Origin of the sequence: Slackia sp. CM382 (assembly GCF_000293015.1) — a bacterium.
Lineage (GTDB): Bacteria > Actinomycetota > Coriobacteriia > Coriobacteriales > Eggerthellaceae > Slackia > Slackia exigua.
The window spans coordinates 1-180,691 of sequence record NZ_ALNO01000018.1; the positions used below are offsets into that span (position 1 = coordinate 1).

Annotated in this window: 148 protein-coding genes, 7 tRNA genes, 2 other RNA genes, 2 pseudogenes, 1 CRISPR repeat array, 1 riboswitch and 1 other annotated feature; of the genes and pseudogenes, 46 read left to right on the plus strand and 113 right to left on the minus strand. The window is 59.3% G+C overall.

What is annotated here, in order from left to right:
• From HMPREF1155_RS07060 to HMPREF1155_RS07085, 6 genes and pseudogenes are all read left to right on the plus strand, one after another.
• The coding region (locus HMPREF1155_RS07060) for a tyrosine-type recombinase/integrase (protein ID WP_039993548.1) at positions 1 to 421 on the plus strand (421 nt) is incomplete at its 5' end.
• 575 nt (positions 422 to 996) lie between these two features.
• Positions 997 to 1,509: an abortive infection protein gene (locus HMPREF1155_RS07065; RefSeq protein ID WP_009078865.1), complete on the plus strand. Its 513-nt coding sequence runs from the start codon at positions 997 to 999 to the stop codon at positions 1,507 to 1,509.
• 108 nt (positions 1,510 to 1,617) lie between these two features.
• On the plus strand, positions 1,618 to 2,610 hold the full coding sequence (locus HMPREF1155_RS09065) for a nucleotidyl transferase AbiEii/AbiGii toxin family protein (protein WP_238319155.1): 993 nt from the start codon (positions 1,618 to 1,620) through the stop codon (positions 2,608 to 2,610).
• Positions 2,604 to 3,518: pseudogene (locus tag HMPREF1155_RS07075) on the plus strand (IS3 family transposase); the annotation flags it as partial. The gene HMPREF1155_RS09065 and the pseudogene HMPREF1155_RS07075, both read left to right, overlap by 7 nt.
• 779 nt (positions 3,519 to 4,297) lie before the next feature.
• On the plus strand, positions 4,298 to 5,026 hold the full coding sequence (locus tag HMPREF1155_RS07080; protein WP_009079114.1) for a DUF4230 domain-containing protein: 729 nt from the start codon (positions 4,298 to 4,300) through the stop codon (positions 5,024 to 5,026).
• On the plus strand, positions 5,019 to 5,603 hold the full coding sequence (locus HMPREF1155_RS07085; RefSeq protein ID WP_009078941.1) for a DUF4230 domain-containing protein: 585 nt from the start codon (positions 5,019 to 5,021) through the stop codon (positions 5,601 to 5,603). Before HMPREF1155_RS07080 ends, HMPREF1155_RS07085 begins: the two co-directional genes overlap by 8 nt.
• 1,018 nt (positions 5,604 to 6,621) lie before the next feature.
• Here the strand turns inward: HMPREF1155_RS07085 and HMPREF1155_RS07095 are convergent.
• A complete protein-coding gene (locus HMPREF1155_RS07095) occupies positions 6,622 to 8,004 on the minus strand; it encodes a CpXC domain-containing protein (protein ID WP_009078921.1) in 1,383 nt (460 codons plus the stop codon).
• Between the two features lie 433 nt (positions 8,005 to 8,437).
• Between HMPREF1155_RS07095 and HMPREF1155_RS07100 the strand changes: the two genes are divergently transcribed.
• Complete coding sequence (locus HMPREF1155_RS07100) at positions 8,438 to 8,992, plus strand: DUF3800 domain-containing protein (RefSeq protein WP_009079079.1); 555 nt, start codon at positions 8,438 to 8,440, stop codon at positions 8,990 to 8,992.
• Between the two features lie 523 nt (positions 8,993 to 9,515).
• Here HMPREF1155_RS07100 and HMPREF1155_RS09150 read toward each other — a convergent pair.
• The gene (locus HMPREF1155_RS09150) at positions 9,516 to 9,653 is read right to left on the minus strand and encodes a DUF2992 family protein (protein WP_155999223.1); all 138 of its coding nucleotides are present in this window, start codon (positions 9,651 to 9,653) and stop codon (positions 9,516 to 9,518) included.
• A 190-nt stretch (positions 9,654 to 9,843) separates the two neighbouring features.
• Here HMPREF1155_RS09150 and HMPREF1155_RS07105 point away from each other — a divergent pair, with 190 nt between their 5' ends.
• From HMPREF1155_RS07105 to HMPREF1155_RS07115, 3 genes are read left to right on the plus strand one after another with little or no spacing between them, the layout of a single operon-like run.
• Positions 9,844 to 11,232, plus strand: a complete 1,389-nt coding sequence (locus tag HMPREF1155_RS07105) for a class I SAM-dependent methyltransferase (protein WP_162130810.1) — start codon at positions 9,844 to 9,846, stop codon at positions 11,230 to 11,232.
• 27 nt (positions 11,233 to 11,259) lie between these two features.
• Positions 11,260 to 13,080: a DUF262 domain-containing protein gene (locus HMPREF1155_RS07110; RefSeq protein ID WP_039993556.1), complete on the plus strand. Its 1,821-nt coding sequence runs from the start codon at positions 11,260 to 11,262 to the stop codon at positions 13,078 to 13,080.
• A 41-nt stretch (positions 13,081 to 13,121) separates the two neighbouring features.
• Complete coding sequence (locus HMPREF1155_RS07115; protein WP_009079005.1) at positions 13,122 to 13,883, plus strand: TIR domain-containing protein; 762 nt, start codon at positions 13,122 to 13,124, stop codon at positions 13,881 to 13,883.
• A gap of 436 nt (positions 13,884 to 14,319) precedes the next feature.
• On the opposite strand, the gene HMPREF1155_RS07120 is transcribed toward HMPREF1155_RS07115, so the two are convergent.
• From HMPREF1155_RS07120 to HMPREF1155_RS07145, 6 genes are all read right to left on the minus strand, one after another.
• Positions 14,320 to 14,922, minus strand: a complete 603-nt coding sequence (locus HMPREF1155_RS07120; RefSeq protein ID WP_009078868.1) for an MptD family putative ECF transporter S component — start codon at positions 14,920 to 14,922, stop codon at positions 14,320 to 14,322.
• Positions 14,923 to 14,994: 72 nt separating this feature from the next.
• Complete coding sequence (locus tag HMPREF1155_RS07125; RefSeq protein ID WP_081501537.1) at positions 14,995 to 15,705, minus strand: energy-coupling factor transporter transmembrane component T; 711 nt, start codon at positions 15,703 to 15,705, stop codon at positions 14,995 to 14,997.
• Positions 15,681 to 17,234 (minus strand): ABC transporter ATP-binding protein, encoded by a 1,554-nt coding sequence (locus HMPREF1155_RS07130; RefSeq protein WP_009079071.1) that lies wholly within the window; start codon positions 17,232 to 17,234, stop codon positions 15,681 to 15,683. The genes HMPREF1155_RS07125 and HMPREF1155_RS07130 overlap by 25 nt, the downstream gene beginning before the upstream one ends.
• A complete protein-coding gene (locus tag HMPREF1155_RS07135) occupies positions 17,231 to 18,949 on the minus strand; it encodes an ABC transporter ATP-binding protein (RefSeq protein WP_039993561.1) in 1,719 nt (572 codons plus the stop codon). Before HMPREF1155_RS07135 ends, HMPREF1155_RS07130 begins: the two co-directional genes overlap by 4 nt.
• Positions 18,943 to 20,703, minus strand: coding sequence for an ABC transporter ATP-binding protein (locus tag HMPREF1155_RS07140; protein ID WP_155999226.1), 1,761 nt, complete (start codon positions 20,701 to 20,703; stop codon positions 18,943 to 18,945). The genes HMPREF1155_RS07135 and HMPREF1155_RS07140 overlap by 7 nt, the downstream gene beginning before the upstream one ends.
• Positions 20,704 to 20,853: 150 nt before the next feature.
• Complete coding sequence (locus tag HMPREF1155_RS07145; protein WP_009079049.1) at positions 20,854 to 21,423, minus strand: TetR/AcrR family transcriptional regulator; 570 nt, start codon at positions 21,421 to 21,423, stop codon at positions 20,854 to 20,856.
• Positions 21,424 to 21,611: 188 nt separating this feature from the next.
• On the opposite strand from HMPREF1155_RS07145, the gene HMPREF1155_RS07150 reads away from it, so the two are divergent.
• Positions 21,612 to 22,895, plus strand: a complete 1,284-nt coding sequence (locus HMPREF1155_RS07150; protein WP_009078966.1) for a hypothetical protein — start codon at positions 21,612 to 21,614, stop codon at positions 22,893 to 22,895.
• 422 nt (positions 22,896 to 23,317) lie between these two features.
• Here HMPREF1155_RS07150 and HMPREF1155_RS07155 read toward each other — a convergent pair whose 3' ends face one another.
• Positions 23,318 to 24,604, minus strand: a complete 1,287-nt coding sequence (locus HMPREF1155_RS07155; protein ID WP_009078847.1) for an IS256 family transposase — start codon at positions 24,602 to 24,604, stop codon at positions 23,318 to 23,320.
• 421 nt (positions 24,605 to 25,025) lie between these two features.
• On the opposite strand from HMPREF1155_RS07155, the gene HMPREF1155_RS07160 reads away from it, so the two are divergent.
• Positions 25,026 to 25,802 (plus strand): alpha/beta fold hydrolase, encoded by a 777-nt coding sequence (locus HMPREF1155_RS07160; RefSeq protein ID WP_081501538.1) that lies wholly within the window; start codon positions 25,026 to 25,028, stop codon positions 25,800 to 25,802.
• Positions 25,803 to 26,202: 400 nt separating this feature from the next.
• Here the strand turns inward: HMPREF1155_RS07160 and HMPREF1155_RS07165 are convergent, their stop codons facing one another.
• Together HMPREF1155_RS07165 and HMPREF1155_RS07170 are read right to left on the minus strand one after the other, a co-directional pair.
• Positions 26,203 to 27,273, minus strand: a complete 1,071-nt coding sequence (locus HMPREF1155_RS07165; RefSeq protein ID WP_155999229.1) for a hypothetical protein — start codon at positions 27,271 to 27,273, stop codon at positions 26,203 to 26,205.
• A gap of 77 nt (positions 27,274 to 27,350) precedes the next feature.
• On the minus strand, positions 27,351 to 28,523 hold the full coding sequence (locus tag HMPREF1155_RS07170) for a hypothetical protein (protein WP_009078976.1): 1,173 nt from the start codon (positions 28,521 to 28,523) through the stop codon (positions 27,351 to 27,353).
• 906 nt (positions 28,524 to 29,429) lie between these two features.
• Here HMPREF1155_RS07170 and HMPREF1155_RS09015 point away from each other — a divergent pair.
• The 3 genes from HMPREF1155_RS09015 to HMPREF1155_RS07190 all read left to right on the plus strand — a co-directional run bounded on the left by HMPREF1155_RS09015 (position 29,430) and on the right by HMPREF1155_RS07190 (position 33,341).
• Positions 29,430 to 29,837, plus strand: coding sequence for a hypothetical protein (locus HMPREF1155_RS09015; RefSeq protein ID WP_009079003.1), 408 nt, complete (start codon positions 29,430 to 29,432; stop codon positions 29,835 to 29,837).
• A complete protein-coding gene (locus HMPREF1155_RS08905) occupies positions 29,834 to 30,376 on the plus strand; it encodes a GNAT family N-acetyltransferase (protein WP_081501539.1) in 543 nt (180 codons plus the stop codon). The genes HMPREF1155_RS09015 and HMPREF1155_RS08905 overlap by 4 nt, the downstream gene beginning before the upstream one ends.
• Positions 30,377 to 32,450: 2,074 nt before the next feature.
• A complete protein-coding gene (locus HMPREF1155_RS07190) occupies positions 32,451 to 33,341 on the plus strand; it encodes an acyl-CoA thioester hydrolase/BAAT C-terminal domain-containing protein (protein ID WP_009079109.1) in 891 nt (296 codons plus the stop codon).
• A gap of 808 nt (positions 33,342 to 34,149) precedes the next feature.
• Here the strand turns inward: HMPREF1155_RS07190 and HMPREF1155_RS07200 are convergent.
• Both HMPREF1155_RS07200 and HMPREF1155_RS07205 read right to left on the minus strand, forming a co-directional pair.
• Positions 34,150 to 36,369, minus strand: coding sequence for a S8 family peptidase (locus tag HMPREF1155_RS07200; protein WP_009078898.1), 2,220 nt, complete (start codon positions 36,367 to 36,369; stop codon positions 34,150 to 34,152).
• A complete protein-coding gene (locus tag HMPREF1155_RS07205) occupies positions 36,362 to 37,405 on the minus strand; it encodes an ATP-binding protein (protein WP_009079083.1) in 1,044 nt (347 codons plus the stop codon). Before HMPREF1155_RS07205 ends, HMPREF1155_RS07200 begins: the two co-directional genes overlap by 8 nt.
• A 264-nt stretch (positions 37,406 to 37,669) precedes the next feature.
• Between HMPREF1155_RS07205 and HMPREF1155_RS09165 the strand changes: the two genes are divergently transcribed.
• The 4 genes and pseudogenes from HMPREF1155_RS09165 (at position 37,670) to HMPREF1155_RS07220 (ending at position 40,379) form a co-directional block, all read left to right on the plus strand.
• Positions 37,670 to 37,897: a DUF2188 domain-containing protein gene (locus tag HMPREF1155_RS09165; protein ID WP_081501542.1), complete on the plus strand. Its 228-nt coding sequence runs from the start codon at positions 37,670 to 37,672 to the stop codon at positions 37,895 to 37,897.
• 226 nt (positions 37,898 to 38,123) lie between these two features.
• Positions 38,124 to 38,470 (plus strand): annotated as a pseudogene (tnpA, locus tag HMPREF1155_RS07210) (IS200/IS605 family transposase); the annotation flags it as partial.
• A 107-nt stretch (positions 38,471 to 38,577) separates the two neighbouring features.
• Positions 38,578 to 38,892 (plus strand): TfoX/Sxy family protein, encoded by a 315-nt coding sequence (locus HMPREF1155_RS07215; RefSeq protein WP_009079055.1) that lies wholly within the window; start codon positions 38,578 to 38,580, stop codon positions 38,890 to 38,892.
• Between the two features lie 773 nt (positions 38,893 to 39,665).
• Positions 39,666 to 40,379: a Fic family protein gene (locus tag HMPREF1155_RS07220; protein ID WP_238319145.1), complete on the plus strand. Its 714-nt coding sequence runs from the start codon at positions 39,666 to 39,668 to the stop codon at positions 40,377 to 40,379.
• A gap of 237 nt (positions 40,380 to 40,616) precedes the next feature.
• Here HMPREF1155_RS07220 and HMPREF1155_RS07225 read toward each other — a convergent pair whose 3' ends face one another.
• The 3 genes from HMPREF1155_RS07225 to HMPREF1155_RS07235 all read right to left on the minus strand — a co-directional run bounded on the left by HMPREF1155_RS07225 (position 40,617) and on the right by HMPREF1155_RS07235 (position 44,114).
• Positions 40,617 to 41,513: an alpha/beta fold hydrolase gene (locus HMPREF1155_RS07225; protein WP_009078957.1), complete on the minus strand. Its 897-nt coding sequence runs from the start codon at positions 41,511 to 41,513 to the stop codon at positions 40,617 to 40,619.
• Positions 41,506 to 42,801 carry a DUF1254 domain-containing protein gene (locus HMPREF1155_RS07230; protein WP_009078997.1) on the minus strand — a complete coding sequence of 432 codons (1,296 nt, stop codon included), beginning with the start codon at positions 42,799 to 42,801 and terminating at the stop codon, positions 41,506 to 41,508. Before HMPREF1155_RS07230 ends, HMPREF1155_RS07225 begins: the two co-directional genes overlap by 8 nt.
• Before the next feature lie 146 nt (positions 42,802 to 42,947).
• Entirely contained in the window at positions 42,948 to 44,114 is a 1,167-nt protein-coding gene (locus HMPREF1155_RS07235) for an iron-containing alcohol dehydrogenase (RefSeq protein WP_009078852.1), read from the minus strand.
• 260 nt (positions 44,115 to 44,374) lie between these two features.
• On the opposite strand from HMPREF1155_RS07235, the gene HMPREF1155_RS07240 reads away from it, so the two are divergent.
• Both HMPREF1155_RS07240 and HMPREF1155_RS07245 read left to right on the plus strand, forming a co-directional pair.
• A complete protein-coding gene (locus HMPREF1155_RS07240) occupies positions 44,375 to 44,692 on the plus strand; it encodes a DUF6110 family protein (protein WP_009078862.1) in 318 nt (105 codons plus the stop codon).
• Between the two features lie 8 nt (positions 44,693 to 44,700).
• A complete protein-coding gene (locus tag HMPREF1155_RS07245; protein WP_009078923.1) occupies positions 44,701 to 46,839 on the plus strand; it encodes a heavy metal translocating P-type ATPase in 2,139 nt (712 codons plus the stop codon).
• A 1,339-nt stretch (positions 46,840 to 48,178) separates the two neighbouring features.
• A CRISPR array of direct repeats spans positions 48,179 to 50,220; the repeat unit is 28 nt; unit sequence GGATCATCCCCGCGCATGCGGGGAGCAC.
• Positions 50,221 to 50,263: 43 nt separating this feature from the next.
• Here HMPREF1155_RS07245 and cas2e read toward each other — a convergent pair.
• From cas2e to HMPREF1155_RS07330, 17 genes are all read right to left on the minus strand, one after another.
• Complete coding sequence (gene cas2e / locus HMPREF1155_RS07255) at positions 50,264 to 51,139, minus strand: type I-E CRISPR-associated endoribonuclease Cas2e (RefSeq protein WP_009079101.1); 876 nt, start codon at positions 51,137 to 51,139, stop codon at positions 50,264 to 50,266.
• A 2-nt stretch (positions 51,140 to 51,141) separates the two neighbouring features.
• The gene (cas1e, locus tag HMPREF1155_RS07260; protein WP_039993572.1) at positions 51,142 to 52,143 is read right to left on the minus strand and encodes a type I-E CRISPR-associated endonuclease Cas1e; all 1,002 of its coding nucleotides are present in this window, start codon (positions 52,141 to 52,143) and stop codon (positions 51,142 to 51,144) included.
• 3 nt (positions 52,144 to 52,146) lie between these two features.
• A complete protein-coding gene (cas6e, locus tag HMPREF1155_RS08920; RefSeq protein WP_009079074.1) occupies positions 52,147 to 52,914 on the minus strand; it encodes a type I-E CRISPR-associated protein Cas6/Cse3/CasE in 768 nt (255 codons plus the stop codon).
• Positions 52,911 to 53,705 carry a type I-E CRISPR-associated protein Cas5/CasD gene (cas5e, locus tag HMPREF1155_RS07265; RefSeq protein WP_039993573.1) on the minus strand — a complete coding sequence of 265 codons (795 nt, stop codon included), beginning with the start codon at positions 53,703 to 53,705 and terminating at the stop codon, positions 52,911 to 52,913. The genes cas6e and cas5e overlap by 4 nt, the downstream gene beginning before the upstream one ends.
• Complete coding sequence (cas7e, locus tag HMPREF1155_RS07270) at positions 53,686 to 54,852, minus strand: type I-E CRISPR-associated protein Cas7/Cse4/CasC (RefSeq protein ID WP_009079081.1); 1,167 nt, start codon at positions 54,850 to 54,852, stop codon at positions 53,686 to 53,688. Before cas7e ends, cas5e begins: the two co-directional genes overlap by 20 nt.
• A gap of 30 nt (positions 54,853 to 54,882) precedes the next feature.
• Entirely contained in the window at positions 54,883 to 55,515 is a 633-nt protein-coding gene (gene casB / locus HMPREF1155_RS08925; RefSeq protein ID WP_081501543.1) for a type I-E CRISPR-associated protein Cse2/CasB, read from the minus strand.
• 3 nt (positions 55,516 to 55,518) lie between these two features.
• Positions 55,519 to 57,219: a type I-E CRISPR-associated protein Cse1/CasA gene (gene casA / locus HMPREF1155_RS07280; RefSeq protein WP_009079075.1), complete on the minus strand. Its 1,701-nt coding sequence runs from the start codon at positions 57,217 to 57,219 to the stop codon at positions 55,519 to 55,521.
• On the minus strand, positions 57,219 to 60,209 hold the full coding sequence (locus tag HMPREF1155_RS07285; RefSeq protein ID WP_009078987.1) for a CRISPR-associated helicase/endonuclease Cas3: 2,991 nt from the start codon (positions 60,207 to 60,209) through the stop codon (positions 57,219 to 57,221). The genes casA and HMPREF1155_RS07285 overlap by 1 nt, the downstream gene beginning before the upstream one ends.
• Positions 60,210 to 60,399: 190 nt before the next feature.
• Complete coding sequence (locus tag HMPREF1155_RS07290) at positions 60,400 to 60,726, minus strand: hypothetical protein (protein ID WP_009078883.1); 327 nt, start codon at positions 60,724 to 60,726, stop codon at positions 60,400 to 60,402.
• Positions 60,727 to 61,060: 334 nt separating this feature from the next.
• Complete coding sequence (locus tag HMPREF1155_RS07295) at positions 61,061 to 62,044, minus strand: YafY family protein (RefSeq protein WP_039993576.1); 984 nt, start codon at positions 62,042 to 62,044, stop codon at positions 61,061 to 61,063.
• 74 nt (positions 62,045 to 62,118) lie between these two features.
• The gene (locus HMPREF1155_RS08800; RefSeq protein ID WP_009078951.1) at positions 62,119 to 63,189 is read right to left on the minus strand and encodes a 4Fe-4S binding protein; all 1,071 of its coding nucleotides are present in this window, start codon (positions 63,187 to 63,189) and stop codon (positions 62,119 to 62,121) included.
• 1 nt (position 63,190) lies between these two features.
• Positions 63,191 to 63,943 carry a 4Fe-4S dicluster domain-containing protein gene (locus HMPREF1155_RS07305; protein ID WP_009079077.1) on the minus strand — a complete coding sequence of 251 codons (753 nt, stop codon included), beginning with the start codon at positions 63,941 to 63,943 and terminating at the stop codon, positions 63,191 to 63,193.
• A gap of 175 nt (positions 63,944 to 64,118) precedes the next feature.
• On the minus strand, positions 64,119 to 64,925 hold the full coding sequence (locus tag HMPREF1155_RS07310; RefSeq protein ID WP_009078870.1) for a DmsC/YnfH family molybdoenzyme membrane anchor subunit: 807 nt from the start codon (positions 64,923 to 64,925) through the stop codon (positions 64,119 to 64,121).
• Between the two features lie 3 nt (positions 64,926 to 64,928).
• Positions 64,929 to 65,564 carry a 4Fe-4S dicluster domain-containing protein gene (locus tag HMPREF1155_RS07315; protein WP_009079013.1) on the minus strand — a complete coding sequence of 212 codons (636 nt, stop codon included), beginning with the start codon at positions 65,562 to 65,564 and terminating at the stop codon, positions 64,929 to 64,931.
• The gene (locus HMPREF1155_RS07320; protein ID WP_009079120.1) at positions 65,561 to 68,611 is read right to left on the minus strand and encodes a molybdopterin-dependent oxidoreductase; all 3,051 of its coding nucleotides are present in this window, start codon (positions 68,609 to 68,611) and stop codon (positions 65,561 to 65,563) included. The genes HMPREF1155_RS07315 and HMPREF1155_RS07320 overlap by 4 nt, the downstream gene beginning before the upstream one ends.
• A gap of 104 nt (positions 68,612 to 68,715) precedes the next feature.
• Positions 68,716 to 69,558 carry a hypothetical protein gene (locus HMPREF1155_RS07325; RefSeq protein ID WP_155999235.1) on the minus strand — a complete coding sequence of 281 codons (843 nt, stop codon included), beginning with the start codon at positions 69,556 to 69,558 and terminating at the stop codon, positions 68,716 to 68,718.
• 10 nt (positions 69,559 to 69,568) lie between these two features.
• On the minus strand, positions 69,569 to 70,291 hold the full coding sequence (locus tag HMPREF1155_RS07330) for a molecular chaperone (RefSeq protein WP_009079107.1): 723 nt from the start codon (positions 70,289 to 70,291) through the stop codon (positions 69,569 to 69,571).
• Between the two features lie 433 nt (positions 70,292 to 70,724).
• On the opposite strand from HMPREF1155_RS07330, the gene HMPREF1155_RS07335 reads away from it, so the two are divergent.
• Positions 70,725 to 72,197, plus strand: coding sequence for a helix-turn-helix transcriptional regulator (locus HMPREF1155_RS07335; protein ID WP_009078878.1), 1,473 nt, complete (start codon positions 70,725 to 70,727; stop codon positions 72,195 to 72,197).
• Between the two features lie 455 nt (positions 72,198 to 72,652).
• Here the strand turns inward: HMPREF1155_RS07335 and HMPREF1155_RS07345 are convergent, their stop codons facing one another.
• Complete coding sequence (locus HMPREF1155_RS07345) at positions 72,653 to 73,420, minus strand: MerR family transcriptional regulator (protein WP_009078860.1); 768 nt, start codon at positions 73,418 to 73,420, stop codon at positions 72,653 to 72,655.
• Between the two features lie 333 nt (positions 73,421 to 73,753).
• On the opposite strand from HMPREF1155_RS07345, the gene HMPREF1155_RS07350 reads away from it, so the two are divergent.
• From HMPREF1155_RS07350 to HMPREF1155_RS07360, 3 genes are read left to right on the plus strand one after another with little or no spacing between them, the layout of a single operon-like run.
• Positions 73,754 to 74,197 (plus strand): hypothetical protein, encoded by a 444-nt coding sequence (locus HMPREF1155_RS07350; RefSeq protein ID WP_155999241.1) that lies wholly within the window; start codon positions 73,754 to 73,756, stop codon positions 74,195 to 74,197.
• Positions 74,181 to 74,645 (plus strand): helix-turn-helix domain-containing protein, encoded by a 465-nt coding sequence (locus HMPREF1155_RS07355; RefSeq protein ID WP_039993579.1) that lies wholly within the window; start codon positions 74,181 to 74,183, stop codon positions 74,643 to 74,645. Before HMPREF1155_RS07350 ends, HMPREF1155_RS07355 begins: the two co-directional genes overlap by 17 nt.
• Positions 74,645 to 75,109, plus strand: coding sequence for a hypothetical protein (locus HMPREF1155_RS07360; RefSeq protein ID WP_039993582.1), 465 nt, complete (start codon positions 74,645 to 74,647; stop codon positions 75,107 to 75,109). The genes HMPREF1155_RS07355 and HMPREF1155_RS07360 overlap by 1 nt, the downstream gene beginning before the upstream one ends.
• A 1,001-nt stretch (positions 75,110 to 76,110) precedes the next feature.
• Here the strand turns inward: HMPREF1155_RS07360 and HMPREF1155_RS07365 are convergent.
• The 7 genes from HMPREF1155_RS07365 to HMPREF1155_RS07395 all read right to left on the minus strand — a co-directional run bounded on the left by HMPREF1155_RS07365 (position 76,111) and on the right by HMPREF1155_RS07395 (position 84,132).
• Positions 76,111 to 76,710 (minus strand): TetR/AcrR family transcriptional regulator, encoded by a 600-nt coding sequence (locus HMPREF1155_RS07365; protein WP_039993584.1) that lies wholly within the window; start codon positions 76,708 to 76,710, stop codon positions 76,111 to 76,113.
• Between the two features lie 315 nt (positions 76,711 to 77,025).
• On the minus strand, positions 77,026 to 78,357 hold the full coding sequence (locus HMPREF1155_RS07370; RefSeq protein WP_009079061.1) for an MFS transporter: 1,332 nt from the start codon (positions 78,355 to 78,357) through the stop codon (positions 77,026 to 77,028).
• Positions 78,323 to 79,462: a DMT family transporter gene (locus HMPREF1155_RS07375; protein WP_009078903.1), complete on the minus strand. Its 1,140-nt coding sequence runs from the start codon at positions 79,460 to 79,462 to the stop codon at positions 78,323 to 78,325. Before HMPREF1155_RS07375 ends, HMPREF1155_RS07370 begins: the two co-directional genes overlap by 35 nt.
• A gap of 336 nt (positions 79,463 to 79,798) precedes the next feature.
• The gene (locus HMPREF1155_RS07380) at positions 79,799 to 80,947 is read right to left on the minus strand and encodes a serine/threonine protein kinase (RefSeq protein WP_006361722.1); all 1,149 of its coding nucleotides are present in this window, start codon (positions 80,945 to 80,947) and stop codon (positions 79,799 to 79,801) included.
• A 387-nt stretch (positions 80,948 to 81,334) separates the two neighbouring features.
• Positions 81,335 to 82,789, minus strand: a complete 1,455-nt coding sequence (locus tag HMPREF1155_RS07385; RefSeq protein ID WP_009078915.1) for an ABC transporter ATP-binding protein — start codon at positions 82,787 to 82,789, stop codon at positions 81,335 to 81,337.
• Positions 82,790 to 82,804: 15 nt separating this feature from the next.
• The gene (locus tag HMPREF1155_RS07390) at positions 82,805 to 83,506 is read right to left on the minus strand and encodes an energy-coupling factor transporter transmembrane protein EcfT (protein ID WP_009079019.1); all 702 of its coding nucleotides are present in this window, start codon (positions 83,504 to 83,506) and stop codon (positions 82,805 to 82,807) included.
• Positions 83,503 to 84,132 carry an MptD family putative ECF transporter S component gene (locus HMPREF1155_RS07395; RefSeq protein ID WP_009079052.1) on the minus strand — a complete coding sequence of 210 codons (630 nt, stop codon included), beginning with the start codon at positions 84,130 to 84,132 and terminating at the stop codon, positions 83,503 to 83,505. The genes HMPREF1155_RS07390 and HMPREF1155_RS07395 overlap by 4 nt, the downstream gene beginning before the upstream one ends.
• A 303-nt stretch (positions 84,133 to 84,435) precedes the next feature.
• Here HMPREF1155_RS07395 and HMPREF1155_RS07400 point away from each other — a divergent pair, with 303 nt between their 5' ends.
• On the plus strand, positions 84,436 to 85,410 hold the full coding sequence (locus HMPREF1155_RS07400; RefSeq protein ID WP_009078845.1) for a helix-turn-helix transcriptional regulator: 975 nt from the start codon (positions 84,436 to 84,438) through the stop codon (positions 85,408 to 85,410).
• 63 nt (positions 85,411 to 85,473) lie between these two features.
• On the opposite strand, the gene HMPREF1155_RS07405 is transcribed toward HMPREF1155_RS07400, so the two are convergent.
• On the minus strand, positions 85,474 to 86,145 hold the full coding sequence (locus HMPREF1155_RS07405; RefSeq protein ID WP_009079029.1) for an alpha/beta hydrolase-fold protein: 672 nt from the start codon (positions 86,143 to 86,145) through the stop codon (positions 85,474 to 85,476).
• A gap of 148 nt (positions 86,146 to 86,293) precedes the next feature.
• On the opposite strand from HMPREF1155_RS07405, the gene HMPREF1155_RS07410 reads away from it, so the two are divergent.
• Both HMPREF1155_RS07410 and HMPREF1155_RS07415 read left to right on the plus strand, forming a co-directional pair.
• Positions 86,294 to 87,754: an amino acid adenylation domain-containing protein gene (locus tag HMPREF1155_RS07410; RefSeq protein ID WP_009078910.1), complete on the plus strand. Its 1,461-nt coding sequence runs from the start codon at positions 86,294 to 86,296 to the stop codon at positions 87,752 to 87,754.
• Between the two features lie 104 nt (positions 87,755 to 87,858).
• Complete coding sequence (locus tag HMPREF1155_RS07415; RefSeq protein ID WP_009078929.1) at positions 87,859 to 88,341, plus strand: GNAT family N-acetyltransferase; 483 nt, start codon at positions 87,859 to 87,861, stop codon at positions 88,339 to 88,341.
• A 74-nt stretch (positions 88,342 to 88,415) separates the two neighbouring features.
• On the opposite strand, the gene HMPREF1155_RS07420 is transcribed toward HMPREF1155_RS07415, so the two are convergent.
• The 3 genes from HMPREF1155_RS07420 to HMPREF1155_RS07430 form a co-directional block, all read right to left on the minus strand.
• A complete protein-coding gene (locus tag HMPREF1155_RS07420; RefSeq protein ID WP_202898222.1) occupies positions 88,416 to 89,030 on the minus strand; it encodes a class I SAM-dependent methyltransferase in 615 nt (204 codons plus the stop codon).
• A 230-nt stretch (positions 89,031 to 89,260) separates the two neighbouring features.
• On the minus strand, positions 89,261 to 90,076 hold the full coding sequence (locus HMPREF1155_RS07425) for an N-acetylmuramoyl-L-alanine amidase family protein (RefSeq protein WP_009078943.1): 816 nt from the start codon (positions 90,074 to 90,076) through the stop codon (positions 89,261 to 89,263).
• A gap of 79 nt (positions 90,077 to 90,155) precedes the next feature.
• Complete coding sequence (locus HMPREF1155_RS07430) at positions 90,156 to 91,820, minus strand: FAD-dependent oxidoreductase (RefSeq protein WP_009078890.1); 1,665 nt, start codon at positions 91,818 to 91,820, stop codon at positions 90,156 to 90,158.
• Positions 91,821 to 91,985: 165 nt separating this feature from the next.
• Here HMPREF1155_RS07430 and HMPREF1155_RS07435 point away from each other — a divergent pair, with 165 nt between their 5' ends.
• The 5 genes from HMPREF1155_RS07435 to HMPREF1155_RS07455 all read left to right on the plus strand — a co-directional run bounded on the left by HMPREF1155_RS07435 (position 91,986) and on the right by HMPREF1155_RS07455 (position 95,161).
• On the plus strand, positions 91,986 to 92,942 hold the full coding sequence (locus HMPREF1155_RS07435) for a LysR family transcriptional regulator (RefSeq protein WP_009078979.1): 957 nt from the start codon (positions 91,986 to 91,988) through the stop codon (positions 92,940 to 92,942).
• 263 nt (positions 92,943 to 93,205) lie between these two features.
• Positions 93,206 to 93,664: a LytTR family DNA-binding domain-containing protein gene (locus HMPREF1155_RS07440; RefSeq protein ID WP_238319147.1), complete on the plus strand. Its 459-nt coding sequence runs from the start codon at positions 93,206 to 93,208 to the stop codon at positions 93,662 to 93,664.
• A gap of 13 nt (positions 93,665 to 93,677) precedes the next feature.
• Positions 93,678 to 94,196: a hypothetical protein gene (locus HMPREF1155_RS07445; protein WP_009079045.1), complete on the plus strand. Its 519-nt coding sequence runs from the start codon at positions 93,678 to 93,680 to the stop codon at positions 94,194 to 94,196.
• A gap of 224 nt (positions 94,197 to 94,420) precedes the next feature.
• Entirely contained in the window at positions 94,421 to 94,783 is a 363-nt protein-coding gene (locus HMPREF1155_RS07450) for a NifB/NifX family molybdenum-iron cluster-binding protein (protein WP_009078874.1), read from the plus strand.
• A gap of 24 nt (positions 94,784 to 94,807) precedes the next feature.
• Positions 94,808 to 95,161, plus strand: coding sequence for an MmcQ/YjbR family DNA-binding protein (locus HMPREF1155_RS07455; RefSeq protein WP_009079001.1), 354 nt, complete (start codon positions 94,808 to 94,810; stop codon positions 95,159 to 95,161).
• Between the two features lie 103 nt (positions 95,162 to 95,264).
• Here the strand turns inward: HMPREF1155_RS07455 and HMPREF1155_RS07460 are convergent, their stop codons facing one another.
• Positions 95,265 to 96,611 (minus strand): SPFH domain-containing protein, encoded by a 1,347-nt coding sequence (locus HMPREF1155_RS07460; protein ID WP_009079118.1) that lies wholly within the window; start codon positions 96,609 to 96,611, stop codon positions 95,265 to 95,267.
• Positions 96,612 to 96,672: 61 nt separating this feature from the next.
• Positions 96,673 to 98,106, minus strand: a complete 1,434-nt coding sequence (locus HMPREF1155_RS07465) for a hypothetical protein (RefSeq protein WP_009079021.1) — start codon at positions 98,104 to 98,106, stop codon at positions 96,673 to 96,675.
• Between the two features lie 505 nt (positions 98,107 to 98,611).
• Here HMPREF1155_RS07465 and HMPREF1155_RS07470 point away from each other — a divergent pair.
• Together HMPREF1155_RS07470 and HMPREF1155_RS09130 are read left to right on the plus strand one after the other, a co-directional pair.
• Positions 98,612 to 100,111: an FAD-dependent oxidoreductase gene (locus HMPREF1155_RS07470; protein ID WP_009078932.1), complete on the plus strand. Its 1,500-nt coding sequence runs from the start codon at positions 98,612 to 98,614 to the stop codon at positions 100,109 to 100,111.
• Entirely contained in the window at positions 100,009 to 100,311 is a 303-nt protein-coding gene (locus HMPREF1155_RS09130) for an FAD-binding protein (RefSeq protein ID WP_238319148.1), read from the plus strand. Before HMPREF1155_RS07470 ends, HMPREF1155_RS09130 begins: the two co-directional genes overlap by 103 nt.
• A gap of 231 nt (positions 100,312 to 100,542) precedes the next feature.
• Here the strand turns inward: HMPREF1155_RS09130 and HMPREF1155_RS07475 are convergent, their stop codons facing one another.
• Positions 100,543 to 102,099, minus strand: a complete 1,557-nt coding sequence (locus HMPREF1155_RS07475; protein WP_238319157.1) for a LuxR C-terminal-related transcriptional regulator — start codon at positions 102,097 to 102,099, stop codon at positions 100,543 to 100,545.
• 549 nt (positions 102,100 to 102,648) lie between these two features.
• Between HMPREF1155_RS07475 and HMPREF1155_RS07480 the strand changes: the two genes are divergently transcribed.
• On the plus strand, positions 102,649 to 103,164 hold the full coding sequence (locus HMPREF1155_RS07480) for a nitroreductase family protein (protein WP_009078936.1): 516 nt from the start codon (positions 102,649 to 102,651) through the stop codon (positions 103,162 to 103,164).
• 3 nt (positions 103,165 to 103,167) lie between these two features.
• Here the strand turns inward: HMPREF1155_RS07480 and HMPREF1155_RS07485 are convergent, their stop codons facing one another.
• From HMPREF1155_RS07485 to HMPREF1155_RS07495, 3 genes are all read right to left on the minus strand, one after another.
• Positions 103,168 to 103,860 carry a class I SAM-dependent methyltransferase gene (locus HMPREF1155_RS07485; protein ID WP_238319149.1) on the minus strand — a complete coding sequence of 231 codons (693 nt, stop codon included), beginning with the start codon at positions 103,858 to 103,860 and terminating at the stop codon, positions 103,168 to 103,170.
• 34 nt (positions 103,861 to 103,894) lie between these two features.
• Entirely contained in the window at positions 103,895 to 105,325 is a 1,431-nt protein-coding gene (locus HMPREF1155_RS07490) for a Na+/H+ antiporter NhaC family protein (protein WP_009078850.1), read from the minus strand.
• A gap of 229 nt (positions 105,326 to 105,554) precedes the next feature.
• Positions 105,555 to 105,950 (minus strand): molybdenum cofactor biosynthesis protein MoaE, encoded by a 396-nt coding sequence (locus tag HMPREF1155_RS07495; RefSeq protein ID WP_009078980.1) that lies wholly within the window; start codon positions 105,948 to 105,950, stop codon positions 105,555 to 105,557.
• A 393-nt stretch (positions 105,951 to 106,343) separates the two neighbouring features.
• Here HMPREF1155_RS07495 and HMPREF1155_RS07505 point away from each other — a divergent pair, with 393 nt between their 5' ends.
• The gene (locus HMPREF1155_RS07505; protein ID WP_009078857.1) at positions 106,344 to 106,562 is read left to right on the plus strand and encodes a helix-turn-helix transcriptional regulator; all 219 of its coding nucleotides are present in this window, start codon (positions 106,344 to 106,346) and stop codon (positions 106,560 to 106,562) included.
• Positions 106,555 to 107,121, plus strand: a complete 567-nt coding sequence (locus HMPREF1155_RS07510) for a hypothetical protein (protein ID WP_039993592.1) — start codon at positions 106,555 to 106,557, stop codon at positions 107,119 to 107,121. The genes HMPREF1155_RS07505 and HMPREF1155_RS07510 overlap by 8 nt, the downstream gene beginning before the upstream one ends.
• 138 nt (positions 107,122 to 107,259) lie before the next feature.
• On the opposite strand, the gene HMPREF1155_RS07515 is transcribed toward HMPREF1155_RS07510, so the two are convergent.
• Complete coding sequence (locus HMPREF1155_RS07515) at positions 107,260 to 107,889, minus strand: hypothetical protein (RefSeq protein ID WP_238319150.1); 630 nt, start codon at positions 107,887 to 107,889, stop codon at positions 107,260 to 107,262.
• Positions 107,890 to 108,166: 277 nt separating this feature from the next.
• Here HMPREF1155_RS07515 and HMPREF1155_RS07525 point away from each other — a divergent pair, with 277 nt between their 5' ends.
• Positions 108,167 to 109,774, plus strand: a complete 1,608-nt coding sequence (locus tag HMPREF1155_RS07525) for an aminotransferase class I/II-fold pyridoxal phosphate-dependent enzyme (RefSeq protein WP_009078854.1) — start codon at positions 108,167 to 108,169, stop codon at positions 109,772 to 109,774.
• Between the two features lie 25 nt (positions 109,775 to 109,799).
• On the plus strand, positions 109,800 to 110,120 hold the full coding sequence (locus tag HMPREF1155_RS07530) for a hypothetical protein (protein ID WP_009078999.1): 321 nt from the start codon (positions 109,800 to 109,802) through the stop codon (positions 110,118 to 110,120).
• 99 nt (positions 110,121 to 110,219) lie between these two features.
• Here HMPREF1155_RS07530 and HMPREF1155_RS07535 read toward each other — a convergent pair whose 3' ends face one another.
• The 14 genes from HMPREF1155_RS07535 to HMPREF1155_RS07600 all read right to left on the minus strand — a co-directional run bounded on the left by HMPREF1155_RS07535 (position 110,220) and on the right by HMPREF1155_RS07600 (position 127,127).
• The gene (locus HMPREF1155_RS07535; RefSeq protein WP_050999285.1) at positions 110,220 to 110,693 is read right to left on the minus strand and encodes a Fic family protein; all 474 of its coding nucleotides are present in this window, start codon (positions 110,691 to 110,693) and stop codon (positions 110,220 to 110,222) included.
• Positions 110,693 to 111,220, minus strand: coding sequence for a Panacea domain-containing protein (locus HMPREF1155_RS07540; protein WP_009078953.1), 528 nt, complete (start codon positions 111,218 to 111,220; stop codon positions 110,693 to 110,695). The genes HMPREF1155_RS07535 and HMPREF1155_RS07540 overlap by 1 nt, the downstream gene beginning before the upstream one ends.
• A 388-nt stretch (positions 111,221 to 111,608) precedes the next feature.
• Positions 111,609 to 111,970, minus strand: a transfer-messenger RNA (tmRNA) gene (ssrA, locus tag HMPREF1155_RS08930).
• A 137-nt stretch (positions 111,971 to 112,107) separates the two neighbouring features.
• Entirely contained in the window at positions 112,108 to 112,827 is a 720-nt protein-coding gene (locus tag HMPREF1155_RS07550) for a hypothetical protein (RefSeq protein ID WP_009079090.1), read from the minus strand.
• A gap of 9 nt (positions 112,828 to 112,836) precedes the next feature.
• On the minus strand, positions 112,837 to 113,301 hold the full coding sequence (smpB, locus tag HMPREF1155_RS07555; RefSeq protein WP_009079111.1) for an SsrA-binding protein SmpB: 465 nt from the start codon (positions 113,299 to 113,301) through the stop codon (positions 112,837 to 112,839).
• Between the two features lie 95 nt (positions 113,302 to 113,396).
• Positions 113,397 to 115,544, minus strand: coding sequence for a ribonuclease R family protein (locus tag HMPREF1155_RS07560; protein ID WP_255344607.1), 2,148 nt, complete (start codon positions 115,542 to 115,544; stop codon positions 113,397 to 113,399).
• 6 nt (positions 115,545 to 115,550) lie between these two features.
• Positions 115,551 to 116,813 carry a S41 family peptidase gene (locus HMPREF1155_RS07565; protein WP_006361766.1) on the minus strand — a complete coding sequence of 421 codons (1,263 nt, stop codon included), beginning with the start codon at positions 116,811 to 116,813 and terminating at the stop codon, positions 115,551 to 115,553.
• 21 nt (positions 116,814 to 116,834) lie between these two features.
• On the minus strand, positions 116,835 to 117,752 hold the full coding sequence (gene ftsX, locus HMPREF1155_RS07570) for a permease-like cell division protein FtsX (protein WP_006361767.1): 918 nt from the start codon (positions 117,750 to 117,752) through the stop codon (positions 116,835 to 116,837).
• Entirely contained in the window at positions 117,745 to 118,413 is a 669-nt protein-coding gene (ftsE, locus tag HMPREF1155_RS07575; RefSeq protein ID WP_238319158.1) for a cell division ATP-binding protein FtsE, read from the minus strand. The genes ftsX and ftsE overlap by 8 nt, the downstream gene beginning before the upstream one ends.
• A gap of 406 nt (positions 118,414 to 118,819) precedes the next feature.
• Positions 118,820 to 119,791 carry a transketolase family protein gene (locus tag HMPREF1155_RS07580; protein ID WP_009079038.1) on the minus strand — a complete coding sequence of 324 codons (972 nt, stop codon included), beginning with the start codon at positions 119,789 to 119,791 and terminating at the stop codon, positions 118,820 to 118,822.
• Between the two features lie 2 nt (positions 119,792 to 119,793).
• Positions 119,794 to 120,621, minus strand: a complete 828-nt coding sequence (locus HMPREF1155_RS07585) for a transketolase (RefSeq protein ID WP_009079094.1) — start codon at positions 120,619 to 120,621, stop codon at positions 119,794 to 119,796.
• 36 nt (positions 120,622 to 120,657) lie between these two features.
• The gene (prfB, locus tag HMPREF1155_RS07590) at positions 120,658 to 121,752 is read right to left on the minus strand and encodes a peptide chain release factor 2 (protein WP_009078939.1); all 1,095 of its coding nucleotides are present in this window, start codon (positions 121,750 to 121,752) and stop codon (positions 120,658 to 120,660) included.
• Between the two features lie 8 nt (positions 121,753 to 121,760).
• Positions 121,761 to 124,514, minus strand: coding sequence for a preprotein translocase subunit SecA (secA, locus tag HMPREF1155_RS07595; protein WP_039993596.1), 2,754 nt, complete (start codon positions 124,512 to 124,514; stop codon positions 121,761 to 121,763).
• 93 nt (positions 124,515 to 124,607) lie between these two features.
• Positions 124,608 to 127,127, minus strand: coding sequence for a BTAD domain-containing putative transcriptional regulator (locus HMPREF1155_RS07600; RefSeq protein WP_009078842.1), 2,520 nt, complete (start codon positions 127,125 to 127,127; stop codon positions 124,608 to 124,610).
• Between the two features lie 340 nt (positions 127,128 to 127,467).
• Here HMPREF1155_RS07600 and HMPREF1155_RS07605 point away from each other — a divergent pair, with 340 nt between their 5' ends.
• The 3 genes from HMPREF1155_RS07605 (at position 127,468) to HMPREF1155_RS07615 (ending at position 129,106) form a co-directional block, all read left to right on the plus strand.
• On the plus strand, positions 127,468 to 128,835 hold the full coding sequence (locus HMPREF1155_RS07605) for a CCA tRNA nucleotidyltransferase (protein ID WP_009079091.1): 1,368 nt from the start codon (positions 127,468 to 127,470) through the stop codon (positions 128,833 to 128,835).
• A gap of 96 nt (positions 128,836 to 128,931) precedes the next feature.
• Positions 128,932 to 129,005: transfer RNA gene (locus HMPREF1155_RS07610), tRNA-Gln, on the plus strand.
• A gap of 24 nt (positions 129,006 to 129,029) precedes the next feature.
• Positions 129,030 to 129,106: transfer RNA gene (locus HMPREF1155_RS07615), tRNA-Glu, on the plus strand.
• A gap of 544 nt (positions 129,107 to 129,650) precedes the next feature.
• On the opposite strand, the gene thiD is transcribed toward HMPREF1155_RS07615, so the two are convergent.
• The 4 genes from thiD to HMPREF1155_RS07635 all read right to left on the minus strand — a co-directional run bounded on the left by thiD (position 129,651) and on the right by HMPREF1155_RS07635 (position 132,739).
• A complete protein-coding gene (gene thiD, locus HMPREF1155_RS07620; protein ID WP_009079092.1) occupies positions 129,651 to 130,463 on the minus strand; it encodes a bifunctional hydroxymethylpyrimidine kinase/phosphomethylpyrimidine kinase in 813 nt (270 codons plus the stop codon).
• On the minus strand, positions 130,453 to 131,103 hold the full coding sequence (gene thiE, locus HMPREF1155_RS07625; protein WP_009079034.1) for a thiamine phosphate synthase: 651 nt from the start codon (positions 131,101 to 131,103) through the stop codon (positions 130,453 to 130,455). Before thiE ends, thiD begins: the two co-directional genes overlap by 11 nt.
• Positions 131,096 to 131,941 carry a hydroxyethylthiazole kinase gene (thiM, locus tag HMPREF1155_RS07630; RefSeq protein ID WP_155999250.1) on the minus strand — a complete coding sequence of 282 codons (846 nt, stop codon included), beginning with the start codon at positions 131,939 to 131,941 and terminating at the stop codon, positions 131,096 to 131,098. Before thiM ends, thiE begins: the two co-directional genes overlap by 8 nt.
• Positions 131,930 to 132,038, minus strand: a riboswitch (TPP riboswitch). It overlaps the preceding gene by 12 nt.
• Entirely contained in the window at positions 132,038 to 132,739 is a 702-nt protein-coding gene (locus HMPREF1155_RS07635) for a thiamine diphosphokinase (RefSeq protein WP_050999286.1), read from the minus strand. (Overlaps the previous riboswitch by 1 nt.)
• A gap of 95 nt (positions 132,740 to 132,834) precedes the next feature.
• On the opposite strand from HMPREF1155_RS07635, the gene rnpB reads away from it, so the two are divergent.
• An RNA gene (rnpB, locus tag HMPREF1155_RS08805) (RNase P RNA component class A) lies at positions 132,835 to 133,204 on the plus strand.
• A 74-nt stretch (positions 133,205 to 133,278) separates the two neighbouring features.
• Here the strand turns inward: rnpB and HMPREF1155_RS07640 are convergent.
• From HMPREF1155_RS07640 to HMPREF1155_RS07740, 21 genes are all read right to left on the minus strand, one after another.
• Positions 133,279 to 134,109: a DivIVA domain-containing protein gene (locus tag HMPREF1155_RS07640; RefSeq protein WP_009079043.1), complete on the minus strand. Its 831-nt coding sequence runs from the start codon at positions 134,107 to 134,109 to the stop codon at positions 133,279 to 133,281.
• Between the two features lie 44 nt (positions 134,110 to 134,153).
• Entirely contained in the window at positions 134,154 to 134,411 is a 258-nt protein-coding gene (locus HMPREF1155_RS07645; protein ID WP_009078893.1) for a YggT family protein, read from the minus strand.
• On the minus strand, positions 134,411 to 135,082 hold the full coding sequence (locus tag HMPREF1155_RS07650) for a cell division protein SepF (RefSeq protein WP_006361787.1): 672 nt from the start codon (positions 135,080 to 135,082) through the stop codon (positions 134,411 to 134,413). Before HMPREF1155_RS07650 ends, HMPREF1155_RS07645 begins: the two co-directional genes overlap by 1 nt.
• Positions 135,083 to 135,103: 21 nt before the next feature.
• On the minus strand, positions 135,104 to 135,802 hold the full coding sequence (locus HMPREF1155_RS07655; RefSeq protein WP_039993646.1) for a YggS family pyridoxal phosphate-dependent enzyme: 699 nt from the start codon (positions 135,800 to 135,802) through the stop codon (positions 135,104 to 135,106).
• 5 nt (positions 135,803 to 135,807) lie between these two features.
• Entirely contained in the window at positions 135,808 to 136,575 is a 768-nt protein-coding gene (locus tag HMPREF1155_RS07660; protein ID WP_238319151.1) for a polyphenol oxidase family protein, read from the minus strand.
• An 86-nt stretch (positions 136,576 to 136,661) separates the two neighbouring features.
• On the minus strand, positions 136,662 to 137,822 hold the full coding sequence (ftsZ, locus tag HMPREF1155_RS07665) for a cell division protein FtsZ (RefSeq protein ID WP_009078849.1): 1,161 nt from the start codon (positions 137,820 to 137,822) through the stop codon (positions 136,662 to 136,664).
• Positions 137,823 to 138,006: 184 nt separating this feature from the next.
• Positions 138,007 to 139,026 (minus strand): cell division protein FtsQ/DivIB, encoded by a 1,020-nt coding sequence (locus HMPREF1155_RS07670; protein ID WP_238319152.1) that lies wholly within the window; start codon positions 139,024 to 139,026, stop codon positions 138,007 to 138,009.
• The gene (murB, locus tag HMPREF1155_RS07675) at positions 139,013 to 139,915 is read right to left on the minus strand and encodes a UDP-N-acetylmuramate dehydrogenase (protein ID WP_009078968.1); all 903 of its coding nucleotides are present in this window, start codon (positions 139,913 to 139,915) and stop codon (positions 139,013 to 139,015) included. The genes HMPREF1155_RS07670 and murB overlap by 14 nt, the downstream gene beginning before the upstream one ends.
• Before the next feature lie 9 nt (positions 139,916 to 139,924).
• Positions 139,925 to 141,316 (minus strand): UDP-N-acetylmuramate--L-alanine ligase, encoded by a 1,392-nt coding sequence (gene murC, locus HMPREF1155_RS07680; RefSeq protein WP_009079063.1) that lies wholly within the window; start codon positions 141,314 to 141,316, stop codon positions 139,925 to 139,927.
• A gap of 47 nt (positions 141,317 to 141,363) precedes the next feature.
• Complete coding sequence (gene murG, locus HMPREF1155_RS07685) at positions 141,364 to 142,473, minus strand: undecaprenyldiphospho-muramoylpentapeptide beta-N-acetylglucosaminyltransferase (RefSeq protein WP_009078959.1); 1,110 nt, start codon at positions 142,471 to 142,473, stop codon at positions 141,364 to 141,366.
• The gene (locus HMPREF1155_RS07690; protein WP_238319154.1) at positions 142,470 to 143,921 is read right to left on the minus strand and encodes an FtsW/RodA/SpoVE family cell cycle protein; all 1,452 of its coding nucleotides are present in this window, start codon (positions 143,919 to 143,921) and stop codon (positions 142,470 to 142,472) included. The genes murG and HMPREF1155_RS07690 overlap by 4 nt, the downstream gene beginning before the upstream one ends.
• A 6-nt stretch (positions 143,922 to 143,927) precedes the next feature.
• Positions 143,928 to 145,391, minus strand: coding sequence for a UDP-N-acetylmuramoyl-L-alanine--D-glutamate ligase (murD, locus tag HMPREF1155_RS07695; protein ID WP_155999253.1), 1,464 nt, complete (start codon positions 145,389 to 145,391; stop codon positions 143,928 to 143,930).
• Positions 145,392 to 145,514: 123 nt separating this feature from the next.
• Positions 145,515 to 146,558, minus strand: coding sequence for a phospho-N-acetylmuramoyl-pentapeptide-transferase (mraY, locus tag HMPREF1155_RS07700; RefSeq protein ID WP_009078907.1), 1,044 nt, complete (start codon positions 146,556 to 146,558; stop codon positions 145,515 to 145,517).
• Entirely contained in the window at positions 146,558 to 147,979 is a 1,422-nt protein-coding gene (gene murF / locus HMPREF1155_RS07705) for a UDP-N-acetylmuramoyl-tripeptide--D-alanyl-D-alanine ligase (protein WP_009078972.1), read from the minus strand. The genes mraY and murF overlap by 1 nt, the downstream gene beginning before the upstream one ends.
• Positions 147,980 to 148,022: 43 nt before the next feature.
• On the minus strand, positions 148,023 to 149,702 hold the full coding sequence (locus HMPREF1155_RS07710) for a penicillin-binding protein 2 (protein ID WP_009078914.1): 1,680 nt from the start codon (positions 149,700 to 149,702) through the stop codon (positions 148,023 to 148,025).
• 5 nt (positions 149,703 to 149,707) lie between these two features.
• Positions 149,708 to 150,226: a hypothetical protein gene (locus HMPREF1155_RS07715; protein ID WP_006361800.1), complete on the minus strand. Its 519-nt coding sequence runs from the start codon at positions 150,224 to 150,226 to the stop codon at positions 149,708 to 149,710.
• Positions 150,227 to 150,269: 43 nt separating this feature from the next.
• Positions 150,270 to 151,226 (minus strand): 16S rRNA (cytosine(1402)-N(4))-methyltransferase RsmH, encoded by a 957-nt coding sequence (gene rsmH, locus HMPREF1155_RS07720; protein ID WP_039993602.1) that lies wholly within the window; start codon positions 151,224 to 151,226, stop codon positions 150,270 to 150,272.
• An 18-nt stretch (positions 151,227 to 151,244) separates the two neighbouring features.
• Positions 151,245 to 151,679, minus strand: coding sequence for a division/cell wall cluster transcriptional repressor MraZ (locus HMPREF1155_RS07725; protein WP_009079117.1), 435 nt, complete (start codon positions 151,677 to 151,679; stop codon positions 151,245 to 151,247).
• Between the two features lie 325 nt (positions 151,680 to 152,004).
• Positions 152,005 to 152,952 carry a site-specific tyrosine recombinase gene (locus tag HMPREF1155_RS07730; RefSeq protein ID WP_202898224.1) on the minus strand — a complete coding sequence of 316 codons (948 nt, stop codon included), beginning with the start codon at positions 152,950 to 152,952 and terminating at the stop codon, positions 152,005 to 152,007.
• Positions 152,953 to 152,971: 19 nt separating this feature from the next.
• Positions 152,972 to 154,579, minus strand: coding sequence for a CTP synthase (locus tag HMPREF1155_RS07735; RefSeq protein WP_006361804.1), 1,608 nt, complete (start codon positions 154,577 to 154,579; stop codon positions 152,972 to 152,974).
• 10 nt (positions 154,580 to 154,589) lie between these two features.
• Positions 154,590 to 155,459: an NAD(+)/NADH kinase gene (locus HMPREF1155_RS07740; protein WP_006361805.1), complete on the minus strand. Its 870-nt coding sequence runs from the start codon at positions 155,457 to 155,459 to the stop codon at positions 154,590 to 154,592.
• An 88-nt stretch (positions 155,460 to 155,547) separates the two neighbouring features.
• Between HMPREF1155_RS07740 and murJ the strand changes: the two genes are divergently transcribed.
• A complete protein-coding gene (murJ, locus tag HMPREF1155_RS07745; RefSeq protein ID WP_009078945.1) occupies positions 155,548 to 157,209 on the plus strand; it encodes a murein biosynthesis integral membrane protein MurJ in 1,662 nt (553 codons plus the stop codon).
• Between the two features lie 142 nt (positions 157,210 to 157,351).
• On the opposite strand, the gene map is transcribed toward murJ, so the two are convergent.
• The 12 genes from map to HMPREF1155_RS07805 form a co-directional block, all read right to left on the minus strand.
• Positions 157,352 to 158,131 carry a type I methionyl aminopeptidase gene (gene map / locus HMPREF1155_RS07750; protein WP_009079008.1) on the minus strand — a complete coding sequence of 260 codons (780 nt, stop codon included), beginning with the start codon at positions 158,129 to 158,131 and terminating at the stop codon, positions 157,352 to 157,354.
• A gap of 106 nt (positions 158,132 to 158,237) precedes the next feature.
• Complete coding sequence (gene rplA, locus HMPREF1155_RS07755; RefSeq protein ID WP_006361808.1) at positions 158,238 to 158,948, minus strand: 50S ribosomal protein L1; 711 nt, start codon at positions 158,946 to 158,948, stop codon at positions 158,238 to 158,240.
• A 76-nt stretch (positions 158,949 to 159,024) separates the two neighbouring features.
• Entirely contained in the window at positions 159,025 to 159,510 is a 486-nt protein-coding gene (gene rplK / locus HMPREF1155_RS07760) for a 50S ribosomal protein L11 (RefSeq protein WP_006361809.1), read from the minus strand.
• A 119-nt stretch (positions 159,511 to 159,629) separates the two neighbouring features.
• Positions 159,630 to 160,175: a transcription termination/antitermination protein NusG gene (gene nusG / locus HMPREF1155_RS07765; RefSeq protein WP_006361810.1), complete on the minus strand. Its 546-nt coding sequence runs from the start codon at positions 160,173 to 160,175 to the stop codon at positions 159,630 to 159,632.
• A 5-nt stretch (positions 160,176 to 160,180) separates the two neighbouring features.
• Positions 160,181 to 160,573 carry a preprotein translocase subunit SecE gene (gene secE / locus HMPREF1155_RS07770; protein ID WP_009078876.1) on the minus strand — a complete coding sequence of 131 codons (393 nt, stop codon included), beginning with the start codon at positions 160,571 to 160,573 and terminating at the stop codon, positions 160,181 to 160,183.
• A 98-nt stretch (positions 160,574 to 160,671) separates the two neighbouring features.
• Positions 160,672 to 160,747, minus strand: a tRNA-Trp gene (locus tag HMPREF1155_RS07775).
• A 12-nt stretch (positions 160,748 to 160,759) separates the two neighbouring features.
• Positions 160,760 to 160,909 carry a 50S ribosomal protein L33 gene (gene rpmG / locus HMPREF1155_RS07780; RefSeq protein WP_006361812.1) on the minus strand — a complete coding sequence of 50 codons (150 nt, stop codon included), beginning with the start codon at positions 160,907 to 160,909 and terminating at the stop codon, positions 160,760 to 160,762.
• A gap of 110 nt (positions 160,910 to 161,019) precedes the next feature.
• On the minus strand, positions 161,020 to 162,222 hold the full coding sequence (tuf, locus tag HMPREF1155_RS07785; RefSeq protein ID WP_006361813.1) for an elongation factor Tu: 1,203 nt from the start codon (positions 162,220 to 162,222) through the stop codon (positions 161,020 to 161,022).
• An 84-nt stretch (positions 162,223 to 162,306) separates the two neighbouring features.
• Positions 162,307 to 162,383: transfer RNA gene (locus HMPREF1155_RS07790), tRNA-Met, on the minus strand.
• A 36-nt stretch (positions 162,384 to 162,419) separates the two neighbouring features.
• A tRNA-Thr gene (locus tag HMPREF1155_RS07795) sits at positions 162,420 to 162,495 on the minus strand.
• Positions 162,496 to 162,500: 5 nt separating this feature from the next.
• Positions 162,501 to 162,585 (minus strand) — tRNA-Tyr (locus tag HMPREF1155_RS07800).
• A 268-nt stretch (positions 162,586 to 162,853) separates the two neighbouring features.
• Positions 162,854 to 164,431, minus strand: a complete 1,578-nt coding sequence (locus tag HMPREF1155_RS07805) for a sodium/proline symporter (protein ID WP_006361814.1) — start codon at positions 164,429 to 164,431, stop codon at positions 162,854 to 162,856.
• Positions 164,432 to 164,571: 140 nt separating this feature from the next.
• Here HMPREF1155_RS07805 and HMPREF1155_RS07810 point away from each other — a divergent pair, with 140 nt between their 5' ends.
• Complete coding sequence (locus tag HMPREF1155_RS07810; RefSeq protein ID WP_009079105.1) at positions 164,572 to 165,867, plus strand: aminotransferase class I/II-fold pyridoxal phosphate-dependent enzyme; 1,296 nt, start codon at positions 164,572 to 164,574, stop codon at positions 165,865 to 165,867.
• Positions 165,868 to 165,896: 29 nt separating this feature from the next.
• Here HMPREF1155_RS07810 and HMPREF1155_RS07815 read toward each other — a convergent pair whose 3' ends face one another.
• The 10 genes from HMPREF1155_RS07815 to HMPREF1155_RS07860 form a co-directional block, all read right to left on the minus strand.
• Positions 165,897 to 166,424, minus strand: a complete 528-nt coding sequence (locus HMPREF1155_RS07815) for a very short patch repair endonuclease (protein ID WP_006361816.1) — start codon at positions 166,422 to 166,424, stop codon at positions 165,897 to 165,899.
• On the minus strand, positions 166,421 to 170,140 hold the full coding sequence (locus HMPREF1155_RS07820) for a UvrD-helicase domain-containing protein (RefSeq protein WP_009078948.1): 3,720 nt from the start codon (positions 170,138 to 170,140) through the stop codon (positions 166,421 to 166,423). Before HMPREF1155_RS07820 ends, HMPREF1155_RS07815 begins: the two co-directional genes overlap by 4 nt.
• A 1-nt stretch (position 170,141) precedes the next feature.
• On the minus strand, positions 170,142 to 172,850 hold the full coding sequence (locus HMPREF1155_RS07825) for a PD-(D/E)XK nuclease family protein (protein ID WP_009079047.1): 2,709 nt from the start codon (positions 172,848 to 172,850) through the stop codon (positions 170,142 to 170,144).
• A 134-nt stretch (positions 172,851 to 172,984) separates the two neighbouring features.
• Positions 172,985 to 173,059: transfer RNA gene (locus HMPREF1155_RS07830), tRNA-Glu, on the minus strand.
• Between the two features lie 119 nt (positions 173,060 to 173,178).
• On the minus strand, positions 173,179 to 173,676 hold the full coding sequence (ybaK, locus tag HMPREF1155_RS07835) for a Cys-tRNA(Pro) deacylase (RefSeq protein ID WP_050999296.1): 498 nt from the start codon (positions 173,674 to 173,676) through the stop codon (positions 173,179 to 173,181).
• 109 nt (positions 173,677 to 173,785) lie between these two features.
• Entirely contained in the window at positions 173,786 to 174,163 is a 378-nt protein-coding gene (gene rplL / locus HMPREF1155_RS07840; protein WP_009079096.1) for a 50S ribosomal protein L7/L12, read from the minus strand.
• Positions 174,164 to 174,250: 87 nt separating this feature from the next.
• A complete protein-coding gene (gene rplJ, locus HMPREF1155_RS07845) occupies positions 174,251 to 174,772 on the minus strand; it encodes a 50S ribosomal protein L10 (protein ID WP_006361821.1) in 522 nt (173 codons plus the stop codon).
• Positions 174,773 to 174,840: 68 nt separating this feature from the next.
• Positions 174,841 to 174,979, minus strand: a sequence feature (ribosomal protein L10 leader region).
• A gap of 103 nt (positions 174,980 to 175,082) precedes the next feature.
• Complete coding sequence (locus tag HMPREF1155_RS07850) at positions 175,083 to 177,017, minus strand: hypothetical protein (protein WP_009079057.1); 1,935 nt, start codon at positions 177,015 to 177,017, stop codon at positions 175,083 to 175,085.
• A gap of 11 nt (positions 177,018 to 177,028) precedes the next feature.
• The gene (acnA, locus tag HMPREF1155_RS07855; protein ID WP_009079054.1) at positions 177,029 to 179,680 is read right to left on the minus strand and encodes an aconitate hydratase AcnA; all 2,652 of its coding nucleotides are present in this window, start codon (positions 179,678 to 179,680) and stop codon (positions 177,029 to 177,031) included.
• Positions 179,681 to 179,924: 244 nt separating this feature from the next.
• Positions 179,925 to 180,527, minus strand: a complete 603-nt coding sequence (locus HMPREF1155_RS07860) for a hypothetical protein (protein ID WP_009078844.1) — start codon at positions 180,525 to 180,527, stop codon at positions 179,925 to 179,927.
• Positions 180,528 to 180,691 lie beyond the last annotated feature (164 nt).

The following is a 180,691-nucleotide window of genomic DNA, read 5'->3' on the forward strand; positions in this document are numbered from 1 at the left end:
GACCAAAGCCGGCACGCGCGTGCTGCCGCTCTCCGACAAGACGGTCCAGATCCTCAAGGACCACAAGGAGGCCCAGTTCAAGCGCTACGCCCGCACAAACCAGTGGCGTAAGCCGGAGGAGGGCTACATCGAGCAGACCGACGACAGCCCCGTCATCACGGACAACTGCGGCACCCGCATCCTGCCCACCAGCCTCAGCCGCTGGTGGACCGAGGGCCGCGCCAAGTACGGCCTCGACGGATGGTGCCTGCACGAGTTCAGGCATACGTATCTGACCCTGCTCGCCATCCAGGGCGTGCATCCCAAGGTGATGCAGGAGCTCGCCGGGCACTACAGCTCCCAGATCTCCATGGACATCTACACGCACGTGAACATGGACTCGAAGAGGCAGGCGGTCGATATCGTGTCGGCAGTCTTCTAGCCGGTGCTTGTGGCGGGGTTCGGCGCCCGCTACAAGCGCGGGGACGATTTGTAGCAGTTTTGTAGCAGCCGAGGCACCAACGAGAAAGGAGCCGTTTTCTTACCCCCTCTGACCTGCGGTAATGTGAGTGCGAAAAAATTCCCTATCTAAATGCATCTACTGAGTGGGAATAGTTCATCTCATCTGGTCTCATCTCTCACGTCTAGTCGCGCTGTCTTGCAACCAGTGCCCTCACTTGGGCAAAGCCACCGGGACTTTCGGGGAGTGACAAACGCGCGAGGCCCTGGATTCTTCGGATTTCGGGGCTTGTTTTTATGGGTGCTAATTTGCGGGAATATTCTTCACTCGGCTGCGCGAGGGTGACGCTTTGCGACTCTTTGCAAAGAGAAGCGATTAGATGCCAAAACATGACACGCATATGAGATTATGGTAATATATACAAAATTATATGTGACATTCACGTATATCTTACCATTGGAGGAAGCACGAAGAAGAACGACCTCATCGAGCTCATACGCGGGAACGCCGGCCGAGTCACCACCAAGCAGGCACGAGAGGCTGGCTTCTCGTCGAGCATGCTGCAGCTGCTCGTCTCCCAAGGCTTGGCAGTCAAAGAGAGCCGTGGGGTCTTCGCGCTCGCAGAAACGCCACTGGACGACTTCGCCGTCATCTCGCTGCGATGGCCGAAGGCGGTCTTCCGCTGCAGCAGCTCGCTCTACCTCCATGGTATGACTGAAATCGTGCCAGGGACGTACGAGGTCTCGCTTCCCCGAGGGTACAAGGAGGACGGCCTTGTGGGGGAATTCCCCAACTGCCTTGTATCGCATGAGAACGGGGAGCTCTACGGCCTAGGCGTGGTGCAAGGCACGTCCCCCACGGGCACGCCGCTATCGCTTCATGACCGCGAGCGCAGCATCTACGATCTCGTGCTCGCGCGCAAGCGCGGCGAAGCGGATACTCAGCTCCTTGGGCAGGCCATGAACTCGTACTTTACCTCTTCCGAAAAAGACCTGCCCCAGCTGATGCGCTACGCGAAGGCGATGGGTGTGACTGCAGATCTTCAGACGTATTTGGAGGTGCTGTCATGACAATCAGCAATGATGCAAGCCTGAGAGGCAAGGCGAAGAGCCTGGCAAAGGAGCACGGGCTTTCCGCCCAAAGAGGTCATGCAGCGCTATTTCTTCGAGCGCTTCCTCATGAGGCTGGAGGGGACGCACTACAGAGAGCGGTTCGTGATTAAAGGAGGACTGCTTCTCTCCTCAATGATGGGCGTGGCACAGCGCACCACCATGGATCTGGATGCGACTGTCAGGGCTATGACACTGAACGAGGAGACAGTCTCGGCCGCCATGCAGGAGATCTGCTCGGTCGATTTGCATGATGGGATTGCTTTTGCGTTCGAACGAGTGGAGCCCATCCGCGAGGACGACGACTACGGCGGGCTGCGTGCGCATCTGGTCGCCGAGTTCGGCCGTATGCGGACGCCTTTGAAAGTCGACGTCACCACGGGCGACGTTATAACACCCAGGGAGGTCGCATACGAGTTCCCCACGTTGTTCGGTGAGAAGCCAATCCACCTGCTGTCGTATCCGCTCGAGACGTGTATCGCAGAGAAGTTCGAGGCAGTGGTGAAGCGCGGGACTGCTACCACACGTGCCCGCGACCTGTATGACATTGCTACACTCGTGAGGCTGTACGAGCCGGCAATCGATTGGGGAACCCTGTGTGAGGCCGTTCGGCGGACATCGGAACATCGCGGCTCCTCGGACATGATGAAGCACTATGAGCTCGTAAGCCGGGAGATAGAAGGCTCCAACGAGATTGAATCTACCCCAGATCCGTTGACAAGTCGATTTCCGTTTCGGCATGATGGCCGCAACGGAGGAAAGCGAGGCGGGCCATGGGCAATCCATCTCCCAGGTACACGGCGGAATTCAAGCAGAAGGCCGTTGAGCTGTACAGGAAATCGGGCACGACGTACGCCGAGGTGGCGTGCGGGCTGGGCTTGCGACGCGGGCAGCCTGGCCGACTGGGTCAAGAAGGCCGACGCGGCCGGGCCGGCGTCTGACGCCGACCCGTTCCAGATGGCCGAGGACCTGCGCAGGCTGAAGAGGGAGAACGAGCGGCTCAAGCGCGAGAACGAGATACTTTTAAAAGCGAGCGCCTTCTTCGCCAGCAGGCAGCTGTAGGGGCCTCGGCGAAGAGGGCCAAGTTCGAGTTCATATCCTTCAACGAGGCGTGCTGGCCGGTGTCGGAGATGTGCGCGGCGCTGAGGGTGACGCGCCAGGGCTATTACGCCTGGAAGTCGCGCCCGCCGAGCGCGCACGCCATGCGCGACGAGGAGCTTGCCGTCGCGATATCCCAGGTCAGGGACGAGGTTCGAGGCATCTACGGCGCGCCCAAGACGTTCGAGCGGCTGCGGGCGCTCGGGGTTCGCACGTCGAGGAAGCGCGTGGCGCGCATAATGCGCGAACGGGGCCGGCGCGGCGTCACGCGCGCGTGCGCCAAGCGGCCCTCCGGCGAGAAGCGCGCTTCCAAGCAGGAGTCCCCGGACGACCTGGTCAAGCGCAGGTTCGAGGCCGGCGGCCCCAACATGGCGTGGTTCGCGGACATCACCTACGTCAAGATCCGCCAGGGCTGGCTGTATCTGGCGCTCGTGATGGACATATGGTCGCGGCGCATAGTGGGCTGGTCGATGGGCCCCAACATCACCGCCGAGCTGGCCGACGAGGCGCTGAAGATGGCCTTGGCCAGGCGAAACAACCCGAGGGGTTGCGTGCATCATTCGGATCACGGATCCCAGTACGTGTCGCTGTTGCTGTCCAAGACCATGCGCGAGCATGGCGTGCGCCCGTCAATGGGCTCGATATCCTCGCCGTGGGACAACGCGGCCATGGAGTCGCTCATGGGCATCGTGAAGTCGGAATGCGTGCGCGCGCACCTACCCACGCGCGAGGAGGCCGCGCTGGATCTGTTCGAGTACATCGAGGTCGTCTACAACAGGGCCAGGATCCACTCGGCGCTGGGCTACCTCAGCCCGGCGGAGTTCGAGAAGGCCAATTGGCCTGCGGAAGATAGCCGCTCGAAGGCGGCGTAAAAGGTGACAATGGAATCGGGGTAGATTCAGATTCAGATTATCGGCAAGGATCAGGCGCTTGGAGCTGCGGGTAAAATCCTTCTCGAAGAACGTCATAGGCACCTGGCCGGCGTTGACGACGTGAAAAACGTCGAGAACGTAGCGGAAGCCGCTCTGCACCGTGACCGACGTTAGCTCGTCGAGCGTAACTGTGCCCGCGTTGAAGCCCAGGCACGCGTCGAGGAACTTGTTCGAGCGGTTGGTTGACTGCCGCGGCGCCGTCTTGGCGTGCTCGCAGATGCGCGCAGCGAACGGGACGGCGAGCTCGTCGAACGTGACGGAGTCGCGCCCCTGCTGCGCAAGCTGCATGAGGGACTGCGCGAGGGCAAACTTGTAAGAGGCGGTGTTCTTGCCGAAGAGGACGACGCTGCGCCAGCTGGACTGCTCGAGGGAACCCGTGCGCAGGTACTTGTCTATCGGGCTATCCGCCATGTCGCGATCTCCTTTTGTGCTCGTGCAACTGGATAGATTATCGCGCAGAAAGAGGAGAAACGCAGCATAACGGCGGTATTGCCAAGGAATAGACGCGTTGGATTCGATTACGGGCTAAAGCCTGATATGGATGATGCCGATACTGCTGGCGATCAGAACAAGAGCTATCAAGGCCACAACGGCTGCCAAAGCTACGTGCAACGGCTTCATTTATGTCTCCTGCCGAACATGATAGAAACGATTAAAACAGCTGCTGATAAAATACCATCAGCAGTCAAACTACCCAACAGCATGAACGAGGCTTGTTTTTGGAACAGGACAAACACGAAGAGGGCGTTCGACACAGATTCGCCTCCGAGTACGACGAGCGTCAAGGGAAATCTCTAGAAGAGACGGCCCAGAAGAAAAAAGGGCGAGGCAAGAGCTTCTTCGGCTTTTTCGGAAAGCTCTCGCTCAAAGCCAAGCTCGCCGTGTTTGCCGTAGCCGCAGTGATCACCTTCGGCTTCTTCGGCTTCGCCCTCCCTTGGACGGCAGACAACCACGAGACGCAGTATCTCGCGACATCGGATCTCAAATCGGCTGTCGACATCGACAGCCTTTCCACGATCGACTACACCTACCACGGCATCGCCGAGAAGCACGGTAAGTTTCTCTGGCAGGATTGCGTGGACTATCGCGTTAAATACGAGGCTCACATCCGCGCGTCCTACACGCTGAACGACATTCAGTTTGAGATCGACGAGGAAGATAGAGTCGTCACAGCCTATCTCCCCGAGGCGCAGATTGGTGACCCCCAACTCGACAACAGCAAGTTCGGCTACCTTCCCGAGAGCGTAACAGCGGACATGAAGGACGTCATCGCGCTTTGCCGTGAAGACGCCGCGAACGACGTCGACAAGGAAGAGATAAAGGAGCAGGCGGAAGCGAGCCTGAAGGACACCGTCAAAGCGCTGACTCTGCCGCTTATCGGCGATGAATACCAGCTCGAATTCAAGCCGATCGCCGAGTACAACGAGGAGGCCGATTCCAATGTGTAAACCATGGCTTGCCCGCCTCGCCCTCGCAGCAGCGCTGTCGCTCTCCGTGCTTTCCGGTTGCGCCAAAAGCAGCGAAACGCCCGATTTCTCGGGTTATACCGAGATTGCGGAGCTAGCCACCGTCGAGTGCACGTTCCACAACGTTGCCGAAGTCTATAACGACGGCACGAACATGCTGTTCGGGATAAACGTGGGATACAAGAAGGCTTGGTTCGAGTACGACGGAACGGTCCAGCTGGGCGTCGATGTCTCCAAGGTTAGAATCGATGGGCCGGATGCGAACAACGTCGTCACCATCACGGTTCCCAACGCGCAGGTCATCGGCCAGCCCCAGGCCGACGAGAGCACCTTCTCCGATATCTACAGCGACACCGGGCTGCTGACCCCCATTACGACGGTTGACCAGTCCGTCGCGCTGGAAGAAGCGCAAAAAGAGATGAAGGAAAGCGCCGAGGCGAATTCGACGCTGATGAACGGGGCCCGTGAAAGGGCGAAAACCCTTCTGAGCCAATACGTTACAAAGATCGGCGATTTGCAAGGAGTGAAGTACGAGGTCCAGTTCAGGGATGCCGAATAGATTGGCTTTATAGCTGAGTCGATCTTGAAAGGGGCTGCGAAAGCGGCCCCTCCTTTTTGAGTTGCTAACTGATTTGCGGGCAGCTTGAGATAAAGCGGCGAGCAAGACCTTCTAGCTCGGTTCTTTCGCTCTGTCTCTAAAGCGCTTTGAGGCTGTGCATAAGGTCGAAAACGAAGCCACCCGCGACGATTCTTCCGGTCATCGCTCCCGCGAATCCCTCATGACCTGCGGGAATGCAAGACGTTAAAGCCACTGGCTACGATTTACTGTGCGAAACAGGCGACAAAGAAGACAATCGGGCGTTTGACCATTCGTTTCGAATAGTTTTGAGCCTCAAAACCAGCCCGTTTTTGTCCCCGGGACAAACACGAAACTGCAGGCTCGCGGATTTGTCCCAGGATTTGTCCCAAACACCTACGCGAAGTCACGCGGCGGGATTCGGCGGTATGACGGTCAAAATCGACGAGCCAACTGGATTCAACTGGAATGACACAACAGTAAACGAGCGTGAAAGAGTGGGAGTAGTAAAAATACGTGCAACATACGTGCATGACAACCTAGATAGCACCCATGGCACACTGCATCATGGGTGCTATCTTTGCGCATGGGAGCGGGTCACGGCGCATTCCAGTCGCCACATGACGGATATCCGTCACGCCGTGACGGATTCTCAGGAAACCTCGCCTTCCGCACGTACAATGGCCGCATGGCGCACCCGTAACGCAAGGAGGCCCCGATGGAGACGGTCAACGTCACCGTACGCATGGAAAAGCAGACGAGGGACGACGCGGCGAAACTCTTCTCGAAGCTCGGCATAAGCACCACCCAGGCGATCAATATTTTCCTCAAGTAGGCCGTGAAGGAGCAGAGGATCCCCTTCGAGGTCAGCGCAAGGCCCACAGTCGAGTGCGGCAGCGAGAAGCTTTCGAAAGGAAATCCAGTGCATTTTCTTTCGACTGAGTGAAAATGCCCATTCAAAGATCTCGTCTACTGTCTGCAGTGCCTTTCCGCCCATCGCCTATGACCTGAACGCACCTTCTCCGTCGAGCACATCGATCGCGTGCTCGGCCCATCTCCTGTCGACGAGATAGGGCTGCTCTGCTGATAGGGACGAGCTCTCGAGTGCGTCCCTGTACAGATCGTATCCGCCCCTCGGCATGACTGCGGTGAAGGGAGCTTCGCCATCGTCTATGCTGAACACGAGGCCGTCTCCCTCCAATCCGATCAATTTGACCGAGCAATCAGCATCTGGATCGACATTCCCCTGCATTTTAGCCGACCCGGTTATCGCCATCTTGAGAATCTCGATGACGCGATCGTCGAGTCCAGCCTCCAGCGCTACGACCTTTCCCCTGAGCTCATGGCGGTCGAAGACGATTCTCTTGACGCTTCGGCCTGCGGGCGTGTCATCTGAGCTCAGGTCGTCGAACATGCCCGCGACTCCATTGGCCATCGCTTCGTCGGCGACGAGGTAAATCGAGCTGCGATGGGTCGGATCGAGATAGAGGCATGGGGCGGCAAGGCTCGCCGTGTAGCCGCACTCCGGACAGGTGAACTCGAAGAGCCGGCCGGCGATGAGAAGGTCGCGGAGCTCTGGGTTCTTCCGCGCGTTGACCAGGGTGTGCACGTCATGGAGAAACCTCCTCCCGCAGCCCGGGCAAGGCACCTCCACAGGATCGGTCTCGGATGCACTCCAACCTTCATCCAAGTCGTCCTCGAAAGCTGCCTGTCTGCCGATGCGCTTTGCCGAGGCGCCGACGCCCTTCGCCCAAGCCTCTATGGAGTCGGGATCGCTCTCGAGCTCCAGTTTCCAGGAGCTGACTGTGTCTGCCTCCCCTGCCAACGCGCGCGAGGCCATCCCTGTGGGGTCCGAGACGATCTCCCAGCTGTCAGGATCGCATGGGTACAGGTAAGAGGTGAACTCTTCGTCGTCTACCACGCCTTCGTAGACAGGATGCTCTTTCGAACACGGCCAATAATAGCAGCGGCCTTTGGTCAGCCCACCGCCCTGGGCAGATTCGTCCTCGTCGTACTGGTCCCCGGTATAGCGGACCACCGACCAATCCTCCTTGACGTTCGCCCTCCTCACGGCCGCAGCCAACCATCCGATTAGCTCGGAGAGCTCAGGATCCAGCTTGCGGCATTTCTCGATATAGGAAGATAGCTTTTCGAAGTAACAGGCGTATGATCTCTCCCCATAAGGGATCAGGAGCGAGACGCGCTGCTCGGCATCCTCCCCTTGCTCGTGTTTCGAGAGGAGCTCGTCGATGACGTCGAGCTCGGCAGGATAAGAGAAAACCTCCCCGCCGTCCCTTCGGCAACGAGGAAGCAAATCGTATCCAGCGTGGTCGGCAGGGATGTACGGTCCCACTTCAAGCGAAAACGCATCTGTTGCGGTCATGCGACTACACCTCCGAATATCGATTGCGTAATTTAATTGCCTCACAATGAAACCGAGAGGAGATCCTTCGGCTCGCCAATATGGTTTTCAGACATTGATAAATGCCGAGACGACCCTATGATCCCACATTTTCCTTTTCGCGGAGACGCATTTAAATGCGGTGACAGGTGCCGACAACCGCTTCGGCCGTCTCCCAAACGCCGGGAGAAGCTCCCCGGCGTTAACCGAAACCATGAGTAGTCGCTACCGTTCTGACCATCGGGGATTAGCGCCATGTCGATTCCGCGCCTTAGTGCGAGAACCTTGACGCGGTAACCATCCGCTGATATAAAATAATCAGTCACTTGGAAACGAGGGGCAATCAAGGGCCGGGGGATCCCCCCGGCATTTTCTTTATCTGGGGAGGTTTCGCATGAGGGAGCTCTAGGTTTTCGTGGACGAGTCCGGCAACCTCGGCGACGATGCGAAGTATTACCTCCTGGCGCTCGTCCTGCACGATCAGTCGAAAGACGTCTTCGAGCACATCGGGCGCTACGAGAGAACCCTGGCTCAGCGCGGGCTGCGCGACATCCCCCTGCACATGAACCCGCTTATGCGCGCGAACGAGGACTACAAGGGCATGACGGCGCAGGAGCGCAACAGGCTCTTGACCTGCTTCAGCTCGTTCTCGTGGAAATGCCCGTTCTCTTACGAGGTGCTCTCTTACCGCAAGTCGCACTTCGAGAGCGACGAGGACCTGTTCTCCAAGATGAAGAAGGACCTGATCCTCCTGCTCTTCGACAAGCTGGAGACCTTGCAGGCCTACGACATCGTGAGGATCTACTACGACGACGGGCAGGGCATGGCCACCGACGCGCTCCACGCCGCCTTCGAGTATGCGCTGAACAAGCAGGCGATCACCTACAGGGACTGCAGCCCCGCGGACTTCCGGCTCCAGCAGATAGCGGACTTCATCTGCGAGATAGAGCTAGCCGCGATCAAGTACTAGGCGAACGAGGTCGGCGGAACCGAGAGGATATTCTTCGGCACCAACCGCGACTTCAAGAAGAACTACCTGAAGAAGCTTCGCAAGAAGCGCTTGGGGTAGCGGGCGGGACCGAGCATCGCCCTGCACCAGCCTTAGCATCAGGTCCTCGCACTGGGCGGTATTTCAACTCCTCAAACCACGGACAGCTCATAGGTTTACCAATACCCGAAATCACGCGAGGCGCCTCTCCCGTCCGCCGCGACCCACGATAGCGCCCTGCCCCGCCCCGAAATCTGTGACCCAGATTTGGCCCCATGGATTCGCGGCAATTTTTGAGACTGGGTGTTAATAGGACAAACTGATACAAACTGCGACAAACTGGAACAAACCAGAGAGAGCATTTAACTATCGAGTTGGAGTAACGTACATACGTTCGGTTAATTTTATAGTACCAGGTAGCATGTGCAGTTTCAATTGAAGCTGCACATGCTGCTGTATATGGGTCAATGCCGGCATCAATGCCCGCGATGCTTCTGTTTGCGCCTCAGCGTTCGTTGCCCGAAACGCTCCTCCACCTCTTCCGCGCGGCGCCGTACCTTCCTTCCTCGGCGCGCTCCGCCAACCCAACACAAAATTGGCCATCGTAATATACAGTTAGGGTTGACGACACGCTGATCTGCATGGTTGATTCCCCCCTTTATGTAGACGACCATGCAGACAAGGGGCAACCGAGGAGGCGGGTTGCTGATGCTAACTCCTGCACGCCCGCCACTACCCGACGGAGACCGTGTTTTGTTTCCAGTGGCCGCGCTGAAGGACGCCGAAATCATCCAGAGCATGTCCAAGAAGATCGATACTCTCAGCACCAGAACATGACCGTGTTAAATGAAGATTCTTTCGACTTTTACAGGAAGAATGAGTCTTCGCAGTTTGATCTCATAATTGGCAATCCTCCGTACATTAGGTATCAGTATCTCGAAAGCGCCCCGCGCTCTCTCCTATCCTCGATATTGACCTCGCACAACATGAAAGCAAACAAGCTAGTAAATGCTTGGGTTGGATTTGTAGTCGCTTGTACCGATATGCTTCGTAATGATGGAACTCTGGCTTTTGTTATTCCAGCCGAAGTCATTCAAGTTGTGTACGCGCAAGACCTACGATTGTTTTTATCAACACATTTTTCGAGCATCACTTTGCTCCCATTCGAGGAGCTTGTCTTTCCTGAAATTGAACAAGAAGTGCTCGTGTTTGTCGGAAAAAAGGGAACCGATGACGGCAAAATCCGTGAAATTGAGTCAAAAGACATCGAGACTTTGTCGAAACGTAACATCTCCACTATTCCATTTCAGCCAATAATGCGCGTTCATGAAAAATGGACGAAGTATTTCATTGGCGCCGAAGATGCCAAAGTTCTATCTGAAATTAAGCGAGACTCGAGATTCGTGCATTATTCGGACGTCGCCCTGATCAACGTGGGCATAACGACAGGAAACAACAAGTTTTTCTCTCTCGACGACAACACCTCTGACAAGTATGAACTGGATTGTTACACCATGCCGCCAATTGGCAGAAGTTCGCGTGCATCGGGAATTAGATTCGAGGAGCACGACTGGAAAGAGAACAGGGCTGCAGGAAAGAGGTCTCGACTACTCGTCCTTAAACCCAATCAGTCCGGCATGCTGAACTCCGTTCAGCAGTCGTACCTTGACGAAGGTGAAGAGAATGGCGAGCACGCAGAATATAAATGCCCGATAAGCGGCAGCTGGTATTCCGTCCCATCCGTATGGGTTCCCGACGCTTTTTTCTTAAGGCGTAACAACCTGTATCCGAAGTTTGTTCTCAATGCATGTTCCGCGGTTTCCACCGACACGATGCATAGAATGAAATTCAACGATGGCTTCAATCATGAAATTGCGCTATTGGCGTACTACAACAGCATTGGCTTTGCTTTCACTGAGCTATGCGGACGAAGCTATAGTGGCGGTGCTCTGGAAATCCTCCCGAAGGAAGTTGGAAGCATGATGCTCCCCGATTTGTTTTCCCTGGAATTCGAAGAGGGGGCAATAGAGGAATACTTGCATTTCATCGATGGCGCGATACGCTCCAACTCGAACATAGAGGTTGTTTTGGACCGCATTGATTCCGAGATCCTTGTTAATCGACTTGGACTAGCACCCGAAATGTGCAATCCTGTCGACGAGTTTGGAAAACACCCCAGAAAAGGCGTCTACTCAGAGCAGAATAGTCTCCTTATCCAATAAGTATCGAAAAGACTCACAGAGGCAAAAATGGCAATATCAGCACCAAAATCAAATGACACGAATCTTTCCGATTTGCTGTTCAGCATACATAAGGGAGAGACACAGCTTCCCGACTTCCAACGCAAATGGACCTGGGACGATAATCGAATTAGAAGCTTGCTCGCAAGCCTTTCGCAAGGTTATCCAATGGGCGCATTGATGCAGCTTGAATATGGCAGCTCGGAGGTTAAATTCAAATATCGCACCATCGAAGGAGCTCCTTCCTCAGAAGCAACACCTCGTTATTTAGTTATGGACGGTCAGCAGCGTTTGACTTCGATGTATCGATCCCTGTACGGGAAGGATGCAGTTGCTACAACCAACGACAAACGCGTCGCCATCTCGCGTCTCTATTATCTGGACATGAACACTTGCCTTGATCCGGAAGCTGATAGGTATGACGCCATTGTTTCCGTTCCCGAGGACAGGAGAATTAAGGATAATTTCGATCGAGACGTCAAGCTCGACTTATCTACCCGTGAACTCGAATATGAACATGAGATGTACCCTGCAAACATCCTTTTTGACTCCAGCGCTGCAACGCAATGGCTTCTTGGATACATGGCTTTCCATCAATCATCTCCGGATGCTATGGCCAAGTTCAACAAGTTCCAGCAAGATGTCATCGAGACAATCACCTCATATAGACTTCCTGCAATAACCATGGACAAAAGCACGCCGCGCGAGGCTGTTTGCAAGGTATTCGAGAACGTCAATACCGGAGGCGTATCCCTCACCGTATTCGAGCTCGTTACTGCCACTTTTGCCACATACGAGTTTGACCTCCGGGGCGATTGGGAAGCCAACAAGCGCCGAATCCATGCGCTCGACAAGGACATTCGCACCGACGTTACGGAAAGCGTGGACGAAACCGCGTTCCTGACCACAGTGACACTGTTCACGAACTACAAGCGCAAACGCGATGGTTTGAGTGGAGCCGTCAGCTGCAAAAAGAAAGACGTGCTGGACCTGCGATTCGAGGATTATCAGGCAAACAAGGAAGTCGTCATCGAGGGCTATGAGCTTGCTCGCGAATTTTTGCTATCGCAGTCCGTATTTAGGAAGCGCGATCTTCCATACACAACCCAGATCATTCCATTGGCTGCAATTGCAGGCTACGTGGGCTCCAAGCTGTTCAAAGACCCTAAGAGTCAGAAAATTGTTGCGCACTGGTTCTGGTGCGGAATCTTCGGTGAAATGTATGGCGGCTCGAACGAAACTCGCTACTGCTATGACATCGAGGATGTAGTCGCTGAAATTGAAGGCGCTGAATCCGAGATGCGCACCGTGAACAATGCCCACTTCCAGTCCACCCGACTTTTGGGACTCCAGTCGAGGCAATCGGCGGCATATAAGGGAATCATGGCTCTTCTCTATAAGGGTAAGGGTCTAGATTTCATGCGTGGTATATCCATCGATATCGTGAACAGCATGGAAACGGCCCCTGATATCCATCACATCTTTCCGCAGAGTTACTGCGAAAAGATGGGGTACGACAGGCAGAAATGGAATTCTGTCATTAATAAGACGCCCCTACTTCCTGAATCGAATAGAGAAATCGGAGGTGCGGCTCCTAGCGTCTATTCAGCGAAAATCCTCAAGAAGGCTGATATCGAACAAGATGAGCTTCGTAATCGAATCGAGTCGAACCTCATCGCATGGGACGCCTTTATTGTGGATGATTTCGACGCTTATTTCAAAGCTCGTGCTATTGCCTTGCTTGATGCGATTGAGCTTGCTATGGGCAAATCCATCTCCGACAGAAGCACCGAGGAAACGATAAAGAGATTTGGTTGTTCGCTGGAATAACAAGTTATTAGAGTTTGTATTAATCACGGAAAGAAGGCTTGATGACCGATTTCGAAGCTTTGCAGCAGTTATGCAACACAGCCGATCAGTTGTCCAATAAGTATACCAGCGCCAGCTCGCCTGACTTCAAAGCATGGAAGACGAAAGCCGATAGGCTTTTGATAAGGCGATTCGGCGAAGACAGCTACGAATTCAAGAGCTTCAATAAAATCAGTTATTCTCTGTCTCTCTTCACTACCAGCACACCTGACTCAGCGTTCGTTGAAGCTTGCGCAAGCGGCCTGCGAAAGGCGAAGGCCGTACTTGAAACATACCTCGATGAATTTTCAGACCAGGAGGAGTCTGCATCGATAACAAACATAGGTGACTTTTCGAAAGTATTCATTGTTCATGGTCATGACGGAGAACTTCGAGAGAGAGTTGCAAGAATCATCGAAAGGCAGGGCTTGAAAGCGGTAATTCTAAACGAGCAATCAAACCACGGTCAGACAATCATTGAGAAATTAGAGACAGAAGGAAGCGCCGCTGGTGCCGTATGTCTCTTTACCGCAGACGATGAGGGAAAATCACGTGTTGAACAATCAGCAAAGCCCAGGGCACGACAGAATGTCGTCTTCGAAGCGGGATACTTTATCGGTCGGTTGGGCCGAGAGAACATCACCATCCTCGTAGATAAAGGAATCGAAATCCCCTCCGATCTTCAAGGCGTCGTATATACCGGAACAGATAATTGGGAATTCAGCCTCCTGAAAGAGTTGAGATCGATGGGATACTCCATTGATTTCAACAAGATGGACTTCTAACTGATCCAGTAAGCCATTCTTCGCGCGATAAACTTTCGCTTCATAATGCGTTCGCCGTTTGATCCAGGAGCAAATCGTGACCCACCGTGGCCCACGAAACCGCCCTGCCCCGCCCCGAAATCCGTGACCCAAATTTGACCCCATGGATTCGCGACCATTTTTGAGACTGGATGCAAATGGGACAAACTGAGACAAACTGCAACAAACTGGAACAAACTGGAGGCAGTTTTTAACCATCGAGTGGGAGTAAAAAGGCCTATGAGCTGGGTGTTTATCATCCGTCCCATCTATTGGCAAGTCAAGTACAAGCCGCCCGCGAACGAGGATGAGCAAAAAATTTTGGAAGCCCCTGGAATCGTCGATTTCGGGGGCTTCTTTCATGCTATTTCATCTGCACATATACACCCCGGCATTTTTCGATTGCGAGGGATCCTTGCTAGACGATCCCCGCCTTCCCGAAGTGCTTTTTCATGACCTTCAGGGATATGAGAGCGCCCGCCAGGCTCGTCGCTATTGTAAGAGCGACCATCCCCGCGTACATGGGCCCCGAGAACAATGCGACGAACTGCGCCATCGTCTCGTCGGTGAGCCGCAGGATCTCCTGGCGCTCAGAGAGGTATTGAGTGGCGGAGAGGTATATGGGAAGGGTATAAAGCGCCGATTGCAACGTGCAGCCGGTGACGTAGGCCGCGACGAGCCCTCTCCTGTTCGCGTACCCAACGCGCGTGGCGACCGCCTCCGCAACGGCCCATCCCGCTATGCTGCCTAAGACACCGAGGACGTTCGCCGCCATCAGGCCGGGCAGCACGTTTATGGTTCCCATGATGAGGAAGGTCCCAGGCTTTTTGACCTTTGCGGCGAGGAGCAGGTAGACTATCGATGTGAAGAAGCAGACTATGGGTATGTTAGCGACCGTCCCAACGACGGTAAGTCCGGCGATGCCTCCCACCACGAAGAAGATGAGAAGCGACAACGCGCCGAAAACTCCGATAGACACCAGATCACGAGGTCCTATGGCCGGAGTTTTGTCCTTTTTCATAATAATGCCTTTCTTTTGTCTCGTTTGAGGACAATCGTGCGTTGCCGATCAGGCGATCCCTGCTCGGCTTTGTCATCGCGGTCCGAATTGGAGCCACATAAGCATTCCGGTCGCTAGGAGGGCCAAGACGCCCGCAGCGGCGTCCCTCGCCCCGAAGGACAGGGGGTTGAGCACCGTCGGCCGAGCAGGACCGCCCAGACCGCGGGCGAGCGCGGATGCCGCCAGCTCGTCGGATACCCTCACGCTCCTCATGAGGAGGGGAACCACCAAAAGCTCGCACACGACGGCGGGACGGCCGAGGGCATAACCCCTGCCTGCCAGCACGCGCCGCGTCTTCAGACTCTCCACGAGGTATGAGGCGTCTTTGCGTATGGTGGGGAAGAATCTCAGAATGACCATGCACGGGATGAGAACCGCCTGCGGGGTGCCCATGGCTTGCAGCGCGGCGATAAGGCTCTGCATCGAAGCGAATTTCGACAAGGATATTCCCAGCAGGGCCAGCACCACGAACTTCTGAGCCATGTAGCTCAGCATGACCACGGCGATCACGAGCGTCGTGCCGCCGGTTCCTTCGACGAGGGTCATAGCGATTGCGATGAGGGTGTATGCGGCAGATAAAACGACGCACGAGCGCCATGCTCCGGCTGCAAGCGCGTATAGGGCCCCGATGGCGCATGCCGCATGAGCTGCTTCCGGCCGGCTGGAGAGTATCGCCGCAATGCCAAAAAGGCAGGTTGTAAGCAGAGCTGTCCGCGGATCTAGGCGTCTGCATGGGCGCTCCATTGCGCGCCTCCTTTCCAAAGTGATCTCAAGAGCCTCTCTCGTGTCGAGCCATCGAGTGCGAAGTCGTCGACGATGAGCCCATCTTTCAAATGGAGGATGCGATTGCAGGTGGAGAGCAGGAACTCGAAATCATGCGAGACGGTAAATACGATGCTTTCGGATCGAGCGAGCGATTTGATTGCAGAGGCGACTTTCTCCATGTTCTCCCTGTCCAGGCCGCTCGTCGGCTCATCGAAGAAATAGACGGCGCTCTCGTCGACGAGAGCGCATGCTATCGTGAGGCGTTGCTTCTGCCCCCGTGAGAGCGTTGCGGGGTGCGCCCCCCTCATGTCCCATAGCCCAAGTTCCTTGAGAGCTCGTTCGCAGGCCCCGGTATCCCTCCGCCCGCCCACTGAAAGCTCCCCCAGAACGCTGTCGCTGAAAAGCTGGCAGTTGGGATCCTGCATGATCAGCCGAACCCGCCCCAGCCGCCCCTTGGGCGAAAGGACCTCGCCGGCGACTGACACGGTACCCTGATTCTCTTTCTCAAGCCCGCAGCACAAGCGCGACAGGGTCGTCTTTCCCGCACCGTTTTCCCCTATGATCCCGATTACCTCACCGGGCTGCGCGGAGAAGCTCAGAGGGCCGAGGGTGCAGGAGCCGCGCGGGGCTCCCTCCGAGCTTCCCGCCGTGCGGCGAGAACTGTACGAGAATACGAGATCCTTCACCTCGAAGGTCGTCCCTTCGTGCTTTGGCGGGAGCTGGTTATGGGCAGGTATGGTCTGTAGCGCAGATTCCAGCCGCAAGCTCCTGAGGCCCATGCGGGCAAGCGAGGCGTCGTCGAGGGACAGCAGGCTGGCCGCGTCGTATACGCGGGACACGGCACCGCCCTCGATGACGACCATGCGGTCGATGAGGCTGGACAGGTAGAAGAGGCGGTGCTCCAAAACGATGACGGTCTTCCCCTCGCGCTTCAGCTCGGACATCGCCCTCCTGAGAGTTTCCACGGCCTCCATATCGAGGTTTGCGGACGGCTCGTCGAAGACGTACACGGAAGGCCCCATCGCATAGCAGGAGGCAATGGCCACCATCTGCATTTCTCCGCTCGAGAGGCCGAACACGCTCCTGTCCCGAAGATGCTGGATTCCCATGCGCCGAAACGCGCCCTCGACCCGCTCCAGAACCTCGGCCCGCGGCAGTCCCGCGTTCACGCAGCCGAACGCCACCTCACTTGTCGTGTCGGTCATGAAGAACTGGCTGCGAGGGTCTTGGAAGACCGAGCCGACCAGCTTCCCGATTTCCCCGATGTCGAGATCGCGCGTGTCCGTCTCGCCGATTCTTATCGCTCCCTCCGGGGACCCTTCGTAGAAATGGGGAGCGAGCCCGTTTATGAGGCGGGCGACGGTGGTTTTCCCGCATCCGCTCCTTCCCGTCAGGAGCACGAACTCGCCCTCATGAATATCCAGGTCGACGCCTTGGATTGCGGCGTCGGCTCTTCCCGAGTATTGGAACGTCACCTTGTCGAGAGCGATGGACACGGAGGAGTTCATGCTCGACCCTCCGTTTTGCTCCCTTGCTCCCAGAGGGTACGATAGTAGCCAGCGCCCTCCTCGAGGAGCTGTTCGTGGGTGCCCTTCTGCACGATCTTCCCCTGCTGCATCACGATTATCTGGTCGGCAGAGCGAATGGTGCTCAGATGGTGCGCCACCACGAGCACCGTCCGGTTCTGCGCGAGCGCAGAGACGGCCCTTTGCATGAGCACCTCGTTGACCGGGTCCACGTTGCTCGTCATCTCGTCGAGCACGAGGATGGGGGCGTCCTTCAGGAACGCCCGCGCGACGGACAGCCTCTGCTTCTGGCCGCCCGAGAGGCCCACGCCGTTCTCCCCGATGGGCGTCGCATAGCCCTGCGGGAGCGACATCACGAACTCGTGGATGCACGCCTTCTTGGCCGCCTCCACCACTTCCCCATGCGTCGCATCCGCCCTGCCGATGCGGATGTTCCCCTCGATGGTGTCAGCGAACAGGCGCACGTCCTGCATGACGACGCTGATGGAGGCCAGGAGGTCGTCGTAGGGGATGTCCCTCACGTCCACACCGCCGACGCTCACGCTTCCCTTATCTACGTCCCAGAATCTCAGCAGGAGATTGGTCAGTGTGCTCTTGCCCGATCCGGATTCGCCCACCAGCGCCGTCATGGTACGCTCGGGGACCGCGAACGTCGCCTCGGACAGCTCGAAAGAGTCCCTACCGTAGGAGAAGCGCACCTGGTCGAATTCGATCGAGTGCGACGATGGCACGCACGGCTCATCGGGCTCGGGGACGGAGGACGCGCAGATGATCTTCTCTATCCTGCGAAAGCTATCCCTCACCTTGAGATAGTTCATCCAATGCGACTCCATGGCGAAGAACGGCTTGTAGAACTCCACGCTCGCGACGATGAAGCCGATATAGACGAACAGGGGCAGGGAGCCGCTCTGCACGAGCAGGGCGCCGCCCGTCGCCATGACCACGAAAGCGAGGTCCGCCACGAAGCTGTAGGCGGACAGGACCAGCGCCCTGTTCCGCGATGCCGCCTTGCTGCTCTCGCCGAAGTTCGCCACCGTCGCCTCGAGCCTGTGGTCGAGGGCCTCGCTTTCGGCGAAGGCCTTCAGCAGCGGGACGCCCTTCACGTACTCGACGAGCAGGCTTGTCATGTCTGCTGCGTCGTCCCCGCATCTGCCCTCGAGGTCCTGGGCCTTCCTCAGCCCTGCTGCAAGGAGTGCAAGCGCAGCGGGCAGGGTCGATACCGTGAGCAGCGCCATACGCCAATCGACGAGGATTGCAGTCGTGAGCAGAATCGCCGCGACGATGAAATCGGCTGCCATCCTCGTCCAGAGGTGTCCCACCACCATCTCCATGTTGTCAATGTCCTTGTGGACAATATCGCCGATCTCGCCTAGGCGCTCCCCCGTGTAGAAGCCGAGGGAGAGCGACTTCAGCCGTCTGATGATGGCGATCCTGATCTCCAGCACGAGGTCGAAACCCGCGCAGTGCTTCTGCTTGTCAGCAACGATGCCGCTCGCTCCCTTGACGAGGAGAAGGCAGACAAGCGCCACCCAGTAGGGAGCGAGGTCGACCGGTCCAGCCAGGATCGAATGGATGGATGCGAGGACGACAAAGGCCATCGCCACGCTGGATAGTGCATAGATCGAGAACGCGGCGATGCTTATGGACATCATGCGCCGGCCAGCGGGGGTCATCCGTCCCAGAATCTCCCTCACCATGGCGCGACCTCCCTGATATCCCAGTTGTCCACCTGCTTTTGCTTGGCGACCATCTCCTGATAGAGGGGGCAGGTGCGCATGAGCTCTTCGTGGGTTCCAGACCCGGCGACACGGCCTTCCCTCATCACCACGATCTGCTCCGCTCCTCGAACGGCGTTCAGGTGGTGGGCTATGCTCACGACGGTCTTGTCGCGGGACAGGTCGTCTATCGCCTCCTGTATGAGGGCCTCGTTCTCGGCATCGATTGCGGCCGTCGCCTCGTCGAGGATGACGACGGGGGCGTCTTTCAGCATTACCCGGGCGATCGAGATGCGCTGGCGCTCGCCGCCCGAGAGCTGGACGCCTCCCTCGCCGGCGACCGTCGCGTAGCCTTGCGGGAGCCCGGAGATGAAGTCGTGGATACGCGCCCTTTGGGCCGCCTCTACGACCTCTTCATGCGTTGCTTCCGGCCGGCCGATGAGGATGTTCTCCTCGATGCTCTGATTGAAGAGGAACACGTCCTGCTGGACTATGGAGAAGAGGCCCGACACCTGCCTTTCGGAGAGGCGAGACAGGTTCCGCCCGCCCACCGTGATGTGTCCGCTGTCAGGTTGCCAAAATCCCATGATCAGGCTCGCGAGCGTGCTCTTCCCGCATCCCGAGGAGCCTACGAGCGCGTTGGTGCTTCCCTTGCGGAACACGAGGTCGATCGAGTCGAGGGCCTGCTTCCTCTCGCTGCCGCACCCATCGCTCTTTGGGTAGGAGAACGAGACTCCGTTCAGCTCGATGTCTCCCATGCGAGGCTCCCCGGAGTCCTTGATGGGGTCTGCGGCCTCAACGCCCAGCACTGACTCGATGCCCGTCATCGCCTGGTCGAACATGAAACGATAGTGCTGCAGGGTCGCCGTCTTGGCTACCGAGGAGGTGAAGGCCGCGGAGAGCACCATGGACAAGATGAGGCGTTCGATGGATATGCTGCCTGTGGAGAGGAGCCATGTTCCCGCGATCAGCACGAGCACCGTCCCGGACTCCATGAACAGGGCGATGAGCGCCATGGGGACAGAGACGCCGTTCATCGAGCTCGTCGCCCAGCTCACGTAATCGCGTGCCGCCCCGATCGTCTCGTCCGTCTTGCGCTCCTCCTTTCCGAATGCCTTGACGACCGCTATGTTAGCAACGTATTCCATGAGGCTGTCCTGCATGCGGGATGCGTACTGGGCCACTACTTCGAAGCCCTTAGCCCAAGCGGGGGCCGCCGCCTTCTTCACGAGCCACATGAGAGGCAGGCCCGCCATCATGCACAGGGCAAGCCGCCAGTCCACTGCGAGCATGAGGACGAACGCGGCGGCGGGAAACAGGGTGGCCGAGGCCGATTCGGGCAGCCCGTGGGCAAGGTACACCTCCACCTGCTCCACGTCGTTGCGCATGACGTTCGCGAGGTCTCCCGGCCTCCTGATCTGAAAGAAGCCGAGAGGGAGCTTTTTCAGATGGCGCACGATGCGCAGGCGTATGTCCGTCAGGCACGAGTACGCCACCCGATGCGCCTTCCAAGTTGCGACGTACATGCACACCGCCTTCCCCGCCACGCACACTGTCATCGCTATCGCAGTCCAGGCGATTAGTCGGAGCGAGAGAGCGTTTTCCATAAACAGGTGAACGAGGTAGATCACAAGGACTGTGGGAGCGAGCCCGAGAACCGCTCTAGTCAGGAACATGGCGTTCGAGAGCCTGCTCTTCGCCGTCATCTCTCTGATCAGCTCCTTCTTGTCTTTCAAAAAGGATTCCTCCTTCAATACTAAATAAAAATTCGATATTGAAAGCGAACACAGTCCTAAGGCCTAGTTCGCGTCAGCTAACTATATCATTATCGAATTATAATTCAATATTGGAAATCGGAGAACTCGAGGCGATCCGGAGGGCACCCATCACAGGGAGTTCACCCCTTCGTAATAGCACTGGGCGATGAGCGCAAGCATCTCACGAGCTTCATTCTCGCTGCTGTAGTGGCGGGCTACCTCCATCAGGCTCTCCACGAAATTGCTTGCGAGCACGTGGGCGAGCAAGTTCGGGTAGCGCAGAACTGCACGCTCATTCATCATGTATCGGATATGCCGCTCGATGCTCTCGACGAAATCGTCCTTCGCATGCTCGTAGGCGGTACCCTGGCTCTTGTCAATTAGGATAACCAGCAACTTGTGATGGGCCAGCATGTTGAGCAGGGGTTCCTCGGCGGCAATCTGGTACCTCTCAGAGGGCGTATCCGCAATGATAGATTCTTCCTCGCGCGCGATACGGTCGAAGTCGAAGGGAACGGACGAAACGACGCCCTCGAATAGCTTCTCCTTGTTTTCGAAATATGAGTACAGCAGGCTCGCCGACACGTCGGCGAGCCTCGCGATGTCCTGCATTTTTGCGCTGCGGAAGTCCTTCTCGTAGAACACCTGGACGGCGGCGGCAAGTATGCGCTCGCGCACCTCTTCCTTGAGAACCTGCATGCCCTACCCCTCGATTCCTCTTGCTGTTGAATTATAATTCGGTATTGAATCATTCTAAACGATGCCCAGAGAACGGCGAAGGGCAGAAACCGAGACGTTTCCGCTCGATTATCTGGTTTGGCAAAAAGCATTCGTCATACTTTGACTTGCGCCATGAACCAGCAAAACAGATTCGAGATGAGGCGTTGATGACAAGAGAAAACCACGAAAACTCGGGCAAGCACGAATCAGCCAACGACCTCCCCTCCATCAAGGAACTAAAACGCAGCGCGTCGGGACTCGAATGGCTCGGAAGGCTGCTCAGAAGCGACGAGGCGCAGAAGAGTGCGCGGGAAGTCCGAGAAGAGCTCGACGGCCTCGTCTCGCTCGTCGATGGCTTCTACCGTCTGCTGGGCGATAGGAACTGGGTCTTCTCAGACACGCTGAACCTCGAAAGGATGCGCGCGGTCGTCAGCAAGCCCACGCCCGGGGAAGCCGAGCGAGAGCTCATCGAATACCTCAAGGAGGAAGAGGTTCTGCATCGAATGATCACCAGGCTGAACCGCTTTCCCGACATGCGCCCGCGCATACCGCTCCTGGAGAAGGCCGAACAAGACTACCTCCAGGGGCGTTACTACAGCTCGGTCCTCGTGACGGTCACCGTGATGGACGGATTCGTGAACGACGCCTTCCGGTCCGAAGGGAGGAAGGGCCTCCATGCGAGGGAGTCAGAAGAGCTCCATGCGGGAGACTGCATCGCGACCGTGTGGGATGGGCTCCCGTCCATCCAGAAGGCCTTCACGAAATCAATCCGCGCGAGGATAGATGAACCGGTTTGCGAAGTCTACCGTCACGGAATCATGCACGGGATGGTCACCGACTATGACAACGACGTGGTTGCCTCGAAAGCGTGGTGCATGCTCTTCGCCGTCGGAGACTGGGTCGATGCCGAGGTTAGGAAACGAGAGACTGAAGACGAAGACCCTCGTAATATCGTTCAAGTACTCAAGGGCCTCTCGGATATGCAGAGGCGCAACGCCGAAAATGACAGGAGGCTCGAGAACTGGGAGAAGCACCGTGTGGATCTCGGGCATCCTGCAGGTCCAGACGAAGAGCTCGTCAGAGGCTGCACGGGATTCCTCGAGGCTTGGAAGGCGAAGAACTACGGGATGCTGGGGTCGTTCTTCCCCAATTTCGCGAACAGAACGCCAGGCGCGCAGGCCGGCGAGGCGAGAGAGCTCTATTCTCCCCATCTGATCGAGGGGTACGAGATAGAGGAAATTATCAGGCCCGCCGCCGCGGTCGCCAGCGCAAAGATAAGACTCCGCACTTCGGACGGATCGTGGACCGCGGTGATCCGCCTCTCTCGGCTGGAGGGAACCGCTCCGGCTGCTGATTGGGAACCGGGCGCATGGAAGGTGATAGGATACGGGGTCGACCCCTTCGTTGATGCAGAGAAGAATGGGCTAGCAGGTGATGTTTCTCCGGCTTGATGGAAGACGCTATGCAGCCTACCCGCGCTGATGCCACACAGCTGAAGAGATGCCGAGCAACCTGGCTTGAAACCTCGAATCGCGAAACGAGCGCAAATCATGCCATCAAATTGGACTTTCCAACGTCAGTAGTAAATCGACGCGGAACGCACGGTTTTCGACGATTTGGATGATGAGATTGAGCCAAGCTTGCCGATTTTCACCTTCGCGGACCTGATCGTTTGTTCTCTGGGAAATTATGGAACCCTTGCAGAAGCCAATTCAAAAGAGAGATCGGCCACGTGCAACAAGACCACGCTTTCGCAGTCGGTAGCGTGCCGAATGTTGGTGTAGCCACTCGATTTGCGAGGCGCGGGCTTCAGCCCGCCCGAGCGAATCGAGCTATCACCTAGAACCGAGAGCCCGGTTACTGTCGTGCCATGTTATGCCGCCTTCCCGATAGAGTCAACGTTGCCCGACAGGACCAGCGCGATTATCCTGGCCGCATGCTCGGCCGCCGTGCCCTTGTAGGTGGGCTTGGGCGCCGGTTTCCTGCGTTCCGGTTCCTCGTACGCCTCAGATATGGACGTTGCCGTGAACCGCCTGCGCGTCGACCAGTCCTCGTCCTTCTCGGAGAGCACGGCGCCGAGCATCCTGATGAGCGATTTCCTCGACGGGAAGACCTGGACGATGCGGCTGCGGCGCTTGACCTCGCGGTTCACGCGCTCCTGCACGTTGTTGGCGCGAAGGCGGCGGTGGTGCCCGTGGGGGAAGTCGAGGTACGCGAGCGCGTCGGCCTCCGCCTCTTCCAGGAGCTCGGCGGCCTTCGCGTTGAAACCGGCGATCTTCTCGCAGGCCAGGTGGTACAGCTCGCGCACGAGCGCGGGGTCCTTCTCGGCGAAGACGGCGTGCAGTATGGAGCCTATGGCGGCCTTGTGGCGCTGGCTCTTCGCGCATGGCGTCGCGTTTCTCTCCAAGTGAACGATGCAGCGCAGCCAGGCGGCGCCGAGGAAGACCTCCTCTATCGCCTTCCTGAGCCCTTCGTGGGCGTCGCTCGTGACGCACACGACGCCGTCGACGCCGCGGGAGCGAAGCGATTGCAGGAAGCCCCTCCACCCTAGGTACGACTCGGTGTCGATGGCGTCCAGGCCGACGAGGCGGCGGTAGCCGTCGTCGCCGCAGGCGGTCGCGGTGACGAGCGCGGTCGGGCTCGCATGCCCGGCGTCGCGGCACTTGAGGTAGGTCGCGTCGAGCCATAGGTACGGGAACCGCAGCTCCCCGAAAACGCGGGTCTGCAGGTCCTCCACGACGGCGTCGAGCGACTCGCAGATCCTCGAGACCTGGCTGGCGCTCATGCGGCCGATGCCCATCGCGTGCGCCGCCTTCTCGACCTTGCGCGTGCTCACGCCGTTCGTGACCATCTCGGAGACGGCCGCGATCACGGCCCGGTCGACGCGGGAGTAGCGCACGAGCAGGTCCTCGGGGAAGTAGCTGCCCACGCGGAGCTTCGGTATCCGCAGGGTTATCGGCCCGACGCTCGTCACGAGCGTCCGCTCGCGGTAGCCGTTGCGCTGGTTGCCCTCCGCGCACGCTTCGTCGGCCTGCGCGCCCATGATCTCGTTGACGAGCGCCTCGGCCATCAACCTTATTAGCTCCCGCAGGTTGACCATCCCGTCGTCGAATCTCGGAATCCCGGGCGCGACGGCGCCCATCTGCTCTAAACTTTCCATTGCGGTCATCGCCTTTCTTGTGAATCCATCAATCTCGACAATTGACGATTCTAGGCGATGGCCGTTTCCTTCACGAAATCATCCCGCTAGCGAAACGGCCGTTACACCAACTTTTGGGACGCGATCTCGCAGTCCAGGCCATTTGCCCCTAGCGACCCTGCGTTCATTCTCGCTATCGCGTGCTAAAGTGGAACTCAGTGCTGAGTCCCGGGTGAGTTCCGGTTTTGGGACGGTTTCGCGAACCAAAAAATAAATATAATAGCTGGTCAGACCATCCGTTGAGTTTACGCTCTTGGTTTTTGTGACAATCGAGTGGGAATGAAAAGGCTTCTGAACTAGACATTTACAGAGCGCTCCATCTACCGCTATCTATTACTATTCTGTTTGTCTGACAAATTCAAATTTGTGAGGGTGCTGAAATATGATATTTCATGAATTCGGCGATAAAAATTTCCCACATATACTGTTGATACACGGTGGAGGTAATTCATGGTGGAACTACCTTCGGCAAGCCCGTATGCTATCAGATAAATACCATGTAATCTTGCCAACGCTTGATGGCCATGGAGAAGAATATCAAAAAGATTATATTTCAACTGAGAATTCCGCACAGCAGATTATGGACTATATAAAAAGCAATTGCGATGGGAAATTGTTTGCTGTAGGCGGCGTTTCCCTGGGTGGTCAAATTGCTATCGAATTATTATCGTTGGATAGCGATATAGCGCAGAAAGCAATAATTGATGGAAGTATTTGTATCCCTCAGCCCAAACTGGCACGAATCAGTGCAATCACTGTAACGCTATTTGGGAAGCTTATGTTTAGCAGATCGGCTAGCAGGATTCAATTAAGCCTAATGAAGAAAATGTATCCCAACATGGCTTATCCTGCAGAAATAAAAAACTACTATATGGAAGATATGCCAAAGCTTCCTATCAAAACACTAGTGACGATGTATCGAACATATATGGGAGAGTATAGACTCAAAGACGCTATTGCAGAAAGCAAAGCACAGGCTTTATATATTTATGGTGAAAAAGAAATGAGTTGCGTCAAGGAATCAGCTAGGTTATTTCAAAAAATGCATCCTGATTGCACCCTCTATGAAGCAAAAGGGTACAACCACGGATATCTATCTGCTTATCTGCCTTTAGAGTGGATGGATCTGGTTAATCCGTTTTTGAAGAACTGCGTTTGATTTGACAGTAAGTTGAACTATAGAGTTATCGAACGAATCCAGGTTTATCTGCATAAACGATAGCTCGATAAACGATAGGCGTAATTACTTGCCGGTTTACTCGCATCAAAATCGTAAGCCCCTTCATAGAAGGCTAATTGTGAAACTCAGTCGTGTGTCGCAATCCGGCATATTCACAGGTAAGGTTTACCTTTCATTAGGTTGTGCTTATTTTCCACATCGAGTGCTAGAGTTGAACTCAGTCCTGAGTTCCGGTTGAGTACTAGTTTTGAGATGATTTCGCATACTGGAAAATAAATAAATCCGCTAGTCAAGTTAATCATTGAGTCCAAGTACCTCTGTTTTGCAATCATAGAATGGGAATAAATGGTCGTCTGCGGAGGGATGTTCCCAATGAATTCTATGGTTGGTTTCCCGGGTCAATTGAATCTGATAAAGCATCCTCATTAGAGGTGGTTTCAATATCGACGAGATGCTTCATCATCATATAGGTGCAGATCACAGCAAGCTTGAAACCACTTGCAACTCCGCCCTTATCTTGGTACTGGCGGCCATGAATACAATCGTTTCTGATGTTGAAGCCATTCTCAGAATACATGACGTAGTAGACGAACAGGAACTCGTTGCATCCTTGGATGGTGCCGGTAAGTTCGCGCACTTCTCCTATCAAGTCGGAAAGGATGCTGGGCGCATCCTTCAGCCGAATAAATGATTCTTTTTTCGCCTGAAAGGGAACGATGTCGAAAATCTCACCAAGCTTTCTGATTGTGTTCTCCAGCAATGGGAACAGTTGCGTCAAATCGCCTAGTTTTGGCTGATTTTCAGGAAACGGCATAAGACTGTACTGTCTCGGGGCGTTTTCTAAAATCCACTCATACGCTGGTCTGATGTCTATGAGCGAAGAAGTAAAGATGATTGTCTGACCAATCCATTCGTAGTAACCATCAATCATATTCTGATGGCTCATCGCATTTAGGAATCGATGACCGTTATTGTCGTAAACCCTCTGGATTTCAGAGGTGATCATGGCATCGATAGAACGTCCATCCTGCGGATATGTCACATGAATATGGTCAGGATAGTATTCCGATATTGTGGTCTTATTGAAAACAAGAGTTATGACATGCTCAGACATTGATTCCAGGGTATCTGCGATTGCAGTATCGGAAGGAAGAATCAAGCTGGCAATCGCATTCGGAGTATCGAGAAATACTTTGTTGATAGCGTCGACTTCGCTCTTGCCTACCGTACCCTCATGCGTAAACACCTGCATGTTTGAAACCACCGTGGCATAGTATCTATCCTGCCAAGCGTTCCTAAGGCTGATGAGAACCCGACGCACTAGCTTGTTGTCTATTCGGGGATTGTCCTGCATGTCTATGAAGAACATCATTGCCCAATAAAAGAGTTCGGCGATAGTAACGTCGATATTCTTGGAGTATTCAGAAAAGAGATTAAGAATAGTGTCCACGTCATCTGAATCGCAGTTCCTCGCGCAGGTTGAATTCTTGAAAACGGACACCAAATCAAAAGCTGATTGGACAGATGCTAGGGAATCCTTTGTAAAGCTGGCTGTTTTAGCAGCGAATATTTTCTGTTGCTCCTTCGAGCACAGAAGAGAATGCTCTCTCTCATATAGCAAATCTCTTGATAATCGCTCTTTCCCGATAAAAGCTCGCTAAGGCGTCTGTTGAATCTGCTCTTGATATCCTTGTCGAGCTTCTTCTCAGAAATCAGCCGCTCAAGAATATTGAACGATGTGCATGAGAGACTCCACACTGGCTTGTCTACGCTAGCACAGGACTCTGCGTGCTCAATACTTAGTTCAACGAGAATCTCTTGGCTTTTCTCTGATGGAGCAATGTCGTGCTTGCCGAATTCAAGCGCCTCGATTACGCATACGGCCCTCGCGTCAGAAAACACTTCCCTAGCCAGAGACAGCATCTTTTCTGACCATGCCGTAGTATCGGGAACCTCTACGCCATTGCCGTATCTCACAACAGGCTCGATATTGCCATTGATAAATGAAACCTCAAGAGCATCGCAAAGCAAAGCCTCTTGCCATGTCTGAAAAGACCTCTTTTTCACGTTTTTGAAGGAAAGAAAGTCGGCATCGAAATGTTCGTCCAGCATATTAGAGACATATGTCTTATCAACTGGAATCAAAGCAGAATCGAAATTTGCGCTCGATGTATCAATCACATTTGAGAAACCAGGCACATCTATCCGTTTAGAGAGGGTGACGATCCGACTTCTGTCATCTCCCAGGGGCTCAAAGTCGTGAAGCTGATGCAGATTGGAATAGACGAGCAATTGCGCGTTGTAGAGGTAGCCTGATTCGCTAACGCAGTTTATCAAGTAAGTTCCAAATGATGCTATGCACAGGATATAGAAGAACCCATCCCCTTTAATGCAATCCTCGGGCTTCATCAGGCCAGACCGTACAAGAACACATTCGTAGACACGTTTTAGCCAAGCCGTGTTGAATTCAGGTTTTACGTCCCCGACTTGATCGACCATGCGAGCCAAATGAACATATGCAGACTGAACCGACGAATAACACGCAGGGTAGTCGCTCATGCTCTCAAGGTTTAAAAAGGGCTCGAAAGCCTCTTCAGTATATTCAATGAACCACTGCCAGTCGTTTGACGACGAAAGCAGCCCTTCGGCAAAACGTACTTCTATCTCATGTTTATAGTAAGAAGTTTCTATCTCTATCACCTCTGTTACGAATCATTCGAACCCAGCGCATATGTTTTACTTCCGTAGCAAGCTTCATTGGTTCGTTCCTTTCTTTTCAACAGCCTCATAGAACTGAGCGGGATTCCCGAATCGCTGAGCTCGAAGGCCAAATCACCGAAGCCGCCAAGAGCGCTGAAGCGACAGAAGATCCGAAAGATGCGGCAGCAAGACTCCCGCGTGCATGGCTGCATGTAGTCACTTTGATGACCAAAACACCGTTTTCCCAGTTCAACGCTGCCACTCTTCGCTCGAGAATTGTCACTCTTGTGCCGGGTCGCGCCCTGCCCTGTCAACATCGTTCCCCTCCATATAATCAATTGCGTGCTATTGAACCGCGTTTTCGTGGGCCAAGGATTTACTCCCCAGTAACCTATTACCGTTCCAACACCATCGCGTGCCGAAGTGGAACTCAGTGTTAAGTTTCAGGTGAGTTCCGGTCTTGGGATGGTTTCATGTTGCCGAGAGCAAACCTATGTGCAGGTCAAAGCACGTGCTGAATGCACGGACGCTTAAATATAGACAATCGAATGGGAGTAGCCCAGCTCGTGCATTCTTCTAGCATCTAGCGGTAAGTAGTAGCATCTAGTCTCATCTTTTGGAATCGGCTCCCCGCCTACAAGGCGGGGAGCTTTTCTTTACGCGCTGCGTCCTCTCGGCAGCATCACGTCACCGTGATGCTGCCGCAAATAGGGATAACTTTAAGTTCCAACACTTGCAGAGCGCTAAGAGGGTCTTGCGCGAAGTTTCACAAGGCGAAGGAAGTCTCCACCTTGCCCGATCTGGGTTTGAGCGCACAGCTCGCCAACAACGGCGCCGCGAAGATCTACGGCGCGTCCCAGCTTTCGCAGCGCTGGAGGACGAGGTGCTATTGGGCAACGTGGAGGTGTGAATCAGGGCGGATGCGGCATCGTCTGGAACGACGAGCTGGACCTTGCCTGCGACGAGCTGTGGGGCATCGGAGTGGAGGCGGCAACGCCCTTCGACGGCCTCATGTCGTCCTCGGACGTCAGCGAGCCCTGGGGCCTTAGCGAGTCCATACCGCGCAAGGCCATCACGTACGGTAAGATGGACTCGTGTGCGGGCGCCCGCAAGTACGGAAAACAGCGGGTCGTCAACCTCGACGCCATGTCGCACGAGTACGGCGACCCGGTCGGCGGTGGTCCACGGGCTTTCTTGCTGCCAGGCGTTGGGTTCGATCGGGCAGATAGCCCATTCGACACTTGGCAAGAAACGCCTGCTAAGACGCTGTCAACCAGGTCGTACAAATTCAAATTTTTGCGAGGAATAAGATGATACTTGAAACGAAGAGATTGATTCTCCGACCGTGGGTAGAAAGCGATGCGGAGACCTTATATAAATATGCGAGCCATCCCGATGTGGGACCAATTGCAGGGTGGGCAATTCATACAAGCGTAGAGGATAGCCGTGAAATAATCCGGAGTGTTCTGTCAGCACCGGAAACCTACGCTGTCGTATTAAAAGAGTCCGATCAGCCCATTGGCAGCATCGGGCTTATGATCGGAAAAGCCAGCAGTATTGGCCTTCCTGATTCAGAAGGGGAAATCGGCTACTGGATCGGGGTCCCATATTGGGGGCAAGGGCTGATGCCCGAAGCAGCCAGGGAGTTAATGCGATATGGTTTTGAAAACCTGAGACTTAATAGAATATGGTGTGGGTACTTTGATGGAAATGAAAAGTCAAAGCGCGTTCAGGAAAAGTGTGGTTTTCATTACCATCATACGGCCTATAATGTGCCCTGCGCCATAGAGGGTGTCTTTCGAACAGGTCACATAACATGCCTTTCTATAGAGGAATGGCGATCAGTCAGATGAATTATAAATCTCAGTTTCGTGCTCTCTTCTTTCAGCAATGATCTGAATGTGGAAAAGAAGACGGCGGGTGTTCCATTCTCTCCTGCCCCGCTTCGTTTCGGAACTGCTCAACGTGAACTCAGTCGCATAACTCAGAAGACCGTTTTACCAGCTCAGATGGTTTGCTCCCCCAGTAAAACACGGGGAGTGCTCGGGGACGTCGATCCTTGCATGAACTCAGTTGCGCTCAATCGTTTTACGTTTTCGCAGTTCAGGGGTTTACTCCCCAGTGACCTGTTGCCATTCCAGCACTTGCGCGTGCTAAAGCGGAACTCAGCGGTGAGTTCCGGGTGAGTTCCGGTTTTGGGACGATTCCGTGCTGTCGGGAGTAAATGTAAGCGCAGGTCAGAGCGCGGGTTGAGTCCACTCAATCCCAAATATCGACAATCGAGTGGGAGTGAGCCTAAACGGCATGCTCCGCAGGGCCGGATCCGTTCGAGCCGGCCCGCTTGCTTTACGGGCCAATTGGGGGCTCTCTGCTTGGCTGTTGTGTCCTAAACTCGACTTATTCCAGATGGCCTCCCAACCTGCGCGCCCGCATCCCGTGCGGGCTTTCCGAATCGTTTATAGTTCATACGAAAGAAGGCCGTCACCGGGATTCGTCGCCAAGCGTCCCTAGGCGGTAGCAAGTGCTTCGCGCCATGACCTCGGGCTCGGAACGCGCCCGAGGTCTGTCCTCCGTCCCGCCTGTTCGTCGTCGGAATAGCCCCTCGTACACACGGAGGGAAACGGCTAACCTCAGCTCTGTGATTAGCCGCAGGGCTGCGGGGAAACGGCGAATCCTCAAAGCCAGGTCGTCCTGCGCCGGCACGCGTCAGACCAGCCGTCTCCCTCGATCCAGGGGGCGGAGCAGTCCGTCAGGAGGATGTCTGGGTCGCCGCCCCGCCTGACGTGCACGTAGTCGCCCGTCCAGTCCCCCTTGTCGAGCGCCAGGAACCCGGATTCGAACTCGAGGACTATCGCCTGGGTGAAGGAGACCGTCGCCTCCGCTCGACCGTCGCTCGATACTACGCCCTCGTCGTCCACAATCGCGATGCGCCGGACCGTTTCCCCGACAGACAGCTTAGCAGGTGCGGTCCCTCGGGAAGCCAGAGGTCTCCTGCGGAAGGTCTCAGCGCGAGCGCGCCGGCGTCCTCCGTCCAGCCGCTGGAGGAGGTCACCCTCAGCGTCACGTGGCTGCCATCCGCCAGCTCGGGGTTTGCCTCGGAGAGAATACTGCCCAACGGCTATGTCCGCGATGACGATACCTTGCAGCTCCCCTTCGATACGCCGCCCGCGATGGTGAACTTCTTCTACCATGAGCAGGTCAAAAGGTCGGCGAAGGCGAAGCGCGTCGTGCGCGCCCAAGGAGCTTGACAATCGCGCCTGGCATCATATGACAAATCGTCAGAGCATTTGTCAGATCTGACGGATGAGTGATGAGAAGGCCCGCGTTCTGAGTAGGACACGGGCCTTGGAGACGTTTGATTGTTTCGCTGGCTACAGCGCTTCGACACGGGGTGTTTCCTAGTCGTCCACGACAAAGTCAACTCTGCGATGCGGGCGTTGAGCTTACCCAGGAGTTCGAGCATGCGGGGCTTATCGGCCTTCTCTTTCTCCTCATTGAACCAGCAAGGCTGGTCGTACAAGTCGAACTCGTAGCATGACGAGTACAATTCGCAAATTTGGTCATTGAAAGCTTGCAAAGCCTCGTCATTGTCGATCGTGGGAATGCCAGTCTGGGCCTTGCCGTTGATGAACTCGTCTCTCCATAACGAACCAGCTAGGAAGTCGAGTGAAATCTTGAGAGCCTTCACTGTCGTGCCTTTCTGCTCTTCAAAGGGTAAGCGTGCACCTGACAAATCTTCAGACCATTTGTCAGGTGCAATTCCCGCATCGTCAGTAACCACACATGTTAGAATAAGCTAACTTTTACGTCCAAGGAGGATTTATGGATCACGCAATCCCATTCTTTGCAATCGGTCTCGTCGGCTCACTCGTTATGTTCGCCGCGCTGTTCGCGTTCGCGCTGGCGTAGCCGAAGGCAGCGACGGACATGGAGCACTTCACGGTCGAACACGACGGGTTCTGCGGCTTCTTCCACGAGCCGGTAAGCGGCGCGGGAGGCGCTGCGTGGTTCGCCGGCAAGGCGCTCATCGTGCTGGGCGGGAGCGAGGGCAATGAGAACATCCCGCGCAACCTGGGAGCGCGCTTCGCCGAAGAGGGACTTGCTGCACTCGGGGTCTGCTACTGGAACGCGCCCGGCCTGCCGGGCGAGCTCGTGGAGGTTCCCGTCGAGGCGGTCGCGCGGGCGGCGGCGCACCTCCAGTCGCGCGGCTTCGGAAAGGTCGGAGTCTACGGCATCTCCAAGGGCGGCGAGCTGGCGCTGCTCGCCGCATCCCTCGTCCCAGCGATCTCTTGCGTGGTCGCCCTCTCGCCGCTCGACCACGTCATGCCCGGCATCACTGGCAACGGCGGACTCGTGTCGAAAGGAGTGTCGGAGCGCTCGAGCTGGACCTGGCGCGGCAAGCCGCTTGCCTGCGCGCCCGGCGGGACGCGCATACCGTACGCGGACATCGTCCGCCGCCTGCTCGTCGAGCGCCAGCTGGACATGCGCTTCCTCTACGAGCGCATGCTCGAGCGCGCGACAGAGGACTCGGCCATCGAAGTCGAGCGCATCGGCGGCCCCGTGCTGTTGATAAGCCCCGAGTACGACACCATGTGGCCAAGCGACGAAGCAGCCCGCCGCATCGAGAAGCGCCTGCGCGCGCACGGCCACCCCTGGGAGGTGGAGCGCTTGACCTACGAGCGCGCAAGCCACATCATGGTGCCCCTGGAAACGGGCGCGCTCAGGCTCTTTCGCATGGAGCGCGAACATCCGCAAGAGTGCGCGGCAAGCCGCGCTAACGCGTTTAAAAGAACGCTCGCCTTTCTCGAACGGTGGTAGGGAGGATGATGGGGAACCGCCTCGCGGCAGCCCTCGGAGGATTCGATAAGGATAATGATCCTCGGTAAGAACCGCTTCATTTGAATGGAAGATTACTCTTTGCCTTAGAGTCGGAGAGGGGCTGAAAGCTCATTGCGAGCTGAGGCCCAGCCTCTCCCGAACGCATTGCGAGTTTGACCGGGAGCAATTGAAAACGTCCCTCCGAACTGCTGAAAAGCATCTTTTGAGTTTCAGCCAGAATGACGCTCGAGCCGCCAACGTTGATTAGCGAATCCTGGAGTGAATGCCCCTTCGGGAAATTCCCTGTTCAGCATGAGAGCCTGACTTAACTTGGAATGATGGATTCCAGCAGGTCATATGGCAAGTCCGTCTTGCTGCAAAACTCGGATCGAAAACTAACGGTTCAGAGAAGCGCGGAGCGGCTGATTTGATATGAGTTTTCGCTTGAAGGAGCTAATAGGATACAGCCGATAGCGAGAAGCAACCACGGACAAACCGATGGCGAAATCGAAATAGCAGAGCACTTTCGTGTTATCGAGTGGGAGTGAGCCTAAGAAGGTTTCGAATTGGATGAAATCCCAGGTAGAATAGGATTTCATCCAATTCACTATAAAACCTCGAATCCTCAGTATCGCTAGAAACTTGCTGATTGACTCCATGCTCTTCGAACTTCCTCGTCATCTCATCGCGCTTTACTGGGAATAGGGTCTCTTTGCAATCCCTTCGGCACCTAAGGCCGATTACCAGCCGCCCTCTATGTTTTTAACTGCTTTCCTCTGTCCGAATCCACTGCAAAATTCAGTCCTTGTCACTTAAATTCGATCTCCTGTTCTGCGGCATTAAAGATATCCAGTTGCGTCTCGACGTTGACCTTGTTGACGATCCAAGCACGGAAAGAGCACCGTTGGATGAAATCATCAATGCGGTTCACGCCGTCAATTGCATACAGCGTTACAACGAGCCCGAAGCGCATATTTTCGCCGAAGCTCTCGTCAAGTCGCTCCTTGGTTTTCAGGCTGATGCCCCACAACCCATTCTCATAGCTCTTCTTTCCCCGTCCCCTGGGATTGATTTTCTCCGTAATGTGCTTGACGTTGTCCCACTTGCGGAAGAACTTTCTCGCCTCTTCCTCGTAGGTAAAAGAGCCCTCAAGGTCTTGAGTATTGTTGTCGATAGGCTGGATCTTCTCCCCATTCAGACGTCCAAACGTCATGGAGATCTCCGTGCTCGTGTAGTCAACGCCCTGGCTTCGCTCGCAATGCGGGAAGTAGCAAAGCGTCGCCTTCGCATAATATGGATGCTTGTCATGGACAACCGGCACGGGAATGTTATGCGTGTATGTATCGAACAGTTCAGATATTCCATCCAGGACGAACTTAATCTCGTCGTCTGAAGTCGAGAGAATATCCTCAATCCGTTTAGGCACGGCGCCGTAACCGAGATGATGAGGATTGTCGCCTTGCCCCCAACCGCCAGCCGAGTCGATAATCAAGGCTTTCGCAATCTCCCTACTGAACCCAACGATATGAATCAAGTAGGCCATCTTTCTTGCTATCCACGGAGCGGCGTACGAAGTTCCCAGAACCATTGCCGTCCTACCTGGCTCCTGACAGGCGTACATAGGCTGACCCCGATCGCCACCGTAGTAACAGACATCTGGTTTTCCGAAGAACGAGAGCACCGGGCCTTTCCTTGAGTAGGAGCAAGGAGAGCCATCCGTTCTCACGGCGTTCACGACAAGGGAGTTGACGGAGTCAGCAGGCGGACCGATCCTTTTTTCCCCTGAGTAATTTCCATCGTTTGTGCCGGCGATTACGAAAACCACATCGTGCTCCACCTGAATTCTGTCAAGGGCGGAAGCCTCTGCGGAGACGAAGTTCTCTGGGCATTCAAGGAACGACCCGAGGGACAGGTTCCACACCTTAACCTCGGGAAACCTGATGACAGCCTTTTCGATTTCTCGGACAACCGTGAAGGAGCTGAACTTCCCACCTACAGCGATGCCGACATGGCGGACACGAAAACGTCCACATCCATCATCTATCCCCGGATTCAGGGAAGGACCATCTACGATAATAGAACTCACTCCGGTTCCATGAGAATAGTCACCAGGAGCTATAAGCTCAGGGTCGACCTCGACAGTAGCTTTAACCCAATCGGAAAAGTAAACCCTGTCGTCGAATGGGGTATCGAACACGCCAACCCATGGCTCACTGCCAGGAGGCGGAATCATTCCGCAGCTGTCCTCATCCCCCACAACCTCGTCACGTGGAATCTCATTGATGTCCTTTATCGCCATCGCAATCAGCTGAGGCGCTGCATTATAGAGAAGCCTGTACTGATCGGGAGTCAAAAGGTAAGTAGATTGATCATAGGTACGAAGGTTCAGCTCCGCTACGCCAATTTCTCTGAGAAATTCCGTATTATCAATGCCCGTCCCCTTGTACAGGGTGACCATAGACGTTTCTTCGATCGACTCCTCAGGGACGTTCAGTTCAAAACGTTCGACATGACATACGTCAACAACGAGCCTAGAGAAAGCACTTCTGGACAACGGCAGATACTCGAAAGAAACCTTCTGCCCATTGATCCCTTTCAGGCGGTCCGGAGTTACCTCTCCTTCACACAGCGCATCAATGCAAGAAGCGAGGCTGGACAGGTCCTCGATGGCGGCCTCGAGAGAACGCTCGCTTACGCAGTGGGTAATCACATGCTGTCTGAACTTGCCATTATCGTGAAACCTGGCTCCAACGATAGTGCTATTAGACGAGCTTGGTCCTGGCTCCGACAGAAGCCTCCTCACACGACCGCTCTTCGCGATGATCCTCTCATAGCGAATCGCAACAAGGGGCTTGTAATCATGTTCAAAGCCTTCCCAGTATTCCTGGATTCCGACAAGGGAATCCCTAAGAGCCCTCACTTTTTCAGAGGACACAGCTTTTCGGGCAGGAAGCGACGGAGGGCCTGGACGCGACGAGTTTCGTTTTTGGTTGAAGGTGCCACGCAACTGCAGAATTGCGTTACTCATCGCTTCCTCCATTCAGCTGTCTGGAAAGCGTACTCTTGGAAATACCCGTGAGCTTCTCCATCTCCCTGACCGTGAATCCCTGTTCCTTCAATACGTCAACATCGATGGCAGCGGAATTCGCGAGCTGTCTGTACAGGCGCTTGAGGTAGTCGTACTCGCTCTCTGAATCAGAAAATGCTATAGCAGACTTAATCATATTCCTGAGGTCACCTGGATAAGGGAGACCGTTGGACAGCGACAGAATCTTCTTGAAAAGTCGCATGTCCCTGCCGGCATTCTTGAACCGTGGAAGCAGCTCGTTTGCGATGACTTCCGCGATCTCGACAAGGTCGTCCTGCGAATACCTATCAAAGTTCACGCATGCATCAAACCTCCTGACCAGCGCTCTATCGAAGGAATCGAAGAGGTTGGTGGTTGCGATGAGGGCAATGGAGTCATCCAGCCGATCGAGTTCACGTAAGAGGATGGAGGTGGCTCGGCTCATCTCGCGAACGTCGTTGCTGCTGCTTCTATCTAGCGCAAGCGCATCTATCTCATCGAACAATACGATGGCTCTTTCCGGGTGCCTGAAGCTGGAGATCTCGGAGAATAAGGCGTCGATGTTCTTTCCGGTTTGACCAAGCTTGCTATCAATGAGCAGGTCAAAGTCGACCATGAACATGTCCCTGTTCAAGATTCGCGCAATCTGTTTAGCAGCCTCGGTCTTGCCTGTGCCAGGAGGTCCTTGGAACAAAAATTTGTTCACTCCAACATTACCGCGAATGGCATTGGTGATGCCTGAGATGTCTGAAGCGATGGCTTCCGGCAAGGGCAACGCCGACACTGCGGGACCTACCGCGCTCAGGAAGCACGGAGTCTCGTCCATCTGGGGGACGAAAGTGTTAGCGTCGGAAAGAAGGGCCATGATGTATTCGGCGAGCTGTGCATCACCAGCTTTGTCGAATTCCCGCGCGATAGTGAGGGCCTCGGCACGAAATGCCGCCTCGTTTCTCTCCGAATGGTATCGGATCAGATTGATCACGTTTCTTTTCTTCACGGCTTCCTCCTATTCCTTTCCCTTTTGGAGGATACAATATGGGACACATTATTACAAAATTGAGACAGACTATACTTGACTTTATTTTCAAAGGGCGTATCTTCACCCTGAGCGATGGTGAGTTGATGGCGCTAAACGTTATTAGGCCGCAAAAAAACGAAGCCCCGTTGCAGCGGGGCTCCAGCAGTCGATTATCGAGCAAGCACAATCAACCGTTGCCATCATAAATCTGCTTCCACGCAGAGGCAACAGGAAGGAGGCTCTATGGCTTCCAGGAATCAACATGTGACACGGCGTTCCGACGGAACCTGGCAAGTTAAGACCGAGGGGGCGTCAAGGGCATACCGTGTAACCAACACCCAAGCCGAAGCAGTTGGTATTGGCCGAAACGTCAGCCGAAATCAAAACAGCGAGCTCTATATTCACGGAGTTGACGGAAGGATTAGGGCACGCGACTCACACGGAAACGACCCCTTTCCTCCTCGTGGGTAAATAGGCACAACGCTCCCATCGCTCACCCTAGATGGCCTCTTCGCATTAGAAGAGGCCATCTTTTGAGGCTCGTGATTCCGCCCTGCGCACGAAGCACGCGGGACAAAGAACCACCCGCTATGCGGGTGCGCATCGAAGACTTCAACCTTGCAAGCCAAATGACCACCGATCAAGAACAAGATACAAATGTTCAAGTCTCATCTGCCTTGGAGAGACGGCGATCATTATGGCAAACAAGACACAGAGCCTTGCGCACACGAAATGGCCGTGCAAGTACCATATCGTGTTCACACCGAAATATAGGCGCAAAATCATCTACAACCAATACCGAGATTCGCTAGGCGAGATATCCCGACAGCTTTGCAGGTATAAGGGAGTCAAAATAATCGAGGGGCCGCAATCTGGCATCAAGTGCATATGCCGCTCTTCATCCCGCCCAAGCTAGCCGTATCGAGCTATATGGGGTACCTCAAAGGCAAAAGCGCGCTGATGATGTTTGGCAAGCATGCGAACCTTAAGTACAAGTTTGGCAACTGGAACTTCTGGTCGGAAGGCGCCTACGTACCAAGTGTTGAGTCCGATTGGGCGAATATGCCATCTCAACACTTGACGAGAAACGCCTGCTAAGATGATGTCAGCTAAGCCATACAAATTCAAATTTGATGGAGGGAACAACCAAGGTGAACGAATTCAACGAATATGTTCGCGATAGTTTCTCTGAATCCGGCGATATTGCCATAAAGCCTATGATGGGCGGATACCTTGTATATTTTAACGGCAAGCTGATAGGCGACATTGGCAATAACGAACTGTTTTTAAAGAGAACGCCGACATCAGACAGACTGCTTGCAGATTCCGAACTGCGTTATCCGTATGAAGGCTCGAAGACCCTGATGCATGTATTCGACAGCTTTGATGATAAGGCTCTAATTCAGGAACTTCTGGATGGCATGTACGCTGAGCTTCCGGAAAAGAAACCCTCGAAAGCCAGATGAGAAAGACAAACTTTAGTTTTGTGCTCTCACCGCTCCGCAGTGATCTGATTGCGAAAAACAGACAGACGGGTATTCCATTCTCCTTCGCTCCCCTTCGTTTCAGGACTATTCAACGTGAACTCGGTCGCTAGGACTCAAATACTGTTCCGATAGCGCGGACTACGCTGTCCGGCTCCTCGGGACTGATGGCAGAGATCTCCTGTTCGAACTGATGGCGGATGAAGGGCTGGGGCTCACGGCAAGCATCCCGAAAGAGGCCTACGACCTGTTCGCAGGCGAGCTTCACGCGCAGCCCGATAGCCGAGGACCAACCGTTCTACGTCAATCGCAGCTGGGTCCGCAGCGCCTCTGAATTCCTGAATCGCTAGAGCAGAGCGACTGTCGCCTTGGGACCACCGCTGACTGCATGACGACTACCCGGTTTAGCCGATAGAAGAATGAGAGGAATGCCTGTTCATTCACTCTACCGACTACACGGAGACAAGTCATGCAACAATTGAGTGATAACAATATTTTTGCCGATAACGGCAATAACTATCCATTTCTGATAGAATAATCCCATCAGGTTCTTGCCGATAAGGGGGTAGGCCCCGATGAGATTTCTTTCCGCTGCTGAGATTGCCGAGCTTTGGGAAGTGTCCGAAAGAAGCGTTCGCAATTACTGCGCCCAAGGCCGCGTGCCAGGCGCATTCCTTATGGGAAAAACCTGGAGCATCCCTGCTGACGCGACAAAGCCTGCTCGCTCGAATGCAAAAGCATCCGCAACGAGCCCGTTGCTCACGCGTCTTCGCGAAGAAAAGACGTCGAAATTCAAAGGCGGCATCTATCACAAGATCCAGGTCGAGCTAACCTACAACTCCAACCGCATCGAGGGAAGCAGACTTTCCCTTGACCAGACGCGCATGATCTTCGAAACCGCGACGATCGGCACCGAAGGCGAGTTCGTGCGCGTAGACGACATCGTGGAAACCCGGAACCACTTCCGCGCCGTCGACTACCTTATCGACCATGCGCAAGACCCTCTTTCTGAAGCCATGGTCAAAGAGTTCCATCGCATCCTGAAAGCCGGAACAACAGATTCCACGAAGGATTGGTTCTCTGTCGGGGAATACAAGCGCCTGCCGAACGAGGTCGGCGGCCGGCAGACCGCTCTTCCGGAAAACGTCGCCAAAGAGATGAAGGCGCTCTTGAAAACGTATGACCCTCGCGCGAGACACACCTTCGAAGACATTATCGGCTTTCATGTGCGCTTCGAGCGCATCCATCCCTTCCAGGACGGCAACGGCCGTGTAGGCAGGCTCGTGATGTTCAAAGAATGCCTCATGAACTACGTGATACCGTTTATCATCGCCGACGACATGAAGTCCTTTTACTATCGCGGGCTTGTTGAATGGGATAACGAGAAGGGGTATCTCGCTGACACATGCCTTTCGGCGCAAGACCGATTCAAAGCCACGCTCGATTACTTCCGAATCGCATACGCCTAAAACGGCAGCCAAGGGCTTTCCGTTACCGAGTGCTCGAGGAGAGAGCAGACGTCGGATTCCCGATGAATTTCGGTTTAGAGACGGTTTCGCGATACGAGAAGCGGCTACAACCGCAATCCATATGGTGCGCTAGGTTCACACTTCCAGAGATTGCGAAGACTACGGTTTGGCAGAACTGCTCGGCAAAATCCGCAAGATCCGTAAGATGCAGCGCATATCAACAAAACAGGAGTGCACCTAAAAGAGCGCCGACTCCAGGAACCGATCGATAGCAGCGTTGACGAAGGCAGGGTCGTCGACGTTGGCGTTGTGCCCCGCGCCCTCAACCCAGGTGATGGGTACACCGGTCTCCCTCGACCACTCCTTATCGTAGGTCTTGACGAAGCCCGCCGCATCCTCGGACCCGCACACGATCATGAGCGGACAGTCGATGCGATACGCGCGGTTTTTCGCCACAGCGTCGGAGAGCGCTCGAAAGCCGTTTCCGAGCAGCGCGCAGAGCTCGCGTCGAGAATAGCGTTCTATCTGGGCCAGCATATTGCGCCGACCATGCTCGGTGGTCGAGCACGCCTTCGCCATCTGGTCGCGCAGGAAACGACCCGTCCCCCACAGCAGGCACAGGCCTTCCATATGCCTTAAGATGGCCAGGTGCCACCTTTTGTAATAGCGGTGTTGCATAGGTGACGAATCCACCGAGACGAATGCGGCCGCGCATCCAGGATGAAGCTCGATGAAGGCCTGCGCGACATAGCCCCCGAGCGATTGCCCGACAAGCACGGGGCTTGACGCCCCGCAGGTCTCGAGAATCGCACGAAGGACCTCGGCCATATCGTCGAGGTCGAGCCTTCTGCTCCACGGACGCGAAAGCCCGTGGCCGGGCGCGTCCCACACGACGAGGTTCCACCTCTGCGCGAAGTGGGCAAACTGAGGGTTGAACAGGGTATGATCGGCCGAAAGCCCTGGCAGGAAGACCATCCAGGGCCGCGCTTGATCGGGAGATGAAGTTACCCAGTAATGCACCGTGCCGTCTTCGACGGCAAGTTCCTGCTCGACCATTCCGGCTGCGACGGCAGGCTCGACGCCGCCCGGATAGGGCGCGCAGCAGAGGATGCGGAAATCAACCGGCTCACCCATGTGGCAACCTCCTTGGAAACAGCGGCTTGATGACCGGCGCGGTCCAGGTCTTGATCGCATCCATGTCCGGCGAATAGATGCGCATATACAGATGGAAGCCGCCGTCGCCGACCGGGAGCCAGTTCGTCGCGTCCGCCGGCACGTCCTTCGACAGGATCACATCCACAGAACCATCGTCATTCACCTTCAGACCGGAACGATCGTTGATGCAGTAGCGGTCGATCGAATTGTCGATCAGGAAATCATCGTCGCCGTATGCGGTGATCGACCAGAAGCCGCCGTCAAGGACCTGCGGATAGCTTTCGAAGTGGAGCATGTAGGACTTCTCGCCCGTCAGGGCGTTCCCGTCAGCATCCTTCTCCGTCCTGGGATACAGCGCGACCTCCACGGTGTTCGCTCCAAGCCCCGCGATCGCCACCAGCGCACGGTAGGCGTATTCCGTACCGAAATCTCCGATCGGCGCGCCGAAATAGCTCCACTGCCCCAACCGGTTCGAAAACCTCATGCCCTCTGCCGCGAGCTTCGGTCGAAGGCCCTTCAGCATCTCCTGCCAGCCTGCCTGAATATCGTCGGTCAGAACAGACGCGTCGAATTCCATACCGGGGCCCACACGGACCGCCGCGAGCTTTTCCAGCATTCCCACATCGGCGGCGGACGGCGGATTCTTCTCCATCAGCGCATTCGCCTTTTTGAAGAACGTGACGGGATCCAGAGAAAGAACCTTGTCGATGGGAATGTAGTCGTTCTCTTTCCGGTACCTCCCCTTCGGGAGTCGATGCGTCCCTCTTCCCAGATAGGCGGAAAGCGGCCTGAGAAGCATCTTCGCCTGAACGGCATGCACATTCGGAAGATCCGCCGCGCCGGAAAGCACCGTTCTGGTAATGGACCACGCCATGGCGGTAGGCACATCGATGCGGATCACATCGTCCGGCAGGTCTCCGTTCCAGGTAGAGAGCGTGATGGCATAGGTTCCGGCCCGATCAAGGACGGCAGCGGTGTTCGTCCAGGCATCAAGCACCTGCACCTTGCAGAAGCGGTCTGTTTCCGGAAGCACATAGACGATCGGCTCTTCACTCAGGTCGTACCACACCTGTGAATAGACGGTATCCACATTGGGGCTTACCACATTTTTGAACTGCGCATTGGCCAGCGCTGCGCCGTGCATGAACTGATTCACGGGAGCCTTGCCGGGTACGGCTTCTTCCGTATTCGTTGCGGAAGCCCGTGTCGCATCCATCAGCACCAGGGGAAATGCATATATGTAAGCCGCTTCAATGGTTTCCCGCACGTTCTTCTCCTTTCCTTAGGGGGAACGCCTTGATCGACATCAGGTTAAGAGTGAAAAGCATTCAATATGGCTCGAAGAAAGAAGCGCTACGACGGACAGCTCAAGACCAATCGAAGCAGCGCTTCCCCCTTCTCCCCTATCGAGACCTACATGCTCTCCTTGAGGATTCGGCGGACGTCGTCCTTGGTCAAGGCCTTATAGCCGCCCTTCAGAAGGAGGGTTCCGTTGACGATATCGTCGAGATCGGCCTCGGTGGCGCCCAGCTCGGACAAACTCATGGCAAGACCCAGTTCGCGCATCCAAGCTTCCATAGCGCCCAAACCTTCCTCGGCAACCTCGCGATCGGTCTTCCCCGCCGCATCGACATACCAGACCTGCGTGGCGAAGCGCACGAATTTCGGCAGACCGGCCTCCATAATGAAGCGATAATACGGCAGGCTCACGGCCGAAAGCGTCATGCCATGAGTCGCATCGGTCACGCCGCCGACCGCATGACCGACCATATGCACCATCCAGTCGGTCGTCTTACCGCGCGAGAGCAATGTGTTCAAAGCCCAGGTAGAAGCCCACATGAGATTACTGCGCGCTTCGTAATCCTGATCGTCCTTCGCAGCGACGCGGCCATTATCGACGATGCAGCGCATCAGTCCCTCGGCAAGATAGTCGCTCGCGCTGTTGTCGAAGTCGCTGAAATACTGTTCGCAGATGTGGTTGAACGAATCATAGATGCCCGCAACGACCTGTCTGTGAGGCAGACTCAGCGTGAACTGCGGATTCAGAATGGCGAAACGCGGCATGCCCTCGACGCCGAAGCCATATTCGACCTTGATCTTCGCCTCAGGATTGGTGATGACGGCGTTGGCGTTCATCTCCGACCCGGTTCCCGCCATGGTAAGCACGCAGCCAACGGGGACGATTTCGCAGTCTACATCCTCGGAATGCACGAAGTACTTCTCCCACGGGTCGTCGTCGCAGTTGATCGAGGCGGCTACGGCCTTGGAATAATCGCACACCGAACCTCCGCCGACGGCCAGAAGCATATCGGCTTTCGCAGCACGAGCGATTGCGACGCCTTCGCGCAGCTTCTCGACCGTCGGGTTCGCCATGACGCCGCTGATTTCGGCCACGGTCTTGCCTGCTGCGCGCAAAAGAGACATGACCTGGTCGTAAACGCCGTTTCGCTTGATGGAGCCGCCGCCGTAAACCACGACGACATTGCCGCCGTAGGCTTCGAGCTCGACCTTGAGGCCGTCGAGGGCATCCTCTCCGAAATAGAGCTTCGTGGGGTTGTGGTAGGTGAATGTTCCGCGCATGGCACCCATCCTTTACTGTCTCTGGATCATTGCAGCTACGTACACTACATTGCGGAATGCATGTCGCGTCAAGTACTAATCGGGTGGTACCAGCCATAACGACCGCGAAAAGGAATGCCGCAGGGTGTTTCCTGACCTCACACAGGTTGACCTCATTGAGCGGACAATCGCGTTGGGGCGAGCCTGGCTTTAAAAGATAGTTAGTTTATACTAACTATCTAACTGCGGAGCGAAACGCACGGCAAGGTTAGGAGGACACTATGCATCCTGCATGGCTTGTCGGCATCGGCGTCTTGATCGGAACAGCGGGCCTCAAGGTGCTCAAGAGCAAGCCCGCGAAGCAGCTCTACGTGGATGCGCTGGTAGGCGGCATGCAAGTGAGGGAGACTGCCAGCACGTTGGTCGATGAGGCCAAGGCGGAGTTCGACGACCTGATGGCAGAAGCCGAATACGCCAAAAACGGTGATGATGTCCCCTTCGACGACGCTCCCTCCGACGAGGCAAGCTCGGAAGAAGAACCGTCCGCCACGCCGAGCGCGACCCCCGAGACGGCGACGAAACACGCGGCGAAGAAATAGCGTGCGTCATGCGGTACCTCATCGCACATGAGACTCCAGGACGCATCCGATTCGACCTGCGCGGCAAGATTCCCGAGACGGATGCCGTCGCTTTTGAGGAGCTGTTCAGCCAGCTCGATTCCGTAAAACGCGCGGACGCCTATCCCAAGGCAGGATACCTCGCGATAACATACCGCGCTGCCACGAAGCGGGAATTGCGCGATGCGCGCAGACGCGTCATCGAGAAGATGGACGCCCTTTCCTATTCCGAGATAAAGCAATGGGAGCCTGCGGATTCCATCGCCTTGGCACCGCGTCCCCGCCACCTCATCAGCAGCGTTGCGACGATGCTCGTCTTGCAGCTTCTCAGGCGCGTCCTCCTCCCCCGCCCCTTGCGGCTCGTCTGGACCATCATCAGCTCCATTCCTTTCTGGACGCTGGGACTCAAGTCGCTTCTGAATAAGCGTTTGGATGTTCCCGTGCTTGATGCGGCCGCGATCACCTTGGGGCTTCTGCAGGGCAAACCCGACACGTCCTCGAATATCATGCTCCTTCTCAATGCCGATGATGCGCTCGAAAACTATACGCATCGCCGCAGCGAAAGCGGTCTGATCCGTTCCCTGCTCACGATTCCGAGCAAGGCGCGGCGCGCCTTCGAATCGGGCGACGAGCGCGATGTCGAGATTGCGGACCTGCATATCGGCGATGTCATCGTCGTCCGACTTGGCGAGCAGGTTCCCGTCGACGGCACCGTCATACGGGGCGCCGCCGCGGTCAACCAAAGCTCGCTCACCGGCGAGCCGCTCGCCGTCACCCGCGAGGTCGGCGACACGGTCTATGCGGGAACCGCGCTTGAAGAGGGCGAGATCTTCGTGCGGGTGGAAGACGATCCCCATGCCAGCAAGCTGCGCAATATCATCACGATGGTCGAGCAGTCCGAATCGCTCAAGTCGTCCGATCAGCGTCATGTCGAACAGATGGCCGACGCGCTCGTGCCGTGGAATTTCCTCCTGGCCGGCACCGTCGCGCTCGTGACGCGCAACTTGTCCAAGGTGTCGGGAGCGCTCATGGTCGATTACTCGTGCGCCCTGAGGCTTACCGGCTCCATCGCGGTCATGACGGCGCAACGCGAGAGCGCGCAGCATGGTTTCGTAGTGAAGGGATCGCGTTACTTCGATCATATGGCCGAGGCCGACACCATCGTCTTCGACAAGACCGGGACGCTCACGACGTCCGCCCCTGAGGTGGAAAGCGTCGTGGCGTATGGCGGATGGAGCAGAGACGAGGCATTGAGGCTCGCCGCCTGCCTGGAAGAGCATTTTCCGCATCCGCTGGCGCGCGCCGTGGTCAACAAGGCGTTCGAAGAGGGCCTCGAGCATCGTGAGGAGCATGCGGGCGTCGAATATATCGTCGCGCACGGCATCGTAAGCTCGCTTCGGGGCAAGCGCGTCGTGCTCGGCAGCGAACGCTTCGTCATCGAGCAGGAGCAGGTCGTCGTCACAGCAGATGAGCTCGATGAGATACACGCGCACGCCGCGGGGATGTCGCCGCTGTTTCTGTCGGTCGACCGCCGGCTGCGCGGCGTCATCTACATCAAGGACCCGCTGAAGAGAACCGCCAGGCGCGTAATCGAGGAGCTCCACGAAGAGGGTTTCGAACACGTGATCATGCTCACTGGAGACAACCGCAAGAGCGCCGAGCGCATCGCGCGGGAATGCGGAATCACCGAATATCGTGCGGATCTGCTCCCCGAGGACAAGTACGCGATCATCCAAGAGCTGCAGAATGCCGGACGCAAAGTGTGCATGGTGGGAGACGGCGTCAACGACTCTCCTGCGCTTTCCGTCTCGCACGTGAGCATCGCGATGAAGGCGGGCAGCTCCATAGCGCGCGAGGCGGCCGATATCGCCCTGCTCTCCGATGATTTGGAATCGCTCGTGGAGCTGCGGAGGCTCTCACGCATGCTCGACAGGCGCATGCGACACGGCTACAACACGGCAATTGCGGTGAACACGCTGCTCATCGCGCTCGGAATCATCGGAGCGATCAAGCCGACGCTGGGCTCGCTGCTCCACAACGGCACGACGATTGCGCTTTCCGCCCTCAACACCCGTCGCTATCTGCCCAAGGAGACTAAGCGCGTGGATATCGACCATCCTATCGCGTGAGGTTTGGGCAGACTTCTTTACAGCACACCCATCTCCGCTCCGCCACACCCCGATGCGGTACAATTAATTCATGAAGCCGAACTTGTGACGCCATCGCGACACGAGTTCGGCTCTATTTGTCTCTCTCCAGACGCATGGGCTTTATCCGAGAAAGCCTTCCGTTATGAAGAGCTTCATCGAATCCATTGCGCCATATCGAGTGCGCAGTATAACTTGCTGCTTCGCCATAAGTCAGGCTCGGATCCTCCGATACGTCGACGGCTATCCTTGACAGAAAACCATCCCCGCGCATGCGGGGTGCACCGCGCTCAGGAAGATGAACACCGATAGGTTTGCTGCGGAAAAATCGAGACTGAAATTGGACAGGGCCATCGAATCCGCGTCTCTTCATCCAAAACAGGAGGCTACCGTAACAGGAGACCCATCGACCCTGCACCCAGAAGGCCTGGCCGTGTGCGTAGAGCTGGCGTATAATGGCGAGATAGGAAAATCCCAGTTCATACCATATGTCATGGAAGAATTAAGAAGGAGGCTCTCGTAATATCGCGAATCTTGCCGGAAGCTCCATTCTTCCGCAAGCTTCTTGAGAAGCATGGAGCCGATTATGTGTTTTCCGCATTCTTCGACGAGAACCTCGATCCGCTACCCGACGCCCCGGAAGAGCTCAAGAAGGAGATCGGGCTGCTCCGCTCCGAATGCGGACCAAGGCTTAGAAATCTAACCGAATAGCCTCATAAGCAATCCAACCGAATAGCGATCATCCAGGCCCCGCTCCGGCGGGGCTTTTTCGTGCCCGGGTGACGCGCGCAGCATCATCTCATCATCGCACGGGCCGAGCGCAGAGGCCCACGGACATCGCGCGGGCCGCGAGCGCAGAGCGACGACGCCAGCGGGCAGTGAAGCCCGAAACAAACTCGACGAGACAGGAGCAGGCATGCACGGAGAAGGCGAGGGCCAGGGATCGGCCCAAGGGCAGCAGCAAAGGGGCGGGGCAGCCCAGCCAGGAGCAGCAGATCGCGCGCATCGTGAGCGAGCAGATGGGCAAGCAGCTCACCCCGATCATGGAGTCGCTGCGCGCCATCGCGCCGCAGACCCCCGCAGGGAACGACGGGGACGCGAAAGGCGCCGCTGCCAAGGCCGCCGACGACCTCGAGGCCGTCATTGCCCGCCACGCCGACGAGGCGAAGAGATGGGCCGTGGAGCACGAGCTGCTCACGGGCGGATGCGTAGACGCGCAGGCCGCGATGGCCCATATCGACATGACCGGGGCGAAGCTCGCCGACGACGGGACGCTCGAAGGCGTCGACGTCAAGGCCCTCGCCGAGAAATGCCCGTACCTGGGGTCATCCCCGCGCATGCGGGGAGCACCGCATGGGAATGCGGCGAGACAACACCAAGACGGGATCATCCCCGCGCATGCGGGGAGCACTCCAGCGCTACGAGGGCGAGACCACCGCGTACGGGATCATCCCCGCGCATGCGGGGAGCACTCGACGGATGGATTAGCTACGAGGACGTTGATGGGATCATCCCCGCGCATGCGGGGAGCACCTATCGTCGGTCATAGCCGCATATGTGACCCCGGGATCATCCCCGCGCATGCGGGGAGCACCCCTTTCTCTGATAGCCATCGTTCCATCAGGCGGGATCATCCCCGCGCATGCGGGGAGCACCATGCCGTGCACGACTTTCACGCGATTGACACGGGATCATCCCCGCGCATGCGGGGAGCACGGGCGCCGTACTTTTTGGACACGCCGGCGACCGGGATCATCCCCGCGCATGCGGGGAGCACCGAAAAAACTCTTCTGGAAGGTCTGAGAGATCGGGATCATCCCCGCGCATGCGGGGAGCACGTTCCGTAGTTGGCGTTCTGGTACATGCAGTAGGGATCATCCCCGCGCATGCGGGGAGCACGCGATCGAGCGGGCGCGGTTGATGCGATTCTCGGGATCATCCCCGCGCATGCGGGGAGCACCAGGACGTTTTTGCCGTGAAAAAGCGCAAAGTAGGATCATCCCCGCGCATGCGGGGAGCACGAGGGCGAAGACCTTGATTCGCTCAAAGATAAAGGATCATCCCCGCGCATGCGGGGAGCACATCCCCGTGCTCGTGGAGGGCGCGGTCGCGCTGGGATCATCCCCGCGCATGCGGGGAGCACTACTACGGCGACGTGCCCGCCGTCGACTACCCGGGATCATCCCCGCGCATGCGGGGAGCACGACGATACGCGCTCTCTGCACGACGTCGGCACGGGATCATCCCCGCGCATGCGGGGAGCACTAGGGGCGGAAGCACTCATGCGAATCGTTGGTGGGATCATCCCCGCGCATGCGGGGAGCACGTGATCATGGGCTTCTTCGTGCAGAAAACCCAGGGATCATCCCCGCGCATGCGGGGAGCACCCATACACCGTGCGTGCCATAGCCAAGGATATGGGATCATCCCCGCGCATGCGGGGAGCACACAGGGTCCTGAGCGGCCATGCCGTAGCAGGCGGGATCATCCCCGCGCATGCGGGGAGCACGCGAGCGAGAGGCAGGTCTCGGCCCTGGAGAAGGGATCATCCCCGCGCATGCGGGGAGCACTTGTTGCAGAACGCGGCCATCTGGTCGGCGGAGGGATCATCCCCGCGCATGCGGGGAGCACTCCTCTTCGAGACAGGCGCATACCTCGCCGAAGGGATCATCCCCGCGCATGCGGGGAGCACTGTTCGGTTTCATTTCTACCGGCGGAACGTTCGGGATCATCCCCGCGCATGCGGGGAGCACGCGGACGCTGGTCTTGTAATTGGTCTTAAGCCGGGATCATCCCCGCGCATGCGGGGAGCACTTCGTGTCGGCACCAGGCGGCAAGACCCTGCAAGGATCATCCCCGCGCATGCGGGGAGCACGGGCTTAATGTCCATCCTGCCGATCAAAAAAAGGGATCATCCCCGCGCATGCGGGGAGCACTAGTATGAACGTGTCCGACAACCAAAGGAGGAGGGATCATCCCCGCGCATGCGGGGAGCACCGAGCACGGGAAGCTCTCGGGCGAGGAATACGAGGATCATCCCCGCGCATGCGGGGAGCACTCGTACGCGATACGCTGATAGATATGATCCTCGGGATCATCCCCGCGCATGCGGGGAGCACGAGGGCGATGACCTCGATTCGCTCAAAGACAAAGGATCATCCCCGCGCATGCGGGGAGCACTCCAGTTCGATATGTCGATTCCCCGCATGCTCAGGATCATCCCCGCGCATGCGGGGAGCACACGGGGTCCTGCGCGGCCATGCCGTAGCAGGCAGGATCATCCCCGCGCATGCGGGGAGCACTGTCGTACGATCGCGTATCGTCGTACCCGTCCGGGATCATCCCCGCGCATGCGGGGAGCACACTAAATCATCCCAGTTCAATATAGCCCATCGTTAATACTAAATCAGTTTTCATTCAGTTTAACAAGAAGGCAATGCGTCAATCTACAATCGGAAAGTGCCCTGTGAGGTTGTCTATTTTCAAGGTGCAGGCGTTCAGCTAAAGAACTCAGCCGATGATCCGATATTTGCGGCAACTTCTTCCTAGCCAATGCAAGCGTATCAAGATAATCATTGTCAAAATCATCCCAATCAAGCTCTTCACAAGCAGACTGAATGAACCCGATATCGAATTCGGCATTGTGGGCAACAATTAGATCGTCGCTCACGAATTCTAAAAAATTCGTGAGCGCATTTTCTAGTATCAGGCCCTCGGCCATCAGTCTGCTATGGCTCAACCCGGTCAATTTGGCGATTGCGTCGGACAGCTCTCCCCCGCAACGAACCAGGCATTGAAAAGCATCGGTTTCTCTTCCTCCGCGCACTCGAATGGCGGCAAGCTCGATTATCTCGTCCTTGTTAGGGTTAAGACCCGTCGTCTCAATATCGACGACCACATATTCACTTGGCAGTTCGAAATCTCTATTTGGCTTCCTGCCTTTTTTCTTCGAGAAGCGGGATGCCTCGCTCCATCCCAGGCGCTTCTTCCCCAGCGACTTCGTCCTTGCAGAACTCGGCCTCATCATGAGCTTTAGGCCGTCAAAATCAATGGGCTCCCATGTAGTGTTGTGAATACGAAAGTCATATCGCTGCTCATTGCGAACCGAATAGACCATCGTTGCTCGGCCGCTCTTGCATTCCTTGCACACGCGCTCCCATAGTCTATCGCGCACGCGAGCACTAACTTGCCCGACATACACCCCCATGCTTATTTCTTGAAGCCACTTGGTCAAATCCCCTCGCAATGCAAGAGGGCATTTCTCAAGCGTAATGACAACCATTCTTAAACTCCAACCAGACTGCCATTGTTCTCGACTTCGACCGTTATCGATGCATCGTATTCCCGACCATACGAAACGCCGAAGCGTACTGCAGAATCGCGCTCATCCCATAACAGCATTGTGTCGAAATCAATCTCATCCAGCCCATCGACCGAATCATCACTATTGAGAAGCAGCCTTCTTACATCTCTCGCCACCCGTTCCATAATCCTTCCGTCTAGGAACGCATCGCGAACCCTTCTTCTGGTAGTCGCTCCAACGTCTCCCTCGACTTCTGAAGCCACTTGAAATGCGATGGGGATGGTGACCTCCGCTTTATATAGATCGGCGATATCGTAAACGAATGACCTCTCGTGCCCCATATGGACGAACCCTAGCGCAGGCGAACATCCTAGAGCAACGATCACGCTATGCACCGCACCGTACAGACAAACATGGGCAGCAGAAAGAGCCTGATTGATGGACGTTGCATCCTCGAAATCATCTGGATTGTATTCCCTGCCCTTCCAAGGAACCTTAAATTCCTCGGATAACCTGCGATAGAGCGAACGAATGCGCGATCCTTCACGACCGCGCAACTGCTGCATGGTCAAATGAGATACATTCTCGCCGGGAAAACGCATCTGATACATCGCGCGAGCCACAGCTAAGCGTTTCCGCTTATTGGAGACGAGTTCAGCTTGCCTAACAACCAAACGAGACGAATGGGTGAGCGGCCTGCCGTGAGCATAATACCTCACGCCTCGCTCCCCCACCCAGACGATGCTTGCGCCTGCATCCCCCAATAACTCCATGGCCCGATGAGAAACATTCGTTCCTGGACCAAGCATCAAAACACCCAGAGATGCTGCAGGCACATAGGCGGTTCCCCGTGCATCGGTAATAGTTACCGCACCATCTTGCCGATTGATAAGGCAGTGCTCAACGTAAAGAAATGTTATGCGCTCCTTGATGGTAGGAAGCGCATGCAAATCTGGCTTCTGGATACCGGGAATGCACGCCATGATTCATCTAACCACCGTAGGTGCAAGGGTCAAGAGACCGCAACCGAACCCCTTCGCATGCCCGATTCCGTTCACAAGGGCCGAACGCAAGAGATCAGGATCGGAAACACGCAAGAATCCATCGAACTGAGCCGTGCTCAAAGTTATGAGACGTGATTCTCGCCCACTCCGCAACTTCTGTTTACCTGAATGAGAAACAATAAGCCGTGCGGTACCATCGAGATTCGTAAGAACCTCGAATCCGTTTCGCTGGGCTCGATTCCACTCTTGATGCGCAAACAGCTCGGGAACCTCTAAGCCAGAACCGAGATAAGCATCTTTCCCGATAAGCCATGCTGCCTGCTGCAGGACGGTCAAATGACCTATTCGCTTCGGTTTCCCCTTTTCGTTTCGAGGAACAGCGCGCCCTCCTCTCGTGCTTCGACTCAAAACTGGATTTGCAAAAAGCCGAAATGCATACTCTTGCCCTATCTCGATACGAGAAAGAAACGTATCGTAGCTTCTCGTCTCCCATTGCTGAGGCAAGTCAGGCCAACCGATTTGCTCGTCCAATCCAACCAAACTCGGCTTGTCGGGACTCACGATATAGAGTCGTGCCGAACCATCCTCGGAGGCATCGACGCGCCAAAGGACTCTCCCCTTGCCGGGATCCGAACAATGAGCCATAGGAAAGCTACCGGCAATGGCCGCATGCATCTGATAAGGGGATGCAAGCAATCTACGTGCATCTCTCCGAGTTTTGTTTATGGGAAAACGTGTGAGATACATCATTCGGATCCTTCTTCCAAGATCGCGAACGGATCATGTTCGGAAGCTATCGAAGTACTGGTTGGTCGTCCATCGTCGAAAGGCCAAAATGGATTCTTTACTGCCATACGCATGGTTGCCTCCGTTCGCCATCCGTATTCGCGTTTAAGTTGAGAAAAGCTCAGAGGCACATCGCGAACCGTTTCGCTCAAAGTGCACGCGGCCTGCTCTTCAGTCGCCTCGTACACAACCTTCAGTTCAACCGTTTCCTTCGGTTTATCACCCCTGAACCGATAGGCATAGTTCCAATGTCGCTCGGTTGCCTGCCAGGGGACGTCCGCAAGTGCCTCCATCATAGGGCTATCCACCAAACCGAGGTACACTTGGGTTGAAGGTGGACACGAACGCCGTCCTAAAAACAACGGGAACGCAGGATGGTGAAGGGCTTCTGCACATTCGGCAAGCAAGTCTTCATCCCCCTCAAGAGCAGCCACAAAGACCGCATCCGAGAGATAATCACGCTTAGACAGAGAGAGGCTCTCGTTGAAAACAAACCTCCTTGTATCAGAATCCCATTTCCGTGTGTGTTCAGTTTGGAAATCGCGCATGAAACTGCCCGGCTGATCGACACGCACCGCGAACCGCAGGACAGCAAGGTCGTCGACAGGATCCTCTCGCCGACGACCGAGCGCGGCCGCAAGCAAACCTATCACCCCGCTTTTCGAAGGCTCATGACGAGTGGTCCGCTCGGTAAAACGGCTGCTTGCGCCCCATGACTGCAACGGTGCTGCCAACTTAAGCAGTAAGACTGTCATTTTGCTCACGCTCTTCGTCACGGAAGCCGCATTCGGACAAGTAGTCACTGCAGAAAGCGACGATTTGATCGACGGCGTCATCCAGCCCCATCGGATCACCATCAGCAAGCTCTTTCAACACAGAGGCGTCAGACGATGCAGTCACCACAAATGTATGCTGCGGAGTCACACCAAACGCCTCGTCGATGGCTTTCTCTTGAGCAACAAGCGCTTCGGCTGCATTCGTAAGCTGGCTTTTATCCCTCAGGGCAACCACGGGTCGTTCGAAGGAGTTCACCAAACTAACCGGTTGCGAATCACGCAGCTGGATGATGACGGCTGAAGGCAAGGTCCTATTGGCGAAAGAGTTTTGCTTTCCCGTCGGCATAGACTTGACGAATGATTTCAAGAAGGCGTTTATGCCTCCAGTCGCCGCATCGGGAGAGCCTAGATTTTCGCATAAATGAAAGACGTCCACATTTGCGTAACGATAGAACATCGCCGATGTGAACTCAGTTGTCTCGATCATGGCTGCGCCGGCATTATCCTCAGGAGCCTTGTCATCGAGCGCCGTAAAATAATCGAATTCCGTTTCTGCACTGGATACGCTGATCGCATGAGCGACTTGAACGGAAGCATCGACATTCAGATCAGGAGCATCGGCGACCATACGTCCGAACATGGCGATATCGACAGCATTTAAGGCTGGAGACCTCTTTACGTCAAGAATCTTCTTAGCTTCCTTTTTGTCAACTTTTTCCCCATCTCTCAACGCTTGAATGGCGAGCTTTGCAAGCTTGCCGATCTGCAGCGTGCCAATGAAAACAAGATATTCGTTTTCCTCTTTCTTGAGCTTGAAGCCTAACGCAACCAAAACCTCTTTTGCCTTTTCGATTGCGTCACCTTCACTAACTTCAGGCATTCTTTCTCGGATTGCATCAGAGATGAGACCAACCACATGCTTGGTTCTGTACGCAAGTTTATCCTCATCAAGATAGTCCGGAAACAAATCGCGCGTCGCTTTCTTCCATGCTTGGCTCGAGACACGAGCGCGGGTCACCCCGCCGAACTTAGCCGTTTTCGGACTGCCCGTATCATCGCGATTGATGTTGCTAGGCGGCACGGATTGAAGAATATGGATATCGATATAAAGAGGCTTGTTGCTCATGATGACACCTTTCTTGACGATGGCTGTCGATTAGCTCTGATTGTCTTCTGCCGACGCTGGTTTCCTACGATATGCGAATTCACGTCCCCATATTCGTCGAACGGAATCAGCCTGATAGGGATTTTGCAACCGATAGAGATCGGCTGCCAGCAAGCCGTAGTCGAGCGGAATTCCGGCAGATCTAAGCTGCTGAATCAGTTGTCGAAGATAATGCAGCATCTCTGGCATCGATTCAGCAGTTACCAGAGCGGCGAAGCGGCGAGGCAGCTCTTCTTCAGCTCGATTACGATAATGATTCTTATCTTGCTGAACCAGATCTCGCATAGCGCAGCCAAGGCCATGTTCTCTGCCGGAAACATGCATAGGATTGCTTTTCGACTGTTGATGGAATGCATACAACGTTAATGCGCCATGTACGGCCCGCTCCGCGCTTGAGGGACGATCATCCTTGCCAACAAGATCAGCCCGAAGCCCACCAATCTCGATATCCCATATATCCGCCGACGAACCTGGCTCCTTGGCAATAGCATGTCGCAATGCTGAGAGCCGTCGTGCACCTGTGGATTTGTCAGATACAGAAAGGTAGCTTGTCTGAAGCCTACAGACCTTGCCAGAAACAAAGTTTCGAATCTCGTTACTCGCTACTTCCCTCGTCTCCTGCATTACTCATCCCTCCTTTACTTTCTCCTCTTTGCTTCCACAAGACAAAATGCAATCGAGCGTCGCATAGAACCGTGCCTCGGCTTTTCCTGCCGTCATCCAATCTTTTTTGTTCTTCAATTGCGATCCTCGCACTGCCGCAGGACCAGCTTCGCCAATCAGTTCTTGAGCGAGCCTCATCAAAACATCGCGCAATTGCGCATACCATCCAGCACGCGCCGCTTCTGCATTTGTCTGAGATCCCAATGCTGAAAACCAAACCCGAAATAAACGATCGATTTCAAAGAATGCTCTAGACTTCGCCGCTTCGCGAACCCCCAATGAGCTTTCGCTATCTCCACCCGACGCCAAATACAGATTTACCGCAAGGCTACCTAGCGTCTTAACAGCCTCTTCTGTCTTTTCAACACACCTACAGGCGAAATTAACCAGAGGAGCACCTTCGGGCGACAGCAAATAGGAGCTCATCTCGAGCTTATCGTCAACCATGGAATGATACGAGGATGATTGGCTGTCGTCGTATTTAAAATCAACGGCGTGTACATTCAATAAGTATTCTTTACTAATAGCCCTTCCTCCATTATTGCTTGAGAGATGCCTCAACCACACTGCGGTACCGGATAGATGACAAGCCGGATCCTTATTACTGCAATTTTGCGCAAAGACTGCATTCAGTCCACGCCATAGCGCCTTGTCGGAATCAAAATGCACCGGAATCAATTTCGGCGCAGAAGACTTACTCTTTGAGGTTCCCTCTTTCCAACTAGTCATGTTTTCCACCGTGTAGAGCTCAGCAGCTTCGACGGACAGCAGATCTCCAGCCGACAGCACAACGTTGGTTATCATGCCATCTTCATGAGAAAAGTTGACCCAGCGAGATTGCCATGTATACAAATCGGCCCTCCCGTCGGGAAGGACCCGTGGCTCATGCCCATCGGAAACGCACCTCTGCCTGCGTTCCCAGATAGGGAGATCATTTTCGGAAAAAAGAGAATCGATCTCATTGCGATACAGTGGTACAAAATTTAGGATTAAGGTCTCTTTTATAGTCGATCCCTCAAAATATAAGCACCCTATGCGGCCCAACCATCCCGTTCCACCTGGGTACGACCTACCCTCCTTTTTTATTACGTCAGAGGAGTCTCCCTTCGCAGCATTCTTGGGACCACCGGTATCAAAAGAATGCACATGGATGAGCCAGCGAGCAGCTTCCGCATAAGATAGTCTATTAATTCCCTCGCCCATTCGAACTGAAAAAAGTCGTCTGTTCCGACGGCTCGGCACATCCGCGATGATGCGCTTAAGGTATGGTTCGCCATCCTCGTCCTTGATCGCATCGTTACTCCGTACCAACCCTGCTATCTGCATAAACGGTTCATTCTTATCGAGCAAATCAAAACGATGACGCCATTTCTCCAAATAGCTGTGTATCTCTTCGACCGGCAGCGTATCGGCCTCCCATAGTCTGGCCCATACCTCCGCAGGGTCATCGTCTTCATCGAGGCTGGGAGAAAGGGAACGCTGCAATATCGCGAGCAACAGTCTGAGAATCGCAATGTCCTGGGTAGGCAAATCATTCGCCAGGCATTTCAACTCTCCCGCACAAGCAAATAAATCCCAAAGTGAAAGTTCGCGCGAAATTCCCCTCATATCTCGAACGCGAATCCAAGGCTCATCTACCAGGTTAAAATGGACATCCTCGCTCACTACTCAACCTCCTTATGCTCTATTTCAAGCAACCTTAACCCCAGCTCCCTTGAATAACCGAGATGATATCGCGCCCTTTCGCAATCGACGACCGCAACTCCATTCCGGTCAAAAACAAGCGGGAGCTGACCTTTGAGCCATCGAGATTCTTGCCACCCAGATACATTCGTCGCCGATTCAAGGGCGCTGACAATCCCTGCTATCCGCCAAGGCTTGGTAAGAAGGGGTGGAAGAGGCACCGTGCACGTAGCCGCAAGACGGGCCGCACGGTCGTCAGGTGCCGTCGTTCCATCGCCCAACGCTGTATATTTCTCCTCTACTTCCTCCTGCAGCGCCACCCAAGGAAAGACAGATAGGTTCCCAGCATCGCAATGCAGCGCAACCACTTCGAGTGATTCTTGGCTGTCCCGAACGGCGGCACGACCCGTCTCCTCGTCGGATATGGAAAACCTGTTTCCCAGCCAACCGACGAGGTCAAATGCTTTCCCAGGCTTAGTGCGCTCTTTACCCAAAAGCCAATTACTCGCTTTGCTCTCTTGACTCATACGATATTGACGCAGATCATCCTGCGCCTCAAGCAATGCATCACGCCAAGCGTCGTCTTTCAATCCGTCAAGTAGGAAATCGTTCGAACCGGGCTCCAGCCCTTCGTATACCGCCTCCACAAGCCCCGCAATATCATGCGGAAGATTGACTCTAGAACCCCCCATGCCATCGCATCTAACCTTTAACGCCAAAATCGTCCGAAGCAAAAGTGCAGGATGGTACACAGCTATGATGCCCTTATCGAACTCGGGAGGTTCGACCGACCAATCTTTCGACCCCGTTATGAAACACTGCGCCGTCCTTAGTTTCGCTGAGCGCTCAGACTGTCCTTCGCCACGCTGGTGCCTATGCAAACGTCCCATGCGCTGCAGCAGCAAGTCGATAGGAGCTATATCGGTAATCATAAAATCGAAATCTATGTCGAGCGACTGCTCAATAACCTGAGTACCGACAACAACTAGCGACCGAGGCCGCCTGGACGCATTAGGTCCAAGCAATTTCAGAAGCTCGGCATCGTTGCTCAAGCGATCTGCCGCAATGAAACGAGAGTGCACAAGTCGCACCTCGGCATCCATTGCAGTTTTAAGAAACTCGTATGTTTCTTGAGCCCGCGAAACCGTATCTCGCAAGACGCAAGCACAACCCCCATCGGACAACCTGTCACGCAACGTCGCAAGTAAATCGTCATCCCCGTCCAAAAGAAACGATATCTCGACATCGGTTCCTCGACTCGCAACCTCACAGTCACAATATCTTTCCGAGTCCAAATCGCGCCCACTTACAGTAACGAGAGGGTAAGCGGGCTTCCCCGTCGCCCGACGTGGCGGGTCGATAAGCCTTCTTTTCGAAGGCCTGCCTGTTGACCGCGCATCTTTCCCTCGATACGCACGAATCAACTGCTTGCGCCGTTGCGGCGGCAAAGTAGCCGAGAGCAGCACCGTCGGCACTCTATAAGCGCCGAGCCAAGTCATCACACGATCGAGGTATACGCTCATATAGGCATCGTAGGCATGGACTTCGTCGATAACCACAACCTTCCCAGCCAGCCCTAAATGGCGCAGCTGGACATGCTTCGCTTTCAGTGCGGCCATCAGAAGCTGATCAACCGTACCAACCACGAACGACGCAAGCAGACCACGCTTCCTGCCTCCGAACCATTGATGCGCGATAATATTTTCATCATTGGGATTCTTGCTTCTTTGCTGATTTCGTTCATCGCCCATCCATGTATGATTCCATGTTCTAAGACTAGCGAAATCCTTGTTAAGCGCCGATTTGCTATGAAGCAGCTGCATCGACTGGTGACTGGACCCATCAGCATCAGCCATATGGCTCAACCAGTTTTCGACCCGAGAGAACATCGCATTCGAAGTCGCCATGGTCGGCAGCAAATAAGCGATACCTCCGCTTCCAAACTTCTCTGCAAGAATTTCGGCGCACAGCAGCGATGCTTCCGTCTTGCCGTTACCCATCGGCGCTTCGATGATGATGAGACCAGGATCTTCGAGACTCTCAGCCGCTTCGACCGCCAAAATCTGTGCGGGCCTTAGTCGCGCAGCTTCAGGAATATTGTCGAACCGCGCATGGAAACGCGCTTCTGCAGGCTCCCCGCGCAAAGATGGAACCCAAGCAGCTGGGAGGGCAAGCCGTTCCCAAGCCTCCCTTGCTCGCGCACGAAAATCAGCTGTAGATGCAATTCCAGAAACCAAAGGAAGCAAGTCTGCATTCGAGGCAATCCAATCCGACATGATAACAAGAGCAGTGAGCAAAACTTGGGTATGTTGCGGAAGCTCCAGTTCTTTGAGTTCCTCCTCATGCCTAAAAGCCCCTGAAAGGACGAATGCGTAATCAAGCAACTCGATCTGAACCGTCGTCCACGTCGATTCACCCAATACTTCTTTGGGAAACAGACTGTCCCTAAGGTTATCGAGAATAGTACTGCTATCTGGAGGAGCGCCATGGTGGCCGCCAACCACGCACGAGAAGACATTGGGATGCGACCATGCGCGTTCGAGAAGCCAGTCTTCTAAAATCACCTGTCCCATAAAAGCATGCGATTTGCTATCGATTCCAGCAGGTATCTCAAGACCCGTCTCTCGAACCGATTCGGCCCTATCGGTCACTTTATATTGGAAAGCCGGTGTAGCTTTGCCGATATCATGGACGCTTGCCATCCAGACAACGAGCGATTCGGCTGCAGAATCACTCAGATCTTGAGCAATCAGCTTCTTTACAGTGCGAGGAAGCCATTTGCTCCACAAAAGACGAGCGATCTCGCCCGAATCACCCATATGCACATAGAGGGGTTCCCAGAGATGAGACTGTTCTCCCCTTCCCGTTTTAGCCCACAGGCTTCGAGCTTGCGGCGAAAGTCGCTCAGAAACACGCTCAAACTCCTCAGGAAAGAAGCACCTTCTTTCGCAGAGATCATCTTCATCGAGCATACGGCAACGCCTCCCGAAAGCCCATCTTCAACAACATATGCGTCCTTTTCGGTTCCAAATCTAGAAACGCGGACTCATGCTTACACACGACAAGCAGAAACGCAAAACCAACTCAACGACACCCCTGTCGTGCATGCGTACTTTGAACAATCGAATCGACTCGGATGATCTCCTACCGCAGGCCGAAGCGCTAGACCACGAATCCGCCGCCGCCGTTGTTGTGAATAACGGTATGCATCCCGCTGGAGCTTGAAATCGTCGTCATCGATTCATTTTCTATGACGTTGTAGAGCTTTCCATGAGGCCCGACAATCGTGGCTGATGGCCCGCTTCCAACGATGTTGTAAAGCCGACCATGGGGTCCGACGATCGTATTACCGGCACGGGTATACATGCCGTCATGCCCGTTCGAACCGCGCACGATTGCAACATTCCCAGACACATTCGTCGTCATCCCACGAGGTCCGACGAATATTCCGGAAGCATTCTCTTTCTTCTTATCGTTGCCGAACAGCATCCCTGTCCTCCATCCCTTCACGACAGGCGAGCCCCACGAGTGCGACATCCGTCCCTTCGCCCCTTTTCGCCTACAAACTCGCCACCGCTATCCACGGCGTTCACCCACACTCGACAAACGATGCAGTTTTCCCTTTATTGCTACAGGATACCCGTTCGTCCGTTCGAGCCTGTCCATAAATAGGGACAGGTATTCGCTTTTCGTCACGAGATGTCACAGGCACGATACGGCGAAACATCGCCTGCAACATCGTTTTCGCCACGAGGCGCTCCCCAAGGCGCAGCACTGCGAAAGAACGCCCGCAGCACGGCGTGCCTACTCCTCCAGACACGACCTATTCCTCTAACAAGGAACGCAGGTAGTTGCGATACTCCTCGACAAGGCTCTTCGGCCCCACGATGCGCACCGTCTTGCCCATGGATGCAATCCATCCGAAGAACTGCTGGCTCTTGCAAACCTTCACGCGAACACGCGCCTCGGACTCTCCCGCCTTGGGAAACGTCGCGGCCTTACCGAAACGATCGGTCACGATCTCAACCTTGCCTTCATCGACGGCAAGCTCCGCCACAACCTCGGCGCCGTTGAAGCGGCCGAACATGACTCCCTTGGAATCGTTGTGGCGGTAGCGAGCGATTTCGTCATTGCGTGTTGCCGGCGCATCCTCGAGCACGCGCACGCGCGCCATGCGGTCGATACGGTACTCGGTCAGATTCCCATGGCTCTCATTCCATGCAGTAAGGTAATAGAAACCGTCATCGTAGGAAACACCCACCGGCGTCACCTCGTGCTTCTTGCCGCCCCTCGTCTCGCACGGCTTGCCGTCCACACCGATCTTGCGATAGGCGAAATCCATCTTGCAGCGCAGACGGATAGCCTCATGGACGGCATCGACCGTGGAAAGCGCGCTTTCGCTCTTCGACTTGATACGCCCCTCCACGTGAATCCTGCGATCCAGCAGCACCTGCTCGTGGTTGCTCGCAAGCTGTTTGATGTTCGTGACAAGCAGCTTCGCCTGGCCGTCCGTGATAGCTCGGCACGACTGGATGGCATCGACCATCAGCATGAGCTCATCGATCGTGAAATCACGTCGCTCGATGGCGTATTCGACGGGATTGCGCTGATACGTCTTCACGTCTATGTCGAACTCACGCAGCGCCTTGATGTCGTCATAGATGCTTTTGCGTTCGGCAGGCACGCCGTACTCCGCCAGCTTCTCGATGATCTGCGCCATGGTCAGACCGTGCGCTGCGTCGGTCTCTTCTTGCAGAATCTTCAAGAGGTACAGGATTTTCACTTTCGCTTTGCCGTTGCAAGCCATGGCACGATGCTCTCCTGAAAACGTGGCTGATATGCACCGCATCATAGCAGGCTCTCTCATGCACGCATCATCTTCTACCTCTCACGAGTCGCGACCAACCTCGAAAGCTTGAGCGAGATAGCCTGAGCCGGGCACTTGTCCACGCAGACGCCGCATTTGGAACATTCGGGAATATCAAGGCTATGCGGGTCGACGCGCTCGGGGCATTCCGTCACGCATACCTTGCAATCAATGCCCTTTTGGCGAAGGCAACGAGACTCCTCCACTTTCGGGTTCAGCCTTCGACTGCGCGATCCGACAAGCGAGAGCAACGCGCTTATCGGACAGAGCGCTGTGCACCATTTTCGGAATACGACCAGCTCAAAAATCAAAATGGCAGGAAAAACGACTAGGCTCCAGGTGGCGTCGGCGAAGCGAATCAGATTGAAGATTCCGATCACGATGCCGAACGCAAGCCCCACCGGGCATATCAGGCAAAATACCGGGAAACCGAACGCGAACGAACTGCCCACGGCACCCAACAGGATGAAGTGACGCGAATCAAACCGCAGGCCATCGCGCTTTCCACCCACAGGAGCCAGCGGTGCTGCAACCGAGCGAAAGCCGACGTCGGGCGATGTGCAGGCCCCCTTGACTGCAGGGCGCTTGATAAACTGCATCTGATGTTCATGCCCGCGACCAAGCGACACTCCGTCCAGCATGGCTGTAGGATTATCTGAAACACCGATATTGCCCTTTTCCGTAATTATGCTCTCACCTGTAGCTGAATTTATGGCTGCATGTGTATCAGAGAAACCCTCGATATCGCTGCTCTGCTCTGCATCTATCTCACGCCTAGCACGAGAATCGCCGTTGGACTTCAAACCGAAAATTATACGGACGAACTGCGTCGGGCACGCCCAGCTGCAAAACGCTTTGCCGAACACCAAGGCGATCGCGAGCGTTATCGCAATCAACGCCGCCGCATGAACGGCCAGGCCGCGGCTTCCCGCTAGAACTTCAAGCAAGCCCACAGGACAGACGATCGCAATATCACGCCAGCCTAAGGCGGACTCCGTGCCGGTAGCGGAATGAATCACAAGCCCCACCAGAACGCTTGCGAAAACAAGTCCGACGATGATACCCCGCTTCGTGGAGAATCTCATGCTACGCCCCCGAATCCGACGAATCGCCATGGGCGATGCGATTCGCACCGGTCATTTCTGCATCGCTGCCCTCTCCAAGACTATATGCCGCCACGCCTTCGGCCTCGGCGGCGGCAACGGTCGAAACGTTAATGCCACGCACGCCAGAGCCCGAGTACGATCCATACGATGCGCTTGGACACTCGTATTCGCATTGACCGCAACCATTGCATAGTCCGGTGTTCACGACAGGCCGTCCGGCTTCGTCGAGCGAAATCGCTCCATACTGACACGCGTCAACGCACACCTGGCATCCTGACCCCTTATAGGCAAGGCATTCGGCACGATCGATAACGGCCAGACCGATTTTGTTCTCTACGGGATCGAATGCGGCAAGACACTTGATGGGGCATACCTCGATGCACTTGTTGCAGAACGTGCAATACCCCCGATGAAAATCGATTTTAGGAGTGCGATACGCTACGAAGCCATCTTCCAGAACGCCTGGACGCACGCAATTCGTAGGACAGATGCTGCGGCATTTGTCGCAACGGATGCAACCCGCCAGAAACGCCGATTCATCTTGGCCTCCCGGAGGCCGCAGCAAATCGCCCTCGCCATGCGCCACTCCGACAGCGCCCGTGGCCGCAAGCGCAGCAATGCCGCCTATGGCATAGAAAAACGTACGGCGCAAAATGCTTCTTTCCTCCGAGCCTGCACGATTGCCGGCGTCTTCGTCAGGACGGTCGTTTGCACGCAGCTCCTTATCGTTCACGTCGAATCCCTTCTTGTTTCAACTGCCGTTCAACACGCGCGCACGGCGCAATCCCATGAAGCACGGAAGCGCGAAGCCGGATGTCAAAGAGATACACGACACCGACGAACAGGAGGAAAGGAAATCTCCAGACCCGAACCCCATCGTGAGCCCAGGTCTGGAAACTATCGATGCCTTACAGCTGCAGGAAAAGATCGGCTACCGCAACGGTCGACATCCACATGAAGCAACGAAACGCCACGCTGCCGACCAGGCCGCATGCCGCTGCGCCTGCAGCGACTCCGAATGCGGATTCGGGACGCTTGAGCATGAATGCACCCAAAACGGCAGGAACGATGCCGCCCGTGATGATGACCAATCCCCATAGGACGGCTGCATGGCTTGCAACCGTACCGGAAGCCACGGCATAGAAGATGGATGCCGCAACAGCTGCAATGCCGCCGGCAAGCACGCCGATGGCGCTGGTTTTGATGGCGGATCGTCTATCGTGCTGCAAGACGACCAACATGTATGCGGCAAACCCCGTCGAGACGGATGTAGCCAGATACCCAAGCGGCAACAGCGGGGTGTTCCAGCTGTAACGCGCCGACATAACCGCATAGCCCAAGCCGGTAACGAAAGAGAGCACGATGCCGACGGTTGCAGCCAAGCCCGCGAAAAGCTTGCGTGAACCAATCGACGCCCCACGCTTGGTCAGGATCAAGAAGACGGCCGCCAGAATGATGGCGATGCCGATCAGGGCTGCCTCGTAGAATATATCGGAGGTCGGATGCGCCAAAGCGCCCATCATGCGCTCGGGATGCGACAGGTGCGTCGCTGAGCAGACGCCTCCGACGACCATGAGCGCAATGGCTGCGACGCCCGCATTGAAATGCGAACCGATGTTTTCGCCCATGAATTCATCGACGGCGATCGCCGTCAAGACCCACCCGCCGGCACCGGCCAAAGCCGAGAAGAAAACGAGCGACCACTGGATTTCCATCAGCTATTCCCCTTTCTTGACCAGGGGCGCACCGACGGCGTCCGAGGCATACTGAAGCTGATCGATTTCCTGCCATTCGGCGATGCTGCTGGACAGGATGTACTTAGTGCGAGGATGGTTGCCCACGTCGGTCAGCGCATGGATGGAAGACGCATCGCATGCGGCAAGCTCGATTGACACATCGGAGTTCGGATCATCCAAATCTCCGTAGAAGCGCGCATTCCCGCAGCAGGCATCCACGCACGCAGGCTGATTCCCGATGCTGGTAAGTTGTTGGCAGAGAGTGCATTTCTCGGCCACGCCCTCGTTCTTGCTGAAAGAACGGACGCCATAGGGGCATGCCATCAAGCAGTACTTGCAGCCGATGCACTTCTCTTTATCGATCAGAACGATGTCGTTATCGTTGCGATAGGATGCGCCGGTCGGGCAGACACCGACGCACGGAGCATCGACGCACTGCTGGCACTGAGAGGGCAGCCAGTATTGCTCCAGCTTCGGAAAGTCGCCGAAGGGCCCGATCTGAGGAACCTTGTTCCAATACTCGCCGAGAGGAACATCATTCTCGTTTTTGCATGCGATTTCGCATGAATGGCAGCCTATGCATTTATCAAGATTGATTACGAGGCAAAACTGACTCATGATTCGTAGCATCCTCCTCCGGTGAAGTCAGAAGGTTCGGGCATCCAGGGCTCGAAATCGTTGGCTTCGTACCAAATTCCTTCGGGTCGCTCGGCGGCGGACACCTTCACGCGGATGCCGCGCAGGGTATATGTGCCGAACTCAGGGTTGAAATATCCGGTGTTCTTGGTCAGGACATTGACGTTTTCCAAGGTCCAAGACTTACGGCCGTCAGAACCGTCTTCCAGGAACTCGGGATTCCAGAAGCGCTCCATGTAAACGGAATCGTTGGCGATGCCGTCGGTGACGCGGGCGATCGCATAGATGCCGTCGGACACGATGGACTGAGCATCCGAAGTCAATTCCTCGCCAGGGACGAATTCCGACGGACCGGAGGTCTTGCCGACCGCCAACGTGGTCTCGGGATCAAGGCCTGTAGAGATGTCCTTGAAAACGTCTTTGCCATCGGTACGAGGAGACCTGACATTGACCCATGCGCCATCAGTCAGGCCATATTTCTCTGCATTGGCAGGTGAGATCCATAGCTCGGGGGCCGGATAGAGCTCGCGCAGATACGGGTTGTTGCGCAAGGTGCCGTGATGATAGAAGGGCACGCGGCCTTCAGTCAGAACCAACGGGTACTCGTCTCCGTATTGCGTCTCGTCCTCAGGCGTGAAGTAATACGGCATCGGGTTGTAGTCCACGACCGCAGGCGGCATCTCGAAGCTCTCGTTGCCATGGCGGCCAATGTAGAGCATGGTGTCGCCGTAAGGGCCGCATTTCTTCGGATCATCCGCGATATCGCGAGCCGCGCAGGAAAACCCGGTATAGACGTCATCCGACTGGGTGCCCGCAGCAGCCAGATCGCCCTTCTTGGCATTGGCGGCGCTGCCGGCTTCGGAGGGAATCTTCTCGTACGTATCGTAGACGGTGCCGCCCCAATACTCGTCTTCGGTAGCCCACTCTTCGGGCAGGTATTTTTTGGCAGTCTCGTAGTCGGTGACACGGGGGTCGCCGGACTGGGTGGCCACCCAGTCCCAATAGTCCTGAATCGTCTTCCAGTAGGCGGGAACCATCGGCGAGCCTATTATCTCGTCATTGCAGGCCGCCTCCATATTCTCGTCGTACAGCTCAGAAGACGGATCGGACATGGCTTCGGCGATTTTGCCCCACATCATGATCTCGTCGGCGGCTTCGAACAGATTGGCGACGGGCTGGCGGAAGAGGTTGACGTTCAGGCGATTCTGCATGAACGCGTTCTCGAGCCACTCGCACGCCGGAAACACGATATCGGCCGCTTCGGTGGTGAAAGACGTCGGGTACATGTAGCAGTGCACGATCTTGTCGAACTTCGGGAATGCCTCGACCCAAGAAGAGGAGTTCGCCAACGCCGCCATCTTGTTGCCGGAACGCTCGATCCAGACCTTGGGCTGATACGGCTCTCCGGTAAGGATTGCCGAAAGAACCGTAGGAATGTGGGAATGCATCCATCCGCCCAAGCCCTTGTGCTCGACGTAGCCCAAACGCTCCAGGACGGCGGAATCGTCCATGAAATGGTAGGCGGTGCCGCCCAAAAACCCCGGAGGGAAGATGGTGGATTCGGCGGAAGAGATGCCCGACGCACCTGGCGAGCCGACCTTGACCGCAGGGCATCCTTCGTGACCCACGTGGGCGGTCATGCAATCCAGAGCGGCAACGCCAAGGGCCATCTGCGAAGATGCCGGATACTGATCGGTTGCCACGCCCAGCGTGATGCCGCCATGGGCGTTGGAGCAATACAGCTCGATAGCTGATTTGATATCTCCAGCATCGCAGCCGGTGATGCCTGCAACGGTGTCCAAATCATATTCGGCGCAACGATCGGCATAAGCCTGGAAAGCAGTTTTGCAGGTGATGGTCGATCCGTCGGCCAGCGCGACATCCACGGTCCCGAACAGTCGGGGATTATAGGAGGCTTCGTTATTCGGACCCAGGGCGAACGCCTTGGTGACGTTCCCGGTCTTCTCATCGAAATAGACGTAGCCCTCGTTGTCGGCACCCACGTCTTCGAATACGGCGGAGGCGCGCAGTAACTGTCCATCGGCGGTGATGTCCTCGGCAACCGGAGGCAGACTGACTTTGTCGCGCGGATCTACCAGAAACGGCAGATTGGTCCATTTTGCTACGAAATCCTCATAGCCGGGAATGCGCTCGTACAGCTTGTGGGCAATGATGTAGTTCATCCATCCGAGCAGCATCGCAACATCGGTGCCGGGCTTGATGGGCAACCAGATATCCGCCTTGGATGCGTCGGGCGTGAAACGCGGGTCGATGACGATGGTCTTGCAGCCGTTTGCGCGCAATTCTGCGACGGCGCGGCCTGCGGTCGCGGGCGAATTGTATGCCGGAGCGGTACCCCACATAACGTAGACCTGCGTAGTTTGCCCGTACCTTCCGGCGGGCTTATACAACTCTGAGCAGCCGGAGTCGGCGATAGACGTGTCCCCCGTACCGTTGATCAGCGGCATGACGTAGTTGCGAGGCAGATAGCATTGGGCGCAGCCGGGCTCGAACACGTTGCCTGCACCCCAGAAGTTGCGAAAGCGCGGAGGGCTGAAGAACTGCGGATTCCCGCCTCCGCCCGTGGAGCATAGAAGACCATGCTTGCCTGTTTTGTCGCGCATATCGATCATAGCCCGAGCAACCTCTTGAGCAGCCTCGTCCCAAGAGATGCGTTCCCATTCATTGCCCGGTTTGCCACCGACGCGGCGCAACGGATATTTGTTGCGATTGGGATGGTACAGAGCTTGAATTCCCGAAAGACCCTTGGGACACACGCGCCCCTTGGACATCGGATCGATAGGATCGCCCTTGAGCTTGATGACGCGCCCGTTGCTGACCGTGGCGATGACGCCGCAATTCATGATGCAGGCTCGACACGAGGTCCTGACCTCCTGCACGTCGTCATCCGCCCATGCCTTATCGCTGGCCACGAAGTCATCTGCTGCAGCAACGCCTAACGCACCGGCGCCGGCAACCACTGCAGCGCTCTTCAAGAACGAGCGTCTCGACATAGTCGTGAGTGACATATTTTTTCCTCCTTCTTTTGATTCGCCTGATGATCGAATATCTATTCTTCAAGGGGGGCAAAACGAAGGCGACGACGCCCCCGCCCGACCGAAGGCGGATGCGATCACGCATCGAAACCAGCGAGAATTTCCTCCCCCGCCTCGCTAAGCCGCCAAGCCCCTATCCAAACCGCAACGCCCGCCTTCTCCAACTTGTCGATATAGAAGTCAGCGGACAGGACATGATGGATTCGAACGACGTCATGCGCCAGATCCGAATCGTTCTCGTAAAACGCAGTGATTTCGGAAAGCGCGCGGGGCTGCTGAAGATATCTCATGAACGCACGGTACGTGCGCGCTCGATGAGGATGATGCGCCATAAGCGCCTCGAATCGACGCCGCGGATCGATGAGGGACGCCGCTTCGATGCCGGCTTCGGACGTCTTGACGAAAAAGACGTCGGATTCGACCTGGAGTTCCTTCGATGTGCACTCAGCATAGTCTTCGCCGACTAGATCGCTTCCCGCCCCATCGATCCCGCGAAAGAAAAGCCCCTGCGCGTCGGCCAGCATATGGATGAGCGTGTAGGGATTCTGGGACAGGTGACTGAAACGAGCTTCGGGCGTATTCAAAATGAAGTCTTCGACTTCGGAGAACTCATGTTCGATCTCGCAGAAGACTAGGATCTTATACAGCACCTCGCGCAATGAGCTTTGCGCGCCTACCGTGGTAAGCACGGAATCGATTTTGTCTTCGAAAGGGCTTCTGGGACCCATCCTCTGATCAGAGGATCCAAAACGACGAGACGCGCCTTCGCACGAAATCGCTTCTCCATGCTGATCGCCGGCCAGATAGTCGATAGGATCCTTCGATACCGCGAATGCTGGAAGCGTGCGCTTGAGCAAGGCGGAACGGACAGGACGGCCCTGAGCCATATGAATGGGGCGCTGTTGCAGAACGTTTGTCATGACATGCCCCCTACGCCGCCGCAGACCCATAGGCCTCGACGAGCTCGCGGCAGACCTCTTCCATATCGGACGCGACATCGGTCTCGTCATGGATAAAGCCGCGAGTAATCTTTGAAACACCTACGTAGAAGACGGTTTTGGCAACATCGACGATGGCATCGCATAGATCGTCGATCCAATTAAGCTGGTGATCAGCATTGAATGCACGGCATCGTTCGGCGTAGCGCAAGGCACGCTCGAAATCGCCGGCTGCAAGGCCATCGTTCAAACGATCGATCAGCAGCGCCATGAATTCGAATTCGAAGGACACATGATCTTCGGGGATGCGAAGCTCTTCGTTGGGCTGCATCTGCTCGACGCAGTACATCTTATAAACCTCGTCGCGGGCATCCTGCATCATGAGACCCTCTTCAGACGTGAAAACCGACTCATACGGGGTAGCCGCGAAGGTCTCGTAATTGCCAGCGGCTAAAAACGTGTGGGCATAGTCCACAGCCAGTTGCTGTCTCGTGCCGGTATCGACGCGACGTAGATATGCCTTCATATCGGCGTATCCCTCGCTGATAAGCGAGCTGGCATCCTCGAATATCTCGAGATCCTGGCTGGCGATAGATTCGATCTGTTCTTCGGTCAGCTCATGCAGATAGTAGTATGCAAGCGTGCGATAGAACGTAGCACGACCGACATTGAGCTCAACGAGCTGAGCGACGGATCGCGCGTCTTGGCCTTCCATATGTTCCCCCTTCACGATGCGCTTTGCGGCAAGCGAGAAATTTCGACCATACAGTCGCTTCGCCGCGTGCGTGCGATCAGACTCGCGACTTGTCGATCCTTGAGGCCTTCGATTTCCCGCCGTCGCCCTCGTCTCAAGCCGGCTCGTTCGCATCTCGATGGGTCGGAAACTACGCTTCGACCAACGCAGGCGAAACGAACAAAATTGACTAAATGGCGGAAAAGGAGAGGTAACCGATGTAGTTAATTCCTGACTACACGGTTGCGAACTGGCCTTTCGTATCAGCGCAAGACAAGTTGTCCAAGATGGACATTTCAAGACTTTCCTCATGGAAGCATTTGGCATACATTTGCTTCCACCGTCTCGGGCGAATCAAGCTCAGCGAGGCATGCGCGCAAACGATGCGCGATCTTTGGGCAAGGGGGATCGATATATGGATATTCGCTCCATCACGAACGCGTGGAGCCAGCAGATTTCCTCGCTGCCCATATTCGCATTCGGGTTATGGGTGACGTGGAATCTGACGGCGTTCGCTGGACTGCCGTGGTACGTGGAAACAGCCGATGCCTGGCGCATTTCCGAATTCGTCACCTTTCACATGACCGGAGCGCTCCTCGCGTTGGCAACGCTGCTTGCAGGTGCGAGCCGCTCGACCGAGATTATAAAGAGCAGCCCATGCGTGATCGTCGGAGGAATCCTTGCAAGCATCGGGGCCGTATTCGTCATTCTTTCCAATCCTGACATCCTACCAAGCAAGGCAATCTTTCGAATCGGATGCATCATCGCAGGCTTCGGAACCACTGCTCTCTTCGCGCGATCGGCCGCCTGGCTGGGCGCGATGCTGCCTCGCATCGCCTTCATGAAAATATGCGAGGGCGTGATGGCGGGGAGCGCCGGCTATTGCGCGATGGCCATCATGCCTCATCCCGTCAACTACGTAGCATTCGTCTTGCTTCCCGTAGTCTCGGCGCTGCTGCATCTATTCCATTCCTATGATGCTGCCGAGCTCAGGGTTCTAGAGCCTGCAAGCAGGTTCGATCGAAAATACTGGTTATTCCTCGCCGCGCTCGTGGTGTATGCATTCGCCGCTCAACTGCTGAAAAGCGGCATGTTTCCGCTTTCGGCGGCAGAAGCCTCGACAGAGTTCCATGCGTCGACCTTGATGATCATGGCGGTCGCGATCGTATCGGTATTCCTAAGCGCCGCCTCGACCGAACAGTTCGGATTCGGACGCATCTACCGACCCGCCACGCTCGTCATCATCGTGCTGTCGATAGCCATCCCTTTGACGGGAGGCTTTGGAGATGCCGAAATCGGGCAACCGATCGCTGAAACGCTGCAATATGTGTTCAATCTCATCGCCTGGGGCATGGCGGCCTACATCACGTTCCAGGCCCAAGGAGGAGCCGTCAGAATCTTCTGTTCGGCAAATGCGGCACTGGTGCTGGGCTCCCTTGCAGGAGGCATCGTTTCGCAACTACTGGCGACATCGGGTGTATTCGGCCAGGGTTTCATAATCGCATGCCTGCTGGTGGATGCGCTCGCATCGCTCATGGCGTTCTTCGTGTTCCCTGAAAGATGCATCAGCGAGATGCTCATTCCCGTCGATGAGAAGCAGTACGAGAAGAAATCGGATGGCGAAGACCATTTCGCCCCTTGGAAGGATGCATGCGCCAAGCTGGCGCAGGGCGCCGGAATGACAACCCGCGAAACCGAGGTATTCACCCTGTTGGCACGAGGCAAGACCAATCAGCAGATTGCCGATATGCTGGTGATATCCCCTTATACGGTGCGTGCTCATACGCGAAGCGTTTACACCAAGCTGGATGTCCATTCCCGCAATGGGCTCGTCCGTGCCGTGGAAGCCACCGTCGCCGAAAACGACGAACCAACCGACAAACAGTGACGCGTCCGCATGACCGAGAACATGCCATGATCATGCATGACTGGAATGACGCGAAGCACGATGCTATTCTCCTGATTCATCCCATGCTTTCCTCGGCGAACGACATGGAGACCATAAGATGCATCGCCCATGACTGCTCCTTCGTCGAGCTGCCCACGCTTTCGGAGAGTACGCAGCGAATATGCACGTTCGCATATGGAGACAAGGACTTCGACCGTAAGAAAGCCTTGAAAACCATTCCTCGCGTCTATCCCCATGCAACAACGAAGCTCTGGCCGGGATGCGGGCATTGCGAAAAGCTCTCCAGGGATCCGAAGGGCTATTCGAAAATGCTCGGCGAATTGATTCGGAGCTGATGTGCGACTCAGTTGCATAGCCGAAAAAGACACCATCGATGACGATACAGAATCGCGCCCTGGAAAATCCTCCAGGGCATGACGCCAGCACAACCGTTATCAAGCAATGCGAGATGCCGCCGCGTCGCTCCGATCGGCCGACACCTCGGCACACCAACCCTTCTCGCCGCAGCTCGGACATGTGAGCTCACGCGCCTTCGGCGTATGCGCCAACGTGAAGAAGCTCTTCAACGGAGGTTGGAACACCGCATGGCAGCGCGGGCAGACATACCGCGAATCCTGATGATACGCTCGAACCAGCTCAGAGCAGATCATTACGACGAGCACCATCGAGCAGACGAACGGCAGCCACTGCCCCGTTACGATGCCGTAGACAAGCGTGCCTATCTCGACGATATCGATCACGATGCCCTCGACGATCATGCGACGCTTGGTCTTGCCGAGCTTCGATTTCCTGACCTCCATGATGGATTCCATGCTCGTGACGACGTTCTCCGGAAGACGGCCGTTCTCGCGGATGCCCGCTATGGCCGCGCGAACGCCTTCCAGCATGCCTCGACGCTCAGCGAGCTCGACGCTCAGCGACTTCTCCTGTTCCTCAAGCACGCACAACAGCGCGGCGTTGTCCTCGGGATTCTCGAGAATGCCCTGGATGGCCCGCAGGCTCAATCCCAGAGTCTTCAGCAGGCAGACCAGGCGCATGCGATTAAGCGAGGCGTCATTGTACAGACGCCTGCCCCCTTCGGTGCGTTCGGTCGGACGAACAAGGCCCTTTTCGTCATAGTACTGCACGGTTCGCACAGACACGCCGCATTTCTCGGCGATCTCTCCGGTGGTGAAGAGCTTCTCCTCCTCTTCGTTCAGCATGGATATCACCTCCTTCACGGATCAGGGAAGCGCATCACGTTGCGTAACGAGCAAGCATTATTTCGAACATGTTCGAGGGGGCATTCCTTGCGACGCCGCGTGACGCAGCGATAGGCGTCGTTCTCCACACCTCTTAAAAGAAGCTATGCACATCCAGTCTCACTGTCCTACTCTTTTTATTGGCAATAGACAAACGTTCGGCTCAGCTTACAACTCAAGCAGCGACATGCGAGTTAACTAAAGAAGTGTAGTATTTTCTCAGTGTACTTGAAATTGAATACGGAATAACTTATTTTCGGTTATAACCGAAATAGACGACGATTCGGAGTTCGTTTGGCATATGAACTTATACCTCTGAAATTAAAAGATGGGACTGAATCGAAAGTCGTTTACTTTCTCTGCGACGACGGTTTGAATCCCCTCACTGAATTTGCTAAGAAATGCCGTGATAAACAGACGGTGATGAAAATGGCTAAGGCGATAGAGGCCGTACATAGTATTGGCATAGATCGGTCACGGCATTCCAAAAGGCTAAAGAAGCTCGAAGGTGGCAGCAATGACGATATGTATGAAATCGTCACCAATAAGTGTACGGCACGTGCATATTCATTTCTCATTGATGGAGACTTAGCTATCGTTATTGCCTTATTAATACCGAGAACACACTCAGGAAAAGGGAAAAAGGACGTTAATGCTGGGATCAACAAAATGCAGAGTAAGCGTCCCTACCTCGAAGAGGCACTGAAAAGGAGGAACGATCATGGCGCGGAAATATGATATACAGGCTGTATTTGGCTCAGATTTCGAATTCGAACTTACGCCTGACGTGTTGGCCTATGAGCTGTCTATGGACTTCTCGAACCAGATTATCGAACAATGTGCGAAAGTCGATATGAGCTTGAGCGAGCTTGCTTCCCTCATGGAAATTAGAGTATCAACATTATCAGAAAAACTGAATGGACAGAATCTAACGCTCCGAAGCATAGCCTCTATGGCAATTGCACTGGGGTGCGACGTGAAAGCTCCAGAGCTTATTGCGGAACCGGAAGCAGCTTGCATCCCACGATCGATGCCCTTGGAAATAGCAAATACTGGCTCATTATCCATTGCTGACAAAACATGGCCTTCGCTTAAATCCACCCATAAGACCAAAACTACTGTGGACTCAAATAAAAGAGCATCTTCTAATTACCTACTTAGCGAAAAACTTGGAAAGGTAGCATAATGGCACTAGAGCTATCATCCATCAATGCTGTTGGTTACCAGATTCTTCGATCGAATTATGAAGTAATAGATTTGGAGAACCCGGCTGCCAACACGGATGAATTGAATTTCAGCTTCGATACAAACGATCTGATGCGCCAAGAAGATGGTTCAGATAAACTAGAAGCGGTTCTTGACCTTCGCGTCGTACCTAACGATGAAAGTCCATCCGGTTACCGCATTGACGTAGCTGTAAGAGGTATGTTCGTCGCTACGTATGCCGAAGAAGGAGGTACTAGCGAGGACTTCGAGATATTCATGAAAGTGAATGCATTCACGCTTCTGTACGCATTTATTCGTAGCCATGTCCAAATACTTACAAGCATGACTCCATCCAGCCAAATTTGTCTTCCATGTTTAGATGTCAGCTCAATCGTCAGAATGCTCGCTGACTCGCCTGCAAATTCGGAAAAAGCCGACGAATAAAGGCTGTGGTCTTATGGTCTGCCACCTTGGCGGCATGCCGAGATGGCGGCTTCTGCCCTGGATATCAATACTCCTATAGCTCTACCTCGAACGCTACAAAACCTTGAAAAGAATTTCATACATACACGCGTTATCCTTTTGAAATTTGAAAATAACATCAATCACCAGCATGGACACGCATATCATCATACCCGTTCAAGCCATGTGCCATCGAATGAAAAGCTAACAAGGTCGTTCGCGCCAATTACACTAGAAGAACAGGTTCGCATCCGCTTTTTCCCCAATGCAGGATGATGCGCGAATCGTTCTTACCCACGATAATTGCATCTAAGAGAAGGGCGGCGTGCAAAGCAGTGTGCGCAACCAGGCCATCAGGAGGGAGCTGGAAGATCATGAGCGAACTCGCGCGAAGGAAACTCATCGGAAAGGCCGCTGTGGCAGATACTGTCCTTACGAGTCTCGGCCTTATAGGATGATCGCCGCAGAACACGAACGGACAAGGCGCGGCTGCGCAACAGGCAGACTCTATGCCGCCAACATCATGAGATGCCAGAGCCAACGTCATCTTTGGCACGGGCGAGACAGGCTTGTCGGACGCTTGCGTCGCCGCAGCTGCAAGCGTATCGGTCATCCTCTGGGCGGAAGGCATGAATTCAGGCGGCTGGTACGGAGCACGTATTATCCCGGATCGGCAACGAGCCTCACGGACGGACTCGTGCTCGGTCGTATCGCCGTCGAGAACGCAACCATCGCCTAGCCGCTGCGTATCGGACCAGCGTATCGGACCATCAACATGCGTCGGTAAGCCCAACGCCGATCGCCGGGAACGTACGTCGGCGGAATCCGCAAGGCAACGTTCGACGGAAAACTGCACCGACGGCTCGTCACATACTTGCCGGCCTGTTCATCATGGAGGTATATGGCTAGATACGCGCATCGGCAGCACGTCTTCTCGTTTCGCCCTCGCTACGCGATACCCACTACGAGGCAGAAACGAATCGCTAGCCTTCGTCCTGCTGGGCTTCGCCCATGACGCCTATCGCCTCGGAAAGCATGGTGTGCGCGGCTTCGCGCACGGGATGCCCCTCTGAAATACCCGCGACCGCGGCGCCGTCCACCACGGCGGCCACGATGCGCGGATTCACCTTCGACAGACCGGCGCACCGCAGAATGCGCGATATCGCATCGTCCAACCGCTCGCGTCCACGTCTGTACGCCGTGGTGACCACGCTGGATTCCGCCGCGGTCATCAACTGCTCGTAATGAGCGACTGGCACTACCAGGTCTTCCGGCAGGCATGCCTGCAGCAGCAGCTCGACCACTTGGGCACGCGCTTCCTCGCGCGGCAGATCCTCGGCCGCATCGGCCGCCTTCTCTGCACGCCGCGCCCACATGCGCACATTGTATTCGGCCGCTTCGCGCAGCAGATCATCGATGGAATCGAAGTAATATCCGACCGACGACGACGCCGCACCCGCCTTTCCGGCCACATGTCGATACGTCACCGACGACGGACCTTGCTCGCGCAAGATGATCGCCGCTGCCACCACCAACGACGATCGTGTCAACTGAGCTTTCACCGTCCGATGCTTGCCTGCCACGACCGCCGCCCCTCTCCAAGGTCGCCCATCTCCGGGCATGTTCTGAATAATTTCCTATTGTACCTGTTCAAGCAACAACTATAGTGCTCAAATGCACTGAAGGAAACGATGCATGAAAGCCACGGATTCTAAAAGCAAGGATACGCAGATTCGCATACGACGGCATCTCTGCTGCACCATTTCGAGGTTCCTGGTATGCGAAAGCTCCGACCCGAGAAACGAACAAGCGTGCCCTCTGACGCCGAACGTCACAGGGCACGCTTAAGCGCATCCGTCGAAAGCAAGGCCTTGCACCCGCTCATATCGCGCACATCATCACTTCACGTCGTTCAAATCCTTCCCGGTGTGCTCGTGCGACGCGATCATGGCAACCAACGCGATAAGCCCGATCGCTATCATGTAATACGCCGGCGCGATCGCATTTCCCGTAGCGTTGATCAGCCAGAACGATATGTACGATGCCGATCCGCCGAACAGGGCGTTCGCAAGGTTGAAGCTGAATGCGAACCCCGAGTAACGCACTGCGGTAGGAAACGTCTCAGTCAGATAGCTTGACAACGTGCCGTCATTGACAGTCAAGATCATACACATGACCAGCTCCGTCACCAGCACAACCCCGAACTGGCACGTTCCGAGCAGATGGAACGCAGGCACCGTGAACGCGATGAATCCCACGCATGCAATGATGAGCATGCGTCTGCGCCCCACACGATCGGATATGCGGCCCGACACGAAGATGAAGCCGATGTACGCCGCCAGCACGATAGTGGTGATGGCCGACGCTGCCGTCGGATCGAACGAAAGCGTCACCTCGAGATAGTTCGGTATATACGTCAACACCATGTAGAAGCCGACCGCATTGAGCATGCATGCGCCGAAGCAGATGAGCACCTTGCGGGGATACCGGCTCAGTAGCGTGCGTATGGGCCGCTGCATGCCCTCGTCTCCCTGCAATTCGATTTTTCGCTGCATGGCCTCGTACACGGGAGAATCCTCCAAATGCGTACGGATGTAGTGCGTGATCAGCCCCAACGGGCCTGCCAGCCAGAACGGTATACGCCAGCCCACCGTCACCACGAAGTCGGACGTGGCGCCCCATACCGCGAACATGGCCGTGGCGAACAGGGAACCCACGAGCAAGCCGGCCGCAGTGGATGCCGGCACCATGGAGCAATAGAATCCCCGGTGCTGCCGCGGCGCATATTCGGCGATGAACGTGGCGGCTCCGGCATATTCTCCGGAAGCCGAGAAGCTCTGCACGATACGGCACAGCAGCAGCAGGACAGGAGCCGCCATTCCCGCCAAGGCATAGACGGGAAGGCAGCCGATTATGAAAGTTGCTCCGCTCATCACCAGGATCGAAATGGAAAGAGCCCACTTCCGACCTTTCTTGTCGCCCATGTTTCCCCAGAACACCGCGCCGATAGGCCGCACCAGGAATGCGATCGCGAACACGGCGAACGCATACATCGTGGCTACGGCCTTGTCGACATCGGGAAAGAACGCGACCGCGATGACCGTGGCCAGATACGAATAGCTCGCATAGTCGAACCACTCGATGAAATTCCCTAGAAAGGAGGAGAATGTCACACGTTTAAGCGTGCGCTGCTGCTCAACTTGACTGAACTCCTGCAGCGGCGTATGCATTGTCGTTCCTCCGGTCATCGCCTTCGCCTCCCTCGGCACTTTCCTTCGACTGTTTGCGCGCTGCCGTCATGCCCTTCACGGCAGGAATGGCGCCGCCGCCGACAATCAGAACGGTGCCGATGATGGTGTTGACGGTGAACGCCTCGCCGAAAATGACCAGTCCGATGAACAGCGCCACGGGAACTTCCCAGTACGCGATCGTGGAATAATCAGCCGCCGGCAGGTTGCGCCCTGCAGCAAGCAGCAGGCCCAAGGCAACCGGCCCGCACACGATCCAGAACACGACGGCGCTGATCCAGTTCGCCGTGGTAAGGTTCAGGCCCAACGCCCATGTGGGAGCCGTGATGCCCGACGTACCGAGGAAATTCATCACCAGCGTCAACGTGCCGGCTCCCACCGCGGCGAATATGAAGTTCCACACGCCGCGCGCCGTGGTGTCGGCGTCCTTGCGATACCCGTTGAAGAACATGCTCGCGCCGTAGAACACGCCCGACAGCAGGCCGAAGATATCCCCCAGACCCTTCTGCGGGAATTCCGCCGTCGACATCTCAAGACTGAAATCCATGCGGAAGCCGCCCTCGCCGAAGCCCATCAGGCCCTCGGCGAACAGCATGCCTACGAACACCGCAGCCAGGCAGATCCATTGCAACGCATGCATGGGTTCTTTGCGGAAGATGCGCGCAAGAATCACGCAGAAGACAGGACCCGTATAGATGAACAGCACCGCGTTCGCCACCGACGTCATAAGCGTAGATGTTACGTAGCACGCAAGCGACAGACCGATCATCAGTCCGCCCAGCGCGATCGCGGGCGTCAGCTTCAGCTTCTTGAACACCCCGGTCTTGCGCGTGGCCAGCATTAGAATCACGAAGAAGACGATACCCATGGTCATGCGCCCGGTCGCCATGAACGCACCCACGCTATCGCCGGCATTCAATCCTGCGGTTCCGTCGAAGAAGTCCACGCGCGTAGCCGCGCGCGACAGCAACGGAACAAGACCCATACCGGTCGCCGACAGCAGCATCGCTATCGTGCCCCACTTCCGATTCATCTGGTAATCGCCGTGCTCGGAGGCAGACGCGGGCTGCACGGTTCGGTCCTCCATAATCCCCTCCTTGAAAAAGAATAATAAGAATTCGGTGAAGCGTGCCGGCCTGCGCCTGAATACGCAGGCTTACAAGCTTAAAGCTCAAGCTCAGCGCAACGCGCCGCGATGAGGCAACTCGATCGCGCGTCCCCATGCGCCATGAGCTCGCGAGGCGTTGCGCTGCTGCTTTTCTCCCTGCTCGTCTTGGCTTGCTGCCCGTCGCGCGTACGCACGCGCGACGTCGATGCAGAAAGAACAAGGGGGCTCAGCTTCCGTTGAAGAAAACCGAGCCCCCTCTCATGGGTTTCAGGATGGTTCATGCACCATCCACTGCAGCGCTAGGCTGACAAGCGACTAATCGTTCCACATCTCGGGACGAACAAGCGTGGGATCCTTGACCCTGTTGGGGAAGTAATCCTCGCAGGTGCCCTCGCGGTAGACGTCTGCAGTGGAGCAATGCAGGCCGCCGCCGAAGGGATATGCGTCGCGCAGGTCGCACGGGATGACGTTCATGCCCAGCTTGTCCATCTGCTCCTGCTGATAGACCTCGGAAGCCTCGACGATGACGGTCTTGGGATCGAGAACCAGGCAGTTCATGGACAGCCACACGGAGCTGTAGCACAGCGCGGGCGGCTCGGTATGAGCAGGCTGCGCCGCGTCGACGATCTCCCAATCGTTGGCTTCGAAGATAGCACGCTGCTCCTTGGGCAGCGGGCGAACCGGATTATTGATGATCAGGCCCGGGCGCAGCGGCACGAAGGTGGCGTCGATGTGGATCGGATAGGGGTCGCCGGGGAAGTTCACGGCATGGACGCGGAACTCGGGATAATAGCGCTGGAACCATTCCATGGCGGTGCGGTTGGTAGTCAGGCCGTGCTGGATGAAGAGGTCCTTGCCCATGCGCATGACATCGGCGGCGTCCCACATCGGCTCGACTTCAGTGGTGACGAAGTCTTTGTTGGCCGTGCGGACCAGGCGCTCTTCGAGGGTGATCTTCTCGTCATAATAATTGTGCTTGTAGGAGGCGTCGGTCAGGCGAGGACGAGGGGCCTGGGTCCATTTGAACTCGGAATCCTCATCGAAGTACTGCTTCATGAGCGGCCAATACGCCAGATACTCGAAGTAGCGGCAACGGAAGGAGTTGGCGGAAGCCATGATTTCGTTGCCGATAGTGAGCAGGATGTCGCGGGGCGGCATGCAGGTCATCATGGAATCGTTGCGGAAGTCGGGAGTGCCGATAGCCTGATTCCACTGCAGAGGAGTGGGACGGTCGACGATTACGCCGCGGCTTTCGAGGATCTTGACGAGGTTATCGAGGCATTCATTGCCGCGCTCGACGGTGGCGAGGGGACGAAGGCCCCACATGCCGCGCATCTCAGAATCGACAGGCACCTTCTCGGAGGTTGCAGGTTCCTCGGGAGGAATCATCGAGTTGTCGCAACGGCCGACGATAACGCGCTTCAGCGGATCCCAATCGTTCCAGGAGTTGACGATCTTTGCCATTCGAATCTCCTTCCAGTCTGGGCCCACTGATGTGCGCCCATCCTACCAAACAGACACAAACACCAACATGACCTGCGCGATGCGTGAAATCCCGCTCGTTTTTCAGGGACGTCCGACCGAAGGTTCGAAGCCGGATTCCTTGCATCCCGCTTATGCTTCGTAAGTATACGCCTTTTTTGTGCATCTGCAATATTATTTTTATGACATATTACCTAATAGGAATAAAATCCTATTAATTTACCTGTTCAATTATTATTGATGCATTTAAAACTTTTTTACACATGCATTATCTTAAAGCATAGACTCGAAGCGTCTTGCTTCGGTCCATCTCCTTGCTAGAGCGCAGCGCGGCGTCCCAGGATGCAATCGTTCCCAGAGCCGAACGCCTCATGTTGAAAGATGCGCGCATCGCCCTTCGATTCTCAGCGTCTCATCGCACGAAAGCCGGCAAAGCAGGCGGTCGTGCGTGACCACGAGCACGGTTTTGCCTCGCTCTGCAAGCTTGCGAACCCACGATGACACCGCTACGAGCCCGTCGGCATCAAGCCCGCTCGTCGGTTCATCAAGCAGGACTACCTCGCTATCCGCGCAGTACGCCGCCGCCAGCGTCACGCGCTGCTTCTCGCCGCCCGAAAGCGATGCGGGGTGACGCTGCGCCAGCCCTTCGATGCCGAACGCCTCCAGAGCCTCCGTCACGATGCTTTCGGAAAGGCGGCCGTTCCTCCCCATAGCCAACTCGCAGGCCACGCTCTCTGCATACAGCTGGTAGTCGGGATCCTGCATGACCATGTAGCAACAGGCCCTTCGACGCGCCATGCCCAGAATATCGCCGCCGATCTCCACCGCGCCGCTTGTCTGTTTTCGAAGGCCGCAGATAACCTTGGCCAGGGTCGTCTTGCCCACCCCGTTTTTGCCCAAGACTCCGCAGACCGTTGCCCGCGGAATGGCAAGAGAGACATCGGTCACGCAGGGTTCCGACTTGTCGTACGCAACGGTCAGCGCATGCAGGGAAAGCCCGTGGGTTCCAACAACCTCGGGCGAAAGGGCGGCAGGGCGCCTGTCGGCTTCGACGGTCCCCGGCGATGAAGCGACGGAAAATCCTATGCCGGGATGGCGCAAGCCCCATTCGCGAAGAGTGGCGCACGACAACGCCGAGAACTCTTCTCCCGTCCATTCGTGAGCCACGCGTCCTTCGGAAATGTGCACGTACCGATCGGCGATCGGAAGGTATTCGTGCAAACGATGATCGCAGATCAGTATCGAAATCCCTTGATCTTTGAGCCTGCTGACGGAAGCGACGAGCGCCCCTATGCCGCTCTCATCGAGATTGGATGTAGGTTCGTCGAGTACCAGGGCGGAAGGCGCAAGAAAGGAGGCGGCGGCGATTGCCACCCGTTGTTTCTGTCCACTCGAAAGCTCATCTACGCGCCTATCCAACAGATCGGCCACCCCGAAGGTTTCCGCCGAAGAGGCCAGCCGCCGACGCGCCCAATCCTCATCGCATCCCACATTCTCGGCTGCGAAGACTATCTCATCGCGCACAAGCGACATGAAGAACTGGCTACGCGGATCTTGGAACACGCCTCCGATAAGGCGAGCCTTCTCGCTCGGGCTCATCGCATGAGGGTCCTTGCCGGCAACATGCACGCTGCCCTCCCGCCTTCCCGGGAAGAACCCCGGCGCAAGACCCTCGACCACACGCATCACCGTGCTTTTCCCCGATCCGGATCTGCCGCAAAGAATCGTGCAGGTGCCATCAGGCACCTGCAGGGATACTCCGTCTATCGCACGATGCGCGTCGTCTGCGCCATAGGAGAAGCTCACGTTCTTCAATTCTATCATCGTCGTATCCGTCTCCTAGGCGCCGACCGACAGCAACAGGGGCGCCGCGCCCAGAACGAACATAGGGAAGACGAGCGCCGCATCCCACACCGAAAACCCTATGCCGTACAGGCAAGATCTTCTCTCCTGGCTTGCAAGGCCCCTCAGTTCGGAAGAGGCGCCGAGATCGGACGAGAGCCGCAGACAACGTATGATAAGAGGCACGAAGAAGCATTGGTATGCGGTTATCGGGTGAGCTAGCATGTCACGGCGTTTCGGCAGAATCCCCCTCGCAAGCTGGCCTTCCCTGATCTTTTTCATCTCTTCCCCCATGACCGGGAAGAACCTGACGAGCAGACATATCATCGCAAGCCCCGTCCTAGGAACCCCGATCTTCTGCACGGCGGCCATCACTCTGCTGGGATTGCTCTCCACGAGCGCCGCCGCAAGCATCATCAATGGAACGGCTCGCGCGAACGTATTGAGTATGACGTAGAGAAGGGGCATGACGAACGCCGATGCCCCTGCAATCAGCGTGAGCGTCGCGTAGACGGCCGCGAACCCGAGCGCATGCCGCGCCATGCCGTTCGCGAAAAGATACGCAGCGCACAGAACTGCAAGATAATGAATCAGCTGAGGCGAATACACTGCCCAGAACACGGTTGCAACCAGAAGGGTGACGAGATGCGTGCGAGGATCCGCCCTGTCCACCCCACTCGACGCCACCGATTCCGTCATGCCAGCTTCGCCTTCTTGATGTGCCTCGTATAAAGCGCATAGCCGCCCGCGAACCCCACGACCGCCAATACGACGGTTATGAGCGTTATGAGTGCGAGCATGCTCGGCGAGCCGTAAAAGCTCAGGAGGATGTCAATCCCCTCCTGCGTATAGGATCCCTGCAAGGATGCGAGGTATTGATCCTTGAAGAAGAACAGGGGAATCGCGCTGCCGAGCGCATAGAGAGCCCAGTACAGAGCATATCCGATGCCGTTTCGGACAGGAGAGCGATACGTTTCCTTCCCCATCATGGCCACCTCGCATAGAGCGCCGACGGCAATCATGACGGCAAGGAACCAGGCAGATCCGAACGCCGCCATCATGAGGCCGGCAAGAAGCGCGGTCACGAAGTACACACCCGTCTTCGCAACGCGATTGGACATGACGACGAAGAGAGGCGCACAGAACAAGGCCATGACGCCTACGTACGCCAAGTAGTTGAACGCAGGTGTGGCCAATACCGTGATCAGCATTTTCACGACCACCATGACGATGAGTATGGCAACATTGAAGATAACGAGCGTGATTACGTCCTTCATCGCGAGCCGTTTCGATTCGCCGCTTTCGATTACCTGCCTGTCTTCCATCGACCGCTCCTCTCGTACGTTCATCTGTCCTGCGACAGACGGGGCGGCATCGTAAGAGAAGGTAAGGATCTCCTTCGATTCCCGCGACAATCCAATATGGGCCTGGTTGCGCGATTCCCCCGCCCCGTCGTCGATCTGCCTCCCTCTGTCCTGCAACGCCGCATGAGACGGATGGCAATCCGACCTGCATCCGAAATCATGGTATGCTGCAAGTTAGATGGAGCTAATTACGCAACGTTATCCCTTGTCAGTCGCCTGCGATTCAACAGGGGATGCATCGACAACGGAACGGACGGAATGACAATGGCCTGTGCGGCCCTTTCTCGCTCACTCGACAGATTCTACGTTCCCCAGCTCGAGCAGGTGGGTCCCGCGAGCATGACCTGCAAGGGTCGCAGCCTGTTCGCACGCGTGATGAACGAATCGTGCGCAGGATATCTGCTCGCCTTCGAAGTGAACCCGAGCTGCATCCTCGTCATACATGAGATAGACGTCAGGAAGCCTCTGCGTATAGAAGAAGACCTTCCCGAGCATGCATGCCTCTGCGTCTGCTCCCGTGATTCCTTGGCGGGAGTCCCGAAAGATGCCCGGAAAAGGCACGGCGAAAGGTCTTCCGTAGCGTTCGCGCAATCCGAAGAACGGTTCACGATGCCCATGAATCCCGGCGAAAGGTTCAAGAGCACCTCCCTCTGCCTTCTGCCCGCATACTTCGACGAGATCGAAAAACGATTCCCCGATGATTTCAGGGGCCTTGGCGAAAAGGTGATGTCGCACGGGGTCATGCCTTCCAGCATCCAGATCGACAGGATTCTGAACGGTCTGACAGCCACGAGCATGCTCGGGCCAGGAGCTCTGCCGCTCCTAGAGGCAAAGGTGCTCGAGGCGACGTGCTATCTGAAGAAAATCATTGAGGATGACCATGGCGCAGCTGACAGGTCGCATAAGAGACGCACAACCGCGACAGCTGCCGACATCATGAAGATAGTCGAACTCTCCATGCCTAATCCGCCGACGCTCGAACAGCTCTGCGCGATCGCTCATAAGGGACATACGACCCTAAGCGAGATGTTCAAGCGTGATGCGGGTATGCCTCTTGGAGAATACGTACGCGGCATGAGGATGAAAGCCGCGAAAGGGCTGCTCGCCGACACAGACCTCAGCGCCGCGGAAATCGGCGAGATGGTCGGCTACGGGGATGCCGCCAGCTTCGCCAAGGCGTTCAAGCGTCACGTCGGCATGACGCCCGGCGCGTACCGGAATACATATGCGCAACGATGAGAGAGTCTTCGGTTCGAGCAAACCTCGCGCAAAAGAGTCGCTTGTCGCGGCCAAGCTATCAACCTACCTGTTCAAAAACGCATCGAGCGCTTTGAACCCGGCTGCGAACCGTTCCTGGGCGTGGTCGAAATGACCGCCGGATCCGACAACGAAATCCGCCTCGCAGCCTTGAGAACGTAGAATTTCAGCACAGACCTCCATGTTGTCCTGCACGGTATGCAGAATCGGTTCACGCGCGTGCTTCTCTTTCGAACCGATGGAAAGAAACGCATACCGCCCCGCTGCAGTGAAGTCGAGCGATCGCAGATGGTCAACCCATCCCTCGTACCAGACCGAACCCGAAAGGCACCCGCAGGCACTGAAACGATCCGTGTGCACGAACGCATAGAGCGCGAACAGGCCTCCAAGGGAATAGCCGCATATCGCACGCTTCGCCGGGGCAAGGCCCTCTGCACGCTCGATAGCGGGAACGGCCTCGTCAAGCAGCTCTTCGAGCGTAACGGCCGCCTCCCCTTTGAAATCGGCATCCCCATGATAGAGTCCCGGCGCAGCCCACGGCGTCAAGCTGTCATCCCATTCGTTGACGGGAACCTTGACGATGGTCGACACGCAGTCTCGAGCCGCCGCGCCCACCTCGAACGGATGATATGGAAGATCGATCACGTAGATGATCGGAGCTTGAAGCCCTCCCGTCCCGGAAAACACCGTGCGATCGCACGGATCCACGTATTTCATCAGATCGGCTCCATCCTTTCATCATGCATGACGCTGATATCGTGCTCAAGCCCATCGGGGTGCGCAGTCCGCTCCGTAGGTACCCTATGATACCGAAAGGCACTTCGACGACACAGGCCGATCGTCACGGACCGAAAGGGAGCGTCGCATGATCGAGGGGACCATCTACCAGGCATTCGTGCAACAGGTGCGCGCCACGCCCGATGCAATCGCCACGAAAGACGAACGCCGCAGCATGACGTATGCGGAACTCGACGCGTTCGCCGGTTCGATCGCTTCGCAGCTTCCCGATAACTCCCGCTTCGTGGGCATCGTCATGGACCACGGCATCGAGATGATCGCCTCTATGCTCGCCGTGCTCAAGCGCGGAGCCGCCTATGTGCCGGCGGAACCCTCGTTCCCCATCGACCGCATCAGATTCATGCTCACCGAGGCGGACGTCGATGCGGTCATCACCCAGCGCGCCTACGACGACCTCTTCCAAAGCGCACGTCGCATCTTCGTGGAGAACGGCTGCGAACCGGCGAGCGCCTCTGACGCGGCGTGCGTCGCGCGTCCCGACGACCTCGCCTACGTGCTCTACACCTCGGGCACGACCGGCACGCCCAAAGGCGTATCCGTGGAAAACCGCAACGTCGTAAGCTATATCGACGCATTTGAACGCGAATTCGGCATCGGCGCCGGCGACGTCATGCTCCAGCATTCCGTCTGCTCGTTCGATATCTTCGTCGAAGAGGTGTTCTCCGCCCTGCTCAGCGGTGCGACGCTCGCGATCGCGCCCGAACGGGCGAAGGCTTCTGCCGAAGCGCTCATCGACTACATAGAGAAAGAAGGCGTCACGATCGTCGACGGCTTCCCCTATCTCGTCTCCGACATCAATCATTCAGGCCGCATTCCGTCACGCGTCCGCCTCTACGTAAGCGGCGGCGACGTGCTGCGCGCCTCGTACTGCGACAAGCTCCTGGATCATGCGCTCGTCTACAACACGTACGGCCCCTCCGAAACGACGTGCTGCGCCGCCTACTATCGCGTGAACGGCGGCAGCCCGCTTCCCGACGGAACGTATCCGATCGGAACGCCGGTCGCCTGCGACGACATCGCGATCCTCGATAAGGATCTCAAGCCCGTCCCCGCAGGCCAGGTGGGCGAGATCTGCATCTCGGGCGCAGGCGTTTCGCGCGGCTACCTGGGCAATCATCCCGAGCAGGCGAATTTCGTCGACGTGAACGGTACGCGCATGTATCGGAGCGGCGATCTGGGCTATGTTCTGCCCGATGGCGACATCGCCTTTCTGCACCGCAAGGATTCCCAGGTGATGATCGATGGACGCCGCATAGAATGCTCCGAGGTCGAAAACGTGCTCGTCGCCGATCCCGAAATCGTCCATGCGGTGGTCTGCGACAGCCGCGATGAGTCGGATCTTTCCTATATGACGGCCTATATCGTCCCGGCCACGCAGGACATGCGACTCTCGGAGCTCAAGCAACGTCTTGCACGCAAGCTCGCATCGTTCATGATTCCGGAGTTCTTCGTCCGTATGTCGGAGATTCCGTTGAACGCGAACGGGAAGCCCGACAAAGAAGCGCTTCCCATCGTCCTGAAAGCGTAAGGGATGCATGTCGGAAGGTCGATCGGCCAAATGGGCACCGCATGCCGAACGGCTCGATCGGAACGGTTGAAACGCGTGCGCTGCAGGAATAGGAGGAAAGCCGCATGATTTCAATAGAAGAGGCAGGAATCGACAGGATCGACGAGCTGGCGGCGTGGCGCATAGAAACGCTGCGCGAGGTGTTCTCGCTGCCCGCCGACGCCGACATGGCGCAGCTGGAAGCTGAAAACCGCGCCTATTACGAGCGGGAAATCCCCAGGAGCGGACATGTAGCCTGCTTCGCACGTCTTGACGGCGTGATCGTCGGATGCGCGGGCATGTGCCTGCAGACCGAGCTGCCCTCGCCTGATAATCCAAGCGGAAGATGCGCGTTCCTGATGAACGTCTACACGCGTCCTGAATCCCAGCGACGAGGCGTTGGGCGGGCCATGATCGAATGGCTCGTTGACCAGGCGATCGATCGTGGCGTCGATAAGATCTATCTGGAGACGTCCGCGGCAGGACGAGGACTGTACGAACGCGTCGGCTTCACCGACCTTCCCGACTTCATGATCCACCGGAAGAAGCCAGAGAAGACGAACCGATAGATCGGCCGGCGGCGATGCGATCCGAACGAACGCCACGCCGCAGTTTCCCGCATACGGAAAGGTGACGGAAGCGATCAGCGGATTCGAACGCACTCAACGTACAGAAGCGCGATCCTCGCTTTGAGCTCTTGCCTATGAACGACGCGCCACCCCTGGTCGGACAGGAACGCAACGTACTCATCGAGCGTCCATTGATGATCGAAGCCGATACCGGCACGCTTCAGCACCCAAGACCAAATCCGGCTGACGACCGTATCGTCATGGCTGACGAAATTTGGGGCGATGAGCAGGCCGCCATCGCGCAGAACGCGTCGGGCTTCCGAGAGGGCGCGTTCCGGATTCGGCATGATGTGAAGCGCGTTCGCTATGATGACGACGTCGAAGGAAGCGTCCTCGTACGGAAGATCGGTCGCATCGGCGACTTCGAACGTAAGATTGCCAGGAACCTCTCCCTTCTTCGCTTCCCGGATCATCCCTTCCGAATAATCCGTGGCGACCATGCGCTTGGTCGAGGAAACGACATGCTTCGCAAGAAGGCCAGGACCTGTCGCGAGTTCGAGCACTTCCTTACCCTGCACGACCTCGGAAATACGGGCGTACATGGATTCGTAGGTCGATTCGTCCGAACGCATCGCCCTCTCGTAGATAGGCGCATACCTGTCCCACGTGCTCTTCTTCAAGCTGCCCACCTCGCGCGCAGTCGATCAGAAAACGAAATCCCTAAGTTAGCCCCATAATACTTCATGGAAAGAGCCGGGTACGAAAGCGCGATACTCTTCCTTGGGCTTTGCGATGAATCTCATATTGGTTCGCTAGGGACGCGCTGCACTGCTCGCGCGTCCCATCATGCAAACTATCTGCTAGCCTGTATAGGCCGAATGTCCTTTCGCCTTGCGTCATGCACGAAGCGAAACGAAACTCATGCCGCTGCCGGCACCTCCGGCGCCGCCGATTCCGTCGGCTCTTTTGGATCCGCAGGCTCCACGGGCTCCTTCGGCTTCTTTGCTATCTTTTTCCCGTTTTCATCGACGTAATTTCCGTCAGGAGTCTGGCAGTCCGTAAGCATAGCCCCCGAAGAGCCCAGATAGTAATTCCCGACCCATGTGTCCGAATACATGGCACCGCTCTTGGCAAAGCAGTACCAGTGCTTTCCGATGGACTGCCAACCCGTGTGCATAGCGCCCGATCCATTCATGTGATACCACTCGCCGCCGCTGCGGAGCCAACCGGTTTCCATGCAGCCGTCGCTATCGAAGTGATACCAGGTGCCACGTATCTTCTCCCAACCGACCGTCATCTCGCCGGAAGTCGAGAGGTAATACCATTCGCCGCCGCTGCGGAGCCACCCCGTATCCATGGCACCAGACCCCTCGAAGTGGTACCACGTTCCACCGGTTTTCTCCCGGCCGGTATCCATCGCTCCAGATCCTGCAAAGTGGTACCAGGATCCGCCGATTTTCTGCCAGCCGGTCCTCATGGCGCCTGAATCCGAGAGGTAATACCATTCGCCGCCGCTGCGGAGCCACCCCGTATCCATCCAGCCATCGTCGTCGAAGTGATACCAGGAACCGCCGATCTTCTCCCAGCAATCCCATGGGTAGCTTCCATCGGAATACTGATACCACCAAGATCCACCTGATGACTGCCAGCCTGACGAATGCGAGTGCGACGAGCCGCCCCCGTGCCGCTTCGCGCATATCTCGCACAGATCCCTATTCCCTACTTTCCCATACACTGTCTCTTTGATGGATGATGCTTTGTTGCGTCTTGCAATGCAGAGCTTGTTTCAAACGAGGTTTCTGACGCCGATACTCCTACTTGTCGTCATCAACCGTCATGCCCATGAAGCGCGCGGCCTGCTTCGCCGCCAGACGTCCGGAGTTGATGGCCCACGATGCGCACGAGCCGGGACAGAACGCCACGTCGTACGTGTCGCCGTACAATCCGCCCGCATCGCAACCGCCTGCGAACAGTCCAGGAATGACATTGCGTTCGGCATCCATGACCTCGGTGTTCGGCGTGACGCTGACGCCACCGACGGTGCAGAAGTACCCGTTGAAAACCTCGAACGCATAATACGGGCCGGCTTCGATCGGACGCATGTACTCAGAGGGCTTGAAGAATTCGGTGTCCGAGCCCGCGGCGCACATACCGTTGTACTCGTCAACGGTCTTCTTGAGCGATGCGGCATCGATACCCATGGCCTTTGCGAGCTCTTCGATGGAATCCGCCTGATAGACGTACTTATTTCCCGATGAAAGCAGCTTGGGGAATTCGTCGGCAAGATCGCTCATCGGCTGACCTGCCACGACATACACACCAACACCCACATCGCCACCGACCTCGGTGTACTGCTTGATGATCGCCTCATTGCATACCGTGAATGCGCGCTTCTGATTATGAACCGCATTGCCCGCGTAGGCGAAATTCTTCAGGAACATATCCTCGCGCACAAAGCGCTCTCCATCCTGGTTGACCCACAGATGAGGCTCGAGCGACGTGGCAGCCTGCAGGTTGGTGCCGTACGTGGTCTGCGGCAGAATTGGGCCGTACGTCGCCATGGTGCCCGCACCGAGCGCAAGGGCGCCGCCGGCATCCTTGACCATCTTCAGACCGTCGCCGTCACGTCCGTCCAAGCCGGAAGCGGTGACGCGCGCCGGGTCGGACCCGTTCAGTTCGCGGATGAGCTCGGCGCTATTGGCCCAGCCGCCCGTGCCCACGATAACCGCCTTGCAGTCGATTTTCACAACATCGCCGTTGTCGCGCACGGCCAGAACACCCGAAACCTTGCCATCCTCCATGACGATCTTTTTGCCCGAACAGCTCAGTTCCATAGGAACGCCCGCAGCTTCCGCCGCGGCGCCGAACGACTTCATGAAGGTGACGCCGGTGCCCTCGGAACCGATACCCTTATACACGTGCCAAGCGTTCGGCGAGTCGCCGAGCGACTGCACATGATCGAACTCGACGCCCAGATCCTCAAGCCATGTCACGGTGCCGGCAGTATGCTTGAAGAAGTTCTTGTAGAGCGCAGGATTCGCGATCCAATGATGATAATCGAGGCAATTCTCGATAAGCTCGTCCTGCGAATAGTCGATGCCGGCCTCTTCCTGCCAGTGAGAACCGACGGCGAACAAGCCTTCGGAGCCGATGAACGACCCACCGGTCTGGGATTTCTTCTCAAGGAGAAGCACATCGATACCGAGCTGCTTGGCTTCGATGGCTGCCGCCAGGCCTGTGCCGCCACCGCCGACGACGCACAGATCGCACGTCAGCGTCTCCTTGGGCTCTCCCAGATCCTCGATCTTCCATGCATCGCTTACGACTTCGGCGCCTCCTTCCATGGGCGCTTGGGCTTTATTGGCCTCGGTCGACTTCGGCGCGCATCCGGCCATGCCGGCGAATGCGGCGATCGATGCAGCCGCTGCCGCGCCTGAGATGAATCCACGACGTGAAATTCCCTGTTCGGTTCCGTTCATTGATACCCTCCTCGTATCGTGCGCGAGCTCCCTCTGCTCGCTGCTCCTTCACAATACAAGGCAAAGCCGCCGCGTCGATGACGAGCGGCGTAACCAGTCGTCTTATATACAATAGAGTTTGTCTTGGGCAGAGCCTTGCAATCACGCGCTACGCCAGGAGGCGACATGAACGAGAATCAGATCCGCTATTTCAAGGCCCTCTACGAACTTCCGAACATCCGCGCCGCGGCCCGTTCCATCCCCCTTTCGCGTCAAGGGCTCCTCAAGTCGCTGGAATCGACCGAACGCGAGCTCAACGTCCGGCTCTTCGACGACATCAAGGGTGCGATATGCACACCGACCGCCTACGGCGACGCCTTCTACGAATACGCATGCGAGCATGAGGAAGCCTTCCGCAAGCTCGAGGCGCGATTCCGAGACATCAAAGCGAATGCCGATCTGAGCCTTTCCCTTTGCTCGGCGATCGGCGTGCGCGGCGTTTTAGGAATCGACCTATTCAAATCATTCGAAGCTCAGCACCCTGGCATCACCATTCACTGCGACGAACAGCCCGACGTGCATTGCGACGAAAGCCTTTTCGCCGGATCGTGCCTGCTTGCGTTCACCGTGTTTCCTTACGAAAGCGACTTCGAGACGACAGAGCTCTATTCGCACGACCGTCTGGTTTGGGTCAGCAGGAACGACCCGCTTGCACGCGAAGAGTCCATCGGCATAGAGGATCTCGAGGGCTACCAGGTCGGCCTTGTCGGACCGTCGTTCAAGAATTACACGGATTTCTTGCGACAGTGCGAAGAGCATGATGTGAAACCGACGCGCATCGACACGTTCTCGGAAATGTCCTTGCTTTACGATTACGCCTGCCGTCCGGGACGCGTGTCGTTCACCGCTCGAAGCGTCGCCGACCTGTTCGATGGTTTCTTCCGGAATACGACGCCACCCGTCAAAGCCATCGTCTTCAAAGGGATGCCGTGGCGCTTCGGCATCTCGTACAGCAAGGATCATTCCTTAAGCTACCTGGAATACCAGTTCATACAGCATTGCAGGAACCGCATGGCGGCAAAGGCCCGGACGGATCGATCGAAGCCGCCGAAAATAGAGTGCGCAGACGGCGAAGCGCGCTAAGACCGCCGATTATGCAGCCGTGAGTTTCGACTTCGTGCATCGCCGCTCCGAGAGCAGCCGGCCGCATCGGCCGCCCGACTGAATCTTCATTGGAAAACGAGCCTTCCCCATGCAACTCAGATATCCCTGCACGCATCTCGGTGCGGGTCGCGCATACGTTCATGCAACTCGGAATCCTGCGCTCATTCCCGATACCGTACCTTGGTATATTCATGCTCGCAAGGACGTCCGAGCACTGCACATGCATCGAAGCGAAGGATCAGATGATGAACATCACGCTGAAAGAAGAACCTGGACGGCGCGAAATCGAGGTGACCATCGTCGCCGCTCCTGGCGATCCGCGCGCCTCGCGGCTCGTCGAGGCCTTGCGCGCCGCTACGGGACGTCTCGTGGGCTATGCCCCGAATGGCGATATCTCGCAGAAGATCATCCCGCTCGACCAGGTTCTTTATGTGGAAACGACCGAGCGGCGCGCATTCATCAGGACCATGGATGGAACGACTCTCGAATCCCCACTGCGTCTCTACGAGCTCGAACAGGCACTCGAAGGCACCGAGTTCATGCGCATCTCGCGCCAGGTCCTCGTCAACTTCGACAAGGTGGTCTCGATCGTTCCCGAACCGAACAGCCGTCTCATCCTCGAGCTCGACGGAGGATCTCGCGTCGTCGCGACGCGAAGCTACGCCCCTGATATTCGCCGCAAGCTCGGTGCGCTCGCCTAGAAAGGACCTTGCCATGAAACCGTACGATACCTCGAAACACACCGATCCTGAAGACCTGCAGGTCTTCGATACATCTACCCCCGTGACCACGAAGAGCCTGATCGCACGAGGATTCTTCTCCGGAAGCGGCATTGCCGTCATCATGCTCGTCCTCCTCATAGCCATCGGTTGCGCGTTCGATGGAATAAACCAGGACGAAATCATGTGCCTGACCATCATCGCCGCCGGCGTTGCAGGCGGCCTGCTCCAGCAGCTCTGGTTCAACTTCCGTCTGAACAGCCGCATGGGCTATCCGACGCGCCTTGCGGGCTTCGGACTCACCTATTTCGCGGTGCTGGCCGGCTGCGCGTACATCGGAACGTGGCTTCCGACGGACAACCCCTGGGCGTGGGCCAGCTTCGCCGTGACATTCTTGGTGATTCTGGCAATCGTCACGGCGGTCATCACGCACTTCATCAAGCGCAACGGCGCCACCTATAACCAGCTGCTCGCCGAATACCGCAAGAAGCAGGAAGCCGAACGCCATGAGTGACGCACGTAACGCGACCTCGTAATATCCCTCTGATTCGCTTTATAAACGGCGACGCGCCTCCCTGGCGCACCGCCGTTTTTCATGGCATCGGATCGCACATCCGAAAGCACGCAGAAAAGCCCGTTGGAACTTCTCGCATGCACCGCGCGCTTCCCCGTGGCGAATGGCGTAAATCGATGCGTTAGTATGACGACGTCATCAAACGGACGGATAAAGGAGCGCTCATGACGGAAACCATCGCCATCCCCTACGACAACGGAAACATCGACCAGCATTTCGGCCATGCAGCCCAGTACAAGATCTACGATGTCGAAAACGGTGCGATCGCGGCCTCGCGCGTCATCGAAGACGAAGGCGAAGGACATGCACGCAAGATCGCAACGATGCTCGGCCTTGGGGTGACGACCGTCATCTGCGGCGGCATCGGCATGCCCGCCATCGAGGGCATGCAGAAGAAGGACGTCGAAATCTATACGTCCATTTCGGGCGATGCCGACGAAGCCGTCAAGAAATACCTTGCGGGAGACCTCCCCCATATCATCAAAGGCCACACCCACGGAGCCGGCGGCTGCCATCACGAGCACTAGGTCGAGAATTCCGAGGATGCGATCATGAAGCCGTCGGAGCTATTCGCATACGTGAAAGAAGCCTACGGAACCGAACCCGAACGCATGTGGACGAAATGGCCGAACTACGCCGTGCTGCGAAACGATGTGAATCGCAGGTGGTACGGCGTGGTCATGGATGTGCCGCCCGGCCGCCTAGGCCTTGAAGGCACCGAGCCCGTCTTCATCCTGAACGTGAAGGTCGATCCCGACGATGCGCTTGTGCTCCGCATGTCCTCGGACATCATGCCCGCATACCACATGAACAAGAAGAACTGGGTATCCGTCCGCCTCGACGGCGAGCTTCCCGATGCCATGATCGAAGACCTCATCGATATGAGCAGACGTCTTACGTCGTAAGAAGGAACGCGGCCCCGAGCATCCACCGCTCGGGGCCGCGCCTTCTCTACGACCAGCCTCCCCAGAGGAAGCCGGCGAAAAGCGGCATGTCGCCGCCTTCGGTTCACGGACGCGGGCCGCCGCAATTGCTGCAGAAGCCGCCCGTGTTCTGGGTACCGCACGTCGGGCACGACCAGGTGCTGGGCGTCTCGGGCTTCTGAGCGCCGCAGTTGCTGCAGAACTTTCCGGTATTCTGCGTGCCGCAACCGCAGGTCCAACCATTCGCCGCTGCAGGTTCGGGCTTGGGCTTTCCGCAGTTGCCGCAGAACTTGCCGGTGTTCTGCGTTCCGCAATCGCAGGCCCAGCTCCCTACTGCCGTTGCCGCGCCTGCAACCGCGCCGAATCCGCCGCCAGGCGCCTGGGCGTACTGACTCTGCGGAACGTTCGGCTGCCCGCCGCCTTGGCCGTAGAGGCCCTGGGGGTTCATGCCGCCGATAGCGTTCGCCATGCCCATGCCCATGAAGCCCATCATGGCGCCGTTCTCATTGGAAGCCGCCATGCGCATGGCATCGCTCTGCGCCGCCGCGATGTTCGCGGCCGCCATCGTCGGATCGCGCATGACCGCGGCCTTCTGCAGCTCCTTGATCATGGCCTCGTCTTCGGGCGATGCCGCGATCGTGTTCACGCCGAACGAAGCGACTTCGATGCCGCGCAGGTCGGACCACTTCTCGGATAGGACCTCGTTCAAAGCCGCGGAGAGCTCTTCCGTATGGGCCGGAACCGCGCTGTAACGGACGCCCATGGCGGAGATGCGTGCGAACGCCGGCTGCAAAGCCGTCAAAAGCTCGCTCTTGAGCTGGGAATCGATGTTGTCGCGCGTATAGGGCTCCTCGACGTTGCCGCATACGTTCTTGTAGAAAAGCATCGGATCCACGATGCGATACGAATACTCGCCGTTGCAGCGCACCGATATATCCACGTCAAGGCCGATATTGGCATCGACCACGCGGAACGGCACGGGAGAAGCGGTGCCGTACTTGTTGCCCACGATCTCCTTCTTATTGAAGAAGTAGACGCGCTGGTCTTTGCCGGTATCGCCGCCGAAGGTGAAACGCGAGCCGATGCGCTCGAAGGTCTTCAGGAAGCGATCGCCCAGACCGTCCTGCCCGAAGAAGAGCGACGGTTCGGTCGATTTGTCGAAAACGAACTGACCCGCCTCGCCGCAGGCATCTACGATGGCTCCCTGCTCGACAATGATCATGAACTGGCCTTCGTTGACCGCGATGATCGAACCGTCGGAGATGATATTGCTCTCGCCCTTGGTATTGGAGCTGCGCCCGCGATCGGATATCCGCTTGACGCCTTTCGCCGCCAGCACATCGGGGGGAAGCGAATCGCAATAGAAGAACTCGCGCCAGGTATCGGCGAGCACGCCGCCCAACGCCCCAGCGCCTGCCTTCAGAAGTCCCATGTCATTCCTCCTTTTTCATAAGGCTTCCGATAGAAGCCGGTTTCACGGACGCACCATGCCGTCAGTCAAGATGTCTGCTCGACCGCCTCGTCTCGATGAACGTGTCCTGCGATGCGGAAAGCTCGAGCCCGTCCGCATCTATGTATTCGTGCGCTTCGCTCCGTTCGCGCGCGGTCTTCATCTGCGAGTAGAACACCGCACAGATGGACGCCGCCCCCACGATAGGAAGCCCTATGTCCACGAGCATGCTCGCAAGCGTGTCGTCGAACTGGAGGAACCCGAAATCAAGCCCTGACAGAACCATGCAGAGCACGGCGAAAAGCCCGAAGAACCAAAGCACGACCTTTCCCCATGACACGGGCAGATCGCCCACGAGGCGTCCGGTCTGGCCGTTCATGGCGAAAAGGTAATCTCCGTCCTGCCAACGCGTATGCAACATCCAGACCGGGAAGAGCGCCTGGGAGACCGATTCCATGCGCACCTGCGCATCCAAGGACCCCGACCGCACCTCATCATAGCCGCGCACGGATGCGCGCAGCTCGTCTTCGAGCGACTGCCGCATGCGTCCATGCACGCGCGATGCGCACGCCTCCGCATCCTCGTCGAAACGTTCGGCCAGGTATCCTGGCATGTAGGCGAGCGAGAACGGCACGAGGGATCCGTAGTCGAACGGTTCGATGGCATCCATGTGTCCGTTAGGCATCTTCGCCGACGCATCGGCAGGAACGCGCGTGAAGCCGACTTCTCCGGCGCGATAGACGGAATAGATGTCGGTCTCGGTTATCTCCTCGTCCCCGGAACGATGCGTGCGAACGTTGCGCGCTTCGAAGGTCTCGCTTCCCTCGGCCGTCCCATCGTATAGCCAGAACGGCACGTAGACCCCCTGGATGTGCTCGATGCGATTGGCGTCGGCAAAGTCTTTCGGAAGGAACCGTTTCCCCTTGTAATGGGCGGTAAGCGCCGCGGTCGCCGCAGCCTTGTCGACCTTGAACGGGACGACCAGGTCGGGACGCGCCGTCTCGACGAACGTGCCTGGCACGACCGCGGTATTGCCGCAGTACGGGCACTCGGAAACCGCCGTCGTCGCGTCGCAGGTCAGACTTGCCCCGCACGACGAGCAGGTGAACGATCGAAGTCCCGCGCGCTCCGATTCGTTCCATGAGGCGCGCGAAAGAAACGAGGCGATGGGATCGTCTGCGCCGTCGGCGCCCTGCGCATCGACGGCCTCGGCGATGACTTCGTCGGTCAACGCAACGGCTGCGCCCGATCCAGAAGCCATCTGCTCGTATTCGCTCAGAGTCCCCGCCTCGGCACGGCGCGAGGCCTCTTCGGCAGATGCGTCGGCCGATGCCTGCCGCGCGGCGTAGATCGCCTCTATGTCGGACGGAAGATGCGCCGTCCCGCAGAAATCGCATACGAGCCTGCCGGATGCGCCGTCGTAGCGCATCGTGCCCCCGCACGAGGGACACTGGTAATTGACGGATTCAACGGCCATGAAGCTCCTTTCGGCTGGAGAGGGTCGATCGGATGCGCAAGGCGCAATGCGAAGCTCGGCCGTGCGCGATGGAACCGCATTCATTATAGGCGCTCCGCGCACGCGACGAGCAATCGTTCTCGGCTCACAATTCCGCCGTACACGAGCCTACGCGTCCTAAACCGTCCATGCCGTGCACGATACGACGAAGACCCTGGGCACTCGCGAGAGGCTCGTCATGGCCAGTGCGCTCACGGACGACATGATGAAGGGGACGCATCGCATGCGAGCTTTCCATCGCGGCATTCCTGGTCGCAATCGACATCGCCGCGACCGAAGAGAATACCCTGTTCAGATGCCATCACCTATTTTCGGGTAGAGAAAAATACCCAAATGCGCGCGATGCAGGCAGCCGAATCCATGCCTATCGTCGAATGCGTTGAAGCCGTGCGCCTCAAGGAAGCGCATGGCATGATCGGATACGCATCGAGATTGAAAGAAGCCCGATGCGCGAGGAGGGAAACGCATGAAGACATCCATGAGCCGTCGCGATCTGTTCAAGTTCGGCAGCGTCGCCGCCATCGGAGCGGCCGGCGCCGCCAGCCTTGCCGGCTGTGCACCGAAGCAGGCGAGCGAAGGCGAGAAGGAAACCAAGGCCGCGTCATGGCGCGACGCTCCCGAACCCATCGCCGACATCGCGGAAACCGTCGACTACGACCTCGTGGTGGTGGGAGCCGGCAATGCCGGCCTCATGGGCGCCATGACCGCCCAGCAGCAGGGTTTCAAGGTCGTCATCATCGAAAAGGGCCAACAGGTCGCCTCGGCACGCGAGGCGGTGGGCGCAATCGGATCGCGCCATGCGGGCGAGCACACCCCCGACATCCCCATGCTCATGAACCACGTGCGCAAAACCCAGACCGGCGACGTGAACATGGCGCTCTGGCGCACCTGGTGCGACAAGTCGGGCGAGTTCATGGATTGGCTCGAAGACACCGAAACCCCTGCCGGCATGACCTTCCCCTTCGAATGGCATGCACCCGACGACCCTGAAGCCTACTACCCCGCGATGTGCACCAATCCGGTCATGGGCGACTTCAATCCGCAAGGCCCCAATTACGGCGCGTACCAGCACCTCGAGGTCATGCGCGATCTCTTCCTCGAAGCAGGAGGCACGATCGATTTCCTGACCACGGGCGAGCAGCTCGTCCAAAACGAATCAGGAAAGGTCACGGGCGTTCTCGCACGTTTCAACAAAGACCAGTACCGCCAGTACAACGCGGCGAAGGGAGTCATCGTCTGCACCGGCGGCTACGGCGCGAACCGCGAAATGGTCGAGGATCTGTGTCCCGACGCCCTTAAGTACTGCACCAGCACCGCAGCCACCACGGAATCCGGTGACGGCATCCGCATGGCGCTCTGGGCGGGCGCATACCTGGAAGAAGGCGCAGGCGCCATGGTCTGGAACCGCGGCATCACCGATGACACCGAGCAGATCGGTCCCGACATGGGCATGCCGCTCTTCCTTCCCGCAAGCCAACCCTTCCTGCGCGTGAACGTGCACGGCGAGCGCTTCATGAACGAGGATTCCACCTATCCCGAGATCTACGCCCAGGGCACGCGCCAACCCAAGGGATTCAGCTGGCAGGTGTTCGACGGCACGTATTGGGAAGACATCCAGCGCTTCGACACCGGCGGATGCTCGCGCCTGGCTCCCGCCCCCGATGGCAGCGCGTTCAACGCCGACGTGTACGATCTCGAAGCCATGAGCAAGGATCATCTAGACAGTTTCTGGATGCAGCCGCGCCTCGACGATGGCACGCTCAAGAAATGCGACACGCTCGAGGAACTCGCGAAGACCATGTTCTCCGATGAAGCGGACCAGAAGGCCTTCCTCGCCACCGTCGAGCGCTACACAACGAGGTCATGGCTTCAGGCGACGTCGATTACGGCAAGGCGGCCTATCGATGCAGCACCGTCGATACGGCTCCCTTCTACGCCATCCGCACGACAGGCAATTTCCTCGTGACCATCAACGGCATCGTGACCGACGCCGACAGCCGTGCGCTGCGTCAGGACGGCACCGTCATCGAAGGGCTCTACGTCTGCGGCAACGACCAAGGCGGCTTCTATCCGCACGGCTATCCGAGCGAATTCACCGGCGTCAATGCAGGACGCTGCGGCTGCTTCGCACGCATCGCCGCCAAGCATGCCTGCGGCATCGCCTGACGAACCGTCCCTCTGCGGGCAAAGCAGGCGACGTGCATCCCTCCTGCACGGCGCCTGCGTGCTTTCCTCGCATGACGAATCGCATCTCGTTCTCATCAGGAAGCGGGATGCGATTCGTCGCATGCAGCCCATCATCTTGCGGTGTGGAGAAACCCGAAGAACCACGCGCCTATATGATGCAAGATAAGCATGCATGGCCGCCGTCGTCGCGCCCGTTCGATCCCTCTTGCGTCAAAGCGCCAGATCGAGCAGCTCTTGACGGGAATGGACGTCGGCCTTCACGTAGATATGCTTGACATGCGTCGCCACGGTATCGCGCGAGATGGAAAGCTCGTCGCGGATATAGGGCACCGATCGGCCGCGCATGAGCAGGACGAACACCTCGGTCTCGCGCTGGGTCAGGCCGAATTCCGCCGAAAGCTCCGCGAGCCGATGCTCGGATGAGGATGCGTCGGTCACGTCCGTCGCCACGGCGACCGTGCCCGCATCGGCCGAAAGGTCGGCATTTGCGCTGCACGGTCCTTCTCCGCCATAGGCGGCCGACGAAGCGGCACCAAGAGAGCCCGCACCCTGCACGAACGTCGCCTCCTCGGAAGCCGAGCTCGGAACCTTGAAACACGAATCGTCGCCGAGCACGAGCATGGTGCAGAAGACCAGTGCCACGATGCTTGCGATCGCAAACGTCGCGAGCGCACGCTCATCTGCAGCCACGAGCGGCGAGAACCAAAGCAACGCAATGACGCCCAGCAGATCGCCCGCATGCACGCAGACCCATCCCCATCCATACGACTGCGTCGCCGTGGAAAGCCCGCGCGCGGCGAAGCGCGCGAAGTACATCTGGGTTATCGTGCAAAATGCGAAACGAGCGGCGAGCGAGATGCCGTTGGCGATATAGGGACCGAACGAATCGCCGTATACGGCGAGCGCCGCGAAGGCCGTTACGAGAAGCGGGCATATCCACCGGAACACGAACGAAACCGATATCCGCCGCGGGCCTGACACCGAAACCATGCCCACGACAAGCATCAGCACGGCCGCGGCGATCATGACGATTTGAAGCCCCGACGCATCATCGGCCGGCTGCGCCCAGAATCCGCCGGCGACGCAGGCGAAGAGGCATGCGATCAGCACGCCCCAGCCGCTGCGCCCGAAGAGCCTCGACACACGCGCAGGCCTCGACAAGAGCCGATCATGCGCCGCAGCGGCATCGGAAGCATGCAGGGCATCGGAGCCTTCGAGAACCTGCATGCGTGCAGCGCCTGGCAGAGAACGCTGCAGCATGGCAACGGACGCGACCGGAAGAAGCGCGACGAATGCGATGCCCACGACGCCCGACATAGATGAAGCGACAAGGATGACCACGGCCGCCGCCAACGCCGAAGCCGGCGCATGCAGCTCAACATCTTCTTGAGACAACCCCGCATACCGAATGCCCCAGCCGACCCAGAGAACCGCGCTTCCCATACCTGATCCTATGGCCCCGACCCCGTACGCGACCGGCGCGAGCGACTGTCCCAAAAACAGAAGCGGCGTCGATGCGCATGCCATTGCAGCGGATACCCAAAGCACGGCCGGATGATCTACGACGGCACCGAGGCGTCGCTCCACGAACACGAGAGCCGCAAGCGCAGCGATCGCCGACAGCACGGGAAGCACGGAGAGCGCCGATCCCCTGTTGGATTCAGCGAGGACGGCGGGGGCGAGCGATCCCATGGCATTCAGTGCGACATCGGTATAGAACGTGCAGAACACCCAGGCAAGCAATAGTCCCCAACCCAGATATCGCACGCGAATCAAATGCAGCTCCTCGAGCACATGACCCCCTCGATCCTTCCTGCCGCCGATCGCACGAAACGCCTTCCCGCGCGCACACGGAAAGAAACGCGATCGGCCCGAATCGACATCCGACTCGGGCCGATATCCTATCACGCGACGAGGATCCGCCGCACGCCGTAAGCGAAAGCGCCATCAGGGCGCCCAGCAGCGCTCCCGCAGCAATCAAGGCGAACCTCTTCATGAGGCCCCTCCTCCGTAGATCGAGTCAACGCCGCATGCATGCGGAACCTTCTCGCATGCACCATGTCACATGGCACTCTAGGCGCAGAGCGCCTTAAGTAAGGATCAAAAGCGATGCGGACGAGCGTCTTTCGGCCCAAAAAAAAAGGGGGGGGGAGCGACGATTCCGTTCTGCGCAGAGCGGAATACGGAGACGCATCGAGAGAACCGATGCCTCCCGAACGGATAATCGACGTTAGAATGAACATGAAGTGAAAAGCCGCATAGGGCAAGAAAGACGGCCTGCGAAGGCACCTGCCGTATGAACGAAAGGAGCAGGCAATGGAATTCATGAAGCTCGCCGCACAACGGTATTCCGTCAGGAAGTTCTCGGACGCTCCTGTCGAGCCTGAAAAGCTTTCCGCCGTCCTTGAGGCGGGAAACGTCGCACCGACCGCGAAGAACCTCCAGCCTCAACGTATCTATGTCCTGAACAGCGCGGAGGCGCTTGAAAAGGTGGACGGCCTCACACGATGCCGATTCGACGCCCCGGTCGTGCTCCTGATCGCCTACGACGCAGACGAGGACTGGAAGAACCCGCTTGAAGAGGGAATCCATGCCGGGCAGCAGGATGCGAGCATCGTGGCCACGCATATAATGCTTGCGGCCACCGAGGCGGGGCTCGGCACCTGCTGGGTCAATCTCTTTCCCAATTCCCAGGCGAACGAAGCGTTCGGCTTGCCTGAATCAATTATGCCCGTGCTGCTCATGCCGATCGGCTACGCAGCCCCGGACGCGAAACCATCCAGACTGCACGACGAGCGCAAGCCCCTTGAAGAGACCGTAACGTATGTGTAGGGCCTATCGCGCCCGAACGTAGCAGTCGTAGCGGATCGTCTTGCCTCGCAGGCCATAGGAAGGCTTCCTGCCCGCGAGGAACGGCCCTTTGAGCGGACGCTTCACGACGACCTTGCGTGGACCCGCCGTCAAGGCGGCGTCGAGGAGCGTCGATTCGTCGTCGCAGGGAGCTTCGAGCCGCTGGATCAGCTGAAGCTTCTTCTTGGCCACGGCATCTTTGCGCCTCTCGGGAAACATCGGGTCCAGATAGACCACGTCGGGCCGCCGGCCATCATGCATCGCCTGGTCCAAAGCATCGAGCGCATCGCCTTGGACAAGGGTCATGCGCGCGACGATCCCTGCAAGCTCAGGATCCTTCCGTGCACGTTCCATCGCATCGACGAGCAGGGCTGCCACCACGGGGTTCCGCTCGAGGAGCGTGACCGAGAAACCGGAAGCCGCCAGCAGAAACGAATCCTCGCCCAGACCGGCCGTGCAATCCATGGCGACAGGCGCGGATGCCCCTTTGACGCGGCAGGCACGCACAAGCAGCTCCTTGGAAAGAACGCCTGCTCGCACGCGAGAACGCATGCGTGAAAAATCGCCGCGCACATCGACCCCATCGCGCGAAAGCGTCAAGCCCTCGACGCGCATATACAGATCAAGGCCGCATGCACGGGCGCATGCCTGTGCATGTTCGAGCCGATCGTCACGCATATCCGAGGCGCCGCTTCGTGCCATGGCAGGGCGGTTACGCGCGAGTCGTGCTCGAAGCAGCCGATTTTCCGCGCCCGAATTTCAGGCCGTCGGTCAGGATGTAGACGACCATGCCCACCGCAAGCAGCATCGGATAGAACAGAAACGGAATGATGGATACCGACGAGATACCCGCGATGCCCGCTCCGATCAGAAGCTGAGCGCCGTACGGGATGATCCCCTGACCGATGCACGACCATGTATCGAGCAGCGATGCCGCCTCGCGCGGAGAAACATCGTATTCCTCGCTGATCTGCTTGGCGACCGAACCTGCCATCACGATGGCGACCGTGTTGTTCGCCGCCGCGACGTCCAGCAGGAAGACCAGCAGGCCGATGCCCGCCATGCCGCCCTTGCGTCCATGGAAGTGCTTATGGATGAACTGCAGGATGGCCGCGAACCCGCCGTGCTGACGCATGAGCGCGCCGATGGCCGCGACCAGGATGGTCACGATCATGGTTTCGAACATGCCGGTCGCGCCGGTACCCATGGACGTGAACGCGCTCACGAAGGAAAGCGTGCCGGCGGCAACGCCCGTCAGCAGCATGAGCAAAATGCCGATCGTCAACACCAGAAGCACGTTCATGCCGGTCATGGCGAGGATGAGCACGACGAAGTACGGTACGGCGAGCACCGGGTTGAACTCGTAGGTGCCCACAGACGCAGGCGCCGAAGAAGACGCGACGACGGCGATGACGACCATGGAAACGAGCGCGACGGGAATGGCGATCTTCGCGTTCTCGTAGAACTTATCCTTCATGGCCGCACCCTGGGTTTTCGTGGATGCGATCGTCGTATCGGAGATGAACGAGAGGTTGTCGCCGAACATGGCGCCGCCGATGACGCTCGCCACGCAAAATGCAAGGTTCAGATCGGCATTCGCCGACACGGCGACGGCGATGGGGGCCAAGACCGACACCGTGCCCGTGCTCGTGCCCATCGCAAGCGAGATGATGGCCGCGATAAGGAAGAGCCCCGGAATGGCGAAGCTCGACGGAATGACCGAAAGCATCATGTTCGCCGTGCTCTCCGCACCGCCGGCCGCGCTTGCCAAACCGCTGAACACCCCGGCGAACAGAAAGATGAACAGCATGATGACGATGTTCTCGTCCCCGATGCCGCGCGCGCAATGACGGATCTTCTCATCGAAGGAAAGCGACCTGTTCTGCACGAGCGCCACGGTCAGGGCGACCATGAACGCCACGACGACCGAGATCACGTAGAAGCCCATCTGCCCGTCGATGGGCCTGACGTATTCGAAGTACACGCCCGACCCCAGATAGAGCACCAGGAACACGATTATAGGCAGCAGCGCGAACCCATTCGGTCCGATCGCCTCGCCTCCGGATTCCTGGAGGCGCGCCTCTTCGACGGCGGCCGTAGCGGCCGCGGATTCGGCCTGGCCCGTTTCTCTCTTCTCAAGCATCGGTCTCTTCTTCCCTCGTCTGAACATGAGTTTTCGCATTATGGCATACGAACGTGAACGAGGGGTTTCCAAGCCGTCGATTCATACGACGCATGCGGCGAACGCACGCTCTCCTCGGGCATCCGCTCGCCTCACATCCTCGACGTCGCGATTCACAAGCCGCACGCGGCGAACGCGCGGGCGGTGGCGATCCTCGAAAACGAGGACCGGGAAATACGAGCACGCTTCTTTACGCGTAGATCTCCCGCTCCACGACAAGGTCGTTCTTGATCTTTCCGACGAGCTTCTGCAGAGCATCCACGCAGTGCGGACGAATATCGGCGCCGATGAGCACGTACATGATGGAATCGCCCACCTTGAGCACGCCTTCGTTGAGCCACACGCGCACGTAGTAGACGCCTGGCCAGGTGAGTACTTCGGCAACGGCGGCATCCACGCCTGCCGCATCGTAGCTGAAATCGACCTGCGACACCTCTCCCAGACCTTCGACGCCTTCGCGCACCTGACGCTTAGGCGTGACGCGCACGACGCCGTTGTGCGTCAGGTACATGCCGCACTGCGCGGCGCTTGGATCGGCCTTCGCTTCTGCGAGCCATTGATCGATGGACGGATGCTCCTTCGGCATGTTCGTGCTCCTTCTGTCATGCGAAAACGACTGCGATGCATTCGATGCGAACCGGATGTTCGGTCCAACGATACCACTCCCCCGGCAGAATGGATGCGCCGCAATGCTCTACCGCATGCGACGCATCGCATGCAGACGCGAAATGCACAACGCCCCATGGCGCCCGACGGATATGCGTGCGCGCGGCACATAGCGCTCGAAGCGTACGTGCGCAATGCCTAGCGCTTGGAAGCAACACGCCCCACGCGCTGCGCGCATCATCGGTCTTCACGCCGAGCAAAAGAATAATTCCTTCTATTTCATTCTTTTTGCAATATATATTTGACACTATGCAATGTATATCGCATATTGCTCGGTAATGCACGATATATCTTACAGACGAAAGGCGGGCATATGGAAGGGCAGAAGAACCTTCGCATGAAAGCCGCCCGTGCGGCGTGCGACATGTCGCAAGGCGATCTTGCCGCGGCCGTAGGCGCCACGAGGCAGACCATAGGGCTCATCGAGGCGGGCGGCTACAACCCGACGTTGAATCTCTGCATAGCCATCTGCCGTGCGCTTGGGTGCACGTTGAACGACCTGTTCTGGATCGAGGGGAAATCTCATGACTAGCTTGATGAAAACCTGGAACGATTACATGAAGCCCGCCGACGAGCGCGAGGAAACCGAGGGAGATCGCGCGTTCAAGAAACCTTTCTGGTTCCTCATCGCAGGCATCATGGTCATCGCGTTCTATCTGATGTCGTACGTGCAGCTCATGGACGTCCATCATCTCGACATCATGACCGAAGAGGTGAAAGCCGCCTTGAGCGCGGTCGTATCGGCGCTCTTCGCATGCATAGCCATCGCATGCATCGTCGTGGCGAATACCCAGCAGGCAAAGGGGATCTATTACGGATCGAAGTTCGGCCATAACGCCTCGTTTCCGCTCGGATTCACCCTCGCCTATTCCGCCGGATCCGCAATCGTCTTCTCCTGCGCCCTCTCTGCCGTGCGCACCATCGCCGAAGTGCAGCTCGTAGGATTCGAGCAGGCATATCTGCTGGCAAATTTCCTTATGGGAGCCGCATTCGGCATCTTCGTCTTCGGGTTTGCGGTTCTCGCCCTTTTCCTTGCCTGGTCGCAAGCCCATAAAGCCGCAGAAGCCTTGGCGAGAGAGCTGGACGACTGACGAGAGCCCAGAGATGACAGGCGTGCGGAATCGATAGCGCATGCAGCTGTCCTCATGCCCGCATCCCCGGCATGTCCTCCGAAGCCCGCGCGACCCCATCTCCGCATAGGCCGAGGCACAAAACCGCCTTCGGGCGTCCTACCCCAACATGACCATGCAGAGGAAGGCGCCAATCACCATGGTCATGAAGACGATGACGGCGATGCTCGCGGGAATGAGCCTGCGCTTCCAAACCGACACGACGGCGATCGTGTCGATGACGTCGAGCACGAAGCAGAACTGAAGGGCGATGTTCACAAGCATCATGATGACGCCCATCTGGCCCGACCGCCGAAGGCAGATGAAATACGCGAGTCCCCAAGGGACGAACGAAAGAAGGATCAGATAGTCCACGAGCATGAAGAACAGGGCGCCGAAGGGGCCGGTGAAAAATGCGAGCACAATGCTCGCAAACACTCCGAACATGAAGAATCCCAGATAAAACGGCACCGTCGCATACCGCACGATGACAAGGGACCTCATGAGGTATTCCTCATACGCAGGGGACGTATGCACGAACGCCCAGATGGCATTGATCAACGCGGATACAAGATACAGGACGATGATAAGGTCGTACGGCCTGTCATCGTCATTGGCGCCCATCAGGAAAAAGAAGCAGAACAGCAACGCAACCTGGACGATGGGAAATGCGTACCACCAAACCGCATAGGGTTTCTTCGGGAGTGTTCGGACGTCTTCCGGTGAAAGAGTCGAAATCTGCTCTTGCATGAAGCCTCCTCGCGCGGCGATGAATCCTGAAACACCATACCACGCGCGCGGGAAGAAGAGATCCGATTCAGCGACGATCCCCCTCCCTTCCGCATGCGACATGAAACGAAGCGCATGGCACGTCGAATGCGTTCGCATTATCCCCTTTTTAGTTCAGAAACCCTGTATATCTGAACTAAAACGAACGAAACGCACCGAATGCGGTTCAAGTTCAATGAATCATGGTATTCTTCCGTGCTAGTTCAATTTAACCACTGAACTACGGAAGGATACGCTCATGGAGGAAACCTTCGCATCCCGCCTGCGCGAGGCGATGACGGCCGCGCGATTCAAGCAGGTCGACCTTGTACGCACGGCGCAGATACAGGGTCGCAAGCTCGGAAAAAGCCAGCTCAGCCAATATCTGAGCGGCAAGACCACCCCTCGTGCCGAAACGCTTTCATTCCTCGCGGAAGCGCTCGGCGTCACGCAAGACTGGCTTCTGCGCGGAACGACGGAGGCAACGGCAAAGGATTCTTCTTCAAGCATGCCGACGCCCGCCTCGACGCACAGAGCCGAAACGCCCGGAATCTCGCATGCCGTCGGCCGCACGAAAACCGTACGATCAACCTCTCGCCTATCCCCCGATACGAAATCCGCTCCCTCGGCGACCGCCGAAGCCGAAGGCGCGCGGCGTCTCTTCAGGAAGTCCTCCAAGCTCGACAATGTGCTCTACGACGTGCGCGGACCCGTCGTCGACGAGGCGAACCGCATGGAGGAGGCCGGCACGCACGTTCTGAAGCTCAACATCGGCAATCCCGCCCCGTTCGGCTTCCGCACGCCCGACGAGGTCGTCTACGACATGGCACGCCAGCTTCCTGACTGCGAAGGATATTCCGATAGCCGCGGACTGTTCTCGGCCCGAAAGGCTATCATGCAGTATTCCCAGCTCAAGAAGCTTCCGAATGTCACCATGAACGACATCTACACCGGCAACGGCGTCAGCGAGCTCATCAACCTCTGCATGCAGGCCTTGCTCGATTCGGGCGATGAAATCCTCATTCCCTCGCCCGACTACCCCCTGTGGACCGCATGCGCCACGCTCGCGGGCGGAACCCCCGTACACTATATCTGCGATGAGCAGGCCGACTGGTATCCGGACATCGACGACATGCGCGCCAAGATCACATCCCGCACCAAGGCGATCGTCATCATCAACCCGAACAACCCGACCGGCGCGCTCTATCCTCGAGAAGTCCTGCAGGAAATCGTCGGCATCGCGCGCGAGCACCGGCTCATGATCTTCTCCGATGAAATCTACGACCGCCTGGTCATGGACGGCGAAGAGCACGTGAGCATCGCTTCGCTCGCTCCCGACCTGTTCTGCATCACGTTCAGCGGGCTCTCGAAATCCCATATGATCGCCGGCTACCGCATCGGCTGGATGATCCTCTCGGGCAACAAGCGCCTGGCCGAGGACTATATCCTGGGCCTCAACATGCTGTCCAACATGCGCCTCTGCTCGAACGTCCCCGCACAGTCCATCGTGCAGACGGCCCTCGGCGGACACCAAAGCGTCAACGATTACATCGTGCCCGGCGGACGCATCTACGAGCAGCGCGAATACGTCTACAACGCCCTTAAGGACATTCCCGGCATCAGCGTGGTGAAGCCGAAGGCCGCCTTCTATATCTTCCCCAAGCTCGATGTGAAGAAATTCGCGATCGAAAACGACGAGCGGTTCGCGCTCGACCTGCTGAAGGAGAAGAGGATCCTCATCGTGCACGGCGGAGGATTCAACTGGCACGAGCCCGATCACTTCCGCATCGTCTACCTGCCCCGCATCGAGGTCTTAAGCGAAGCCATGGAGCAGATCGGCGATTTCCTCTCGTATTACCGGCAATAGTGCAGGGATGGAAGGCAGGATACGCATGCGTACGAACGCAGTCCGCATACATCGCGCGACGTCGGATACGACGGCAAGGGGCGCAGCAGACGAAATAGACGCTGATACGCGAAGCTCGGACGACGAGGCAACGGAAGCCGAAATCGAAACGCAGGAGCCGGCGAAGCCTGCGCATGCGCTGCGTGACAAAATCATCGCGATACTCTGCCTCGTGGTTACGGCGGTCCTCTGCGTGAAGGCGGGGCTCATGATCGCGGCATCCGACAGCAATTGGACGGGAGGCATCATCCCCATAGCCGGCCTCGCCTTCATAGCCTGGCGCGTCTGGCCGCGGGCCGAGGAATAGACGCGGGAGTGCTTCTCGTTATCCAGTCGTCCAAGAATCGCCTGCATCTCTCCAATCGTATGCGGCCTTAGAATGGTCCTCCTTGGATCATGAAATATTTCACCTGTTCAGATCAATGCAGTTTTCGCGTAAGTAAGAAGCAAGTTGCGCTTCTGTACGACCGCCGGTCACAATGTCCTGTATCCAAAGATAGATTTCGTTGTGTTCGATATCATCCGGGTCGCCGATATCGAAAGTGATCCCGGCCTTGTAAAGCATGGCGAACGTGACCTTGGTCGTGGTCCTCTTATTCCCATCAAAGAAAAGATGGTCCTTTGCGAGATGGGTCGCAAACCCTGCCATCTGCTCGAAAATATCCTCATACCTCTTGCAGGGAGGGACTTCGAATATCGTGCAGAAGAAGGAAGAGATGACGGGCAATATCCTCCCAATCATCTCTTCATCGGCCACGGAGTCAGGTTCGAACCCCTTGCTTCCGATCAGTACTTCGGCATGGGCGTCTATTATCGTCGCAGCAAGTTCCTCTTCCCCGCCATCGTAGCAGGCGGCGGGGAAGAGGTCGCATGAGGACATCAAGCGTCCTCGAGCATACGAAGGGCATTTGGCCACTTCTCTTCAACGCTTCGCAGGCCCGCAGCGAACGTACGTTCAAGATTGAACTCAACCTTGACGTCGTCGGAGGCGAGTATGTCGGCGACGGTTATCTCGACGTTATGCCGGCCTTCAACGTACTTGTTGCGCCATGCGCCACCCTCGCGATGCGTAAGGTCGACGAGATCGAACGCCGTAAGGAAGCCGTATTTCCCCGCCGTTGCGTCAATGATTCCCATTTCGTCTGACGATGCTGCAATTCCCCGCAAATCCACAACATAGGAAGGTATCGTTGCTCGTCTATAATCCTTGAAAACATGGTACACGGCGGGCTCGACAGGGCCGTACGCCCACGCTTCAATGACATCGTCGAAGAGCGGCTTGGAGGAATCGGCCTTGAGGGCTTCGACCTGGGCTAGATAGACAAGCTTGTTGAGGCTAAGGTTGGTGATCTTTATCTCGTCGCCGTAGTTGGCTACGAGAATGTTCGCGACGTCGAGAGATTTCATGGCTGCTTCTCCTTCCCGTCGTATTCACTTTGTTCGAGCGAATTATATTACTCGCGGTACGGATCCCAATCAACGATGTACGCCAGAGGCGCGGTTAAACGCCACAAAAAGAAAGACGGAAAGCAACATCGTCTAAATTACAGTTCGCGCTTCTGTCGTTTGCGCTTGTGTATGACGCCGTTTCGCGCAGTCAAACAAGAAAGGTGACGCATGCATTCTGATAAGAAGAATAGAGGCGCAGAGAATGGCGATCACATCTGTTAATCATCGGTTAATTTCATGAGAAAATATGAGGAAATATGAGCGATTTTCACCGTTCCGTTGTAATCGCAACAAACTGAAAACAGCCTGCCACCTGGTATTATCCAGGTTGCAGGCTGCGAACGCGTGGTGGAGGCGCGGAGAATCGAACTCCGGTCCATACCAGCTCATCCCCGAGGCTCTACAAGCTTAGTCTGCATTCGATCTCGAGCGCATCACGCCTGCAGACAGGCTTGATGCGTCCATGCCGGTTCCGTCTTAGCGCACGACCATACCGGTCACGTGACGTGCGAGCGTTCCCCGGAATGACGTCGCGCCGGGATGGGGAAAGGCCCGGGTTGACGAGCTGCTATAAATTAAGCAGCAAGGGCGTACTGCCCAGAGTAGTTCTTGTTGCCAATTAACTTGACGGTACCCCTGTTTATCGTGGCGAGGAGACCACGGCCTGCTCTTCGGTTCAAAACTGCCATGTCGAAACCGGTCGCCCCCAATATGAGGCTTCGGGCGCGGCGCACCCGCGCTTCCCGCCCGAAGGGTTCGACGGCGTTCAGCCGTTCGATTATGTAGGTGCCTGGCATCCACCCTATCAAGGGGCACGCCGCTCGTCAACGCGAGGGCGAGCTATCTTACTTGAACCACTGGCGAACGTCAACGAGATCGCGGAATTCGTCCGATGCCTCTTTGAGGTCCTTCATCGTGGCAGCGGTCTCGCGTGCGAGGTCCATGCCGCCCTTCGCGAAGCTCTTCACGTCTCCCTGCGTCACGCCGAATGCAAGCTCCTCCGTATCGGGATCTTCTTCCTCGGCCGGGCAGTAGTCGTAATACGCGCAGGTGTCGCAGTCGCCGTCGCAGCCGGCCGCATAGTATGCCGCCGCCTCCGCGTACAGCGCGCGCTCCTGCTCGCAAAGCGCCTCTTCCTCGGGATCGACGACCGCATCCGCAGCCGAATCCTCGACATTGGATGCGCCTTCATCCTCGGCCTGCTGCGCAGTCGCAACCTCCGACTCCTCGACCTGAGGCGTGCCCGCTTTCGGCTTCTCGACCTCCGGCTTCTCGGTCTTCAGCTGTTCGGGCTCAGGCTCTTCCTCATCCACGAAGTCGCCGTCGCAGACATCGTAGTATGCGCATTCCTCGCACTCGCCGTCGCAGCCGGCATCGTACATGATGCGCCATTCGGCACGCAGGCGTTTCTCACGTTCTTCCTCGAGCTGGGCCTTCAGCGCTTCAAGTTCCTCGTCCTTGCCGCCACCTTTCGCAGACGATGCGCGAGACGCGGCATTCGAGCTCTTCATGCCTGATAGAACCGAGCGCGCGGTGCTCTTGGCCTTCCTCTTGAACAACGACATGCATCCCCCTTACCGCGAGCGCACCTTCATCGCACGCTCGATTTCCCGCTTGGAATCGCGCTCTGCCATCGCGGCGCGCTTGTCATAGAGCTTCTTGCCGCGCGCAACGGCGATTTCGACCTTGACACGGCCATTCGCGTCGAAATACACGCTGATCGGCACGATGGCCATGCCTGCATCCCTCGTCTTCTGCTCGAGATAGCGGATCTGACGACGATGCAGCAGAAGCTTGCGCACGCGATCCGGCTCGCGATTCGCGATGTTGCCATGCGAATACGGCGGAATATGCAGGCCATGCAGCCATGCCTCGCCATGCCGGATAAGCGCGAACGTATCGGTGAGCTGGCAGTTGTTTTCTCGAAGCGAACAGACCTCGGTCCCGGAAAGGACGATGCCCGCCTCGAACGTCTCGATGATCTCATAGTCATGGAACGCCCTGCGATTCTTCGCGATCGGCTTCTTCTCACGAGACATGCGTGCATCCTCCTCTCGCATACCGGCCCCGCCTCGGAGCGCATTGCAGCGGTAACTTTCCTATTATAGCGACTACACGTGCATCGACGCGAGCCTCATCGAGGTCTCCAGGAAGCACGCGAATGCCGTGAAGCCCGCCTGTTCGATGCAAGAGCGAAGGTCGCCGTGCGCGCATAGGGAAAGACGGCGACGACGCGAATGCGCACTGCATCTCCCAGCCGCACGACATCACCGCTCTCGGTCCCTACGAGCATGCGGCGCGCTGAATCGAGATGGAAGAATTCTCCTAGATCGCGCATCGGCACGAATCCCTCCGCACCCATTTCGACGCGCACGTAGAACCCCGATGTCGAAACGCCCGAAACCATGCCGTCGAACGGCTCGCCGATATGCTCTGAAAGGAGCTCGTACATCTTGAGCTCCTGCGATTCCCGTGCCGCCGTCTCCGCGATCTTCTCTTGCCGAGAGGCATGGTCGGCTATGTCCGGCAGCGCCGCCTCTTGCGCAGACGTCGTGCCGTCGCGTCCCCGCAGCACGGCTTTCAGCAGGCGGTGCGCCATAAGATCGGGATAGCGTCTGATAGGACTCGTGAAATGCAGGTAGGCCGCGCTCGCAAGACCGAAATGAGGCTGGCATTCCGGCGCATACCGCGCCTGTTTCATAGCCCGAAGCACCAACATGGAGACGAGCGAACCTTCGGGACGGCCGTGCGCCCGCGCAAGGACCGCCTGCACTGCCTTGGGAGATCCCATGGCGAACGCGGAAAGGGAAACCGCATCGTCGTAGCCGAATTCATCCAGGATGGGAACGATATCGATCAAGTCGCCCGAGTCGGGCGCCTCGTGCACACGGTAGATGCACGCAGCGCCGGCGTCGCGCATGATGCGAGCAACCGCTTCGTTCGCCGAGATCATCGCCTCTTCCACAAGAGAGGTCGCGTCGTTTCTCCGTCGAAGATCGACCGAAAGGGGACGCCCCCGATCGTCGAGACGCACCTTCGTCTCTTCGCGGTCGAAATCGATGCCTCCCGCACGCGCGCGACGCGCCCTAAGCGCCCGCGCGATCCGATGAAGGGATTCGAGACGTGCTGCGATGGCGCGTATGCCGTGCATATCGTCGTCTGCAACGGATGACCCCAAAGCCGACCGAAGAGCGCCGTCGAGCGTGCAAGAGCCCGAAAGCTCGTCGGCCGAGCATGCATACCGCGGCGTTTCCCGCCCTTCGAGATCCGACGATCCGAGGGCGCGCATCGATTCCAGACAGGCTTGGACATCCTCATAGACGAATCGCGCCTTCGACTCGATGACGGCAGGATAGGCGTCCACCCGCACAAGCTCGAGCGCATGCGAGTAATACAGGTCGACCGTCACGGCACGACGGGCGACATTCGGTTTCAACGAGCATATGTCGTTCGACAGCTTCTCAGGAAGCATGGGGAGCACGCGATCGACAAGATACACGCTCGTCGCCCGTGCCCGCGCTTCGAAATCGAGCGGCGTCGCCCAGGAAACATAGCGGGAAACGTCGGCGATGTGCACGCCGACGCGCAGCAACCCGTCGACCTCGTCGAACGACAATGCGTCATCGAAATCGCGGGCGTCCGAAGGATCGATGGTGAACGTGATGCGATGCCGCAGGTCGCGATACCCTTCGTCTCGAAGCGCGCGATCGATGCCCGCCTCTGCGGATGCCGCCTGCGCGAGCGCATCATCGGAAAAGCACGTCGCAAGCGTATGGCGCGCGACGATGAGATCGACGTCGATGCCTGCATCGCCCTCGTGTCCCACGACCTCTTCGATGCTGCCGAATGCAGGCTGTCCCGCTTCCGGATAGGCGGTGATGCGCACGCGTACGATATCGCCCTCGCGCACCGTCGGCGCATCCCTGCGCAGCGTGAAGATATCATGCCTGATGCGCGGATCTTCAGGAACGACGACTCCGTACGGCTCGGCGATTTCGTAGCGTCCCACGATCGACGCATGCGCACGCGTCACCACGCGCGCGACGCGTCCTTGCGGCCGATCCGTACGCCGCGCCCGACGATTCCCATCTCCGCCGGATGCTCGGGAAACAGCGACGACATCGCCGTCGAAGGCTGATTTCATGGCTGATTCGGGAATGAAGAACTCGCCTTCCGCGGTCTTCACGAAACCATACCCGGACGGCATGACCTCGAGCACGCCTTCCGGCAGGACTCGAGCCGTCCTTCTCGTTCGAAGGCGGCGGGTACGAGGATGGGGCATGGCGAACTAGTTCTTGATAAGGGATTGCGCGGTTTCGACGGCGACTTCCTTCTGACGGTCCGTCGAGGAGTCGCTATCCATCGCGACGGACGCGTCGGGCGAGACGCCCACGCCGTCGATGGCATATCCGCTGGGAGACACGTAGCGCGCCGCCGTGTAGCGCAGGGCACCGCCGAACGAGAGGGGACGCGTGACCTGCACCGACCCCTTCCCCATCGTCGTCGTCCCCACGATGGCCGCGCGATCGAGGTCGCGGAGGGCGGCGGCGAGGGCTTCGGCCGAACCGGCGGTATTGCCGTTCACCAGCACCACGAGCGGAGCTTCCGTGGCAAGGTCGCCCGACACCTCGCGCGTCGTGGAAGTAGTCAGCGTATCGATCTCGACGACCGTGCCGCTCTTGATGAACAGCGAGGCGACATCGACCGACTTCGAAAGATATCCGCCCGGATTGTCGCGCAGGTCGAGCACGAAAGAGCGCGCGCCTTCGTCGGTCAGCTCGGAGATGGCCTCGCGCACGAGGGCATCGGAATTAGAGGTGAACTGCTTGAGCGAGATGTAGCCGACCTTGTTCGTCAGCTGCGTCGTGACGTTGGGTTCCTCGTAGTTCCCCGTCGTCAACGTGGTCGTGAACTCTTCGCCGCCCGTCGAATCGAGGCTCTCGGCATGTCGCCAGCGTATGACGACGGTCGAGCCGGACTCGCGCTGCACCGCGTTGATGGCTTCGGTCGCGGACCAGTCCTGGGAGGAATCCCCGTCGATCGCCACCACGAAATCGCCGGGCTTCACCCCCGCTTCGGCGGCAGACGAGCCTTCGAACACGTCGAGCGCGTACGCCTTGCCGTTGTATTCGGAGAAGAACACGCCGACTCCAGGATAATCGGACGAAGACGAATCGACGTAAGCCGAGTAGCGATCGGCATCGTAATAGCGCGCATAGGAATCGCCCGTCGACTCCAAGAACGCTCCCAGCACGGCGTTCGTCGCGCTCGATTCGTCGTACGAATCGACGCTGTCGGAGGAGATGATGCTCATGACTTCCGACAGATGGTTCGCCACATCGGAAACCTGCATGGACGCGTTGGATGCGACCGGGGCCGGAACGGAAACGGAATTCACGCCCAGCCTCTCCATCAGGGGATCGTACCCGCGCACGAGGAACCCGAGCGCGAAAAGCGCGAACGCCAGGACGAGGACGAAAAGCGCCTTCAAGATCCTGACGTCGCGCCGCTCCTGATCGGAGACATGCTTGCTATGTTTCAGAGAGCCCATGCGTCCCGTCCGAAACGCCCGCTACACCTTGAGGTAGCGACGCATCGCGAACATGGAGCCCACGGCCGCGATGATCAAGCCGGCGACGACCAGCGTGAGATAGATGCGCGCATAGGTCACCGAAGACAGGGCGATAGGCAGCCACATGAGGGCCGTAGAGACCTGGGGAAGCGCAACGCGGCGCAGGATCTCCAGGAAGACGATGGCCAGACCGGCGCCGATAAGCGCATGGAGAGCGCCCTCCATCAGGAAGGGCCCGCGGATGAAGCCGTTGGAAGCGCCCACGAGCCGCATGATGGAGATCTCCCGGCTGCGGGCGAGAATGGCCAGACGGATCGTGTTGTTGATGAAGACGAGCGCGATGAAGACAAGCAGCGCGATGAGCGCGACGCCGATGTAGCGCACGTAATTCGTAACGCTGAACAGGCGTTCGATAGTCTCCTGACCGCCGTATTTCAGGCTGTCGGACGGATCGTCGGGACTGTCGCAGATCTCCTTGAAGGACGCGTTCGATGCGATGGCGCCGACCACGCTTTCAACCTGCTGCGCGTCGGACAGCTCGATATCGATGGAGGCCGGCAGCGGATTCATGCCGTCGAGCTGCTCGACGATCTCGGGATTCGAGCTCATGGAATTGCTGAAGTTCTCCATGGCTTCGTCCTTGGTCGTGAAGCCGACGCTCTGGACGCCCGAGATGCCTTCGATGGTCTTCATGACGGCGTTGATGTCGTTCTGATTCGCATCGTCGGAAACGTACGCCGTGACGGAAACCTTGTCCTCGACCGAGTTGACGATGTTGTCGACGATTCCGCCGCCAACCAGGAATACACCGATGATCAGCAGAGACAGGAAAATCGTAATGATCGACCCCAGCGTCGTGCTGAGGTTGCGGGAGAATCCGGTCAGGGATTCCTTGAAGAAATAGAACAGACTAGACATCGAAGCCGTACACCCCCCTGCTCTGGTCGCGCGTGAGCTGGCCGCCGTCAAGGGCGATGACGCGCCTGCGCATGTTGTCCACCATCTCGCGGTCATGCGTGGCTACGAGCACCGTGGTGCCGGTCTTGTTGATGCGCACGAGAAGATCCATGATGCCGCGCGAGGTCTGCGGATCGAGATTGCCCGTAGGCTCGTCGCACACCAGAAGCGGCGGACGGTTGACGATGGCGCGCGCGATGGAGACACGCTGCTGCTCGCCGCCTGAGAGCTGGTCGGGATACTTGTTGAGCTTGTCCTGAAGGCCGACGAGCCTCAAGACCTCGGGAACCTGCGTCTTGATGACGTGACGGCTCTTGCCGATCGCCTCGAGCGCGAACGCGACGTTCTCGAAGACGGTCTTGTTCGGCAGAAGCTTGAAGTCCTGGAAGACGCAGCCGATATTGCGGCGCAGCTTGGGCACCTGGCCGCTGCGCATGCGGGTCAGATCGATCTTATCGATGTAGATCTTCCCGTCGGTGGGTTGAAGCTCGCGCGTGATCAGACGGATGAACGTCGATTTGCCCGAACCCGAATGCCCGACCAGGAAGATGAACTCGCCTGGATAGATCTTCACCGAGATGTCGTGCAGGCTCGGCTTGTTCGGCTGGGCCTGATACACCATGGTGACGTGGTCGAAGGTGACGACCGGCGCGCCGAGAGGCTGCTGGACGTCTTCGACGTTCAGGGTCGGAAGGGACGTGGAGAGGTCGGGCGTCGCATGGGCGCCGCGAACCTGGGAGCGACGGGCCGTTGCGCCGACGGGAGGCATGACGCCCGTTCCCTGGTCGACCGCATCGTGCCCATCGGGCGCGGAAGCGTCGCGAGCGGCATGGGAACGAGGAATGGCCCCCGTTGCCCGCCGAACGCGCGGCCGCGCGTCGTTTGGATTAGCCACAGAATGCTCCGTTCAATCAGTGTGTACTGGACTACCGGCCCATATTGTATCAACTCAAGCAAACCGCACGTCAAGCGGCCACAGAATCCGCATCCGACGAAAACGCGGGACTGCCGCGCGCAAGACGGGCGCATCACGCCCGCGAACCGGCGATATGCTCCTTCGCTTCCTTGCGCGCGATGACCTTGAGCGCGGCCTCGACGATGGAGGGGGCGTCAAGATGGAAGTATGCGAGCAGCTCTTCGAATTCGCCCGAGGTGCCGAAGCAGTCGCGCATGCCGACGCGCTCGAGAGGCGCGGGATGCGCCTCGGCGAGAAGCTCGCTTACCGCCCCGCCGAGGCCCCCGATGACGGAATGCTCTTCGGCGGTCACGATGCAGCCGGTCTTCGCCACGGAGGCGAGAATGGTTCCGGCATCGAGGGGCTTGATGCAGAAGGCGTCCACGACCTCCGCGGACACGCCCTGGCCCGCAAGGGCGTCAGCGGCCTTCATGGCCTCGTCTATCTCCACGCCTGCGGCGACGATCGTGACGTCTGCGCCTTCGCGCAGCACGTAGGCACGACCCATTTCGAGCTGAACGCCGTCGTCGTACACGCATGGAACGGATGCGCGACCCATGCGCACGTACACCGGACCCGGCGTACGTGCGGCGAGACGGATGGCCGCTTTGGCGGCCGTGTAGTCGGCAGGGACGAGAACGCGCATATTGGGCAGAACGCGCATGAGCGCGATGTCCTCGACCATCTGATGGCTGCCTCCGTCGGGCCCGACGGAGATGCCCGCATGCGTCGGCGCGACCTTCACATCGAGCTTCGAATAGCATACGGTGTTGCGGATCTGGTCATACACGCGGCCGGTGCCGAAGACGGCGAACGATCCGGTGAAAGCGACGTTGCCCGTCAACGAGAGACCCGAGGCGATGCCGATCATGTCCTGCTCGGCGATGCCTGCGTTGAAATGACGATCCGGATACGCGGCCTTGAACTTCCCCGTGGTCGTGGACCCGGAAAGGTCGGCGTCGACCGCGACGACGGGAACCCCTTCCCCGGCGAGCTCTATGAGCGTCTCGCCGTATGCCGCACGGGTCGCGCGCTTTTCTGCCATGTCTATTCCTCCTCGAGGGAAAGCTCGGCGACGGCGAGCTGCGCCTGCTCGGCGTTCGGCGCCTTGCCGTGCCAGCCGGCTTGGTTTTCCATGAACGAAACGCCCTTGCCCTTCGTGGTTTCCGCCACGATGACCTTCGGCTTCCCCGAATGCGTCTCTTTGGCGCAGGCAAGCGTGTCGACGACGGCCTCCATGTCGTTGCCGTCGCAGGCGAAGACCTGCCAGCCGAACGAACGGAACTTATCCCCCAGGTCATCAAGGTCGCAGACATCGGCCACGCGCCCGTCGATCTGCAGACGGTTGCGATCCACGATCGCGACCAGATTGTCGAGCCTGCGATGGGCGGCGAACATGGCCGCTTCCCAAACCTGACCCTCCTGGCATTCGCCGTCGCCGAGGAGCACGAAGACGCTCGAGGCGGAACCGGAGAGGAACAGGCCGCACGCAAGGCCGCACGCGATGGAAAGCCCCTGGCCGAGAGAGCCCGTCGAAACCTCCACGCCGGGAAGCTTGAGGCGGTCGGGGTGCCCCTGGAGCCTGCTGCCGAGCTTTCGGAGGGTGGCCAGCTCCTCGGTAGGAAAATACCCCGACTCGGCAAGCGTCGCGTACAGCACGGGAGCCGCATGGCCCTTCGACAGAACGAAGCGATCGCGTCGTTCCAGCGTGGGATTCCCAGGATCGTGCTCGAGAATGCCGCCGAAGTACAGGGCCGTCAGGATGTCGGCGCTCGAAAGCGATCCGCCCGGATGCCCGCTTCCGGCCTTGGAGAGCATCTCGATGACGTCGATGCGGACGTCGACGGCCTTATCCTTCAATTCTCGCAGGTCCACTCGTTCTTTCCTTTCAATGGAGCCCATCGCCGTCTCCTATTGGGAGACGCGCCACCGATGATAGCCGATGACGAATTCATCGATCTGGCCATCGAGGACCGCGTCGACGTTGCCCGTCTCGACGCCGCTCCTCACGTCCTTCACCAACTGATAAGGATACAGCACATAGTTGCGTATCTGGCTGCCGAAGCTGTTGTCGCGTTTCTCGCCGCGCAGGGCGTCCATCTCATCCTCGCGCTTCTGCCGCTCGAGCTCGTAGAGCTTCGCACGCAGGACCTTGAACGCCGATTCCTTGTTCTGCAGCTGGCTCTTCTCGTTCTGGCAAGTCACGACGATTCCGGTCGGCAGGTGCGTGAGGCGGACCGCCGAGTCGGTCGTATTGACGCACTGACCGCCGGGGCCGCTCGAACGGTACACGTCGACGCGTACGTCCGAAGGATTGATCTCGACTTCGATGTCGTCTTCGACGACGGGGAGCACCTCGACGCCGGCGAAGGTCGTCTGACGGCGCTTCTTGTCGTCGGTCGGGGAAATGCGCACGAGCCGATGCACGCCGTGCTCGCTGCGCAGCATGCCGAAGGCGTTCTTCCCTTCGATCTGCACAACCGCGCGATCGAGGCCGATGACTTCGCCGGGCACCACGTCGAGGAGCTTGACCTTCCAGCCCTTCTTCTCGGCGTAGCGCACGTACATGCGATAGAGCATGTCGGTCCAGTCCTGGGCTTCAAGCCCGCCGGAACCCGGATTGACGGACACGATGGCATCGCATGCGTCGGAAGGATCGGTGAACCAGGATTCGACCTCCATGCGATCGAGCGCGCCGGACAGGCCTGCGCGCAGCTCGTCGAATTCGACGGCGAACGCGTCGTCCTCCTCGATGAGCTCGAGAGCGGCCCGCGCGTCCTCGAGCGTCGCGCAGGCCGTGCGATATTCATCGAGGGTCGAGCGGATGTCGCTCGCGCGCTTGGAAGTCGCCTGGGCAGCCTGCGCATCGTCCCAGAATCCCGGCTGCGCGATGACGGCGTCAAGGTCGTGCAGGCGTCGCTCGTTCTCTTCGATATGCAGATAGCCGCGTGCGGCCGCGAGGCGCTCGGCGAGTTCATCGAGCGTGGGGATGGTTTCGTCCGACATCTACGCGCCTACCGATTCGCGCCGTGGCATTTTTTGAACTTCTTGCCGCTCCCGCACGGGCAGGGATCGTTGCGCCCGACGTTCGCATAGGGATCCTCGTCGGCCTTGCGATACGTCTTGGCCTTCTGGGGCGCCGGTGCGGGAGGACGCCCCGAAGCAGCCTGGCGGACCGCATCCCGCGAGATAGACGATTCGCTCAAGGTCTGTTCGGGAGACGTGTAGCTGACGTTGCGTCCTTCGAGGACGTCTGTCTCAGGCGCCTCGACGGCCTGCGCCTCTTCGGGCGCCGCGATCTGCAGGCGCAGGATCGTGCGCATGAAATCCTCGTACATGCCGGCGGTCAAGGCGGCGAACGCGGAGTGGGCCTCGTCTTTGTATTCGGTCAGCGGATCGCGCTGGCCGAGCGCGCGCAGCCCGATGCCGGTGCGCAGGTAGTCCATCTCCTGCAGGTGCGCCATCCAGCGGACGTCGATGATGTTGAGCATGACCTGGCTGCCGAGCTTTTTGAGCGCATCTTCTCCGAGCGCGGCCTCCTTGCTGCGGTACACGCCTAACAGATAGTCCAGAATCGCATCGCCCAAAGCGTCGGCGCTGTCATCGTGATCGATCGAGGACGCATCGAAGTCTTCGAGCCCCGTCATGTTCCTGACCCAGGCGTTTATGGCCCTGAGATCCCAGTCGTCGCTCGCCGAGCGCTCGGGACAGCACGATTCGATGAGGTCGGTGATGGCGTCGACGAAGATCGTCTCGATGCGCGAGGAAAGATCCTTGCCGTCGAGAATCGCGTTGCGCTCCTCGTAGATGGCGGTGCGTTGCAGGTTCATGACGTCGTCGTATTCGAGAACGGTCTTACGCGCGCTGAAATGGAGCGCTTCGACCTGGTGCTGGGCGCTTTCGATCGCTTTCGAGACGATGCCGGCCTGTATGGGCATGTCCTCGGGGATTTCCGTGCGCGACATCACGGCCGCGACCTTGTCCATGCGGTCGCCGCCGAACCGGCGCATCAGATCGTCTTCGAGCGACAGGTAGAACTGGGTCAAACCGGGATCGCCCTGGCGGCCGGCACGGCCGCGCAGCTGATTGTCGATGCGGCGGGACTCGTGGCGCTCGGTGCCGATGACGGCGAGGCCTCCTGCACGAAGGACCTGTTCGTGCTCTTCCTTGGTGATGCCCTTCGCGACCTCGAGGGCTTCGGCGCGCTGGGCGTCGGTCGCCTCTTCCAGGGAGATGCCGCGCTGAGCGAGGACGTCTTCCATGAGGACCTCGGGATTGCCGCCCAGAAGGATGTCGGTGCCGCGGCCCGCCATGTTCGTAGCGATGGTGACCGCGCCCGCGCGGCCCGCCTGCGCGACGATATGGGCTTCCCGCTCATGGTTCTTGGCGTTCAAGGTCTCGTGCGCGACGCCGCGCTTGTCGAGGATGCGCGAGAGGCGCTCCGAGCTTTCGATGGACACGGTGCCCACGAGGCACGGCTGCCCCGCGCGATGGCGCTCTTCGACCTCGTCGGCAACGGCGTTGAACTTCGCGTCTATCGTGCGGTAGACGAGGTCGTCCTCGTCTTTGCGCGCGACGGGCTTGTTCGAAGGGATGGCCACGACGGGCAGCTTGTAGATCTCGCGGAACTCCGCATCCTCGGTCATGGCGGTGCCGGTCATGCCCGAAAGCTTCTCGTAGAGGCGGAAGTAGTTCTGCAACGTGATCGTGGCGAGCGTCTGGTTCTCCTCGCGGATGCGCACGCCCTCCTTCGCTTCGATGGCCTGATGCAGGCCTTCCGAATAGCGGCGTCCTTCCATGATGCGGCCGGTGAACTCGTCGACGATCTTGACCTGCCCGTCGGAAACCACGTATTCCTTGTCCCGATGGAAGAGGAACTGCGCCTTCAACGCTTGCTGCAGATGATTCGCGAGCTGTGCGGACGGATCGGAATAGATGTCGTCGATGCCGAGGCGGGATTCGATTTTCGCAAGGCCGACCTCGGTCGCTATGATGGTGCGCTTGCCCTCGTCGATCTCGAAGTCGATATCGGGAACGAGGCCGCGCATCGCACGCGCGAAGCTGCGATACGTCTCCGCCGCCTTCGTGCCGGCGCCGGAGATGATGAGCGGGGTCCGCGCCTCGTCGATGAGGATGGAGTCGACCTCGTCGACGATGGCGAAGCTATGCCCTCGCTGCACGCGGCGCTCGGCGCGCGTGACCATGTTGTCGCGCAGGTAGTCGAAGCCGAATTCGGCGTTCGTGCCGTAGGTGACGTCTGCCCGATAGGCAGGGATGCGCGCGGCGGGACGCATGCCGTTCTGCACGAGACCGACGCTCATGCCCAGCTCGCGGTACACCCGGCCCATCCATTCGCTGTCGCGGCGCGCGAGATAGTCGTTGACCGTGACGATGTGCACGCCCTTGCCCGAGATGGCGTTCAGATAACCGGCGAGCGTGGACACGAGCGTCTTGCCTTCGCCGGTCTTCATTTCGGCGATCTGACCCTCGTGCAGGGCCATGCCGCCGATGAGCTGCACGTCGAAGTGCCGAAGGCCGAGCGAGCGAACGCTTCCCTCGCGCACCGTCGCGAATGCCTCGGGAAGCAGGTCGTCCAGGCTTTCGCCCGCATCGAAGCGTTCGCGATAGCCAGCCGTGAGGGCGGAAAGCTCCTCGTCTGAAAGCTCCTGCATGCGCGGCTCGAGCTCGCCGATACGCGCGGCCATAGCCTGGTACTTCTTGAGCTGACGGCCTTCGCCGAGCGTAAGGAGCTTGGTAAGCAGTCCCATCTGAACCTCTTCACTGTCATAGGAAGCCGGCCGCATGGCGCACGTCGTCTGCGGCTGCACGAAAATTGCGTTAACTTTACCACAGGGCGCGCATCACGCCTTGGCGCCCGGAAAGCGGCGAGGGAAAGAATCATCATCATCGCACACGAGTACGCGCTGATACAGGCCGCGCGACGCATCGGACGGCGAAAGCCCCATATCATCGCGAAGGTAGGTGCAGAGATGATGGTAGGTCTCCGTCGCGGCGTCGAACCGGCCGTTGGCGATCTGCGCACGCATCAACGTCTGATGGAGATCCTCCCGACGATCGTCGCGATCGAAGGCCGTCTGGGCGAGCCATAAGGCGGCCTTCGGCTCGTCGGCGTCGACGAGCCGGTCCGCGCCCGTCGCGAGCGCATCGGTGATGCGGCAGCGACAGCGCTCCCGGCACATCGAGATATAGGCGCTCTCCGTCTCCGACGGCATGATGTCCCCGGCATACGCATCGCAGATACGACGATACGCCCCGATCCAGGATTCGAGATCGACCTGCTCGTACTTGAACACGTTGCAGAGCTCGTCGAGCTCTTCGACGTCGCAGCGCGCGTATCGCATATCGAGCATGCAGCCCATATGCTGCTTCGCCACGTACGGGCACTCCCCCGATTCGAGCGCCAGCGCCCGCCTGAGCACCGACCAGAGCGAGTAGAAGTTGTTCAGCGCACGCCGTTCGTCGCACCCGGGCCACAGGGCGTCGAGCAGCTTCGCGCGGGGAACTTCCCGGCCTCTATTCAGGGCAAGAATGGCCAGCAGGGTGCGCGCCTTGCGCTTCGCGAACCTCTCGGGTCCGATCGCTTCGTCTCCGCGCGTGATCGACATGCCGCCGAAGAGGCTGATGTACAGAGGTTCCACACGTTCGATGACATGCGCGTTCGCAGCGCGGACCTCTCCGACCAGAACGCGTTCCCTGTGCTTGCGACGCTCCGCGCGACGCTCTTCGAGACGGCGCTTCTGAACGGCAAGCGAAAGGAGCATGATCTCGCAGCGCCCCTTGCGTTCGAGATCGTCATCCGGAAAGGAGATGCCGCGCATATCCGCATGCTTCGCCAAGGCCCCGTACAGCAGCGCCTCGGCCGAATCGGGCACCGCCAAGCGGCGGCGACGGCCGCGCAGGGCGGATACGCCGCGTTCGAAAGCATCGTCGGCGCATGCGGCGCATTCCACGCATGTCGGATCGTCGACGCAGACCGCCGCCGCATCGGCAACGAGCCGCGTGAGCACGAGCATCCCGATCCTGCTTTCGCATATGCGATCTCCGCAATCCTCGATCTGCGCGATCGCGCCTTCGATATCGTCTTCGCCTAGAGACGCCGCGCGCATGACGGCGGGCATCGCGCGGGAAACCGACAGCATGCCTTCGTCGTTCGCCATGAGGTCGAACGAGTGCTCGTCCATGTGCTTCTCGATGAAGGAGCGTGCGTCCATGCGCTGACGTTCGCTGCCGAACCGCATCGTCGCGAGCGCGGCGAGGCAACGCCTCCATACGTCGCACGCTGCGTCTCCCCTGATGCGCGCAGCCATCCTCAACGCGCCCTTGGAATCGTCCAACATGATAGAAGCAAGCATGGCGCCGGTGGCCACGTCCGAAGGAAGCGGCGCCTTCGTCGACGAAAACCCTTCGACCAGTTCGAGCACAGGGCCGGGCTGCCCGGCATGCAACAGGACCTCGAGATTCGACTCAAGCCAGGAAAGACGTCGGGAGCGGGTGGCGAACTCGCCCACAAGAGCGCAGGCGCGCGAGAATTCCCCTTTGGTGAACAGCAGCTTCGCAAGCTTCATGACGAGAGAGTCGGCGCTCGAGAAAGCCGAGATCGAGACGATGGAATCAAGCGAAGCGAAGAAGATCCTTTTGATCTGCGGTATTGAAAGCGGCGTCGTGCAAAAGGCCTCATTGACCGAATCGATGCCTACGAAAGGATAGTACGTTTCGATGAATCGACGCGTGTCCTTCTTCAGCGCCCGCGCGAAATGGAAAAGCTCTTCGGACGACCCTTCGCGCGCGACCAGCATGACGAAGAGCGCGAGCTGGATATCGTGAGGCAGCCCCGATGTCAGCCCGTCGAGGAAGCGCCCTTCGTCCTCGGGCTCGCCCCATGCGAGAGCGCATACGCGGACGGGCTCGAACGAACCGGCCGCGCCGGGTTTCAGATCGACGGCGCGCTCGGCGGCGACCGAGGCCAGCTCCCCGTCGTCGAGCAGGAAATCCGTGGAATCCACGACGACGCATCCTGCATGGCGGTCGAGCACCGATTCGAACGACGGCTCGGTCACGACGACGACCTCCCAACCCGCCTCGATAAGGCCGTCGACGACTTCGGAGAACGACTCGGCGCGAACGTCGTCGAGATACGGCACATCGTCGAACACGACGAGCGATCCCTCTTCCCCGTATTCGAGCAACGCCGGCAGCACCGTCTGCGCATCGAGGTCGCGGATGAAAAGCGTATCGCGGGCATCGATCCAATGGGTCGAACGGAATCCGAAGATCTCGTCGGCGTATTCGACGGCGAGCGTCGTCTTCCCGAAGCCCGTCGGCGCGATGAGCACGCGGGGGACGTCACGCTCGGAAATCATCGAGCGCATAAGCCTCGGCCGCGGATGACGGCGACGCGCGCCTGCGCCCTTGGGTCTTCGTCCGTTGCATGCCGAAGCTTTCAGATAGTTCCTCATGGTCCTCCCCTAAGAACGTACGGGCAACGCATGGTTTCATACATCTCTCATCAGCTTTAATGTTCTATTTCATAGACATCGATTCATGCGTTGCCGAATATCTATCACCTTCTAGGTAACATTTTATTTCCGAAGCATGGGAATGCCGGCATGAAAAGACGTCCGCCCCGATCTCATGCGCGAGCGTCGAAATCTTTCGCTGAAATCGCTCGGATTTCCACAACGCTTCCACTAGAATCGGTCCATGGACACCAACGCGCGCATATCCCTTTCCACCGATGTCGAAACCCTTCTCGATCTTCTGGAAGGAACCGGGGCATCGGCATGGGTCGTCGGCGGCTACGTGCGCGATGCGCTTGCAGGCGACGACGCCCACGATGTCGACGTGGCGACATCGGCGCGCTGGCAGGACGTCGCACGCGTATGCGTCGATGCCGGCATGCGCGTCTACGAAACGGGAACCGCGCACGGAACGGTGTCGGTCAATACGGGCAGGCGCATCGTCGAGGTCACGACGTATCGCATCGACGGTCCTTACGAAGACGCGCGCCATCCCGCGAGCGTGTCCTTCGTCGATTCGATCGAACTCGACCTCGCCCGACGGGATTTCACGTTCAATGCGCTCGCGTATCATCCCGAACGCGGCCTTCTCGATCCGTACGACGGATGCTCCGACCTGAAAGGCGGCATCATCAGAACCGTGGGCGATCCGATGAAGCGCTTTCAGGAGGATCCTCTCCGCATCCTGCGCGCCGTTCGATTCGCCTCGCGTTTCGGATTCGCCGTGGACGACCGCACGGAATCGGCCATGCGTCGGCTCGCGCCGCTCATCGGAGGCGTTGCGGCCGAACGTATCGAAAACGAGTTCTCCCGCATGCTCCTCGGAGACCATGCCTGCAACGCCATCATCGAATGGATCGACGTGATCGGCGTATTCATCCCTGAAGCGCTGCCCATGAAGGGCTTCGATCAGCGCACGCCCTATCACATCTACGACGTGCTCGAGCACAGCGCGCATGCCGTCGGCGCCGCTCCGGCCCGACGCATCACCCGCTACGCCGCGTTTTTCCATGACATCGGGAAACCGAGCGTCTTCACCGTCGACGACGAGGGCATCGGTCACGCGAAAGGGCATCCGCAGGCCGGGGAAGCAATCGCGAGAAAGGCGCTCCAGCGTCTTCGGCTCAAGGCGACGGACATCGACGCCATCTGCACGCTTGTCGCGCTGCATCAGGACATCGTTCCCGCGACGCCGCGAGGCGTGCGGCGCATGCTCAACCGCATGGGCGGCGACGTGACCCTCTTTCGCGAGCTGCTCGACGTCAAAAGAGCGGATGCGGCCGCCCACGCACCCGATCACCGGGACCGGGGCGCGCAGGCCGATGAGGTCGAATCCGTCCTCGAAGATGTGCTGAAGGATCGGAGCGCATTTCGGATCGCCGACTTGCAGATAGACGGAAACGACGTTATGGCCTGCGGAATTCCTTGCGGTCCCGGTGTCGGGGCCGCGCTTCGGGCAGCCCTCGACGAAGTCATGGACGACCGTATTCCCAACGAACGGGACGCCCTCCTCTCGTTCCTGGATTCACGTGCAAGCGCCTGGCGACGATAAGCGCCCTATGCGGCTGATTTTTTAGAATTCATGCTTGACGAAGCATGATGCCGCCAGTAATATACGTACTCGCGCTTAGACATGCGACTCACACATTGGGGTGTCGTCTAATGGCAGGACAGCGGTTTCTGGTGCCGTATGTGAGGGTTCGACTCCTTCCACCCCAGCCATTTACTAAGCGCCACAACATACATGGCCTGGTCGTCTAGCGGTTTAGGACGCCGCCCTCTCAAGGCGGAGATCGGGAGTTCGAATCTCCTCCAGGCTACCAACGATGCACCACCGCTTCGGCGGTGGTTTTTTATTCCCAACGCACATTTCCGACATGCATGCGAACGACCCGGATGCCCGGTGCATGCGCCGACGCAGCGGCTTTTCATGCACGCCCGCGCCCCATGGGGTTCTAGCCCGCACCATTGTCCGCAGGCCTGCCTTGAACATCCCCCGTTCCCTCATCGTTCGCATCGACATGCATTGCTTTTCTTGCAGAATTCATCCCATTCACGCTTTGAACTCTTATTCCGTGCATATTTCAGAGAAAGTTATCCACAGCACATCATGCAGAAACCTTGCTGGAACCTTGCGGGCATCTGCCGAGAAACTCACCGGGCGGCGAGCCCCCGCCCTTCGGCTTCCTGCGCCCATCTACCATGGCGCACCCCTGATTCGTGCCGCACGCGAAAAGGCCGCGATGATCCGAACGGCACCCAGAGCACGGATTCCCTGCGGCACTCCGTGCTCTCCGGGATGCGATTCGTCCATCGCGGCCCCATACGCCCGGCCGCGCATGCCGAAGCATGCCGGCCGCTCTGCGGTCACAGCGAAGCGAGCGCCTCGCGCAAACGCCACATATGGTCGAGCGGACCCGACCCCTTCCCCATGGAAAAGCCGCTCGAAAGAGCGCCGGCCACATAGGCCTTCGCGACGCGCACGGAATCGATCGCGGATTTCCCCGATGCAAGCCCGCAGGCGATGGCGCTCGAAAGCGTACATCCCGTTCCGTGGGTGTTGCCGGTATCGACGCGCGTTCCGCGCAGCCAGCACGTCCGGCCATCGAACACAAGGCAGTCATCGGCGCTTTCGTCGAGATGACCGCCTTTCACGAGCACGGCGCCCGATGTCATGCCTGCAAGCATGCGAGCGGCGCGTTCCATGCCTGCCGCATCGACGATGTCGAACCCGCAGAGCGCGCGGGCCTCCGACAGATTCGGCGTGATGACCTCCGCCAGAGGAAAGAGGTCGCCGACGACGGCCCGGACGGCGCCATCCCGCATGAGATCGGCGCCGCTCGTCGCGACCATGACAGGGTCGACGACGATATGCCGGGCATCGCGCCGGCGAAGCGCGCGCGCCACGGCTTCGGCGATAGCCGACGACGATATCATGCCTATCTTGACGGCATCGGGGACCATATCATCGAAAACGGCATCGATCTGGGCTTCGACGAACTCGGGCGACGCGTCGAAGACGGCGTTCACGCCCAGGGTGTTCTGCGCGGTGAGCGACGTGATGGCGGATTGGCCGAACAGACCGAACGACTCGATGGTCTTGAGGTCGGCCTGGACGCCCGCGCCGCCCGAACTGTCCGAGCCCGCGATGGTCAGCACGGTAGGTACGCTATAGGACATGATGGAGCCTTTCCGACAGACGCTGCGCGGCCCCGCGAACGTCGTCCGCCGAGAACAGAGCAGAAACGACGGCTGCGCCCCGCACGCCTGTTCCGGCGAGCACATCGACGGTCCGTTCGTTCAAGCCGCCTATGGCGACGACGGGAATATCGACCGCATCGCAGATAGCGCGCAAGGTTTCAAGAGAGACGTCCGCCGCCTCGGCCTTCGTTGCCGTTTTGAAGATGGCGCCGACGCCGAGATAGTCCGCTCCGTCGCGCTCAGCGCGCAGGGCTTGCGCAACGGTCTGGACCGACACCCCCACGATGGCATCGTCCCCGAGGCGTGCGCGCGCCGAGGCGCACGCGGCGTCCTCTTGGCCCACATGCACGCCGTCCGCGCCCGATCGCGCGGCAGCGTCGACGTCGTCGTCGATCACGAACGGCACATCCGGGCATGCCGCATGCACCTCCCGCGCGAACGCGACGAGCGCATCGGTCGCCATCTTCTTCTCGCGAAGCTGCACGAACGTCGTGCCGCCGGCCACCGCATCGGATACGCATGCGGCAAGCGAGCGCCCCTCGAGCCAGGCGCTATCGGTCACGCCGTAGAGCAGCAGGCATTCGGGATGCGCGGCGATGTAGGCGCGCGGACTATCCACGGGCGATCTCCCGCACGAACGCGCGATCGCGCATCGCGGCACCGTCGAGCGTCGACAGGGCATCCATGAGATAGGTATGGAAACTGCCCGTCCCGTCCTTCTCGCCCATGCGCTCGGACGCCATCTGGCCGGCGATGCCCATATGGACGATGGCGGCGAGAGTCGCGACGAGGGTGTCGTCCCTATGGTCGGCCGCGTAGGCTCCGCAGACGGCCGACAGCATGCATCCGGCGCCCGTGATGCGGCCTTGGAGCGGACTTCCGTTGAACACGGCGAACGCGCGCGCCTCGTCCGCCACGACATCGATCGCGCCCGTGATGGCGACGACGCACCCGGCGCGGCGCGCGAAGTCGCACGCGAACGCGGCCGCTTCGGCCAGCGTGTCCTCTGTGACGGCATCGAGGGGATTCGCATCGACGCCCTTGGTGGACGTCGATGCGCCGGCAAGCGCCTTGACTTCGCTCATGTTTCCCCGCACGACGCTGATTCCCAGGTCGTCGAGCAGGCCGGAAGCCGTCGCGGTACGCAGCCGGGACGCGCCGGCGCCGACGGGATCGAGCACGATCGGCGTGCCCGCCTCGGTCGCCTTGCTTCCTGCGATCCTCATGGATTCGATCGTACGGGCATTCAACGTGCCGATGTTGAGATCGAGCGCGCCGCAGATGGAGACGATATCCTCGACATCTTCCGCCTCGTCGGTCATGATCGGGCTCGCGCCGATCGCCAGAACGGCGTTCGCGCAGCTTTCGACCGTCACGTAATTGGTGATGCAGTGGACGAGCGGTCCGTGCGCGCGCACGTCTTCGAGCATGCGCGCAAGTTCAGCCTCTATGGCCATGGTTCTCCCTTCGATGGCATTATCCAACAGGTTCCACGGGTCGGGACGCGAAAAGCCCCCTCTCAGCCTGCTCGCGCAAGCTCCCCATGCGCGGGATTATACGTCGAAGGTCGTCGAGGACGGGAGAAAAACAAGCAGATCGCCCTCGGATACGGATATGCGGATGGGAGCGCCTGCGCATTCGTTGGACAACCCGAGCGGAACGTCGTTCGACAGCGTTGCCGACGAGAGCGCATACGACGCCCCTTCCTCGTCCACGCCGAACGAGCGGTCCGAAGCGGAAAAGACCGAGAATCCCCCGTTCAAGGAAGCAGGAAGGAACAGTTCGTCGAACGCGCCTCCCGTAAGGACGGCCACGCATTCGCCGTCTCCTGCGGCGAAAGACCTGATGCCCCGATGGGAAAGCCGCACGAGCGTCTGAAGGGTCGCATAGGTCTGGTCGAGCCGGCCTCCGAGCGCACCGAGCAGCGCGATGGTCCCGCACCCATGCGCCAGCGCCTGTTCGCAGGCGAGAAACAGGTCGCTTTCGTCCTTGCGCGCGGGATGGACGACGGCATCGGGAACATCGGGGACGAATCCGAGGGAATCGAAATCGCCCACCACGGCATCGGGGCGGATTCCCGCACGCATAAGCGAAGCGAACCCCGCATCCGCCGCAACGACGTAGTCGAACCGATGGCGAAAGAAAAACGCCTCGTCGAAGGCCGCCGATCCGACGACGGCGCAGATGCCGCCCGAAGATCCGACACCGCCCGACGATGCGATGCGGACGCATCCGCCTTCGTGCCGCTGCTCCACCGCAACCTCCCGAACCTCGCCGCCTCGATTGATTCTTGCATGACGTCCGGGCCGTCTGCCCGACGCCTTGCAAGCGCATGATACAATACGCTGGCTATGCGGGCCGGACGGTCGCGGGCGCCTTTTCGGCGCGTGAGGAAAGTCCGGGCTTCAAGAGACAGGATGCCGGCTAACGGCCGGGCGGGGAAACCCGACGGAAAGTGCTGCAGAAAAGGAAACTCCCCTGCGATCCCTTCGGGATGCGGCGTCTCGGCGTCGGCAGGAGAAAAGCTGAGAAGGTGCGGTAAGAGCGCACCAGCGCATCGGTAACGGTGCGGCTTGGTAAACCCCATCCGAAGCAAGGGCGAATAGGCATGCGATACGGTCGTCTCTCCGTGCATGCGGGTAGCCTGCTCGAGGCGCTTCGGCGCCCTAGATAAATGGCCGTCTTCAAAGACAGAACCCGGCTTACAGGCCCGCTACGGCATATGAAGAAAGGCTCCCGATCGGGAGCCTTTCTTCATTCGGGGCGCATGCCTGCCGCATGCCGCCTTCAGTCTTTAGTCGAGATCGCCCAGGTCGAACGCATCGGACGCATCGCCGTAACCGCTCAGATCGCGCTCGACGACCTGCGTCGCGCCCGGAGCGGCATTGCGGGCCGCCGGCTTGGCATGCGCGCCGGGGATGACGTTCGACGCCGCCACGGCGCCGGTCGGCGCGGGTGCGGCGGCGGCAGACGCGTAATGCATCTGGGTGCGCACCGGCTTCTTGCGCGTGAGCTCCTCGTTGATATCCGCAAGCTTCTTGTTCGCATCGTCGATGAAGGCGCGCAGGCTCTCGGCGTAGGATTCGCACGTGGCCTTGTGCGAAAGCTCGAGGTCGGAAATCGCCGTTTCGATCTTGGCGCGCTCCACGTTGGCGCGCTCGATGATATCGGCCGCATCGGCCTCGGCGTCCTTATGGATCTTGCGGGAATCCGCTTCGGCCTTGTCGGTGACCTCCTTGGCGGAGCGCTGCGCGGTCAAAAGCGCCTCGGCGATGACAGACGCATCGCTCGACTTCGCGGCAAGCTTGGATTCGAGCTCGGCGATGCGCGCGTCCTTCTCATCCTCGGTCAGAGGCGCGGCGGGAGCAGGTTCGGCATCGGGCTCCGCGACGATCGCAGGCTCGGCGAAGGCGGCATCGAGATCGATGGGCGCTTCGTCGTCAATGGAGCCGGCATCGGCGTCGCGCATGGAACGGACCTGCTCGGTCAGACGACGGATCTCGGCATTCAGGCCATCGATCTCGTCAGCCACATGCTCGAGGAAGACATCGACCTCGTCGCGATCGTAGCCCTTGCGGTTGACCGTGAAGATCTGGTTTTGGATTTCTTCGGAAGTGATGGCCATTACAGCTCCTTAACGTATGCGAATCCGACCTCGCGATCGAGGACCTACAAGACGGCTACGACCAGCCTGGCAACCAATTGTAATACAACGAATGCAAGGATGGGCGAAACGTCCACCATGCCGATGGGCGGGATGACGCGACGGAAGATACCGAGATACGGATCGCATATGCGGCCGAGCGCCGCATCCACGTCGGCGATGAAGCCCGACTTCATCGGAATCCATGACATGATGATATAGACGAACAGGATGAACGAGTAGACGTCGACGATGGAGACAATCAGGTACTGAATCGTATGCATTATAGAATTCCCTGTTCGTGTAGCTGTTCCTTTTCGGCATCGCTCAGAGCGGCGCCGGCATTGAGCGCGAAGACGCGCGGAGCGATGACGTCGACCTGCGCCCCTAAGGCGCTCGCGGCGCCGAACGAGAAATCGAGCACGCGCTTCATCAAGGCATCCGGAGCGGCCGCGCATGCGAGCACGACGACGCTGCGCATCTTGAGCGCCGTGGCGACGCGCTCCGCATCGTCGTAGGTCTCGGGACGAACCACGACCATGGTGCGCACGCGCGGCGCGAGCGACGCCTCGGGAGCCGCAGCCGAGACGGACGTGCGGGGCTCGGCGGTCGACGAGAACAGATTCTCGAGCCCGGCCGAAGAGCGGGCGGGCGCGGCATCGGCCGATGCGTCGTCGTATGCGGACGCGCGACGACGGACGCGGATGTCGCGAGAGGTCACGAGCGCGGGCATGCGGCCTGCGGCAGCAACCTTGTCAGCGGGTCGCACGTATCCGGGTTGGGCATAGTCGGCGGAATCGTCGTACGCGTATTCGCCGTAGTCTTCGCGCTCGAACTCATCGTCCGCATCGCGCGATGATGCGCGGCGAGACGAGCGCGCAGCCGGGACGTTGTGCGGGGAGGGCAGGCCGAGTCGATCCTTCACCTCATCGATATTCGGGAATCTGAACGCCATGTCTTTCCTGTCTTTCCTGTCTCAGCCGCAAAGTCCATACGTATCGCTGAAGATCGCGCGGCCTATCCTTACCATAGTAGACCCGTAGGGGATGGCCTGAAGATAGTCGTCGCTCATTCCCATTGAAAGCTCATCGAGGTCAAGCGTCAAGCCCTGGGCGCCGAAGCGTTGACGCATCTCCTCGCGGATGCGCGCAAGGCGCGCGAACGACGCATCCGCTTCCTCGGGCGAATCCTTCGGCGCCATCATCATGAGTCCGCGGACGCGCACGTGCGCAAGCCCGAAGCAGTGCTCGATCATAGCGGGGAGTTCGGATGCGGAAAGGCCCTGCTTGTTCTCTTCCCCATCGTTCACCTCGATGAGCACGTCCTGGACGATGCCGGCCGCGTCCGCGAGACGATCGATCTTGTCGGCATGGCTCGGCCGATACAGGGAATGGATGAGGCACGCGCGCCCCACCACGTCCTTGAGATGGCGAGACTGTATATTGCCGATGAAGTGCCATCGCTCGGAAGGAAACGCATCGTGCTTGCGCGCGAGTTCATCGGGACGGTTCTCGCCGAAATCGTGGATGCCGGCCGCAACGGCTTCGGCAACCGCATCGACGTCCACGGTCTTCGACACGCCGATGATGCGCACGGCGGACGCATCCCTGCCCGACGCGGCGCACGCATCGACCACCTGGGTCCGTATCGCGTCGTATCGATCCTTCAATGCCATGGGAATCACCTTCGGTCCTTCATGCGGCAGGCGAAGGCGCCTTGGCGCCCGCACGTCCCGCCTTCGCGTCGGTATGAATAGAATCGCCCGTCTTCGTAGGTGCACAGGCCCGCATCGCAGATGCGCCTCTCGTCCATGCCTGCCTTCGAGAGGTCCGCCGCAAGGGCGCGGGCCATATCCACATGGCGCGTTTCTCGCACGCAGCCGTCGCCGAACGTCGCGGCGAAACGCGCTGCCAGCTCCTCGTCGACCTCGAAGCAGCATGTCCCTATATGCGGCCCGATATACGCATTACATCCCGATAGGCGCGAGGCATCGCCTCCGACGAGGTCGAAGGCGGCCTTGACGACGATGCGGTTCATGACGCCGCGCCACCCCGCATGCACGACGGCGAAGCTGCCGTCGGGCGCGACGATGATCGCAGGCACGCAATCGGCGAAGCAGAGAAGCGCTGCGATGCGGGCATCGCGCACGATGAGCGCATCGGCGGCCTCGCGCGCCTGGGCGATAGCTGCCTCGCACGATGCGGCGTCGTCAAGGGAGACGACGGCATCGCCGTGCACCTGATGCGGCACGACCAGACGAGCGTCCTGGCAGCCGAACGCCGCCATCAGACGCGCGCGGTTCGCGGCGACATCCCGCGCATCGTCCCCGACATGCGACCCGAGGTTCAGGCCCGCGTACGGGGGCGCGCTCACGCCGCCGTCACGGCACGTGAAGGCGATGCGCACGCCTGTGACGGCGAAGAGGTCCTCGTCGAGGAGCGCGGGCACGGAAAAGCCCCGGCCCCATGCGAGCCGCGGAAGCGGCAAGGAAGGGCTCGGGGCTGCATGCATCGATCTCGGTCCTCGGCGCCCGCTTAGCGGCGGCGGAGGAAGTCGGGGATGTAGTCCTCGTCGGTCACGCGGCTCGACGCGGACGCCGACGAGGCGGCGGGAGACGTCGGATGGCTGGAATTCGAGGTATAGGTGTCGCGCAGAGAACTCTGCTTGGCGGCGGGCTTCGCAGCGGCGGTGGAGGCGAATAGGTCGCTGCGGGCGCTTTCGAAGTCGATGGCCGACTGGTTCGTGCGCGCGAAACCGGTCGCGATGATGGTGATGCGGATCTGATCGCCCAGGCTCTCGTCCACGATCTGGCCGTAGATGATGTTGGCATCCTCGTCGACGACGGATTCCATGGCGCGCGCAGCCGCATCGACCTCGGCGAGCGTGAGGTCGGGACCGCCGGCGATGGAGAAGAGCACACGGCTCGCCCCGGCGATGGAGGCTTCGAGGAGATTGGAGTTGATGGCCTCGGTCGCGGCTTCGACGGCGCGGTTCTCGCCCGAGCCGAAGCCGATGCCCATCATGGCCGTGCCCGCATCCTTCATGACCGTGCGAATGTCGGCGAAGTCAAGGTTGATCAGGCCGGGAATGGTGATGAGGTCGGTCACGCCCTGGATGCCCTGGCGCAGCGTGTCGTCGGCGAGGCGGAAGGCGTCGAGCATGGAGGTCTTCTTGTCGACGACCTCGAGAAGACGGTCGTTCGGAATGACGATGAGCGTGTCGACCTTCTGCGCAAGCAGATCGCAACCCTGTTCGGCCTGGTTGCGGCGAAGACGCCCTTCGAAGCTGAACGGCTTGGTCACGACGCCGACCGTCAACGCGCCGATCTGCTCGCGCGCGATTTCGGCGACGACGGGCGCGGCGCCGGTGCCGGTGCCGCCGCCTTCGCCGGCGGTCACGAAGACCATGTCGGCGGCCGCGAGCGCGTCGGCGATTTCCGCCCGGGATTCCTCGGCGGCCTGACAGCCGATCTCGGGATTCGCGCCCGCACCGAGACCGCGGGTCAGCTCTTCGCCGATATGGATGGTCTTGTCGGCATTGGAAAGGAGGAGCGCCTGCTTGTCGGTGTTGACGGCGATGAACTCGACGCCTTTGATTCCGGCATCGACCATGCGGTTGACCGCGTTGGTTCCGCCGCCGCCGACGCCCACGACCTTGATTACGGCGAGGTGCTCCGAACCCATAGAATTAGACATAGTCTCCTCCAGAAAACCGAATACGTACCGTCGAGCCTCGATGAAACGCTTTGTGTTCGTGCGCTGCCCCATTCAAACGAAGCATAGCAGGTTCACTTTACACGAAGAGACCGACAATGCAAGCGCGAGCAGGCATATCAGACGCGCCGATGCGCCAAAGGCACATACGCGGAATGCGCTGCGATCAAACGGAACGCCAGGTGGGGCTGCTCGCCACGCGCACGTTGATATAGGCGACCGATCCTTCGTTGTCCTTAAGGATCTGCAGACAGACGCGTTCCTTGTCGCGAATGTCCTCCGCAGCGCCGAAGGCGATCTCCACGTTGGAATCGAGCGTGAGCGTCGCGTTGTCCGAGGACGAGGCGGATATCTGCTTCACCTGGTCCTTAAGTTCGGTCGTCATGCCGGAGACGATGGCAAGCGCGTTGTTGACGCTCGCATCGGTGCAGGTCGACCCGACTTCAGGGCGCAGGCCGTAGGCGACGTCGGTGATGGCGAGCGCATGCGCGGCATCGTCGTAGATGGCGGGGCTCATGGCCCGTCCCTCGGCGCTGTCCTGGTCGGGAATCCTGCACAGCCACGTGCCGTCGTCGGCGATGGCCCACAGCTCGCTCGTCGATCCGTCTTCGGACAGAACCTCGACCGTCGCCGCTATCGGACGTTCGGTCGCGGAAATGACGAGGGTGTTCGGGAATCCGCGCGAGACCTTCGCCTTCTTGATCCATGCATCCCGCAGGATGTTCGCCTCGATCTTGCCCGTGTCGACGCGCAGAAGCGTCGTGTCCGCAGGAATGGCCGCAAGCCGGCTCATCTCCTCGGAGGTCAGATGCTCGACCCCCTCGACCGAAACGTCCTCGATGGCGAAAAGATTCGAGGAATAGGCCGCCGCGCCCGCGACGAGGAATGCCGCGATCGCGACGAGAACGGCCACGACGCGCCGTGCGACGCCGCGCCGGCGCTCCTGATCGCGACGGATGCGGTCGTTGCGGCGTATATCGCCGACGCGCATCGACGTCAGGCCGGAGCCCTCCCGTGCCGCACGGGCGGCATGCAGGCGCTCGGACCCGCTGCTCGGAGCGCCGAACGGAGACGAGGCCGCCCTGCGTGCGGGACGGGTCGAACGGGAGGCGGCCTGGGGGCGTCGCGATGAGGAACGCCCGCTTCGCACGGACGATCGGTCGGATATGCTCCTACGCGAATCCAAGGAAGCGAACCTCCGGTTCAAGGTCGATGCCGTATTCGACGCGTACGGCGTTTTGAACGTCAAGCATAAGCGAAACGACGTCGGAAGCATGCGCATGCCCCAGGTTCACGATGAAATTGGCATGAAGATCCGATATCTGCGCATCGCCGCATCGCCGGCCCTTGAGGCCCACGCCTTCGATCAGGCGGCCGACCGATTCGCCTTCGGGATTCTTGAACACGCTGCCGCACGAAGCGAACGTGAGCGGCTGCGTCTTGCGGCGCCGCGCCATGGCCCCCTCCATGCGCGCCTTGATCATCGCATCCCCAGGCTTCGTCAGAAGCTCGCACTCCAAGACGATCTCGTCAGACGGAAGCGAACAGGACCGATACCCCCAGGATATGTCCGAGGCGCCGTATCGCTTGAGACCCGCGCCGGGGCGATACGAGACCACCGACTTCACGCGCATCCCGATGGATTCGTTGCGCGTTCCCGCATTCATGCGAAGCGCGCCGCCGATCGATCCGGGCGTGCCGACGGCGAATTCCATACCCGACCGTCCGGCTTCGAACGCCTTGCGCACGACGCCTGAAAGCGGGCATGCGGCGCCTGCCACGACGATGTCGGGATCGTCGTAGACGGCGCACGACGAGAACTCGGCGCCGAGCGAGATCACGACGCCGTCGAATCCCTCGTCCGACACGAGCAGGTTGCTTCCCCGCCCCGCAACGAACCACCCGAAGCCGCGGATGCGGCAGGCGTCGATGGCGTCGACGAGAGAGCGAAGGGAATCGGCGCGAACGTACGCGCGCGCCGGCCCGCCGATGCGATAGGTCGTATGCCTGCTCATAGGCTCGTTTTCAAGCACGAATCCCGAAAACGAAGGCGGCAGGCCGAGAAGGGACGCCATGCGAAGCCCCTAGCGCGCCGAGAGCGCGTCGACGATGCCGGGGCCGAGCTTCGTGACGCTGCCCGCGCCCATCGTGATGACGAGGTCGCCCTCCCGGGCCCGATCGACGACGGAACGGATCGCCTCGTCGAAATCCTCGATGTAGGACACGTCGGAAACCGAGCCGCACGCGCGGACGGAATCGGCGACGAGCCTGCCGCTCACTCCTTCGATAGGATCCTCGCCCGCCGCATAGACACCGAGAACCGTAAGGGAATCGACGCCCGCGAACGCCGGACCGAATTCGTCAGCGAGGGATGCGGTGCGTGAATAGCGATGCGGCTGGAAGATGACATGCACGCGATTGAAATCGAGGCCCGTCGCGGCAGCAAGCGTCGCGGCGATCTCCGTCGGGTGATGCGCATAGTCGTCGACGACCGCGACGCCTGCGGCTTCGCCTTTGAGATCGAAGCGGCGACGCACGCCCGAATAGGACGCGATGCCCGCGGACGCGGATGCGACGTCGAGGCCGAGCGCCCAGATGACGCCGAGCACGCCCGCCGCATTCAAGGCGTTATGGCGACCGGGATTCTTGGCCAAGCCGCTCTCGACGACGGTGCCGTCGGGAAAGCTCAGCGTGAACGTGCTGGAGACGCCGTGCGTGGCGTAGTCGGACACGCGCACGTCGCATGCCGGGGAAAAGCCGTAGGACACGACGCGGCGCCCGGTCGATTCCGCAAGCTCCGCAAGCGATGGGTCCTCGCCGCAGACGACGAGGGCGCCGTCGGCGGGAACCGATGCCATGAACGTCTTGAACGTCGCGCGGATCTCGTCGATGCCGCCCACGTAGTGGTCGAGATGGTCGGCCTCGACATTGGTGACGAGCGCGACGTAGGGCGAAAGGTTCAAGAACGATCCGTCGCTCTCGTCGGCCTCGACGACGTAATAGTCTCCCATCCCTGATTTCGCGTTCGTGCGATAGGCGTCGACCATGCCGCCGACGATGAACGTCGGATCGAGCCCGAGCGCATCGACGGCTCCGGCGAGCATCGAGGACGTCGTCGTCTTCCCGTGCGTCCCGGCGGCCGCCAGGGTCTTCTTGCCGCGTCCGAGCTCAGCGAGCATATGCGCGCGCTGCCAAACGGGAATCCCGAGCTCGCGGGCGCGCATGACTTCAGGATTCGTGTCGGGAACAGCGGTCGACGCCACGACGACGTCGCATGCGGGATCGACGTTGGCGGCATCGTGGCCGACGAACACGCGGATGCCTGCTGCGACGAGCTGGTCGGTGTACGCGGACGTCGCCATGTCGGATCCGGAAACCGCCATGCCGAAATCGGCGGCGACGCGCGCGATGCCGCTCATGCCCACCCCGCCGACGCCGACGAAATGGACGCGTCGCACATTCGAACCTGCATTCATGAATATCTCCCTAGAGCCAAACCAACGATAGACGACGGACGCGACCGTCAGGACGCGGCGCCCGAAACGCCAACGACGGAATATACCACGTTCGCGAGCGCGACGGCTGCATTCCGCGCACCCGCCCCGCGCGCCGCCTCGCGCATGGAGGCGCGCAACCCTTCGTCGCAGACGAGCTCGAGCAGACGGGCCGCGAATTCCTCGCTATCGATGTCCGCATCCGCGATCATGCGCGCCGCGCCGCTTTCCACATACGAGCGCGCATTGATGGTCTGATGGTCCTCCGCGGCGTACGGGAACGGGACGAGGAGCGCGGGGACGCCGATGGCCGCGATCTCGGCCAGGGACGTCGCGCCCGCGCGGGACAGCACCGCATCGGCCGCAGCGAGCACCTCGGGCATGCGGTCCTGGTAGGCGAAGAGCTTCCAGCGCTCCTTCTCGGCATCGTCCAGATCCAAGGCGCACGCCGTCTCCTCATAATTGCCCGTGCCCGCGACGTGGACGACGAAGAGGCCGTCGACGGCGAGGAGCCGCTCTTTCAGGCGACAGACCGCCTCGTTGACGTGCTGGGCGCCGAGGCTGCCGCCGAACACGACGAGCAGCGTCGCATCCTCGGGCACGCCGAGCATCTCTCGGCCCTGGGCGCGCGTCGACGTGACCACGCTCGATCTGACCGGATTGCCCGTCACGACCGCCGTCCCCGGCCTCACGTCCTTTTCCGTCACGGCATAGGTGAGCGCGACCTTGCGCGCGCGCTTCGCAAGGAATCGGTTCGCCATGCCCATGACCGAGTTCTGCTCGTGCACGACCACGGGGATGCCGAGGCGCGATGCAGCGAATCCGACCGGGATGGATACATAGCCTCCGAAGCAGACGACGACGTCGGGCCGCATCTTCTTCATCCACGAACGGGCCCTCAGGCTCGAAGCGTAGAGCTTCACGGTCGACGATGCGATCGTCCAGGGACGCTCCCGATCGAACCCTGCCCCCTCGAAGGGGAAGAACGCGATGCCCGCCTGCGGCACGAGGCGCGCTTCGACGCCTGTGGGCGTGCCCGCGTAGCAGACCTCGTGCCCGTCGGCTTCGAGGCGCTCGGCAAGCGCGAGCGCCGGGTTGATGTGCCCCGCGGTGCCGCCGCCTGTAAGAACGATCCTCATCTGCGTTTCCCTTCCTCGAATTCCCTAAAGCCTTCGCGTCCCGCACGGCGCGGCCTATGCCCGCCGGCAAGCCCGATATCCGAAGGCGTCCTGCGCGGGGACGCAAGCGTCGCGCCGCCCGCCATGCGCGAGGACCGAGGCGCGTCGCTTGCATTCCGCGAACGACGACGGGGCTCGTCGGCCGCACCGCCCGTCATGCGCGACGGGCGCGCCGATCCGCCTCGCGCGCCGCGGTCGACGGCGACCACGTTGAAGTCATTGCGACGACGTTCGTGCGGCGTCAGGACGTTCGAACCGTGCGATATCGAAAGCAGCAGTCCGACCACGATGAACGACGACCAGAGCGACGAGCCGCCCGACGAGATGAACGGAAGCGGCTTTCCCGTCGTGGGCAGGATGCCCGTGGCGCAGGCCATGTTCAGAAATGCCTGGAACACGAGCATGACCGTGAGGCTCGACGCCATGAGACGGCCGAACTCGTCCGGCGCGCCGTCGGCGATCCGCAAGCCCGCGTACAGAAACGCCAGGAACAGTACGATGACCGCGAAGGCGCCTATGAAGCCGAGCTCCTCGCCGATGATCGAATAGATGAAGTCGGTCTCCGCTTCAGGCAGGTAGAGGAACTTCTCATGCGAATTCCCCAAACCCAGACCGAACAGCCCGCCCGACGAGAACGCGTAGAACGAGCGGATCATCTGGAACCCCGTGCCGTAGCCGCCCTGCCCGTCGTTCCACGGGTCGAGCCAAACGGAAATGCGGTCCGAGCGATATCCCACGGTCAACGTGAAAACGCCGGCGCAGACGATAAGAACGACGACGCCGAGGAAGTAGCGCAGGGGAATCTCACCGAACCAGAGCACCGCCAGGATGCCGACAGCGATGATCATCGTGGAGCCGAGGTCGGATTGCGTGCGATACAGGATGAGGATGGGCAGAAGCAGGCCGACGGCGATCGAGAGCGCCAGTTCCTTCCCTCGAAGCGTCCCGTCGCGCCACTGCACCATGATGCGCACGGCGAGCAGGACGTAGGCGATCTTCACGAACTCGGAAGGCTGGATGCTGATGGGCCCTATGATGAGCCATCGTTTCGCGCCGTAGATGACCTTGCCGGCGAAGGCGACCGCGAACAGGGATAGCAGCGCCGCGACCCACACGACGTCGGTCGCGCGTCCGAGCCAGACATGATACGGAACGCGTGCGAGGACGACGGCGATGCCGACGCCCGTGATAGCGAAGAAGGCCTGCTTGCCCACGTACGAGAAGATGCCCTTGCCTTGACTGATGGATTCGACCGTGGAGGCGGAGAACACCATGACGAGCCCGAGCATCGTCAACAGCAATGCCACGGCGATGAGCAGGAGACGCGGCGCCATGACCGACGCCGGCACGCCGCGGGCGTCGGCATCGCGTCGGGAATCGCGATCGATATCGTAGACCATTCGTGCCATATGCCGCTATCCCCGTCCCGCGCGGAATGCGACGAGCTGCTTGAACACGCGACCGCGATGCTCGAAGGAGTCGAATTCGTCGAACGAGGAGCACGCGGGCGAAAGCACAACGGTATCGCCCGGAACCGCAAGCCCGAGCGCCGCATCGAACGCGTCTTCCATGTGCTCGACAAGCACACGCCTGACCCCCGAGCCGTCGAACGCATCGTAGAACCGGCGGCCGGCGGCACCGAAGCACACGACCGCCTTGCAGCCGTCCTTAGCCGCCTCGACGAGCGGCGAGAGGTCGGTGCCCTTGTCATGCCCTCCCAGAAGGAAGAGCGACGACGGACCGCGAAACGATGCGAACGCCTTCAACGTCGCATCGACGTTGGTCGCCTTGGAATCGTTCACGCATGCGACGCCGGCGACGGCGCCGCAGGGTTCCATGCGGTGCTCGAGAGGAGAGAAGGCGCGCAGGGCTCGACGGATCGTATCGGGCTCGATGCCGAGCGCAAGCGCGGCGCACGAAGCGGCCAGCGCGTTCGAGGCGTTGTGATCGCCTTTGATACCGAGTTCGTCGATGCTCACGAGATCGATCGCCTCGTCGCCGAGGCAGATGCGCAGCATGCCGTCATGCACGAAGGCGGCGTTCTCCGAACCGCACGCATCCTTCATGCTGCTTCCGAGACCGGCGGCGCATCCGAGCGGCACGTACGAGAAGCCGCGCGCGGGATCGGATGCCAGCTCCTTCACGCAGGCGCGCGAGACGTCGGTCACGGCGTCGATGGCGAGCACGCCTGCCGTCGTCGCGAGATTGGCGTATACGCGCTTCTTCGCCGCCACGTACGCCTCGAAGGTCATATGCCAGTACAGATGATCGGGCGTGATGTTCAGAAGCACGGCGGCATCGGGTGCGAAGAGGACGGTGGACGCGAGCTGGAACGAGCTCGCCTCGGTCACGAACACGTCGGCCGCATCGGCCGCGACGGCCTCGATGCAGGTGTCGCCGATGTTTCCGACGGCGACCGCAGAAAGCCCCGCCTCGTCGACGATGAGCTTGGTGAGCGTCGTCGTGGTGGTCTTGCCGTTCGTGCCCGTGATGGCGACCCAGCGGGAATCGGAGCGGCTTTCGCGCCACGCGAATTCGACCTCGCTCACGATCTCGGAGGATGCGGCCTGCGCATTCTCGTAGAAGCGGGAGAACTGGGATATGCCGGGGCTGGCGATGCAGATGTCGTAGCGGTCATCGAAGGTGAACGTGTCGAAAACGACGCGTGCGCCGCGCTCCATGCAGGCGTTCGCGAAGGGCATCGCGTCGTCGTCCCGATCGCCCGCGGCGACCGTCAGGCTCTTGACGCGGCCTCCCAGACGATCGAGGCAGTATGTGCAGACCGCCCGTCCGCTCTTGCCGAAGCCGAGCACCAAGACGTCGCCCAGATCGGCGGGCGCCGCCTTGCGTCCTTCGATGTATCGGCCGTCCATGCTCATACCTCCTCGCCCATCCGCGCCGTTCGCATGCGACGCGCACGGGATGATGCCCTGTCTCCGCTGTGCCTCGCGACGCGAGGACGATGCGCATGATCCTGCCATGCACGCACCTTTCGCTCCCTGCTACGAGACGAACGGTTGGATGAAGAAGATCGAGAATCCGATGCCCGCGAGCACGGCGGAGATGATCCAGAAACGGATAACCACCTTGACCTCGCTCCATCCCTTCTTCTCGAAGTGGTGGTGCAAAGGCGCCATCAGGAAGATGCGCGTGTGCGTGCGACGGTAATGCAGCACCTGTATGACGACCGAAAGGGCCTCGGCGACGAAGAGGCCGCCGATGATGAGGGATACGATCTCGGTCTTCGTGATCATGGCGATGCAACCGAGCGCCATGCCGAGCGCGAGGGACCCGGTGTCGCCCATGAAGATGTCGGCGGGATAGGCGTTGAACCAGAGGAACCCGACGCAGGCGCCCGCGATCGTGGCGCCGAACACCGCGAGGGGCAGGATGTCGGATGCGTAGGCGATGGCTCCCATGACGAGCATGGACACCATGACCGTGCCCGCCGCCAGGCCGTCGAGCCCGTCGGTCAGGTTGACCGCGTTGCTCATGCCGGCCAAAAGGATCGCGCAGAAGACCGCATAGAGCCAGGGAATGTCGATGCCGCCCGCGATGGGCAGCGTCGTCGTCAGAACGCCGAGGTCGATGACGGGCAGAAACGGAATCTGCACCGTGGGCGCGACGTGGCATACGTTGACGACGACGAGCGTGAAGAGGATGGACACCGTGAATTGACCGATGAGCTTGCCTTTGGGCGTCAATCCGAGGGAGCGTTCGTGCACGACCTTCGATGCATCGTCGAACAGGCCGAGCGCCCCGATGAGAATCGTCGCGACGAGCGCGGATGCGAGCTCTAGGGACGGAGTGGCGACGAGCAGCGTCGTGATGATGACCGCGACGAGCATGATGACGCCGCCCATCGTGGGCGTGCCCTGCTTCACCAGGTGGCTTTCAGGACCGTCGGCGCGGACCTGCTGGCCGACATGGGTCCGCTTCAGCAGCTTGATCCACGCGGGCATGATGACCATCGTGAGCGCCGCGGCCACGATGAACCCGAGAAAGACCTGGAAGGTCGGATATGACGAGAAATGGTTGAAGAGCATCAGTCGACAGCTCCTTCGGCAAGCTTGCTCAATCCCATGCAGTGAGAGGCCTTCGCCAGCACGACGTCGTCGGCGCGCACGATGCGCGAAAGCGCCTCACGGGCGGCATCCGCGTCGTCGACCTCTTGGATGCGGGCCGGATCCATCCCGGCCGCGCGCGCTGCGTGCGCGATGCGGCGGGATTTCGGGCCGACGCAGATGAGCGCATCGATCTTTGCCCCTGCGACCGCACGCCCCACGGAGTCGTGCCCCGCGTCGGAAGCGGATCCGAGCTCCCCCATGTCGCCGAGCACCGCGATGCGCGATCCCGACGTCGAAAACGAGGACAGGACCGAAAGCGACGCCGCCATGCTTTCGGGGCTCGCATTATAAGCGTCGTCGAGCAGGCGGTAGCCTCCCGGCATGCGCAGCAGCGCCTGACGGCCCGCCTGGGCCTGCGCGCCCGCGAGCGCATGGCAGACATCGGGAAGGGACATCCCGTACGAAAGCCCGATCGCAGCTGCGCCGCAGGCGTTCTGCACGTTATGCGCACCGCGCAGCTTAAGCGCGCATGCGCAGGATTCTCCCTGCGCATGCAGCACGAACGTCGGACGACCTTCAGCGTCGAACGCCACCTCGGTCGCATAGACGTCGGATGCGTGCCCTTCGCCGCCGAAGCGCACGACGCGGATGCCGCGTTCGGCCAGGCGCGCGTGCTCGATGATGAACTCGGTGAATTCGCCGTCCGCCGCGAGGAATGCGACCCCTTCGCCGTCGGGCAGGGCTTCGGCTATCTCGGCCTTTGCGCGGGCGATGTTCTCGCGCGTGCCGAGGTATTCGAGATGCGCGGTCCCCACGTTCGTGATGATCGCGCGCTCGGGCCGTGCGACGGCGGCAAGGCGGGCGATCTGGCCCCTGCCGTCCATGCCCATTTCGACGACAAGGGCCTCGCAGTCCTTGGGTGCGGTCAGGACCGTGAGAGGAAGGCCGAGCTCGTTGTTGAAATTGCCCTTGGTGGATTCGGTTTTGAAGCGGGCGGAAAGGACCTGCGCCGCAAGTCCGCGCGTCGTGGTCTTGCCCACCGACCCCGTCACGCCCACGACATGGGCGGATAGTTCCTCGCGCCAGGCCGAGGCGAGCGCGGACAAGGCCTGCTGCGCGTCGGGCACGCGCGCAATGCAGCAGCCCGCCTCGCGTGCAAAGGCGAGCGCCTGCTCCGGCAGATCGTCCGTCACGATGACGAGGGCCGCGCCGGCGGCGAGGGCCGCGCCGGCGAAATCGTGCCCGTCGACGCGGGCGCCCTTCAGCGCAAGAAAGGCGCCTCCCTGCTCGACCGCACGGGAATCCCATGTGATCGAAGAGACGCGCGAAAGCGGGGACGAAGGCTCGACGACGATGCGCGCGCCGATCCTCCTCACCGCTGTTTCGATTGAAAAATCCATTGACACCTCACTGGTCGACCTGGCCTTCGGGCGTGCGCTGCGTTTACTCGACGACCCGGTACCGGTCGATGGCGAACGACATTATATCGTGGAACAGCGGCGTGGCCGGCGAATCGTCGTAAACGTGGTCGACCTCCACGAAGCACACCAAAGGCGAGCTGGAGTCGGGAAGAAAGCCGCAGAAGTCCTTGTTCGCGGCGTACTTCTCGTAGCCTCCGCCCTCGACGGCGTATTCCGCCGTGCCCGTCTTGCCCGCGACCGAGAAGCCGTCTATGGCGGCGTCGACGCCGGTTCCCTCCTCGACGACGGTCTTGAGCATGCTCACCATGTCGGGAATCGCGGCGATGTTCTCGATGATGCGCGCGCTCGCGTAGGCGGGCGTTTCGTCGGTCTGGGGTTTCGCGATCAGGAAGTGGGGCGTGCAGGCGACGCCGCCGTTGCGCAAAGCGCCGTAGAAGCGCGCGATCTGCAGGGGGGTCACGGTGATGCCCTGCCCGAACGTCACGTTGTACGCCTGGATCTTCGACCACTCCGACGAAGCGGTATGGTACCCCGCCGCTTCTCCGGGATAATCCGCTCCCGTCGCTTCGGTCATGCCGTACGCCTTGATCTTCTCGTACAGCTTGTCGAAGCCCAGGTAATCCTCCACGGAGCGCGATATGCCGACGTTGGAGGAATTCTGGATGATCTGACGCAGCGTCATATCGGTCTCCGGGCGATCATGCATATCCGAGACGCGGTACTCGTCCGCCGCGATGCTCGTCGGGCAGTAGACCACGGTATCGGGCGTCATCGTGCCCGCTTCGAGGATGGCGGTGGCGGACACGGTCTTGAACACCGACCCGGGTTCGAAGGCGTTCGTGATCGATTTCACCGACGTCGCGCCCTCCTCCACCTTCGAGGTATCCGAAGGATTGAAGTACGGCGTGGAGGCGACGGCGATGATCTCGCCGTTCGACGAATCGAGCAGAATCGCGTTTCCGTCGGTGCCGCCCTGGTTCCTGACCTGGCCGCGCAGCTTCTCCTCGACGAAAGCCTGCATATCGATATCTATCGATATGATGATGTCCTCGCCGTCGACGGCCTCGTTCTCAACCTTGCTGCCGTCGGGAATCGATGTGCCGTCGGCTCCGATCTCGTAGGACATGCGTCCGTTCTCTCCGCGCAGGATGTCGTCGTAGAAAAGCTCGAGTCCCGACACGCCTTCGCCGTCGATGTTCGTGAAACCGACGACCTGGCCGGCCGTCGAGCCGTACGGGTAGATGCGCTTGGTGTCTCCGATGAAGTGAACGCCGGAAAGCCCCTGGCTCCGCAAAGCCTTCGCCGCATCGGCGTCGGCTTTGCGTTTGACGTAGACGAAGGTGGAATCCTGCGTCACAAGCTCGCGATAATCGTCCTGCGTGCCGTCGAAGGCATCGGCGAGCGCCGCAGCGACGCCTTGGGGATCGGAAACCTCGCGGGGATTCACGTAGACGGTGGTCGCGTCGACGCTCGTCGCGAGCACATTGCCGTTGCGGTCGTAGATCGTTCCGCGACGGGCGGGCACGTCGTAGGATACCGTGCGCGACGCCTCCGCCATCCGGGAATACTCATCCGCTTTCGCGACTTGGAGATACAAAAGGCGTCCCGACCACAACGCCGCGATGCCGCCGAAAGCGGCGAGCACGAAGTTTCGGCGCGACAGGGACGGCGCGCCGTCGTCGAAAAGCAATTCCAGGCCCATAGAGGCTACCCCCGGGCTGCGATGGCTTCGATGCTTCCGGAAAGGGAGAGATTGCCGTCGGAATCGGTGGAGACGACATCGTCGTCGAGCGTCACGACGCTCGTGGCGGCGGGAGCGGCCATGCCGAGGCGCGATGCCTGCGAACGGATGATGGTCGCGTTGGCAAGCCGGCTCTGCTGGACCTCGAGGTCGTTGCCGAGCGTGCGCGCGGAATCGATCTGCGCGGCGACGGAATCCGCTTCCATGGACATGCTGACGCTTTCCGCGGTGAGCGTCACGCGCACCATGGCGAACGCCGCGACGATCGCGGCGGCGACGAGGACGATGACCACGGAGGCAATGACGCTCGAGGGGAGCGTGACGATATCGGGCCGCATGCGGCGGCCGGGCACGACGTCGACACGGGGACGGTATGCGCGATCGAAGTCCGGGGCCTCGGCGCCGTGCGTGTAATACCCGCGCGCATACGAGACCGCGCGGCCATACGGCCGGCCGCCCATGCGTGCGTATTCCCTTTCGCCCATGCTCGAACCCCTCCTTCCCTGATTCATCGCCCCGCGTACGCTTCTACTTCCTGCACGCGATCCGCAGCTTCGCGCTGCGCGCTCGCGGATTGTTCTCTATCTCCCCTTCTGCAGGAAGAAGGGGCTTGCGCGTCATGACCTTGAGCACCGGATCGGCACCGCATACGCAGACCGGCAGGTCGGGCGGGCAGATGCACGTCCGAGACAGGTCCGCGAACAGATTCTTGACGATGCGGTCCTCGAGCGAGTGATAGCTGATGACCGCGATGCGGCCTTGGGGGTTCAACCACCTGACCGCTGCCTCGAGTCCCCTCTTGAGCGCATCGAGCTCGGAGTTGACTTCGATGCGAAGCGCTTGGAACGTCCGTTTCGCCGGATGTCCCCCGCGCCGACGCGCCGAAGCGGGGATCGCCGCTTTGATGATCTCGACGAGCTGTCCTGTCGTCTCGATAGGAGCATCCTCTCGCGCCGCCACGATGAATTGCGCGATTCTGCGTGCCCATTTCTCGTCGGAATTCTCGAAGATGATCCGAGCGAGCTCTGATTCGGTTGCGCTGTTGACGAGCTCTGCTGCGTTTCGGGTTTGTCTGCCCGGATCCATTCTCATGTCGAGAGGAGCATCCTCCCTGAAGGAGAACCCCCTGGAGGCGACGTCAAGCTGCGGGGAGGAGACGCCGAGGTCGAAGAGAATCCCATCGATCCCCGGCACCTGGGCCCGTACCAACAGCTCGTCGAGATCACCAAAGTTGCCTTTGAGAAGCTTGATGCGCGGACGCTCCTTCTCAGGGAGCGCACGGAGGCGCTCGCCTGCGGCCGCGAGCGCCGCGTCGTCCTGATCGATGCCGATCAGGAGGCCGTCTGCGCCCAAGCGTCCAGCCGCTTCGCAAGAATGTCCTGCGCCGCCGAGCGTTGCGTCCACGAAGATGTGCCGTGGTTTGAGTGCGAGTCCTTCGAGGCACTCGGCGAGCAGGACCGGTGTGTGCCGGTATTCGTCTGTCATGCCGCTCACGCCAGGGACTTATGAGAAGAGCAACGCATCGAGGTCGATGCTGCTCTGGAACTCGTCCCAACGCTTCGCATCCCAGATTTCGAAGTGGTCGGTGTTGCCGATGAGCACGACGTCCTTGTCAAGGTCGGCAAGCTCGCGCTGCTTGGACGCGAGGTTGATGCGACCGACGCTGTCCATGGAGCTCGACACGGCGCTGGCATTCAGCTTCGTGCGCGCGAGGACATGCATCCTGTCGCTCGGATTGAAGCCGCCGCGCTTTTCGAACAGGGCGTCGACCCATGCCTCGAAGCCTTCGGCGGTGTAGACCGACAAGAACTCGTTCTTGGTGCTGGGGACCACGACGAGCTGGGTTTCCTCGGTCAATGCCTTGCGAAACGGCGATGGAAGCGTCAGACGGCCCTTGGCATCGACTTTGTGGCGGTATTCGCCGAACAAAGCGGTCATGGGGTCCTGCCTCCTTCTCCCTGTCGCATGCATCCAATCGAGTGGTCACATTCTATCCCACTTTCTCCCACATCGCAAAGAAAATCCCCCACTTTGATGTCATGCTTTCCCCTTTTCAGTCCACGCCGACCTGCGCGAAGACATGCCGAGCCAAGCCCCGGGAAGATATAGGGGGTCGAAGGAAGATAGGACCTAGATATGGTCCGTGAGAGGAAGCGGAGCACGCGATGAAGAATGTGTGGCGCGCACGCCGCCGAACCCGAAGGCGCGACGGCGTGCCGTCACCGACGCAGGTCTGCCGATCGCCGCGGATGGATGGACGGGATCAGAACGCGGCCTTGGCGCGAGGGTGGGCGCTCAGGTATTCCTCGCGCACGTGCGTGCGGTCGACATGCGTGTAGATCTGCGTCGTGGAAATATCTGAATGCCCGAGCATCTCCTGGATCGCGCGGAGGTCGGCGCCTCCTTCGAGCAGATGCGTGGCGAACGAGTGGCGCAAGGTATGGGGGTGCAGATCCTTGATGCCGATGACGTGCCCCGCCTCGCGCACGATCGAGTGGATGGACTGGCGCGAAAGCCGTCCGCCGCGGGCGTTGAGCATGACCGCAGGCGTCAGGCGTCGCGGCGAACGCAGGAGAGGCCGGGCATCCTCGAGATACGATGCGAGGCAGCGCGCCGCGCTGCCTCCGATGGGCACGATGCGCTCGCGCGATCCCTTGCCGACGATGCGCAGTATTCCCTCGTCCAAGAACACGTCGCCCGCATCGAGACCGGAAAGCTCGCTTGCGCGCAGGCCGCAGCCGTAGAGGAGCTCGAGGGCGCACGCATTCCGCACGCCGAGCGGACCTTCACGGAACTCCTGATCGAGCAGCGTATTCACCTGATCGATCGAAAGCACGTCGGGAAGTCGGGCGGGAACGCCGGGCAGAGGAAGCGCACACGCGGGATCGGACGCGACCAGGCCGTCGCGCACGAGGAACGCATGGAACCCCTTCAAGGCCGAGACATGCCGCTCGATGCTCGCCGCAGCATATCCGCGCCCCGACAGGTCGGCGACGTAAGATGCGAGCGCATCGCGCGTCACGTCGCGCGCGGCATGCACGCCTTCGGAATCGAGAAAGGCGACGTAATCCTCGAGATCGGCGGCGTACGACCGAACCGTGAGATCCGACGATCCCTTCTCTATCGAGAGAAACGAGAGGAAGTCGCGCACTGACGAAAGAAGGGGGGCGCACAGAGCGCTCCCCTCTTCGTCGACGGTCCTTCTTTTCACATCGCGCGGCACGTCGGGCCTAGCGAGCCTCGCGGTACGCGAGGGAAGCCGCCACGAACGAGGCGAAGAGCGGATGGGGGCGGGTCGGACGGCTCTTGAACTCCGGATGGGCCTGGCTGGCGACGAACCACGGATGGTCGGGCAGCTCGATCATCTCGACGAGGCGATCGTCGGGCGACACGCCCGAGATGACGAGGCCCGCATCCTTCAGGCGGTCGCGATACGCGTTCGACACCTCGAAGCGATGGCGGTGGCGCTCGTAGACGATCTCGGAGCCGTAGGCCTCGCGCGCACGCGTGCCTTCGACGAGCTTGCACGGATAGGCGCCCAGGCGCATCGTCGCGCCCTTGTCCACAACGTCAAGCTGATCGGGCATGATGGAAATGACCTGATGGGCGGCCGACGTGTCGAACTCGGACGACGTCGCCCCCGCAAGACCCGCGACATTGCGCGCGAATTCGCAGACCGCAGCCTGCAGGCCTAGGCAGATGCCGAAGAAGGGAACGCCGTGCTCGCGCGCATACGTGATGGCCGCGATCTTTCCCTCGAACGCGCGGTGGCCGAAGCCGCCGGGAACGAGGATGCCGTCGCAATCGGACAGAAGACGGTCGGCCGAATCGCCATCGACCTGCTCGGCGTCCACGAAACGCACGTCGACCCTGGTGCCGTCGGCCACGCCCGCATGCTTGAGCGCCTCCGTGATGGAAAGATAGGCATCCGGAAGGCTCACGTACTTGCCCACCACGGCGATGGCGACGTCCTTCTCGCAGCTCCGCTGCGCCTCGAGGAACAAGGAAAGCGGCGTCAGATCGATGGCGTGGGCCTCAAGGCCCAGCCGGGCGAGCACGCGCACATCGAATTCCTGGTCATGCAGCGCGAGAGGAACCGCATAGATGCTCGATGCATCGATGCATGAGAACACATCGGTGGGCGCCACGTCGCAGAACAGAGCGATCTTGTCACGCACATCGCTTGGAATGTCATGATCGGAACGGCAGACGATGAAGTCGGGCTGGACGCCGAGCGAGCGGAGCTCCTTGACGCTGTGCTGCGTCGGCTTGGTCTTCACCTCGTGGGCGGCCGCGATGTAGGGCACGAGCGTGACATGCGCGAAGACGACGTCTCCCGTCGGCATTTCCTTCTTGAACTGGCGCGCGGCCTCGATGAACGGCTGACTTTCGATATCGCCTATCGTGCCGCCGATCTCGGAGATGACGATGTCGGCGCCCGACTGGTCGGCAATGCGGCGCAAACGCTCCTTGATGGCGTTCGTGACATGGGGGATGACCTGAACCGTGCCGCCGAGGAAATCGCCGCGACGTTCCTTGGCGATCAGGCTCTGATAGATGGAACCCTGGGTGAAATTGGAGTCGCGGGTCAGGCTCTCGTCGATGAAGCGCTCGTAATGCCCGAGATCGAGATCCGTCTCCTGGCCGTCGTCGGTGACGAACACCTCGCCATGCTGGAACGGGCTCATCGTGCCCGGATCGACATTCAGGTAGGGATCCATCTTCTGCATGGTCACGCGATACCCGCGCGCCTTGAGAAGGTGGCCGAGAGATGCGGCCGTGATGCCTTTGCCGAGCGACGAGACGACGCCGCCGGTCACGAAGATGTGCTTTGCCATGGATCCTTGCCTATCCCCTCTGGTCTTTCGTGCCGAAGAATGTGCCGGCGATTTCGCGATAGAAGTTCTCGCGCTTGTAGCGAAGGAGCACCGTCGGCGTCGGCGTGCGGCGGATGGTCGCGTGTTCGATCGGCTCATCGGGCGTGATGAGCTCCCCATCGACGAAAAGGCTCGCCTCGCGGCTTTCCGGGTTGCGCGTCAGATCGATATGCACCACGTCGTCCGGATCGGTCACGACCGTACGGGACTGGAGCGTATGCGGGACGAGAGGCACCACGATCAGCCCGCGGAAGTCGGGCGCCACGAGAGGCCCGCCTGCCGAGAGGGCGTAGCCGGTCGAGCCGGTGGCCGTCGACACGATGAGGCCGTCGCCGCGCAGCTCCATGAGATGCGTACCCGAGATCGCTACATCGAAGCTGATGACGCGTCCGAGAGCTCCACGCGTGACCGCGAGCTCGTTCAGGGCGAAGCGAGGGGCGAGACGCACCCCTTCGGCGGTCGTGAGCTCGATGGTCAGGCTCGCGCGCTCCTCGCGCTCGACGTCTCCCGCGATCGCGGCGGCGACGATGGCCTCGACCCCGTCGGCCGGGGAATCGACGAGAAAGCCGAGATGGCCGAAGTTGATGCCGAGGATCGGAACCTTGGATTCGCCGACCAGGCGCGCGGAATGAAGCATCGTGCCGTCGCCGCCGAGAGACACCACCATGTCGAAGGCGGGCACCGAAAGCGCGCGGCGCTCTTCGGAGAGCGACTCGATGGAAAGAGGAAGGCTTTCGGTCTCGGCATGCGCGATGCCGCGGGAATCCAGGTATCGGCAGAGCGCGTCGGACGCGGCGAAGGCATCGGGATTCGCGCTATTGCGGATAATCAGGATGTTCATTTCGCCTCGTTTCCATGCGACGCTCCAGAAGCTATCATGCACATAACTTTCGCATTATACCCAATACGGAAAGCGCGATATGCCCCCCATGCGTAATTCCATACGGCGCGAAGGCGCGCCCTCCGACGAGCCTTCGGCGGCATCCGTCAACATCGGCGGCGCTGCAGCGCTCATCAGCTTCTTCGTCATCATCTCCCGCATCACGGGCTTCCTGCGCACATGGGCCATGGCCTTCGCGCTCGGTTCGACGATGCTCGCGAGCTCCTATCAGGTGGCCAACAACCTGCCGGAGATGCTCTACGAGATGGTCATCGGCGGCATGCTGGTGACCGCGTTTCTGCCCGTGTACGTATCGGTCAAAGAACGCCTCGGGGAGAAGGGCGGCAACGATTACGCGAGCAATCTGCTGAGCATCACGTTCGTCGTCCTCGGCATCGTAGCGCTCGTCTGCACCTTCCTGGCGCCTCAGCTCATCTACACGCAGAGCTTCCTGAACGACCAGTCGACCATGGGCGATGCGATCTTCTTCTTCCGGTTCTTCTCGATGCAGATCCTGTTCTACGGCCTGTCCTCCATCGTAAGCGGCCTTCTGAACGCATCCCGCGACTATCTCTGGAGCAGCGCGGCGCCCATCTTCAACAACGTCATCGTGACGACGACGTTCGTGCTGTACGCCTTTTTCGCGCAGAGCGATCCCGAAGCCGCGAAGCTCATCATCGCCATCGGCAATCCGCTGGGCATCTTCGTGCAGATGGCCATCCAGATCCCGGCGCTCAGGCGCAACGGCATCCGCATCCGCCCGCATATCGATCTCAAGGACCCCGCGCTCATCGAGACGCTGTCCATCGGCGTGCCCGCCACCATCGTGATGGTCATGGGGCTCGCCATCGTATCGGTCAAGAACGCCGCCTCGTACAACGCCTTCGACAACGGCCCGTCCATCATCGCCTACGCGCGCCTGTGGTACACGCTTCCCTACTCGTTTCTGACCGTCCCCATCACGACGGCCATGTTCACGGAGATCGCCGAGATGTTCTCGCATGACGATCTGGAAGGATTCAAACGCGGCATCGTCTCGGGCACGTCTCAGATCATCTTCTTCATGGTTCCCTTCGCCATGTATCTCGCGGTCTTCGCGGCGCCGCTCGTCACCTTGTACCACATCGGCGCGTTCTCGAGCGAGAACATCCTGCAGATTTCGAGCTACCTTGCATTCCTCGCGCTCGCGCTGCCGCTCTACGGCGTGAGCACCTATCTGCAGAAGGCGTTTTCCGCCCTGAGGCGCATGGGCGTCTACGCCGCGATCATGGCAGCTTCGGCTGTCGCATCCATCGCGTTCACGCTCTTGTTCGGCTCGAGCGCGCTCATCGCCGACCCGATCATGCGCATGGCCGCCATCGCGCTGGCCGAAACGGTCCAGTACGTCGTTATCGACATCGCCTGCTTCGTCTATCTGAAGAGCACCATGGGCAGCATCGGCATCCGCAGCATGCTGGGCGCGACCGCACGTTCGCTCGTGTTCGGAGCGCTCGGATCGGCGGCTGCGCTCGGCGTCATGAGCGTCCTCGAGTCGACCGTGGCACCGCTCGACGGCTCCATTCCCCATGCGCTCGTCGTCATCGCCGCGGGAGGCATCGTGGCGCTCGCGGTGACGTTCGGCGGAGCGCTCGCGCTCAAGGTGCCTGAATCGGCCATGCTCTCAGGCCTCATCAATCGGCTTCTTTGCAGAATCGGGCTGGCCCGTCCTTGATTCGCGTCGCGTCCCGCAATGACGCGAGATGGTTGCTTCGAGCCTCGACGCCGATGTGCGGAAGCACGATCCGCGCACGCTCCCGCCCCGCGATCCGAGATCGACCGGCAGCCTGCCCGGAAGATACGGCGCCGCGGAAGCGTCAGTCGTTCACGGGCCTGCGATGATCCGCTTCGACGGACACGAGGACCGGTCCGTCCTCGGTGATGGCCACGGTCTTCTCGAAATGAGCGCTCGGCTTGCCGTCCCTCGTGCAGACCAGCCATCCGTCACGCATCTGCCGGACGCGGCGGTTTCCCATGGTGATCATCGGTTCGATGGCGATGACCATGCCGGCGCGCAGCTCGAGGCCGGTATGCGGCCTGCCGTAGTTCGGCACGTTCGGATCTTCGTGCATGTCCCGTCCGATGCCGTGCCCCACGTACTCGCGCACGACGCCGAAGCCGGCCTTCTCGGCCACGGTCTGCACCGCATGGCCGATATCCCCGATGCGATTGCCGGGCCGCGCCGCGTCGATGCCCGCCCACATGCTCTTCTCCGTAACCTCGAGCAGGCGTTCGACCTCAGGCGAGACCTTCCCCACCGGAAATGTCCATGCATTGTCGCCGGCCCAGCCGTCCACGGTCGCGCCCGTGTCGATGGAGACGATGTCGCCCTCCCTCAAGATGACGTCTTTGCTCGGAATGCCATGTACGACCTGATCGTTCACGGAAGCGCAGATGCTCGCGGGAAAGCCGCCGTATCCTTTGAACGTCGGCGTGCCGCCATGGGAGCGGATGAAGTCCTCGACGAAGCGATCGAGCTCCCATGTTGATATGCCGGGACGAACGAGTGCTCCGACCTCGCGAAGGACGCGTGCGGAAAGCGCGCCCGAACGCTTCATGGCTTCGATATGCGCGGGCTTCTTCAGATAGATGGTCATGATGCACATCCTTCGTTCACGATGCCCGTCCTTCGTTCGACGGAAGCATGCTATGAAAAAAGCCCGTCTCGAGCGAGACGGGCTTTTCACGGAAAGGTTACGCGTGCTATTCGGCAGCAACGGCGAAGCCGCGCGAGACCGAAGGATCGATCTTGATGCCAGGGCCCATGGTGGAGCTCACGGTGATGGACTTGAGGTACCGGCCCTTGGCGGCGGACGGCTTCATGCGGACGATCTCGTCATAGACGGCGCCGTAATTCTCGGCGAGCTTTTCAGCATCGAAGCTGACCTTGCCGAGGATGACGTGCGCGATGCCGAAGCGGTCGGCGCGGTACTCGACCTTGCCGCCCTTGAGATCGGCGATAGCGGTGGCGACATCCATCGTGACGGTGCCGAGCTTCGGGTTCGGCATAAGGCCGCGGGGGCCGAGGATGCGGCCGAGACGGCCGACCTTGGCCATCATGTTCGGCGTTGCGACGGCGGCATCGAAATCGATGGTGCCGGCCTGGATGTCGGCGACGAGGTCGTCGGAACCGACGATGTCGGCACCGGCCTCGCGGGCGGCGTCGGCCTGCGCGCCTTCGGCGAACACGGCCACGCGGACCTGCTTGCCGGAGCCGTTGGGCAGAGCGACCATGCCGCGAAGCTGCTGATTGGCCTGACGGGTGTCGATGCCGAGACGGAAGTGGGCTTCGACGGTCTCGTCGAACTTGACGGAAGAAACCTCCTTGACGATCTTGAAGGCCTCGAGGGGGGCGTACAGCGTGGCGGCGTCGAACTTCTCGGCGGCGGCGCGCTGGCTCTTGGTGAGTTTCATCGTTCAGAATCCTTTCGTGGTGATGGCGGGCTTATGTGAACCCTTCCACATACCCCAGGCGGGGTTGAAGACGAATTTACGCGTTCAGCATTTCGGCGAGCTTGCGGGAAGGCACATAGACCTTCTTCATCTCGCGGCCTTCGATGCGCACGCCCATGGAACGGGCGGTGCCGGCCACGACCTCCATGGCGGCTTCGATGTCGTTCGCATTCAGGTCGGGCATCTTGATCTCGGCGATCTCGCGCAGCTGATCGAGCGAGAGCGTGCCGACGGTCTTGAGCTGCGGGATGCCGCTGCCTTTCTGGATACCGAGCTTTTCCTTGATCAGAACGGCCGCGGGAGGGGTCTTGAGCACGAACGTGAACGACTTGTCCTCGTAGATCGTGATCTCGACCGGGATGATGGTACCGGACTGAGCCTGCGTGGCGGCGTTGAACGCCTGGCAGAACTGCATGATGTTGACGCCCTGCGCACCGAGTGCCGGGCCGACCGGAGGAGCCGGATTGGCCGCGCCAGCAGGAATCTGCAGCTTGACGAAGCCAGTGACTTTCTTTTCAGCCATTGCTTGGTTTTCCTTACCTTGTACCGTAACCTATGTCGTCCAGCGCATCGCGCGAGAAGCCCTGTCCACTAAGGCGCACGAAACGCGAAGAGCCATTATAAACGCCGAAAGGCGGCTTCCTAGATGGAAGCCACCTGATCGAAGGAAAGTTCCACGGGAGTTTCGCGTCCGAAGATGGACACGAGGACCTTGACTTTGCCCGCTTCCGGAGAGACCTCGGAGACGATGCCGTCGAATTCGGCGAGAGGGCCGCTCGTGACCTTCACGGTCTGGCCGACCTCGAGGGACGTCGAGGTCTTCTTCGGAACCGCAACGCCGGCGGATGCGTCGTTGCGATGCATGATCTTGTTGAACTCGGCGCGCGTCAGGGGCGACGGCGTGCTGCTCTCCGGGCCGACGAACCCGGTGACGCCCGGCGTGTTGCGCACGACCGCCCAGTTGCGGTCGTTCATCTCCATGCGGACGAGCACGTAGCTCGGCAGGACCTTCTTCTCGCTTTCCACCCTGCGACCGCCCTCTTTGATCTCGGTCACGGTCTCGGTGGGAATCTGTATGTCAACGATGCTGTCCTCAAGGCCGTACATCTCGATGCGGGTCTCAAGGGTCTGCTTCACTTTGTTTTCATAGCCGGAATAGGTATGGACGACGTACCACTTCTTAGACATGTTCCTTACGCCCCCAAACCGGAAATGGCGACTACGATGGGCTGGATCACCGCGTCGAGCACGGCGACGAATACGCCGAAGAAGACCAGGGCGCCGAGCACGACGCCGGTCCAGCGGATGACCTCCTGACGGGTGGGCCACGTCACGCGCTTAAGCTCGAGACGAACATCCTTCAGGAACTTGAAACGCTGTTTCTTGGGCTTTGCAGAAGCCTTCTCGGCCTTCTTAGTCTCCTCCTTGGACTCTTCGCTCTTGATGAAGAGACCCTTGAGCTTGGAAGGAGCGGCCTGGTCGGCGGCAGGAGCCTCGACGACTTCGGGCGCGTTGTCCCGTGCGGCCTTGCGGGCCTGGCGGGCGGCCGATGCCTTAGCTTTCTGCGTTTTGGACTTGTTCGCCATTCTTTAATCCTCATGCTCGTAAAATCGGAATCGATGCATATCGAGCTAAATCTCTCATAACCCAAAACAAGCAGCTCATCTAAGCTGCTTGAACAAGCTGGCAGGCCAGGTAGGACTCGAACCCACAACATGCGGTTTTGGAGACCGCCGCTCTACCATTGGAGCTACTGGCCTGTATCGTATACCCTAACGAGTTTCGCGATGCAGCGTGTGCTTGCGGCACCACTTGCAGTACTTCATCATCTCGATGCGTTCGGGATTATTCTGCTTGTTCTTCTTGGTCGTGTAATTGCGGCGTTTGCACTCAGTGCAAGCCAAGGTGACCAACGTGCGCATGAATACTCCTTTAAGAATCAATTATAGAGGCTTTTGAAACGTACACGCTTTCGAGCAGCCTCTGAAAAGAGGCGGGGCGAGCGAGACGCCCCGCCTCTTTGAAAGATCGTCTATTTGATGATCTTCGTCACGCGGCCGGAACCGACCGTGCGGCCGCCTTCGCGGATGGCGAAGCGGAGGCCTTCCTCCATGGCGATCGGGTGGATGAGCTCGCCACGAAGCGTGACGTTGTCGCCAGGCATGACCATCTCGGTGCCCTCGGGCAGATGGGCGACGCCGGTAACGTCGGTGGTACGGAAGTAGAACTGCGGACGATAGCCGTTGAAGAACGGGGTGTGACGGCCGCCCTCTTCCTTGGTCAGGATGTAGACCTGGCCTTCGAACTCGGTATGCGGGGTAACCGTGCCGGGCTTGCAGAGAACCTGGCCGCGGACGATGTCCTCGCGCTTGATGCCGCGCATCAGGCAGCCGATGTTGTCGCCGGCCTCGGCGGTGTCAAGAAGCTTGCGGAACATCTCGATGCCGGTGCAGACCGTGGTCTGGGTCTCGCGGATGCCGACGATCTCCAGAGGATCGTTCATGTGGAGGGTGCCGCGCTCGACACGGCCGGTGGCGACGGTGCCGCGGCCGGTGATGGTCATGGTGTCCTCGACAGCCATCAGGAACGGCTTGTCGACATCGCGCTCAGGCGTCGGGATATAGGAATCGACGGCGTCCATGAGCTCCCAGATCTTTTCCTGCCACGCCTTGTCGCCCTCAAGGGCCTTGAGCGCGGAGCCGCGGATGATGGGCAGATCATCGCCGGGGAAATCGTAGCTGCTGAGCAGCTCGCGGGTCTCCATCTCGACGAGCTCGATGAGCTCTTCGTCGTCGACCATATCGCACTTGTTCAGGAAGACGATGATGTAGGGAACGCCGACCTGACGGGCGAGCAGGATGTGCTCGCGGGTCTGGGCCATCGGGCCGTCCGTGGCGGCGATGACCAGGATCGCGCCGTCCATCTGGGCGGCACCCGTGATCATGTTCTTGACGTAGTCGGCGTGGCCGGGGCAGTCGACATGAGCATAGTGACGAGAGTCGGTTTCGTACTCGATGTGAGCGATGGAGATGGTGATGCCGCGCTCGCGCTCCTCAGGCGCCTTGTCGATCATCTCGAAGGCGGTGAAGTCGGCATGCGCGGTGCCGTGAGAGCCGTCGTTCTCGGACAGCGTCTTGGAAATGGCCGCGGTCAGGGTGGTCTTGCCGTGGTCGACATGGCCGATGGTACCGATGTTAACGTGCGGCTTGGTACGCTCGAACTTCTCCTTTGCCATTATTCCTCCTCTAGGTTCGGCTCGAATGCCAAAATACGTGATATCGCACGCGCGCCCCGAAAAGGGGCGCGCGTTCAATCTGAATGGTAGCGGTGACTGGATTCGAACCAGTGACGCCACGGGTATGAACCGTGTGCTCTAACCAACTGAGCTACACCGCCGAATGCGAAATGCAGAGCATTTCGAAAAAGCAGGACTGGAGCCCGCGACCGGACTTGAACCGGTGACCTCTTCGTTACCAACGAAGTGCTCTACCGACTGAGCTACACGGGCAAAACTGGTGGGCGCGCTAGGATTCGAACCTAGGTAGGCAGAGCCAACGGGTTTACAGCCCGTCCCCATTAACCGCTCGGGCACACGCCCAGTTTCATAAGGTGCTCGATTTCATGTGTACTTTTCAAGCTGCCAGCTCACGCAATCGAAAAGGGCTTTCGAACTCGTGAGCGAAAGTATATTACGCTAGGGTCCCTAGCGTGTCAACACTTTACACGCCTCCGGGCGTATCGTATCTTCAGCACCTGATGCAAGGCTCGCGAACTGGGATTCCGGCAATCGGCTTTGAAAATCGCCGCGATGGCTCGACCGGCTCGCCGATAAATTCCCCACATCGGGAAAACCCCGCCCGAAACGCCTAGACGTCGGCATCCATATAGGTATCGAATTCATGCACGACATCCTCGCTCGGAGGAGCCGTGAGAAGGGAGACAGCCACGATCGCGACCGTCGCGACGATGAATCCAGGGACGAGCTCGTAGATTCCGAAGATGCCGCCGAGCGGCGACAGGAGGAGGTTCCAGAGCACGACCGTGCATCCGCCCCCCACCATGCCCGCGAACGCGCCGGCCGCATTCGTCCTTCTCCAGTAGAGGCTCAAAAGCACCAAGGGCCCGAACGACGCGCCGAAGCCCGCCCATGCATACGAGACCACCTTGAAGATCGAGGAGTTCTGGTCGAGCGCGATCAGAATGCCGAACAGCAGGATGAGCGTGAGCGCAAGGCGCGCGACGAACATCGTCTGCTGGTCGGTCGCATCCTTCTTGATGACGCCCTTGAACAGATTGCGCGCGATCGCCGAGCCGGCGATGAGCAGATAGCTCGACGACGACGACATGGTCGCCGCGAAGATGCCCGAGACCACCAGCCCGCAGAGGAATGCCGGAAGCATGGTCTGCGCGAGCAGGACGAAGATGTTTTCCGCCTGGGCTCCGGTGAGCAGGGCATCGGGCATGGCGGCGCGCCCCACGAGCCCGATGCATACGGCGCAGGCGAGCGATACGACGCACCAGACGGTCGCAATGACGCGGCTCTTCTTGATCTCGTCGGAATGGCGCGCGCTCATGAAGCGCACGAGGACCTGAGGCATGCCGAAATACCCGAGACCCCACGACAGGCCGCTCACGATGCTGATCGCGCCGGCGCCGTAGACGACCGCATCGCCGAACTGCGGCATGCCGTCGACGACCTTCTGCACGCCGTTTTCGTCAAGCACGGGCGATGCCGTGGTCGTGCCCGAAAGGAAACCCGGTATCGAGCTCAGAAACGCGACGGTGTTCTCGACGCCGCCGGCCATGGCGACGCTTCCCACGAAGATGACGACCAGCGCGACGACCATGATGGCGCCTTGGATGAGGTCGGTCGTGCAGACCGAGAGATAGCCGCCGATGAAGGTGTAGGCGAAGACCACGAGCGCGCCGATGATCATCATCGTCGTGTAGTCGACGCCGAACAGCGTCGTGAAGAGCTTGCCGAAGGTGACGAAGCAGCTGCCGGCATAGACGCTGAAGAACACCAGGATGATGACGGCGGCGGTGCTCATGAGCACCTTCCTGGAATCATGGAACCGATTCGAGAAATAATCGGGAAGCGTGATCGAATTCCCCGCGACCTCCGAGTACTTCCGCAGAGGACGAGCGACGAAACGCCAGTTGAGATACGTTCCCGCAGCCAGGCCTACGGCGGTCCAGACCGCATCGGATGCGCCGGTGAAGTACGCGACGCCGGGAAGGCCCATGAGGAGCCAGCCCGACATGTCGGACGCTTCCGCCGAAAGCGCCGTGAGCCAGGGGCCGAGCCCGCGGCCGCCGATGAAGTAGCTGTCGCTGTCGGCATTCGACCTCTTTATATAGAAGAATCCCACCGCGAGGACGACGATGAAATAGAGGGCCATGGCAAGCAGGACCCAGAGGTCATGCTGGTTCGGTGCGATCATATGCGATTCCCTTCGCTTTACGGAGAAGGCAGATTATAGAGTATCGCGCGCATCGCGACGCTCCCTCCTGCTCCATTTTGCTAAAGTGCAGGGGCAAAAGGCAATGCGCGCCTGCGCGCCGAATCGAAGGAGATGCCGCCGTGCCCTACGCAGACCTTTCATCCCAAGAGCTCGAGGAGCGCCTCGCCGCTCTGCGCGACGAATATGCGACGCACCGGGCCAAGGGGCTTTCCCTCAATATGGCCCGCGGCAAGCCCTCGCGCGAGCAGCTCGCGCTCAGCCTGCCCATGCTCGATGCGATCGGCGCCGCGGACGATCTCATCGCCGAAGACGGCACCGATTGCGCGAACTACGGAGGATTCGAAGGAATTCCCGAGGCGAAGCGCCTTATGGCATCGATGCTCGACCATGACCCGGCCGACGTGCTCGTGTTCGGGAACTCGAGCCTCAACATCATGTACGACCTCGTCGTCGCCGGCATGCTCTACGGATATGCCGGCCGTCCTGCCTGGAAGACGCTCCCTGAACCCAGGTGGATCTGCCCCGTGCCCGGCTACGATCGCCATTTCCGCATCGTAGAGAGGCTCGGATTCACACCCGTCGTCGTCCCCATGACCGAAAACGGCCCCGACATGGACGAGGTCGAGCGCATCGTCGCCGAAGACGACTCCGTCAAAGGCATCTGGTGCGTGCCGAAGTACTCCAACCCCACCGGCGCCGTCTATGCCGACGATACGGTCAGGCGTCTGGCCGCCATGCCCTGCGCGGCGCCTGACTTCCGCATTTTCTGGGATAACGCGTACTGCATCCACCACCTCTACGAGGACGAGGGTCGTCAGGCCCGTGTCCTCGACATCGCGCGCGCCTGCGAAGAGGCGGGGCATCCCGACCGCTATTTCAAATTCGCAAGCACGTCGAAGGTCACGCTGCCCGGAGCCGGCATCGCCGCCGTCGCGGCGAGCAGGCGCAACCTCGACGACGTCATCGAGCGCGTCGGCTGCGAGACCGTCGGATACGACAAGCTCAATCAGCTGCGCCACGTGCGCTTCCTGCACGACGCGCATGGCCTCGCCGCGCATATGGCGAAACACGCGGCCATCATCCGACCTAAGTTCGACCTGGTCGCACATGTGCTCGATCGCGAACTCGCCGGCACGGGAGCCGCATGGACGCATCCGAGCGGCGGATACTTCGTCAGCTTCGACGGACTGCCGCATACGGCGAAACGCACCGTGGCGCTTGCGAAAGAAGCCGGCGTCACCATGACCGGAGCAGGCGCGACCTGGCCGGGCGGCATCGATCCCGACGATCGCAACATCCGTATCGCGCCGACGCTTCCGCCCCTCGAGGAGCTTGAACGCGCGCTCGAAGTCTTCGTCTGCTGCGTGAAGATCGCATCGATCGAAGCGATCCTGTCGTCGCGCAGGGAAGGCTGACGGACGCCGAGCCGTAGGCCCATGGCTTCTCACGAAGCATCCTGAGCCTGCGGCGCCCCGCCCTCGCCCTTCCCCAGTTCCTCTCGAAGCTGGGGAATCAACCGGGCGAAGGTGTTCTCGACCGCCTTCTTCTTCAACTCGCATTCCCAGATGATGTGCACGCGCCAGCCATCGGCCTTGAGCGCGGCGACGTTCTCGCGATCCCGCTCGACGTTGCGCTTGAATTTCGGCACCCAGTAGTCCTGATTCGATTTCGGCGTCGACGGGTTGCAATGCGGGCATCGGTGCCAGAAGCATCCGTTGACGAAGATCGCGACCTTCTTGCCCGGATAGGCTATGTCGGGATGCCCGGGAACGCGCCAATGAAGACGGTAGCCGGCAAGCCCCTCTTCGCGCAGCCGGCGTCGCACGAGAAGCTCCGGCTTCGTGTTCTTCCCCTTGTTGCCCACCATGCTGTTATGCACGGCCGGCAGCACGACGGCATCGTATTCGACGGCGCCCTCTGGCGCGGAGTCGGCAGGCGAATCGCCAGCTGGGCGAGGCTCGGCGTCCGTCATGGGCAGACCCTCCTCGCATGGATGGCCTCGAGCAGGTCGCGCATGCCGTCGAGGTCTGCCGCGTCGAAGGAATAGACGACGCATCGCGGTTCGCGGTCTCGATGCCAATCCGACTGTTCGACATAGACGAACGTGGCCTCGACGCGATCGTAGCCGGATGACAGCGCGGCGAAGGCATAGCAGGTCGCCTGCAGGCGATGCCTTTCGAGGATATCCTCGGGCGCGTCGTCGAAGCGCCCGCCGGTCTTGTAATCGACGATGCGCGCGCACGATCCGTCCTCCTCTCCCGAAAACAGATCCATCGACCCTTCCAGGACCCATTCCTCAGACCCGTCGGAAGACGCGCCCATCGGGATGAAGAACGGATATTCGGCATGCAGGTTCGGCCACGCGATCGCTTCCCGGGCGCACGCGCTTCCTGTCCACCGGAGGCAGGCCGCCTCCAGGCGCGGCGCGGCGCTCGACGAGACGCCGAAGGCCTGTGCCGTCGCCGCGATGCGATCGGGCGGCGGCAGAGGAAGGCCTTCGCGACGCGAAGCGTCGCAGCGACAGGACGAGAGCTTGGATCCAAATTCCTCGACCGACCACTGGGCAAGCGCATGGAACGCCGCGCCTACGTCGGTCGCCCTATCCTCGTCGAGCGCGAACGCCGCGCCTGCGCGCCCGAACGCGCCTTCTTCCGCATCGTCCGCGAAAGGATCTATCCCCGCCTCCGATGCCTCGTCGAACGAAGGCACGCCTTCGCGGGCCGTCGCAGACGCGCCTCCCTTGTTCGCATCAAGCGCACCGGCCAGGGACGAAAGCGAGGTATAGCTTTCGAAGCCTTCTCTTTCGGGTCCGAACGGAACGGAGGGCATGCGCGAGGGCATGGCCTCGGGGATGGCGAAAACACGCTTCTCCCCTTCGTCGGCGTCGGCATCGCCCCAACGGTAAGCTTCGCCGTCTCCCCCCGTGACGATGACGCCCCCTTCGTCGTTCACGCCGATGACGATCCTCTCGAACGCCGCATCCTCCGATCCTCCATACGGCAGCGTCGAGGCGCCCGAAGGGAAATCCGCGAGGGAATCGCCGCCGAATCCCATGATCGAATTCCTGATGGCGCCGTCAAGGGGTGCATAGGCCCGGATATCATGCGCGGCATTGTCGTCGACGTCCATGACGAGGACGAGGGCTTCGCTCGCACGGGTCAGCGCCACGTACATGAGGCGCTGTGCTTCTTGACGCCCCTGCTCCGTTTCGTACGCGACGATCGCCCGGCGACGGGAGGCGGGGCTTTCCGACGAGGCCACGAGCCGATCGACGTCGGCTCGGACGTCCTCGGGCAGCACGAACGCGTCGGCCTTCTTCTTCAGTTCCTTCGGCAGGAACGCGCTTCGAGGCAGCAGGGTTGCATACGTGACTCCCTTGATGCGGGTCGATAGGAACGCCTCGTTCGTCGGCTCCTTGCCCTTGCCGATCTCCGCAACCGCGACTATGGGGAACTCGAGCCCCTTGCTCGAATGAACCGTCATGATGCGCACGAAATCGCCTTCTCCGGCCGAAAGCGCGCCCGGAGCCTCCTTGGCTCGGACGATGCGATCGGGCATCGCAGACGCCACGCCGGCGATGCCGCAGCCGAGCTCGGCAGCGAGGCCAGCTGCGAAACGCACGGCCTTGAGCGCGTTGCCCGCACGTGCGATGCCTTCGGCGCCTTGGCTTTCAAGGCGCGCCAGCCAGCCTGAAGCCGCAAGCGCATGCAGAAGGGTGTCCTCGACCGTCGACGTTCTGGCCATGCGGCAGCATGCGTCCAGGACGGACGCCGCATGCGCGAGTCCCTGCGATATCCCGACTGTCGGCTCGCGATCCAGAAGATCCCAGAAACCCCGCGCAAGGGCGCGCCGCGCGATCGATCCGTCTTCCCTGCATTCCGTGACCAGGGAAAGGATATCATCGTCGCCCACGGCGAACAGATCGCTCTCGAGCGTATCGAGCAGGGCGGTCTCGTCGTTGGGATTCGCGATCGCCCGAACGAGGCTCACGACGGCCCGGGTCTCGGGCGCCTCGCCGAACAACGATCCCCCGGCGATGACGCATTCGAATCCTCGCCCCCTCAGGGCGCGAGCGAACGCATCGGCGTTCGTCATGCGGCCGAGCAGCACGACCATATCCCGCGCCCGATGCCCTTCGGCACGCAGGCGCTCGAACCGGCGCGCGATCGCGTCCGCCGCGACGGCGGTCTTGCATGAGGAGTCGATGGATGAGCCTTTCGGAGGCTTGGATCGCTGCACCAGCACGACCTGGATGCGGGGCGCGCTTCCCCGATACGGAGTATCGATGCGGGATTCGTCCCGTCCAGGGCGCAGAGACATGAACGAGGCCCCGAACATCGCGCGCCCGGAAAACAGGCAGTCGACGAACGCGAGCACATCGGCGTTGCTGCGGTAGTTCGTATCCAAGGTGCGGACCATCGCCGCATCTCCCAATGCACGCATGCGCGCCTCGTGCGCGCGGAACACGCCGACGTCCGCGCCGCGGAATCGGTAGATGCTCTGCTGCGCGTCGCCGACCGTGCACAGGCGCGCGCCGCCGCCCGACAGGCGCATGACCATGTCGATGCCCATCTGGTCGGTATCCTGGAACTCATCGATCATGACGAGCCGGAACGCATGCGCGTATTCTCGAGCTATGGCCGGATGGTCTTCAAGCGCGCGGTGCGCCTTCGTGACGAGGTCGGTGTTGTCGAGAACGCAGGCCTCGCGCTTGATGCACTCGAATGCGGCGAGAACGTCGGATGCGAGGCCGCGCAAGGTCGCGAAATGGATCCGTGCCGAAGCCTGCAGGGCGTTCAGGCAGATCTCGGCGAGTTCCTGCGCCCATTCGCCCACGTGCGCGGCATAGGGGTTGTCGCCCTTCCCGAACGTCCTTTTCGGCATGGGAAAAGCCCCGAGGATGCCGAGAAAACGTTCGTCGGCGCCTTCCGACCAGGAAGAGAGCAGCTCGTCGAGCTTCTGCTCGCACCCGTGCAACGCGGCTTCGAACTCACGCTTCGAAGAGCTGTCGTTCAGCCCTGCAAGCGATGGCGCGATCGTGCGGGCAAGGTCGAGCGCCTGCTGGGCGAGCACGACCGGCGCAGGGCCCGCGCCCGCATCGACGACGGAATCCATACCCGCAGGCGACTCGGCCGCCGCCTGCGCGATATCCATCAGCATGTCCTCGACCGACGTACCTCCATGCCCTGTCGAGCGCGGCGGATATGCGGCGAACAGCGCATCGACCGAACCGTCGGCCGATCCTTCTTCGTGACCGATCAACACCTCTTCAACCGCTTGGGCGAGCGCGTCGGCGACGAAGCCGTCGGAAGCCATCTGGAAATCAGGATCGATGCCGAGTTCCAAGGCGTGCTCGCGCAGGATGCGGGCGCAGGCGCCATGAATGGTGGATATCCAGGCGGAATCGACCTTGAGGGACTCTTCCGCAAGCCCCTCGGCGCGCAACGTGCTTTTGACGCGCGCCTTGATCTCGCTCGCCGCCTTGTCGGTGAAGGTGATGGCCATGATCTCGTCGATGGAAGACGCGAAGGGACCGCCGTCGGGACCCGACCCGTCGAGCAGCGCCCAGGCGATGCGCTGGGTCAGCGTGAACGTCTTGCCGCTGCCCGCACCCGCAGCGACGAACAAAGGCGCGTCCAGCGTTTCGACGCAGACACGCTGATCCGGATTGCATGCATCCTTGTTCATGCTAGCCCCTCCTCCGCGAACACGATGATGCGGCGCACCATGCGCAGGCCGCGGAGTCGACGGGAGCGGGAGCTATGTCGCCGGCCTGCATCCGGGAAAGCGCACGGGCCACGCGTTCCTCCGTCGCATCGAGCAGATCTTCGAAGGACATGCGCCCGCCGGAGCCGCATGCGGCGCCCTTCGGCTTGATGCCCGGAAAATGCTCGGGGCCGAAACGACGGGCATCGAACGCGCCTGCGACGCGCGCATCCCGATAGCCCAGATACACCGCCGCGCCGACGTCGAGCCCGAGGCTCCTTCTGATCATCTGCGCGTATATCAGCGTCTGCACCTTCCCCTGCACGGTCCCGTCCGCAGAGAACGAATCGTGGGCCGACGTTGCGGAACCCTTGTAGTCCACGACGACCGCGCAACCCGCATCGGTCGCATCCACGCGATCGATCGTCCCGCGCATGCGCACGCCGGCGTACGCGACGCCGTCTTCCAAGGAAATGCGCTTTTCGAGCATGACGGGACGGCCGTGCGGAAGGAACGAGGGCTCGAACCGGACCAGCCTATGCAAGGCGGCGCGAAGCTCGCCGACCTCGCGACGCTCCATCTCGCTCGTCGCGATGAGGCGGGACGAGAAGGAATCGGCCGCATCGACGGCCCTCTGAGCCGAAAGACGCGCGTCGAAGCATGCGTCCAGAACGTCGAGAGCATGCGGAACCACCGCGTCCGTCACCTTGGAGACGCCTTCGGAGATGAGCTGCGCATACATATCGTGCAAGATCGCATGGGCGAAGTCGCCCTTCTCCAACGGTCCGAATCCTTCGTCGATGTCCCGAGGATTCACGCGTCGCTCGACGAACCACCGATAGGGGCATTCAAGATACCGCTCTATCTGGCTCGGAGAGAAAACGGGCGCGCATCCTCCTTCGGGAAGCGCATGGCGCAGCACGAGACGCGGAAGCGATGCCGGAGCTATCTCCCCCGGCCGGGGCAGCTCGATCGTCGTTTTCGTCTTCTGGGGCGAGGCGGAGGAGACGACGTTTTCATAGAGCGCATCTTCGCCGATCGATCGCGCCGCATCCGCGCAGGAGGCCGGCAGATCGAAGGGCCGCGCCATTCGATCGTCGGGAGCATCCTTGCAGGCATCCAGGTATTCTTGAAGAACCGCACACGGATACGCCGGGGCGGCGGCTTCGTCGTTGAGGGGACGCTCGATCGCGAACGAAGATTTCGCAAGGCGCAGCGCGCGCATGAAACGCCGACGCTGCCGATCGATGGGCGGTTCGGAACCGGCGACGCCGAGTTTGCCGAGCAGCGTGCGGGCCGCATCGGAGGGATCTTTCACCGGATAGGACGATGTCGTCATATCGCACGCCACGACGACATCGAAGCGCCCCGGCTCAAAGCCCGCGGCGTCCTCCTGGCGCGCGTAGACGACGCGGGGATCGGGTCCCGACGCACGTGAAACGTCGATCGATGCCGCCGAGAAGAGCTCGAACGCGTCTTCGATGCATCCGCCTACGAAGCGTACGGCCTCGGCGCACTGCCGCCAGGCGCGTATCGCGGATATCTGCTCCTGGCGATACGCCTCATCCCCGTCGCGGTGGCGGGAGGCGGATTCGACGAGATACCCGCACAGGATATCCGCATCCAGGTCTTCGACGAGCTCGGACATGTAGCGGGACTCTTCGCGCCCCGCAATGACGCGATCCATGCATGCATCGACGGTCATCAGACGATCGGCTCTGACCGCCGCGTCGATCGCGTACGCCTCGCGCAGCGAATAGCCCGAGAAGGGAGAAAGAAGGAAGTCCGTCAGGCATCGCGAACGCCCGAGCGCAAGGCTTCCCCGCTCTGACAAGAACGCACGCAGAGACAGAAGCGCTCGACCGAAATTCGTATCCTTCGCATGCTTGACGGCGATGACGGCCGATGCGATCCCCTCCCGAGAAAGGCGATCAAGGGTCGCCTCGTACAGGCGCAGCGGATCGACGCTCGTCACGAAGGCGTTCGCACGCGAGGCCCCGCACGTCGCATCCCGAGACGAAACGGAAGGCATCGCAGGCGTCGCACCGAGCCTCTCGCAGATGAAATCGGCCACGATGCGCGGCTGCGCATAGGCGCCTCCAGGAAGCAGAAAGCATGCCTCCACACCGGGAGCAGCCCGGTCGACCGCGGCCTCGGCCGGTCGGATATCGAGCGACGTCGAGAGGGATTCCAACAGAAAGCGCTCCGGTCCGGACAAAGGGCCGGGCTCGATAAGGGTCACCTGAAATCGCGAGGGAACGGACTCGGCCAGATGCGCGATGGCGTCGCCGCGCTCGATGAGCCCATGCGCCGCCGCGAGCTCGGCGAAGATGCGCGCGCAATCCAGCACCTGAAGCTCCGCCGGTCCGGCATCGGGAACGGCCTTTCGATCGGACGGAAGGCGAATGACGCCTGCGGCCCCTTCGACGACCTCCCCCACGAGACGGATCGCGCCCGCCGTCGGCTCGAGGCCCGGAACCTTCGCTATCGCCTGCTTGATGAGAAGGCGGCGGAGCCGCACGTCCGTGAATCGCCGGCCATCGCCCCAAACGCTCCAGAGGTCATCGATCCAACAGGAAAGCGTCGTGACCTTCACGCCGAACGACAGCGTGCGGGAACCATCGGCATGGAACCGGCGAATTTCTGCGGCCCTCATGCGGTTCGGCGTGAGAATCACCCGTTCGACGGCCAAATCTCCTCCTTGCACGCAGGGCGTCCCGAACGCAGGCCGCACCGATCATCAGGATCGTCCGGATGCACGATCGCCGCGCACCGTTTCCGAATATAAAAAAACTCGAGCACGAAGTGCTCGAGCAATGCGAAAGATGGTGCCCCCAACGAGAATCGAACTCGTGTCTCAGCCTTGAAAGGGCCGCGTCCTGACCTCTAGACTATGGGGACAGCTGAAAAACAGCTTGCACATTATGGCAAAGCACCCGAACAAATGCAAGTGACTATTTTACTCCTTTTCCACCGCCTTGGCACCGTGCGCGATCGCTTGACGAAGAAGGAGCACGATGTCATGCCGTGATGTCGTACGTGGAGACTCCTGTCATGCGACGCAGGTCGTCGAATCGAATATCCATGGCGCAGCCGATGCGCCCCGCGGAACATGCGATGACGTCGTAAAGCTCCGCCGTCTCGTCGATGAACGTCGGAAACGCCTTCTTCATGCCGATCGGACTGCATCCTCCATGCACGTATCCCGTCGTTGGAAGAAGATCCCGGGCTTTCAGCATGGACAGGCTCTTTTCTCCTGCGGCACGTGCCGCCTTCTTCAAATCGAGCTCGCATGCGACCGGGACCATGAAGACGAAGCAGGATCCGTCCTTCGCCCGGGTCACGAGCGTCTTGAAGAAGCTGTCGGGATCATGCCCGATGAGGCGCGCCACCTCGACGCCGGTCAGGCTCTGGTTCTCCTCATACGGATGCACCCTGTACGATACGCCTGCGGCATCGAGGATGCGCATGGCATTGGTCTTTTCGACGGTCTCTGTCGATCCGTGATGCTTCGGCATGCTTCCTCCGATACGCAGAACGCGACGATATGAAAGGGAGGCCGCAGGCATGAAGCCTCCGACCTCCCTTTACGCATTTCAGGCGGCATCGTTGCCGCAAGAAACGAACCTACTTGACGGTGACGGCGGCGCCGGCAGCCTCGAGCTTCTCCTTGACTTCCTCGGCCTTGGCCTTGTCGACGGCCTCGACGATCGGAGCAGGAGCGCCCTCGACGGCGGCCTTGGCCTCCTTGAGGCCGAGGCCGGTGATCTCGCGCACGACCTTGATGACGGCGATCTTGTTGTCGCCGAAGCCCTCGAGAACGACGTCGAACTCGGTCTGCTCGGCGGCAGCGGCGCCACCCTCGGCAGGAGCGGCGGCCACGGCCGCAGGAGCGGCGGCGGAGACGCCGAAGGTCTCTTCGATAGCCTTGACGAGCTCAGAGGCCTCAAGAAGGGTCATTTCCTTGAGAGCCTCGAGGATCTCTTCGTTGGTAAGCTTAGCCATGTTCTTATTCCTTTCAAAGGCCGCCATCAGGCGGCAATCGATTTCATGTATCCACACCCTATGCCGCGCACCGCGGAATGGGCGTGATTATGCGGCAGGCTTCTGCTCCGCGACCGCAGACGTGACGACCGCGAGGCCGCGAGAAACGCCGCCGATGGAAACCGCGAGACCGCGGGCCATGCCGGAGATAAGCCCGGCGAGCTGACCCATGAGCTGCTCGCGAGACGGAAGAGAGGCGATGGCCTCCACGTCAGCGGCAGAGCATGCCTTGCCATCCATGACACCGCCCTTGATGACGAGCTTCTCGTTGTCCTTGGCGAAGTCCTTGACGGCCTTGGCCGCAGCGACGGCATCGGCGCCTGCGAAGACGAAAGCTGAAGGACCGGCGAGGAATTCGTCGATCGCAGGCTGCTCGGTCTCCTTGAGCGCAAGCTTCACAAGAGTGTTCTTATGCACGGACACATGACCGCCCGCTGCGCGCACGGCACGGCGAAGGGTCTCGGTCTCCTTCACGGTAAGGCCGCGGTAATCGACGATCCAGAGGGCGCTTGCCTCCTTGATCTCGTCCACGATCTTCGCAACGGATTCGATATTGCTTTTGTTCGGCATATGCTGTTCACCTCCTTCTCGTTCTGCTCGAACGCATCCGCCACATGCGTGGGTGGGGTCGTCCTCGCACAACGAAAAGGAAACGGCCCCTGTGCCATGAAGACTCAGGGGCCGCAAAAGAATCGCTTTTGCTTACCACCTCGGCCGGCTGCTCTTGCAATTGAACCCGTAGGTACCTGCTGTCTTCGGTAGCGGAAACGTATGTCCACACGCCCTATTGGACGCAACTGGTTATTTTAGTGTTGCATGGATGGCCCGTCAAGGAAAACATCCGCAGTGAAGGCCGTCCATGCTTTCCGCACGGTTCCCATTATGCGGAAGCGGAGGTCGCGCCTCCCGCCGGTTCGTTCTCCGATGCGGATACGGATCCCGAAGCCGCCCCGCTCGCAGGTGCGCCCGCTCCCTCAGAGCCGCCGGACGCCGATGCGCTTGCGGCGAGCTTCGCATCCGCGATCTCGCTCACCGGGGATGTCGGGGACCCTTCCGCATACGAGAACGAGATATGATCGCCCACGCCGTATCCGACCACCTGCACGAGCGCCGGAAGCGGGAAGTCGTAGATATGGTCATCCCCTTCGAGCGTCACGTAGAAGTGCGAATTCCCTTCTATCACCGCCTGCGCGACCGTAGCGATGGTGCCCGACGCTTCGAACGTCTTGGCCGGTGCACCGGAGTCGGCGGACCCGCCATCGGCCGCGATCAGCGACTCGTAGGTTTTCTGCGTCTCGGCGACCGTGTCACCCACGGCGACGTTCTGGTAGCGCTCGATGTCGACCATGGCATACTTCTTGACCAGGCCCGCGCCGTCTTTCAGCGCCATGAAGTACGTCGGTCTATCGGATACGTTGATGAGCAGAGGGAACGTTGCGGCATAGCGCAGGTTCTGAACCTGGCCCTCTGCCGAGGACATCGCCGATTCCTCGGTCGCGCCGGCAACGGAATAGAAATGGCTTTCGGCCGTGCGCTGATTGATGAGCACGAAGCCGATGATGGAATTATCTCCCGTCGCCGACGTCACGCCCGTATACAGCCAGACATCGTCGTCCTTCGCGATGTAGTTGTACCCTGCCGCTCCGTTGATGCCCGGCGTGGTCTGCACGACGCCGTTCTGGCCGAGCCAGCTGTTGAACCAGCCGTTGCTGTAGGCGCCGCGCCAGTTGTACTGACGAATGAGCAGGTCGGACGGATACACACGGTCGACCCACCCAGGCACCTCGTCGACGGCCAGATCCTGCGTCTCCCCCGTCACGGCGTTCACGAGCACGGCGCGAGAAACGGTTTCGCCGCCGAAAAGGCCGAGCGTGAACGTACGCACCGGGCAGATCCACCAGGGATTCCCCTCGTCATCGATTTCGAACGATTTCTCGCCGAACATATACGTAGGGTACTTGAGCTGCACGTAGCGATCGATGTTGCGGGCCAGAGGCTCGCTTTCGGAGTACTTGATGCCTTTGCCTTCATCCAAACGCACGACCTGCGCATCCTGCGTCGTCATGTCGACGATCGCGTAAGCGGGGATGCCGGTGCCGCGATTCTGCAGCCATTTGAAGAGATCGGCATAGACAAGCGGACTCACCCGCACGGGACGATCGTTGTAGTTGATCTGGCTGTAGATGGGCGAGATCTCGAACTGGCTCACGAGGTCGGAGATGGAGCCCATCGTGCGGTTGCCGAGAAGCACGGCGGAATCGCGGTCGATAACAGGGATTTCATCGTAATTGACCTGCGCGATATCCTCGGCGAACTCGTATTCCTCGGTCGGCAGGATGGATGCGAACTTCTTCGCGTTGCCGGGAAAGAACGACGCGGAGAGCAGCCATCCGACGATTCCCGCCGCAAGCACGACGAGAGGGATGAGGGCAAGCCCCTTGAAGAGCTTCGCCTTGCTCGGCGAAGGCTCATGGCTGCCACCGCCTTTCTCGTAGGTCGCGCGCGCCGAACGGAACAGCACGAACAGCGCGATCGCCAGCGGGAAGAGAAGCGCCCAGATATCGGGGTTGTGGATATTGAGCGCGGGATGGAACCACCAGTAGGCGCAGCCGAGCACGATAAGGGCAACCGCCGCGATTCCCACGAGCGACCTGCGGCTCATAGCCGCGAAACGATCCTTGATGTCGGAAACGTTGGCCGTCTGGGAGAAATCGACGTGAGGAATCCCGGCATCGTCGGAACGCACGTCCCCCATCGGCACCCCTGCGAAGATCTGCTGGAAGAAGCTGTCGAGCGGATTATCGTTGCGCGCCATACACGTCCTTTCTATGAAACGGCGGTCAAAGAGCGTAACACGTAATTCAGGATGCCGCCATGAGCGATGTACGCGCCTTCGGTCGGCGTATCGACACGCACGATGGCATTGAAGCGAAGCTCGGTGCCGTCGGTGCGGCGAGCCGTCACGCCGACGATGCGAGGATTCGGCAAGACGGGCTCGCCGGCGCCGAAATCGATCGGTTCGATATCGAATTCCTCGCTGCCGTCGAGACCGAGCGCCTCGACGCCTTCCCCTTCTTCGAACTGCAGAGGAATGATGCCCATCCCGATCAGGTTGGACCTATGGATGCGCTCGAAGCTCTCAGCGAAAACCGCTTTGACGCCTAGGAGCAGAGGAGCCTTGGCCGCCCAATCGCGACTCGATCCGCTGCCGTACATCTTTCCCGCCAGGATGACGAGATCGACGCCGTTCTCCCTATAGTCGCAGGCGGCATCGAAGATCGACTTGACGGCCCCGTCGATGAAATCGGTCGTCCATCCTCCTCGACGCCCGTCGGCAAGCATATTGAGAAGCTTCACGTTGCCGAAGCCGCCACGCGCCATGACCTCGTGATTGCCGCGACGCGACCCGTAGGTGTTGAACATGTCCTCGCTGACGCCTCGTGCGGACAGGTATGCGGCCGCGGGGCTGTCCGAAGAGATGCTGCCCGCAGGGGAGATGTGGTCCGTCGTGATGAAGTCGCCCAGCACCGCGAGCGCTCGCGCATGCGATACGCCCGGCACGGCCTTGATCTCTCGCGTCATGCCGTCGAAATACGGGGCGCGGCGAACATAGGTCGAGCGTTCGTCCCAAGCATAGGTCGATCCCCCGCTGACGCCGAGGGCCTTCCAAGCGTCGGGACCCTCCATCAAATCCTGTCCGCCTTCTTCGAACAGGGCTTCGTTCACGTACATGCCGAGGATGGATTCGATCTCGGCGTCGCTCGGCCAGATGTCGCGCAGGAATACCCGATCGCCGTCAGACGTTGCGCCAAGAGGCTGGGTCTCGAAATCGAAGTCCATCGTGCCCGCAAGCGCGTATGCGATGACGGCCGCCGGAGAGCAGAGATAGTTCTGCGAAACATCCGGGGAAATGCGCCCCTCGAAGTTTCGGTTGCCCGAAAGAACGCTCGAAAGTTCGATGTCGGCGGAGATTCGATGCATCTCGGCGCTCAGAGGGCCTGAGTTCCCGATGCAGCTCATGCATCCGAAGCCGCAAAGGTCGAATCCAAGCGCGGAAAGGCTCGACGAAAGCCCCGCGCGCTCGAGCAGAAGAGACGTCGCATGGCTGCCGGGCGCGAAAATCCGCTTGATCCACGGCTTCGCCGCAAGGCCTCGCGTCACGGCGTTGCGCGCGAGCAAGCCGCACGCGACCATCATGGCCGGATCCGTCGCCGTCGTGCAGCTCGTCACGGCGGCGATGGCGATAGCCCCATGCGCGAGATCGTAGCCGCATCCCTCGATATCGACGTGGGCGCGCACAGAGCGGTCCAGGCCGCGATCGCGACAGACATCCTCGAACGCGACGCGCGCCTGCGTGAAATCGATGCGGTCATGCGGGCGGCTCGGCCCGGCGACGGCGCGGGGGATCTGCGAGAGATCGATATCGATGACTTCGCCGTACACGCGCTCGGCATCGTCTGCCCACAGACCCTGGGCCTTCGCATAAGCCTCGACGAGATGCACCTGATCCTCGCTTCGACCGGTCACGCGCAGATACGCGAGCGTCTTCTCGTCGAAAGGAAAGAAGGTGCAGGTGCTGCCGTATTCGGGCGTCATATTGGCAATGCACGCTCGCGCCGTGGCGGAAAGAGAGGATACGCCGTCGCCGAAGCACTCGACGAAGGAACCGACCACGCCTTTCGCGCGCAGGATCTCGGCAAAGCGAAGCGCGACGTCCATCGCGCACACGCCTGCGGCGAGCCGACCCGTAAGATGGATTCCCACGACCCTCGGAACGAGCGTCGTGACGGGCTGGCCGAGACAGGCCGCTTCGGCTTCGATGCCTCCGACGCCCCAGGAAAGCACGCCGATACCGTTCGCCGTCGTCGTATGGCTATCCGTACCGACAACCGTATCGAAATACGCGATCGGCTCATCGTCCGCCGTGGTCATGACGCCTTGAGCGAAGCGCTCGACATTGATTTGATGGCAGATTCCCGTTTCAGGAGGAACGATGCGCACGTTCTCGAACGACCGCTGCGCCCATTTCAAAAACGAATAACGCTCGGCATTTCTCTTGAACTCCATTTTGGTGTTCGCCTCGAACGCATCGGGCGTTCCGGCGCAATCGGCAATGACGGAATGGTCGATGACCAGATCGAGAGGGATCTGCGGATTGATAGACGAAGCGCTCCCCCCGAGCTCTTCCGCCGCTTCGCGCATAGCCGCAAGATCGACGAAGACGGGGACGCCCGTGAAATCCTGGAGGAGCACGCGAGCAGGCATATATTCGATCTCGCCGCCCTGCACGCCCGCCAAGCCGGCATCGACGATGCGTTGGGCGAAACGTTGCGCAGCTTCATCGGACGAAGCGTTGCGCAGGACGTTTTCGATAAGGATCCGCAGCGTATACGGCATTTTCTCCGCACCTGGAAGGGAATCGCACGAAAAGTAACGATACGCCTTGCCGTTGACGTCGAGAACGGATGCATGTGCCATTGTTCAGCCTACCTTCTTCACGATGCCAAGCCCGCGCGGGCGCGACGACGCCGAACACACGAATCCCCCTCGTCGACGCCGTTCGCTAAGCGGACGGAAAACCATCACTACACGGAGGTTGATTCTAGCAAAAGCATCTATGCGCGACCGCGCATCGCGGACGAGCGGAGCGATGAAACATCGAAGCAAGAAAAAACCTCCCTTCCCCGCATGCGGGGAAGGGAGGTTCGAGGCGCATCAAAGGCTAGCCGAGCGCGTCGAGGATCTCCTGGGCGCGACGCTGAAGCAAGCCCTTGCTGTTCGACGCGTCGAAGGACATGCGCTCCTTAAGTTCCTCACGCACGTTGTCAGCCAGCGTTCCGCCTGCGAATTCAATGACGCCATTGAGCATGGACAGGAATTCGACATCACCGTGGTAGCACTGGATGGCTTCGTCCACGAGCGGCCAGACCTTCTGGCTCCTCAGCTCCGTAGTGCCCCCCACCTTGCAGAGAAAACGCATGGCGGCAAGACGCAAGGGACCTGAACCCTCGTCGAAGAGAGCAGCTTCGGCGCCGTTGATCGCGGTAGCGCACGAACGCGAATCAAACGCGACAAGCTTGGTCAGGATATCGAGAACCTCCCAGCGCGTCTGCGCCTCGGGACGGTTAAGAGCATCGACGAATGCGGAGATATGGCTACTCAACAGGCTTGCATCTTTATCGGCAACGAGAGAAAGCGCCGAAGCGCTGCTTTGGCGCGTCATGCGAGAGGAAGAGGAGAGGTTTTCAATAAGGGAGACAAGAGCGGTTTCGTCCGAGAGCGCCGTTTCGGCAAGCTGGGACTTCTCAAGCGATGAATCAGACATGCACATATCCTATCCTATACGTATATCGCGAAACAGTATAGCAAGGCATGCGCGGGAAGGGGCCGCCCCACCCGGGACGGCACGATTAAACCAGAACGGCGGGCGCACGGGCCAGGAAAATCGGCAACGATAAGGAAGGGAGAAGCGCCGGTTCGAAACGGGAA

What these genes read in the sequence shown, in the direction of transcription:
- HMPREF1155_RS07065 (WP_009078865.1), top strand. Translation starts at nt 997, where the DNA reads ATGCTGCAGCTGCTCGTCTCCCAAGGCTTGGCAGTCAAAGAGAGCCGT.
- HMPREF1155_RS09065 (WP_238319155.1), top strand. Translation starts at nt 1,618, where the DNA reads ATGAGGCTGGAGGGGACGCACTACAGAGAGCGGTTCGTGATTAAAGGA.
- HMPREF1155_RS07085 (WP_009078941.1), top strand. Translation starts at nt 5,019, where the DNA reads ATGTGTAAACCATGGCTTGCCCGCCTCGCCCTCGCAGCAGCGCTGTCG.
- HMPREF1155_RS07095 (WP_009078921.1), bottom strand. Translation starts at nt 8,004, where the DNA reads ATGACCGCAACAGATGCGTTTTCGCTTGAAGTGGGACCGTACATCCCT.
- HMPREF1155_RS09150 (WP_155999223.1), bottom strand. Translation starts at nt 9,653, where the DNA reads ATGCAGATCAGCGTGTCGTCAACCCTAACTGTATATTACGATGGCCAA.
- HMPREF1155_RS07105 (WP_162130810.1), top strand. Translation starts at nt 9,844, where the DNA reads ATGACCGTGTTAAATGAAGATTCTTTCGACTTTTACAGGAAGAATGAG.
- HMPREF1155_RS07110 (WP_039993556.1), top strand. Translation starts at nt 11,260, where the DNA reads ATGGCAATATCAGCACCAAAATCAAATGACACGAATCTTTCCGATTTG.
- HMPREF1155_RS07115 (WP_009079005.1), top strand. Translation starts at nt 13,122, where the DNA reads ATGACCGATTTCGAAGCTTTGCAGCAGTTATGCAACACAGCCGATCAG.
- HMPREF1155_RS07120 (WP_009078868.1), bottom strand. Translation starts at nt 14,922, where the DNA reads ATGAAAAAGGACAAAACTCCGGCCATAGGACCTCGTGATCTGGTGTCT.
- HMPREF1155_RS07125 (WP_081501537.1), bottom strand. Translation starts at nt 15,705, where the DNA reads ATGGAGCGCCCATGCAGACGCCTAGATCCGCGGACAGCTCTGCTTACA.
- HMPREF1155_RS07130 (WP_009079071.1), bottom strand. Translation starts at nt 17,234, where the DNA reads ATGAACTCCTCCGTGTCCATCGCTCTCGACAAGGTGACGTTCCAATAC.
- HMPREF1155_RS07135 (WP_039993561.1), bottom strand. Translation starts at nt 18,949, where the DNA reads ATGGTGAGGGAGATTCTGGGACGGATGACCCCCGCTGGCCGGCGCATG.
- HMPREF1155_RS07145 (WP_009079049.1), bottom strand. Translation starts at nt 21,423, where the DNA reads ATGCAGGTTCTCAAGGAAGAGGTGCGCGAGCGCATACTTGCCGCCGCC.
- HMPREF1155_RS07150 (WP_009078966.1), top strand. Translation starts at nt 21,612, where the DNA reads ATGACAAGAGAAAACCACGAAAACTCGGGCAAGCACGAATCAGCCAAC.
- HMPREF1155_RS07155 (WP_009078847.1), bottom strand. Translation starts at nt 24,604, where the DNA reads ATGGAAAGTTTAGAGCAGATGGGCGCCGTCGCGCCCGGGATTCCGAGA.
- HMPREF1155_RS07160 (WP_081501538.1), top strand. Translation starts at nt 25,026, where the DNA reads ATGATATTTCATGAATTCGGCGATAAAAATTTCCCACATATACTGTTG.
- HMPREF1155_RS08905 (WP_081501539.1), top strand. Translation starts at nt 29,834, where the DNA reads ATGATACTTGAAACGAAGAGATTGATTCTCCGACCGTGGGTAGAAAGC.
- HMPREF1155_RS07190 (WP_009079109.1), top strand. Translation starts at nt 32,451, where the DNA reads ATGGAGCACTTCACGGTCGAACACGACGGGTTCTGCGGCTTCTTCCAC.
- HMPREF1155_RS07200 (WP_009078898.1), bottom strand. Translation starts at nt 36,369, where the DNA reads ATGAGTAACGCAATTCTGCAGTTGCGTGGCACCTTCAACCAAAAACGA.
- HMPREF1155_RS09165 (WP_081501542.1), top strand. Translation starts at nt 37,670, where the DNA reads ATGGCTTCCAGGAATCAACATGTGACACGGCGTTCCGACGGAACCTGG.
- HMPREF1155_RS07225 (WP_009078957.1), bottom strand. Translation starts at nt 41,513, where the DNA reads ATGGGTGAGCCGGTTGATTTCCGCATCCTCTGCTGCGCGCCCTATCCG.
- HMPREF1155_RS07235 (WP_009078852.1), bottom strand. Translation starts at nt 44,114, where the DNA reads ATGCGCGGAACATTCACCTACCACAACCCCACGAAGCTCTATTTCGGA.
- HMPREF1155_RS07240 (WP_009078862.1), top strand. Translation starts at nt 44,375, where the DNA reads ATGCATCCTGCATGGCTTGTCGGCATCGGCGTCTTGATCGGAACAGCG.
- HMPREF1155_RS07245 (WP_009078923.1), top strand. Translation starts at nt 44,701, where the DNA reads ATGCGGTACCTCATCGCACATGAGACTCCAGGACGCATCCGATTCGAC.
- cas2e (WP_009079101.1), bottom strand. Translation starts at nt 51,139, where the DNA reads ATGGTTGTCATTACGCTTGAGAAATGCCCTCTTGCATTGCGAGGGGAT.
- cas1e (WP_039993572.1), bottom strand. Translation starts at nt 52,143, where the DNA reads ATGGCGTGCATTCCCGGTATCCAGAAGCCAGATTTGCATGCGCTTCCT.
- cas6e (WP_009079074.1), bottom strand. Translation starts at nt 52,914, where the DNA reads ATGATGTATCTCACACGTTTTCCCATAAACAAAACTCGGAGAGATGCA.
- cas5e (WP_039993573.1), bottom strand. Translation starts at nt 53,705, where the DNA reads ATGACAGTCTTACTGCTTAAGTTGGCAGCACCGTTGCAGTCATGGGGC.
- cas7e (WP_009079081.1), bottom strand. Translation starts at nt 54,852, where the DNA reads ATGAGCAACAAGCCTCTTTATATCGATATCCATATTCTTCAATCCGTG.
- casB (WP_081501543.1), bottom strand. Translation starts at nt 55,515, where the DNA reads ATGCAGGAGACGAGGGAAGTAGCGAGTAACGAGATTCGAAACTTTGTT.
- HMPREF1155_RS07285 (WP_009078987.1), bottom strand. Translation starts at nt 60,209, where the DNA reads ATGCTCGATGAAGATGATCTCTGCGAAAGAAGGTGCTTCTTTCCTGAG.
- HMPREF1155_RS07290 (WP_009078883.1), bottom strand. Translation starts at nt 60,726, where the DNA reads ATGCTGTTCGGCAACGATAAGAAGAAAGAGAATGCTTCCGGAATATTC.
- HMPREF1155_RS07295 (WP_039993576.1), bottom strand. Translation starts at nt 62,044, where the DNA reads ATGGCTTGCAACGGCAAAGCGAAAGTGAAAATCCTGTACCTCTTGAAG.
- HMPREF1155_RS08800 (WP_009078951.1), bottom strand. Translation starts at nt 63,189, where the DNA reads ATGAGATTCTCCACGAAGCGGGGTATCATCGTCGGACTTGTTTTCGCA.
- HMPREF1155_RS07310 (WP_009078870.1), bottom strand. Translation starts at nt 64,925, where the DNA reads ATGGAAATCCAGTGGTCGCTCGTTTTCTTCTCGGCTTTGGCCGGTGCC.
- HMPREF1155_RS07315 (WP_009079013.1), bottom strand. Translation starts at nt 65,564, where the DNA reads ATGAGTCAGTTTTGCCTCGTAATCAATCTTGATAAATGCATAGGCTGC.
- HMPREF1155_RS07320 (WP_009079120.1), bottom strand. Translation starts at nt 68,611, where the DNA reads ATGTCACTCACGACTATGTCGAGACGCTCGTTCTTGAAGAGCGCTGCA.
- HMPREF1155_RS07325 (WP_155999235.1), bottom strand. Translation starts at nt 69,558, where the DNA reads ATGACAAACGTTCTGCAACAGCGCCCCATTCATATGGCTCAGGGCCGT.
- HMPREF1155_RS07330 (WP_009079107.1), bottom strand. Translation starts at nt 70,291, where the DNA reads ATGGAAGGCCAAGACGCGCGATCCGTCGCTCAGCTCGTTGAGCTCAAT.
- HMPREF1155_RS07335 (WP_009078878.1), top strand. Translation starts at nt 70,725, where the DNA reads ATGGATATTCGCTCCATCACGAACGCGTGGAGCCAGCAGATTTCCTCG.
- HMPREF1155_RS07345 (WP_009078860.1), bottom strand. Translation starts at nt 73,420, where the DNA reads ATGCTGAACGAAGAGGAGGAGAAGCTCTTCACCACCGGAGAGATCGCC.
- HMPREF1155_RS07355 (WP_039993579.1), top strand. Translation starts at nt 74,181, where the DNA reads ATGGCGCGGAAATATGATATACAGGCTGTATTTGGCTCAGATTTCGAA.
- HMPREF1155_RS07360 (WP_039993582.1), top strand. Translation starts at nt 74,645, where the DNA reads ATGGCACTAGAGCTATCATCCATCAATGCTGTTGGTTACCAGATTCTT.
- HMPREF1155_RS07370 (WP_009079061.1), bottom strand. Translation starts at nt 78,357, where the DNA reads ATGCATACGCCGCTGCAGGAGTTCAGTCAAGTTGAGCAGCAGCGCACG.
- HMPREF1155_RS07375 (WP_009078903.1), bottom strand. Translation starts at nt 79,462, where the DNA reads ATGGAGGACCGAACCGTGCAGCCCGCGTCTGCCTCCGAGCACGGCGAT.
- HMPREF1155_RS07380 (WP_006361722.1), bottom strand. Translation starts at nt 80,947, where the DNA reads ATGGCAAAGATCGTCAACTCCTGGAACGATTGGGATCCGCTGAAGCGC.
- HMPREF1155_RS07385 (WP_009078915.1), bottom strand. Translation starts at nt 82,789, where the DNA reads ATGATAGAATTGAAGAACGTGAGCTTCTCCTATGGCGCAGACGACGCG.
- HMPREF1155_RS07390 (WP_009079019.1), bottom strand. Translation starts at nt 83,506, where the DNA reads ATGACGGAATCGGTGGCGTCGAGTGGGGTGGACAGGGCGGATCCTCGC.
- HMPREF1155_RS07395 (WP_009079052.1), bottom strand. Translation starts at nt 84,132, where the DNA reads ATGGAAGACAGGCAGGTAATCGAAAGCGGCGAATCGAAACGGCTCGCG.
- HMPREF1155_RS07400 (WP_009078845.1), top strand. Translation starts at nt 84,436, where the DNA reads ATGGCCTGTGCGGCCCTTTCTCGCTCACTCGACAGATTCTACGTTCCC.
- HMPREF1155_RS07405 (WP_009079029.1), bottom strand. Translation starts at nt 86,145, where the DNA reads ATGAAATACGTGGATCCGTGCGATCGCACGGTGTTTTCCGGGACGGGA.
- HMPREF1155_RS07410 (WP_009078910.1), top strand. Translation starts at nt 86,294, where the DNA reads ATGATCGAGGGGACCATCTACCAGGCATTCGTGCAACAGGTGCGCGCC.
- HMPREF1155_RS07415 (WP_009078929.1), top strand. Translation starts at nt 87,859, where the DNA reads ATGATTTCAATAGAAGAGGCAGGAATCGACAGGATCGACGAGCTGGCG.
- HMPREF1155_RS07430 (WP_009078890.1), bottom strand. Translation starts at nt 91,820, where the DNA reads ATGAACGGAACCGAACAGGGAATTTCACGTCGTGGATTCATCTCAGGC.
- HMPREF1155_RS07435 (WP_009078979.1), top strand. Translation starts at nt 91,986, where the DNA reads ATGAACGAGAATCAGATCCGCTATTTCAAGGCCCTCTACGAACTTCCG.
- HMPREF1155_RS07440 (WP_238319147.1), top strand. Translation starts at nt 93,206, where the DNA reads ATGATGAACATCACGCTGAAAGAAGAACCTGGACGGCGCGAAATCGAG.
- HMPREF1155_RS07445 (WP_009079045.1), top strand. Translation starts at nt 93,678, where the DNA reads ATGAAACCGTACGATACCTCGAAACACACCGATCCTGAAGACCTGCAG.
- HMPREF1155_RS07450 (WP_009078874.1), top strand. Translation starts at nt 94,421, where the DNA reads ATGACGGAAACCATCGCCATCCCCTACGACAACGGAAACATCGACCAG.
- HMPREF1155_RS07455 (WP_009079001.1), top strand. Translation starts at nt 94,808, where the DNA reads ATGAAGCCGTCGGAGCTATTCGCATACGTGAAAGAAGCCTACGGAACC.
- HMPREF1155_RS07460 (WP_009079118.1), bottom strand. Translation starts at nt 96,611, where the DNA reads ATGGGACTTCTGAAGGCAGGCGCTGGGGCGTTGGGCGGCGTGCTCGCC.
- HMPREF1155_RS07465 (WP_009079021.1), bottom strand. Translation starts at nt 98,106, where the DNA reads ATGGCCGTTGAATCCGTCAATTACCAGTGTCCCTCGTGCGGGGGCACG.
- HMPREF1155_RS07470 (WP_009078932.1), top strand. Translation starts at nt 98,612, where the DNA reads ATGAAGACATCCATGAGCCGTCGCGATCTGTTCAAGTTCGGCAGCGTC.
- HMPREF1155_RS09130 (WP_238319148.1), top strand. Translation starts at nt 100,009, where the DNA reads ATGGCTTCAGGCGACGTCGATTACGGCAAGGCGGCCTATCGATGCAGC.
- HMPREF1155_RS07480 (WP_009078936.1), top strand. Translation starts at nt 102,649, where the DNA reads ATGGAATTCATGAAGCTCGCCGCACAACGGTATTCCGTCAGGAAGTTC.
- HMPREF1155_RS07485 (WP_238319149.1), bottom strand. Translation starts at nt 103,860, where the DNA reads ATGCGTGACGATCGGCTCGAACATGCACAGGCATGCGCCCGTGCATGC.
- HMPREF1155_RS07490 (WP_009078850.1), bottom strand. Translation starts at nt 105,325, where the DNA reads ATGCTTGAGAAGAGAGAAACGGGCCAGGCCGAATCCGCGGCCGCTACG.
- HMPREF1155_RS07495 (WP_009078980.1), bottom strand. Translation starts at nt 105,950, where the DNA reads ATGCCGAAGGAGCATCCGTCCATCGATCAATGGCTCGCAGAAGCGAAG.
- HMPREF1155_RS07505 (WP_009078857.1), top strand. Translation starts at nt 106,344, where the DNA reads ATGGAAGGGCAGAAGAACCTTCGCATGAAAGCCGCCCGTGCGGCGTGC.
- HMPREF1155_RS07510 (WP_039993592.1), top strand. Translation starts at nt 106,555, where the DNA reads ATGACTAGCTTGATGAAAACCTGGAACGATTACATGAAGCCCGCCGAC.
- HMPREF1155_RS07515 (WP_238319150.1), bottom strand. Translation starts at nt 107,889, where the DNA reads ATGCAAGAGCAGATTTCGACTCTTTCACCGGAAGACGTCCGAACACTC.
- HMPREF1155_RS07525 (WP_009078854.1), top strand. Translation starts at nt 108,167, where the DNA reads ATGGAGGAAACCTTCGCATCCCGCCTGCGCGAGGCGATGACGGCCGCG.
- HMPREF1155_RS07530 (WP_009078999.1), top strand. Translation starts at nt 109,800, where the DNA reads ATGCGTACGAACGCAGTCCGCATACATCGCGCGACGTCGGATACGACG.
- HMPREF1155_RS07535 (WP_050999285.1), bottom strand. Translation starts at nt 110,693, where the DNA reads ATGTCCTCATGCGACCTCTTCCCCGCCGCCTGCTACGATGGCGGGGAA.
- HMPREF1155_RS07540 (WP_009078953.1), bottom strand. Translation starts at nt 111,220, where the DNA reads ATGAAATCTCTCGACGTCGCGAACATTCTCGTAGCCAACTACGGCGAC.
- HMPREF1155_RS07550 (WP_009079090.1), bottom strand. Translation starts at nt 112,827, where the DNA reads ATGTCGTTGTTCAAGAGGAAGGCCAAGAGCACCGCGCGCTCGGTTCTA.
- smpB (WP_009079111.1), bottom strand. Translation starts at nt 113,301, where the DNA reads ATGTCTCGTGAGAAGAAGCCGATCGCGAAGAATCGCAGGGCGTTCCAT.
- HMPREF1155_RS07560 (WP_255344607.1), bottom strand. Translation starts at nt 115,544, where the DNA reads ATGCCCCATCCTCGTACCCGCCGCCTTCGAACGAGAAGGACGGCTCGA.
- HMPREF1155_RS07565 (WP_006361766.1), bottom strand. Translation starts at nt 116,813, where the DNA reads ATGGGCTCTCTGAAACATAGCAAGCATGTCTCCGATCAGGAGCGGCGC.
- ftsX (WP_006361767.1), bottom strand. Translation starts at nt 117,752, where the DNA reads ATGTCTAGTCTGTTCTATTTCTTCAAGGAATCCCTGACCGGATTCTCC.
- ftsE (WP_238319158.1), bottom strand. Translation starts at nt 118,413, where the DNA reads ATGGTGTATCAGGCCCAGCCGAACAAGCCGAGCCTGCACGACATCTCG.
- HMPREF1155_RS07580 (WP_009079038.1), bottom strand. Translation starts at nt 119,791, where the DNA reads ATGGCAGAAAAGCGCGCGACCCGTGCGGCATACGGCGAGACGCTCATA.
- prfB (WP_009078939.1), bottom strand. Translation starts at nt 121,752, where the DNA reads ATGTCGGACGAAACCATCCCCACGCTCGATGAACTCGCCGAGCGCCTC.
- secA (WP_039993596.1), bottom strand. Translation starts at nt 124,514, where the DNA reads ATGGGACTGCTTACCAAGCTCCTTACGCTCGGCGAAGGCCGTCAGCTC.
- HMPREF1155_RS07600 (WP_009078842.1), bottom strand. Translation starts at nt 127,127, where the DNA reads ATGATTTCCGAGCGTGACGTCCCCCGCGTGCTCATCGCGCCGACGGGC.
- HMPREF1155_RS07605 (WP_009079091.1), top strand. Translation starts at nt 127,468, where the DNA reads ATGGACACCAACGCGCGCATATCCCTTTCCACCGATGTCGAAACCCTT.
- thiD (WP_009079092.1), bottom strand. Translation starts at nt 130,463, where the DNA reads ATGTCCTATAGCGTACCTACCGTGCTGACCATCGCGGGCTCGGACAGT.
- thiM (WP_155999250.1), bottom strand. Translation starts at nt 131,941, where the DNA reads ATGGCCATAGAGGCTGAACTTGCGCGCATGCTCGAAGACGTGCGCGCG.
- HMPREF1155_RS07640 (WP_009079043.1), bottom strand. Translation starts at nt 134,109, where the DNA reads ATGGCCATCACTTCCGAAGAAATCCAAAACCAGATCTTCACGGTCAAC.
- HMPREF1155_RS07645 (WP_009078893.1), bottom strand. Translation starts at nt 134,411, where the DNA reads ATGCATACGATTCAGTACCTGATTGTCTCCATCGTCGACGTCTACTCG.
- HMPREF1155_RS07650 (WP_006361787.1), bottom strand. Translation starts at nt 135,082, where the DNA reads ATGGCGTTCAGATTCCCGAATATCGATGAGGTGAAGGATCGACTCGGC.
- HMPREF1155_RS07655 (WP_039993646.1), bottom strand. Translation starts at nt 135,802, where the DNA reads ATGGCATTGAAGGATCGATACGACGCGATACGGACCCAGGTGGTCGAT.
- ftsZ (WP_009078849.1), bottom strand. Translation starts at nt 137,822, where the DNA reads ATGTCTAATTCTATGGGTTCGGAGCACCTCGCCGTAATCAAGGTCGTG.
- murB (WP_009078968.1), bottom strand. Translation starts at nt 139,915, where the DNA reads ATGGCGTCCCTTCTCGGCCTGCCGCCTTCGTTTTCGGGATTCGTGCTT.
- murC (WP_009079063.1), bottom strand. Translation starts at nt 141,316, where the DNA reads ATGAATGCAGGTTCGAATGTGCGACGCGTCCATTTCGTCGGCGTCGGC.
- murG (WP_009078959.1), bottom strand. Translation starts at nt 142,473, where the DNA reads ATGAGGATCGTTCTTACAGGCGGCGGCACCGCGGGGCACATCAACCCG.
- HMPREF1155_RS07690 (WP_238319154.1), bottom strand. Translation starts at nt 143,921, where the DNA reads ATGGCACGAATGGTCTACGATATCGATCGCGATTCCCGACGCGATGCC.
- murD (WP_155999253.1), bottom strand. Translation starts at nt 145,391, where the DNA reads ATGAGCATGGACGGCCGATACATCGAAGGACGCAAGGCGGCGCCCGCC.
- mraY (WP_009078907.1), bottom strand. Translation starts at nt 146,558, where the DNA reads ATGCTCTTCAACCATTTCTCGTCATATCCGACCTTCCAGGTCTTTCTC.
- murF (WP_009078972.1), bottom strand. Translation starts at nt 147,979, where the DNA reads ATGGATTTTTCAATCGAAACAGCGGTGAGGAGGATCGGCGCGCGCATC.
- HMPREF1155_RS07710 (WP_009078914.1), bottom strand. Translation starts at nt 149,702, where the DNA reads ATGGGCCTGGAATTGCTTTTCGACGACGGCGCGCCGTCCCTGTCGCGC.
- HMPREF1155_RS07715 (WP_006361800.1), bottom strand. Translation starts at nt 150,226, where the DNA reads ATGGGCGAAAGGGAATACGCACGCATGGGCGGCCGGCCGTATGGCCGC.
- rsmH (WP_039993602.1), bottom strand. Translation starts at nt 151,226, where the DNA reads ATGACAGACGAATACCGGCACACACCGGTCCTGCTCGCCGAGTGCCTC.
- HMPREF1155_RS07725 (WP_009079117.1), bottom strand. Translation starts at nt 151,679, where the DNA reads ATGACCGCTTTGTTCGGCGAATACCGCCACAAAGTCGATGCCAAGGGC.
- HMPREF1155_RS07735 (WP_006361804.1), bottom strand. Translation starts at nt 154,579, where the DNA reads ATGGCAAAGCACATCTTCGTGACCGGCGGCGTCGTCTCGTCGCTCGGC.
- HMPREF1155_RS07740 (WP_006361805.1), bottom strand. Translation starts at nt 155,459, where the DNA reads ATGAACATCCTGATTATCCGCAATAGCGCGAATCCCGATGCCTTCGCC.
- murJ (WP_009078945.1), top strand. Translation starts at nt 155,548, where the DNA reads ATGCGTAATTCCATACGGCGCGAAGGCGCGCCCTCCGACGAGCCTTCG.
- map (WP_009079008.1), bottom strand. Translation starts at nt 158,131, where the DNA reads ATGACCATCTATCTGAAGAAGCCCGCGCATATCGAAGCCATGAAGCGT.
- rplA (WP_006361808.1), bottom strand. Translation starts at nt 158,948, where the DNA reads ATGAAACTCACCAAGAGCCAGCGCGCCGCCGCCGAGAAGTTCGACGCC.
- rplK (WP_006361809.1), bottom strand. Translation starts at nt 159,510, where the DNA reads ATGGCTGAAAAGAAAGTCACTGGCTTCGTCAAGCTGCAGATTCCTGCT.
- nusG (WP_006361810.1), bottom strand. Translation starts at nt 160,175, where the DNA reads ATGTCTAAGAAGTGGTACGTCGTCCATACCTATTCCGGCTATGAAAAC.
- secE (WP_009078876.1), bottom strand. Translation starts at nt 160,573, where the DNA reads ATGGCGAACAAGTCCAAAACGCAGAAAGCTAAGGCATCGGCCGCCCGC.
- rpmG (WP_006361812.1), bottom strand. Translation starts at nt 160,909, where the DNA reads ATGCGCACGTTGGTCACCTTGGCTTGCACTGAGTGCAAACGCCGCAAT.
- tuf (WP_006361813.1), bottom strand. Translation starts at nt 162,222, where the DNA reads ATGGCAAAGGAGAAGTTCGAGCGTACCAAGCCGCACGTTAACATCGGT.
- HMPREF1155_RS07805 (WP_006361814.1), bottom strand. Translation starts at nt 164,431, where the DNA reads ATGATCGCACCGAACCAGCATGACCTCTGGGTCCTGCTTGCCATGGCC.
- HMPREF1155_RS07815 (WP_006361816.1), bottom strand. Translation starts at nt 166,424, where the DNA reads ATGACGGACGCCGAGCCTCGCCCAGCTGGCGATTCGCCTGCCGACTCC.
- HMPREF1155_RS07820 (WP_009078948.1), bottom strand. Translation starts at nt 170,140, where the DNA reads ATGAACAAGGATGCATGCAATCCGGATCAGCGTGTCTGCGTCGAAACG.
- ybaK (WP_050999296.1), bottom strand. Translation starts at nt 173,676, where the DNA reads ATGCCGAAGCATCACGGATCGACAGAGACCGTCGAAAAGACCAATGCC.
- rplL (WP_009079096.1), bottom strand. Translation starts at nt 174,163, where the DNA reads ATGGCTAAGCTTACCAACGAAGAGATCCTCGAGGCTCTCAAGGAAATG.
- rplJ (WP_006361821.1), bottom strand. Translation starts at nt 174,772, where the DNA reads ATGCCGAACAAAAGCAATATCGAATCCGTTGCGAAGATCGTGGACGAG.
- HMPREF1155_RS07850 (WP_009079057.1), bottom strand. Translation starts at nt 177,017, where the DNA reads ATGGCGCGCAACGATAATCCGCTCGACAGCTTCTTCCAGCAGATCTTC.
- acnA (WP_009079054.1), bottom strand. Translation starts at nt 179,680, where the DNA reads ATGGCACATGCATCCGTTCTCGACGTCAACGGCAAGGCGTATCGTTAC.
- HMPREF1155_RS07860 (WP_009078844.1), bottom strand. Translation starts at nt 180,527, where the DNA reads ATGTCTGATTCATCGCTTGAGAAGTCCCAGCTTGCCGAAACGGCGCTC.